Source organism: Kitasatospora sp. cg17-2 (assembly GCF_054031055.1).
In genome coordinates, this window is the sequence record NZ_CM132923.1 from 2,121,434 (window position 1) to 2,347,939 (window position 226,506).

The 226,506-nt window shown below is 73.5% G+C and carries 199 protein-coding genes, 1 pseudogene, 3 CRISPR repeat arrays and 1 riboswitch (2 of these 204 only partly in view); of the genes and pseudogenes, 85 read left to right on the forward strand and 115 right to left on the reverse strand.

What is annotated here, in order from left to right; all coding sequences use genetic code 11:
* Together ACW14Y_RS08225 and ACW14Y_RS08230 are read right to left on the reverse strand one after the other, a co-directional pair.
* Positions 1-246, reverse strand: partial view of a CBS domain-containing protein gene (locus tag ACW14Y_RS08225; protein WP_380307443.1) — the 5' portion only. 222 nt of this gene lie to the left of the window's left edge; 246 of the gene's 468 nt are visible here — the first part of the coding sequence; its start codon is at positions 244-246; the stop codon falls past the left edge of the window.
* Between the two features lie 73 nt (positions 247-319).
* Positions 320-1,390: a slipin family protein gene (locus ACW14Y_RS08230; protein WP_456986380.1), complete on the reverse strand. Its 1,071-nt coding sequence runs from the start codon at positions 1,388-1,390 to the stop codon at positions 320-322.
* 137 nt (positions 1,391-1,527) lie between these two features.
* On the opposite strand from ACW14Y_RS08230, the gene ACW14Y_RS08235 reads away from it, so the two are divergent.
* Positions 1,528-2,343: a uracil-DNA glycosylase gene (locus ACW14Y_RS08235; protein WP_456986381.1), complete on the forward strand. Its 816-nt coding sequence runs from the start codon at positions 1,528-1,530 to the stop codon at positions 2,341-2,343.
* 34 nt (positions 2,344-2,377) lie between these two features.
* Here ACW14Y_RS08235 and ACW14Y_RS08240 read toward each other — a convergent pair whose 3' ends face one another.
* The 3 genes from ACW14Y_RS08240 to ACW14Y_RS08250 all read right to left on the reverse strand — a co-directional run bounded on the left by ACW14Y_RS08240 (position 2,378) and on the right by ACW14Y_RS08250 (position 4,171).
* Entirely contained in the window at positions 2,378-3,256 is an 879-nt protein-coding gene (locus ACW14Y_RS08240; protein ID WP_456986382.1) for a CHAD domain-containing protein, read from the reverse strand.
* Positions 3,257-3,425: 169 nt separating this feature from the next.
* Complete coding sequence (locus ACW14Y_RS08245; RefSeq protein WP_340632720.1) at positions 3,426-3,812, reverse strand: hypothetical protein; 387 nt, start codon at positions 3,810-3,812, stop codon at positions 3,426-3,428.
* On the reverse strand, positions 3,809-4,171 hold the full coding sequence (locus ACW14Y_RS08250) for a hypothetical protein (RefSeq protein ID WP_402722187.1): 363 nt from the start codon (positions 4,169-4,171) through the stop codon (positions 3,809-3,811). The genes ACW14Y_RS08245 and ACW14Y_RS08250 overlap by 4 nt, the downstream gene beginning before the upstream one ends.
* On the opposite strand from ACW14Y_RS08250, the gene ACW14Y_RS08255 reads away from it, so the two are divergent.
* The 4 genes from ACW14Y_RS08255 to ACW14Y_RS08270 all read left to right on the forward strand — a co-directional run bounded on the left by ACW14Y_RS08255 (position 4,161) and on the right by ACW14Y_RS08270 (position 7,117).
* Positions 4,161-4,469, forward strand: a complete 309-nt coding sequence (locus ACW14Y_RS08255) for a BatC protein (RefSeq protein WP_456986383.1) — start codon at positions 4,161-4,163, stop codon at positions 4,467-4,469. The two genes, ACW14Y_RS08250 and ACW14Y_RS08255, sit on opposite strands and share 11 nt — an antisense overlap.
* 212 nt (positions 4,470-4,681) lie before the next feature.
* On the forward strand, positions 4,682-5,362 hold the full coding sequence (locus tag ACW14Y_RS08260) for a hypothetical protein (RefSeq protein WP_266275912.1): 681 nt from the start codon (positions 4,682-4,684) through the stop codon (positions 5,360-5,362).
* A 195-nt stretch (positions 5,363-5,557) separates the two neighbouring features.
* Positions 5,558-6,385, forward strand: coding sequence for a DsbA family protein (locus ACW14Y_RS08265; protein ID WP_380307455.1), 828 nt, complete (start codon positions 5,558-5,560; stop codon positions 6,383-6,385).
* Between the two features lie 63 nt (positions 6,386-6,448).
* Positions 6,449-7,117 (forward strand): vitamin K epoxide reductase family protein, encoded by a 669-nt coding sequence (locus tag ACW14Y_RS08270; protein WP_402722189.1) that lies wholly within the window; start codon positions 6,449-6,451, stop codon positions 7,115-7,117.
* 36 nt (positions 7,118-7,153) lie between these two features.
* Here the strand turns inward: ACW14Y_RS08270 and ACW14Y_RS08275 are convergent, their stop codons facing one another.
* The 3 genes from ACW14Y_RS08275 to ACW14Y_RS08285 form a co-directional block, all read right to left on the reverse strand.
* The gene (locus tag ACW14Y_RS08275) at positions 7,154-8,323 is read right to left on the reverse strand and encodes a serine hydrolase domain-containing protein (RefSeq protein ID WP_456986384.1); all 1,170 of its coding nucleotides are present in this window, start codon (positions 8,321-8,323) and stop codon (positions 7,154-7,156) included.
* Between the two features lie 97 nt (positions 8,324-8,420).
* The gene (locus ACW14Y_RS08280; RefSeq protein WP_380307461.1) at positions 8,421-8,963 is read right to left on the reverse strand and encodes a GNAT family N-acetyltransferase; all 543 of its coding nucleotides are present in this window, start codon (positions 8,961-8,963) and stop codon (positions 8,421-8,423) included.
* Between the two features lie 24 nt (positions 8,964-8,987).
* Positions 8,988-9,392: an ankyrin repeat domain-containing protein gene (locus ACW14Y_RS08285; protein WP_266275903.1), complete on the reverse strand. Its 405-nt coding sequence runs from the start codon at positions 9,390-9,392 to the stop codon at positions 8,988-8,990.
* Between the two features lie 355 nt (positions 9,393-9,747).
* On the opposite strand from ACW14Y_RS08285, the gene ACW14Y_RS08290 reads away from it, so the two are divergent.
* From ACW14Y_RS08290 to ACW14Y_RS08300, 3 genes are all read left to right on the forward strand, one after another.
* Positions 9,748-9,942: a hypothetical protein gene (locus ACW14Y_RS08290; protein WP_030306123.1), complete on the forward strand. Its 195-nt coding sequence runs from the start codon at positions 9,748-9,750 to the stop codon at positions 9,940-9,942.
* A gap of 154 nt (positions 9,943-10,096) precedes the next feature.
* The gene (locus ACW14Y_RS08295; RefSeq protein ID WP_456986385.1) at positions 10,097-11,734 is read left to right on the forward strand and encodes a hypothetical protein; all 1,638 of its coding nucleotides are present in this window, start codon (positions 10,097-10,099) and stop codon (positions 11,732-11,734) included.
* A 289-nt stretch (positions 11,735-12,023) separates the two neighbouring features.
* On the forward strand, positions 12,024-12,398 hold the full coding sequence (locus ACW14Y_RS08300; protein ID WP_030396357.1) for an RNA polymerase-binding protein RbpA: 375 nt from the start codon (positions 12,024-12,026) through the stop codon (positions 12,396-12,398).
* 184 nt (positions 12,399-12,582) lie between these two features.
* Here the strand turns inward: ACW14Y_RS08300 and fxsA are convergent, their stop codons facing one another.
* The 5 genes from fxsA to ACW14Y_RS08325 all read right to left on the reverse strand — a co-directional run bounded on the left by fxsA (position 12,583) and on the right by ACW14Y_RS08325 (position 17,758).
* Positions 12,583-13,164 carry an FxsA family membrane protein gene (gene fxsA / locus ACW14Y_RS08305; RefSeq protein WP_266275899.1) on the reverse strand — a complete coding sequence of 194 codons (582 nt, stop codon included), beginning with the start codon at positions 13,162-13,164 and terminating at the stop codon, positions 12,583-12,585.
* Positions 13,165-13,293: 129 nt separating this feature from the next.
* Entirely contained in the window at positions 13,294-14,940 is a 1,647-nt protein-coding gene (gene lnt / locus ACW14Y_RS08310; protein ID WP_456986386.1) for an apolipoprotein N-acyltransferase, read from the reverse strand.
* 173 nt (positions 14,941-15,113) lie between these two features.
* Positions 15,114-15,572, reverse strand: coding sequence for an N-acetyltransferase (locus ACW14Y_RS08315; protein ID WP_456986387.1), 459 nt, complete (start codon positions 15,570-15,572; stop codon positions 15,114-15,116).
* 58 nt (positions 15,573-15,630) lie between these two features.
* The gene (locus ACW14Y_RS08320) at positions 15,631-17,286 is read right to left on the reverse strand and encodes an amidohydrolase (protein ID WP_380307470.1); all 1,656 of its coding nucleotides are present in this window, start codon (positions 17,284-17,286) and stop codon (positions 15,631-15,633) included.
* A 31-nt stretch (positions 17,287-17,317) separates the two neighbouring features.
* Positions 17,318-17,758 carry an Lrp/AsnC family transcriptional regulator gene (locus tag ACW14Y_RS08325; RefSeq protein ID WP_030396362.1) on the reverse strand — a complete coding sequence of 147 codons (441 nt, stop codon included), beginning with the start codon at positions 17,756-17,758 and terminating at the stop codon, positions 17,318-17,320.
* A 276-nt stretch (positions 17,759-18,034) separates the two neighbouring features.
* On the opposite strand from ACW14Y_RS08325, the gene ACW14Y_RS08330 reads away from it, so the two are divergent.
* Positions 18,035-18,487, forward strand: coding sequence for a hypothetical protein (locus ACW14Y_RS08330; RefSeq protein ID WP_380307472.1), 453 nt, complete (start codon positions 18,035-18,037; stop codon positions 18,485-18,487).
* Positions 18,488-18,650: 163 nt separating this feature from the next.
* On the opposite strand, the gene ACW14Y_RS08335 is transcribed toward ACW14Y_RS08330, so the two are convergent.
* Entirely contained in the window at positions 18,651-19,814 is a 1,164-nt protein-coding gene (locus ACW14Y_RS08335) for an acyl-CoA dehydrogenase family protein (RefSeq protein WP_380307474.1), read from the reverse strand.
* A gap of 247 nt (positions 19,815-20,061) precedes the next feature.
* Here ACW14Y_RS08335 and ACW14Y_RS08340 point away from each other — a divergent pair, with 247 nt between their 5' ends.
* Positions 20,062-20,739 (forward strand): uridine kinase family protein, encoded by a 678-nt coding sequence (locus ACW14Y_RS08340; RefSeq protein ID WP_456988108.1) that lies wholly within the window; start codon positions 20,062-20,064, stop codon positions 20,737-20,739.
* A gap of 288 nt (positions 20,740-21,027) precedes the next feature.
* Positions 21,028-23,286 carry an AAA family ATPase gene (locus tag ACW14Y_RS08345; protein WP_456986388.1) on the forward strand — a complete coding sequence of 753 codons (2,259 nt, stop codon included), beginning with the start codon at positions 21,028-21,030 and terminating at the stop codon, positions 23,284-23,286.
* A 96-nt stretch (positions 23,287-23,382) separates the two neighbouring features.
* On the opposite strand, the gene ACW14Y_RS08350 is transcribed toward ACW14Y_RS08345, so the two are convergent.
* The 10 genes from ACW14Y_RS08350 to ACW14Y_RS08395 all read right to left on the reverse strand — a co-directional run bounded on the left by ACW14Y_RS08350 (position 23,383) and on the right by ACW14Y_RS08395 (position 32,339).
* Positions 23,383-24,366, reverse strand: coding sequence for an NAD-dependent epimerase/dehydratase family protein (locus ACW14Y_RS08350; RefSeq protein WP_456986389.1), 984 nt, complete (start codon positions 24,364-24,366; stop codon positions 23,383-23,385).
* A gap of 155 nt (positions 24,367-24,521) precedes the next feature.
* Positions 24,522-25,568 carry a hemolysin family protein gene (locus tag ACW14Y_RS08355; RefSeq protein ID WP_380311113.1) on the reverse strand — a complete coding sequence of 349 codons (1,047 nt, stop codon included), beginning with the start codon at positions 25,566-25,568 and terminating at the stop codon, positions 24,522-24,524.
* The gene (locus tag ACW14Y_RS08360; RefSeq protein ID WP_380311115.1) at positions 25,565-26,914 is read right to left on the reverse strand and encodes a hemolysin family protein; all 1,350 of its coding nucleotides are present in this window, start codon (positions 26,912-26,914) and stop codon (positions 25,565-25,567) included. Before ACW14Y_RS08360 ends, ACW14Y_RS08355 begins: the two co-directional genes overlap by 4 nt.
* Before the next feature lie 275 nt (positions 26,915-27,189).
* On the reverse strand, positions 27,190-27,624 hold the full coding sequence (locus tag ACW14Y_RS08365) for a PH domain-containing protein (protein ID WP_266310065.1): 435 nt from the start codon (positions 27,622-27,624) through the stop codon (positions 27,190-27,192).
* 124 nt (positions 27,625-27,748) lie between these two features.
* Positions 27,749-28,597: an ATP phosphoribosyltransferase gene (gene hisG / locus ACW14Y_RS08370; RefSeq protein WP_380311117.1), complete on the reverse strand. Its 849-nt coding sequence runs from the start codon at positions 28,595-28,597 to the stop codon at positions 27,749-27,751.
* A gap of 110 nt (positions 28,598-28,707) precedes the next feature.
* Positions 28,708-28,980, reverse strand: coding sequence for a phosphoribosyl-ATP diphosphatase (locus tag ACW14Y_RS08375; protein WP_030306151.1), 273 nt, complete (start codon positions 28,978-28,980; stop codon positions 28,708-28,710).
* 119 nt (positions 28,981-29,099) lie between these two features.
* The gene (gene ribH, locus ACW14Y_RS08380; protein WP_380311119.1) at positions 29,100-29,570 is read right to left on the reverse strand and encodes a 6,7-dimethyl-8-ribityllumazine synthase; all 471 of its coding nucleotides are present in this window, start codon (positions 29,568-29,570) and stop codon (positions 29,100-29,102) included.
* A 122-nt stretch (positions 29,571-29,692) separates the two neighbouring features.
* Positions 29,693-30,994 (reverse strand): bifunctional 3,4-dihydroxy-2-butanone-4-phosphate synthase/GTP cyclohydrolase II, encoded by a 1,302-nt coding sequence (locus ACW14Y_RS08385; protein ID WP_380311121.1) that lies wholly within the window; start codon positions 30,992-30,994, stop codon positions 29,693-29,695.
* Complete coding sequence (locus ACW14Y_RS08390) at positions 30,991-31,635, reverse strand: nicotinamide mononucleotide transporter family protein (RefSeq protein WP_380311123.1); 645 nt, start codon at positions 31,633-31,635, stop codon at positions 30,991-30,993. Before ACW14Y_RS08390 ends, ACW14Y_RS08385 begins: the two co-directional genes overlap by 4 nt.
* The gene (locus ACW14Y_RS08395; RefSeq protein WP_380443121.1) at positions 31,632-32,339 is read right to left on the reverse strand and encodes a riboflavin synthase; all 708 of its coding nucleotides are present in this window, start codon (positions 32,337-32,339) and stop codon (positions 31,632-31,634) included. The genes ACW14Y_RS08390 and ACW14Y_RS08395 overlap by 4 nt, the downstream gene beginning before the upstream one ends.
* A gap of 221 nt (positions 32,340-32,560) precedes the next feature.
* A riboswitch (FMN riboswitch) is annotated at positions 32,561-32,688 on the reverse strand.
* Positions 32,689-32,945: 257 nt separating this feature from the next.
* On the opposite strand from ACW14Y_RS08395, the gene ACW14Y_RS08400 reads away from it, so the two are divergent.
* Positions 32,946-33,194, forward strand: a complete 249-nt coding sequence (locus ACW14Y_RS08400) for an SCO4226 family nickel-binding protein (RefSeq protein WP_093863121.1) — start codon at positions 32,946-32,948, stop codon at positions 33,192-33,194.
* Between the two features lie 59 nt (positions 33,195-33,253).
* Here ACW14Y_RS08400 and ACW14Y_RS08405 read toward each other — a convergent pair whose 3' ends face one another.
* Positions 33,254-33,559, reverse strand: a complete 306-nt coding sequence (locus ACW14Y_RS08405; RefSeq protein WP_380311127.1) for an antibiotic biosynthesis monooxygenase family protein — start codon at positions 33,557-33,559, stop codon at positions 33,254-33,256.
* 128 nt (positions 33,560-33,687) lie between these two features.
* Here ACW14Y_RS08405 and ACW14Y_RS08410 point away from each other — a divergent pair, with 128 nt between their 5' ends.
* Positions 33,688-34,383 (forward strand): MSMEG_1061 family FMN-dependent PPOX-type flavoprotein, encoded by a 696-nt coding sequence (locus ACW14Y_RS08410; RefSeq protein ID WP_456986390.1) that lies wholly within the window; start codon positions 33,688-33,690, stop codon positions 34,381-34,383.
* Between the two features lie 97 nt (positions 34,384-34,480).
* Here the strand turns inward: ACW14Y_RS08410 and ACW14Y_RS08415 are convergent, their stop codons facing one another.
* Positions 34,481-34,678: a YegP family protein gene (locus ACW14Y_RS08415; protein WP_266275859.1), complete on the reverse strand. Its 198-nt coding sequence runs from the start codon at positions 34,676-34,678 to the stop codon at positions 34,481-34,483.
* Positions 34,679-34,827: 149 nt separating this feature from the next.
* Here ACW14Y_RS08415 and ACW14Y_RS08420 point away from each other — a divergent pair, with 149 nt between their 5' ends.
* Positions 34,828-35,241 carry an HIT family protein gene (locus ACW14Y_RS08420; RefSeq protein WP_380443638.1) on the forward strand — a complete coding sequence of 138 codons (414 nt, stop codon included), beginning with the start codon at positions 34,828-34,830 and terminating at the stop codon, positions 35,239-35,241.
* A gap of 54 nt (positions 35,242-35,295) precedes the next feature.
* On the opposite strand, the gene ACW14Y_RS08425 is transcribed toward ACW14Y_RS08420, so the two are convergent.
* Positions 35,296-36,933, reverse strand: a complete 1,638-nt coding sequence (locus ACW14Y_RS08425) for an alkaline phosphatase family protein (RefSeq protein WP_402722200.1) — start codon at positions 36,931-36,933, stop codon at positions 35,296-35,298.
* Positions 36,934-37,083: 150 nt separating this feature from the next.
* Positions 37,084-37,857 (reverse strand): GntR family transcriptional regulator, encoded by a 774-nt coding sequence (locus tag ACW14Y_RS08430; RefSeq protein WP_380310458.1) that lies wholly within the window; start codon positions 37,855-37,857, stop codon positions 37,084-37,086.
* Positions 37,858-38,141: 284 nt separating this feature from the next.
* Here ACW14Y_RS08430 and ACW14Y_RS08435 point away from each other — a divergent pair, with 284 nt between their 5' ends.
* From ACW14Y_RS08435 to ACW14Y_RS08450, 4 genes are all read left to right on the forward strand, one after another.
* Complete coding sequence (locus tag ACW14Y_RS08435; RefSeq protein ID WP_380310460.1) at positions 38,142-39,059, forward strand: glycoside hydrolase family 19 protein; 918 nt, start codon at positions 38,142-38,144, stop codon at positions 39,057-39,059.
* A 108-nt stretch (positions 39,060-39,167) separates the two neighbouring features.
* The gene (locus ACW14Y_RS08440) at positions 39,168-40,241 is read left to right on the forward strand and encodes a serine hydrolase domain-containing protein (protein WP_456986391.1); all 1,074 of its coding nucleotides are present in this window, start codon (positions 39,168-39,170) and stop codon (positions 40,239-40,241) included.
* 180 nt (positions 40,242-40,421) lie between these two features.
* On the forward strand, positions 40,422-40,787 hold the full coding sequence (locus ACW14Y_RS08445; protein ID WP_456986392.1) for a hypothetical protein: 366 nt from the start codon (positions 40,422-40,424) through the stop codon (positions 40,785-40,787).
* 207 nt (positions 40,788-40,994) lie between these two features.
* The gene (locus ACW14Y_RS08450; protein WP_380310466.1) at positions 40,995-44,723 is read left to right on the forward strand and encodes a SpoIIE family protein phosphatase; all 3,729 of its coding nucleotides are present in this window, start codon (positions 40,995-40,997) and stop codon (positions 44,721-44,723) included.
* Between the two features lie 46 nt (positions 44,724-44,769).
* On the opposite strand, the gene ACW14Y_RS08455 is transcribed toward ACW14Y_RS08450, so the two are convergent.
* The 3 genes from ACW14Y_RS08455 to ACW14Y_RS08465 form a co-directional block, all read right to left on the reverse strand.
* The gene (locus tag ACW14Y_RS08455) at positions 44,770-45,273 is read right to left on the reverse strand and encodes a MarR family winged helix-turn-helix transcriptional regulator (protein WP_402722204.1); all 504 of its coding nucleotides are present in this window, start codon (positions 45,271-45,273) and stop codon (positions 44,770-44,772) included.
* The gene (locus ACW14Y_RS08460) at positions 45,270-47,012 is read right to left on the reverse strand and encodes an MFS transporter (RefSeq protein WP_380443627.1); all 1,743 of its coding nucleotides are present in this window, start codon (positions 47,010-47,012) and stop codon (positions 45,270-45,272) included. Before ACW14Y_RS08460 ends, ACW14Y_RS08455 begins: the two co-directional genes overlap by 4 nt.
* Before the next feature lie 155 nt (positions 47,013-47,167).
* Positions 47,168-48,109: a pseudouridine synthase gene (locus ACW14Y_RS08465; protein ID WP_380310472.1), complete on the reverse strand. Its 942-nt coding sequence runs from the start codon at positions 48,107-48,109 to the stop codon at positions 47,168-47,170.
* A gap of 233 nt (positions 48,110-48,342) precedes the next feature.
* On the opposite strand from ACW14Y_RS08465, the gene ACW14Y_RS08470 reads away from it, so the two are divergent.
* The 3 genes from ACW14Y_RS08470 (at position 48,343) to ACW14Y_RS08480 (ending at position 50,904) form a co-directional block, all read left to right on the forward strand.
* On the forward strand, positions 48,343-49,458 hold the full coding sequence (locus tag ACW14Y_RS08470) for a PP2C family protein-serine/threonine phosphatase (RefSeq protein ID WP_380390548.1): 1,116 nt from the start codon (positions 48,343-48,345) through the stop codon (positions 49,456-49,458).
* Between the two features lie 129 nt (positions 49,459-49,587).
* Positions 49,588-49,983, forward strand: coding sequence for a DUF3224 domain-containing protein (locus tag ACW14Y_RS08475; RefSeq protein WP_380306191.1), 396 nt, complete (start codon positions 49,588-49,590; stop codon positions 49,981-49,983).
* Positions 49,984-50,070: 87 nt separating this feature from the next.
* On the forward strand, positions 50,071-50,904 hold the full coding sequence (locus ACW14Y_RS08480; protein ID WP_456986393.1) for a DUF5995 family protein: 834 nt from the start codon (positions 50,071-50,073) through the stop codon (positions 50,902-50,904).
* A 19-nt stretch (positions 50,905-50,923) separates the two neighbouring features.
* On the opposite strand, the gene ACW14Y_RS08485 is transcribed toward ACW14Y_RS08480, so the two are convergent.
* Positions 50,924-52,363, reverse strand: a complete 1,440-nt coding sequence (locus ACW14Y_RS08485) for a GuaB1 family IMP dehydrogenase-related protein (RefSeq protein WP_456986394.1) — start codon at positions 52,361-52,363, stop codon at positions 50,924-50,926.
* A 296-nt stretch (positions 52,364-52,659) separates the two neighbouring features.
* Here ACW14Y_RS08485 and ACW14Y_RS08490 point away from each other — a divergent pair, with 296 nt between their 5' ends.
* Positions 52,660-54,183: an SDR family NAD(P)-dependent oxidoreductase gene (locus ACW14Y_RS08490; protein ID WP_380306197.1), complete on the forward strand. Its 1,524-nt coding sequence runs from the start codon at positions 52,660-52,662 to the stop codon at positions 54,181-54,183.
* A gap of 59 nt (positions 54,184-54,242) precedes the next feature.
* On the forward strand, positions 54,243-54,719 hold the full coding sequence (locus tag ACW14Y_RS08495; RefSeq protein WP_456986395.1) for a nucleotide triphosphate diphosphatase NUDT15: 477 nt from the start codon (positions 54,243-54,245) through the stop codon (positions 54,717-54,719).
* 138 nt (positions 54,720-54,857) lie between these two features.
* Here ACW14Y_RS08495 and ACW14Y_RS08500 read toward each other — a convergent pair whose 3' ends face one another.
* The 3 genes from ACW14Y_RS08500 to ACW14Y_RS08510 are packed head-to-tail and all read right to left on the reverse strand — an operon-like array spanning position 54,858 to position 58,314.
* Positions 54,858-57,089, reverse strand: coding sequence for an FtsX-like permease family protein (locus ACW14Y_RS08500; protein WP_456986396.1), 2,232 nt, complete (start codon positions 57,087-57,089; stop codon positions 54,858-54,860).
* Positions 57,086-57,793, reverse strand: a complete 708-nt coding sequence (locus ACW14Y_RS08505; RefSeq protein ID WP_380306203.1) for an ABC transporter ATP-binding protein — start codon at positions 57,791-57,793, stop codon at positions 57,086-57,088. Before ACW14Y_RS08505 ends, ACW14Y_RS08500 begins: the two co-directional genes overlap by 4 nt.
* Positions 57,790-58,314, reverse strand: coding sequence for a PadR family transcriptional regulator (locus ACW14Y_RS08510; protein WP_030396397.1), 525 nt, complete (start codon positions 58,312-58,314; stop codon positions 57,790-57,792). Before ACW14Y_RS08510 ends, ACW14Y_RS08505 begins: the two co-directional genes overlap by 4 nt.
* Before the next feature lie 514 nt (positions 58,315-58,828).
* Here ACW14Y_RS08510 and ACW14Y_RS08515 point away from each other — a divergent pair.
* Both ACW14Y_RS08515 and ACW14Y_RS08520 read left to right on the forward strand, forming a co-directional pair.
* Complete coding sequence (locus ACW14Y_RS08515; protein WP_456986397.1) at positions 58,829-59,500, forward strand: Rv1733c family protein; 672 nt, start codon at positions 58,829-58,831, stop codon at positions 59,498-59,500.
* A 47-nt stretch (positions 59,501-59,547) separates the two neighbouring features.
* Positions 59,548-60,081 (forward strand): GNAT family N-acetyltransferase, encoded by a 534-nt coding sequence (locus ACW14Y_RS08520; protein ID WP_380390541.1) that lies wholly within the window; start codon positions 59,548-59,550, stop codon positions 60,079-60,081.
* Between the two features lie 32 nt (positions 60,082-60,113).
* Here the strand turns inward: ACW14Y_RS08520 and ACW14Y_RS08525 are convergent, their stop codons facing one another.
* Complete coding sequence (locus tag ACW14Y_RS08525; RefSeq protein ID WP_380442793.1) at positions 60,114-60,791, reverse strand: YoaK family protein; 678 nt, start codon at positions 60,789-60,791, stop codon at positions 60,114-60,116.
* 99 nt (positions 60,792-60,890) lie between these two features.
* On the reverse strand, positions 60,891-62,723 hold the full coding sequence (asnB, locus tag ACW14Y_RS08530) for an asparagine synthase (glutamine-hydrolyzing) (protein WP_380306211.1): 1,833 nt from the start codon (positions 62,721-62,723) through the stop codon (positions 60,891-60,893).
* Between the two features lie 241 nt (positions 62,724-62,964).
* On the opposite strand from asnB, the gene ACW14Y_RS08535 reads away from it, so the two are divergent.
* From ACW14Y_RS08535 to ACW14Y_RS08550, 4 genes are all read left to right on the forward strand, one after another.
* Positions 62,965-63,903, forward strand: a complete 939-nt coding sequence (locus ACW14Y_RS08535; RefSeq protein WP_380306213.1) for a TIGR01777 family oxidoreductase — start codon at positions 62,965-62,967, stop codon at positions 63,901-63,903.
* A gap of 129 nt (positions 63,904-64,032) precedes the next feature.
* A complete protein-coding gene (locus ACW14Y_RS08540; protein ID WP_340632822.1) occupies positions 64,033-64,404 on the forward strand; it encodes a BlaI/MecI/CopY family transcriptional regulator in 372 nt (123 codons plus the stop codon).
* Positions 64,401-65,276, forward strand: a complete 876-nt coding sequence (locus ACW14Y_RS08545; protein ID WP_456986398.1) for a M56 family metallopeptidase — start codon at positions 64,401-64,403, stop codon at positions 65,274-65,276. Before ACW14Y_RS08540 ends, ACW14Y_RS08545 begins: the two co-directional genes overlap by 4 nt.
* Positions 65,277-65,310: 34 nt before the next feature.
* Positions 65,311-65,640, forward strand: a complete 330-nt coding sequence (locus tag ACW14Y_RS08550; RefSeq protein ID WP_380306217.1) for a DHCW motif cupin fold protein — start codon at positions 65,311-65,313, stop codon at positions 65,638-65,640.
* A gap of 56 nt (positions 65,641-65,696) precedes the next feature.
* Here ACW14Y_RS08550 and ACW14Y_RS08555 read toward each other — a convergent pair whose 3' ends face one another.
* The gene (locus ACW14Y_RS08555) at positions 65,697-66,725 is read right to left on the reverse strand and encodes a C40 family peptidase (RefSeq protein ID WP_380390536.1); all 1,029 of its coding nucleotides are present in this window, start codon (positions 66,723-66,725) and stop codon (positions 65,697-65,699) included.
* A gap of 403 nt (positions 66,726-67,128) precedes the next feature.
* Here ACW14Y_RS08555 and ACW14Y_RS08560 point away from each other — a divergent pair, with 403 nt between their 5' ends.
* From ACW14Y_RS08560 to meaB, 3 genes are read left to right on the forward strand one after another with little or no spacing between them, the layout of a single operon-like run.
* Entirely contained in the window at positions 67,129-69,000 is a 1,872-nt protein-coding gene (locus ACW14Y_RS08560) for a methylmalonyl-CoA mutase family protein (RefSeq protein ID WP_456986399.1), read from the forward strand.
* Entirely contained in the window at positions 68,997-71,279 is a 2,283-nt protein-coding gene (gene scpA, locus ACW14Y_RS08565; RefSeq protein WP_456986400.1) for a methylmalonyl-CoA mutase, read from the forward strand. The genes ACW14Y_RS08560 and scpA overlap by 4 nt, the downstream gene beginning before the upstream one ends.
* Positions 71,280-71,291: 12 nt before the next feature.
* Positions 71,292-72,290 (forward strand): methylmalonyl Co-A mutase-associated GTPase MeaB, encoded by a 999-nt coding sequence (gene meaB, locus ACW14Y_RS08570; RefSeq protein WP_380306225.1) that lies wholly within the window; start codon positions 71,292-71,294, stop codon positions 72,288-72,290.
* A 267-nt stretch (positions 72,291-72,557) separates the two neighbouring features.
* Here meaB and ACW14Y_RS08575 read toward each other — a convergent pair whose 3' ends face one another.
* The gene (locus tag ACW14Y_RS08575) at positions 72,558-73,160 is read right to left on the reverse strand and encodes a superoxide dismutase (RefSeq protein WP_043472659.1); all 603 of its coding nucleotides are present in this window, start codon (positions 73,158-73,160) and stop codon (positions 72,558-72,560) included.
* 183 nt (positions 73,161-73,343) lie between these two features.
* Here ACW14Y_RS08575 and tsaD point away from each other — a divergent pair, with 183 nt between their 5' ends.
* From tsaD to ACW14Y_RS08590, 3 genes are all read left to right on the forward strand, one after another.
* On the forward strand, positions 73,344-74,450 hold the full coding sequence (tsaD, locus tag ACW14Y_RS08580; RefSeq protein ID WP_456986401.1) for a tRNA (adenosine(37)-N6)-threonylcarbamoyltransferase complex transferase subunit TsaD: 1,107 nt from the start codon (positions 73,344-73,346) through the stop codon (positions 74,448-74,450).
* 200 nt (positions 74,451-74,650) lie between these two features.
* Positions 74,651-76,957, forward strand: coding sequence for a collagenase (locus ACW14Y_RS08585; protein WP_456986402.1), 2,307 nt, complete (start codon positions 74,651-74,653; stop codon positions 76,955-76,957).
* 369 nt (positions 76,958-77,326) lie between these two features.
* On the forward strand, positions 77,327-79,684 hold the full coding sequence (locus ACW14Y_RS08590; RefSeq protein WP_456986403.1) for a collagenase: 2,358 nt from the start codon (positions 77,327-77,329) through the stop codon (positions 79,682-79,684).
* 123 nt (positions 79,685-79,807) lie between these two features.
* Here ACW14Y_RS08590 and ACW14Y_RS08595 read toward each other — a convergent pair whose 3' ends face one another.
* Positions 79,808-85,813: a WD40 domain-containing protein gene (locus tag ACW14Y_RS08595; protein ID WP_456986404.1), complete on the reverse strand. Its 6,006-nt coding sequence runs from the start codon at positions 85,811-85,813 to the stop codon at positions 79,808-79,810.
* A 160-nt stretch (positions 85,814-85,973) separates the two neighbouring features.
* Here ACW14Y_RS08595 and ACW14Y_RS08600 point away from each other — a divergent pair, with 160 nt between their 5' ends.
* Positions 85,974-87,176 (forward strand): ArsB/NhaD family transporter, encoded by a 1,203-nt coding sequence (locus ACW14Y_RS08600; RefSeq protein WP_380310400.1) that lies wholly within the window; start codon positions 85,974-85,976, stop codon positions 87,174-87,176.
* A 39-nt stretch (positions 87,177-87,215) separates the two neighbouring features.
* On the opposite strand, the gene ACW14Y_RS08605 is transcribed toward ACW14Y_RS08600, so the two are convergent.
* From ACW14Y_RS08605 to ACW14Y_RS08615, 3 genes are all read right to left on the reverse strand, one after another.
* Complete coding sequence (locus tag ACW14Y_RS08605; RefSeq protein ID WP_456986405.1) at positions 87,216-88,061, reverse strand: inositol monophosphatase family protein; 846 nt, start codon at positions 88,059-88,061, stop codon at positions 87,216-87,218.
* The gene (locus ACW14Y_RS08610) at positions 88,033-88,704 is read right to left on the reverse strand and encodes a hypothetical protein (RefSeq protein ID WP_456986406.1); all 672 of its coding nucleotides are present in this window, start codon (positions 88,702-88,704) and stop codon (positions 88,033-88,035) included. Before ACW14Y_RS08610 ends, ACW14Y_RS08605 begins: the two co-directional genes overlap by 29 nt.
* Positions 88,705-88,843: 139 nt before the next feature.
* On the reverse strand, positions 88,844-92,509 hold the full coding sequence (locus ACW14Y_RS08615) for a ricin-type beta-trefoil lectin domain protein (protein WP_456986407.1): 3,666 nt from the start codon (positions 92,507-92,509) through the stop codon (positions 88,844-88,846).
* Here ACW14Y_RS08615 and ACW14Y_RS08620 point away from each other — a divergent pair.
* The 3 genes from ACW14Y_RS08620 to ACW14Y_RS08630 all read left to right on the forward strand — a co-directional run bounded on the left by ACW14Y_RS08620 (position 92,496) and on the right by ACW14Y_RS08630 (position 101,812).
* Positions 92,496-93,014, forward strand: coding sequence for a hypothetical protein (locus ACW14Y_RS08620; RefSeq protein WP_456986408.1), 519 nt, complete (start codon positions 92,496-92,498; stop codon positions 93,012-93,014). The two genes, ACW14Y_RS08615 and ACW14Y_RS08620, sit on opposite strands and share 14 nt — an antisense overlap.
* 297 nt (positions 93,015-93,311) lie before the next feature.
* Positions 93,312-101,444, forward strand: coding sequence for a ricin-type beta-trefoil lectin domain protein (locus ACW14Y_RS08625; RefSeq protein WP_456986409.1), 8,133 nt, complete (start codon positions 93,312-93,314; stop codon positions 101,442-101,444).
* A 20-nt stretch (positions 101,445-101,464) separates the two neighbouring features.
* Positions 101,465-101,812 (forward strand): hypothetical protein, encoded by a 348-nt coding sequence (locus ACW14Y_RS08630; RefSeq protein WP_456986410.1) that lies wholly within the window; start codon positions 101,465-101,467, stop codon positions 101,810-101,812.
* Positions 101,813-102,413: 601 nt separating this feature from the next.
* Here the strand turns inward: ACW14Y_RS08630 and ACW14Y_RS08635 are convergent.
* Complete coding sequence (locus tag ACW14Y_RS08635) at positions 102,414-104,168, reverse strand: ricin-type beta-trefoil lectin domain protein (RefSeq protein WP_456986411.1); 1,755 nt, start codon at positions 104,166-104,168, stop codon at positions 102,414-102,416.
* A 497-nt stretch (positions 104,169-104,665) separates the two neighbouring features.
* On the reverse strand, positions 104,666-105,679 hold the full coding sequence (gene adhP, locus ACW14Y_RS08640; protein WP_456986412.1) for an alcohol dehydrogenase AdhP: 1,014 nt from the start codon (positions 105,677-105,679) through the stop codon (positions 104,666-104,668).
* A 247-nt stretch (positions 105,680-105,926) separates the two neighbouring features.
* Here adhP and ACW14Y_RS08645 point away from each other — a divergent pair, with 247 nt between their 5' ends.
* From ACW14Y_RS08645 to ACW14Y_RS08660, 4 genes are all read left to right on the forward strand, one after another.
* A complete protein-coding gene (locus ACW14Y_RS08645; protein ID WP_456986413.1) occupies positions 105,927-106,298 on the forward strand; it encodes a hypothetical protein in 372 nt (123 codons plus the stop codon).
* A 155-nt stretch (positions 106,299-106,453) separates the two neighbouring features.
* Positions 106,454-106,588: a hypothetical protein gene (locus ACW14Y_RS08650; RefSeq protein WP_456986414.1), complete on the forward strand. Its 135-nt coding sequence runs from the start codon at positions 106,454-106,456 to the stop codon at positions 106,586-106,588.
* Positions 106,589-106,654: 66 nt separating this feature from the next.
* A complete protein-coding gene (locus ACW14Y_RS08655; protein WP_456986415.1) occupies positions 106,655-107,005 on the forward strand; it encodes a hypothetical protein in 351 nt (116 codons plus the stop codon).
* Between the two features lie 74 nt (positions 107,006-107,079).
* The gene (locus ACW14Y_RS08660; RefSeq protein ID WP_456986416.1) at positions 107,080-107,508 is read left to right on the forward strand and encodes a DUF6210 family protein; all 429 of its coding nucleotides are present in this window, start codon (positions 107,080-107,082) and stop codon (positions 107,506-107,508) included.
* Positions 107,509-107,517: 9 nt separating this feature from the next.
* Here the strand turns inward: ACW14Y_RS08660 and ACW14Y_RS08665 are convergent.
* The 10 genes from ACW14Y_RS08665 to ACW14Y_RS08710 form a co-directional block, all read right to left on the reverse strand.
* A protein-coding gene (locus ACW14Y_RS08665; RefSeq protein ID WP_456988110.1) for an IS5 family transposase occupies positions 107,518-108,401 on the reverse strand; the annotation gives its coding sequence in 2 pieces (ribosomal slippage) (positions 107,518-108,032 and positions 108,032-108,401; 885 coding nt in all).
* 379 nt (positions 108,402-108,780) lie between these two features.
* Positions 108,781-109,767 (reverse strand): helix-turn-helix transcriptional regulator, encoded by a 987-nt coding sequence (locus ACW14Y_RS08670; protein WP_456986417.1) that lies wholly within the window; start codon positions 109,765-109,767, stop codon positions 108,781-108,783.
* Between the two features lie 123 nt (positions 109,768-109,890).
* On the reverse strand, positions 109,891-110,772 hold the full coding sequence (locus tag ACW14Y_RS08675) for an SDR family NAD(P)-dependent oxidoreductase (RefSeq protein ID WP_456986418.1): 882 nt from the start codon (positions 110,770-110,772) through the stop codon (positions 109,891-109,893).
* Positions 110,773-110,956: 184 nt separating this feature from the next.
* A complete protein-coding gene (gene galK, locus ACW14Y_RS08680) occupies positions 110,957-112,114 on the reverse strand; it encodes a galactokinase (protein WP_456986419.1) in 1,158 nt (385 codons plus the stop codon).
* Complete coding sequence (locus ACW14Y_RS08685) at positions 112,111-113,316, reverse strand: galactose-1-phosphate uridylyltransferase (RefSeq protein WP_456986420.1); 1,206 nt, start codon at positions 113,314-113,316, stop codon at positions 112,111-112,113. The genes galK and ACW14Y_RS08685 overlap by 4 nt, the downstream gene beginning before the upstream one ends.
* A gap of 852 nt (positions 113,317-114,168) precedes the next feature.
* Positions 114,169-115,572: an MFS transporter gene (locus tag ACW14Y_RS08690; protein WP_456986421.1), complete on the reverse strand. Its 1,404-nt coding sequence runs from the start codon at positions 115,570-115,572 to the stop codon at positions 114,169-114,171.
* A 142-nt stretch (positions 115,573-115,714) separates the two neighbouring features.
* Complete coding sequence (locus ACW14Y_RS08695) at positions 115,715-116,071, reverse strand: ArsR/SmtB family transcription factor (protein ID WP_380303110.1); 357 nt, start codon at positions 116,069-116,071, stop codon at positions 115,715-115,717.
* Positions 116,072-116,105: 34 nt separating this feature from the next.
* Positions 116,106-116,414, reverse strand: coding sequence for a hypothetical protein (locus ACW14Y_RS08700; RefSeq protein ID WP_456986422.1), 309 nt, complete (start codon positions 116,412-116,414; stop codon positions 116,106-116,108).
* Positions 116,415-116,481: 67 nt separating this feature from the next.
* The gene (locus ACW14Y_RS08705; protein WP_380386309.1) at positions 116,482-117,075 is read right to left on the reverse strand and encodes an SMI1/KNR4 family protein; all 594 of its coding nucleotides are present in this window, start codon (positions 117,073-117,075) and stop codon (positions 116,482-116,484) included.
* Positions 117,076-117,182: 107 nt separating this feature from the next.
* Positions 117,183-117,674, reverse strand: a complete 492-nt coding sequence (locus tag ACW14Y_RS08710; protein WP_380386312.1) for a MarR family winged helix-turn-helix transcriptional regulator — start codon at positions 117,672-117,674, stop codon at positions 117,183-117,185.
* 178 nt (positions 117,675-117,852) lie between these two features.
* Between ACW14Y_RS08710 and ACW14Y_RS08715 the strand changes: the two genes are divergently transcribed.
* Both ACW14Y_RS08715 and ACW14Y_RS08720 read left to right on the forward strand, forming a co-directional pair.
* Positions 117,853-118,698 carry an NAD(P)H-binding protein gene (locus tag ACW14Y_RS08715; protein WP_456986423.1) on the forward strand — a complete coding sequence of 282 codons (846 nt, stop codon included), beginning with the start codon at positions 117,853-117,855 and terminating at the stop codon, positions 118,696-118,698.
* Between the two features lie 43 nt (positions 118,699-118,741).
* Entirely contained in the window at positions 118,742-119,155 is a 414-nt protein-coding gene (locus ACW14Y_RS08720) for a MarR family winged helix-turn-helix transcriptional regulator (protein ID WP_456986424.1), read from the forward strand.
* A gap of 60 nt (positions 119,156-119,215) precedes the next feature.
* Here the strand turns inward: ACW14Y_RS08720 and paaK are convergent, their stop codons facing one another.
* Complete coding sequence (gene paaK, locus ACW14Y_RS08725) at positions 119,216-120,493, reverse strand: phenylacetate--CoA ligase PaaK (protein WP_456988112.1); 1,278 nt, start codon at positions 120,491-120,493, stop codon at positions 119,216-119,218.
* 416 nt (positions 120,494-120,909) lie between these two features.
* Here paaK and ACW14Y_RS08730 point away from each other — a divergent pair, with 416 nt between their 5' ends.
* The 5 genes from ACW14Y_RS08730 to ACW14Y_RS08750 all read left to right on the forward strand — a co-directional run bounded on the left by ACW14Y_RS08730 (position 120,910) and on the right by ACW14Y_RS08750 (position 126,109).
* Positions 120,910-121,857, forward strand: coding sequence for an ATP-binding cassette domain-containing protein (locus tag ACW14Y_RS08730; RefSeq protein ID WP_402722234.1), 948 nt, complete (start codon positions 120,910-120,912; stop codon positions 121,855-121,857).
* The gene (locus tag ACW14Y_RS08735; protein WP_456986425.1) at positions 121,854-123,578 is read left to right on the forward strand and encodes a hypothetical protein; all 1,725 of its coding nucleotides are present in this window, start codon (positions 121,854-121,856) and stop codon (positions 123,576-123,578) included. The genes ACW14Y_RS08730 and ACW14Y_RS08735 overlap by 4 nt, the downstream gene beginning before the upstream one ends.
* A 244-nt stretch (positions 123,579-123,822) precedes the next feature.
* Positions 123,823-124,311 (forward strand): GNAT family N-acetyltransferase, encoded by a 489-nt coding sequence (locus tag ACW14Y_RS08740; RefSeq protein WP_380442221.1) that lies wholly within the window; start codon positions 123,823-123,825, stop codon positions 124,309-124,311.
* 431 nt (positions 124,312-124,742) lie between these two features.
* Positions 124,743-125,090 carry a GntR family transcriptional regulator gene (locus tag ACW14Y_RS08745; RefSeq protein ID WP_266275766.1) on the forward strand — a complete coding sequence of 116 codons (348 nt, stop codon included), beginning with the start codon at positions 124,743-124,745 and terminating at the stop codon, positions 125,088-125,090.
* Complete coding sequence (locus tag ACW14Y_RS08750; RefSeq protein WP_456986426.1) at positions 125,087-126,109, forward strand: DUF1648 domain-containing protein; 1,023 nt, start codon at positions 125,087-125,089, stop codon at positions 126,107-126,109. Before ACW14Y_RS08745 ends, ACW14Y_RS08750 begins: the two co-directional genes overlap by 4 nt.
* Positions 126,110-126,171: 62 nt before the next feature.
* Here the strand turns inward: ACW14Y_RS08750 and ACW14Y_RS08755 are convergent, their stop codons facing one another.
* Positions 126,172-127,056, reverse strand: coding sequence for a LysR family substrate-binding domain-containing protein (locus tag ACW14Y_RS08755; RefSeq protein ID WP_456986427.1), 885 nt, complete (start codon positions 127,054-127,056; stop codon positions 126,172-126,174).
* 58 nt (positions 127,057-127,114) lie between these two features.
* Between ACW14Y_RS08755 and ACW14Y_RS08760 the strand changes: the two genes are divergently transcribed.
* On the forward strand, positions 127,115-127,549 hold the full coding sequence (locus ACW14Y_RS08760; RefSeq protein ID WP_380386336.1) for a DUF5997 family protein: 435 nt from the start codon (positions 127,115-127,117) through the stop codon (positions 127,547-127,549).
* Between the two features lie 504 nt (positions 127,550-128,053).
* Entirely contained in the window at positions 128,054-128,680 is a 627-nt protein-coding gene (locus tag ACW14Y_RS08765; protein WP_380303132.1) for a transglycosylase family protein, read from the forward strand.
* A 148-nt stretch (positions 128,681-128,828) separates the two neighbouring features.
* Here ACW14Y_RS08765 and ACW14Y_RS08770 read toward each other — a convergent pair whose 3' ends face one another.
* Positions 128,829-129,245, reverse strand: coding sequence for a cupin domain-containing protein (locus tag ACW14Y_RS08770; protein ID WP_380303134.1), 417 nt, complete (start codon positions 129,243-129,245; stop codon positions 128,829-128,831).
* Positions 129,246-129,589: 344 nt separating this feature from the next.
* Between ACW14Y_RS08770 and ACW14Y_RS08775 the strand changes: the two genes are divergently transcribed.
* Positions 129,590-129,961 carry a hypothetical protein gene (locus ACW14Y_RS08775; RefSeq protein ID WP_380386339.1) on the forward strand — a complete coding sequence of 124 codons (372 nt, stop codon included), beginning with the start codon at positions 129,590-129,592 and terminating at the stop codon, positions 129,959-129,961.
* A gap of 106 nt (positions 129,962-130,067) precedes the next feature.
* Here ACW14Y_RS08775 and ACW14Y_RS08780 read toward each other — a convergent pair.
* The 3 genes and pseudogenes from ACW14Y_RS08780 to ACW14Y_RS08790 form a co-directional block, all read right to left on the reverse strand.
* A pseudogene (locus tag ACW14Y_RS08780) lies at positions 130,068-130,341 on the reverse strand (IS5/IS1182 family transposase); the annotation flags it as partial.
* 52 nt (positions 130,342-130,393) lie between these two features.
* Positions 130,394-130,687, reverse strand: a complete 294-nt coding sequence (locus tag ACW14Y_RS08785; protein ID WP_456986428.1) for a hypothetical protein — start codon at positions 130,685-130,687, stop codon at positions 130,394-130,396.
* 63 nt (positions 130,688-130,750) lie between these two features.
* Positions 130,751-131,833: an MBL fold metallo-hydrolase gene (locus tag ACW14Y_RS08790; RefSeq protein WP_456986429.1), complete on the reverse strand. Its 1,083-nt coding sequence runs from the start codon at positions 131,831-131,833 to the stop codon at positions 130,751-130,753.
* A gap of 225 nt (positions 131,834-132,058) precedes the next feature.
* Here ACW14Y_RS08790 and ACW14Y_RS08795 point away from each other — a divergent pair, with 225 nt between their 5' ends.
* Genes ACW14Y_RS08795 through ACW14Y_RS08805 form a run of 3 tightly spaced genes read left to right on the forward strand, consistent with a single transcriptional unit; the run spans position 132,059 to position 134,607 of the window.
* Positions 132,059-132,829: a hypothetical protein gene (locus ACW14Y_RS08795; protein WP_456986430.1), complete on the forward strand. Its 771-nt coding sequence runs from the start codon at positions 132,059-132,061 to the stop codon at positions 132,827-132,829.
* 41 nt (positions 132,830-132,870) lie between these two features.
* The gene (locus tag ACW14Y_RS08800; RefSeq protein ID WP_380303146.1) at positions 132,871-133,722 is read left to right on the forward strand and encodes a helix-turn-helix domain-containing protein; all 852 of its coding nucleotides are present in this window, start codon (positions 132,871-132,873) and stop codon (positions 133,720-133,722) included.
* Between the two features lie 9 nt (positions 133,723-133,731).
* Positions 133,732-134,607, forward strand: coding sequence for a GNAT family N-acetyltransferase (locus ACW14Y_RS08805; protein WP_456986431.1), 876 nt, complete (start codon positions 133,732-133,734; stop codon positions 134,605-134,607).
* A 671-nt stretch (positions 134,608-135,278) separates the two neighbouring features.
* Here the strand turns inward: ACW14Y_RS08805 and ACW14Y_RS08810 are convergent.
* The 5 genes from ACW14Y_RS08810 to ACW14Y_RS08830 form a co-directional block, all read right to left on the reverse strand.
* Positions 135,279-136,628, reverse strand: coding sequence for a M64 family metallopeptidase (locus tag ACW14Y_RS08810; protein WP_456986432.1), 1,350 nt, complete (start codon positions 136,626-136,628; stop codon positions 135,279-135,281).
* Between the two features lie 180 nt (positions 136,629-136,808).
* Positions 136,809-138,767: an APC family permease gene (locus ACW14Y_RS08815; RefSeq protein ID WP_380303152.1), complete on the reverse strand. Its 1,959-nt coding sequence runs from the start codon at positions 138,765-138,767 to the stop codon at positions 136,809-136,811.
* Positions 138,768-139,092: 325 nt separating this feature from the next.
* Positions 139,093-141,351 (reverse strand): heavy metal translocating P-type ATPase, encoded by a 2,259-nt coding sequence (locus tag ACW14Y_RS08820; protein WP_456986433.1) that lies wholly within the window; start codon positions 141,349-141,351, stop codon positions 139,093-139,095.
* A gap of 87 nt (positions 141,352-141,438) precedes the next feature.
* The gene (locus ACW14Y_RS08825) at positions 141,439-141,591 is read right to left on the reverse strand and encodes a hypothetical protein (RefSeq protein ID WP_456986434.1); all 153 of its coding nucleotides are present in this window, start codon (positions 141,589-141,591) and stop codon (positions 141,439-141,441) included.
* Positions 141,592-141,788: 197 nt separating this feature from the next.
* The gene (locus ACW14Y_RS08830) at positions 141,789-142,583 is read right to left on the reverse strand and encodes a metal-dependent hydrolase (protein ID WP_380306555.1); all 795 of its coding nucleotides are present in this window, start codon (positions 142,581-142,583) and stop codon (positions 141,789-141,791) included.
* A gap of 405 nt (positions 142,584-142,988) precedes the next feature.
* Here ACW14Y_RS08830 and ACW14Y_RS08835 point away from each other — a divergent pair, with 405 nt between their 5' ends.
* From ACW14Y_RS08835 to ACW14Y_RS08850, 4 genes are all read left to right on the forward strand, one after another.
* The gene (locus ACW14Y_RS08835; protein ID WP_380306565.1) at positions 142,989-143,582 is read left to right on the forward strand and encodes a mycothiol-dependent nitroreductase Rv2466c family protein; all 594 of its coding nucleotides are present in this window, start codon (positions 142,989-142,991) and stop codon (positions 143,580-143,582) included.
* A gap of 172 nt (positions 143,583-143,754) precedes the next feature.
* On the forward strand, positions 143,755-144,882 hold the full coding sequence (locus tag ACW14Y_RS08840; protein WP_380306554.1) for a sugar ABC transporter substrate-binding protein: 1,128 nt from the start codon (positions 143,755-143,757) through the stop codon (positions 144,880-144,882).
* A 42-nt stretch (positions 144,883-144,924) separates the two neighbouring features.
* The gene (locus tag ACW14Y_RS08845) at positions 144,925-145,704 is read left to right on the forward strand and encodes an ATP-binding cassette domain-containing protein (protein WP_380306553.1); all 780 of its coding nucleotides are present in this window, start codon (positions 144,925-144,927) and stop codon (positions 145,702-145,704) included.
* 56 nt (positions 145,705-145,760) lie between these two features.
* On the forward strand, positions 145,761-147,029 hold the full coding sequence (locus ACW14Y_RS08850; protein WP_380306563.1) for a sugar ABC transporter permease: 1,269 nt from the start codon (positions 145,761-145,763) through the stop codon (positions 147,027-147,029).
* Between the two features lie 110 nt (positions 147,030-147,139).
* Here the strand turns inward: ACW14Y_RS08850 and ACW14Y_RS08855 are convergent, their stop codons facing one another.
* The 6 genes from ACW14Y_RS08855 to ACW14Y_RS08880 form a co-directional block, all read right to left on the reverse strand.
* Positions 147,140-147,565 (reverse strand): PPOX class F420-dependent oxidoreductase, encoded by a 426-nt coding sequence (locus ACW14Y_RS08855; protein ID WP_456986435.1) that lies wholly within the window; start codon positions 147,563-147,565, stop codon positions 147,140-147,142.
* A 90-nt stretch (positions 147,566-147,655) separates the two neighbouring features.
* A complete protein-coding gene (locus ACW14Y_RS08860; protein WP_380306549.1) occupies positions 147,656-148,300 on the reverse strand; it encodes a LuxR C-terminal-related transcriptional regulator in 645 nt (214 codons plus the stop codon).
* On the reverse strand, positions 148,252-149,562 hold the full coding sequence (locus tag ACW14Y_RS08865; protein WP_456986436.1) for a sensor histidine kinase: 1,311 nt from the start codon (positions 149,560-149,562) through the stop codon (positions 148,252-148,254). Before ACW14Y_RS08865 ends, ACW14Y_RS08860 begins: the two co-directional genes overlap by 49 nt.
* Before the next feature lies 1 nt (position 149,563).
* Complete coding sequence (locus ACW14Y_RS08870; RefSeq protein WP_456986437.1) at positions 149,564-150,433, reverse strand: CPBP family intramembrane glutamic endopeptidase; 870 nt, start codon at positions 150,431-150,433, stop codon at positions 149,564-149,566.
* Positions 150,434-150,632: 199 nt separating this feature from the next.
* Positions 150,633-150,935, reverse strand: a complete 303-nt coding sequence (locus ACW14Y_RS08875; RefSeq protein ID WP_380306543.1) for a DUF1905 domain-containing protein — start codon at positions 150,933-150,935, stop codon at positions 150,633-150,635.
* A gap of 19 nt (positions 150,936-150,954) precedes the next feature.
* Positions 150,955-151,485 (reverse strand): GNAT family N-acetyltransferase, encoded by a 531-nt coding sequence (locus ACW14Y_RS08880; protein WP_456986438.1) that lies wholly within the window; start codon positions 151,483-151,485, stop codon positions 150,955-150,957.
* 57 nt (positions 151,486-151,542) lie between these two features.
* On the opposite strand from ACW14Y_RS08880, the gene ACW14Y_RS08885 reads away from it, so the two are divergent.
* The gene (locus ACW14Y_RS08885) at positions 151,543-152,181 is read left to right on the forward strand and encodes a hypothetical protein (RefSeq protein WP_456986439.1); all 639 of its coding nucleotides are present in this window, start codon (positions 151,543-151,545) and stop codon (positions 152,179-152,181) included.
* Positions 152,182-152,208: 27 nt separating this feature from the next.
* On the opposite strand, the gene ACW14Y_RS08890 is transcribed toward ACW14Y_RS08885, so the two are convergent.
* From ACW14Y_RS08890 to ACW14Y_RS08925, 8 genes are all read right to left on the reverse strand, one after another.
* Complete coding sequence (locus ACW14Y_RS08890) at positions 152,209-152,781, reverse strand: dihydrofolate reductase family protein (RefSeq protein ID WP_456986440.1); 573 nt, start codon at positions 152,779-152,781, stop codon at positions 152,209-152,211.
* A 112-nt stretch (positions 152,782-152,893) separates the two neighbouring features.
* Positions 152,894-153,631, reverse strand: coding sequence for an SRPBCC family protein (locus tag ACW14Y_RS08895; protein WP_456986441.1), 738 nt, complete (start codon positions 153,629-153,631; stop codon positions 152,894-152,896).
* Positions 153,628-154,326 (reverse strand): ArsR/SmtB family transcription factor, encoded by a 699-nt coding sequence (locus ACW14Y_RS08900; RefSeq protein WP_456986442.1) that lies wholly within the window; start codon positions 154,324-154,326, stop codon positions 153,628-153,630. Before ACW14Y_RS08900 ends, ACW14Y_RS08895 begins: the two co-directional genes overlap by 4 nt.
* 220 nt (positions 154,327-154,546) lie before the next feature.
* Positions 154,547-155,068 (reverse strand): nuclear transport factor 2 family protein, encoded by a 522-nt coding sequence (locus ACW14Y_RS08905; RefSeq protein WP_456986443.1) that lies wholly within the window; start codon positions 155,066-155,068, stop codon positions 154,547-154,549.
* Positions 155,069-155,210: 142 nt separating this feature from the next.
* Complete coding sequence (locus tag ACW14Y_RS08910) at positions 155,211-156,746, reverse strand: MFS transporter (protein ID WP_402722250.1); 1,536 nt, start codon at positions 156,744-156,746, stop codon at positions 155,211-155,213.
* 202 nt (positions 156,747-156,948) lie between these two features.
* Positions 156,949-158,949 carry an ATP-binding protein gene (locus tag ACW14Y_RS08915; protein ID WP_456986444.1) on the reverse strand — a complete coding sequence of 667 codons (2,001 nt, stop codon included), beginning with the start codon at positions 158,947-158,949 and terminating at the stop codon, positions 156,949-156,951.
* A 100-nt stretch (positions 158,950-159,049) separates the two neighbouring features.
* Positions 159,050-159,448: a nuclear transport factor 2 family protein gene (locus ACW14Y_RS08920; RefSeq protein WP_380437420.1), complete on the reverse strand. Its 399-nt coding sequence runs from the start codon at positions 159,446-159,448 to the stop codon at positions 159,050-159,052.
* Positions 159,449-159,482: 34 nt separating this feature from the next.
* The gene (locus tag ACW14Y_RS08925) at positions 159,483-160,778 is read right to left on the reverse strand and encodes a cytochrome P450 (RefSeq protein ID WP_456986445.1); all 1,296 of its coding nucleotides are present in this window, start codon (positions 160,776-160,778) and stop codon (positions 159,483-159,485) included.
* A gap of 790 nt (positions 160,779-161,568) precedes the next feature.
* Here ACW14Y_RS08925 and ACW14Y_RS08930 point away from each other — a divergent pair.
* The 3 genes from ACW14Y_RS08930 to ACW14Y_RS08940 all read left to right on the forward strand — a co-directional run bounded on the left by ACW14Y_RS08930 (position 161,569) and on the right by ACW14Y_RS08940 (position 162,928).
* Positions 161,569-162,219 (forward strand): SDR family NAD(P)-dependent oxidoreductase, encoded by a 651-nt coding sequence (locus tag ACW14Y_RS08930; RefSeq protein ID WP_456986446.1) that lies wholly within the window; start codon positions 161,569-161,571, stop codon positions 162,217-162,219.
* Positions 162,220-162,274: 55 nt separating this feature from the next.
* A complete protein-coding gene (locus tag ACW14Y_RS08935; protein WP_456986447.1) occupies positions 162,275-162,652 on the forward strand; it encodes a methyltransferase domain-containing protein in 378 nt (125 codons plus the stop codon).
* A 75-nt stretch (positions 162,653-162,727) separates the two neighbouring features.
* The gene (locus ACW14Y_RS08940) at positions 162,728-162,928 is read left to right on the forward strand and encodes a hypothetical protein (RefSeq protein WP_402722254.1); all 201 of its coding nucleotides are present in this window, start codon (positions 162,728-162,730) and stop codon (positions 162,926-162,928) included.
* A 204-nt stretch (positions 162,929-163,132) separates the two neighbouring features.
* Here the strand turns inward: ACW14Y_RS08940 and ACW14Y_RS08945 are convergent, their stop codons facing one another.
* The 3 genes from ACW14Y_RS08945 to ACW14Y_RS08955 form a co-directional block, all read right to left on the reverse strand.
* Positions 163,133-163,522 carry a roadblock/LC7 domain-containing protein gene (locus tag ACW14Y_RS08945; protein ID WP_380306515.1) on the reverse strand — a complete coding sequence of 130 codons (390 nt, stop codon included), beginning with the start codon at positions 163,520-163,522 and terminating at the stop codon, positions 163,133-163,135.
* Between the two features lie 153 nt (positions 163,523-163,675).
* Positions 163,676-164,614, reverse strand: a complete 939-nt coding sequence (locus tag ACW14Y_RS08950; RefSeq protein WP_456986448.1) for a hypothetical protein — start codon at positions 164,612-164,614, stop codon at positions 163,676-163,678.
* Positions 164,611-164,970 (reverse strand): hypothetical protein, encoded by a 360-nt coding sequence (locus ACW14Y_RS08955; protein WP_380306511.1) that lies wholly within the window; start codon positions 164,968-164,970, stop codon positions 164,611-164,613. Before ACW14Y_RS08955 ends, ACW14Y_RS08950 begins: the two co-directional genes overlap by 4 nt.
* A 142-nt stretch (positions 164,971-165,112) precedes the next feature.
* On the opposite strand from ACW14Y_RS08955, the gene ACW14Y_RS08960 reads away from it, so the two are divergent.
* Positions 165,113-165,478 (forward strand): hypothetical protein, encoded by a 366-nt coding sequence (locus ACW14Y_RS08960; protein ID WP_402722256.1) that lies wholly within the window; start codon positions 165,113-165,115, stop codon positions 165,476-165,478.
* A gap of 575 nt (positions 165,479-166,053) precedes the next feature.
* Positions 166,054-166,707 carry a hypothetical protein gene (locus ACW14Y_RS08965; RefSeq protein ID WP_456986449.1) on the forward strand — a complete coding sequence of 218 codons (654 nt, stop codon included), beginning with the start codon at positions 166,054-166,056 and terminating at the stop codon, positions 166,705-166,707.
* Positions 166,708-166,781: 74 nt separating this feature from the next.
* Here ACW14Y_RS08965 and ACW14Y_RS08970 read toward each other — a convergent pair whose 3' ends face one another.
* Positions 166,782-167,951: a winged helix DNA-binding domain-containing protein gene (locus ACW14Y_RS08970; protein WP_456986450.1), complete on the reverse strand. Its 1,170-nt coding sequence runs from the start codon at positions 167,949-167,951 to the stop codon at positions 166,782-166,784.
* A 460-nt stretch (positions 167,952-168,411) separates the two neighbouring features.
* Between ACW14Y_RS08970 and ACW14Y_RS08975 the strand changes: the two genes are divergently transcribed.
* Both ACW14Y_RS08975 and ACW14Y_RS08980 read left to right on the forward strand, forming a co-directional pair.
* Positions 168,412-168,843 (forward strand): hypothetical protein, encoded by a 432-nt coding sequence (locus ACW14Y_RS08975; RefSeq protein ID WP_380306505.1) that lies wholly within the window; start codon positions 168,412-168,414, stop codon positions 168,841-168,843.
* A gap of 286 nt (positions 168,844-169,129) precedes the next feature.
* Positions 169,130-169,942: a hypothetical protein gene (locus ACW14Y_RS08980; protein WP_456986451.1), complete on the forward strand. Its 813-nt coding sequence runs from the start codon at positions 169,130-169,132 to the stop codon at positions 169,940-169,942.
* A 13-nt stretch (positions 169,943-169,955) separates the two neighbouring features.
* Here the strand turns inward: ACW14Y_RS08980 and ACW14Y_RS08985 are convergent, their stop codons facing one another.
* Both ACW14Y_RS08985 and ACW14Y_RS08990 read right to left on the reverse strand, forming a co-directional pair.
* On the reverse strand, positions 169,956-171,383 hold the full coding sequence (locus ACW14Y_RS08985; protein ID WP_456986452.1) for a condensation domain-containing protein: 1,428 nt from the start codon (positions 171,381-171,383) through the stop codon (positions 169,956-169,958).
* 210 nt (positions 171,384-171,593) lie between these two features.
* Positions 171,594-172,334: an SDR family oxidoreductase gene (locus tag ACW14Y_RS08990; RefSeq protein WP_456986453.1), complete on the reverse strand. Its 741-nt coding sequence runs from the start codon at positions 172,332-172,334 to the stop codon at positions 171,594-171,596.
* Between the two features lie 97 nt (positions 172,335-172,431).
* Between ACW14Y_RS08990 and ACW14Y_RS08995 the strand changes: the two genes are divergently transcribed.
* Positions 172,432-173,355, forward strand: coding sequence for an AraC family transcriptional regulator (locus tag ACW14Y_RS08995; RefSeq protein ID WP_456986454.1), 924 nt, complete (start codon positions 172,432-172,434; stop codon positions 173,353-173,355).
* A 4-nt stretch (positions 173,356-173,359) separates the two neighbouring features.
* On the opposite strand, the gene ACW14Y_RS09000 is transcribed toward ACW14Y_RS08995, so the two are convergent.
* The 5 genes from ACW14Y_RS09000 to ACW14Y_RS09020 all read right to left on the reverse strand — a co-directional run bounded on the left by ACW14Y_RS09000 (position 173,360) and on the right by ACW14Y_RS09020 (position 175,208).
* A complete protein-coding gene (locus ACW14Y_RS09000; protein WP_456986455.1) occupies positions 173,360-173,554 on the reverse strand; it encodes a DUF397 domain-containing protein in 195 nt (64 codons plus the stop codon).
* 77 nt (positions 173,555-173,631) lie between these two features.
* Complete coding sequence (locus ACW14Y_RS09005) at positions 173,632-173,826, reverse strand: DUF397 domain-containing protein (protein WP_456986456.1); 195 nt, start codon at positions 173,824-173,826, stop codon at positions 173,632-173,634.
* 76 nt (positions 173,827-173,902) lie between these two features.
* Positions 173,903-174,097, reverse strand: a complete 195-nt coding sequence (locus tag ACW14Y_RS09010; protein WP_456986457.1) for a DUF397 domain-containing protein — start codon at positions 174,095-174,097, stop codon at positions 173,903-173,905.
* 77 nt (positions 174,098-174,174) lie between these two features.
* Positions 174,175-174,381 carry a DUF397 domain-containing protein gene (locus tag ACW14Y_RS09015; RefSeq protein ID WP_456986458.1) on the reverse strand — a complete coding sequence of 69 codons (207 nt, stop codon included), beginning with the start codon at positions 174,379-174,381 and terminating at the stop codon, positions 174,175-174,177.
* Entirely contained in the window at positions 174,378-175,208 is an 831-nt protein-coding gene (locus ACW14Y_RS09020; RefSeq protein ID WP_380299431.1) for a helix-turn-helix domain-containing protein, read from the reverse strand. The genes ACW14Y_RS09015 and ACW14Y_RS09020 overlap by 4 nt, the downstream gene beginning before the upstream one ends.
* Positions 175,209-175,334: 126 nt before the next feature.
* On the opposite strand from ACW14Y_RS09020, the gene ACW14Y_RS09025 reads away from it, so the two are divergent.
* The 5 genes from ACW14Y_RS09025 to ACW14Y_RS09045 all read left to right on the forward strand — a co-directional run bounded on the left by ACW14Y_RS09025 (position 175,335) and on the right by ACW14Y_RS09045 (position 178,422).
* On the forward strand, positions 175,335-175,589 hold the full coding sequence (locus ACW14Y_RS09025; RefSeq protein ID WP_456986459.1) for a hypothetical protein: 255 nt from the start codon (positions 175,335-175,337) through the stop codon (positions 175,587-175,589).
* Positions 175,586-175,795, forward strand: coding sequence for a hypothetical protein (locus ACW14Y_RS09030; RefSeq protein ID WP_456986460.1), 210 nt, complete (start codon positions 175,586-175,588; stop codon positions 175,793-175,795). Before ACW14Y_RS09025 ends, ACW14Y_RS09030 begins: the two co-directional genes overlap by 4 nt.
* Positions 175,796-175,814: 19 nt before the next feature.
* Positions 175,815-176,303: an NUDIX domain-containing protein gene (locus ACW14Y_RS09035; protein ID WP_456986461.1), complete on the forward strand. Its 489-nt coding sequence runs from the start codon at positions 175,815-175,817 to the stop codon at positions 176,301-176,303.
* A gap of 212 nt (positions 176,304-176,515) precedes the next feature.
* Positions 176,516-177,274: a MerR family transcriptional regulator gene (locus tag ACW14Y_RS09040; RefSeq protein WP_456986462.1), complete on the forward strand. Its 759-nt coding sequence runs from the start codon at positions 176,516-176,518 to the stop codon at positions 177,272-177,274.
* 182 nt (positions 177,275-177,456) lie between these two features.
* Positions 177,457-178,422, forward strand: coding sequence for a phosphotransferase family protein (locus tag ACW14Y_RS09045; RefSeq protein ID WP_456986463.1), 966 nt, complete (start codon positions 177,457-177,459; stop codon positions 178,420-178,422).
* 1,898 nt (positions 178,423-180,320) lie between these two features.
* Positions 180,321-180,790: a CRISPR direct-repeat array (repeat unit 29 nt; unit sequence CTGCTCCCCGCGCATGCGGGGTTGGTCCC).
* A gap of 974 nt (positions 180,791-181,764) precedes the next feature.
* Here the strand turns inward: ACW14Y_RS09045 and ACW14Y_RS09050 are convergent.
* The 5 genes from ACW14Y_RS09050 to ACW14Y_RS09070 all read right to left on the reverse strand — a co-directional run bounded on the left by ACW14Y_RS09050 (position 181,765) and on the right by ACW14Y_RS09070 (position 185,718).
* Positions 181,765-181,956 (reverse strand): ankyrin repeat domain-containing protein, encoded by a 192-nt coding sequence (locus ACW14Y_RS09050; protein WP_456986465.1) that lies wholly within the window; start codon positions 181,954-181,956, stop codon positions 181,765-181,767.
* A 210-nt stretch (positions 181,957-182,166) separates the two neighbouring features.
* Complete coding sequence (locus tag ACW14Y_RS09055) at positions 182,167-182,598, reverse strand: DUF5958 family protein (RefSeq protein WP_456986466.1); 432 nt, start codon at positions 182,596-182,598, stop codon at positions 182,167-182,169.
* Positions 182,599-182,736: 138 nt separating this feature from the next.
* Positions 182,737-183,120 carry an Imm32 family immunity protein gene (locus ACW14Y_RS09060; protein WP_456986467.1) on the reverse strand — a complete coding sequence of 128 codons (384 nt, stop codon included), beginning with the start codon at positions 183,118-183,120 and terminating at the stop codon, positions 182,737-182,739.
* Between the two features lie 13 nt (positions 183,121-183,133).
* Positions 183,134-183,607 (reverse strand): DUF6191 domain-containing protein, encoded by a 474-nt coding sequence (locus ACW14Y_RS09065; RefSeq protein ID WP_456986468.1) that lies wholly within the window; start codon positions 183,605-183,607, stop codon positions 183,134-183,136.
* Positions 183,608-183,942: 335 nt separating this feature from the next.
* Positions 183,943-184,520: direct repeats of the CRISPR family, unit length 29 nt; unit sequence CTGCTCCCCGCGCATGCGGGGTTGGTCCC.
* Between the two features lie 154 nt (positions 184,521-184,674).
* Positions 184,675-185,718, reverse strand: a complete 1,044-nt coding sequence (locus tag ACW14Y_RS09070; RefSeq protein ID WP_456986469.1) for a saccharopine dehydrogenase family protein — start codon at positions 185,716-185,718, stop codon at positions 184,675-184,677.
* 129 nt (positions 185,719-185,847) lie between these two features.
* On the opposite strand from ACW14Y_RS09070, the gene ACW14Y_RS09075 reads away from it, so the two are divergent.
* Positions 185,848-186,783: a helix-turn-helix domain-containing protein gene (locus ACW14Y_RS09075; protein WP_456986470.1), complete on the forward strand. Its 936-nt coding sequence runs from the start codon at positions 185,848-185,850 to the stop codon at positions 186,781-186,783.
* 384 nt (positions 186,784-187,167) lie between these two features.
* Positions 187,168-187,623: a CRISPR direct-repeat array (repeat unit 29 nt; unit sequence CTGCTCCCCGCGCATGCGGGGTTGGTCCC).
* A gap of 203 nt (positions 187,624-187,826) precedes the next feature.
* Here ACW14Y_RS09075 and ACW14Y_RS09080 read toward each other — a convergent pair.
* The 4 genes from ACW14Y_RS09080 to ACW14Y_RS09095 all read right to left on the reverse strand — a co-directional run bounded on the left by ACW14Y_RS09080 (position 187,827) and on the right by ACW14Y_RS09095 (position 192,111).
* Positions 187,827-188,714 (reverse strand): hypothetical protein, encoded by an 888-nt coding sequence (locus ACW14Y_RS09080; protein ID WP_456986471.1) that lies wholly within the window; start codon positions 188,712-188,714, stop codon positions 187,827-187,829.
* Positions 188,715-188,911: 197 nt separating this feature from the next.
* Positions 188,912-189,277 carry a peptidoglycan-binding domain-containing protein gene (locus ACW14Y_RS09085; protein ID WP_456986472.1) on the reverse strand — a complete coding sequence of 122 codons (366 nt, stop codon included), beginning with the start codon at positions 189,275-189,277 and terminating at the stop codon, positions 188,912-188,914.
* A gap of 322 nt (positions 189,278-189,599) precedes the next feature.
* The gene (locus ACW14Y_RS09090) at positions 189,600-190,232 is read right to left on the reverse strand and encodes a class I SAM-dependent methyltransferase (RefSeq protein ID WP_456986473.1); all 633 of its coding nucleotides are present in this window, start codon (positions 190,230-190,232) and stop codon (positions 189,600-189,602) included.
* A gap of 547 nt (positions 190,233-190,779) precedes the next feature.
* Complete coding sequence (locus ACW14Y_RS09095) at positions 190,780-192,111, reverse strand: hypothetical protein (protein WP_456986474.1); 1,332 nt, start codon at positions 192,109-192,111, stop codon at positions 190,780-190,782.
* A 255-nt stretch (positions 192,112-192,366) separates the two neighbouring features.
* On the opposite strand from ACW14Y_RS09095, the gene ACW14Y_RS09100 reads away from it, so the two are divergent.
* The gene (locus tag ACW14Y_RS09100; protein ID WP_456986475.1) at positions 192,367-193,047 is read left to right on the forward strand and encodes an SMI1/KNR4 family protein; all 681 of its coding nucleotides are present in this window, start codon (positions 192,367-192,369) and stop codon (positions 193,045-193,047) included.
* Positions 193,048-193,102: 55 nt separating this feature from the next.
* Here the strand turns inward: ACW14Y_RS09100 and ACW14Y_RS09105 are convergent, their stop codons facing one another.
* Entirely contained in the window at positions 193,103-193,720 is a 618-nt protein-coding gene (locus tag ACW14Y_RS09105) for a TetR/AcrR family transcriptional regulator (RefSeq protein WP_456986476.1), read from the reverse strand.
* 37 nt (positions 193,721-193,757) lie between these two features.
* Here ACW14Y_RS09105 and ACW14Y_RS09110 point away from each other — a divergent pair, with 37 nt between their 5' ends.
* Positions 193,758-194,120 (forward strand): rhodanese-like domain-containing protein, encoded by a 363-nt coding sequence (locus ACW14Y_RS09110; protein ID WP_456986477.1) that lies wholly within the window; start codon positions 193,758-193,760, stop codon positions 194,118-194,120.
* 258 nt (positions 194,121-194,378) lie between these two features.
* On the forward strand, positions 194,379-194,531 hold the full coding sequence (locus ACW14Y_RS09115) for a hypothetical protein (protein WP_266275668.1): 153 nt from the start codon (positions 194,379-194,381) through the stop codon (positions 194,529-194,531).
* A gap of 226 nt (positions 194,532-194,757) precedes the next feature.
* Here the strand turns inward: ACW14Y_RS09115 and ACW14Y_RS09120 are convergent, their stop codons facing one another.
* Positions 194,758-195,330, reverse strand: a complete 573-nt coding sequence (locus ACW14Y_RS09120; RefSeq protein ID WP_456986478.1) for a DinB family protein — start codon at positions 195,328-195,330, stop codon at positions 194,758-194,760.
* A 70-nt stretch (positions 195,331-195,400) separates the two neighbouring features.
* On the reverse strand, positions 195,401-196,318 hold the full coding sequence (locus ACW14Y_RS09125; RefSeq protein WP_456986479.1) for a quinone oxidoreductase family protein: 918 nt from the start codon (positions 196,316-196,318) through the stop codon (positions 195,401-195,403).
* A gap of 90 nt (positions 196,319-196,408) precedes the next feature.
* On the opposite strand from ACW14Y_RS09125, the gene ACW14Y_RS09130 reads away from it, so the two are divergent.
* The 3 genes from ACW14Y_RS09130 (at position 196,409) to ACW14Y_RS09140 (ending at position 199,466) form a co-directional block, all read left to right on the forward strand.
* The gene (locus ACW14Y_RS09130; RefSeq protein ID WP_456986480.1) at positions 196,409-196,876 is read left to right on the forward strand and encodes a MarR family winged helix-turn-helix transcriptional regulator; all 468 of its coding nucleotides are present in this window, start codon (positions 196,409-196,411) and stop codon (positions 196,874-196,876) included.
* A gap of 166 nt (positions 196,877-197,042) precedes the next feature.
* Positions 197,043-198,221, forward strand: a complete 1,179-nt coding sequence (locus ACW14Y_RS09135; protein WP_402722281.1) for a serine hydrolase domain-containing protein — start codon at positions 197,043-197,045, stop codon at positions 198,219-198,221.
* 60 nt (positions 198,222-198,281) lie between these two features.
* The gene (locus tag ACW14Y_RS09140; protein WP_456986481.1) at positions 198,282-199,466 is read left to right on the forward strand and encodes a serine hydrolase domain-containing protein; all 1,185 of its coding nucleotides are present in this window, start codon (positions 198,282-198,284) and stop codon (positions 199,464-199,466) included.
* A gap of 138 nt (positions 199,467-199,604) precedes the next feature.
* Here ACW14Y_RS09140 and ACW14Y_RS09145 read toward each other — a convergent pair whose 3' ends face one another.
* On the reverse strand, positions 199,605-200,432 hold the full coding sequence (locus tag ACW14Y_RS09145; RefSeq protein ID WP_456986482.1) for an oxidoreductase: 828 nt from the start codon (positions 200,430-200,432) through the stop codon (positions 199,605-199,607).
* Between the two features lie 174 nt (positions 200,433-200,606).
* Here ACW14Y_RS09145 and ACW14Y_RS09150 point away from each other — a divergent pair, with 174 nt between their 5' ends.
* From ACW14Y_RS09150 to ACW14Y_RS09160, 3 genes are all read left to right on the forward strand, one after another.
* On the forward strand, positions 200,607-201,038 hold the full coding sequence (locus ACW14Y_RS09150; RefSeq protein ID WP_456986484.1) for a MerR family transcriptional regulator: 432 nt from the start codon (positions 200,607-200,609) through the stop codon (positions 201,036-201,038).
* A 456-nt stretch (positions 201,039-201,494) separates the two neighbouring features.
* Entirely contained in the window at positions 201,495-201,884 is a 390-nt protein-coding gene (locus ACW14Y_RS09155; protein WP_456986485.1) for a transglycosylase family protein, read from the forward strand.
* A 238-nt stretch (positions 201,885-202,122) separates the two neighbouring features.
* The gene (locus tag ACW14Y_RS09160) at positions 202,123-202,887 is read left to right on the forward strand and encodes a DUF6215 domain-containing protein (RefSeq protein ID WP_456986486.1); all 765 of its coding nucleotides are present in this window, start codon (positions 202,123-202,125) and stop codon (positions 202,885-202,887) included.
* A gap of 29 nt (positions 202,888-202,916) precedes the next feature.
* On the opposite strand, the gene ACW14Y_RS09165 is transcribed toward ACW14Y_RS09160, so the two are convergent.
* The 6 genes from ACW14Y_RS09165 to ACW14Y_RS09190 all read right to left on the reverse strand — a co-directional run bounded on the left by ACW14Y_RS09165 (position 202,917) and on the right by ACW14Y_RS09190 (position 208,860).
* Positions 202,917-203,771, reverse strand: a complete 855-nt coding sequence (locus ACW14Y_RS09165; protein ID WP_456986487.1) for an S-methyl-5'-thioadenosine phosphorylase — start codon at positions 203,769-203,771, stop codon at positions 202,917-202,919.
* 604 nt (positions 203,772-204,375) lie between these two features.
* A complete protein-coding gene (locus ACW14Y_RS09170) occupies positions 204,376-204,801 on the reverse strand; it encodes a hypothetical protein (protein ID WP_380299463.1) in 426 nt (141 codons plus the stop codon).
* A gap of 312 nt (positions 204,802-205,113) precedes the next feature.
* The gene (locus tag ACW14Y_RS09175) at positions 205,114-205,683 is read right to left on the reverse strand and encodes a TetR/AcrR family transcriptional regulator (protein WP_456986488.1); all 570 of its coding nucleotides are present in this window, start codon (positions 205,681-205,683) and stop codon (positions 205,114-205,116) included.
* A complete protein-coding gene (locus ACW14Y_RS09180; RefSeq protein WP_380299465.1) occupies positions 205,680-206,048 on the reverse strand; it encodes a DUF1304 domain-containing protein in 369 nt (122 codons plus the stop codon). Before ACW14Y_RS09180 ends, ACW14Y_RS09175 begins: the two co-directional genes overlap by 4 nt.
* Positions 206,049-206,134: 86 nt before the next feature.
* Positions 206,135-207,646, reverse strand: coding sequence for a hypothetical protein (locus ACW14Y_RS09185; RefSeq protein ID WP_456986489.1), 1,512 nt, complete (start codon positions 207,644-207,646; stop codon positions 206,135-206,137).
* A 143-nt stretch (positions 207,647-207,789) separates the two neighbouring features.
* Positions 207,790-208,860, reverse strand: coding sequence for a hypothetical protein (locus tag ACW14Y_RS09190; protein ID WP_402722290.1), 1,071 nt, complete (start codon positions 208,858-208,860; stop codon positions 207,790-207,792).
* Positions 208,861-209,173: 313 nt separating this feature from the next.
* Here ACW14Y_RS09190 and ACW14Y_RS09195 point away from each other — a divergent pair, with 313 nt between their 5' ends.
* Entirely contained in the window at positions 209,174-212,389 is a 3,216-nt protein-coding gene (locus tag ACW14Y_RS09195; protein WP_456986490.1) for an AfsR/SARP family transcriptional regulator, read from the forward strand.
* Positions 212,390-212,490: 101 nt separating this feature from the next.
* On the opposite strand, the gene ACW14Y_RS09200 is transcribed toward ACW14Y_RS09195, so the two are convergent.
* The 5 genes from ACW14Y_RS09200 to ACW14Y_RS09220 form a co-directional block, all read right to left on the reverse strand.
* Positions 212,491-212,712, reverse strand: coding sequence for a hypothetical protein (locus ACW14Y_RS09200; RefSeq protein ID WP_093862997.1), 222 nt, complete (start codon positions 212,710-212,712; stop codon positions 212,491-212,493).
* Between the two features lie 77 nt (positions 212,713-212,789).
* Positions 212,790-212,996 (reverse strand): hypothetical protein, encoded by a 207-nt coding sequence (locus ACW14Y_RS09205; RefSeq protein WP_380299513.1) that lies wholly within the window; start codon positions 212,994-212,996, stop codon positions 212,790-212,792.
* Positions 212,963-213,775: a dimethylargininase gene (gene ddaH, locus ACW14Y_RS09210; protein ID WP_380299469.1), complete on the reverse strand. Its 813-nt coding sequence runs from the start codon at positions 213,773-213,775 to the stop codon at positions 212,963-212,965. The genes ACW14Y_RS09205 and ddaH overlap by 34 nt, the downstream gene beginning before the upstream one ends.
* A 67-nt stretch (positions 213,776-213,842) precedes the next feature.
* A complete protein-coding gene (locus ACW14Y_RS09215) occupies positions 213,843-215,138 on the reverse strand; it encodes an MFS transporter (RefSeq protein ID WP_380390302.1) in 1,296 nt (431 codons plus the stop codon).
* Positions 215,135-226,506, reverse strand: partial view of an amino acid adenylation domain-containing protein gene (locus tag ACW14Y_RS09220; protein ID WP_456986491.1) — the 3' portion only. The gene runs 2,173 nt beyond the window's last position; the window shows 11,372 of its 13,545 coding nt (coding positions 2,174-13,545); the start codon falls outside the window, past its right edge; its stop codon occupies positions 215,135-215,137. Before ACW14Y_RS09220 ends, ACW14Y_RS09215 begins: the two co-directional genes overlap by 4 nt.

The following is a 226,506-nucleotide window of genomic DNA, read 5'->3' on the forward strand; positions in this document are numbered from 1 at the left end:
CTCCACCGTCATCGGCCGCCCCTGGGCCACCTCGCCCGCGGTCACCTGCTCCGGGTCGAGACCCTCCGCGACGCACTTCAGCACGATGTCCCGGTCGGTGAGAATCCCCAGGAGCTTCTGCCGCTCACCGCAGATCGGCAGCGCCCCGACGTCGCGTTCCTTCATGAGCCGGGCCGCCGTGGCGAGCGTCTCGTGCTCGCGCACGCACTCGGCCCCCTGATGCATGATGTCGCCCGCACTGGTCATGATCGGCCTCCTGACCTGCCTGCCACTCCCGTCACTCCATCGTGGTCCGGCCGCCGGGGCCCCGCCACCGGGCCTACGCGGCAGCGCCCCGCCCGCCCTCGGGACCGTCCGACGACTCGGCCGGGCCATGGGCCGGCAGGTCGTCCGGCAGGTCGTCCGGCAGGTCGGCCGGCAGGTCGTCCGGCAGGTCCAACGGCGGGACCGGCGGCACATCGAGCGGCGGGCTCTCCAACACCTCTTCCAACGGGGGGAGTTCGTGCACCTCGGCAGCGCGCACCGGAGGCGTCCCGCCCTCCGCCCCCGACACCTCGGCCGGTTCCCCCTCCCCCGGCGCCACGCCCGCGGCCGCGCCCGAAGCCTCGCCCGCGGCCCGCCGATGGGTCTCCGCCGCACTGTCCAGGAAGCGCAGCAGCTCCACCGGGAACGGCAGCACCAGCGTCGAGTTCTTCTCCGCCGCGACCTCCACCACCGTCTGCAACAGCCGCAGCTGGAGCGCCGCCGGGGTCGCGCTCATCACCGCCGCCGCCTCCGACAGCCGCGCGGAGGCCTGGTACTCGCCGTCGGCGGTGATGATCCGCGCCCGCCGCTCCCGCTCGGCCTCGGCCTGCCGGGACATCGAGCGCTTCATCGACTCCGGCAGGGCGACGTCCTTGATCTCCACCCGGTCGATCTCGATGCCCCAGCCGAGGGCCGGGCTGTCGATCATCAGCTCCAGCCCCTGGTTGATCGGTTCGCGGTTGGCCAGCAGGTCGTCCAGCTCGCTCTTGCCGATGATCGACCGCAGCGAGGTCTGCGCGACCTGGGAGATGGCGAAGTTGTAGTCCTGCACATTGATGATCGCCTTGACCGGGTCCTCCACCCGGAAGTACACGACGGCGTCAACCCGGACGGTCACGTTGTCCCGGGTGATGCCCTCCTGCGCCGGGATCGGCAGCGTCACGATCTGCACGTTCACCCGGCGCAGCTTGTCCGCGACGGGCATCAGCGCGACCAGTCCCGGCCCGCGCACCTCGTCGCGCACCCGGCCGAACCGGAGCACCACGCCCTGCTGGAACTGCTGCACGACGCGCAGGCTCAGCCCCGCCACCACCGCCGTCAGCAGCAGCACGACGACCACGACCGCTATCACCACATCGACGACCATCACGGCCTCCTCGCGCGGCAGCGAGCCCCGGCCGTCGCCGACCCAGCCTGCCGACGGCCGCCGGAACAGCTGGTTCCACGCTACGCCTGCCCCGTCCGGACCGGAACGAACCTCCGGCAGCCCCTAGGATCGTCGCCATGCCGCCGCCCCCCGCCGAGGAACCGGCCCCGGCCGACGCCCCCGAGCCCGCGGATGCCCCGGACCACCCGCTGCACCCCGCCGCGGCCGCCGCCCGGGCCCCGGACCTCACCGTCCTCGACCGCGTCGTCACCGGCTGCCGGGCCTGCCCCCGGCTGGTCGAGTGGCGCGAGGAGACGGCCCGGGTCAAACGCCGCGCCTACCTGGACTGGGACTACTGGGCCCGCCCGATCCCCGGTTTCGGCCCGCCGGACGCACCGCTCGTCCTGGTCGGCCTCGCCCCCGCCGCGCACGGCGCCAACCGCACCGGCCGGATCTTCACCGGCGACCCCTCCGGCGACCTGCTCTACGCCGCCCTGCACCACCTGGGCCTCGCCAACCGCGCGCTCTCCGTCCGGCACGGCGACGGCCTCGCCCTGCACGGCGTGCGGATCACCGACCCGGTGCGCTGCGCCCCGCCCGACAACAGGCCGAGCACCACCGAACGCGACACCTGCCGGCCCTGGATCGCCCGCGAGTTCGACCTGCTCCGCCCCACCGTGCGCAGCGTGGTGGCGCTCGGCGGGTTCGCCTGGCAGACGCTGCTCCCGGTGCTCGACGCGGCCGGCTGGACCGTCCCGCGCCCCCGGCCCCGGTTCGGCCACGGCGCGCACGTCACGCTGACCGCGCGCGACGGCGGCCCGCCGCTGGAGCTGTACGGCTGCTACCACGTGAGCCCGCGCAATACGAACACCGGCCGGCTCAGCACCGTGATGCTGCGCGAGCTGCTCCGCACCGCGGCCCGGGCCGCCGGGCTCGACCCGGCGGAGGAGTGACGCCCCGGGGGCCGCGCCGCGCTCCCCCGCTGCCTCAGCCGAACCGGGTCAGCTCGGGTCGGGACGCCCGCTCCCACACCTCCGGCAGCGCGAGCCGCGCCCGCTCCGCCTCCGCCAACTGCTGCCCGTACAGCACGCCGTAGCCGAAGGGCTCCTTCGAGGTTCGGGCCTGCTCGCGCAGCGCGGTCGAGGCCACCACCGCGTCCTGGTGCTCGCCGAGGACCTCCTGGACGGCCTTCATCCGGGCGACGTACCGCTCGGCCGCCCGGCCCGCGACCGGCAGCGCCGTCTCGCCCGCGTACCGGGCGCGTTTGGCGGCCTTGCGGGCCTCGTGCAGCGCGATGTCCTGTTCCTCGCCCTCGTCGGCCAGCGCGGTGCGGATCCGGTCGGCGGTGCGGCGCTGTTCCCGGGCGGCGACCCGGGTCAGCTCCGGTCCGGCCGCGCGGTCCGCCCTGCCGCGCAGCGGGGGTTCGGTGAGCAGGGCGGCGAGTCCGTCGGCGAGTGCCCGGCGGCGGGGGCTGTCCAGGGCGGCGACGACCTCCGGCCAGACCCTCCGGTACTCGGCCTTCCCCCGGCGTTCCAGCTCGGCGGCGACCTGCTCGGGTCCGCATTCCGCGGGCAGTTCCCGGGCGCGTGCCGCCAGCCGTTCGCCCAGCACTTCCTGGTCGCGGGCCCGGCCCAGCGCGGCCGCCAGCCAGCGCAGCTCGGCCACCAGTTCGTCGGTGGCGCCGGGGGCGAGCAGTCGCCGGTAGGTCCGGAACGCGCTGCGCAGGCGCCGGCAGGCGACCCGCATCCGGTGCACCGCGTCCGGTTCGTCGGCGCGTACGGCCTCGTCCAGTCCGGCGAGCACCTCGGCCTGCGCCCGGATCCGTCCGAGCACCACCTCACCCACGGTGACCTTGTCATCGGCCATCCGCCTGCACCCCCTTCCGGGGCGTCGGGGAATCGCCTCCAGGCTAGCCCGCGCCCCCGCCCCGGGGCAGCGCACCTTTCCGCCACCCGTACCCGTGCCCCGCGGAGCGGGAAGTCGGCGGATCCGACCTCTTGCGCACCGGTGCGGCGTCCGCGCGACGCGGGTGCGGTCAGGGGCGCAGCTGGATGGCGAGGCACATGGTGTAGCCGACGAGGGCGGCGAAGAAGACGACGGCGGTGGTGTAGCGAGGGGTGAAGGGGAGGCCGGCGAGGGCGGGGTAGAGGAGGACGGCGGTGCCGGCGGCGACGTCGGCGAGGTAGAGGCCGCGGGGCGGGAGGATGCCGGTGCTGCGGGCGGCCCAGCCGGTGGCGACGAGGAAGCCGGTGAGCAGCATGAAGCCGGAGAGCAGTCCGGAGCCGATGCTGGAGAGGACGGGGTGGGGTTCGGGCGGGAGTTCGCCCTCGGGGACGGCGGGGCGCAGTCGGTGGGCGACGGCCAGGGATCCGACGGCGAGGGTCACGCAGGCCGCGGCGCTGAGCAGGGGGACGGGGTTCATCGGCGGCTCCGGGTGCTGGTGCGGTGGTGGCCGAGGGCTCCGGCGAGCGCGGCCGGGACGAGGACGGTGAGGAGGAGGACGGTCGTCCAGGTGGTGGGGTCGAGTCCGGCGGCCGGGGGTTCGGCGGGGGGCGGGGGTGCGGCGGCGACGGCGGTGAGGGTGGCGGTCGGGGCGGGGGGCGGGGGCACCGGCGGGGGCTGTGCCGTCCAGCTGGGCGGGGACTGCGCCTGCGGGGGTTCGGGTCCGGGCCGGAGGGTGACGGCGGCGTGCGGCGGGAGCGGCGGGAGCGGTGGTGGGGCGGGCTTCGCGGGCGGCCGGGTGACGGTCGGGGTGTTGGGGACGGCGGGGGTGGTCCGCACCGGCGACGGTGCGGCCGACTCGGGGGCGGCGGGGGTGGTCGGCACCGCGGGGGCCGGTGCGGACGGCTCGACGGACGACTGGGCGGGCGGGGCGGAGGACGACGGCGACGGCACGGAGGGCACCGACGGCGAGGAGGACGGCGCGGGCGAAGGCGTGGAGGGAGGCGTGGAGGAGGGCGAAGGCGACGGGCAGGGCGTCGCGGAGTGCGAAGGGTGCGACGGGAACCACGGCCACGACGGTGACGGCCATGACGGCGACGGCACCGCGGGCACCCCCGGCCCCGGGCCATGGGCATAGTCCATCGCCCGATTGTCGGACCGTCCCATCGCCCCCGTCAGCGGCTGACCACCCGTCACCCGACCCCGCTCCGCCAAACCCATCGCCCCGGTGAACTCCCCACCCCCGGACCGCGAACGAACGACCGATGCGGGACAATCTGTGCGCCGATCCGGCCGCCGACCCCGACGCACCCTCGTGCCCGGCGTAAGGGCCGTGACATACTCCCGAGCGTGACGACCTCCTCCACCCACGCGACGAGGGCCCTGCGGGCCGCGGTGTTCACCGCGCTCGCCGTGCCGCTGTCCGCGCTGGGTCAGGTGGTGATCACCGGTCGCCCGCTGCCGCTCACCCTGGTGGTGGTCGCGACCGCCGTCGTCTTCCTGGTCGCGGCCGTGCTGGCCGGCGGGGAGCGGCGGTTGACGCAGATCGCGGCCGTGCTGGTCCCGGTCGAGCTGCTGCTCAACACGACGTTCAATCTGGGCCAGACCAGTTGCGGTCCGGTCCTCGGCGCCGACCTCCCCGCCCGCGGCATGAACCTGCTGGTCTGCGGCGGCGGTTCGGTGGACGGGTCGTCGTTGCTCTACGGCCAGTTGGGGCACTCCGGGCGGTTGGCGCCCGCGGCCACCCAACTGCTGCTCCTGCTGGTGCACCTGGTGATCGCGCTGGCCGCCGCGGCCTGGCTGCGGCTGGGTGACGCGGCCCTGTCCGGCCTGCTGCGGGCGCTGCGCGCGCTGCGCCAGGCGGTCGCGGCGCCGCTGCGGGCACTGGTCGCGCTGCTGGTCCCGGCCCCGGCCCGGCCGGTGCTGCGGGTGCCGCTGCCGGTCCCGGACCGCCGCCGCCCGTGCCGCGAGGACGTGGTGCTGAGTCCGGCGCCGCGCCGCGGTCCGCCGCTGTTCGCGCCTGCCCGCTGACGACCTCCTGACGGCTGCCCCGTGACGGGCTCCCAGGTGTCCGGCGGGCGCTGCGCGACTCCGCCTCCCGCCCAGTAGTCCCCTCCGGCCCGTACCCGCGTCGGCGCCCCAGCGCGCCCGCGCCGTACGCCGTGCGCCGGGGTGGGGACACCTCCGCGCGCCCCTCGGCGCGCCCCATTACGGAGTTGAACCGACATGGCTCACCCCAACCAGAAGCCCTCCCGCAAGCAGTCCCAGAAGATCAGCGCCCGTGAGCGCATCCAGGAGGCGCAGCGCCTGGAGAAGGAGGCGAACGCGCGCCGCCGGCGGATCGTCGTCGGTGTCTCGCTCGTGGTCGGTCTCGCCCTGGTCGGCGGCACCGCGCTGGCGATCAGCACGGCCGGCGGCGACAGCAAGTCCTCGGCGGCGGACGCGGTCGAGCCGACCGCGATGGTCGTCCCGGCGAACACCTCGGGCACGGACGGCACGGTCATCACGTACGGCAAGGCGGACGCCGCGCACACCCTCCAGGTGTTCGAGGACTTCCGCTGCCCGGTGTGCAAGAACTTCGAGGCGGCCAACGGGGACGCGGTCCGCAAGCTGGCGGAGGACGGCACGGTCAAGGTCGAGTACCACCTGGCCGCGTTCCTGGACAAGAACCTCGGCGGCAAGGGGTCGCGCACCGCGCTGGCGGCGATCGGCGCCGCGGTGAACGAGGGCGTGGACAAGTTCAAGGCGTACCACGACGTGCTGTACGCCAACCAGCCGGACGAGCGCGAGGACGGCTTCGGCGACGTCAACCACCTGCTGGAGCTGGCCGACAAGGTGCCGGGCCTGAAGACGGACGCCTTCGTCAAGGCGGTCACGGACCGGACGTACGCGCCGTGGGCGAAGAAGGTCGCGGACGCGTTCAACGACAGCGGGGTGACCGGTACCCCGACGGTGAAAGTGGACGGCAAGCCGCTCACGCTGTTCAGCGGCAACAAGGCGCTGACGGCGGAGCAGTTCACCGCGCAGGTGAAGCAGGCCGCGGGCTTGCAGTGAGCACCACCGGCCCGGCCGATTCCCGGCCGGGCCGGCCCTTCCTGACCCACGGAGTGCTCTGCCATGACCGCATCGACCGCTCTGCCGTCCCACTCCTCCTCCCGTCCCGCTCCCTCCGGTCCGGCCGTGCCCGCTCCGGGGCCGGTCGGCGCGGGCCGCGCGTTCTCGCTGTTCGTCCTGCTGTGCGCCCTGGTCGGGCTGGCCGCCTCGGCGGTGCTGACCTTCGACAAGCTCCGGATCCTGGAGGATCCGTCCTACATACCCAGCTGCAACATCAATCCGGTGATCAGCTGCGGTTCGGTGATGCGTACCTCGCAGGCCGAGGTGTTCGGCTTCCCGAACCCGTTGCTGGGGCTGGCGGCGTTCGGCGCGCTGGCCGCGGTCGGCGCGGGTCTGCTGGCGGGGGCCGCGTACCGGCGCTGGTTCTGGCTGGGGCTGCAGGCCGGGACGGTGCTCGGGGTCGGGTTCACGCACTGGCTGATCGTCCAGGCGCTGTACGACATCGGCGCGCTGTGCCCGTACTGCATGGTGGTCTGGGTGACGGTGGTGGCGCTGTTCTGGTACACGACGCTGCACAATCTGCGGTCGGGGGTGGTCCCGGTGGGGCCCCGGCTGCGGCCGGTGGTCCGGGAGGCGGCCCGCTACCACTGGGCACTGCCGGTGCTGTGGGCGGCGGTGATCGCGCTGCTGGTCCTGAACCGGTTCTGGTCCTACTGGTCGACGCTGCTCTGACACCCGGCACCACGGCACGTACGCCCCGTCGGGCCGTCAGCCGAGGACGGCCCGGCGGAAGGCGTTGCGCAGGTCGGTGAGCGGCTGGAAGTCGCGGTCGTAGTGGACCTTGTTGGTGAGCAGCAGGGCCCAGCGGCCCCGGCGGCGGGAGATCCAGATGCCGGTGCCGGTGAAGCCGTAGTGGACGAAGGTGCCGGCGGCGGGGTCGGTGCCGGCGGCGCAGAGCCAGGACAGGCCGCGGGCGGGGGCGAGTCCGCCGGTGTGGACGCGCAGGGACTCGGTGATCCAGGGGTCGCCCCAGGGGAGTCCGCCGGGCGGGGCGAGCAGGGCGGTGAGGAAGCGTTCGAGGTCGCGGGCGGTGGAGAAGGCGCCGGCGTTGCCGGAGACGCCGCCGAGCAGCCGGGCCGAGGGGTCGTGCACGGTGCCGCACAGGATGCCGTCGGCGGCGCGCTCGTACTCGGTGGGGGCGGTGCGGTGGGCGGAGTCCGGGCCGAGCGGGCCGTAGCGGGTGTCGGTCATGCCGAGCGGCTGCCAGACCTGTCGGGCGGCGAGCCGGTCGAGCGGTGTGCCGGCGAGGTCCTCGACGAGGTGCCCGAGCAGGACGGCGGCCCGGTCGGTGTATTCGACGGCGGCGCCGGGCGGGCGGTGCAGCGGGGCGGCGAGGACTCCGGCCCTGATCGCGGCCGGGTCGTCGCCGTAGAGTTCGGCGAAGCGGGTGCGCAGGGGCATTCCGGCGGTGTGGGTAAGGAGTTGACGGGCCGTCACAGTGCCGACGGGGCGCCCGGCGGCGGCGGGCCAGTAGTCGGCGAGGGGGTGGTCGAGGGGCAGCCGGCCGGACTGTCGGAGGGCTCCGGCGCACGGCCAGAGGGCGACGATCTTGGTGATGCTGGCCAGGTCGAAGACGGTGTCGTGGTCCATCTCCCGCGCGGCCCAGGGGCCTCGGCCGAGGGGGCCGGTCCGGCCGCGGGCCCGGACGCCGCCGGCGTCGCCGACCGACCAGACGCCGCCGGTCCCGGCGGTACGCAGGCCCTCGGCCACCAGGCGGGCCAACGGGCCGTCGGGGTCGGCGAGTTCACCGAGTCCGGCACTTCCGGGGGCGTCGGCGGTTTTTGCGGTTTCGACGGCTTCGAAACCCTCGGCGGCCTCGGCCGCGGCGGTGACTCCGGTGACTTCGAAGACTTCGGTGGGCGGTACCGGTCCGGTCATCCGCGGTTCTCCCCCGCCCGTCGCCGGCCGTCGGCCGGCGCCCCTCCCGAGGGGTCCGATCGGTCCCCCTCGGGAGGCTACCCGTCCGGGGCGCGGGTCAGACGGCGGACGCGCCGTCGAACTCCTTGCCCAGGCAGATGCTCTGCGGGTGCTCGCGGTAGATGCCGAACTTCTCGATCGCCGCGTACCCCTCGGAGGCGTACAGGGCGATCGCCTCGGGCTGCTCGGTGCCGGTCTCCAGGACGAACCTGGTCCGGCCGGCGTCGGCGGCGGTCCGCTCCAGGTGGCGCAGCAGCGTCCGGGCCAGGCCCCGGCCGCGCGCCTCGGGGCGGACGAACATCCGCTTCAGCTCGGCGTCGCCGTCACGGATGCCGAACGGTGCCGCCGACTTGGCGCGCCAGCCGCCGCAGGCGACCGGCCCCCCGTCGAGGTACGCGATGACGAAGAGGCCGGCGGGCGGCTCGAAGTGGTCGGGGTGCAGCTGGGTGAGGTCGCCCTCGCCGTAGCGGACGACGTACTCCTGCTGGACCTCGGCCGCGAGCAGCTGGGCGTCGGGGTGGCCGAAGCCGGTGACGCGCAGCTCGACGCGGTCACCCTTGCGGTCGTGTGCGAAGGTTCCGCCGGTGGTGGTGCTCTCCATGGTCGTCAAGCCTACGGCGCTCGCTCAGCCCGCCTCCGGTCGGCCCTCGAACCGGGCGACCAGCGCCGTCTTCTCGAACATCCGGGCGGTGTCGACGGCGGACGGGGTACCGGCGGCGGGGTCGGCGCCGCCGGCGAGCAGGGCGTCGAGCACGTCGTCGTTGCCCTTGAAGACGGCGCCGGCGAGCGGGGTCTGACCCCGGTCGTTGGCCCGGTTCGGGTCGGCGCCGCGCTCCAGCAGGGCGGTGACCGCGACGGCGTGGCCGTGGTAGGCGGCGAGCATCAGCAGGGTGTCGCCCCGGTCGTTGGTGAGGTCGGCCGGGGCGCCGGCGTCGACGTAGGCGGCGAGGGCGGCGGAGTCACCGGCCCGGGCGGCGTCGAAGAGCCGGCCGGCCAGGGCGATCACGTCGGCGTCGGGGGTGTCGGTCATGTCTCGGCCTTTCTCCGCGGCGCGGCCCGGGTCGGGGGCCGCTCCGGTGTGGTCGGTGGTCGCGCCGCACGCACGGTAGCGCACGACACGCGGGCGGGAAGGTTGCGCGCCCGTTCGGGGGAACTTTCCACCACCCCCGGAAACTTCCCGCCCGGGGGGCGGGAACGGCTGGTCATGCCGGAAATGCGGCACCCCGGGCCCCGGCGCGGCCGGTTCGCACACCGCCGTCCGGGTCGGGCGGGGGAGCTTCTCCGGAGATCCACCCATTTGCGCCGTTCCATCATCTATTACTTTTTGTCACGATTGTGGCACTTTCCGTGACACTGTCCCCGTCCCCTCCTCCGAGGAGCAGAACGTGATCCTCTCGATTTCCGGCATCGTCCTGTTCGGCACCATCACATTCCTCTTCTTCCGCAGGGACGGACTCAAGGTCTCCCATGCGATCGTCTGCGCCCTCCTCGGTTTCTACATCGCCGGCTCCTCGATCGCGCCGAGCATCACGGCGGGCGGCGCGACCCTCGCCAGCCTGCTCGGCGGCATCAAGTTCTAGCGGGGCTCCTCCTCCGCTGTGCGGGCCCGGGCGCGGATCCCACCGCCCCGGGCCCGGTCGTTCCCGCCGGAGCCGCCACCGGACCGGCCTCCGCCGCCAGGGGTCCGTCCGACCCCGTCCCGCCCGACCGTCCCACTCGCCCGGGGAGCCCGGAATGCCGCTCAACCGCCACCACCTCAGCAAGGGCCGCGACCTCGTCCGCACGGCCGGCGACCATGCCTCCGACATGTTCGCGCCGCTCACCGTCGTCGGCCGGGGGATGCGCCACCACGTCGCCTGGGCCAAGGGCCGCTGGCAGGCCACCCCGAAGGAGCGGCGCGGGCCGACGGTCTTCCTGGTCGCCGCGATGCTGGTCGGGATCTTCCTGCTGCCGCACGGCCTGCTGTTCGCCCTGGTCGCGCTGATGGCCAGCGCCGCCTGGGCCGGGCGGGCGCCCAAGGCCCCGCCGGCCCCGCCCGAGCCGGACGTCGCCGAGGTCAAGCTGACCGCCCTGTACGCGGCGCTCACCCCCTACCTGGCCGGGCCGGACGAGCTCGTCCCGCTGTACCACCACGAGGGCAGCTGGAAGAACGTCTTCTCCGGGTGGGAGTTCGACGCCGGGGGCCGGCTCTCCCGGCTGGAGATCGCCTACCCCGCGTACTTCACCGACACCGAGCCGGCCGCCCGGGCCAGGATCGAGCAGGTCGTCCAGGGCAAGGCCGGCCGGGCCCGCGAGTACCGCTTCGACTGGGACGAGGAGACCAACCGGCTGCGGATCGCCGCCTTGGCGCCGCTGCCCACGGACATCGCCGCCCAGCGCTTCGTGGCCGCGCCCGGCGAGATCGTGCTCGGCTTCACCGACGAGGACGGCAGCGCCAGGACCATCCCGGTGCAGCAGGGCGGCGTGCCCTCCCAGCAGCCACCGGTGGTCTGGCGCACCGGTCCGCGCTCGGGCGAGCCGCACCTGCTGGCCCTCGGCGTCAGCGGCTACGGCACCTCCAGCCTGATCCGGTCGATCGCCCTCCAGGCCCTGCCGTACGCGGACCTGATGGTGATCGACGGCGCCGGCACCGGCGAGCACGCCTGCCTGGTCAACCGGCCCGGTGTGCACACCGTGGAGACCAGCCTGCACGGCGCGCTGGCCGCGCTGCACTGGGCGGCGCAGGAGACCGAGCGCCGGCTCACCGCACTGAACGCCGCCCGGCACGCGGGCGCCGCGCCGCCCGCCGACGTCACCCGGCCGCTGTGGCTGCTGCTGGACCACCCGACCGAGCTGACCGAACTGGCCCACGCCGAGGGCCGCCCGGACCCGCAGGACCTGCTGGAGCTTCCGCTGCGGCACGGCCGGGCCGCCCGGGTCACCGTGGTCGTCGCCGACGACATCGCGGCCCGGGACCGGATCTCGCCGAGCGTCCGGGCCACCGCCCGGGCCCGGGTGGTGCTCGGCCCGGCCGGCCCCGAGGAGAGCCACGCCGCCCTCGGGGTGCCGCTGGACATCGTGCCCGCCGCGCACGCCCCGGCCGGACGCGGCTACGCCCGGATCGGCACCGGCGCCCCGGTCCGGCTCCAGCTGCCGGCCACCGTCGACCCCCTGGACGAGGAGGCGCCGGCCGCGCTGCGGGACGCCGTGATCGCCCTGCTTCCGCACCGCGACACCCGGACCGAGGCGCCCGCGCCGGTCCCGTCCGCGCAGCCGCTGCCCGCGCACCAGGACGGCCCGCCGACCGTGCCGGTGGAGCTCGATCCGGCCGCGCACGCCGGAGTGGACCTCGCCAAGGGCCCGGCCGCGCTACGCTTCCGCCCACTCGCCTGACCCGTCGGCCACACATCCGAAGGGGAGGGGCGGCTTCCGCCGTCGAATCCCGGCCCGGTACGCTCGTCCGGGAAAGGCCGACCGATCACCAGATGTGAAATAGGTGACACCTGGGGTGATATCACCGGCCAGATGTGACAAATCGGGCGCCGGTGGGTACAAACAGGGACGGCACAACAGACGACGCATGTCCCGGGACGGGAATCTTCGTCGGAAGCCGAGCGTTGACCGAACGACGAAGAACAGCGACCACTAGTCCTGTGGGCCATAAGCCCGGGAGGCACGATTCATGAGCGAGCGAGCTCTCCGCGGCACGCGACTCGGGGCCACTAGCTACGAGACCGACCGCGGTATCGATCTGGCTCCCCGCCAGACCGTCGAGTACGCATGTCAGAACGGACACCGATTCGAGGTTCCTTTCTCGGTCGAGGCCGAGATCCCCTCCGCCTGGGAATGCCGCTTCTGCGGCCAGGAGGCGGTACTCCTCGACGGTGACGAGCCCGAGGAGAAGAAGACCAAGCCGACGCGTACCCATTGGGACATGCTGATGGAGCGTCGGACCCGTGAGGAGTTGGAGGAGGTGCTGGCCGAGCGGCTGGCCGTACTCCGTTCCGGTGGGATGAACCTCGCGGTCCACCCGCGGGACACCCGCAAGAGCGCCTGACCCCGCTCCCGCCACCCGGCGGGGGAACACGAAAAGGGACCCTGGTCACCAGGGTCCCTTTCGCGTTCGCCGCCGGAACCCGCTCTGCCGGAACCCGCTCGGCGTTCCGGCCCGTACCCGCCGCCGGGCCGCCGGTGCTCCCGGTCGGGAGCGCGGCGGCCCGGGTGGTCAGCCGTTGAGGGGGTCAGCCGTTGAGGGGCGGACGGTAGCCGGTGTCCGGGCCCTGCGGTCCGGCGGCCGGGCCGGCGCCCGGCTCGACCACCTCGCCCTGGATCACCTTGCCGTCCGGACGGTGGATCCGCAGCTGCTCCTGCAGCCGCATCGCCTCCGCCAGTGGATCGGCGCCCGCGGTCGCGGTGGAGCGCAGCACCTTGTCCGCCGCCCGGCGCCCGGCGGCCCGCCACAGCGCGCGGGTCGGCGGGAACAGCAGGGTCAGCGCCAGCCCGTCCGAGAGGAAGCCGGGCAGGATCAGCAGCAGCCCGGCCAGTACGGTCAGGCTGGTGCCGGTCTGCGGCTGCTCCGGTCGCGGGTCGCGGGTCTGCTCGAAGGCCGCCGACAGGGCGCGCGCGCCGGCCCGCTTGATCAGCCAGCCGCCGATCAGCACGCCCGCGATCAGCAGCAGCACCACGGTCAGGCCGCCCAGCCAGGAGCCCACCTGCACCAGCAGCCAGATCTCCAGTACCAGCCAGGCGGTCAGCAGCAGCGGCAGCGCGCGCCGCAGCTTCGAGCGCGGGGCCGGACGGGTGGGGGTGTCTTGCCGGGTCACGGTACGAATCCACTCCAGGCGGTGCTCTGCGCGCCGCACGGGAGGTCCGGGCCGGCTACGGCACCACCTGGTCCAACGGTCGGCCGGCGGCCGGTGTTCCACCGGACGCGGGCCCGGTGGAACAGCGGATCACTCGCCGGCGGTGGGCGCGGTGGCGGTGGCGGCCCCGGGGGCCTTCGCACGGCGGCGGCCCAGCAGCACGCCGCCGGCGCAGGCCAGCAGGCCGGCCACCGCGAGCGTCCACTCGGGGACGGCGCCGACCCGGTCGGCGACGGTGGTGCCGTCGCGCAGCGGGACGGTCGCGGACAGCTCGGCGGCGGTCAGCTCCTCGGTGCGCTGGACGACCGTGCCGTCCGGGGCGATGACCGCGCTGATGCCGCTGGTCGCGGCGATCAGCACCGCGCGGCCGTGCTCGACGGCGCGCAGCCGGCTCATCGCGAGCTGCTGCTCCGGCTGCCCCGTCTTGGCATAGGTGGCGTTGTTGGTCTGCACGACGAGGACCCGGGCGCCCTGGTCGACGGTGTCGCGGACGATCTCGTCGTAGGCGACCTCGAAGCAGATGACGTCGCCGATCCGGGCCGGGCCGAGCTGCATGACGCCGTTGTGGTCGCCGGGGTAGAAGTCGCGGGCGACCCGCTGGAGGCGGGTGATGACCTTGGAGAGCTGGTCGCGGAAGGGCACGTACTCGCCGAACGGCACCGGGTGCTGCTTGGTGTAGGAGGCGCCGGGGCCGGTCTTCGGGTCCCAGACGATGCCCTCGTTCTGCACGTGCTGCTCGTCGGGGCCGTCGACGAGGGTGCCGACCAGGGTGGGCACGCCGATCGCGCGGACGGCCTCGTCGATCCGCCGGTAGGCGAGCGGGTCGGAGAACGGGTCGAGGTCGGAGGAGTTCTCCGGCCAGATGACGATGTCCGGCTTCTCGGCCCGGCCCGCCCTGATGTCCTCGGCGAGCTTCTCGGTGGCGGCGGCGTGGTTGTTGAGGACCATCATCGGGCGGCCGAGGAAGTCCATGCCGGGGTTGGGGACGTTGCCCTGGATGACGGCGACCTTGACGGTGTCGGCGGCCGCGGTGGGCACCGGGACCAGGAAGCCGGCCAGCATCGTGGCGACGGCGCCGAGCGCGGCCAGCGCGGCCGCGACCGGGCGGCGCCCGGCACCCGGGCCGGTGGCCCGCACGACGGCCCAGGCCAGCAGGGTGCCGGACAGGGCGACGGCGAAGGTCACCAGCGGGGCGCCGCCGAGCGCGGCCAGCGGGGTGTACGGGGTGGCGGTGTTGGCGAAGGCCAGCCGGCCCCAGGGGAAGCCGCCGAGCGGCAGCCGGTCGCGGGCCCACTCCTGGGTGATCCACAGGCAGGCGCCCCAGAGCGGCCAAGCGGGCAGCCGGGAGGTGACGGCGAGGCCGGCGCCCAGGACGGCCAGGAAGAGCGCCTCGACGACGGACAGGCCGACGGTGGCGTCCCAGCCGACCACCCGCAGCCAGCTGAGCAGCATCAGGAAGAACGGCAGGCCGAAGGCGAAGCCGGTCCAGGCGGCCTGGCGGGCGGTGCGGCCCCGGGTGAGCAGCGACAGCGCGGCGACGCCGAGCAGGGACAGCGGCCACAGGTCGAACGGCGGGAAGGCCAGCGCGAGCAGCAGCCCGGCGAGCGCCGCCAGTCCGGTGCGGGGCAGGCCGGCCCGGATCCTGGCGAGGGCCCGGGCGCCGCGGCCGGGGCCGGGAGCGGGTTCCTCGTCGGGGGTTTCGGGTGCGGTACCGGACCGCTCCTGGGTGACGGGCATGACCACCGTCGCACCATCTCTCTCGACGCCGTCCCGCCGTGGTGTACGGGGACGGCTGTTCGGACGCTGTCCGAAGAAGGTACCCCGTCCGGACACCCCGGCGTGAGGTGAGGGTCGCTTTGCGCCTCCCGGCGGGCCGGCGCGGTGCCGGGACGGGCACCGGTGCGGCCCGGTCAGCGCGGGGCGTACGTCACCTCGGCGAACGGCCAGGTGGTGGCGAGCCAGGCGGAGACCGCGCGGTGGAGCGGGGCGTCCAGTTCGGCCCGGTCGGCCCGGACCCAGGAGCTGACCTTGGTGGCGCCGGGCCGCTCGCGGTCCGGGCAGATGTAGACGCAGCCGACGACGGCCCCGCCGGGGACGGCGCGGACGCTGTAGGTGAAGCCCCGGCGGGCCTCGAAGTCGGCGGCGTGCCGGCGCAGGTCGGCGAGGTTGCGGTCGAGGTCCATGCCCTCGGCCGGGGGCCAGCTGCCGTGCCCGAAGCCGGGGGTGGTCCGGATGTGGGCGATGCTGCCGCTCCAGGCGGCGTGGTCGGCCTCGTTGTGCGACTCGCCGAGGGGTTCCAGGCGGAACCCCTCGGCGTCGAGGGCGCGGGGGACGGCGAAGTCGGCGGGGACGAACGGCTGATCGGTCATGGGGGCCAACCTAGGCCCTCTCCGATCATCCGGTTTACGCGCCGGTTCCTGTGCCGGTCTACGCGCCGGTCTGCTCGCCGGTTCCGTCGCTGCCCCCGGCCTCGGCGAGGTGGACGGTGCGGCCCCGGACGACGGTGCGCAGGCAGGTGGGCAGCGGGTGGCCCGGGGTGAGGTCGGGCAGGCCGGGGGTGCCGGAGCGCGGGTCGGTGGACCAGCCGGCCACCCGGTCGTCCGGGGCCTGGACGACCAGGTCGGTGGCGGCCCAGATCGCGTAGCTGGCGACCGCGCCGGGGACGAGCACGCCGTCCTGGTCGCGGCCGACCGCCCGCCAGCCGCCCCGGGTGTGGGCGGTGAACGCGGCCCGGACCGAGATCCGGTGCTCGGGGGTGCGGTGGAAGGCGGCGGCCCGGACGGTGCCCCAGGGGTCGAGCGGGGTGACCGGGGCGTCCGAGCCGAAGGCCAGCGGGACGCCGGAGCGCAGCAGCGCGGCGAAGGGGTTGAGCGCGGCGGCCCGCTCGGCGCCGAGGCGCTGGACGTACATGCCGTCCGGGCCGCCCCAGGCGGCGTCGAAGGCGGGCTGCACGGAGGCGGTGAGGCCGAGTTCGGCGAAGGCGGCGACGGTCTTGTCGTCGAGGGCCTCGGCGTGCTCGACCCGGTGGCGCAGCGCCCGGACGCGGTCCGCGCCGACCCGGTCGCCGGCCGCCCGCACGCCGTCCAGGACGGCGGCGACCGCGGCGTCCCCGATGGCGTGGAAGCCCGCCTGGAGGCCGGCCTCGGTGCAGGCGGCGACGTGGTCGGCGACCTGGGCGGCGCTCAGGTAGGAGGTGCCGGTGTGCGCGGCGTCGGCGTAGTCGTGGTGCAGGCAGGCGGTGTGCGAGCCGAGGGCGCCGTCGACGAAGAGGTCGCCGCCGGCGCCGACGGCGCCGAGCCGGCGGGCGGTCTCGACGCCGCCGTGCTCGGCGAGCTCGCCCCAGTAGCCGAACACCTCGGGGCCGTCGCCCTCGGCGGCCAGCTCCAGCAGGGCGGTGAGGTCCTGCTCGGAGGAGATCTGGGGTCCGGCGCACTCGTGCAGGGCGCCGATGCCGAGTTCGGCGGCGCGGGCGAGGGCGGCGCGCTGGGCGTGGCGGCGCTGGGCGGGGGTGAGGCGGGCGAGCGCGGTCGCGCGGACGGCGTGGTGGGCGTCGCGGGTGAGCGGGCCCTCGGGGTGGAAGCCGGGCTGTTCGGCGAGGCCCTCGGTGAGGGCGCGCAGCGCGCTGGTGGCGAGCGCGGAGTGCACGTCGGTGCGGGAGAGGTAGACGGCGGCGCCGCCGGCGGCGGCGTCCAGTTCGGCGAGGGTCGGCGGGCGGCCCTCGGGCCAGCCGGTCTCGTCCCAGCCGTGGCCGATGAGGACGCCGCCGGGCTGCTGGCGGGCGGTGAAGGCGGTGACGGCGGCCAGGGCGGCGGCCAGCGAGGGGGTGCCGGTGAGGTCGAGGCCGGTGAGCGCGAGGCCGGTGGCGGTGGCGTGCGCGTGGGCGTCGACGAAGGCCGGGGTGACCAGGGCGCCGTCGAGTTCGACGATCTCGTCGGCGGTCCGTGCGTAGGCCTCGGCGGCGCCGTCGCTGCCGACCCAGGCGACGTGCTCGCCCTCGACGAGCATGGCGGTGGCGAAGGGGTCGGCGGGGCTGTAGACGGCGCCGCCGCGCAGCAGGACGGTCCGTGAGGTGCGTTCGGTCATGGGGCCAAGTCTGCACCCCCGGGAGGGCCGGTCAGAGCCTCGGGGGGCGGGCCTCGTAGGGGGTGGACAGGACGACGGTGGTGCGGGTGGAGACGCCGGCGGCGCTGCGGATGCGGGCCAGCAGGTCCTCCAGGTCGCCGGGGGCGCCGACGCGGACCTTGAGGATGTAGTTCTCCTCGCCGGCGACGCTGTGGCAGGCCTCGATCTCGGGCAGGTCGGCCAGGCGCTCGGGTGTGTCGTCCGGGGCGCTGGGGTCGAAGGGTTTGACCGAGATGAACGCGGTGAGCGCGAGGTCGACGGCGTCCGGGTCGATGATCGCGGTGTAGCCGCGGATCACCCCGCGCTGTTCGAGGCGGCGCACCCGCTGGTGCACCGCCGAGGTGGACAGGCCGGTGGCCTTGCCCAGGTCCGTGTAGCTCATCCGGCCGTCCTGGAGAAGCAGTCGGACGATGCGTTGATCGAGATCCTCCACAAGGCGCAAACCTACCCTCTCGGGGGCGCGCGGATCGCGGCGGTGGGGGGCGCGGACGGCGTCGGGCCGGGGGCGCACGCGGGGCCGGGAGGGGGGCGCGGAACGGCATCCGGCGCGCCCCGGGGTGCCGTACGGGCACATGCCGGACGAATGTGGCGAAGGACACACCCGGTGCATCACAGTGCGCCGAACTGCAGGGTTATGAGTCCGCGTCGGCGGGAAGTGCTGGTTGTGGCCCCGGGCGACCACGCCGGGCCCGATCCGAGGGGGATCACCATGCGCGTTACCGACCAGCGCCCGACGGGCGCGGACGACGCCCACGATACGACCGACCGCGAGGACCTCGCGGTCCCCTACGACGGCGCCCCGGGGGTGGATCCGGGCGAGGCCGAGCCGTGGGAGACCGTCCGGGTCGACTGCCCGTCCTGCCGGCGTCCGATCGCCCTGGTGGGCGACGAGGAGCGGCTGCCGCAGCACGCCGTGCTGCCCCGGGCCTGGCACCCCTTCTCCCCCACCCTGTGCCCGGGTTCGGGCACCCCGACCGACGACCTGGCCGAGGTGGAGTGCGCCGAGGAGGGCGACCCGGCCGGACTGGCCGCGCTGAGCGCGCTGCCGGGCGAGCACGACTGGCGCACCCAGCCGTTCTCCCACGCCATGGTGCACCGCCCGGTCCGCTCGGGCGCCGCGCCGGTCATTCCGGAGCAGCGCGGCCGATTCTCCCGGCGCTGAGCGCCGGCCGCGCGCCCGGGCATCGCGCGTCGGCCCCGACGATCGGCAGAACGGCCCCCGGCCCCGCTCCGTACCCAGGAGCGGCACCGGGGGCCGTTCGCGTGCCGTCCGCCGTCCGCCGGGCGCCCTCGGGGGCGGCGGCGGACGGGCGGCCCCGGGCCGGTCAGCCCTTGGTGAGGTGGCGGCCGATCACCAGGCGCTGGATCTGGTTGGTGCCCTCGACGATCTGCAGCACCTTGGCCTCGCGCATGTAGCGCTCGGCCGGGAAGTCCTGGGTGTAGCCGTAGCCGCCGAGGACCTGGACGGCGTCGGTGGTCACCCGCATCGCGGCGTCGGTGCAGAACAGCTTCGCCATCGCCGCCTCCTTGGAGAACGCCAGGCCGGCGTCGCGGCGACGGGCGGCGGACAGGTAGAGCGCGCGGCCGGCCTCGATCTGGGTGGCCATGTCGGCGAGCATGAAGGACAGGCCCTGGAAGTCGGCGATCGGCCGGCCGAACTGGTGGCGCTCGCGGGCGTAGTCGACGGCGGTGTCGAGCGCGGCCTGGGCGACGCCGATCGCGCAGGCGGCGATGCCGAGCCGGCCGGAGTCCAGCGCGGCGAGCGCGATCTGGAAGCCCTGGCCCTCGCTGCCGATCAGCCGGTCCCGGGAGACCCGGGCGCCGTCGAAGTGCAGCTGGGCGGTGGGCGAGGACTTCATGCCCATCTTGTGCTCCGGTGGGGCGGCCGACAGGCCGGGCTGGGTGCCGGGCACCAGCAGGCAGCTGATCCCCCGGGCGCCCTCCTCACCGGTGCGCACCAGGGCGCTGTAGAAGTCGGCCTGGCCGCCGTGGGTGATCCAGGCCTTGGTGCCGCCGACGACGTACTCCTCGCCGTCCAGGTCGGCCCGGGTGCGCAGGGCGGCGGCGTCGGAGCCGGACTGCGGCTCGGACAGGCAGTAGGCGCCGAGCTGCTCGCCGGAGAGCATCCCGGGCAGCCAGCGCTCGCGCTGCTCGTCGGTGCCGAAGGTGGCGAGCGCGTGGCAGGAGAGGGTGTGCACGCTGACGCCCAGGCCGACGGCCAGCCAGCCGGACGCCAGCTCCTCCAGCACCTGGAGGTAGACCTCGTACGGCTGCTCGCCGCCGCCGTACTTCTCGTCGTACGGGAGGGAGAGGAGTCCGGCCTCGCCGAGCGTGCGGAAGACCTCGCGCGGGAAGCGGCCGGCGGCCTCGTCCTCCGCGGCGCGCGGCTTCAGCTCACGCTGGACGAGGTCCCGGGTGAGGTTCAGGAGCTCGCGGGCCTCCTCGCTGGGCAGCTGGCGGTCCACGGACTTCGCGGGGGAGGTGGTCATAGCGGCTGGTCGCCTCCTCGGTCGTGCGCCGGGCCCCGGGGTGTGTGGTCGGGCCCGCGCGGGGTGTGGCAGCCTCGGCCGGGCGGCACCGGATTGCGGTGAACGGCCGTTCACAGGCATGGCGATGCGAGTATGCCTGATCAAGGCGCCGCCGTCACGGGGAGGACTCGAACACTGTCCGGACCGGTGCGGACTCCGCCGTAGGGTTGACGTTGTGGCTTCTTCCGAGACTTCCGCCGCCCCGGTAATGGGGCCCGCCGCCCGGCCCGATGCGCGGCCGGTCGCCCGGCCGGTGGCGCGACCGTCGGCGCGGGCCGACGCGCTGGCCGCCCTCGTCGCCGAGCTGCGGGCGCTGCCGCCGTCCTGCGGTCCGGTGCGGCTGGTCGCGGTGGACGGCCACGCGGGCTCGGGCAAGACGACCTTCGCCGCCCGGCTGGCGGCCGCCCTCGGCGGCGCCCCGGTGGTGCACCTGGACGACCTGGCGACGCACGCCGAGCCGTTCGGCTGGACCGGGCGGCTGCGCGGCCAGGTGCTGGAGCCGCTGGCGGCGGGCCGGGACGCGGAGTACGAGGTGTACGACTGGACGCTGCGCCGGTTCGCCGGCTCGGCCCCGGTGCCGCTCGCGCCGGTGGTCCTGGTCGAGGGGGTCGGCGCCGGGCGGCGCGCGGTGCGGCCCTCGCTGGCCCGGCTGGTGTGGATGGAGCTGGACGCGGCGGCGGCCCGGCGGCGGGGCGAGGAGCGGGACGGTCCGGGGCTGGCGGAGTTCTGGGCCGGCTGGGCGCTCGCCGAATCGGCACATTTCGCCGCCGACCCGAGCCGCCCGCACGCCGGCACCCTGGTCGACGGGGTGACCGGGCGGATCGCACCGGGCACCGTCGGTGAACCTTCAACTATGCCCTTGACCTGCGGCGTCGCCAGGAAATAGGTTCTCCCTCGTTCGCGGAATTGTTGATTCCGCAACTTCGGACCCGGCATCCCCGGCTTGTTCCCCCGTGAGCCGGGGGTGCCGTCCGACTCCACCGCCCCGGGGCCGGCCACCCCTCAACGGCCGTCCGCCCGATCGCTTTTGACATCGTGCGGCACCCTTCCGGATCAGCGCCGCGCCGGTACGATTCCAGGCAGGCGCATATGCGCCCCGTGGGCAGACGACCACCGGCGGGTCCGCACACCGCCGCACCGGCCGGGCCCCGAGCCACATCGCGGGGGGCGTTGAGTGGAGAGTTCCGACAGCAACACCGCGGGCGGCCCGGCTCCGAACCGGCTCGCCGACCGCGCCTGGCTGCGTGCCATGGACGCCTACACGGCCGGGGCCTACACCCGGGCCGAGGAGGAGTTCCGCGCCGCCGTCCGGCTCGACCCCGGCATGGCCGACGCCTGGCTCGGCCTGCACGCGCTGCGCAGCGACACCTCCGGCGCGCTGCTCGCGATGCACCGGCACCAGAAACGGTTCGGCGAGCAGCGGCGGCGGCACGGACGCCCGCTCAGTTCCTGGTACTGGCTGGGCTGGTGGGTGCAGCCGGTGCTGGAGACCGGCCGGGACCTCGCCCTCGCGCACGCCTCGCACTGGCTGGACGGGCGCCACCTCACCGAGCTGGACCACGCCCTGGAGCAGTGCCCGGCCCCCGCCGACGACCCCTCCGCGCGGTTCCTGCACGCCTGCCGCTCCTATCTCCTCAAGGACTGGGAGCAGCTGATCCGGGACACCGACCGGCTGCTCGACGACCCGCTGCTCGGCATCGAGGCCGGGCTGTTCGCCGGTATGGCCCGGGTCCGGCTGGACATGTGCGCGCAGGCCCAGCCGCCGCTCGCCGCCTCGCTCGCGCGCTGCCGCTCCGAGCAGCCGCAGCGCAAGGAGCTGCGCTACTGGCTGGCCCGCGCCTACGAGGGCGCCGGGCGCAGCGCGGCCGCGCTGCCGCTGTACCGGGCCGTGCACCGGGCCGATCCGGCGTTCATGGACACCGCCGCCCGGCTCGCGGCGATCTCGGCGGAGGACGGCCTCGCGGACGGCCTGCTGGACGGCGCCGGGATCGGCGGCCGGGACGCGGGGCGCGGGGCGGAGGACGACGCGATCGACGCGGCGCTGCTGGACGCGGCCGTGCTGGAGCAGGCCGGCTTCGACGCGCTCGGGGCCGGCCCGGATTTCGGGACCGGCTCGGAGTTCGGCGCGGGTGCCGAGTTCGGGGCGGGCGCGGGCGCGGAGTTCGGGGCGGAGCAGGCGGAGTCGGAGCAGGCCACGGCCTTCGCGGGCGCCGAACTGTCGGGCCCGGAGCTGCCGCCGGGCGGCGAACTGCCGGGCGCCGAGCTGCCGGGAGCCGGTGCGGTCGGCGGGCCGGGCGTCGCGGACCCGTTCGGGAGTCCGGTCCCGGGCGGCCCGGTCGAGGCCGACGACGAGGCGGACGACGGCTACCCCGCCGTGCCGACCTCGGCCGGGTCGGGCACCGGCAACCGGCCCGGCGGCGGAGCGGGCGCACCGCCGCCGCTGGTCACCAACGGACGCTCCGGCTCGACCGCCCCGCAGCCCGCCGCCGCCTCCCCGGCCGCCCCCGCGGCGGCACGCGGCGAGACCGCCCTCGCCCAGGTGGCGAGCACCAGTGCGATGTCCGAACCCGAGGCCCACCGGGCCGAGTTGGACGCCGCGCTGGCCGAACTCTCCCGGATGGTCGGCCTGGAGCCGGTCAAGCGGCAGGTGCGGGCGCTCTCGGCGCAGCTGCGGATGGCCCGGCTGCGCGCCGAGCAGGGCCTGCCGGTCCAGCCGCCCAAGCGGCACTTCGTCTTCTCCGGCCCGTCCGGCACCGGCAAGACCACCGTCGCCCGGATCCTCGGCCGGGTCTTCCACGCCCTCGGCCTGCTCTCCGGGGACCACCTGGTGGAGGCCCAACGGGCCGACCTGGTCGGTGAGTTCCTCGGCCAGACGGCGGTGAAGGCGAACGAGCTGATCGACTCCGCGCTGGACGGCGTGCTGTTCATCGACGAGGCGTACAGCCTCTCCAACTCCGGTTACAGCAAGGGCGACGCGTACGGCGACGAGGCGTTGCAGGTGCTGCTCAAGCGGGCCGAGGACAACCGGGACCGGCTGGTGGTGATCCTGGCCGGTTACCCCGAGGGCATGAACCGGCTGCTGGCCACCAACCCCGGGCTCAACTCCCGCTTCACCACCCGGGTCGACTTCCCCAGCTACCGCCCCGGCGAGCTGACCGCGATCGGCGCGGCGCTCGCCGGGCAGGACGGCGACGGCTGGGACGAGGACGCGGCCGAGGAGCTGGCCTCGATCTGCACCCACGTGGTCCGCGAGGGCTGGATCGACGAGCTCGGCAACGGCCGCTTCATCCGCACCCTGTACGAGAAGTCCTGTGCCTACCGGGACCTGCGGCTCACCCTGCTGCGCGAGCCGCCCGGCCGGGAGGACCTCGCCACACTGCGGCTGCCGGACCTGGTGCAGGCGTACGGCGAACTGATCGACGGCCGGGGCTGAGGCCGGGGCGGACCGGACCGGGCTGCGGCCCGTTCGAGGCCGTTCGAGCCCGTTCGCACCCGCCCGGGCCCGGGCGGGTGCACGGGCGCGGGCGCGTCAGCCGGCCAGCGCCGCGGCCTCCAGCGCCGGGTCCAGGCCGACGGTCGGCCGGTCCGGGCGCTGCGGCGCGGCGCCGCCGATCGACCGCAGCCACGCCCAGGTGTCGGCGACCGTCTCCGCCGCCGGCCGGCAGCGCAGTCCGGCGGCCAGCGCCTTGCTCACGTCCGCGCCGTGCACGGCGTCGTACAGCTCGCCCGGCGGGACCCAGAACGGCAGCTGGACCCAGGGCGCGATACCGGCCGCGGCGATCGTCTCCGGTGCCGTCCAGCGCAGCTCGGGCTCGGCACCGGTGGCCTTCACGCAGGCTTCCAGCAGCTCGCCCATGGTGCTGTGCCCACGCGGGCCGACCAGGTCGTAGGGGCCGCCGAGGCCGGCCGCGACCGCGTCCAGGGTCCAGGTCGCGAGGTCGCGGACGTCGATGAACTGCACCGCGAGGTCGCGCGGACCGGGGGCGAGCACGGTGCCGCCGCGGGCGATCCGGTCGAGCCACCAGGGCAGCCGGCCGATGTTCTCGTACGGTCCGACGATCAGGCCGGCCCGGATCAGCAGCGCCCGGTCGCCGAAGGCGTCCAGCGCCGCCAGCTCGCCGCCGCGCTTGGACTCCGCGTAGGGCATCTCGCCGTCGTCCGGCGAGCCCTCGACCAGCGGCGCGCTCTCGTCCGCGCCGGCCGGGGTCGGGTACGCGTACACCGACCGGCTGGAGACGTACGCGTAGCGGCCGACCCGGCCGGCCAGCAGGCGGGCGCTGTCGCGCACCGCCGACGGGGCGGCGGACCAGGTGTCCACCACCGCGTCCCACTCCCCCTCGGCCAGGGCCGCGAGCCCGCCCTCGGCCGTGCGGTCCCCGTGCAGCACCCGGGCCCCCTCCGGCGCGGCGTGCGTGCCCCGGTGGAAGACCGTCACCTCCCAGCCCCGCTCCAGGGCCGCCTCCGCGACGGCCCGCCCCACGAATTCCGTCCCACCCAGCAGGAGAAGTCTCATGCCGACCACCCTGCCCCGGGACGGTCGGCAGCGGAACCGTCCCACGCTCCTAGCGGAATCGCCGAGAGCGAAGCGGCCCCGGGAACCCCGGGCGGAACCGGGGCTCCCGGGGCCTCCCGGGGTGTGCGCGGGGCCGTAGGGGCGGCCCGGGCGGCCTACGCGGCCGAGCGGTGGTCCGGGTCGTGCACCTCGCCGACCAGCTCCTCCAGCACGTCCTCCAGCATCACCACGCCGAGCGTCCGCCCGTCCTGGTCCAGGACGGCCGCGAGGTGGCAGGTGGCCCGGCGCATCGCGCCGAGCGCGTCGTCCAGCGGCAGGGTGCCGCGGAGCACGGTGATCGGCCGCCACAGCCGGGCCGGGACGGGCACCGACGGGTCGTCGACCTCCAGGATGTCCTTGAGGTGCAGGTACCCCAGGTAGCCGTGGCCGGCCGGGTCGCCGTCGGTGACCGGGAAGCGCGAGAAGCCGGTGCGCAGCGCCAGCTCCTCGACCTGGGCGGCGGTCACCTTGGTGTCCACGGTGACCAGCTGCTCGGGGGTGAGCAGCACCTCGGTCAGCGGGCGGCGGCCGAGTTCGAGGGCGTCCTCCAGCCGCTCCTGGCGGTCCTTCGCCAGCAGTCCGGCGTCACCCGAGTCGGCGAGCAGGTAGATCAGCTGCTCGGTGGTGAAGACCGACTCGACCTCGTCCTTGCCCTCGACCTTGAACAGCCTGAGCACGCCGTTGGCGAAGGCGTTGAGGAAGGCGATCACCGGGGCCAGCCAGCGGGCCAGCCGGTCCAGCGGCGGGCCGAGCCAGAGCGCGGCCTTCTCCGGGCCGGCCAGCGCCATGTTCTTGGGCACCATCTCGCCCATGACCATGTGCAGGTAGACCACCACGGCCAGCGCGATCCCGTAGGAGAGCGGGTGCATCAGGGCGGCCGGGACGCCGAGCGCGTGGAACGGCCCCTCCAGCAGGTGGGCGATGGTCGGCTCGGCGAGCGCGCCCAGGCCCAGCGAGCAGACGGTGATGCCGAGTTGGGCGGCGGCGAGCATCGCGGAGACGTTGGACAGCGCGTGCAGCACGGTGCGGGCGCGCTTGTTGCCGGCCTCGGCGAGCGGTTCGATCTGGCTGCGTCGCACCGAGACCACGGCGAACTCGGCGCCGACGAAGAAGGCGTTGCCGAGCAGCAGGAGCAGGGCGACGGCGAGTTGGAGCGCGGTCATCGGGTCCGGTCCTCGTCCTCGTCGCCGTACGGGCGGTCCTGCCCGGAGGTGCGTTCGACCCGGACCCGGCTGGTCCGGTGGCGGTCCACGGCCTCGACGGTGAACCGCCAGCCGGGCAGTTCGACCCGGTCGCCGGGGGCGGGCAGCCGGCCGAGCAGGTCGGTGACCAGTCCGGCCAGCGTCTCGTAGGGGCCGTCGGGGGCGTGCAGGCCGATGGCCTCCAGCTGGTCGAGCCGGGCCCGGCCGTCGGCCGCCCAGACGGGCTGCCCGTCGAGCGGCGGCAGCGGCAGCAGTTCGGGGCCGTCGGCCGGGTCGTGCTCGTCCTGCACCTCGCCGACGATCTCCTCGACGATGTCCTCGACGGTGACCACGCCGGCGGTGCCGCCGTACTCGTCGACCACGATGGCCATCGGCTGGAGGCGGCGCAGCTGGTCGAGCAGCCGCTCGGCGGGGAGGCTCTCGGGGACCAGCAGCGGCGGGACGGCGAGGTCGCCGACCCGGACGGTGCCGCGCCGGGCGGCGGGGACGGCGAGCGCGTCCTTGAGGGTGACGGTTCCGGTGACCTCGTCCAGGGTGTCGGTGTACACCGGGAAGCGGGACAGACCGGTGGCCCGGGTGAGGTTGAGGACGTCGGCGGCGCTGGCGTCCCGCTGGAGCGCGGAGACGTCGACGCGGGGGGTCATCACGGACTCGGCGGTGAGGTCGCCGAGGCCGAGGGTCCGCACGAACAGGGTCGCCGACTCCTCGTCTATGGCGCCGGCCCGGGCGGAGTGCCGGGCGAGCGAGACCAGTTCGGCGGGGGTGCGGGCGTGGTCCAGCTCCTCCTGCGGCTCGATGCCGAAGGCGCGCACGGTGCGGTCGGCCGAGCCGTTGAGGACCCGGATCAGCGGGCGGCAGGCGCGGGAGAACGCCATGTGCGGGGCGGCGACCGCGCGGGCCACCTGGAGCGGGCGGGAGATCGCCCAGTTCTTCGGGACCAGTTCGCCGATCACCATCTGGACCACGGTGGCGAGCAGCATGCCGAGGACCACGGAGACACCGCGGGAGGCACCGTCGGAGAGGCCGACGGCGCCGAACAGGGGCTTGAGCAGGGTCGACAGCGCGGGCTCGGCGAGCATGCCGACGACCAGCGAGGTGACGGTGATGCCCAGCTGGGCGCCGGAGAGTTCGAAGGAGAGGTGGCGCAGGGCCCGGGAGACCCGGCCGGCCTTGGCGTCCCCGGTGGCGGTGGCGCGCTCGACGGCGCCGCGCTCCACGGTCACGAAGGCGAACTCGGCGGCCACGAAGAGGCCGTTGGCGAGGATGAGCAGGAGGGCTGCGAGAAGCAGCAGCCAGGCCGTGATCACAGTGCCGCCTGCCGTCCGTCGGTCGGAGGGTGGGCGGCGCAGGTACTACCGGACGGATCGTCCATGGACGGGGAGTGTCACTCCTCAGGTCGATTTCGGGCAGGGCAATGCCTTTGCCCCGCTTTTGCCAGCGTAGACCATACCCGTGCGACCGTCGGATCCACGTTCGGGCGCGGCCGGGTGTCGGATTCCGGTCATCGGGCGCCGGTCACCGGGCCTCCGCCGGAGGGTGCCGGCCGGTGCGTGCCGACCGGTGCGTGTCGGCCGGTGGCCGGTCAGCCGCCGTGGCGCGCGACCAGGTCGCGCAGGGCCCGGGCGTCGGCGATCGCCTGGTTCCGGCCCACGCCGGGCTGGATGCCGACGGCGGCCAGCGAGGTGCCGTCGGCGAGGTCGAGGGAGGCCCACGGGTCGCCCTGGCGGAAGTTCACGCCGACGATCTCCGCCCAGGCCAGCCGGCGCCGGCGGACGAAGTTGACCACGGTCACGCCCTCGGCGTCGGCGCTGACCCTCGGCCGCGCCAGCATCAGGCCGACGGAGGCGAAGAGCACTCCGCTGAGCAGCATCATGATCCGGTCGTTGAGCTGCCAGTTGGCCGGGAGGGCGACCGCGATCACGGCGAACAGCACGACCAGCACGGCACAGACCGGCAGCAGCACGGCGCGGGTGCGGCGCGGGGCCCAGGTGACGGGGAACTCGGCGGGGGTGGACACGAGGGGCTCCGGGGTGGTTCGAGGGGTGGGGCGGTCGGACGGCGAGCTGAGCGGGCCAACGGAAACGGGGTGGGGCGCCGACGGCGGCCCCACCCCATTCAACCGGTGCTTATGCCGGCGCCGCTCAGAGGCGGCAGGCGTGGATGTTGGTGACCAGGATCGCCCGGGCGCCGATGGCCCACAGATCGTCCATGATCTGCTGGGCCTCCTTGCGGAGCACCATGGAGCGGACGGCCACCCAGCCCTCGGTGTGCAGCGGGGAGACGGTCGGCGACTCCAGGCCCGGGGTCAGGGCGACGGCGGCGCCGACCTGCTCGGCGCGGATGTCGTAGTCCATCAGCACGTAGCGGCGGGCCACCAGCACGCCCTGCAGCCGGCGCAGGAACTGGTCGACGCGCGGGTCCTCGCCGGCGCCCTTGGGGCGGATCACCACGGAGTCGGAGATCAGGATCGGCTCGCCGAAGACCTCCAGACCGGCGTTGCGCAGGCTGGTGCCGGTCTCCACCACGTCGGCGATCACATCGGCGACGCCCAGCTGCACCGCGGTCTCCACCGCGCCGTCCAGCTTGGTGACGGTGGCCTTCACACCCCGGTCGGTCAGGTGCTGCTCGACCAGGCCGGTGTAGGAGGTGGCGATCCGCAGGCCCTCCAGGTCCGCGACGTCCTCGACCGCCGCGCCGACCGGGCGGGCGAAGCGGAAGGTCGAGCCGGCGAAGCCGAGCGCGAGCACCTCCTCGGCGTTGGAGTGCGAGTCCAGCAGCAGGTCGCGGCCGGTGATGCCGACGTCCAGCCGGCCGGAGCCGACGTAGACGGCGATGTCGCGCGGGCGCAGGAAGAAGAACTCGACCTGGTTGCCCGGGTCGACCAGCACCAGTTCCTTGGAGTCCTTGCGCTGCCGGTAGCCGGCCTCATGGAGCATCTCCGCCGCGGGACCCGAGAGCGAACCCTTGTTGGGCACGGCGATGCGCAGCATGGAGGTCAGTTCCTTACCTGTTCGGTGTGGATGGGTTTCCCGGCGGCCGGGGCGGACCGGAGGTCCGGAGGTACAGAAGTCCAGGGGTGCTTGTCGGTCCGGAGGTACTTCTAGAGGTACTTGTAGACGTCGTCGAGCGTCAGCCCGCGGGCGACCATCATCACCTGAAGGTGGTAGAGGAGTTGCGAGATCTCCTCGGCGGTCTGCTCGTCGGACTGGAACTCGGCGGCCATCCAGACCTCGGCGGCCTCCTCGACGACCTTCTTGCCGATCGCATGGACGCCCTGCTGGACGAGCTGCGCGGTGCGGGAGGACGAGGGGTCGCCGGTGGCGGCCTTCTGCTGGAGCTCGGTGAAGAGCTCCTCGAATGTCTTCGAAGCCATGATGGGACTCACCATACGGCGTGCGGGCGGACCGGCGGTAAACGGTTCCGGACCGTGGACAGTCCGGTGGACGTCCACGGTCCGGGGTGCTGTTCCGGCCTGTCGGCCGAAGACAGGGCCTAGAGGGCGCGCAGGGCGAGGGCGGTCGCGACGGCCGCGGTGACCGCCTCGTGGCCCTTGTCCTCGGTGGAGCCGGGCAGACCGGCGCGGTCCACCGCCTGCTGCTCGTTGTCGCAGGTCAGCACGCCGAAGCCGACCGGGACGCCGGTGTCCACGGAGACCTGGGTGAGGCCCGCGGTGGCGGCCTGGCAGACGTAGTCGAAGTGCGGGGTGCCGCCGCGGACGACCACGCCGAGGGCGATCACGGCGTCGTAGCCGCGCTCGGCGAGGCGCTTGGCGGCCACCGGCAGCTCGAAGGTGCCGGGGACGCGCAGGACGGTCGGCTCGGCGACGCCCAGCTCCTTGAGGGCGCGGTGGGCGCCGTCGAGCAGGCCGTTCATCACCTGCTCGTGCCACTGGGCGGCGATCACGGCGACCTTGAGGTCGGCGGCGTTGTCGATGGTCAGCTCGGGGGCTCCGTGGCCGCTCATGTGCGGTGCCTTTCGGTGGTTCGGGTTGCTGGTTGCTGGTTGCTGGTCGCTGGTCGCGGCTGGCGGGTTGCTGGTCGCGGGTGGCGGACCAGTACGGGAAGGAGGGTGCGGGTGCGGCCGGGTCAGCCGTCGAGGCCGGGCAGGTCGTGGCCCATCCGGTCGCGCTTGGTCCGCAGGTAACGGGCGTTGTGCTCGCCGGCCGGGATCTCCACCGGCTCGCGGCCCTTGACCTTGAGCCCGTGCTCGGTGAGCGCGGTGAGCTTGTCCGGGTTGTTGGTCAGCAGCGTCAGCGAGCGGACCCCGAGGTCGCCGAGCATCTGGGCGCCGATGCTGTAGTCCCGGGCGTCCGCGGGCAGGCCCAGGTCGAGGTTGGCGTCGACGGTGTCCCGGCCGCGCTCCTGGAGCTCGTAGGCACGCAGCTTGTGCGCCAGGCCGATGCCCCGGCCCTCGTGGCCGCGCAGGTAGAGCACCACGCCCCGGCCTGCCTCGGCGACCCGCCGCAGCGAGGCCTGGAGCTGGGGGCCGCAGTCGCAGCGCAGCGAGCCGAGCACGTCGCCGGTCAGGCACTCGGAGTGGACCCGGACCAGGACGTCCTCGCCGTCGGGGAGCCGGCCGTCCTCGGCCAGTCCGCCGGCGACCAGCGCGATGTGCTCGACACCGTCGAGGGTGCCCCGGTAGCCGACGGCGGTGAACTCGCCGTACGCGGTCGGCAGGGAGGTGACGGCGGCCCGGTCGACGTGCAGCTCGGTGCGGCGGCGGTAGGCGATGAGGTCCTCGATCGAGATGATCGCCAGGTTGTGCTCGCGGGCGAAGGCCACCAGTTCGGGCAGCCGGGCCATGGTGCCGTCGTCGTTGACCACCTCGGCGATCGCGCCGGCCGGCGGCAGGCCGGCCAGCCGGGCCAGGTCGACCGCGGCCTCGGTGTGGCCGGGGCGGACCAGCACGCCGCCCTCGACGGCGCGCAGCGGGAAGACGTGCCCCGGGCGGGCGAGGTCGGCGGGGCCGGTGCCGGGCGAGGCGAGCAGGCGCACGGTGCGGGCCCGGTCGGCGGCCGAGATGCCGGTGTCGACGCCGTCCCTGGCGTCCACCGAGACGGCGTAGGCGGTGCCCTTGCGGTCCTCGTTGACCTGGGTCATCGGCGGGAGCTTGAGCCGGTCCAGCTCGGCGCCGGTCATCGGGGCGCAGATCACGCCGGAGCTGTAGCGGACGGTGAAGGCCATCAGCTCGGGGGTGGCGGCGGAGGCGGCGAAGACGATGTCGCCCTCGTTCTCGCGGTCCTCGTCGTCGACGACGATCACGGCGCGGCCGAGCGCGATGTCGGCGACGGCCCGCTCGACCGGGTCGAGGACGAACTCGCCGACCGGGTCCCCGGCCGGGGCCGCGGTGGGGTTCTCTGCCGGACGCGTGGTGGGGTTCTCGGTCATGCGGAGGCTCCCTGGAGGGCGGGGTCGGTCACGGGGTGGGCGGTGCGGCCGCGGAGCCACCAGGCGCGCAGGCCGAGCAGGACCAGGACGAAGTAGACGGAGTAGGCGAAGCCGGAGAAGACCAGGCCGTTGTCGAAGGCGAGCGGCACGCCGACCAGGTCGACGGCGATCCAGGCGAACCAGAACTCGACCCAGCCGCGGGCCTGGGCGACCATCGCGGCCAGCGTGCCGACGAAGATGTAGGCGTCCGGCCAGGCGTCCCAGGACAGTTGCGGGACGGCGGTGAAGAGCGTGCCGACCGCCAGGGTGCCGAGCGCGGTGCCGCCGATCAGCGCGGCGCGCTCGCGGCCGGTGGCGAAGCGCACGGCGACGTCGCCCTCGCCCCGCGCGCCGCGCTGCCACCTGGTCCAGCCCCACACGGCGGCCACGACCACGACGATCTGCTTGCCGACGCCGCCGCTGAGGTGGGCGCTCCAGTAGGCGCCGACCAGGACCAGGCCGGAGAGCAGCTGGACCGGCCAGGTCAGCCGGGACCGCTGCCAGCCGAGGGCGAGCGCGGCGAGGCCGAGCAGGTTGCCGATGATGTCGGAGCGGTAGACGTCCTGGCCGAGCAGGTGGACGGTGCCGTTGAGCCAGTTCACCGTTCCTCCCCCGGAGTGCCGTCCGGTGCGGGCAGGGACGCTGCGGGCAGGGACGGTGCGGGCAGGGGCGGGAGGGTGCGGGCCTCCAGCAGCCGCTCGACGTACTTGGCGAGCACGTCGACCTCCAGGTTGACGCTCTCGCCGACGGCCCTGGTGCCGAGGGTGGTCAGCGCGAGGGTGGCCGGGATGAGGCTGACGGTGAAGCTGTCGCGGGCGGCCTCGACCACGGTGAGGCTGACGCCGTCGACGGTGATCGAGCCCTTCTCGACCAGGTAGCGCGAGACGGAGTCGGGCAGCGAGAACCGCAGCACCTCCCAGCGGAGTTCGCCGGCCGCGTCGCGCTCCCCCGGCTCACGGCTCAACAGCCGCCCGGTGGCGTCGACATGACCCTGCACCAGATGTCCGCCGAGCCGGGCGCCGAGCGCCATGGCGCGCTCCAGGTTGACCCGTCCACCGGGCTTCAACTCGCCGAGGCTGGAACGGTGGAGGGTCTCGGCCATCACATCGGCGCTGAACTCCCCGGTACCGGCCGCGAGTTCCTCGGGGGTGTCGACGACGGTGAGGCAGACGCCGTTGACCGCGATGGAGTCGCCGTGCCGCGCGCCCTCGCAGACCACCGGGCCGCGCAGACGGATTCGCGAGGATTCGCCGATCTCCTCGATCGACACGACCTCGCCGAGCTCTTCGATGATGCCGGTGAACACCCGGGTTCTCCTCGCGCTTGGGGCGCGGACTCCGGGGTGTGGCACGGGAGAAGGACACGGACAGGTGTGGGCGCGGGGGTACGCGGACCGCCGGACGGCAACGGGACCCGTCGCCGGGCTGCCGCCGAACCGGGCGCCGGAACGAGGGGGAACCCCGTCCGTCGCCGCACACCGCCTCCCGAGGTCCACCGGGGGACCACGGGCCCTGCTCACTCGTCCGCCGCGCACGCCTCCCATCCGGACTTTAACCGTCGGTCCAGGAATTTCACCTGGTCAACCGGCCGCTGGCTGCGGACGGGTCGCGGACTGTAACCGCCGGTTCGGATTTTCACCGACCCCGGAGTGCGCTGAACGTCACTGCTGATTCTGCCGTCATTCTGCCATGATCCGCGCGGAGCAAGGGAGAGGTGTCCACTGTGGCCTCTTTCACTCGGTGCCGGGGAATGGACCGCGCGGGTCTCCGGAGGGGGTGCGCCGCCTGTCCGGGGGCGCCTCCGGCGGCGGCCCTGGGCGTCCGGTGGCGGTCCGGGGTGCGTCGGGCGCAGGCTGGTGGTACCGGGGCGGCGGCACGCGCCGTCGCGGGCGACCGCGGGAGGTGCGGGAGCTATGGCCAAGTTCATGGACGTCCACCACGGGATGGCCGGCATCACCGAGGAACAGTTGCGGATGGCGCACCAGGCGGACCTGGCGATCCAGGCCGAGGAGGGCGTGACCTTCGAGCAGGCCTGGGCCGATCCGGAGTCGGGCCACGTCTACTGCCTGTCCGAGGCCCCGTCGAAGGAGGCCGTGCAGCGGATCCACGAGCGCACCGGGCATCCGGCGGCCGAGGTGCACCCCGTGCCGCTGATCGTCTGAGATCGTCCGACCGTTCCGGGGCCGTCCGGCGGAGTCCGGACCGCCCGGGCCGCGGCGGCTCAGGGCGCCGGGACCGGTGTGAAGTGGCTGACCTCCGGCGGGTGGGCCAGGTAGCGCAGTTCGCCCTCCGACCAGACCGGCCGGATCCGCCACATCGGCCCCGCGTAGCCGAGCAGCGCCGCCTCGTCGCGCCAGCGGCTGACCACGAGCACCCGGTGCCCGTCCTCGGTGACGGAGCGCAACAGCTCGCCGCCGAGGCAGCCGTCGGTGCGCCCGAGCTGTGGGAGCACCTTGCTGATCAGTACCTCGCAGAACTCCTCGATGTGCCCGGCCATGACCTGCCCGGCCCAGATTCTGATGATCACGGCGACCACCTGCCCCGAAAGCGTCCTGGCCCCATTATCGACGCGAAAACGCTGGTGGCGAGGGGTTCGGGCGGGATTTCCCGACGGCGGACGGCCGCTCCGGAAGGGGCTCGACTACGTTGATCGGTATGACCAGCACACCGGAGTCCGTTGTTCCGTCAACAGCCGGGCCGGAACGGCCTTCCGGCCTGTTCGAGGCTCTCGCCGCCACCTCCGTGCGTGACGCGGCCGGGCTGCGGGAGGTCTACGAGCAGCCCGGGGACCACGCGCGCCGCAAGCAGGTGGACCGCATCCACGAGGTCGCCCGGCAGTTGATCGCCTGCTCCTCGCTGGTCCTCCTGGCCAGCACGGACGCCGAGGGGCGCTGCGACGTGTCCCCGCGCGGCGGCCCGGCCGGGCTCGTGTCGGTGCTCGACGAGTTCACCCTGGCGATCCCGGACGCGACCGGCAACAAGCGGCTGGACACCCTGCACAACATCGTCGGGACCGGCCGGATCGGGCTGCTGTTCGTCGTGCCGGGCCGGGACACCACCCTGCGGGTCAACGGGCGGGCCTGCGTCTCCACCGATCCCCGGCTGCTGGAGCAGCTGACGGCGGTCGGCAAGCCGCCGCGCAGCGCGATCGTGGTCGCCGTCGAGGAGGTGTTCGCGCACTGCCCGAAGGCGTTCGTGCGCGCCTCGGCGTGGAAGCCGGAGAACTGGCTCGGCAAGGACGCCCAGCCGAGTTCGGCCGAGGTCACGCTCTCGCACCTGGCGGACCCGTCGCTGACCGTCGAGGCGATCGAGCAGAACGAGCGGGAGGCGCTGCTCTACCGCTACGAGTGACGCTACGAGCAACGGCGAGACCGGGGCCGGGAACGACGGTGCGGGGCCGGCCGGGGCTCTCGTGCCGCCCCGACCGGCCCCGCACGGACCGCCGGGGTCAGGCCGCGGCCCCGGACTTGGCGACGTCCACCACGCTCGCCCCGCTCGCCGCCCGCTGGACGGCCTCCACGCCCTTGTGGGCGGCGTCCTTGCTCGCGTAGCCCTGGCCGGTGGCGACGATCTCGCCGTTGCCCGCCTTGAGCCGGAACCGGAACTTGCCGCCGGCGTCCTCGTACACCTCGAACTTGCCCGCCATCCGGGCCACCTCCTCGTCGACGGGACGCGCCGCGCGCCCCACCTGCACGGTGCGCCCGGCCGCCGCCGCCCCGCACCCGCTCGGGGTCCGGACGGGTGACCGGGGCCGGAGCGCGTGCCGGGGCGGCCCGGGGCCGGTTGAATGGACGGATGGACTGCGTCTTCTGCGCGGTGGTCGCCGGCACGGAGCCCGCGCACCGGGTGCTGGACGACGAGGCGGCGGTGGCCTTCCTGGACCGCCGGCCGCTCTTCCCCGGCCATGTGCTGGTGGTCCCGCGCGACCACCACCCCACCCTCACGGACCTGCCGCCGGCGGCGGTGGGCCCGTTCTTCCTGCGGGTGCGGCGGGTGGCCGCGGCGGTGGAGCTCGGGATGGGAGCGGCGGGGACCTTCGTCGCGGCGAACAACCGGGTCAGCCAGTCGGTGCCGCACCTGCACGTCCATGTGGTGCCGCGCAACCCGAAGGACGGGCTGCGCGGCTTCTTCTGGCCGCGCCGGGCGTACTCCGACGAGGCGGACGCGGCGCTGGTCGCCGAGCGGCTGCGCGCCGCGCTCGCCCCCTGAGCCCGGCCGGGCGGCTCAGGTCCGGCCCTCCTGCTTCAGGTCCGGCCCGCCGGCTCAGCCGACCCGGACGTTGTCGACCACCCAGTACCAGTTGTTGCTGCCGGTGTACCGGAAGCGCAGCCGCAACCGGCTCGCGCCCGCCGGGACGGCCAGGTCCAGCCGCTGGCGGCCGTTGGTGTCGGCGGTGTAGCTCTTCACCTCGACCGGCGTGCCGCCGTCCCAGACCGCGAGCACCCGGGCGGTCTGGGCGCCCTCCGGCCGGTAGAAGGTGGTGAAGGCGACCGGGACGCTGCTCCGGCCCGCCACCGGGTACTCGGGGCTGACCAGGGTGGAGTCGTAGTTCCCCTGGAAGGTCTTGTCGGCCCACTCGTCGGAGTCGGCGACGGCGAAGACGTTGCGGGAGCGGACGTTGAGCTCGCGGTTCTGGTCGCGCTGCGCCTTGGTCCAGAACTCGTCGGTGGTGAACGACCAGCCGCGCCACTCGGTGACCCCGCCGGTGCCCATCGCCGAGTTGTCGACGGACCAGCCGGCCGGCGCGGTGCGGGTGAAGCCGAGGACGCCGGCGGGGATGCCGGTCTCGTCGACCCGGCCGGTGAGCTGCGGGCGCAGCGCGTCGAAGTCGTCCGGGACCAGGGCCGGCACCGGGGTGCCGTCGAGGCCCCAGGCGGGGTCGGCGGTGATGCCGAGGTGGGCCAGGGCGGTGGGTGCGATGTCGACCATCCGCACGTCGAAACGGACCGAACCGGCCGGGAACGCCGAGCCGTTGGCGATCAGGAAGGTCTGCCGCTCCTCCCAGGTGGAGCCGCCGTGGCCGCCGGTGGGGGTGTGGCCGTGGTCGGCGGTGACCATCACCAGCCAGTCCTCCTGGGCGTAGCCGGCCCGGCCGCGGACGGCGGTGAGGATCTGGCCGACCTGGGCGTCCACGCCCCGGATCGCGTCCAGGTAGGCCTGGCTGGCGGAGCCGCTGCTGTGGCCGGCGTGGTCGACGTTGTCGAGCTGGACGAAGACCGCGTCGGGGTTGCCGTCGCGCAGCCGGGCGACGGCGCGGGCGGTGGTGCCGGTGTCGTACTCGGCGGACGGGGTGGCGACCCGGGTGTCGACCCGGCCGGAGTAGATGGTGTCGGCGATCGGCGCCCAGGACGCCACCACGTAGGTGGAGAGCGCCGGGTTCGCCGTCTCGACCCGGGTCAGGAAGTCGGGGTAGGCGGCGAAGGCGGGGGCGGTGAAGTTGTTGTCGCGGACGTTGTGCTTGTCCGGCCAGACGCCGGTGGCGATGGTGGACCAGCCGGGGCCGGAGGAGGTGCCGGCCATCGGGCTGGTGTAGAGGCTGCTGGCGGCGGTGAGGCCGCCGGCCATCAGGGCGGCGAGGTTCGGGGCGCCGGAGTCCTTGATGCGGGTGAGCATGGCGCCGTCCAGGCCGATGACCAGGACCTTGGGGGTGCGGGCCGCGGCGGCGGTGGCTCCGGCCGCGCGGGTCGCGGGGGCGGTCGCGGGGGTGGTGGCGGTGGCCGCGTGGGCGGCGGTGGCGGCCAGCGGGCCGGCGGCGAGTGCCGCGGCGGCGCCGAGGAGCAGGCCGCGGCGGGACAGGCCGGGGGTGGCGTCGGGCCGGGCGGTGGTGCTCTGCGGGGTGGCGTGGGTCTGCTGCGCGGCGGGGATCCGGGGGTCCACGTCGTCCTCCTGATGCGTCGTCATGGCGCGGAACGGGGCGGTGACTACGGTCGGAGCAGCGGATGGCCGGGGGTCGCCGGATTTCCGACCCGGGTGTGAACAACGCCCGAATTCGGTCCAGACCCGTTATCTTTCTGTGATCATGAAGGGCCCGCGAAGGGAGCCGGGGGAAGGTCAGTCCGCTTCGAGCCTGGTGGTGAAACTGAAGCGGTCGCCCCGGTAGAGCGAGCGGACCCGCTCCACCGGACGGTCGGCGGAATCCCTGGTCAGACGGTGCAGCAGCAGCATCGGCAGCGCGGGCGGGGTGCCGATCAGCAGCGCCTCGCGCGGGGTCGCCAGCACGGTCTCGATCCGCTCGTCGGCGGCGCCGAAGGAGATGCCGACCTTCTCCCCGAGGTACGCGTACAGCGAGGACCCGGGGTCGAACTCCTCCTCCAGCCCCGGCACCCGCCCGACCGCCAGATAGGTGCTCTCCAGGCCCACCCGCTCGCCGTCCGCGAGCAGCACCCGCTCCAGGTGCCAGACCGGATCCCCGGGGCCGATCCTCAACTGCCCGGCCAGCTGGGGGTCGGCGCCCAGCCGTTCGAGCCCGATCAGGGTCCGGCCCGGCACCCGGCCCTGGCGCCGCACGCCCTCGGTGTAACTGGCCAGCGAGAGCGGCTGCTCCAGCTTGGGGCCGGCCACCACCGTGCTGCGGCCGCGCCGCCGGACCCGGCCCTGGATCAGCAGTTCGCGCAGGGCCTGGCGCAGGGTCTCCCGGGCCACCTCGAAGCGGGCGGCGAGCTCGCGCTCGGTCGGCAGCACGCCCCCCTCGCCGAGCTCGTCGAGCAGCGCCTCCAGCTGGCCCTTGACGGCGTAGTACTTGGGCACCCGGCCGTGCTCCGGAATGCCCGACCTGATCGGTGCGCCGGGGCCCGACCGGGCGTCGGCGTCGGGGGTCTGATCCACCCGGACATCCTCCCAGACCCGGCGGCCGGGCCATGACAGGCCGTCGGGGCGCCGCCGGCCCGCCCCTCGGGCCGCCCTCCCCCGGCCCCTTTTCGGGCAATTCGCCCCGACCCCCTTGACAGGTATAGACCACTCCGCTTGAGTCTGGGACAGCCCCGCACCCGGCCCGCACCCCGGTCGGCCCGTCCCCCACGACGCGCCCCCCACCGCGGGGCCCCGGCTCCCCTGCCCCGACGTCCCGTCCTCCACGACCGTGCGGCCCCCACCGCACAAGGGGTGATCAAGTGTCCACGAAACGCCTGCTCGCACTGCTGTCCGCCGTCCTCACGGCGCTCGCGGTGATCCTGCTGCTGCCCGCCGCCAACGCCAGCGCCGCCGTCTGCGCGACGCCCTGGAACTCCTCCGCCGTCTACACCGGCGGGGCCGCCGTCTCGTACAACGGCCACAACTGGCTCGCCAAGTGGTGGACCCAGAACGAGCCGCCCAGCACCGGCGGTTCGGGCGTCTGGTCCGACCAGGGCGGCTGCGGCACCGGCCCGGACCCGACCGGCACGCCCACCCCCACGGGCACCGTGAACCCGGGCGGATTCCCGGTCAGCCAGGCGCAGTTCAACCAGATGTTCCCGAACCGGAACCCCTTCTACACCTACCAGGGCCTGATCGACGCCCTCTCCGCGTACCCCGCGTTCGCCGCGACCGGCACCGACACCGTCCGCAAGCAGGAGGCCGCGGCGTTCCTCGCCAACGTCAACCACGAAACCGGCGCGCTGGTCTACGTGGTGGAGCAGAACACCGCCAACTACCCGCACTACTGCGACACTTCCCAGCCCTACGGCTGCCCGGCCGGACAGGCCGCCTACTACGGGCGCGGGCCGATCCAGCTGAGCTGGAACTTCAACTACAAGGCCGCCGGTGACGCCCTCGGCATCGACCTGCTGCACAACCCCAACCTGGTGCAGACCGACCCGGCCGTGGCCTGGAAGACCGCGCTCTGGTACTGGAACACCCAGAACGGCCCGGGCACCATGACCCCCCACAACGCCATGGTCAACGGCGCGGGCTTCGGCGAGACCATCCGCAGCATCAACGGCTCGCTGGAGTGCAACGGCGGCAACCCCGCGCAGGTGCAGAGCCGGATCAACGCCTACCAGCGCTTCACCCAGCTGCTCGGCACCGTCCCCGGCAACAACCTGAGCTGCTGACGGACCGACGGGGCGGCGGGACCGTACCTCCCGGGGACGAGCGGCGGGTGCCGAAATCGTCGCCGCGGTGGACGCGACCGCCGTCCCGCCCCTCCTAGGCTCGGACGCATGAACGATCTTGGCAGCCTCGTCCAGCAGACCGCCGACCGCCTCGCCGGCCAACAGGTCGGCGCGGTGGTCGCCGGTCTCGCCCGCGGCACGGTGGAGATCCGCGGCGCCGGACGCACCGGCCCGGGGGCCGCCGGCGGTCCCCCCGGCCCCGACACCCTCTTCGAGATCGGCTCGGTGACCAAGGTCTTCACCTCGCTCGCGCTCGCCCGGCTGACGCTGGCGGGCACCGTCACCCTCGACGACCCGCTCGCCGAGGTCCTCGCCGACGCCCTCCCGGCCGGCGCCACCGTCCCGGCCAAGGGCACGGAACCGCTCGCGCTGCGGCACCTCGCCACCCACACCTCCGGCCTGCCGAGGCTGCCCGCGGGCATGCTGCTGTCCTCCCTCCTCAGCCCCAACAAGCCCGACCCGTACGCGCACTGCACCGCCGAGACCCTGCTGGCCGGCCTCGGCCGGACCAGGCTCCGGGCCACCCCCGGCCGCAGCTTCCGCTACTCCAACCTCGGCGCCGGACTGCTCGGCCTCGCCCTGGCCCACCGGGCCGGCGTCGGCTACGGGGAGCTCGTGCGGCGGGAGGTCTGCGAGCCGCTCGGGCTGGCGGACACCGTCCTGGAGCCCTCCCCGGAGCAGACCGCACGCCTCGCCCCCGGCCACACCCCCGGCGGACGGCCCGTCCCGGCCTGGCACCTCGCCGACCTCGCCGGCGCGGGCGGACTCCGCTCCACCGCGGCCGACCTGGCGGTCCTCCTCCGCGCCCAACTGGCCGTCGACACCGCGGAGACGCCGCTCGGGCCCGCGATCGCCCTCACCCGCGAGGTCCGGCACCGGGTCAACCCGGTCGCCTGGATGCACCTCGGCTGGCTCGGCCACCGCCTGCACGCCCGCCAGGGCGGCCACCTCCAGATCTGGCACAACGGCGGCACCGGCGGCTACCGCTCCTTCGTCGCCTTCGACCCCGAACGCCAGGTCGGCGTCATCGTCCTCGCCAACACCCGCCGCTCCGTCGACACCCCCGCCGTCCGCCTCCTCCGCACCCTCCAGACCACCCTCGCCACCGCCCCGGGCCAGTAGCGTGGCCCGAGCAGGGAGAACCGAGTTCCGCACCGACCGACCGGAGGACCGGACCGTGAAGTCCGATCCCGGCTGTCCGGATCCGCAGCCCACGTCCGTCCCGGAAGCCGGCCGCCGGTACCCGGGCGGACGCGGCATCCACCCGAACGGCGCCCCGGTCGACCCCGCGCAGGCGGCGGCATGACCGGGCCGTTCGACCCGGTCGACCGGGTGGTCGAGGTGGTCGAGGTGGAGATCGCGATCGATCAGGTCACCACCGTGACGCCGACCGAGGCCACCGCAACCGTGCGCTGCATGGTCGGCCCCGTTCGCCTCGGCGCCCGCTTCGACCGGATCCGCGATTCGAGAGCGGCCGTCGATCTGGAGCTGACGCAGATCCTCGCCTACCGCCGACCCGTCGAGGAACTCGACCCGGTCCACACCGCGCTCGTGACCCTCCGGGGTGCCGGAGTCCGACACCTCACGAGCTCGACCCGAGGAACCGGCTGGCAGGTCGTCCGGGGAACGAACCCGCCGCCGCCGCAGGTACCGACCGCCGCTCCTTGAGGTGGCGGCCGAAGACCGGTGGTCGCCGGCGCAGCGGCCCACGAGCACGGGAGCGACGAACCTCTTCCCGGCCCGTCCGGAACGCGGATCCCGCCCGTGCCGACACTGCTCGCAGCAGGCGTGTCGTGCGGGGTCGGTGGGGGGCGTGGGAGGATGGCAGGGCTGATGGGGACGACCTCCGGGCGGTGCTGGCCATGGTGACCGAGCATGGTGAACGAGCGTCGTGAGCACGAGGCGGGCGGGCCCGGGCGGGTGCCGTCCGGCGGTGTGCCGCGGCCTGAACCGGCCGAGGGGCCGGACGCGCTGCTGATGGTGCCGATCGCCACCGCGCTGATCGAGGCCGACGGCCGGATCCTGCACTGGAGCAGCGATGCCGAGGCCCTGCTGGGGTACTCCGCGAAGGAGGCGATCGGCGCGCGGGCCGCGCAGTTGCTGGCCTCGGAGGAGGACCGGCCGGAGGTGCTGGAGCTGTTCCAGCGGATCCTGGACGGCAGCGGCTGGTCCGGGGTGTTCCCGGTGCGCCACCGGGAAGGGCACCACGTCAACCTGGAGTTCCGCACCCATCCGATCGCCGGTCCCGCCGGCAGTCCCCTGGTGCTCGCGGTGGCCTCGGACGTGACCACGCTGCGCCGGATCCAGGCGGACCTGGCGGTGCTGGACGGCTTCTTCTCGCAGTCCCCGGTCGGGATGGCCGTCTACGACGCCCAGCTCGCCTTCGTGCGGATCAACGAGGCCCTGGCCCGGGTCAACGGGCTGCCGGTGGCGCGGCACCTCGGGCACCGGCTGACCGAGCTGCTGCCCGGGATCAACGGCGCGGAGAGCGAGGCCGTGATGCGCCGGGTGCTGGAGACCGGCGAACCGGTGGTGGACGCCCGCTCGCACGGCCGCACCCCGGGCGACCCGACCCACGACCACGCCTGGTCCGCCTCCTACTTCCGGCTGGAGGAGCCGGGCGGGCGGGTGCTCGGCGTGAGTTCGACCATCATCGACATCACCGAGCGCTTCCGGGCCGACGCCCGCGCCGCCCGCGCCCAGGAGCGGCTCGCCCTGCTGGTCGAGGCCACCGCCTCCATCGGCACCACCCTGGACCTGCGGCAGACCGCCCGGGAGCTGGCCGACGCCATGGTGCCCAAGGTGGCCGACATCAGCGGCGTCTTCGCCCTGGAGGCGCTGGCGGCCGGCCGCAACGTCGAGCCGCTGGACCCGGCCGCGCCGCAGCACGTGCGCCGGCTGGCCCTGGCGACCTCCGATCCGCTGTACCCGGCCGAGGCGCTGCCGGTCGACACCGTGTACGAGGTGACCCCCGACACCCCGTACGCGCGGGCGCTGGCCACCGGGCGGACGGTGGTGGTGCCGTCCTGGGAACTGCCGCCGCTGAGCGACGCGATCACCGAGAGCCGCCGGCAGGCGTTCCTCGGCGACCGTCCGCGTTCGGTGCGGATCACCCCGCTGGTGGCCCGCGGCACCACCCTCGGCATGATCGTCTACTCCCGGCGCGGCGAACGGGAGTCCTTCGCCGAGGCGGACATCACGCTCGGTGACGAGCTGGCCTCCCGGGCCGCCGTCGCCATCGACAACGCCCGGCTCTACCTGCGCCAGCACCAGATCGTGCTCGCCCGCCAGCAGGCCCTGCGCGAGGCGAAGGCCGCGCAGGAGCGCCTCGCGCTGGTCAACGTGGCCTCCGCCCGGATCGGCACCACCCTCGACCTCGCCCAGACCGCCGAGGAGCTGGCCGCCGTGGCGACCCCCCGGCTGGCCGACACGGTGGTGGTCGAGGTGCTGGACGACCTGGTGCGCGGCGAGCGCGAGGCCCGGCCGTCCGGCGACGGCTCGGCGCTGCTGCGGCGGATGGCCTTCCATTCGGCGGACCGCTCAACCCTGCGGCCGATCGACCGCAGCGGCGGGGTGCACCGGTTCCCGGCCTCCTCCCCGTACGCCTGGGCGCTCCGCCACCGCCGCCCGGTGCTGGTCCCGCGGATGGACGAGGCCGGGATGGCCTGGTTCCGCGACGATCCGGTGCGCGCCGCGGCGGTGCACGAGCAGCGGGTCAGCTCGTTCATGGTGGTGCCGCTGATCGCGCGCGGTTCGCCGGTCGGCGTCGCGGCGTTCTACCGGACGGTGGTGGAACGCCCCTACGAGGACGACGACCTGGCGCTGGCCGGGGAGTTGGCGGTGCGGGCGGCCGTCTCGATCGACAACGCGCTGCTGTTCACCCGGGAGCGGGACGCGGCGGCCGCCCGGCAGCGCGCGCTCGACGAGGCGTGGGCCGCGCAGCAGCGGCTGTCGCTGCTCAACGAGGCGTCCAACCGGATCGGCACCACCCTGGATCTCCACCGCACCGCCCACGAGTTGATCGAGGTGGTGATCCCCCGGTTCGCCGACTTCGTCACCGTCGACCTGCGCGAGGCGGTGCTCGGCGGCGAGGACCCGGCGCCCGTGCCGCCGGACGGCTCGGTGCTGATGCGGGCGGTGGCGGTCGGCGAGGTGGACGCCGAGGGTGTCATGTCGGACGCGGCCGACGCGGTCGGCGAGACCTCGCAGTCGGCCAAGGTGTACGCGGAGAGCCTGCGCACCGGGCGGTCCATCCTGGTGTCGGAGGTCGACGAGGCGGCGCTGCGCCGGATCGTCGCCTCCGAGGACCGGGTGAAGCCGGGCCTGGACGCGGGTGTGCACTCGTACCTGATGGTGCCGTTGATGGCGCGCGGACTGGTGCTGGGCGGCGCGGAGTTCATCCGTACCCGCAATCCGCTGTCGTTCGGCCCGGCGGACCGCGCGCTGGCCGAGGAACTGGTCGGGCGCACCGCGCTGGCGATCGACAACGGCCGGCTGTACCGGCGGGAGCGGGAGACGGCGCTCACCCTCCAGCGCAGCCTGCTGCCGCAGGAGATCCACCGCACGCTGGGGCTGGAGATCGCCTACCGCTATCTGCCGAGCAGTGTGGTGAGCGAGGTCGGCGGGGACTGGTTCGACGTCGTCCCGCTCTCCTCCGGCCGGGTCGCGCTGGTGGTCGGCGACGTCATGGGGCACGGCATCAGGGCGGCCGCGACCATGGGGCAACTGCGCACCGTGGCACGGACGTTGATCACTCTTGAGCTGGCGCCCGACCGGGTGCTGCAGCGGCTGGACGAGGCCACTACAGCGATCGGCGAGGGCCAGTTCGCCACCTGTGTCTGTGTGGTGTACGACCCCGTCGACCGCACCTGCACCGCCTCCTGCGCGGGCCACCTGCCGCCGGTGGTGGCCGACACCGAGGGGAACGCCCGACTGCTCGAACTGCCGCCCGGCGCGCCGCTCGGGGTCGGCGGAGTCCCGTTCGAGAGCGTCGGGTTCACCCTCCCGGAGGAGGGTCTGCTGGCCCTGTACACCGACGGCCTGGTCGAACGGCGCGGCCGCGACCTCGACGAGGGGCTGGAGCTGCTGTGCCGCACCATCGCGGACCGGAGCGGCTCGCTGGAGCAGACCTGCGACGCGGTGCTGTCCGAACTCACCGGCCGCAGCAGCGAGGACGACATCGCGATCATCATGGCGCAGGCCCGGGCGACCGGTTCGGACCGGATCGCCACCCTTCCGCTCGACGACGACCACGCGATGGTGGCCCACTCGCGCCGGTTCACCCGGGAGACGCTGACCGACTGGGGGCTGGCGCCGCTGGCCGACTGGGCGGAGCTGCTGACCAGCGAGCTGATCACCAACGCGCTGGTGCACGCGGGTTCGCCCACCCGGCTGCGGCTGCTGTGCAACCGCACGCTGACCGTGGAGGTGGCCGACCGGGACGCCGGCGCGCCCCGGATGCGGCGCGCCGACGAGGAGGACGAGGGCGGGCGCGGCATCCACCTGGTGAACGAGCTGGCCCACCGGTGGGGCACCCGGCAGACGCCGGACGGAAAGGTGGTGTGGTTCGAACTGGAGCTGCCGCCGGGGCTGTCGGAGCGCTGAGTCCCCGGCGGGACGGGCCGGGGCGCGGCCCGCCCCGCCGGGGGCGTCAGGTGTCGTCGGCGGCCAGCAGGTGTTCCAGCACCGGCAGGGCGGCGAGCAGCAGGGCCTGTTCGTCCGGGGCGAGGGCCTCCGCCCGGCGGGCGAGATGCTCGGAGCGCTGGCGGCGGATGCCCGCGAGCAGGTCGGCCCCGGCCGGGGCGATGGCCACCAGGAAGGAGCGGCCGTCCGTGGGGTCGGGGAGCCGTTCGACCACCCCTGCCGTCACCAGCGGGCCGACGGTGCGGGTCATGGAGGGCGCCGACACCCCCTCCAGGGCGGCGAGTTCGCCGAGCCGCAGGGGTCCGTGCTGTTCGATCCTGGCGATCGCGGACTGCTGGGCGAAGGTGAACTCCTGGCCGGCCGAGGACTGGGCGAGCCTGCGGTGCAGCCGGGCGATCACCAGCCGCAGCCGGGCGACGGCCGCCGCGTCCAGGGCACCGGCGTCCGCTTCCCCGGGGTTCGGGGCAACGGCGTCCGGGGCGCCGGGGTCCTGCGGTTCAGGGGTGTTCACGAGCGCGCTCCCCCGGTCGTCGCGCGGGCCTTCCCCGCGCCGCCACCGCCTCCGCCACCACTCCCCGTCCCGGCCGCCGACCGGCCGGCGCGCCCGCGCAGCAGCGAGGCGGCGGCGGCGACCAGCGACATCGCGATGGCCAGCGAGAACACCACCACCAGGCCGTCGTGGAACGGGCCGGAGATCAGGTGGGGGAAGAACTCCCGGCCGGTGAGCGTCCCGGCGTTGTCGGCGGGCACCTGGGCGAGGACCTGCGGGCCGAGCAGTTCGCGGACCGGGTTGTAGCCCAGGAAGGCCGCGAACAGCGTGCCGACCGGGGGCAGTTGGGCGACGGCGTGGGCGTCCGCGGCGGGCACCCCCTGGGCGGTGAGCCCGGCGGAGAGGGTCTGCGGCAGGGAACCGGCCAGGCCGGCGACCATGAGCGAGAAGAAGACGCCGATCGAGAGCACCATGCCGGCGTTCTGGAAGGTGGCCCGCATGCCGGAGGCGGCGCCCCGGTCCGCGGCGGGCACGCTGGACATCACCAGGGCGGTGTTGGGCGCGGCGAACAGACCGCCGCCGAGGCCGTTGAGGAAGACCAGCAGCGCGAACGCCGGGTACCCGAAGTCGGTGGGCAGGGCGAGCAGTCCGGCGAAGGACGCCGCCATCACCAGCAGACCGCCCGCGGCGAACAGCCTGGCCCCGAACCGGTCGGACAGGTACCCGGCGACCGGCCCGGCGGCGAGGAAGCCCACGGTGAGCGGAACCAGGTAGATGCCCGCCCACAGCGGGGTGTCGGCGTAGTCGTACCCGTGCAGCGGCAGCCAGATGCCCTGGAGCCAGACGATCAGCATGAACTGGAGGCCGCCCCGGGCGACCGAGCCCAGCAGGGTGGCGAGGTTGCCGCCGGTGAACACCGGGTCGCGGAAGAGCCGCAGCGGGAACATGGGTTCGGCGACCCGGCGCTCGACCGCGCAGAACACGCCGAGCACGGCGGTGCCGCCGAGCAGCCCGGCCAGGACCCACGGATCGGTCCAGCCCATGGTGTGCCCGCCGTAGGGCTGGATGCCGTAGGTGATCGCGGCGAGCAGGGCGGTCAGGCCGACGGCGAAGGTGATGTTGCCCCACCAGTCGATGCGGCCCGGGCGGCGGACGCCGGTCTCGCGCAGCGAGCGGTAGGCCCAGACGGTGCCGATCACGCCGATCGGCACGTTCACCCAGAAGATGGAGCGCCAGTTCCACTCGGCGAGCAGTCCGCCGAGGACGAGCCCGACGAAGGAGCCGGCGATCGCGGCGACCATGTTGACGCCCAGGGCCATGCCGCGCTGCCGGGCGGGGAAGGCGTCGGTGATGATCGCGGCGGAGTTCGCCATCAGCATGGCGCCGCCGACCGCCTGCACCACGCGCCAGCCGATCAGCCAGAGCGCGCCGCCCCCGCCCTGGAGGGGGTCGAGGGAGAGCACGACCGAGGTGAGGGTGAAGATCAGGAAGCCGGCGTTGTAGATCCGCACCCGGCCCCAGATGTCGCCGAGCCGTCCGAGGGTGACCACGAGCACCGCCGTGACCAGCATGTAGCCCATCAGCATCCACAGCAGGTAGCCGACGTTGCCGGGGCGGAGCGGGTCCAGGTGGATGCCGTTGAAGATCGCGGGCAGGGAGATCAGCACGATCGAGGAGTTGATCGTGGCGATCAGCATGCCCAGCGTGGTGTTGGAGAGCGCCACCCATTTGTAGCGCGGGTGGTCCGTGTCCACGTCCATCGCCCCGTCCTCCCCCGGATGGGCCGGGCCCCGGCCGGGCCCGGAAGTATTTAGCTGAGGTCAACTAAATTACTCCGTCCGGGGCGGTGGGAGAAGGGGCCCGGGCGGACCCGGGCGGACGGTAGGGACGGACGGTGCGGACGGAAGACGTGCGGCTACCAGGACTCCGGGTCCGACCAGGCCGCCAGGGTCCGGCGGCTCTCGAAGCGGCACGGCCGGCCGGTCAACGGGTCGGTGAACTCCATCGCGGCCGAGAGCAGCTGCAGCGGCCGCCGGAAGTCGTCCGGGGCCGGCTCCGGCAGCACCACCGGGTACACCGGGTCGCCCAGGATCGGCAGGCCGAGACCGCTCATGTGCAGCCGCAGCTGGTGCGTGCGGCCGGTGGACGGCCGCAGCAGGTAGTGGCCGAGCCCGCCGCGCCGCTCCAGCAGCCCGATCCGGCTCTCGCTGTTCGGCGGCGCGTCCAGCTCCTGGGCGGCGATCACCCCGCGCTCCTTCACGATGTGGCTGCGCACGGTGCGCGGCAGCTCCACCGCCGGGTCGTAGGCCGCCACCGCCCGGTACTCCTTGCGGACCAGCCGGTCCCGGAACAGCGACTGGTAGGCGCCCCGGTCCTGCGGCCGCACCACGAACATCGCCAGCCCCGCCGTCAACCGGTCCAGCCGGTGCGCCGGGCTCAGCGCGGGCAGGTCCAGCGTGTGCCGCAGCCGGCTCAGCGCCGTCTCCACGACGTGCCGCCCGCGCGGGGTGGTGGCCAGGAAGTGCGGCTTGTCGACCACCACCAGGTGCTCGTCCCGGTGCAGCACCGCCAGCTCGAACGGGACCGGCACCTCGGCCGGCAGCTCCCGGTAGAACCACAGGTGGGCGCCCGGCCGGAACGGGTCGGCCGGACCGACGGACCGGCCGTCCTCGCCGACCACCTCCCCGGCCCGCAGCAGCCCGTCCACCCGCTCCGCCGCCACCGCGGGCAGCCGCTCCCCCAGGTACTCCCGCACGGTCCCCCACGGCCCGCCGGTCACCGGCAGCCGCAGATGCACCGGATCGACCCCCTGCCGCTGCGGCAGGGGGGAGGTCGGGGCCGCGCTCCTACGTCTCATCGCGCCCGCCAGCCTAGTTCGTCGCGGACCCCGCACGGACGGCGGACGGCGGGCAGCGGGCGGACGGCGGCGGGCCGGCTTGCTGACCGGCCGGCCGGCCGACGGAGGCCGGTACGGGCCGGCGCCGGGATGCCGGTGGGGCGGGCGGCGGTGGAGAGTGGACGGAGGGGGCGGCTCCCCGGCGCGCACCGCCGTCGGGCCGTCGGACCGTCGAGTGGCCTGGAGGCGGGTGCGTGAGCGCGAGCGGCGAGGGCCCCGAGGGCGCGGCGGCGCCGGACGCCGTGCCGCTGCCCCGGCTGCCGCGGCGGACCAGGCTGCTGCTCGGCGGCGCCTTCCTGCTGCTGGTCGGGGCCGTCCTGACGGACCTGCTGACCGGCCCCGGCAGCACCCTCTCCCCCGTGCTCGCCGCCGCGCCCGTCCTGGTCGGGGCCACCACCCGCCGGGCCCGGGTGCCGCTCGCCACCGGCGCGGCCGCCGTCCTCGTGGCCGGTCTGCTGGAGGAGGCCAACTCCCACCTGCCGCTCTCGGTCCACCTCGCCTCGCTGATCACCATCACCGCCACCACCCTCGCCAGCACCGCCAACGTGGTGCTGATCGCCGCCCGCGAGCGCGAGCTGTTCCAGGTGCGCACCGTCGCCGAGGCCGCCCAGCGGGCCCTGCTGCGCCCGCCGCCCGAACGCATCGGGCCGCTACGGATCGCCGTCCGGTACGTGGCGGCCGCCGCCGAGGCGAGGATCGGCGGCGACCTGTACGAGGTGGTGGACACCCCGTTCGGGATCCGGATCCTGCTCGGGGACGTCCAGGGCCACGGCCTGCCGGCCGTCGAGACGGCGGCGGACGTGCTGGGCGCCTTCCGCACGGCCGCGCGCACCGAACCGGACCTCGCCCGGCTCGCCGAGCACCTGGACGCCGCGCTGACCGGGCGGCCCGCCGACGGGCGGTTCGTGACCGCGGTGCTGCTCGGCGTGGACCGGGGGGACAGCGCGGCCCTGCTGGTCAACTGCGGCCATCCGCACCCGCTGCTGCGCCGCGCCGGCCGGGTCACCGAGCTCGTCCCCGCCCGGCACGCCCCGCCGCTGGGCCTGCTCGGCCTGCTCGGCGACGGCCACTACACCGCCGAGCCGGTCGACCCCTGGCCCGGCGACCTGCTGCTGCTCTACACCGACGGGGTGTCCGAGGCCCGTGACGCGGCCGGCGAGTTCTACCCCCTCCCCGACCGCTTCTCCGGGCTCCCGGCCGGGAGCCCGGAGGACCTGATGGACGCCCTCCTGCCCGACCTCGCCTCCTGGGTCTCCCCGGGCGGCCTCGCCGACGACGCGGCCGCCCTCGCGGTCCGCTGGGACCGCTGACCGTCGGCCTCCAGCGGTCCGCCGCCCGGGCCGCCCGCCGTTCCGGGGCGGTTGTCGGTGGGGCGTGCGAGGGTGGTCCCGCGGTCGGTACCGACCGGGCGCGCGGGCTTTCGTCGAGGGGACGGTGCGATGGGCGGCAGGGCGAGCGGGGCGTTCGAGGTGACGGCGTTCGAGCCGGAGGAGGCGGACGAGCAGCCGGGCGCGACGCTCGGCCGGGTGCGGATCACCAAGGAGTTCACGGGCGGGCTGACCGGGGCGAGCGTGGTGCGGATGCTGTCGGTCATGGACGGCGCGGGCGGCCCGGCCGCGTACGTGGCGGTGGAGCGGTTCACGGGCGCGCTGGACGGGCGGCAGGGGTCGTTCGTGCTGCAGCACGCGGCGCCGGGGAGCCACGGCGAGCGGTTGGCGATCCGGGTGGTCGCGGGCACGGGCGCGGGCGAGCTGGCGGGGATCACCGGGGTGTTCGAGCTGGAGGTGGACGAGGAGGGCCGGCACACGTACGTCCTGGAGTACGAACTGGGCTGAGGCGCGGCGCCGGTGCGGCACGTCCGACTGCTGTCACGATGATGCGATCAATACACGATCGACATCGGAGAGTGACGGATGGTCGGGGTGCCCGCGGGAAGCACGGACGGGGTGCGGGGGATCGACGACGTGGTCCGGCGGCTGCGGGCGATCGCGGCCGGGCTCCCGCCGACCGACGGGGTGGCGGTCTTCAACCGGATGTACCTGACGGTCACCGAGGGCGTCCGGACCGGACTGGGCGGGTTCGCCGATCCGGCCGCCGTGGCCGAGCTGGACGTGCTCTTCGCCGGGCGCTACCTGCTGGCGGTGGACGCGGTCGCGGCGGGGCGGCGGCCGCCGGCCTGCTGGCGGCCGCTGTTCGAGCAGCGCGCCGATCCGGAGGTGCACCCGCTGCAGTTCGCGCTGGCCGGGATGAACGCCCACATCCAGCACGACCTGCCGCTCGCCGTCGTCGACACCTGCCGGCGGCTCGGCCGGGAGCCGGAGCAGCTGGAGGACGACTACCACCGGATCAACGGTCTGCTGGCGGAGGTCGAGACGGCCGTGCGCGAGCAGCTGATGCCCGGGCCGGACGTGCTGGAGCGGCTGGAGCCGATGACGCACCGGATCGGGGCGTGGTCGGTCGGCACCGCGCGGGAGGCGGCCTGGGGCTCGGTGCGGCTGCTCTGGGGGCTGCGCGGTCAGCCGGCGGCGTCGCGGGCGTGCGCCGCGGCGCTGGACGGAGCGGTCGGGCTGCTCGGCCGTGCGCTGCTCCTGCCGCTGGGCCTTCTCGACCCGGTGGCCGTCGAGACACCCGCCGTCGGCGCGCCCTCGCTCGGCCCGCCTCCGGCCGGAACGCCGGTGGCCGGAACGCCGGTGGCCGGCCGGCTCCCCGTGGCGAGGAGCAGGCCGGCCACCGACGGAACGCGCACCGGGCGGTGATCCGGCCCGGCCGCGGCGATCAGGCCCAGCTGGAGTGCAGCGGCTTGCCCTCGGCGTAGCCGGCCGCGCTCTGGATGCCGACCACGGCCTTCTCGTGGAACTCCTCCAGGCTGGCCGCGCCCGCGTAGGTGCAGGAGCTGCGCACGCCCGCGACGATGGAGTCGATGAGGTCCTCGACGCCCGGACGGGCCGGGTCCAGGAACATCCGGGAGTGCGAGATGCCCTCCTCGAACAACGCCTTGCGGGCGCGGTCGTACGTGGAGTCCTGGGCGGTGCGGTTGCTCACGGCCCGCTTGGAGGCCATGCCGAAGGACTCCTTGTACTGCCGGCCGTCGGCGGTGGCCTGGAGGTCGCCGGGCGACTCGTAGGTGCCGGCGAACCAGGAGCCGACCATCACGTTGGACGCGCCGGCGGCCAGCGCCATGGCGACGTCGCGCGGGTGGCGCACCCCGCCGTCGGCCCAGACGTGCTTGCCCAGGCGGCGGGCCTCGGCGGCGCACTCCAGCACGGCGGAGAACTGCGGGCGGCCGACGCCGGTCATCATCCGGGTGGTGCACATGGCGCCGGGGCCGACGCCGACCTTCAGGATGTCCGCGCCGGCCTCGACCAGGTCGCGCACCCCGGCGGCCGAGACGACGTTGCCCGCGACGATCGGGACCTGCGGGTCCAGCCCGCGCACGGCGCGCAGCGCGCTGATCATCGACTCCTGGTGGCCGTGCGCGGTGTCCACGACGAGCGTGTCGGCACCGGCCTCCAGCAGGGCCTTGGCCTTGCCGGGGACGTCGCCGTTGATGCCGACGGTGGCGGCGATCCGCAGCTTGCCGGCGGCGTCGACGGCCGGGGTGTAGAGGGTGGCGCGCAGCGCGTTCTTGCGGGTGAGCAGGCCGACCAGGCGGCCGTCGCGGTCGACGACGGGGGCGAGCTTGCGGTGCGCCTCGCTGAGCTTGTCGAAGGCGTCGCGCGGGTCGATGCCCTCGTCCAGCAGCAGCAGGTCGCGGGACATCACCTCGGCGAGCGAGGTGAAGCGGTCGACGCCCTGGCAGTCGGAGTCGGTGACGACGCCGACGGGGCGGCCGTCCTCGACCACGACCAGCGCGCCGTGGGCGCGCTTGGGCAGCAGCGAGAGCGCCTCGGCGACGGTGGCGCCGGGGTCGAGGGTGATGGCGGTGTCGTGCACCAGGTGGCGCTGCTTGACCCAGCCGACGACCTCGGCGATGACCTCGGTCGGGATGTCCTGCGGGATGGCGACCAGGCCGCCGCGGCGGGCGACGGTCTCGGCCATCCGGCGGCCGGCGATGGCGGTCATGTTGGCCACGACCAGCGGGATGGTGGTGCCGGTGCCGTCGTTGGAGGACAGGTCGACAGCCTGGCGGGAGCCCACGGCGGATCGGCTGGGGACCATGAAGACGTCGTCGTACGTGAGGTCGTACGAGGGCATGAGGTCGTTCAGGAAGCGCATGAAACGGGGCTCTCTGGCTGGGAGAAATGACACCTGGGGTGCGGGTGCGGCACGGCCGCAGGGCGCACTCGGGAGCCCCTGCACCCAACGTTCGATTCTCCGGTACCGGTAGGACAAACGCCAGCTGGCCACCGTTTGCTGGGTCTGCGTACAAGCCATGATCAAAGCTCCGCGCGTAGATATGGAGGATCGTCCAAATCCCGGGTTTTCGCCCCGGCCGGGGCCGCTCCCGTAGCATTCACGCGGTAGACGCGGCGGACGCCGTGATCGGCGAGGCGAGCGGGAACGGCAGAGGCATGGCGGCGGGATCGACGGCAACAGCGGGCGTGGACAGCGGGCAGCGGCGGGGCGACGAGGACATCGAGGAGATCGACTACGGCCCCGGCCTCGACCCCGAGCGGCTCCGGCTCTGCCTGGAGGTGCTGGCCGAGCTGGACGAGCTGCACGTCGACCACCCGGACGCGATCACCGTCCGGCAGGCCGTCGGCGGGATATTCCGCACCCTCAAGCAGCGCCGCCGCCAGGAGACCCGGGCCCGCAAGACCGCCAACGACCGCGAGGTCACCGCGCGCACCGCGACCGGCGCCCCGAGCCGGATCGACGACGAGACGGCCGGCGCCTTCGGCCTGACCACCGTCACCACCACGGAGATCGCCGGGATCCTGGAGCGCCCCCGCTCCTGCTACATCTGCAAGCAGCGCTACACCGAGGTCGACGCGTTCTACCACAACCTCTGCCAGGGCTGTGCGACCAAGAACCGGGCCCGGCGCGACGCCCGCGCCGACCTGACCGGCAAGCGCGCGCTGCTGACCGGCGGCCGCGCCAAGATCGGCATGTACATCGCGCTGATGCTGCTGCGCGACGGCGCGCACACCACCATCACCACCCGCTTCCCCAACGACGCGATCCGCCGCTTCACCGCGATGCCGGACAGCGCCGAGTGGCTGCACCGGCTGAAGATCGTCGGCATCGACCTGCGCGACCCGGCCCAGGTGATGGCGCTGGCCGACGAGGTCGCGGCGGACGGCCCGCTGGACATCCTGATCAACAACGCCGCGCAGACCGTGCGCCGCCCGCCGGAGTCCTACCGGGAGCTGGTCGCCGCCGAGTCGGCGCCGCTGCCGGCCGGCGAGCTGCCGCAGTCGACCACCATCGGCCGGTTCAACAGCGGCAGCGTCGACCTGCCCGCGCTGCCGCACCAGGCCTCGGACCCCGCCGAGCGGATCTCCGCCGAGGACGTCACCTCGCTCGCCCTGGTCACCGGCTCGGCGACGCCGGAGCGGATCCTGGCCGGGACGGCGATCGACGCCGGCGGCCTGGTCCCGGACCTCGCGGACACCAACAGCTGGGTGCAGACCGTCAACGAGGTCGGCCCGGTGGAGCTGCTGGAGGTCCAGCTCTGCAACTCCACCGCGCCGTTCATCCTGATCAGCCGGCTCCGCCCGGCGATGGCCGCCTCGGCGTCCCGCCGCAAGTACGTGGTCAACGTGTCCGCCATGGAGGGCGTCTTCTCCCGCGGCTACAAGGGCGCCGGCCACCCGCACACCAACATGGCCAAGGCCGCGCTCAACATGCTCACCCGCACCAGCGCGGTGGAGATGTTCCAGACCGACGGCATCCTGATGACCGCCGTCGACACCGGCTGGATCACCGACGAGCGCCCGCACCCGGACAAGATGCGCCTGGCCGACGAGGGCTTCCACGCCCCGCTCGACCTGGTCGACGGCGCGGCCCGGGTCTACGACCCGATCGTGCGCGGCGAGCAGGGCGAGGACCTCTTCGGGTGCTTCCTCAAGGACTTCGAGCGCTCCGCCTGGTAGCCCGTCGCCCGGCCGTGCCCGCCGCACCGTCACCCGTCACCCCGTTCGGAGGAACCGACGTGACCCACGCACCGCTGCTCGGCGCCGGAGTGATCGTGCCCACCGGGGACGGCCGGGTGCTGATCGGCCGTCGCACCACGGCCGGAGAGCCGCCGACCTGGAGCCTGCCCGGCGGCAAGGTCGACGCCGGCGAGTCCTTCGAACGGACGGCCGCGCGCGAACTCGCCGAGGAGACCGGGATCGTGCTCCCCGCCGAGACGATGCGGGTGCTCGCGCTGCTGCTCGACCACGAGCTGGGCCGCCCCCGGCTCACCGCCGCCGTGCTCGCCCCGCCGAGCCTGGCGGAAGCGGTGGTCACCGAGCCGCACGCCTGCGGCGGCTGGGAGCGGGTGCCGCTGGACGCGCTGCCGGAGCCGATGTTCTACCCGTCCGGGCTGGTGCTGGGCGCCTGGCGGGCCGAGCTGGGCTTCGCGCCCCGGCCGGGGACGCGCGCCTACCCCGTCCTGGGCCGACCCGGCGCCGGTCCGCACGGGTGACTCCCCGCACCTGGCAAAGTCGCCCGCCACTTTGCCAAGTGCGGAGCGGCTTTGCCAAGTGGCCGGGACGCACGCACGCGAACCCCGCTCCCCGGTTTCGAGGGGGCGGGGTTCGCGCTTTCCCGGCGGGGCCGGAGGTCAGCCGTTGCGGGCCGCCTCCGGGCCGGTGATCCGCTTCAGCAGCGGCAGCGTGGAGGCGATGATCCCGAGCGAGGACGCCAGCCCGACCAGCACCAGGCCGAAGAAGACTCCGCCGGGCGACACCAGGCCGTAGTCCATCTGCGACTTGAGGAACATCGCGGCCGCGGCGAAGCCCGTCCCGATGGCGAGGGCCGACACCACCAGCAGCGGCAGCGCGCTCTCCAGGCCGATCACCGCCCGCAGCATCCGCAGCGGCGCCCCGGTGAGCCGGAGCATCGCGAACGGCCGGCGCCGGTCGGACAGGCCGGCGACCACACTCACCGCCAGGCTGCAGCCGGCGATCGGCAGGGTGGTGAGCAGCACCACGTCGGCCAGCTGCCGCCAGCCGGCGAGCTGCTGCTGCTGGGTGGAGCCCCAGTCCTGGACCATCCGGGAGTGGTAGTCCGGGAAGGCCCGGCTGAGCACCGTGCGGACGCGCTCCTTCGTGACCGTCGCCCCGTCCGTCGTCACATAGAGGGACTGCACCGGGAGCCGGGCGGCCGCCTCCGCCGTGATCGGCGCGGTCGGCCACTCGGTGGTCTCCTGCGACACCAGGTCCAGGAAGCCGAACGGCTCGACGGCCGCGACCTCGGCGCCGGGGGCGCAGTGGCCGACCACCGGGGCCTGCGCGAGGTCGGAGCAGAGGGCCAGCACGGGCGGGGGGAAGTCCTTCGGCACCGAGGGGTCGCGGGCCAGGCCGTCAGGGTTGGCGTGGGCGACGGCGAGGCCCCGGAAACCGGGCACGGCCCGCACGTCGGCGAGGACCCGGTCCGGGACGGCGTCGGTCATCGGCGGCTCGCCGGACATGGCGCCGTGCTCCACCGCGACCCGGGTCTGCGGATCCCCGCTGAGCACACCGCGGTTGGTGTCGATGGTGCCGATGATGGCGACCGTCGCGGTGGTGACGAACAGGGCCAGGACCAGGCCGGCCACCGAGCGGAACCCGGCCTTGGGGTCGTCGGCGAGCCGGCGCACGGCGATCAGGCTCGCCGGGCGGCTCGTCCGGGCGGCGACCAGGTGGGCCACGGCCATGGTCAGCCACGGGCCGGCGATCACCAGGCCGAGCATGACCACCAGGAAGCCGGTCAGATAGGCGGCGGTCTGGCCGTCGGTGGTCTCCGGGCGGCGGCCGACGAACCAGGCGAGTTCGGCGAGCCCGGCCAGCAGTGGCGCCAACCGCCAGGCGGACGGCGGCTTCGGGGTGGTCCGGCGGCTGACGCCGAGCGGGGAGACGGTGACCCGGCGCAGGGCGAGCCGGGCGGCCACGGCGGCGGCGAGCGGGACGCCGAGCAGCACGGCCGCGCCCTGGACGGCGGTGAGGGTGAGGTCCTCGGTGAAGAAGCGGGCCCCGGTGAACGGGACACCCGCGACCAGCGGGCGCAGCAGCAGGAAGAGTCCGAAGCCGAGGACGGTGCCCGCCACGGCCGCGACGGTCGACTCGACGGCCGCGATCAGGGTGATCTGCCGGGGTGTCGCCCCGACCAGGCGCATCGCGGCGTAGCGCTGCTCGCGGGTGGCGGCGGACAGCCGGGTGGCCGTGCCGATGAAGATCACCACGGGGAAGAGCAGCGCCCCGGCGACCACGGAGAGGATCAGCGTCATGGCGTCGCCGCGCACGCCGCTCTCCGGGCAGTCGCCCTGGCAGGCCGGGAGCCGGTCGGCGATGGTGGTGATCGTCCGGGCGCCGGGGCGGGCCGCGAGGGCCGTCCGGTCCTGGCCGTCGACCAGGACCAGGGAGTCCGGGGAGGCGAGCGCGGCCTTGCCGATCTCTCCGACGAGCCGGCCCGGGAACCGGTCGGCCAGTTGGTCGGCCGGCGTCCCGCGGATCAGTTTCGCGAGGGCGGGCGAGGCGTAGTACTCGCCCGCCGCCGGGAGCTTCGCCAGGCCCGGCGGGACCGGCGAGGTCGGACCGGTGGCGGCGACCTCGATGAACAGCAGCCGCTTGCCGTCGTAGAACTCGGGGCCGTGGTCGCGCCACCAGAGCGGGTCCACGGCGGCGCTCTCGGTGCGGCTCTTGGCGCCGCTGTTGGCCCAGAGCACGCGTTCGTTGGTGGCCCCGACGGCGTTGACGGCGGCGAGGGTGGAGAGCAGCAGGCCGACGCCGACGGCGGTGGCGGCGGTGATGGTGAGCAGCCGGGCGACGGCCTGGCGGCCGCCGCTGACGGCGAGGCGCAGTGCGAAGGAGATCACGGGGCGACCCGCTCCGCCGTGCCCGGCGCGTACCCGGCGGAGAGCGTCCGGGCCCGGCCGTCCCGGACCACGGCCTCGCGGTCGGCGTAGGCGGCGACCCGGGGCTCGTGGGTGACCAGGACGACGGTGGTGCCCTGTTCGCGGGCGGCGCCGACCATCAGCTCCATGACCTGCTCGCCGGTGAGCGAGTCCAGCGCGCCGGTCGGCTCGTCGGCGAACAGCACCCGGGGGCGGGTGACCAGGCCGCGGGCGAGCGCGACCCGCTGGGCCTGGCCGCCGGAGAGTTCGCCGGAGCGGCGGCCACCGAGGCCGTCGAGGCCGAGCCGGGCGAACCAGGGGCGGGCCTCGGCGAGGGCGGCGGACCGGCGGACGCCGCCGAGCAGCAGCGGCAGGGCGATGTTCTCCTCGGCCGTCAGTTCCGGGACGAGCTGGCCGAACTGGAACACGAAGCCGAAGGCGTCGCGTCGTAACGCGCTGCGCCGGTTCTCGTCCAGCCGGTCGATCCGCTGGCCGTCGAAGTGCACCTCGCCCGCGTCGGGGACGAGGATGCCGGCCAGGCAGTGCAGCAGGGTGGACTTGCCGGAGCCGCTGGCGCCCATCACGGCGAGCACCTCCCCGGCCTCGGCGGCCAGGCTGGCGCCGCGCAGGGCCGGGGTCTCGCCGAAGGCGAGTTCGACGTCGCGGGCTTCTATCAGGGGGCTCATGCGCGTACCTCCGCGGCGAGGGCGTCCAGACGGGCGGTGGTCAGGTCGATCCAGCGGAGGTCCGCCTCCAGGTGGAAGAGGCCGTGGTCGGCGAGCAGCGCGTCCACCAGCGGGCCGGTGCGGCGCAGTTCGGTGAGCTCGCGCATCCGGCGCAGGTGGGCGGCGCGCTGGGTGTCGAGGTACGCCTCGGCGTCGCGACCGAGCAGCAGGGCGAGCACGACCTTGGTGAACAGCACCGACTGGAGGGTGGGTTCGGGGGCGACGGGCTCGCCGAGCCAGTGCTCGAACTCGGTCACCCCGGCCTCGGTGATGACGTAGCGCTTGCGTTCGGGCCCGTCGCCGGGCTCGGCCTCGCCGGCGACGACCTTGCCGTCCCGGGCCAGTCGGCCGAGCGTGGAATAGACCTGACCGTACGGCAGGGGCTTGCCGCGCCCGAAGAAGGCGTCGTAGTCGCGCTTGAGGTCGTAGCCGTGGCTCGGCTCGCGCTCCAGCAGCCCGAGAAGGGTGAGGGGAACACTCATGGGAGGAACATACACCAGGGATATACACCGAGTGTATAGCTCGCGAGAATACGGCGCTGAGCTGGCAGAACGTCGTTTCTCCCCGGCTTTCGCCCGGCCGTCGCCCGGCTGTCGTCCGTCCGTCGCCCGGCTGTCTCCCGGCCCGCGCCGGTCCTGGAACGCCGCGAGCGGGGGACGGCCCCAAACCCCGTCCCCCGCCCTGCACGGCGGTCCGGCGAGCCCCCACAGCGGGCCGGACCACCGCGCCCCCGGCACGGAGGGCGCGGCCGGTGCCAGCCTGCCCCCTCGACCCCCGGCCCGCCGAGGGCCGAACGTCCCGGCTCCGGCTCGAAGGTCCCGGTCCCGGCGCGAACGCCCCCGCCCCGGCACGAACGTCCCGGCCCCCGGAGCCCGACCGGGGCCGGGAGTCCCGCACCCCGGCCGCCCTACCGACTCTTGTGCCCGGGGGCGGTGCCGGGGGAAATTGGAGTCCGACGGGGCCCACGCACGCCAACCGCCGTGAGGAGCACGCATCGTGTCCAGGACACCCCGCCCGGCCCGCACCGCGCCGCCGCCCCGGCGGGCCGGCCGCGCGCTGCGCCTCGCCCTCGGCCGCCGCCGCACCGTCCGGGCCCGCGAACCCCTCGCCCGCCCGGTCGACCGCGCTCGCAGCCGCGCCTGGCTCGCCGCCGGCCTCGCCCTGGTCCTCGGCCTGGCCGGGGTCGCCGCCGCCGCCGTCCTCGGCCACCGCGCCGCCGGGCGCACCGCCGAGGCCGACCGCGGCCGGCTGCACCGCACCGAGGCACTCGTCCTCGGCCGGCTCCGTGCCGAGGACACCGGCGCCGGGCGGTGGAGCGGCGGCTACGAGAAGCGGGTCGACACCTCGGTCTCCTGGACCTCCCCCGACGGCCTGGCCCGCACCGGCACCGTCGAGGTCCCGCGCAGCGCCGCCACCGGATCCACCGTCACCCTCTGGGTCGACGACGACGGGCGGCCCGCCACTCCCCCGGCCTCCGCGGTCGGCCTGGTGGTGGGGACGGTCTGCACCGGCCTGGCCGGCACGGCCGCCCTGGCCGCCCTGATCGGCGGCCTGCTCGCCCTGCGGCTGCGCGCCCTCGACCGGCGGGCCGCCCGCGACTGGGAACGCTCCTGGGCCCACTGGGAGCCCCGCTGGTCCGGCCGCGCCAGCCAGCCGCAGGACGACTGACAGCGCCCCGGGCACCGAACACCCTCGAACACCCGATGGAGACACCCTTGTCCGCCACACCCCTGTTCAGCACCGAACGGCTGACCGCCCGCCTCTGGCAGCAGGCCGACGCCGCGCGCGCGTTCGACACCTACTCCCGCTGGGAGGTCGCCCGCTGGCTGGGCGCGACCCCGAAGGCCCTGGAGTCGCCCGCCGAGGTACCGGCCGTGATCGACCGCTGGCGGCAGCGCTCGGCCGACCCCCGCTACGGGATCTGGGCCCTGGAGCGCAAGGACACCGGCGTGGTGGCCGGCTCGGTGATCCTGATCCCGCTGCCCGACGAGGACGGCACCGGCCGCGGCGAGATCGAGGTCGGCTGGCACCTGCACCCCGACTCCTGGGGCCACGGCTTCGCCACCGAGGCCGCCCGCGCCGCCCTCGCCAAGGGCTTCGCCGACGGCCTCACCGAGATCCACGCCGTGGTCCGCCCCGGCAACGACCGCTCCGCCGCGGTCTGCCGCCGCCTCGGCATGACCCCGCAGGGCCGCACCACCCGCTGGTACGGCGCCGAGTTCGACGCCTTCCTCGCCACCCGCCCCTGAGCCCCGGCCGGCACCCCCGGCGAGCCGGCCGGTCAGCGGGCGGGGTCGGGGTGGGTCCAGGGGGCGGCGGGGTGGCCGGAGGCGTGGTGGGTGAGGGCGGCGACGGCGAGGAGGAGGGCGAGGGCGGCGGCGAGGGCGACCGGGACGGCGGCGTGCAGGACGAGCACGGCGCCGAGCAGGGCGCCCGCGAACATCCAGGCGGCCGACGCCAGTCGGCGGGGTCCGGCGCGATCGGCGGCCAGGGCGGTGAGGGTCATCGTCAGCACGGTGGTGGTCAGGTCCGGCACCTTGAGCGCGCGGACCACCGCGTTCTGCAGGCCCATCGCGCCGCCCAGCACGCCGATCAGGGTGTAGCGGACCGGGTCGGCGGTGTGGCCGAGGGTCGCGGCCAGGACGGTGCATGCGGCGAGCAGCACGGACTGCGCGGCGGCGGTGGCCACCAGCAGCCGGCCGCGGTGGCCGGGCCGCCGTTCGGCGAGGCGCCCGCCCGCCAGCGAACCGGCCAGGAAGGCGGCGAGGGCGGCGAGCGAGGCGGTCGCGGAGAGGCCGGGCGCGCCGACCAGCGCGAAGCCGAGGAAGACCACGTTGCCGGTCATGTTGGCGACGAAGACGTGTCCGAGGGCGAGGTAGCTCACGGCGTCGACCAGTCCGGTGACCACGGTGAGCACCAGCAGCATCGCCACCAGCGGCCCGTGCCGGGGGTCGCGCATCCCGTTCCTCCTGCCCGTCGTCACCCACGGGCAGCCTAACCGGGACGGGCCGGTGGGGCCCGGCGCACGCGCGTCGGGCCCCACCGGGCGGAGCGTCCGTCAGACGGCGAGCGCCGGACGGTGGTGGTCCAGCCAGAGCGCGAGGTCGACGACGCGCTCCAGCCGGAGCCGGTGGCCCCACTCCAGCTGGTCGGCCGGCGTGTCCAGGCTGGCCTTGATCACCGTCTCGTCGGCGATGTCGCGCACGTGCGGTGCGTCCAGCGCCTCGCGGGCGAGCCGCTGGAGCCCGCTGTTGTAGTCGGCGTGGTGGGTCGCCGGGTAGTGGTTCTTGGGGCGCCACAGCACCGAGTCCGGGGCGATTCCCTGGCCGGCCGCGCGCAGCAGGCTCTTCTCCCGGCCGTCGTAGCTCTTCATCGCCCAGGGGGTGTTGAACGCGTACTCGACCAGCCGGTGGTCGCAGTACGGCACCCGCACCTCCAGGCCCTGGGCCATCGAGAGGCGGTCCTTGCGGTGCAGCAGCTGGCGCAGCCAGCGGGTCATCGACAGGTGCTGCATCTCGCGCTGGCGGTGCTCCTCGGGGCTCTCGCCGTCCGCGTGCGGGACGGCGGCCAGCGCGCTGCGGTAGGTGTCGTCGCGGAACTCGGCGATCCGCAGGTGGGCGGCGAGGTCCGGGTTGATCGGCATGGCCGCCTCGTCGCCGGTGACGAGCAGCCAGGGGAAGGTCTGCGCGGCGAGCGCCTTGGGGTTGTGGAACCACGGGTAGCCGCCGAACACCTCGTCGGCCGCCTCGCCGGAGAGCGCGACGGTGGAGTGCTTGCGGATCTCGCCGAACAGCAGGTAGAGCGAGGTGTCCATGTCGCCGACGCCGATCGGCGAGTCCCGGGAGACGACGACGGCGCGGCGGTGCTCCAGGTCCAGCAGGGTGCGCGGGTCGAGCACCACGGTGGAGTGGTCGCTGCCGATGAACGCCCCGGCCTCGGCGGCGAACGGGGTGTCGTGGCCGGTGCGCAGCACGTCGCCGGTGAACTGCTCGGCCTGGTCGCTGTAGTCGACGGCGTAGGAGCGCAGCTTGGCCTCGGGGCCCTCCTGGAGGCGCAGTTCGTCGGCGACCAGGGCGGTGACGATGGTCGAGTCCAGGCCGCCGGAGAGCAGGCTGCAGAGCGGGACGTCGGCCTCCAGCTGGGCGCGGGCGGCGAGGTTGACGAGCTCGCCGATCCGCTCCTTGGTGGCGTCGAGGTCGTCGGTGTGCGGGCGGGCGGTGAGCTCCCAGTAGCGGGTCTCGCGGACGCCGTTGCGGTCCAGGACGAGCAGGGCGCCGGGGTGGACCTCGCGGACGCCGGCCCAGACCGTGGGGCCGGTGTTGAAGAGCAGGCTGTAGGCCTCGCGCAGGCCGTCGGCGTCCACCGTGGGGGTGATCTCCGGGTGGGCGAAGAGCGCCTTGGGCTCGGAGCCGAAGGCGACGCCGCCGTCGATCTCGGCCCAGAACAGCGGCTTGACGCCGAGCCGGTCGCGGACCAGCAGCAGGCGCTGCTCGCGCTCGTCCCAGACGGCGAAGGCGTACATGCCCTCCAGCCGCTCGACGAGGGCGTCGCCCCACTCCTGGTAGGCGCGGAGCACCACCTCGGTGTCGCTGCGGGTCTCGAAGCGGTGACCCTTGGCGCGGAGTTCGGCGCGCAGCTGGTGGTGGTTGTAGACCTCGCCGCTGTAGGTGAGGACGACGCCGGGCTCGTCCCGGCGGTCGGGCATCGGCTGGGCGCCGCCGTCGATGTCGATGACGGCGAGGCGGCGGTGGCCGAGGGCGGCGTGGCGGCCGAGCCAGACACCGCCGGCGTCGGGGCCGCGCAGGGTCATGGTGGCGGTCATCGCCTCGATGACGGGGGCGCTGTGGCGGACGTCCTGGTGGAAGGACACCCAGCCGGTGATTCCGCACATGCGCGAGCACTCCTTGGGCGAGCTTGGGCAACGAGCTTGGACGAGCTTGGGCGAGCAGACGATCGGACCGGGACTCGGGCGAGCAGACGATCGGATCCGGACCACCAGTCGGGCGAAGGCCGGTGGTGGTTCCACGGATTCGGACACATTTCCGGCCATGTGCTGGCGACACCGGCATTTTGAACACGTTCAGGTCGACCGCTAGGGTGCGCACGACCAATCGTTTCGAGGGGGAACAACGATGAGGATCGTCATACCCGGCGGGACCGGCCACATCGGGCGCGTCCTGGACCGCGCGCTCACCGCCGACGGCCACGAGGTCGTGGTGCTGACCCGCCGGCCCCGGCGCGACCAGGAGATCTTCTGGGACGGCCGCTCGCTGGGCCGCTGGACCGCCGCGATCGACGGCGCCGACGCCGTCGTCAACCTCGCCGGGCGCAGCGTCGACTGCCGCTACACCGAGGAGAACCTGCGCGACATGATGGAGTCCCGGGTGCACTCCACCCGGGCCGTCGGCCGCGCGATCGCGGGCGCCCGGCGCCCGCCCCGGGTCTGGCTGCAGATGAGCACCGCCACCATCTACGCCCACACCTACGGCGCCCCGCACGACGAGGACACCGGTGTGATCGGCGGCGAGGAGCCCGGCGTGCCCGCGTACTGGGAGCGCAGCGTCCGGATCGCCCGCGCCTGGGAGCGCGAGCAGACCGAGGCGGCCACCCCGCACACCCGGCGGGTCGCGCTGCGCTGCGCGATGGTGATGAGCCCGGAGCCGGGCGGCGCCTTCGACCAGCTGCTGCGGCTGGCCAGGACCGGCCTGGGCGGGTCGGTCGACGGCGGCGCCCAGTACCTGTCGTGGATCCACGACCGGGACCTGGTCCGCTCGGTCCGCTTCCTGATCGACCGGGAGGACATCGCCGGACCGGTCAACCTGGCCGCGCCGACGCCGGTGCCGCAGCGGGTGTTCATGCGCACGATCCGGCGGGCCAAGGGCATCCCGGTGGGGCTGCCGGCCACCCGGTGGATGGCCGAAGTGGGCGCGTTCGCGCTCCGCTCGGACACCGAACTGCTGCTGAAGAGCCGGGCGGTGGCCCCGGGGCGGCTGCTGGCGGCCGGGTTCGGCTTCGAGCACCCGCACTGGCCCGCGGCGGCCACCGACCTGCTCCGGCGGATGCGCCGCTGAGCTCCGAGCTCTGAGCGCGGGGCCGGGGCCGGGGCCCGGGCCCCGCGGCGGGGCGCGGCCGTACGATGGGCGGGCGCCGGGCACCGGGACAGGGGACCCGGGACGGAACGGCGGAGGAGCGGACGGGTGCTGCGCGGACTGGGCGATCTGGAGGCCGAGATCATGGACCGGCTCTGGTCCTGGGGCCGCCCGGCCACCGTGCGCGAGATCGTCGACGACCTGCGGCGGCAGCGCCCCGTCGCGTACACCACCGTCAACACCGTCGCCGACATCCTGCACGGCAAGGAGTGGCTGCGGCGGAGCAAGGTCGGCCGGGCCTGGGTCTACGAGCCGACCTGCACCCGGGAGTCGTACACCGCGCAGCTGATGCACCAGGCCCTGGAGACCAGCCCGGACCGCGCCGGGGCCCTGCTGCACTTCGTCGACCGGATCAGCGGTGACGAGGCGACGGCCCTGCTCGCCGCCCTGGAGCAGGTCAAGGCGCGGGACGACGACCGGTGACCCTGGCCCTGCTGGCGCTCCACCTGCTCCTGGTCGGTGTCCTGCTCCCGCGGCGGCTGGCGGGCTCGCCGCGGCTCCAGGCCCGGCCGGCCCTCGGCGCGGCCGTCTGGCTCGCGCTGATGGCCTCCTTCGGGACCGGGCTGCTGCTGGCCGCGCACCACCTGCTGGCACCGCTCGGGCACGAGCCGGCCGGCCTCGTCGGCCTGCTCCCGCACCTGGAACCGGCCGTCGCGCCGCACGCCCACGACTGGTGGGCCCCGGCCGCGGCCGGCGGCGCGGTCGCGGCGGTCACCGCCGTGCTCGCCGCGCGGGCCGCCCGGGCCCGGCGGCGGCACCGGGAGACGCTCGACCTGGTGGCCACCCGGGACCGGGCGCGCCGACTGCTCGTCCTGGAGGACCCCCGCCCCGCCGTCTACTGCCTGCCCGGCCGCCGGGCCCGGGTGGTGGCCACCCGGGGCGCCGTCGAGCTGCTGGACGAGCGCGGGCTCGCCGCCGCCGTCGCCCACGAGTACGGGCACCTGCGCGGCCGCCACCACCTGGTGCTGCTCGCCGCCGACACCTTCGCCCTCCTTCTCGGCCGGCTCCCGCTGGCCCGGCTCGGGCGGGCCGAGGTGGCGCTGCTGCTGGAGATGGCGGCCGACGACGCCGCGCTCGCCCGGGTGACCCCCGGTGAACTCGCGGGCGCGCTCTGCGCCCTGGCCACCGCCGGGGCCGGACCGGGACCGGCCGGCCTCGCCGCCGCGTCCACCGGCGTGCTCGCCCGCGTCCAGCGGCTCGCCCGCACTCCCGCGCCCCCGGCCCCCGCCTACCGCCTGGCCGCCCTCGCCGCCCCGCTCCTCCCCTACCTGCTGGCCTGCGCCCCGCACCCGTAGCACCGGGAGTGCGCCCGCGCCCTAGGGTGACCGCATGAATCTCACGGGTTTCCCCTTCACCGCCACCGACTGGGACCAGGTCGACGAGGAGCGCAAGCCGGGCGAGCGCGGAGAAGTGACCAGCCGCGTGCGGCAGTTCGGCGACGTCCGGGTCCGGCGGGTCGACTACAGTCCCGGCTACGTCGCGGACCACTGGTGCCGCAAGGGGCACGTGCTGTACGTCCTGGAGGGCGAGCTCGTGACCACGCTCGACGACGGCCGCGTCGTGGTCACCGGCCGGGGCGGCAGTTACCAGGTGGCCGACGACGCGGAGGCCCACCGCTCCAGCGCACCCAACGGCGCCAGCCTGCTGATCGTCGACTGAGACCGGCAGGAGCCCCGGCCGGTGCGCCGGTCAGGGCCGGACGGTGCCTGTGCCGGTCAGGGCCGGACGGCGCCGACGTACGGCATGGCGTCGATCGGGAGGACCTCCACGTTCTTCCCCGTGCGCGGGGCGTGAATCATCTTCCCGTCGCCGATGTAGAGGCCGACGTGGTGCAGGTCGCCGTAGAAGAAGACCAGGTCGCCCGGCTGGAGGTCGGCGCGGGCGATGCGGGAGCCGGCGTTCCACTGGGACTGGGAGACGCGCGGCAGCTGCACGCCGGCCGCGCGGTAGGCGGCGCCGGTGAGGCCGGAGCAGTCGTAGCCGGACGGGCCGGTGGCGCCCCAGACGTACGGCTTGCCGAGCTGGGAGTAGGCGAACTGGACCACGGCCGCGGCCCGTCCGGAAACGGGGCCGGTGAAGGCGGGCCGCTCGGCGGCGGAGCGGGAGGCGCGGGTGGCGGCGGCCTCCTGGGCGTTGACCTTGGCCCGGTCGGCGGCACTCAACTTGTTGAGCAGCGCCTGGGCCTTGGCCAGCTTGTCCTGGACCGCCTTCTTCTCGCCCGCGAGCGCGGTGGCAGCCTGGTCGAGCTGGGCGAGGGTGGCGGTCGCCTCGGCGCGGTCCTGGTCGAGCCGGCGCTGCTCGGCCAGGGCCTGGCGCAGCAGGGCCGCCTGCGAGTCGACGACCTGGTTCTGGGCGGAGGCCCGGGCCAGGTAGGCGCCGGGGTCGGAGTCGAGCATCAGTTGGACGGACGGGTCGATGCCGCCGTTGCGGTACTGGTCGGCCGCGATGCCGCCGAGCTGGGTGCGCAGCTCGTTCATCGCGTCCTGCCCCCGGGCCACCTTCTCCTGGATCCGGCCCGCCTCGCCCTGGAGCTTCTGCTGCTTCTCCTGGAAGCCGTTGTAGCGCTCGATCGACTGCTCGGCCTCCTCGTTGAGCCGGTCGACCTCCTCCTTCACGGCGGCGAGGCCCGGCGTCGGCTCGGCCTGGGCGGGCCCGGCGGTGAGGACGACGCCACCGGCCATCGCGGTCGTGAGGACGGCCAGACGGGCCCGGCCGGGCGGGCTGGGCTTGCGGCGCTTTCCCATGCTGGCGGTCTCCTGGCGGCGAGAAGGGGTGGAGCTCGGACCGTAGGGGCCGTCAAGGACCGAACGGGGTGAACACGGGCGGGTGAAAGGGCAGGCCGGCGTGCGCCGGGGGTGCGCGCCCGCTCCGCCCGCGTTCTCCTAAGTAATTTAGTAGATGACCGCCGGGCTTGCGCAAGCCGCCCGCCCCCGGCCGCCGGGCCCGCCGACCCGAAGCCACCGGTCCGCCGCCCCGCGCCCGCCCCGCGCCGGGCCCGCACCCCCTCACCACCCCCTCAGGAGCGCCCTCGCGCACCCCCTCACAACCCCCTGGTGGCACCGGTAGTGCAACAGAGTGCACAGAGAGGGCAAGGTCACACCCTTCGCCTCTCCTGCGCCCCCGCGAACGGGCGCTAACCTGCGGGGCATGACGGTCCCGCCCGAAGGGCTTCCCCTGGCCGCCGAGTTCCCGGCCGCCCACCGCGCGCAGTGGCAGACCCTCGTCGAGGGTGTGCTCCGCAAGGCGGGGGCGCAGCCCGAGGACGGCGCCGCGGCCGAGCACGCGCTCGGTACCGCGCTCCAGGACGGGCTGCGCGCCCGCCCGCTGTACACCGCCGAGGACGCCCCGGCCGACCCCGGCCTCCCCGGCTTCCCGCCGTTCGTGCGCGGCGCCCGGCCGCAGGGCGCCACCGTCTCGGGCTGGGACGTCCGCCAGCGGCACAGCGACCCTGATCCGCGCCGCACCAACCAGGCCGCGCTGGCCGACCTGGAGCACGGCGGCGGCTCGCTCTGGCTGGAGCTCGGCGGGGCGGGACTGCCCGTCACCGCGCTGGGCGAGGCGCTCACCGGCGTCTACCTCGACCTGGCCGCCGTGGTCCTCGACGCGGGCGCCGAGTTCCCCGCCGCCGCCGAGCAGCTGTTCGCGCTGTACCGCGAGCGCGAGGTCTCCCCCGGCTCCGCCGTCGCCACCCTGGGCGCCGACCCGCTCGGCCTCCAGGCCCGCACCGGCGACGCCACGCGCACCGACGCCCTGCTCGCCGAGGCCGCCGCGCTCGCCACCCGCTGCGCCGAGGGCTACCCCGGCGTGCGCGCGCTGGCCGTCGACGCCCTGCCGTACCACGGGGCCGGCGCCTCGCCCGCCCAGGAGCTGGGCGCCTCGGTCGCCACCGGCGTCGCCTACCTGCGCGCGCTCACCGCCGCCGGCCTCTCCGTGGACGCCGCGCTCGGCCAGCTGGAGTTCCGCTACGCGGCCGACGCCGACCAGTTCCTGACGATCGCCAAGCTCCGCGCCGCGCGCCGGCTCTGGGCCCGGGTCGCCGAGGCCAGCGGCGCCACCCCCGCCGCCTCCGCGCAGCGCCAGCACGCCGTCACCTCCGACGTGATGATGACCGCCCGCGACCCGTGGGTGAACATGCTGCGCACCACCATCGCCTGCCTGGCCGCCGGTGTCGGCGGGGCCGACGCGGTGACCGTGCTGCCGTTCGACACCGCCGTCGGCCTGCCGGACGCCTTCGCCCGCCGGATCGCCCGCAACACCCAGGCGATCCTGCTGGAGGAGTCGCACCTGGCCCGGGTCGTCGACCCGGCCGGCGGCTCCTGGTACGTGGAGCGGCTGACCGACGAGCTCGCCCACGCCGCCTGGGCCTGGTTCCAGGAGATCGAGCGGGCCGGCGGCCAGCGCGCCGCGCTGGAGTCCGGCCTGGTCGAGCAGCGGATCGCCGCCACCTGGGCCGAGCGCTCGGTCCGGCTCGCCAAGCGGCGCGAACCGGTCACCGGCGTCAGCGAGTTCCCCAACCTCGGCGAGCAGGCGCTCGTCCGCGAGCCCGCCCCGGCCGGCCCCGGCGGCGGACTGCCGACCGTGCGGCGCGCCGAGGCCTACGAGGCGCTGCGCGACCGCTCCGACGCGCACCTCGCCGCCACCGGCGGCCGCCCGACGCTGTTCCTGGCCTCGATCGGCACCGCCTCCGCGCACACCGCGCGTTCCACCTTCGCCGCCAACCTGTTCCAGGCCGGCGGCATCGCCACCACCGCGCACGAGGGCACCGACCCGGCGGCCTTCGCCGAGGCGTTCGCCGCCAGCGGCGCCGCAGTGGCCTGCCTCTGCTCCAGCGACGCCCTGTACGGCGAACACGCCGAAGCGGTGGCCGCCGCACTCGGGGCGGCGGGCGCACGACGCGTCCTGCTGGCCGGCCGGCCGGGCGAGAACCCGCCCTCGGGCGTGGACGGCTTCGTCTTCGCCGGCGGCGACGCCGTCGCCGTCCTCACCTCCCTGCTCGACGAGATCGGAGTGGCCCGATGATCCCCGACTTCACCGCGATCGGGCTGGACCCGGACGCCGACGGCGCCCCCGCCGCCCGTCCGGACGCCACGGCCACCACCAGCGCCGGTGCCACCGCCACCGCCACCGCCACCGCCACCGCCAAGGCCACCGAGGGCCAGTGGCGCGCCGCCTGGCGGCAGGCCACCGGCAAGGACGTCGACGAGCAGCTCTGGGACACCCCCGAGGGCATCGGCGTCAAGCCGCTGTACACCGCCGAGGACCTCGCCGGCCTGGACTTCCTGGGCACCTACCCGGGCATCGCCCCGTACCTGCGCGGCCCGTACCCGACGATGTACGTCAACCAGCCGTGGACGGTCCGCCAGTACGCGGGCTTCTCCACCGCCGAGGAGTCCAACGCCTTCTACCGCCGCAACCTGGCGGCCGGTCAGAAGGGCCTGTCGGTCGCCTTCGACCTGCCGACCCACCGCGGCTACGACAGCGACCACCCGCGGGTCACCGGCGACGTCGGCATGGCGGGCGTGGCGATCGACTCCATCTACGACATGCGCCAGCTGTTCGACGGCATCCCGCTGGACCGGATGTCCGTCTCGATGACCATGAACGGCGCGGTGCTGCCCGTACTGGCGCTGTACATCGTGGCGGCCGAGGAGCAGGGGGTGCCGCCGGAGAAGCTGGCCGGGACCATCCAGAACGACATCCTCAAGGAGTTCATGGTCCGCAACACCTACATCTACCCGCCGCAGCCCTCGATGCGGATCATCTCCGACATCTTCGCGTACACCTCGCAGAAGATGCCCCGGTACAACTCGATCTCCATCTCCGGCTACCACATCCAGGAGGCCGGGGCCACCGCCGACCTGGAGCTGGCCTACACCCTGGCCGACGGCGTCGAGTACCTGCGCGCAGGACTGGACGTCGGCCTGGACGTGGACGCGTTCGCGCCCCGGCTGTCGTTCTTCTGGGCGATCGGCATGAACTTCTTCATGGAGGTCGCCAAGCTGCGCGCGGCCCGGCTGCTCTGGGCCAAGCTGGTCAAGCAGTTCGACCCGAAGAACGCCAAGTCGCTGTCGCTGCGCACCCATTCGCAGACCTCCGGCTGGTCGCTCACCGCCCAGGACGTCTTCAACAACGTCGCCCGCACCTGCGTGGAGGCGATGGCCGCCACCCAGGGCCACACCCAGTCGCTGCACACCAACGCGCTGGACGAGGCGCTCGCGCTGCCGACCGACTTCTCCGCCCGGATCGCCCGCAACACCCAGCTGCTGCTGCAGCAGGAGTCCGGCACCTGCCGGGTCATCGACCCGTGGGGCGGCTCGGCCTACGTCGAGAAGCTCACCCACGACCTCGCCAACCGCGCCTGGCAGCACATCCAGGAGGTCGAGGCGGCCGGCGGCATGGCCAAGGCCATCGATGCCGGCATCCCCAAGCTGCGGGTCGAGGAGGCCGCCGCCCGCACCCAGGCGCGGATCGACTCCGGCCGCCAGCCGGTGATCGGCGTCAACAAGTACCGGGTGGAGAGCGACGAGCAGATCGACGTGCTCAAGGTCGACAACTCCGCGGTGCGCACCGCCCAGATCGAGAAGCTGCGCCGGCTGCGCGCGGAGCGCGACGAGACCGCCACCCGCGCCGCCCTGGACGCGCTCACCCGCGCCGCCGAGGCCGGGCCCTCGCGCGGCGGCTCGCTCGACGGCAACCTGCTGCACCTGGCCGTGAACGCGGCCCGCGCCAAGGCCACCGTCGGCGAGATCTCCGACGCCCTGGAGAAGGTGTACGGCCGGCACTCGGGCCAGATCCGTACCATCTCCGGTGTGTACCGAGACGAAGCGGGCGCCTCCGCCCCCCTGCAGCGCACCCGGGAACTGGTCGAGCGGTTCGAGCGGGCCGAGGGCCGCCGGCCCCGCATCCTGGTCGCCAAGATGGGCCAGGACGGCCACGACCGCGGCCAGAAGGTGATCGCCACCGCCTTCGCCGACCTCGGGTTCACCGTGGACGTCGGCCCGCTGTTCCAGACCCCCGCCGAGGTCGCCCGGCAGGCCGTCGAGGCGGACGTGCACATCGTCGGCGTCTCCTCGCTCGCCGCCGGCCACCTCACCCTGGTGCCCGCGCTGCGCGCCGAACTCGCCGCCGCCGGACGCGAGGACATCACCATCGTGGTCGGCGGGGTGATCCCCCCGCAGGACTTCGACGCCCTCTACGAGGCGGGCGCCGCGGCGGTCTTCCCGCCCGGCACGGTGATCCCGGAGGCCGCCTACGACCTCCTGAAGTCGCTCGCCGCCGACCTCGGCCACGAGATCTGAGGCCCGGGTCGGATGCCGCCCCGGACGATCGACCTCGACAGCTACGCGACGGGTGTGCGGGAGGGCTCGCGCGCGTACATCGCGCGGGCCATCACCCTCGTCGAGTCCACCCGGCCCGACCACCGCGCGCTGGCGCAGCAGCTGCTGACGAGGCTGCTGCCGCACTCCGGCGGCGCGGTCCGGGTGGGCATCACGGGGGTGCCCGGGGTCGGCAAGTCGACCTTCATCGACGCCTTCGGCACCATGCTCACCGCGCAGGGCCACAAGGTCGCGGTGCTGGCCGTCGACCCGACCTCCAGCCGGACCGGCGGCTCGATCCTGGGTGACAAGACCCGGATGGAACGCCTGGCGGTGGACCCGAACGCCTTCGTCCGGCCGTCGCCGACCTCCGGCACCCTCGGCGGGGTGGCCAAGGCCACCCGGGAGTCGATGCTGGTGATGGAGGCGGCCGGCTACGACGTGGTGCTGATCGAGACCGTCGGTGTCGGCCAGTCGGAGACCACCGTGGCCGGCATGGTCGACTCCTTCCTGCTGCTCTCCCTGGCCCGCACCGGCGACCAGTTGCAGGGCATCAAGAAGGGCGTCCTGGAGCTCGCCGACGTCATCGCGGTCAACAAGGCCGACGGCCCGCACGAACTCGACGCCAAGGCCGCCGCCCGCGAACTCGCGGGCGCGCTCAGGCTGTTGCAGGCCCCGGACGCCCCTTGGACGCCGCCCGTGCTGACCTGCTCGGGCCGCGACGGGGGTGGGCTGGACGTGCTCTGGGAGCGCCTCCAGCAGCACCGCAAGGTCCTCGACGCGACCGGCGCGCTGGCCGCCAAGCGCCGCGACCAGCAGGTGGAGTGGACCTGGGCGATGGTCCACGACCAGTTGCTGGCCCGCCTCCACTCCCACCCCGAGGTGGGCCGCCTGGTCCCGGAGCTGGAGCGCCGGGTGCGCGAGGGCACAATGACCGCGACACTCGCGGCGGACAGAATCCTGGACGCGTTCAGCACGCCACCGGCGACCTGAGCGCGAGACCGAGCGCCGTGCCCCACCCGTGGGGGCACGGCGCTTCGTGCTGCACGAGCAGCAGCCCCATGTCCGCCGGTTCCTGGCCGAGCGTGGCCGGTACCTCGAATCGTTCGAGGTCACGTTCCTGGACGAGATCGACGGCAAGGGGTCTGCCTGACGGGCACGAAAGGGCCCCCGGACGGTTCGCACCGTTCGGGGGCCCTTCGTTACCTGCCCTGCCCTGGGTCAGGTGATTTTGGGCGACTCACCCCGACAAAGGAGGGGTCAGGCGCTCTTCGCCGCCGTGAAGCGGGCCGAGACGTCCTGCCAGTTGACGACGTCCCACAGGCGGGTGACGTAGTCGGGGCGGACGTTGCGGTACTGCAGGTAGTAGGCGTGCTCCCAGGCGTCGAAGGCCAGCAGCGGGGTGGTGCCCTGGCCGACGTTGCCGTGGTGGTCGTAGACCTGCTCGACGATCAGGCGGCCGGCCAGCGGCTCCCAGGAGAGGATGCCCCAGCCCGAGCCCTGGACGCCGGTGGTGGCGGTGCTCAGCTGCTTCTTGAAGGCGTCGAAGCTGCCGAAGTGCTCGGTGATGGCGTCGGCCAGCTCGCCCTCGGGGCGGTCGCCGCCCTCCGGGGAGAGGTTCTGCCAGAACAGCGAGTGCAGCACGTGGCCGGACAGGTGGAAGGCGAAGGTCTTCTGCAGCCCGACCAGGCCGCCGAACTGCTCCTTGTCCCGCGCCTCGGCGAGCTGCTCAAGGGTGTCGTTGGCGCCCTTGACGTACGCGGCGTGGTGCTTGGAGTGGTGCAGCTCCAGGATCTCCGCGGACATCGCGCGCTCCAGCGCGGAGTAGTCGTACGGGAGGTCGGGAAGCGAGTAGGTGCTCATCAGGAGACGGGCCCTTTCGGCGAGTTCAACGGTGACGATCGTGCCGGGTCAACACTATTGCGTATCAGTTGCAGAAACTAAGCACCGGCTCCTGCGTATTCCTCCCACCCCGGAGAACTTCACCGCGGTTCCTTGTTGCACAATAGTTGCAGGTAGTAGAAGCAAGCAATAAGGGTGGACACTGTGGCCGGATCGCCGGTGGTGCTGGGCATCGAGTCGTCCTGCGACGAGACCGGCGCGGGGCTGGTGCGCGACGGCGTACTGCTCGGCCAGGCCGTGGCCTCCTCGATGGACGAGCACGCCCGCTACGGCGGCGTGGTCCCCGAGATCGCCGCCCGCGCACACCTCCAGGCGATGGCGCCGGTGGTCGACGAGGCCCTGCGGCGGGCCGGGCTCACCCTCGCCGACGTCGGCGCGGTGGCGGTGACGGCCGGTCCGGGCCTGGCCGGGGCGCTGCAGATCGGGGTGGCGGCCGCCAAGGCCTACTCCTTCTCGCTCGGCGTCCCGCTGTACGGGGTGCACCACCTCGCCGGGCACGTGGCCGCCGCGACGCTCGACGGCGGGCCGCTGCCCGACCCGTGCGTCGTGCTCATCGTCTCCGGCGGGCACACCTCGCTGCTGCTGGTGCGCGACCTGGCCCGCGACCCCGTCGTCCACCTCGGGGACACCCTGGACGACGCGGCCGGCGAGTGCTTCGACAAGGTCGCCCGGATCCTGCGCCTGCCCTACCCGGGCGGCCCGGCGATCGACCGGGCGGCCCGGGACGGCGACCCGCGCGCGGTGCGCCTCCCGCGCCCGCTGAGCGGACCGAACGACCCGCCCTACGCCTTCTCCTTCTCCGGCCTCAAGACCGCCGCCGCCCGCTGGGTGGAGGCGCAGCGCGCCGCCGGGACCGAGCCGAACGTCCCGGACGCGGCCGCCGCGCTCCAGGAGGCGATCGCCGACGTGCTGACCCGCAAGGCCGTCAGGGCCTGCCTGGACCACGGGATCGGCACGCTGGTGGTGGTCGGCGGGGTGGCCGCCAACTCGCGGGTGCGGGAGCTGGCCGAGCGGCGCTGCGCCTCGGCCGGGATCGCGCTGCGGGTGCCGCCGCTGCGGTTGTGCACCGACAACGGGGCGATGGTCGCGGCCGTCGGCGACCTGCTGGTCCGGGCCGGGGCCGAGCCGGCCCCGGCGGACCTCTCGGTCGACCCCTCGGCTCCGCTGGAGGCCGCGGCGCTCACCCCGCGGGCGGCCGCGACGCTCGCCCCGCGCCCCGCGACCGGACGTTCCGCCGCACCGGCCGCCTGAGCCCTACCAGGACAAATGCCCCACCACGGGGCCCCCTGACAACGTTTCGGTTGCGGCGAACGATTATTCGACCCCTGGGCCTTCCCGGCGGCTGGCAGCGTGTGCCATTTTACATGTCACACATCGAGTGGCCGCGTCCCCCATGCCGCGGCCCCGAACGGCCCCGGAGGCCCCCACAGATGCGTCCCTCCCGGATATCCATGGCCAACGCGCGCAAGCTCCCTGCGCTCGGCGCGGCCTTCTTCATCGCCCTCGGACTGTTCGCCCCGCAGGCCCAGGCCGCCCCGGCCGGCGCCACCACCCCGGCCGGCGGCAGCACCTCGGCCGCCACGCCGCGGTCGTTCCCGGTCCCCAAGTCGCCCGACGCCAAGAGCACCAGCCCCTACAAGATCTCCGCCCAGGACAGCACCACGGCGCACACCCCGCCGGCCGCCCCGGTCACCGCTCCGGTCAAGGCCGCCAAGGGCTTCTCGGCCGCCGCCGCGGACCCCTGTCCCGACCTGTCCGGGGTGCTCAACGCCTCGGGCAGCGCCCTGGTCCAGCAGCTCAAGGCCCTGCCGCGGGTCGAGTGCACCTGGCCGCTGTTCAACATCGACGTCAACGCCTCGGGCTCCGCCTTCCGCGAGGCCAACATGGTGACCGTCGCCAACGCGCTGCGCGACGCCGCCCCGGCCTACCCGGGCGACAACAGCACGGCCGTCGGCCAGCTGGTGCTCTTCCTGCGGGCGGGCTACTACCTGCACGAGACCAACCCGAACGCCATCGGCAGCTACGGCCCGACGCTGGCCGCCGCCACCCGCGGCGGGCTGGACGCGTTCTTCGCGAACAACCACAGCAAGGACGCCACCGCCGCCAACGGCGACCTCATGGTCGAGGTCGTCAAGGTGATCGGCCAGACCGACACCCTCGGCCGCTACGCCGGCTACTTCAAGTGGCTGCTCGACAACTACACCGGCACCTGGCCCGAGCGGATGACGGCCACCGTCGCCGAGTTCGACTGGGTCCTCAAGGACGGCTTCGCGGCCGCCAACGACAGCAAGGGCTGGAAGGCCGCACTCAAGGCCGACCCCAGCATCCTGAACTCCTGGTCCGGCTTCATCACCCGTAACGACTCGCTGCTGAACCGCTTCGACATCGTCAGCAACATCGGCCGCTACCTCGGTTACGCGCTGGACGTGCCGGAGCTGAAGGCCCAGCTGCGGCCGATCATGAAGGACCTGATCAACCGCTACCCGAACGTCGGCCCGACCGCCCCGATCACCATGAACCTGGGCTGGGCGACGCGCAAGTTCGACAAGGGCCACTGCGCGGACTTCGGCATCTGCGACCTGAACACCCGCCTCATGCCGGTCATCCTGCCGATCCAGAAGGTCTGCAACGACGGCCTGAAGATCAAGGCCCAGGACATGTCCCCGGGCCAGCTTGCGACCACCTGCACCAGCCTGATCAACCAGGATGCCTACTTCCACAAGATCATCGGTGACAAGGGCGCCATCCCCGGCGACGTGAACACCAACCTGGAGGTCGTCGCCTTCGACGACTACGACCAGTACTCGCTGTACGCCTGGGCCTTCTACGACATCGACGTCGACAACGGCGGCATGTACGAGGAGGGCAACCCGGCGGTGGCCGGCAACCAGGCCCGCTTCATCGCCCACGAGGCGTCCTGGATCCGCCCGGAGTTCCAGATCTGGAACCTCAACCACGAGTACACCCACTACCTCGACGGCCGCTACAACATGTACGGCGACTTCGAGGCCGGCATCGTGACCCCGACCATCTGGTGGGTCGAGGGCATCGCCGAGAACATCTCCTACGGTTACCGCAACGTGCGCAACGCCGACGCGATCGCCGAGGCGGCCAAGAAGACCTACAAGCTCAGCGAGCTCTTCGACACCGTCTACGACCAGACCGCCGACGCCGACGTCAACTCCAACCGGGTCTACCGCTGGGGCTGGCTGGCCACCCGCTACATGCTGCAGCAGCACCGCTCCGACATGGACGCCGTGCTCGCCAAGTACCGCACGGGTGACTGGAACGGCGCCCGCACCATCCTGAAGACCACCATCGGCACCCGCTACGACGCCGACTTCAGCAACTGGCTCGGCGCCTGCGCCACCAACGACTGCGGCCCGCTGCCGGAGGCCCCGACCGGCCCGGTCACCCCGACCACCCCGCTCTGCACCATCGCGGACACCCGCCAGTTCGACAACAACTGCCGCCGGGACAACCTGGCCGCCGCCACCGGCAACTACAGCTACCACTTCATCAACCTGCCGGCCGGGGTCAAGACGCTGACCCTCACCAGCAGCGGCGGCACCGGCAACGCCGACCTGTACTACGGCGGCTCCAGCTGGGCCACCACCAGCAACTTCCTCGCCAAGTCCACCAACGCGGGCAACGGCGAGACCCTCACCATCACCAACCCCCCGGCCGGCTGGGTCTACTTCAGCCTCGCCGCCCAGCAGGACTTCGCGGGGACCACGCTCTCCGTGCAGTACCAGTAGCAGCAGCAGTACTGGTAGCAGCACCCGCACCACCGGGGTGAAGCACCGAGCACACCAGGACCCCCACCGCCCGACACCGTCGGGCGGTGGGGTCCTGGTCGTTTCGCCCCGTCGAGCCGGCTCTTCGCCGGCCCGGCGGGGCGAAACGCTGTCCGGAGCCGGCGCGGGAGGCTCGCAATGCCCCGGCAAAGACAGGCCAATTGCCGCCAAAAGGCTTGTCAGGTACGCGAACTGACAACGTTTCAGTTTCGGTGCGCCGGGCGCCCGCGCAAACCCTTCCTTTGCCATGCCACATGTGCAATTTTACCTGTCATACATCGTCAGCCGCGTGCCCCACACGTGGCCCAGAGGCCCCGGAGGCCCCCACAGATGCATTCCTTCCGGATATCCACGTCCGCCGCGCGCAGACTCCCCGCGCTCGGCGCCGCCTTATTCCTCGCGCTCGGCCTGGCCGCACCGCAGACGGCCCGGGCCGGCGACACCGCCCCGGCCGGAGCCGCGGCGGCCCCCGCCGCCATCACGGTGGCCCCCGACGCCGCATCGACCACCCCGCGCGGCATCCCGTTCCCGAAGTCGCCCGACGCCGAGAAGGACACCTTCCACGGCACCCCGGACCTCCGGGTGAAGGCCGCCCCGACCACCGAGACCGCCCTCGCCGCCGGCGCCGTCGCCGCCAAGAGCCTCGCGGCGGCCGTGGCCCCGGACGCTCCCTGTCCGAACCTCGACGGGCTGATCAGCGCCACGGGCAGCGCGCTGATCCAGCACCTCAAGAACCTGCCGAGGCCGTCCTGCGCCTGGCCGCTCTTCGACCTCAAGGCCGACCGCGCCGCGAACGCCTTCGACGAGGCCCGGATGGTGGCCGTCGCCGATGCGCTGCGCGACGTCTCCACCACCTACCCCGGTGACACCAGCACCTCCGCCGGCCAGCTGGTGGCGTACCTGCGCGCCGGGTACTACAAGAAGGAGCAGTACCCGACCGCCCTCGGGGCCTACGGCCCGGCGGTCGACAACGCGACCCGCGGCGCGCTGGACGCCTTCTTCGCCGCACCGCACAGCAAGGACATCAGCAACGCCAACGGCGACACCCTCGCCGAGGTGCTCAAGGTGGTCAGCCAGTCCCACTCGACCGGCCGGTACCTCGGCGAGATCAAGTGGCTGCTCAATACGTACAAGAGCAACTGGCCCAAGCAGATGGTGAACAGCCTCAACCAGCTCGACTGGGTCGTGAAGGACGCGTTCGAGGACAAGACCGACGCCCAGGGCTGGAAGGCCGCGATCAAGAACGACCCCGGTCTCCTCGACCTCTGGGCCGGCTTCATCACCCGCAACGCCTCGGTGCTCAACCGCGACGACGTCGTCAGCAACGTCGGCCGCCACCTCGGCTACTTCCTCTCCCTCCCGGAGTTCAAGGAGCGCACCAAGCCGCTGCTCAAGGACCTGATCCACCGTTTCCCGAACGTCGGCCCGACCGCCGCGCTCACCATGAACCTGGGCTGGGCCACGCGCAAGTTCGACAAGGGCAACTGCGCGACCTACGACATCTGCGACCTGAGCACCCGCCTGATGCCGGTCATCCTGCCGATCCAGCACGCGTGCAGCCCCGACCTGAAGATCCGGGCGCAGGACATGTCCCCGCTCCAGCTCGCCGACACCTGCACCAGCCTGACCAACCAGGACGCCTACTTCCACAAGATCATCGGTGACAAGGGCGCCATCGCCGGCGACGTGAACACCAACCTGGAGGTCGTCGCCTTCGAGAACTACGACGAGTACAGCTGGTACGCCTGGGCCTTCTACGACATCGACGTCGACAACGGCGGCATGTACGAGGAGGGCAACCCGGCCAAGCCGGGCAACCAGGCCCGCTTCATCGCCCACGAGGCCTCCTGGCTGCGCCCGGACTTCTCGATCTGGAACCTCAACCACGAGTACACCCACTACCTCGACGGCCGCTACAACATGGCCGGCGACTTCGACGCCAGCCTCGTGACCCCGACCATCTGGTGGGTCGAGGGCATCGCCGAGAACATCTCCTTCGGCTACCGCGACGAGCGCAACGAGGACGCGATCGAGGAGGCCGCCAACAAGACCTACAAGCTCAGCCAGCTGTTCGACACCGTCTACGGCCAGGAGGCCGATCCGGACGTCAACTCCGCCCGGGTCTACCGCTGGGGCTGGCTCGCCGTGCGCTTCATGCTCCAGCAGCACCGCTCGGACGTCGAGGCCGTGCTCACCAAGTACCGTGCCGGTGACTGGAACGGTGCCCGCGACATCCTGAAGACCACCATCGGCACCCGCTACGACGCCGACTTCAGCAACTGGCTGGACGCCTGCGCCACCAACGACTGCGGCCCGCTGCCGGAGGCCCCGACCGGCCCCGTCACCCCGGCTCTCACGGTGTGCACCATCCCGGACACCCGCCAGTTCGACAACAACTGCCGCCGGGACAACCTGACCGCCAACGCCGGCAGTTACAGCTACCACTTCGTCAACCTGCCGGCCGGCGTCAAGACCCTGACCCTCACCAGCAGCGGCGGCACCGGCAACGCCGACCTCTACTACGGCGGTCCCAGCTGGGCCACCACCGGCAACTTCCTCGCCAAGTCCACCAACGCGGGCAACGGCGAGACCCTCACCGTCACCGACCCCCCGGCCGGCTGGGTCTACTTCAGCCTCGCCGCCCAGCAGGACTTCGCCGGCGCCACCCTCTCCGTGCAGTACCAGTAGCAGCAGCAGTAGCAGCAGTACGAGTAGCAGCACGAGTAGCAGTACCGGTAGCAGCACCCCCGGCAGCAGCACTGCCCCAGGAGGCCCCGTCATCCGTGACGGGGCCTCCGCCGTGCAGCCCGCTCAGAGCAGCGCCTCCGGGGGGAGGCGGTGGACGCCGGGGAGATGGGAGTCGAGCTCACCCGGTTCGAAGCGGCACATGCCGACGGCGTGCCAGAACTCGCCCGCGACGTCGCCCTCGCACTTGTAGGCGCCCGAGGGCAGCAGGGCGGCCCAGCCGTCGGGGGTGCCGAGCAGGGTCGCGAGGGCGGTCGGGCGGCCCTCCTCGGGGACGCGCCAGAGCCGGATCGTGCCGTCCTCGCCGCCACTGGCCAGCAGGGAGCCGTCCGGGCTGAAGGTGACGGCCAGGATCCGGCCGGTGTGGCCGCGCAGCCCCGCCACCTCGGTCCCGGCGAGCGGGTCCCAGAGCCGGACCACCCGGTCGTCCCCGGCGGTGGCGAGCAGCGGGCGGCGCGGGTGGGCGGCGGCGGTCCACAGCCGGCCGACGTGGCCGGTCAGCCGGTGCCGGACGGCCCGGTCCACCCAGATCACCGCGGTGCCGTCCCAGGAAGCGCTGGCCAGCCAGGTGCTGTCGGCGGCCGGCGAGACGGCGTACACCCGGTCGGTGTGGCCGTCGAGTTCGGCCACCACCCGCCCGGCGTCGAGGTCGGAGATCCGCACCCGGCTGTCGTCGCAGCCGGTCAGCAGCTGCCGCCCGTCCGGGCTGAACGCGATCGAGCGGACCCGGCCCCGGTGCTCGCGGAGCGTGTTGAGGTGGGCGCCGGTGCGCCGGTACCAGATCCGGACGGTGTCGTCGTCGTTGGCGGTGGCCACCAGGACGCCGTCGGCGCTGAACGCCTCCGCCCAGACGTGCTCGGTCTCGACGTCCATCTCGCGCAGGTACTCGCCGGTCCGGGCGTTCCACAGGCACAGGTCGCCGTCGTTGGTGGCGGTGGCCAGCACCGCCTCCTCCGGGCTGAACACGGCCGAGACCAGCCGGCTGCTGCGGCCCGAGAGTTCGCGCAGCCGACGGCCGGTGGACGGCTCCCAGAGCCGGACCCGGCCGTCGTTTCCGCCGGCCGCCAACAGGGTGCCGTCACCGCTGAAGGTGAGCGAGCCGATCCGCCGGCCGTGGCCGCGCAGCAGCTGGCGGCTGCGGCCCGAGGCCGGGTCCCAGAGCCGGACCCGGCCGTCGTTGGCACCGGTGACCAGCAGCGGGTCGCTCTCCGCGCCGCCCCGGCCGGAGCCGGGCCGGAACCGGCAGGCCCAGACCGAGCCCCGGTGCTCGGGCGGCTGCCGGCGCAGCGGCGTCACCTCCCGGGCCCCGCCGGTGCCGTCGGCGGGGCCGACCCGCCAGACCCGGACGCCGCCGTCGCTGTCGCTGGCCGCGAACCGGGTGCCGGCCTCGTCGAAGGTGACCTGGTAGATCTTGCCGGTGGAGTCCTCCGGACGGCCGACCGCGGTGCCGTCGAGCGGGTTCCAGAGCCGGATCTGCCCCTCGGTGTCGCCGCTGGCGAGCAGGTCCCCGTCGGGGTGGAAGGCGAGGGTGTAGATCCGCCCGGCGTGGCCGGGCATGCTGTGGCGCAGTCGGCGGGAGGCCACCTCCCAGATCCGGACGGTGCCGCCGGTGCCGTCGTCGGGACCGCCGTCGGCGGTGGCGACCAGGGTGCCGTCCGGGCTGAACGCGGAACGGTAGAGGGTGCCGCGGTGGCCGGGGAGTTCGGCGAGGCGGCGGCCGTTCGCGGTGGACCACAGCCGGCCGCCGCCGCGCTGGTCGCCGGTGACCAGCAGCGCGCCGTCGGGGCTGAACACCGCCGTGTAGACGGGCGCGGCGTGGCCGGGCAGGCGGTGCCGGGGCTCGCCGGTGACGGAGTCCCAGAGGGTGACCACGCCGTTCAGGTCGCCGGTGGCGACCAGCCGTCCGTCCCGGGCGATCGAGAGCGGCCAGACGCCGCCGGGGTGCACGTCGAGGCGGTGGCGGCACTCGCCGGAGACCGGGTCCCAGAGCCGGACGGTGCCGTCGGCGCTGCCGGTGGCGAGCACGTCGTCGGCGAACTTGACCGAGTAGACCCGCCCGATGTGGTCCTTGAGGGTGCGCAGCGCGATGCCGGTGACGGCGTCGCAGATCAGCACGCTGCCGTCCTCGGAGCCGACGGCGAGCAGATGGCCGTCGCGGCTGAAGGCGACCGGCTCGGGCAGCCGGGTGGAGCGCACGTCGAAGCCGTAGGGGACGCCGACCTCGGAGGGGCTGAAGCCGGCCTCGACCGGCAGCCCGGGGGCGATCGCGGCGGCGCCCAGCTCGGGGGCGGCGAGCACCTCCTCGTCGGTGACGGCGGAGATCAGCGCGGCCCGCTGCCAGTGGCTGCCGCGGAGCCGGGCGCCGCGCAGGTCGGTGCGGACCAGCCGGGCGCCGCGCAGATCGGCGAAGCGCAGGTCCGCGCCGGTGAGGTCGGCGGAGTCGAGGCGGGCGCCGGCCAGCCGGGCACCGCGCAGGTCCGCTCCGGACAGGTTGGCGCCGAGCAGCCGGGCACCGCGCAGGTCCGCTCCGAACAGGTCGACGCCGGACAGGTCGCGGTGCGAGAGGTCCTCGCCGGCCAGGGTGGCGCCGCGCAGGTCGGTGTGGGCGGGGACGCGCAGCCGGTCGAGCACCTTGACGGCGTTGAGCCGGGCCGCCTCGGTGGCGGTCTCGGGGGCGTCCAGGACGGCGCGGGCCCACTGCTGGCAGGCCTGGTGGTCGGCCAGGTCGCAGAGGAACTCGACGGCGAGCCGGCTGAGCGGGCCCCGGGCGAGCAGGGTGGTGTCCGCGCGGGCCAGCGCCTCGGCGGCGGCGCGGGCGACCAGCCACTCCCCCACCGAGCCGTGGATGAAGTGGAACATGCCCTCGTCGGAGCGGACCAGCAGGCTGCCGGAGCCGACGGCGTGGGCGACCTGCGGGGTGGGCATCCGGTTGTCGGCGAGGCCGTTGAGGACGCCGGCGATGTCGACGATCTCGTCCAGCGGGATGGAGCTGCGCCCGCTCTCCCACAGCCGCAGGGCGAGCAGGGTGACGGCCTGCCAGAGCTGGTCGAGGCCGAGGCCGGGCGCGGCGCCGGGGCCGCCGTGGCCGCGCCGCTCCTCGAACCGCAGCCAGGAGGTGAACACCTCCTCGTACAGGCCGGCGGCGCTGAGCGCCCGCCCGGCGCCGGCGACGGCGCGCAGCCGGTCGTGGTCGAGGTCGGCGACGAAGCTCAGCAGCCGGGGGTTGCGGCACAGCGCGAGCAGGTCGGGGACGGCCTCCAGCAGCCGCATCCGGCGGCTCGCGGTCTCCTCGTCGCCGTAGCGGTTGCCGAGGTAGCCGCGGATCTGGTGCGGGGTGAAGTCCTGGACGGCGATCAGCCGGCGCTGCGGGAGCAGGCCGACCCGCTCGCCGAGGGCGGTGAGCACCTGCTCGTGGGAGCTGAAGTGCTGGGTGCGGCTGGTGACGACGATCTTGGCGTTGTCCACGGCCGCGTCCAGCAGCACCTGGAGGTGGTCGGCGGCGCGTTCGTAGCTGACCCGGTTGACGAGCTCGTCGAAGCCGTCGAACAGCAGCACCACCCGCCCCTGCCGGAGCATGTAGCGGAAGGCCCGCAGGTCGAGGGTGTCGATGCCGTGCTCGGTGAGGTGGGCGGCGACCAGGCCGTCCAGCGAGTGCGCCTTGTCGAGCGCGCTGAGCTCGATGAACAGGGGTGCCAGGTGCGGGAGTTCGGCGGGCAGCCGGCGGGCCAGCTCGCGCAGGGCGAAGGTCTTGCCGCGGCCGAAGTCGCCGAGCAGCAGCACGAAGCGGCCGTGGTCGGAGTCCAGCAGCCGGAGCAGTTCGTCGACCAGGCCCTCGCGCTCGTCGGCGTCGGGGCGTTCGGCGTCGCGGTAGCGCTGGGCGAGGTAGAGGTCGGGGTGGTACTGGCTGTCGGTGGAGAGCCGTTCGGTCTGGGCGCCGACGTAGCCGCGCAGGTCCAGCAGGCCCTGGAACTCCAGGAAGCTGCGCAGCCGCACGCCGCGGCGGCGGGCCCGGTCGCGCAGTTCGCGGGAGGGCGGCGGTCCGTCGTGGACGAGTTCCGCGTCGAGGCCGGCGCCGTCGGCGTGCACGGCGTCGACGAACTGCTCGACCTCCTGCTCGGTGGGGGTGCCGACGCAGGCGGCCACCCGCTGCTGGCGGACCAGCCCGGACTCGGCCGCCCAGGTGACGAAGAGCTGGGTCGTGGTGCCGGCCACCGGGCGGATCTGGGCCCCGGGGTGGCGGGTGCGGCAGACCTCGGCGACCCGGGCCAGCAGGGCCTCCTGGGGGGAGGCGAGGGCGCGGGTCTCGTGGTCGGTGTCGGCGGGTGCCCGGGACTCCTCCAGCTGCGGCGGGCCGGAGCGGGGGGCCGGGGCGGGGGCCGGGAAGGCGCGCCCGGCGCGGCGCCAGGCGACGGTGAGGCGGTGCGGCGCGGTGGGACCGGCGGTCGCGCCGGGGCCGGTGGGTGCGGAGGCGGAGGCGGAGGCGGAGGCGGGCCAGCGGGTGAGGCCGTCGCGGGTGAGCCGGAGCAGCTGGTGGGCGCCGGGGGCGGTGGCGCCGAGCACGGGCAGCTCGCCGGCCGTGGTGGGGAGCAGGTGCGGGGGGAGCGGGCGCGCGGCGCGACCGCGGCCGGGGCCGGAACCGGGGCCGTCGCTGTCGGTGGCGGGGCCGTGCAGCAGCAGGTGGAGGCGGGGTGCGGTGAGCCGGGTGAAGCGGTCGGCGTCGCGCAGCGGTCCGACGGCCTCGGCGGGCCCCGGCCCGGCCTGCCCGACGTGCCCAGCTTGTCCGGCCGGTCCGGGCTGTCCGGTCGCGACCGGGTGCCTGACCGCGCCGATCCGCAGCCACCCGTCGTTCTCGTACGGGCGCAGCGCCTGCGCGAACCAGGCCGCCTGCTCGGGTCCGAGCCAGCCGTAGCGGTCCTCGGGCCGGTGGGTCCAGGCCATCGAGGAGTTGAGCCCGGCGACGACGGTGCCGAGTTCGGGCACCGGGAAGAGCGTCCACGGCTGGGCGCTGTCGAAGACCACGTCCAGGCCCTGGTAGAACTCCTGGAACAGCCGGGAGTAGTGCCGCCACTTGGGCCAGTACGGCGCGGCGGGCCGCAGTTCGTCGGCCTCGCAGGTGGCGAAGTAGGCGCGGGAGGCGGCCTGGCTGACGTCCTGGCCGCCGGGCAGCACGGCCACCCGGTGCGGTTCGAGTCCGAGCAGGGACCGGATCCCGGTGAGGAAGGTCAGCGCCTGCTCGCACTCGCGGGGGCTGCCGGTGGCGGTGAGGTCGCCGGTGACGACGACGAGTTCGGGCGCGGGGGCGCCGGCGTCGGCGAGTTCGACGAGGTCGCCCCAGAGGGCCGCCTGGAGGTCGACCGGGTCGGCGCCCCGGCCGAAGGCGGGGCCGGCCAGGTGGAGGACGGAGACCGCCTCGCGTCCGGCGGCGCGTCCGGCGGCCTGCGGGTACTCGGGCCGGGCGGAGGGGCGGCGGCGGCCGGCCCGGCCGGTGTCGCCGCCCGGGTGCGGGGCGGGGGCGAGGTCCTGGGCGCTGCCGGCTCCGGATCCGCTGCCGCTGCCCGTCCCCGTCGCGGAGCCGTTGCCGTTGCCGCTGCCGCTGCCCGGGTAGCCGGGGGACAGCTCGGGGCGGGCCCGGCCCTCCATCGCCTGGGCGACCCGGGTCAGCAGCAGCCCTCGGGCGCGGTCGGGCTCGGTGACGCCGACCAGGTCGATGTAGGTGAGGGTGGCGAGCAGGCCGTCCACCGGGATGTCCTCGATCCGGACCGTCACCAACCGCCGTTCCGGCTCGTCCGGGTCGGCGCGCAGCGCGGCCTGCCACTCCATCCGGCCGTAGCGGGAGCGCTCGTAGTTGCGCGAGAGCAGCGCGATCACGGCGGCGGACTCGGTGATGCCCCGGTCCATGAAGTCGACGAAGTTCGTCCCGGGCACGAAGTCCCAGGCCTGGAGGAAGGCCCGGTAGCCCGCCTCCTCCAAGGTCCAGGCGATCCAGGCCGCCCAGCGCTCGTCGGCCGGGGAGTAGCTGATGAAGAAGTCGATCGGCCCGGGGCCACCCGGGATCGCGTCAAGAGCCCCCATGGGAGGAGCTTATGACCGATCACGAGGGACTCAACCCTGTTTCACCGCAATGGATTCGGGTGGTTTTTCCGCCGCACCGCACGAACACCAGGTCGACGGGTGGCCGGATGTTCGCAGGGCAGTCTCGACCCGAATCGCCTCGTGTGCGACCCTGACGTCCGTGTTCGCGTACCGGCCCGCCGTCAAACGGCTTCATCCCCTGGACCTGCTGGCGGCGGGGCTGCTCGCCTGCGGCCTGCTGTTCCTCGCCACCGGGCTCCTCCCGGCGGACGCCGCCGGCTCGGCCTTCCAACGGATCGTGCCGCTGCTGGCCTTCCTCGGCTCGGTGATCGTGCTCGCCGAGCTGACCAGCGCGGCCGAGGTGTTCGACGTGGTGGCGGCCTGGGTGGCCCGGGCCGGGCGGGGCAGCTATCCCGCGCTGTTCCTGCTCTGCGTCGGCTTCGCCGCGCTGACCACCACCGTGCTGAACCTCGACACCACCGCCGTACTGCTGACCCCCGTCATGCTGGCCCTCGCCACCCGGGTCGGCATCGCCCCGCTGCCGCTGGCCATGACCACGGTCTGGCTGGCCAACACGGCGAGCCTGCTGCTGCCGGTCTCCAACCTCACCAACCTGCTGGCCGCCGACCGGGTCGCGCTCTCCCCGGCCGGCCTGGCCCGCGCCATGTGGGCGCCGCAGCTGGCGGCGCTGCTGGCCACCATGGCCTGCCTGTGGGCCTTCTACTGGCGGCGCGGACGGCGCGGCGCGGACGGCTACCGGCCGCCGGCGGCCCACCGGCCCGGGGACCGGGTGCTGTTCCGGATCTGCGCCGTGGCCTGCGCCGGCTTCCTGGTGGCCAGCCTGGCGGCGGTCGTCCCGCTCTGGGTGGCCTCCGGCGCGGCGGCGGCCGTCGTGGTGGCGGCCTTCGCGCTGCGACGGCCGGCGGCGCTGCGGGCCTCGCTGATCCCGTGGCGGCTGCTGGTGATGGTGCCCGGCATGTTCCTCGTGGTGCAGACCGTGGACGCGCACGGGCTGCACCGGCTGCTCGCCGACGCGATCGGCACCGACGGCGGCACCCTCGGCCTGTTCCGGGCCTCGGCGGTCGGCGCGGGCCTGTCCAACCTGCTGAACAACCTCCCGGTCTACCTGGCCGGGGAGGCCGCGGTGCCGGCGGGCAACCACAGCCAGCTGCTGGCGCTGCTGATCGGCACCAACGTCGGCCCGCTGATCGCCCCCTGGGCCTCGCTGGCCACCCTGCTCTGGTACGAGCGCTGCCGCTCGGCCGGCCTGCGGGTCCCGCTGCGGGGGGTGGCCGGCGCGAGCGCGGTGCTGGCGGTCGGCGGCGTCGCGCTGGCGACGGCGGCGCTCGCCCTGACGGTGTGAGCACCCGGCCCGCGCCCGCCGTCCGCCGTCCGCCGTCCGTCAGCCGACTCCGGCGACCAGGTCGAGCAGGTACGGCAGCAGTTCCGGACGGCCCGCGACATAGCTGCGGGCCGTCTCCGGCTGCCCGGTCCGGGGGCTGAACGGTCCGCCGTCCAGCCCCCGGACCTCCACCCCCGCCTCGGTGGCCAGCAGACAGCCGGCCGGCAGGTCGATCTCCTCCGCCCGGTAGCCGACGAAACCGTCGATCAGCCCACCGGCCAGCAGCGCCCAGGTCAGCAGCGGCGCCCAGAGCTGGAGCACCCGGCGGGCACCGCCCTCCAGCCCGTCCTTGAGCGCCCGCGCCACCGGGTCGCCGCCCACCCCGTGCCCCTGCGTCCAGCCGAGCACCGGGCGTCCGGCCCCGGGCGTCCGCACCGGCAGCCGCAGCCGCCCCCCGGGCCCGAACGCGCCCGCGCCGCGCACGGCCCGCCAGGTGCGGCCGGCCACCGGGTCGTGCACCACCCCGAGCACCGGCTCCCCGTCCACGCACAGCGCGATCCCCACCACGTACGCCGGCAGGCCGACGACCACGTTGTTGCTGCCGTCCAGCGGGTCGACCAGCCAGGTGCGGCGGCCGCCGGACGGCCCGGCCACCTCGCCGCCCTCCTCGGCCCGGATCCGGTCGGCGGGGAAGCGCCCGGCCAGCCGGCGGGTGACCAGTTCCTCGGCGAGCAGGTCGAGTTCGGTGACCACGTCGCCGTCCGGGCCCTTGGTGTCCACCCGGAAGGCGTCCAGGAAGCGCGACCTCAGCAGCGCGCCCGCCGCCTCCGCGGCCTCCACCGCCACCCGGCACTCCTCGGCGAACCCGCCCGCCCCGTCACCCGGGGCCGCTGTCGTCCCGTCCACCGATCCTCCTGGCGACCTCCCCCGCGATCCGGGCCGTCCGGTCCGCGTCGCACAACCGCCGCACCACCCGCCGGGCGCCCCCGTCCACCGGCCCCAGCACCACGTCCACCGGCCCCGGCACGGTACGGCCCAGCACCACGGTGGCGGCGGGCTCGCCGTCCGGCAGCGCCGTGACGTGGAACTCCCCCGCCGCCAGGGTGTACGTCCCGCCCCGCCCGCTGACCTCCTCGCCCAACGGCTCCCAGCGGACCAGCCGCGCCGTGGGCCGGACCTCGTCCACCCCCGCGGCCGCGTCGCTGTACACCTCGAAGGCCCGGTGGCTCGGCCGCGCGGCCTCGTCGAACACACCGACCCGCAGATTGCCGACCCGCCCGTACAGCACGCTGCTCTTCAGCTCCCAGCTGTGGCAGTGGATCTCGCGCCGCCCGGCGGCCCTGACCGGGTCGAACACGTGCACGCACACCCCGAGCGCGCCCTCGCGCAGCACCGGTAGACAGTAGAACCCCAGCGGATGGTCCACCGCCCGCAGCACCCGCCGGCCGTCCGCCACCTCCGCCAGCAACCCGCCCACCAGACCGTCCAGCCCCGGCCCGGCGGCAGTGCGCCCGGCGGCCAGGTCGAGCGTCGTGAAGAGATCGTTCATCGCTCCCCCAGTGCTCCCCGTCAACATGCTAGGGCCGGGGGCGAGTTGACGGCCATAGAGCGGACAGGCCGGCGCGCGGAACGACTGCGGGCCCGCGACGCGGAGTGCGTCGCGGGCCCGGTCCTGCGGGACGGGTCGGTCAGGCGGTGTTGGGGTAGTAGGTCCAGCGCTGGTTGGTGCCGCCGTTGCACTGCCAGAGAGCCGGGACGGTGCCGTTGGCGTCGTTCCAGCCCGGGAGTTCGAGGCAGGCGTTGGCAGCGGGGTTGTAGAGCGAGCCGTCGGCGCGCAGGGTCCAGACCTGGCCGGACGTCCCGGGGTTGCCCTCCGGGCCGGAGGCTCCGGCGCAGTCGACGATGACGATCTGCGTACCCCAGGCGACCTTGTTGTCCCGGGGGGTGACGCACCGGCCGCCGGTGCGCAGCGTGCCGTCCGAGGCGAAGACGAACTTCTGGTTAGCGCCGTTCCAGCAGTCGTAGAAGCCCAGGTCGCCGCCGTTCGCGGCACCGAAGTTGTCGAGGCAACGGGCTGGGTTGCGGGCGGAGTTGATGTTGTACCCGGCCAGCGAGGACGGCGGCAGGGACCTCGGCGCGCCGAAGCGGGGCAGGTCGCCGTCCGGGGCCGCGCCCAGGTACTGCGTCACGGTTCCGTCGGGCCCGGTGGTGACCAGGTCGGGGTTGCCGTCGCCGTTGATGTCACCGGGCGAGTCCACGGTCGGGTAGTCGGCCGAGCCGAGTCCGAGCGGCAGCAGCGCACGGGCGGCGGGCGCCTCCCAGTGCTGGCTCGGTTCGTCGTAGCAGTCCCAGATGATCAGGTGGTTCCCCGGGGTGTTGGTGCCCTCGGGAACGGCCAGGCACTTGTCCGAGCGCGGGTTCTTCAGGGTGCCCGTGTACGGGCCCGCGACCCACTTCTGGGCCGCGCTGTTGTTGCAGTCCCACAGGTTGACCCAGGAACCGTTGCCGGTGGCACCACCGGTGACGTCGAGGCACTTGCCGAGGACGTGCAGCGAGCCGTCGGTGCCGAAGGTGAACGCCTGGTTGGGGCTGAGGCCCTGGCCGGGGCAGTTCCACAGCACGGCGCCGGTGCCGTTCGCGGTCCAGCCGTGATCGATGTCGGCGCACATCCGCTTGCCGGCCGTGTCGGTGACGGCGGACAGCAGGGTCCGGCGCTCGGGTGCGGCCAGGGTGCCCGCCGCGGGCTTCCCGTCGCCGCCCAGCGGCAGCGGAAGGGTGGTGACCGCGCCGGTGGTGGTGTCACGGACCCAGAGCGCCGTGGTGCCGTTGACCAGACCGGGCGACAGCAGGGTGAAGCCGCTCCAGTCCTGTCCGGCCGCGCCGAGCTCGATGCCTTCGCCGAAGTAGCAGTTCACCAGCGGAGTGGCCGGGTAGTAACGCAGGTGGCCGTTCTCGATGGTGACGAGGTTGGGCCGCCCCTTGACCGCCGGCGTCGGCGCGAAGGCCGTCATCTGGGTGATGTTCCCCCACGTCCCGTCGATGCCGCGGGAGCAGAGGGTGCCGCTGGTGCCGATCTGCACGGAGAGCTGGGTGAAGTGGCCCGCCGCGCCCTGGGGGACGTGGCTGGAGTCGTTCATGTAGACGAAGAGCTGCTTCGTCGCCCTGTTGTAGGCGAGCAGGTCGTCGACGCTGTTCTCGGTGATCGATCCCCGGTGCGCCAGCAGGTAGTTGTTCCAGCTGTCGTGGAGCGGGCTGCGCGCGGCCGTCGAAGCGATGCCGTAGTGGGCGGTGAAGTCGGCGTTGCCGGGGAGCAGCGCCAGGGTGCCGTCGCTGGAGGGCAGCAGGTAGTCCGGGATCCCGTCGAAGGTCAGGTCGCCGGCGACCACCTTGGTGGCCGGGTTCCAGGGGGCGTAGAAGTCGTACGTGGCGGCCTGCGCCTGGGCGTTGCCGGCCCAGTCGGAGGAACGCACATTCAGACGGTGGCTTCCCCAGGCGTCCGGGTTGCGGTCGATCGGGATGTCGGCGTACGCGGTGCCGTCGGCCGCGTAGCTGGCCGGGACGGTGCCGTAGCCGCCGGGCTGGCTGTTGTCGTCCAGCGAGTACTGGAACTCGCGGACACCACTGGCGATGCAGCTGCCCCGGGTGCATCCACCGGGGACCGGGTCGGTGCTGGTCACCCGGATCGTCGCACCGCTGTCACCGGCGTGGCCGGTCGGCTTGATGCCGCTGCCGAGCGGGGGGAACACCGGGGACGGGGGAATCGCGGCGAGCGTCGGCTCGGTCAGGTCGACATTGAAGTAGCAGTACGCCGACCCCGGGCTCTCCAGCAGACCGTCGTGGGTCGAGACGTTCCACCCGTACTGGTGACCGTCCTGCGCGGCGAACCCCAGTGTGGTGGAGCCCCAGCCCTGCTTGTTGATGACCTGGCTGACGCGCTGGGCTCCGCCGCCGGGCGCTCCGTTGGCGTCGGCGATCATGTTGTCCCAGATGTGGAAGCCGAGCACGATGTTGGTGCCCGGCATCGGGGTGGAACCGTAGGCGCGCAGGACGATGTCGGACGTGCCGTCCGGCAGCGGGACGGTCTTGCCGATCCAGCCGGCCCGGCCGTTCCCGCAGTCGGAGCTGCTGGGGTTCACCGGGTCCGGGTTGACGCCCATCGAGTCGGGGGTGTTCGGTGCGAGGTCGTAGGTGGCGCGCAGCACCGGGTTGTGGCTGAACCGCATGAAGTGGTCGTTGCCCACCGACTTGTTCTCGTCGCCGAACAGGCCCACCGTCCAGGCCTTGATGCCCTGCTGGGCGACCGTCCGCAGCTGACCGGTGACGCCGAAGACCACCTCCTTCTGGCCGCACCCGAAGTACGCGCTCTTCGGCCACTGGGTGCCGATCTCGCCGACGACCCCCGGCTGATTGATCCAGCTGGTACCGGAGTCGATACCGCCGGTCCACTTCAGGGTGGCCGGGGCATCCGCGTTGCAGTCGTGCGCAGCCGCGTAGGACTCGTTGAAGTACATGTTCGCTTCGTCGATGTACATCTGCGGCGTCACGGCAGAGGTGTTGAACTCGAAGTACGAACGGTGGAGGCCGTAGCAGTTGGACTGGTAGTGCTGGAAGCCGATGCCCTCCCCGTTCTCCTGCGGCACGTCGTACTTGGGCACGTTGGCGCAGCCCGTGCCCTCCATCACCTGGGCGTAGTGGTTGGTGCCCATGGGGGTGGTCGGCTGGAAGGCCGGGTCGATGTACAGCGGCCAGACGGTGTCCTTGCCCGCGAGCAGGTCCGCGTCCGGGGTCAGGGTCAGGGCCGAGGCATCGGTGCCGACGCCGATCGGCTTGACGTGCGCGCCGCGTCCCGGGGCGTCGGTGGAGGAGGGGCTTCCGGCGGCCGGTGCCGGGTCGGCGGCGGGCGCCGCGCCCTCGGCCGGGGCTGCGGCCTGCGGCTTGGCCGCGGCGGCCGATCTGCCCGCCGGGGCGGGCGCCGCGGTCGGCTCGGCCGACGCGGTGGGCGCCGCGGGGGCGTCCGTGGCGGAGTCCCACATGATCGGGGCGGGCGCCCTGAACGCCGCCGTGCCGTCGGCCGTGGCGGCGGTGACGGCACCGTGCTCGTCGCTGGAGACGACGAGGTCCGTGGACGAGGTCCCGAACCGCAGCGACCTCAGCGCCGGATTCGCGGCCGCCTCGGCGTTCTTGACGACCAGGACCTCCCGCACACCACCCTGGTCACCGACCTCCACCCGCAGGTCGACGCCCTTCAGCACCTCGGCATACAGGGCGGTGCCGCCCGTCACCGTCGGCCTGGGCAGCGCGACCGGGAAGGTCAGCGCCAGACTGCGTCCCTCCCGGTCCGTGAGCGTCGCCAACGGCCCGGTACCACCGCCGGAGACCTTCACCCCCGACGGCGTCGCCTTCGGCGAGAAGCTCCCGTCACCGTTGCGGACCAGCGCGGTGTCCACATCCGCCCACGCTCCGCCCCTCTTCACCCGGACCGGCAGAAGACTGCTGGTCAGAACCAGCTTGCCGTCCGGTCGCGCGACGGTTGTCGACGTCTCCGACGTCAGCTCGTCGACAGTGACCGGCTTCCCGGTCGACTTCGCCTTCAACCGAGCCGCCTGGAGCGGCCCGGCCGCCGGCCCGGAGAAGGCCGGGGCATCGACGCTGCTCCGACCCGGCGGGACGGCCGACGGCCGGTCGTCCGCGAGCGCAACGGCCGGAGCCGCCCCCAGCACCAGCCCGAGAACACAGGCCGGCACGAGACGTCTCATCGAACGGCCGCGTATCCGCGAACCGGACGGACGTATTTCTCCCATGACGTGTCAGTTCACCTTCACAGCACGACCGAACCCGGCCGACGACGAGATTTCGTGATGCGTATCACACCAGCCGTCGACCGAGTGGCCTCTGTCCGATTGTGGGTGCGTTTCCGATCCGACGTCAGCTGATACGGCGTCACTTGTTCCGGACGGTCGCAGCCGAACGCTATTGCGTCCGCGCACGGGCTGGCAATAGCGTTCCGGCGGTCATGCCGGGGCAGCTCCGCCCACGTATTGACGCAGGTCACAGACGTATTTCAATTCCACTCCCTTGGAGGGAAGTCGGATGCAGCCCGTTTGGGGTCGAGTCGACCGTTTTCCGCGGAGAGGAGGTGGTCGATGGCGAACTACCTTGACTGTTTCCGCCGTTGCCGCCGTACTCTCACTCATTGTTCCCCTGGTCGGTGAAGGAGTCGCATTCACCGCCCAGGCGGCCGAGAAGAAGGAGAAACCGCTCCCGAAGCTCCCGGTCGTCGGCGGTCGGAACGCCGACGGCAAGCGCGAGCCCGCGAAGCTCCAGTACCCGGCGGGCGCCCACGAACTCCGCGCCCACAAGACTGAGGCGGTGCGGTGGCCCGGCGCGGCCACGGCCACCGTGGACCTGAAGAACCGCCCCGACCTCGTCGAGAGGAACGGGAAGGCTCCGGCCGTCCGCGCCGGCGACACCCCGGTCCTGCTCGGCGCACCCGGCACCGACAAGGGCGAAGCCAAGTCCGGCGCCAGGACCTCGGCCGAGGGCAACGGCCAGGCCGGAACCTCCTCCGCGGCACCCGCCACCGGCACGCCGACCACCGCGGTCGCCGTGCCCTCCGCACCCGGCGCCGTCGAGGTCACGGTCGCCGACCGCAACCGCACCGAACAGGCCAACGTCGACGGCATGCTGGTCGGCCTCAAGCGCACCGACGGCAGCACGGACGCCGCCGGCCTCGACGTCTCGCTGGACTACAGCTCGATCGCCGACGCCTACGGCGGCGGCTGGGCCTCCCGCCTGCGCCTGGTCGCGATGCCCGAATGCGCTCTGACCACGCCCGAGCGCGCCGAGTGCCGCACCCGGCAGCCGGTCGAGTCCACCACCGACCCCGCCACCAAGCGCATTACCGGCACCGTCACACTGCCCGGTGCCGCCGCGGTGGCCCCGTCCCCCGCCAAGTCCGCGCCCGGCGAGGCCTCGGCCGCCGCCCCGCTCGACGCGCCGGGTTCGCTCGCGGCCGCCTCCTCCGGTGGCGGTGGTGGCGGCATCGCCCTCGCCGCCGTCGCCGACGTCAAGGGCGCGCAGGGCTCCTACGCCGCCACCGACCTGTCGTCCTCCGGCAGTTGGTCGCACACCGCCACGGGTGCCTTCGCCTACTCCTACCCGATCACCACGCCGCCGTCCCTGACCGGCACGGCTCCCGGTGTCGCGCTGTCCTACGACTCGCAGGCCGTCGACGGCCAGACCTCGGCCCGCAACTCGCAGGCCGGCTGGATCGGTGACGGCTGGTCGTACAGCCCCGGCTTCATCGAGCGGTCCTACAAGTCCTGTGACGCCGGCGGCATCACCGGCTCCGCCGACCAGTGCTGGGCCGGCTGGCGCGCCACCCTCGCCCTCGGCTCCCACTCCGGCGAGCTGCTCCAGGACGCGAACGGCGTCTACCACCTCCAGGGCGACGACGGCACGAGGATCGAGCGGCTCACCGGCGCGGCCAACGGCCTGTGGCAGGGCGAGTACTTCAAGGTGACCGTCACCGACGGCACCGCCTACTACCTCGGCCTCAACCACGCGCCGGGCACCACCTCCGACGCGCCGACCAACAGCGCCTGGGGCGTTCCGGTCTACCACCCGAACAACGGCGACCCCTGCTACACCGCCGCAAAGGGCAAGAACTCCCAGTGCGACCAGCAACCCGGCTGGCGCTTCAACCTGGACTTCGCCGTCGACCCGCGCGGCAACCTCCAGCGCTACGACTGGACCACCGAGACCAACCGCTACGCCATGGGCGGCGGCCAGGCCGCCACCACCGGCGGCAGCGGCACCTTCACCCCCTACACCCGCGGCGGCCAGCTCGCCCACGTCTCCTACGGCTACCAGCTCGCCGACGCCCTCGCCGGACGCGAGCCGTCCGCCCGCGTCACCTTCGAGTCCGCCGAGCGGTGCGTCGTCTCCGACACCACCTGCAAGCCCGAGAACCTCTCCGCCACCACCGCCAAGGACTGGCCGGACGTCCCGTACGACCTCGCCTGCCCGGACGGGTGGCACACCGGCGGGACCGGCCCCAACGTCTGCCGTACCGCCTCGCCCACGTTCTGGTCGACCAAGCGCCTGCGCGGCATCAGCACCGAACTGCGCACCGGCGGCGGTTGGCAGAACGTCGACCGCTACGACCTCCAGCACATGTTCGCGGACGCCGGCGGCACGATCGAGCCGAACACCGGCAACGACCCGGCCAGCACGGTGCAGGCGGTCATGTGGCTGAACGAGATCCGCCACACCGGCCTCGACACCTCGGCCGGCGGCAGCGGCCCTATACGCCTCGACCCGGTCACCTTCGCGGGCACCATGCTCGACAACCGCGTCGACGGCTCGACCCCGGCCGCGCACCCGCTCTACCGGCCGCGCATCCTCGGGGTGAACACCGAGAGCGGCACCTCGGTCGCGGTGACCTACCGGGACCCCGAGTGCTCGCGGGTCCGGGGCACCATGCCCGCCTCGCCCGACAGCAACACCATGGCCTGCTACCCCGCCCGCTGGAGCCCGTCGAGCGGCGCCACGCCGATCGACGACTGGTTCCAGAAGTCTCTGGTCGCCAAGGTCACCGTCACCGACACGACCACCGCCGCCTCGCCGCCGCGCGAGACGTCCTACACCTACGCCGGTGCCGCCTGGCACCGTGACGACTCCGACCTGACGGACGACCAGTACCGCACCTGGAACGACTTCCGCGGCTTCCGGACCGTCACCACCACCTCCGGCTCCGGCCCCGACCCGGTCAACCGGACCACCGTCTCCTACTTCCAGGGCATGGACGGCGACTACAAGGCCGACCGCACCCCCCGGAGCGTCCGGCTGAAGAACTCCCTCGGGGAGGAAACCACCGACAGCCCGTGGCTCGCCGGCACCCCGCAGGAGACCACCACGTACAACCAGGCCGGCGGCACCCCCGTCGTCAAGCAGTTCAACGAGGTGTCCGTCACCAAGGTCCCCGGCCTCAGCCGGAACCGGACCGCCTGGACCTCGAAGAAGCCCGCGCCGCCGGTGCTGTCGCCGCTCCCCCCGCTGGAGGCGAGCCGGACCTCGCAGACCGTCGTCCGCTCCAGCGCGCTCCTCGCCGACGGTACCTGGCGCACCGGACGGACCGTCACCGACCTCGACAGCTGGGCCCGACCCGCCAAGGTCGACACCCAGCCGGACGTGAGCACCCAGGCCGACCGCACCTGCACCACCACGGACTACGCGGCGCCGCCGGCGGGCAACCCCCTGATGCTCAGCTACCCGAACCGGACCCTGACCGTCGCCGGACCGTGCGGCACCGCCGGATCCACCACGAAGACGATCAGTGACCGCCGGCTCGTGTACGACGGCAACGCCGACCTGGCCAACCCCGGCAGCGCCGGCACCCTCGGCCAGAACGGCACCACCCTCGGCTACGTGACCGCCACCCAGGAGGTCAAGTCCTACGACGCGCAGGGCGCGCCGGTCTACCGGACCGTCGACGCCCAGTCCTTCGACGGCTACGGACGGGTCGTCCGCAGCGTCGACGAGACCGGCGCCGTCGAGCAGACCGCGTACACCCCGGCCACCGGCACCCTGCCGACCGAGGTTGCCACCACCAACCCGCTCGGCTGGGTGAGCCGGAGCACGTTCGCCCCGGCCCGCGGCCTGCTGCTCCGGTCCAACGACTCCAACGACCGGATCGGCGACTCCACCTACGACGCACTCGGCCGTCGCACCGCCGCCTGGCTGCCCGGGAACGCCAAGGACGCCGGCCGACCCGCCGACCTCCTGTACAGCTACGACATGCACGGCGTGAACAACACGCCGAGCACCCGCGCGCAGGCGCCGAGCGTCACCACCCAGTCGTTGACCGAACTCGGCAGGCGCACCACCTCCGTCACCATCTACGACGGATTCCTCAGGCCCCGGCAGATCCAGTCCACCCCCGCCAACGGCGACGGCGGCCGCGTCATCTCGCACACCCGCTACGACAGCCACGGGCAGGTCACCAAGACCACCGCGGCCTGGTACGACGGAACGCACGGCGACCCGAGCAACATCCTGTTCGAGGAGCGGGACAACGAGGCCCCCTCCCAGACCCGACTCGTCTACGACGGTCTGGGCCGTCAGCTCGCGTCCAAGCTCTTCGGACGCGGCACCGAGCTGTGGCAGACCGTCACCGCCTACCCCGGCGCCGACCGCACCGACACCACCCCGCCCGAGGGCGGCACCCCGAGCACGACGTACACCGACGCGCTCGGCCGCACCACCGCCTCCGTGCTCCACGGCGGGGCGGGCACCGGTGACGTCACCACCCGCTACGCCTTCGACGAGCGCGGCAAGCTCGCGAGCATCAAGGACAACGCGGGCAACACCTGGTCCTACGGCTACGACCTCCAGGGCCGGCGGGTCTCCGCGAACGACCCCGACGCGGGCAGCTCCAGCACCAGCTACGACGACCTCGGCCGGGTGGCCAGCACCACCGACAGCCTGGGCAAGCAGCTGTCCTTCAGCTACGACCTCCTCGGCCGCACCACGGGCCGCTACGAGGGCACCAACACCGGCGACCAGAGCAAGCTGCTCGCCTCCTACACCTACGACACCCTCGCCAGGGGCTACCTCACCTCCAGCACCCGCTACACCGGCGGCGCCGGCGGCAGCGCGTACGTCCAGAAGGTGAACGGCTACACCACCCGCTACCAGCCCACCAGCACCACGACCACCGTTCCGGCCACCGAGGGACGACTCGCCGGCGACTACACCCAGACCCTCCACTACGAGGACAACCTGGGACGTCCCATCGGTGCCGACTTCGGCGCCGACGGCGGCCTGCCGACCGAACGGCTCGGCTACGTCCGCGACGACCTGGGCGAGATCATCGCCACTGGCACCTCCCTCACCAAGCTCCTCGCCCAGGCCAACTACAACCCGCTCGGACAGTTGCTCCGCTCCCAGTACGGTGAGCAGGGCGGGCTGATCCGTACCGCCCGGACGTACGACGACATCACCGGCCGGACGACGACGAGCAGCGTCCAGTTCCAGGAGGCGGACGCCAACCCGATCTCGCACAGCACGTACGGCTACGACCGGTCGGGCAAGCTGACCAGTGTCTCGGAACTGCAGTCCTCGGGCAGTGTCGACCAGGCGTTCGACACCCAGTGCTTCCGCTACGACGGCCTCAGCCGCCTCGTCGAGGCGTGGACCGACACCTGGGGCATCAGCGCGACGACCGCGGGTGTGGTCTCGCACTGCAACAACAGCGACCCCGGCCCGGCCAGCATCGGCGGACCGGCCCCGTACTGGCAGACCTTCCAGTACAACCAGCTCGGTGGCCGCACCCAGCACGTCCGGCGCGACGTCACCGGCGACACCGCTCGCGACGTCACCCAGGCCGTCTCCTACCCCGGCAACGGAACCACTCCGGCGGCCAAGCCCAACACCGCCACCAGTGTCACCAGTCGGACCGGACAGGCCACCAGCCAGTACGTCTCGGCCCTGCCCGCCTTCGACCACTCCACGCTCTGCATGGACGTCGCGGGTGCCCGGACCGCCGACGGCACCGCCGTCCAGACCTGGTCCTGCAACAGCGGCGGCTCGCAGCGGTGGACCCGCCCCGGCGACGGCACCCTGCGCGCCCTCGGGAAGTGCGCCGCCCCGGCCGGAACGGCCGATGCGGGCACCAAGGTCGAACTGACCACCTGCGACGGCAGCACCCGACAGAAGTGGCAGGACGGCGGCAACGGCGCCCTCGTCCACTCCGACTCCACCCTCTGCCTCGAGGTCCCCGGCTGGAACCAGACCCCGGGCGCCCAGCTCGGCCTCTGGTACTGCAACACCAACCCCAACCACCGGTGGACCTCCACCACCAACCCGCGCACCGGGCCCACCTACGACGCGACCCTGACCCCGCAGTACGACGCCCAGGGCAACACCGTCTCGCGGGCCCTCAGCAGCACGGGCACCGTGCCCTCGGCGCTGCCCACCACCACCGGCACCCCGGTCTGCCTGGACTCCACCGGCGCCAGCAACGCCAACGGCACCCCGGTGGAGCTCTGGGGCTGCAACGACAGCGACGGCGAGAAGTGGACCGTCGGCACCGACGGCACGCTGCGGGTACTGGGCGCCTGTGCCCGCCCGGTCGACGCCCAGGCCGGCCGGGGCGCGCAGGTCGAGCTCTGGGCCTGTGACGGCAGCGACAGCCAGCGCTGGAGCATCTCCGCCGACGGCGGCATCGTGCACAGCTCCGGCTTCTGCCTCGACGTCCCGCAGTACGACAGCACCCCCGGCATCCGGGTCTCGTTCTGGTACTGCAACCAGGGCGCCAACCAGAAGTGGGCCACCGGCACCGGCACCCAGCCGCTCGCCGGCGCCACCCAGACCTTCACCTACAACGTCGAAGGCCGCACCGAGAGCGTCACCAGCCCCAACGGCGGCACCAACAGCACCAGCACCTACCTCTACGACGCCGACGGCGAACTGCTCATCCAGCGCGGCCCCGACGGCACCGTCCTCTACCTGTTCGGCGGCGCCGAACAGCTCACCCTCGCCCCCGACGGAAACACCGTCAGCGGCGACCGCCACTTCTCCCAGCCCGACGGCACGACCGTCGTCCGCTCCAGCAACGGCGCGCTGACCTACCAGTTCGCCAACCCGCAGAACACCTCCACCCTCCAGGTCGACGCCGCCAACCGGACCATCACCCGGCGCCCGTTCGACCCCTACGGCAGCGTGCGCACGGGCCTCCAGCCCTCCGGCTGGGTCGGCAACCGGGGCTACCTCGGCAAGCCGGTCGACGCCACCAGCGGCCTCAACCTGCTGGGCGCCCGCAACTACGACCCGGTCCTCGGCCGCTTCCTGACCGTCGACCCCCTCCTCGCGGCCGGCAACCCCGACCAGATGGGCGGCTACTCCTACAGCAGCAACGACCCGATCAACCGCTCCGACCCGAGCGGCCTCATCGACGGCGACTGCGCGGAAGGCCGCTGCCACGGCCACTACAGCGGCCGCGGCGCGGCGGACGTCAACTTCGACGGCACCCTGAAGGTCCAGAACCGCGACTACTACGTCGAGCAGGCCGACGACCCGTGGATCCACCTCGGTCCCGACCTGGTCATCGCGGACACCCCGGCGAACGCCGCGGTCATGAGCACCTTCCGCGACGAGCGGGCCAAGGACGAACGGCAGAGCTTCGGCATGGGCCTCATGCCGTCGAACTTCCGCGGAGCGATGTCGCGCGCCTGCGCGCGGGTCTCGTCCTGCAACGAAACCAAGCTGCTGATCAGCACGACGGCCCAACTGGTCGCACTCGGCGAGATCACCGGCTCCGACCGCGAGGGCGGCGGCGGCAAGCGTCCGCAGGGGGCGAAGGAGCCGAAGGGGGCCAGGCCCGCCGCGAAGCCGAACACCGGTAGCGCGGACAACCGCGCCCAGTACGGCCAGGGCAGGTCCGCCAACCCGAGCACCCCGCAGAACGAGAAGACCGTCGCGGCACAGCGGCGGTCGAAGTGCCCGAACAACTCGTTCCCGGGTGATGTCCTCGTCCTTCTCGCCGACGGCACCACCAAGCAGATAGCCGACATCCAGGTCGGCGACGAGGTCCTCGCCACCGACCCCGAAACCGGTGAGACCTCTGCCGAACCGGTCACCGACCTCATCCTGGGCGAGGGCCTCAAGAACCTGGTCACGATCACCCTCACCAAGGGCTCGTACCAGCGCCCCGTGAAGCTCACCGCCACCGATGGCCACCCATTCTGGGTAGCCTCCCGCGGCGAGTGGGTCAAGGCCACCGACCTCAAGCCCGGCGACACCCTCCAGTCCCCCGACGGCACCACCTCCCAGGTCCTCGCCGTCACCCGCTGGACCCAGCAACAAGCCGTCCGCAACCTCACCGTGGCCGACCTTCACACGTACTATGTACTCGCCGGGATCACGCCAGTATTGGTTCACAATACGGACGGCTGCCCTGAGGCCATCGCGTTGGGACTGACGAGGACCGATTCAAACGATTACGCTTTGCAAGATTTTGCCGACAGCAAGGGTGCGCAGTACTACGACCACTGGGAAGACTTCGAATCTGTTGTTAGGACTGCACTGAATCCTGATAGCACAACAACTATCCATTTCAACCTTGAAGGGGTCAGAAATCCCGACCAGTGGGCCGAGACTGCAAACTTGAAAAACCCGTATGCGTCAGATTTGACTGCCTGGGAGCTGGCAATGATTAAGGCCGCCCCGCCCGAGGTGCAAGCACGCGTCCAGTGGGCCAATGGCAGCAATCCCTTCGCGAAGCGTTAGTAGGGCGGAAGGTATTCGAGATGCCCGAAGGCAATGAATCGCTACCGCTGGACCTGGAGCACCCTTTCCAGCTGTGGTCATACAGCAAGTCACATCGAACGCTCATCCTACGCGGGCGCCCCGGCGAGGACTACGATCATTATGTAGATGTCGTCTTTACTTCCGTGATCGGAATGAAGCTTGCGACCGACTATAAAAACCTCACCGTGGTGATTGCGGCCGATGCATCGGAAATGGATGGGTTTTTGCAAGCGCCAGGCCGCTATGAGCGCGGGTTCATGAACCTTGAGGTTTCAGATGCCACCCACAAGGGTTTTGTTGTGTGCAAGCGAGTCGCTGTGCGCCGTGGGATCGGTTGGCAGGATTAGTTTCTTCAGGTACCGTCGACGAGATGGTGTGCTCCAGGGTGATTAACTTCCCCTTCGGCACTCGTGGCGCCGACGGATCCTGAAGGTTCTTGATACTGATCGACTCACGCAGAAAGGCCCACCAGAGGGTATTGGTGGGCCTTTCTGGGCTGCTGACGGCAGTAGTTGACGGCAACCTCAGCGGACGGGTGCCGCACAAACGGGTGGTTCGTCGCCGTCCACAAACGGACTGCACGCGAGTGGCACAACGGCCGGACGGATCCGAACAGGCTCCGGGCGCCCGCTCGACCCGAGCGGGCGCCCGCCGCCGTGTCCGGCCGGGTGATGCGCCTGCGCCTTCCCCGCGGCCGCACCGCCGAACAGGTCCGCGACGCACTCGTGAAGACCGTCCAGGCCCAGCCCACGCACCTGGTGTGCTCACTGGGCTGGGGGCCGAGGCGCCGAGACGGCCGCCCACGCAAAACGCTCGGCCGGGAAACCCCGGCCGAGCGTCCCGCACAGATTTCCGCGGCCTGATCGACCAACCACGTATGGCAACGCCCCGTGAAGTCCGCCCGAGATCTGACGGGGCTTCTTGGCGTCGCGACGTCCTGCGGGTCGGTCAGGCGGTGTTGGGCTGGAGGGTCCACCGCTGGTTGGGGTTGCCGTAGCAACCCCAGATGCCCAGCGCCGTGCTGTTGGCATCGTTCCAGCCCGGGAGCTCCAGACAGGCGTTCGAGGCCGGGTTGTAGATCGAGCCGTCCTCGCGGTACTGCCAGATCTGGCCGACCGCGCCCCGGCAGTCCGTGACGACGACCGGCGCGCCCCAGTTGGTCCGGTCGTCCTGGACGGCCACGCAACGGCCGCCGGTGCGCAGGGTGCCGTCGGAGCCGAAGGCGAACTTCTGGCTCGCGCCGTTCCAGCAGTCGTAGAGGCGCACCGCGCCGCCGTTCGGCGCACCGTAGTTGTCGAGGCAGCGGCCCTGGCTGTAGATGGACACGACGCTGTAGGGGTCGGAGAGCCGCAGCCCGAGTTCCAGCGGCCCGCCGAAGCGAGGCCGGTCCCCGTCCGGAGCGGCGCCCGGGTACTGGAACGCCTTGCCGTCGGCCGCGGTGACGATCAGGTCCGGATAGCCGTCGCTGTTGATGTCACCGGGAGAGTCCACGGCGGGGAAGGCACCCTGCGCGAGACCGAACGGAAGCAGGGAGTGGGCGGCGGACGGCGTCCAGCGACCGCTTGCCCCGTCGTGGCAGTCCTGGATCACCAGGTGGTCGCCCACGTTAGCGCCGGCCCCGGCGTCGAGGCACTTGTCCGCGTTCGGGTTCTTCAGCGTGCCCGGGTAGGGGCCGGCCACCCAGGTCTGGGCCGCGCTGCCGTTGCAGTCCCACACGTTGACGGGCGAGCCGTTCTCGGTGTTGGCGCCGGTGACGTCGAGGCACTTGCCGAGGACGTGCACGGAACCGTCGGTGCCGAAGGTGAACGCCTGGCTGGACGCCGCGCCCTGGTCGGTGCAGTCCTCCAGCAGGGTCGCCGTGCCGTTGGCCGCTCCACCGTGGTCGACGTCGGCGCACAGGCTCGTGCCGCCGGCGCCCTGGAGCGCCGACGTCAGGGGCTTGTGGGCGGGCAGCGACAGCGGCGTGAACCCGTTCAGGAGTCCGCCGTTGGCGTTCAGCGGCAAGGGCAGGTCGGCGACGGCCCCGGTCACGGTGTCCCGCGCCCACAGGGTCGGCACGCCGTTGACCTCACCCGGGTACATCAGGGTGAAGCCGCTCCAGTCGTCGCCCTGGGCGCCGAGTTCGACACCCGCGCCGAGCTTGCAGCCGGCGAGGAAACTGGCGGGGTAGAAGCGGAGGTGCCCCTTCTCGACGGTGACCAGACTGGTCTCGCCGGTGCCCCGCTGCACGGCCGTCATCCGGGTGATGTGGTCCCAGGTCCCGTCGATGCCCCGCTCGCACATGCTGCTGGTGCCCAGTTGGACGACAGTACGGGCGAAGTGACCGGCGATGGCGCCCTGGGCCGCGTTCGCGTCGTTGACGTAGAGGTAGAGCTGCTTCTCGGTCGTGTGGTAGGCGAACAGGGAGTCACCGACCCCCATTACGGCACCTCGGTGGGCCAGCAGGTAGTTGCCCCAGCCGTCCTGTCGAGGACTCCGGTCCGCCGGGGAGGCCGTCTCGGGTGCGGCCGTGCCTCCGCTGCCGCCCCGGAACAGGACCAGCGAGCCGTCGGCGGCCGGTGCGAGGTAGTCCGGAACGGCGTCAAGGTCGACGTCGCCGGCCACGACGGCCGTCGACGCGGCCGGGGTACGGGCTTCCGCGAAGGCGGTTCCGGGAACCGCCAGGGCGAGGCCGATCGCGCACAGGGGCGCCAGGTTTCTCACCAGCCGGCCCCGCCGGCCGGTGAATGGACGGGCAATACGCATGGTGTGTCGGTCAGCCCTTCACGGCAGAGCGCCCTCGCTCGACGATCGGCAGCCGCATCGATCACAGGCGGCCGACATTCGAGGGGCATTTGTCCGATTCGATAAGCGTTCTGATCGAACGTCGGACAGGTTCCCCCTGGGCGACGATCAGTGCGCGACCGAACGCTAGTGCGTCCGAAGGCGAGCTGGCAATCCGGTTTACCGCGCCTGCCGATCCTCCTCCACCTGCGCAAACGTGCTGGCGGAGCCGGCAGAACCGTGCCGAAGCCCTCACGGCACGCCTCAAGTCGGGCTGCCGGGTGATCACCTGTCGACGAGTCCGCGTCCTCTGCCGGCTCCTCCGGAACGAGAGAGGCCGGACGCCGGAGCGCCCGCCCCCCGGACGACGGGGGCGGGCGGGGGCGGGCGGGGGCGGGCGCTTCGGCGGGAGCCTTCCGCCGGGAGCCGGCGGGTGGTCAGCGCAGGTCGAAGACCAGGCGGGCGGGGGTGCGGCCGGAGAGGACCTCGTCGAAGCAGGTGTTGACGTCGGCGAGGCGGCGGGTCTCGCGGATCACGCGGGTGCGGCCGAGGGCGTGGAGGCGGAAGACCTCCGCGAGGTCCTGGCGGGTGCCGACGATGGAGCCGATCACCCTGGTGCCGTTCAGGACGGTGTCGAAGACCGGGAGTTCGAGCCTGCCCTCGGCGGGCAGGGCGACCAGGACGAGGGTGCCGCCGCGGCGCAGCGAGGCGTAGGCGGCCTGGAAGGAGGCGTTGCTGACGGCGAGGGCGATCGCCGCGTGGGCGCCGCCCAGCTTCTGGACCTCGGCGGCGACGTCCTGGACGCGGGCGTCGAGGACGTGGTCCGCGCCGAGTTCGCGGGCGAGGGCGAGCTTGTCGTCGGTGACGTCGACGGCGATGGTCTCGGCGCCGGCCAGGCGGGCGTACTGGAGGGCGAGGTGGCCGAGGCCGCCGATGCCGGAGACCAGGACGCGGGTGCCGGGTCCGGCGCCGGAGACCTTGAGCGCCTTGTAGGTGGTGACACCGGCGCAGGAAAGCGGGGCGGCGTCCATCGGGTCGAGGCCGTCGGGGACGGGGACGACGTAGTCGCCGTGGGCGAGGGCCTGCTCGGCGTAGGCGCCGTCGACGGAGTAGCCGCTGTTGTGCTGCCGGGTGCAGAGGGTCTCCCAGCCGGAGACGCAGTGGTCGCAGCGGCCGCAGGCGTCGGCGAGCCACGGGATCGCCACCCGTTCGCCGACCCGGACGTGCCGGACCTCGGCGCCGGCCGCCTCGACGATGCCGACGCCCTCGTGCCCGGGCACGAACGGCGGGGTCGGCCGGACCGGCCAGTCGCCGTGCGCGGCGTGGATGTCGGTGTGGCACAGGCCGGAGGCCTCGATCCGGACCCGCACCTGGTGCGGGCCGGGCTCGGGGACCGGACGCTCCTCGATCACGAGCGGCTGGGTGAAGTCGTGGACGACGGCGGCCTTCATGTTCGTATTCCTGCCCTTCGTGCCGCCGGAGCCGCTTCCCGACCCCCCGGGCCCCGGTCACCTCCATCCCACCCCCGGACCGGGCCCGCCGCCAGGGCCGGACGGGTGGAACCGGGCGGGCCGATGGTCCCGTGTGCGGTGGGTCGCGGTCGGACGGTGGGGCGCGGTGGGCCGGCGAGGCGGTGGGCCGGTGGGGCGCGGTGGAATTCGGTCGAACCGGGCCCGGCTGCCCGAGTAGCGTCGCCCCATGGTGAACGAGGAGCGGTACGCCGTGTACCGGGAGGAATCGAAGGTGCTGGCCGCGATCGGCGAGCACGTCCACGCCCAGGTCGGCCGGGTGACGGTGCGGCTGCCCAGGGCCGTGGCGCAGGCCGCGGTGGACGCCTGGGAGCGCGACGACCCGGACGACGGGCTGCGCGGCGAGAGCATCGAGCAGTACGAGCTGCGGGGCCGGGCGGGCGACGTCGCCCTGATCGGCCTCGTCATCTCGGAGCACGGCCGCTGGGAGGACGAGGAGGTGGTCGTCGACCTGGACGTCACGTCCGCCGGGTCGGCCCTGCTGACGTACATCGAGGAGGCGGGCCCAAACTACCGCCCGAAGGAACGGCCCGGGCGGTGAGGGAGGCCAGGGGCGGTCCGCCGGGTCGTTCGAGCCGATCAGGGCGGTGGCCCGGTCCTCGCCGGACGAAGGGAACCGAATGTCGCACGCTTCACAGCCGAAGCGGAGGCGGGGATGAAAGGAATCACGTTTCCTGCCTGGATCGGAAGCACTACGTGACCTTGGCCGAGCTGCTGGTTCGCCTCGGCAGCTACGGCCTGGACCTGACGTGGCGCGTCGAACTCGACCGGATCGTCGATCGTCGCTGTGTCGAATGGGCAGACCGCATCGGTAGGCGAGCGGCGGGATGATGTCCTGGGTGCGGATTCGGGTGGCGGCGCTCGGCCTCGGCCTTTCGCATCCGAGGCGGCACCGCGATGATGCAGAGCATGAATGCTGTTGAAGACCCTGTAGCCGTGGTGGCGTGCCTGCGGGAGGAACACCGGAACGAGCCGTGGGACCGCGGGTGGAACAGCCTCGAGGTCGCGGGCGTCGATCTGGTGTCGCTCGATACCAGGCTGGCGGGCTGCACTCACACGTGGCTCGCCAACGGCGGTTCCCTCCACGAGCGAGGGATGGCGACCGTGGATCTCCTTCTCGGCCAGCTCGAGAGCGTCCTTCCCCGGCTCGCCGAGGACGACAGCGCCGCACACGTCTGGCACCGGCTGCACCGGATGGCTCAGCTCATCATGACCCACAACACCCCACCGGCCGAGGTGAGTTCTTAGGCCGTGTCTCGTAATTGATCTTGCGGGCTGAAATGTCGTTGAGCGCGTGGTCGGCAGCCCGGAAGACTGTCGCCATGAGCTCTCGGCGCTTCGTCTTCCTCGATCCCGACGGCATGAGTGCCGGTGGCTGGCTGTATGTGGTGGTCGAAGCAAAGACCGGGATCTGCTATCAGCAGCAGTACGGCGGAACGGCCTGTCGGCAGGGGCAGGTCGAAGGCTTCCTGGTGCCGCTGTTCGGCCCTGATGAGCTGGACACGCTGCGCGAGCTGTTCGAAAAGGACTTCCGCGGTGCCGGCACCTGGAACTACGGGTGGCCGGATGACGAGCGGGACACACTCCGGGAGATCATCGGCGCCATCCGCTACTGGGCATCCGATGGGACCACCGAGGAGCCGCACGCTCTGCAGCTGGACGAGAGCCGAGTCCGTGAGACCGATGAGGCCTGGGTTCCGGTGATCACACCGGACGGTCCCGGTGTGCTGGTGTGGTTCAACTCGGACTGAACACGATGATCACCCGTCGGCCCTGAGCCAGAGGAACAGGGCGGCGATGACCACGCTGGCCCGGTAGCGGGCCGCCAGCTTGTCGAACCGGGTTGCCACGGCGCGGAATTGCTTCAACCGTGCGAAGCACCGCTCGACGACGTTCCGCCCCCGGTAGGCGACTTTGTCGAAGGCCGGTGGCCGGCCACCCCCGCCTGCGCGGCGGGCTCGGTTGGCGATCTGGTCCCGGCGCTCGGGGATGGTCGCCTTGATGCCGCGGCGCCGCAGCAGGCGGCGGATCTTCCGGGACGAATAGGCTTTGTCCGCAACGACCCGGTCGAGCTTCGTGCGAGGGCGTCCGGCGCCGGTCCGCGGAATGCGGATCGCGTCCAACACGGCCGGGAACATGGTGCAGTCCGCCGTGTTCCCGGCGCTGAGCACGATCGAGAGCGGCAGACCCCGGCCGTCGACCGCCAGGTGGACCTTGGTCGTCAGCCCGCCCCGGGACCGGCCGAGCGCCTCGCGACGCGTGACAGCTGCCGGATCTTCCGATTCGTCCCCTGCTTCAGCCCCTTTTTACGGGCGCCCGCGGCATGCTGATGCGCTCGGGCGACCGTGGAGTCAACGGAGACCGTCCACTCCACGGCACCCACCGCGTCGTCGCGGACCTGGACCTGTTGCAGCAGTCTGGCCCAGGTGCCGTCCTTCTCCCACCGGGCGAAGCGCCGGTAGACGGTCTGCCACGGGCCATACCGCTCGGGCAGATCGCGCCAGGGCGCCCCGGTGCGGAGCCGCCACAGCACCCCGTTCGCGACCTGCCGATGGTCTCGCCACGGACATCCAGCGCCATCGCGCTGCGGAAGTAGCGGCTCTATCCGCGACCATGCCGCGTCGGTTATCTCTCCTCGCCCCACCACAAGATCAATTATGAGACACGGCCTAGGACTCTCGGTGGGCTCCACCATCGTCCGTGCCGACCAGCACGCGGCCGGTGCCCGCGCCGGTCCGCCGTCGGCCCTGGCCTCAAAAGGGGGTTGGAGCGGCAGAGCTCCGGCACGAGACGCCGTGGCAGAGTCTCGTCGCCCGCCTGCGCAAGGGCTCTCGCGACGGACGACCACCAGACTTCGGCGGGGAGCGGTACAAGAAGCGCAACACCGTCGAACGGCCTTCAACACGCGCGAACACTCCGGAGCAGTCGCCGTCCGATACGACAGGCACCGCTACGTCCGCCTCGGCACCGCTATCGCGGCCGCCCTCGTCAGCCGGCTTCGCACATGATCGACCGGCCGGGCGCTAGCGGGGCGGCCGGGCGACGCGGTCGGCCTCCCAGGAGATCAGCATCCGCAGGGCGTCCTCGGAGGGGCTGCCGGGGTCGGCGGTGTAGGTGACCAGGGCCTGGTCGGGGTCGTCGGCGGAGCGGAGGGTGTCGTAGACCAGTTCCATCCGGCCGACCAGCGGGTGGCGGAACACCTTGTGGCCGGAGGTCTTGTCGCGGACCGGGTGCTCCGCCCACCACTGGCGGAACTCCTGGCTGCGCACCGAGAGTTCGCCGATCAGTTCGGCGAGCCGGGGGTCGTCGGGGCGGCGGCCGGCCTCCAGGTGGAGGAAGGCGACGTTCTCCCGCGCGCAGCCCACCCAGTCGTCGAAGAGGGTGCGCGAGGCCGGGTCGAGGAAGGTGATCCGGGCGATGTTCCGCTCGGCCGGGGCGAGCGTGGCGTAGTCGCCGAGGAGGGCGGCGGCGGCGCTGTTCCAGGCCAGGATGTCCATCCGGCGGCCCATCACCACGGCCGGCACGTCGGGCATCGCGTCGAGCAGCCGGGCCATCGACGGCCGGACCTTCTGCGGCGCGGCGGAGCCCCGGGCCTGGCCTCGACCGGTGCCTCCGGTGCCGCCGGAGCCACCGGCCCGGGTCGGGCGGGTGCGGGCGAGGCGGTGCAGGTGGCCGGCCTCCTCGGGGTCGAGGCGCAGCGCGCGGGCGACGGCGTCGAGCACGGCGTCCGACGGGTTGCCGACCCGGCCCTGTTCGAGCCGGGTGTAGTAGTCGACGCTGACACCGGCGAGTTGGGCGAGCTCCTCGCGGCGCAGGCCCGCCACCCGGCGGCGGCCGCCGAAGTCGGGGAGGTCGACGTCCTCGGGACGGAGCCGGGAGCGGCGGGTGCGCAGGAACTCGGCGAGGCCGCTCGGGGTACCGGCGGTGGCGGCGCTGGTGGCGGTGCCGGCAGCGGAGGAGGTGCCGGCAGCGGAGGCGGGGTCGGGGCGGCTCGTTCGGTTCGCGCTCATGCGGTCATTCTGTCCGGTCGGCGTTCCGGCTGCCTGGCCCTGGCAGGACCAGGCAGCCACCGCTGGACGGGGCAGACCGGCAGAACCGCGTGGCCCCTCGGCTCGTCAGGGGCCCGCGTCCCGTCAGGGGCCCGCGACCGCGACCACGCCGCCGTCCACGACGAGGTCCTGGCCGGTGATGTAGGCGGCCCGGGGCGAGAGCAGGAAGGCGACGGTCTCGGCGACGTCCGCCGCCTCCCCCAGCCGGCCGAGCGGCACCCGCGCCCGCACGGCTTCCTGCTGGGCCGGTTCGGTGATCACCTCGTGGAACATCCCGGTGACGATGTAGCCCGGGCTCACCGAGTTGATCCGCACGCCCCGCCCGGCGAACGCGCTGCCGAGGGTGCGGGCGAGGTTGTGCACGGCGGCCTTGGTCGCCGCGTACACCGGGGCGTCGGGCAGGCCCCGGTGCAGGGTCCAGGAGGCGTTGAGGACGATCGCGGCGCCGCCGCCCGGGGCCCGCTCCAGCAGCGGCAGGGCGTGCTGGACGGTGAAGAAGACGCCCTTGAAGTTGACGTCCACGGTGCGGTCGAAGCTCTCCTCGGTCACCTCCGCCGGGGCCTCGAAGACGCCGACCCCGGCGTTGGCGAACACCCCGTGCAGATGGCCGTACCGCTCCCCCACCAACTCGGCCAACCGGGCCAGGTCGGCCGGACGGGCGGAGTCGGCGCGCACCGCGAAGACCCGCCCGGCGGCGGCGCGTCCGGTTTGGGTGACTCCGGCCTGGGTGACTCCGGCTTCGGTGACTCCGGCCCGGGTGAGTTCGGCCCGGGCGAGTTCGGCCTCGGCGCGGGCGAGGCGGGCGTCGTCGCGGCCGGTGATCACCACGTTGGCGCCGCGGTCCAGCAGCACCCGGGCGGTGGCGAGGCCCATGCCGCTCGTGCCTCCGGTGACCAGCACGGTTCGGCCGTCGAAGTCCTGGTCCTGGCCCTGGCTGGTAAGGGTGTTCCGGTGGGTGTTGGTCATGGGCCCAGCCTCACCGCCGGGCGGAGGGGCGAACCAGGCCCGGTCCGACCCCGGGTCCGGCAGGACCACCCAGCCGTGGAGGCCGAGTTGCCCGGGCGTGCGTCCGCCCCCGCCGGGGGTCGGCGGGGGCGGACGCGGTCGCGGGGGTCGCGGGGTCGCGGCGGCGCGACGGGGGCGGGGGTGGTCAGGACTCCCGGCGGGCGCCGGCGGAGGGCACGGCCCGGTAGACGTGCGGCTCGGCCCAACCCTCCGCGAGGAAGGCCTCGATGACCGCCTTGGCCACCGCGTCCGCGTCGGCCGTACGGGTCAGAGCGATCACCGAACCGCCGAAGCCGCCGCCGGTCATCCGCGCGCCGAGCGCCCCGGCCGTGACGGCGACGGAGACGGCGAGGTCCGTCTCCGGGCAGGACGTCCGGTAGTCGTCGCGCAGCGAGGCGTGGCCTGCGGTGAGGATCGGCCCGAGGGCGGCCGGCCCGTGCTGCTCCAGTTCCCGCATGGTCTGCTCGACCCGGCCGTTCTCGGTCACCACGTGCCGGACCAGCGGGACCAGTTCGGCCGGCAGCCGGTCCAGGGCCGCGGGGAGGTCGGCGGCGGCGAGGTCGCGCAGCGCCGGCAGCCCCAGGAGCGCGGCGGCGCGTTCGCAACCGGCCCGCAGAGCGGCGTAGGCGCCGTCGGCGAGGTCGTGCTGCACCCGGGTGTCGAGGACCAGGAGGGTGAGGCCCGAGCCCGCCAGGTCGAGCGGAACGTACCGAGCGGACAGGTCACGCGTGTCCAGGTGCAGGGCGGTCCCGGCACTGCAGGCCATCGAGGCCATCTGGTCCATGATTCCGCAGGGGACGCCGACGAAGTCGTTCTCGGCGCGCTGCGCGACCTTGGCCAGTTCGGCGGCTTCCAGGCCGAGTTCGTACAGGTCGTTGTAGGTGATCGCGACCGCGCACTCCAGCGCGGCGGAGGAGGAGAGGCCGGCGCCGCCGGGCACGTCGCTGTCGAGCAGGACGTCGGCACCGCCGATCCGGTGGCCCGCCTCGCGCAGCGTCCACACGACCGCGGCGGGGTACGCGGCCCAGCCGGACACGCCGCCCGGGGCCAGCCCGGCGACGTCCAGCTCGACGACCTCGCCGGGGACCCGGGTCGAGGCGAGGCGCAGCACGCCGTCGGCGCGGCGGCGGGCGTAGGCGCGGACGGCCTGCGGGAGGGCGATCGGGAGGACGAACCCGTCGTTGTAGTCGGTGTGTTCGCCGATCAGGTTGACCCGGCCGGGAGCCGCCCAGACGCCCTCGGGGGCGTGGCCGTAGAGCTCCTCGAAGGCGGCGGACGGGGGTGTGGGGGACGTGGGGGTCATCGCTGCGCTTCCTCGGCGGTCGGGGCGGGGGTGGGGCCGGTCGCGGGGGCCGGGTCGACGGCGGGAGTGGGACCGGTCGGGGAGGCCGGGCCGACGGCGGGGGTCGAACCGGCGGCGGGGGTGGTGCCGGTCGGGGCGGTCGGGTTCGCCGGTCCGGCCTGGCCGACCTCGCGCAGTCGCCGGGCGGCGAACTCCGGGGCGACGTCGTTCATGAACGCCTCCATCCCGGACTCGGTACCGGCCAGGTACTTGAGCTTGTCCGCCGTCCGCCGGACGGTGAACAGCTCCAGGTGGAGGGCGAGTTCGTCCTCGTGGCCGGCCGGGGCCTGGTGCCAGGCGGCGATGTAGGGCGCGCGGACCTGCCGGTCGCCGTCGCTGAAGAGCCGGTCGAAGCGGCGCAGCAGGTCGAGGTAGATCCGGGGGAACTCGGCGCGCTCGTCCTCGTTCAGCCCGGTGAAGTCGGGGACGCGGCGGTTGGGGAAGAGGTGGACCTCGTAGGGCCAGCGGGCGGCGAAGGGCACGAACGCGGTCCAGTGCTCCCCGGCCAGGACGACCCGGCTGTCCTCGGGGCGGTCGCCCGGGGCGCTGTCGGCGGCGGGACTGCCGGCGGGGCCGACTGCGGAACTACCGGCGATCAGGCTGTCGGCGGAGGCGCGCTCGGCGGCCACGAGGTCGTCGAAGAGGTTGCGGCCGGTGGCGGCACGGTGCCGGGCGGCCCGGTCGATCATCTTGGCCGTGCGCGGGGGGACGAACGGCAGCGCGTAGACCTGGCCGTGCGGGTGGGCGAGGGTGACGCCGATCTCGGTGCCGCGGTTCTCGAAGCAGTAGACCTGGCGGACGCCGGGCAGCGCGGAGAGTTCGGCGGTGCGGTCGGTCCAGGCGTCCAGCACCAGGCGGGCGTGGTCCTCGTCGAGGTCGGCGAAGGAGGCGTCGTGGTCGGCGGTGAAGCAGACCACCTCGCACCGGCCGACGCCCGGCCTGCGGCTGTGCAGCGGGTCGTCGAGGGCCGGCGGCACGGGGTGGGTTCCGGGCTCGCCCGCGAGGGAGGGGAAGCGGTTCTCGAAGACGGCCACCTGGTAGTCGCCGGCCGGGATCTCGCTCAGCCGGCCCTCGCGGCTGGGGCAGAGCGGGCACTCGTCGGCCGGCGGGTGGTAGGTGCGGGCCTGGCGGTGGGCGGCGACGGTCACCCAGGCACCGGTCATCGGGTCCTGCCGGACCTCCGAGGAGGGCGCGACGGCGTCCAGCGGACGCAGGTCGGCGACGGCCCGGTCGGTGGGCGGCGTGCCCCGGTCGTAGTAGATCAGCTCGCGGCCGTCGGCCAGTTCGGTGACCGTCCTGGTCGTCGCACCGGCCTGCCTGCTCGTACCGGCCTGCGTGCTTGCGCCGGCCTGAGCGCTCAGGCCGGCGGCGCGGCGGTGCCGGTCGTTCCGCTCGCTTCTGCCGACCCGCTCGCGCCGGGCTGGCCGGTCGCGTCGGTCACCGTTGGGGCCATGACGTGCTCCCTCTCCTGGGGCTTCCCTTCAACCACATGAACAAACAATATCGAACATGAATCAACATGCGAGCCCTGGGTCCACCCCGATTCCGAAATCAGCCGTCGGCCGGGCACCAGGACGCATCCTCCCTGGTCGGCCCGGCAGGTCACACGACCCGGCCCGGGCCGTCGAGGCCTTCCCCTGCTGTCGACACTCGCGGTCCAGCCTGGCAGTCGGCGCGGACCGCACCCGCCCACCGGCGCCTCCGCCGGGAGCAACGACCTCGATGGCCGGGCGTCACCCGGGCCGCTGGAGTGCGGACGGCCCGGGCCGGGGCGCCCTCGCGCGCCCCGCTCGGCACTTTGCAAATAGGGGCTATTTGCAAAGTGCCGAGGGCATCACACCAGCTCAGCGCCATGCAGGTAGCCGTTTTCCGCACTTTGCAAAGTCAGACTTTGCAAAGTTCGACATGAGGAAGGGGGACGCAGAAGAGTCCCTTCCCCCTCCCCTCCCCCTCCGGGACGGACGTGGAGCGCCCCCGGAAGCGAAGGCTCCCGGGGGCGCGGCGGGCGGTCGTTGTCAGGGGGCCGCGGGGTGGCGGTGGTGGTGATGCCGGACCAGGGCCCGACCGGACGGGGCGTGCAGCGGGCGCCGGTGAACGGGCCGAGGGGCCTGGCGGTGATGGGGGCGTACCGTCACGGTGGCCGGCACCGGGGCGACAGCAGGCCGGGCGGCCGTGGCCTCGGTGCGCCAGACCCGGGCCGCCAGGACCGCCGAGGCCAGGGCGAGGACCGCGAGGGCCACCGTGGCCGCCGGGAGCCCGGCGGTGGCACCGAGCCAGCCGGCCAGCGGGTAGGCGAGCAGCCAGCAGACGTGGGTGAGCGAGAACTGCGCGGCGAAGGCGGCCGGAAGGTCGGCCGGCGGGACGGCGGCCCTCAGCAGCCGGCCACCCGGCGTCAGGATCAGCGAACCCGCCGCGCCGAGCCCGGCCCACAGGGCGAGCAACGCGGGCCAGCGCCACGCCCCGCCGCCCGCCGTGGTGACGACCGCCAGGGCGGCGAGCAGGCCCGCGACGGCGAAGGCGGCCGGCAGCATCACCGTTCGGTCGGCGACCCGGTCCAGCACCCGGGGCAGCAGCAGCGCGACCAGCATCGAGCCCCCGCCGTACGCGCCGAGGGCGAGCGGGACGTCGCCCGCCGGGCGGCCCAGCTCCTCGCGGACGTAGACGACCGTGTTGACGATCACCATGGCGCCACCGGCCGCCACCGCGAGGTCCAGGGCGAGCAGCGCCCGCAGGCGCGGTACGGAGAGGAACAGCCGGATCCCGGCCAGAGAACGCGCACCGGCCGAACGTGCGTCGGCCGAGCGGCTTCCGGCATCGGCCTTGCCCGGCTTGCCCCGTGCCGCCAGGACCGCGCCGGGCAGGACCACCGAGACGACGAGGACGGCCGAGGCGAGGAAGCCGATCACCGTCCCCCAGAACAGCCACCGGTAGCCGACCAGCGCGAGCAGCGCGGCCGCCAGTACCGGGCTGACCAGGGTCTCCGTGTCGTAGGCGAGCCGGGAGAGCGACAGCGCCCGGGTGTAGTCGCGCTCCTCGGGCAGTACGTCGGGGATCACCGACTGGAACGCCGGGGTGAAGGTGGCCGAGGCCGCCTGGAGGACGAAGATCAACAGGTAGACCTGCCACACCGAACCGACGAACGGCAGCGCGAGCGCCACGCCCGCACGGGCCAGGTCGGCGGCGACCAGCAGCCTGCGGCGCGGGATCCGGTGCGCGAGCGCGGCCACGACCGGGGCGATGCCGACATAGGCGACCATCTTGATCGCCAGCGCCGTGCCGAGCACCGACCCGGCGTCGGCCCCGGCGAGATCGTAGGCGAGCAGGCCCAGCGCCACGGTGGCCAGGCCGGTCCCGGCGAGGGCTACGACCTGGGCGACGAACAGGTGCCGGTAGGTGCGATTGCGGAGGACGGAGAGCATCGGGGACTCCGTTCGTGCGGAGCGCGCCGAGGTGGCGCGGGCCGGTGGGGTCCCCTCCAGGATAGGACAACATGTGCGTACGTGTGCACCTATTGAGAACGAAAGACCCATCGAAGGGCACCACGGGGCGACGCGGAGCGGCTCAGTCGTGCGGCGGCAGTCCGCTGATCTGGTGATCGGCCACGCTCAGCGCCTCCTGGACCAGCCGCCGCAGGTGCCCGTGCCGCAGCGCGTACACGACCCGGCGCCCGTCCTTGCGCGTGGACACCAGCCCGGCCAGCCGCAGCTTGCCCAGGTGCTGGCTGACCGACGGACGCGCCGCACCGGCCGCCTCGGTCAGGGTCGTCACATCCGCCTCCCCCTCGCTCAGCCGCTGCAGCAGCGCAAGCCGGGTCCGGTCGGCCAGCAGCGCCAGGATCCCGGCGGCGACATCCAGCCGTTCGTCCGCCTCGGCCACCTGCGAGCTATGTGCACCTGATACCTGGAGGCTCCCGCTCATGACCTCATCGTAGACATCCCGCGAGGCCGGCGCGTCAAGCCGAGGAAGCCGGCCCACTGTTGACGATGCGACCCCAGAGCCGGTGGTGCCACTCTCCGGCATTCGGGGCGGGTTCGGTGGCCAGAACCGGGTTCGGACCGGTTTCGACGAGGTGGAGCAGGGTCCAGGCGAGTCCGTAGCAGTCGTCGGGGCCGAAGCAGCTGGCGAGCGCCCGGGCTTCGGCTCCGGTGACGGGCTTGGTGACGGCTTCGAGCTGCGCGACTCGCCGGTCGATCTCCTCCTCGTCGGCGCTCTGACCGGGGAGAGGGCCGTCGGCCACGAAGGCCCGCGCTGCCGGTCTCATCCACGCATGATCGTCCGCCGCAGCCGACTGAGGCAAGGTGCCCTCGCTGGTCACACGGAGAGGCGGGTCACCGAGTGGGACCGAGTACGCCGTCGACGGCGGCGGTGCCGACTCTCCGGGAGCCGCCGAGGGCCGCGTGGCTCTGCGACGCGGGCGTCCCGGCCTCCAGCGCATGGGCGATGTCCTGGAGCATCGCGGTGACCGAGCTCCACCTCGGGACGTCCAGAATCCAGGTCTCGTGGTCCCAGAGGTACACCGAACCGCAGGTGTCACCGGGACGGGTGTCGACGATCAGCCCGTCACCTCCGGGACTCAGCGCGATCGGCATGAACTCACGCCGGTAGCGAGGCTCGGGCAGGCCGTTCTTGTCGAACGACTCGCCTTCCTGTTCGGCGACCAGGAGCCAGATCTCGTGGATCTCCAGCGCCTCGTGCAGCGACACAGGGGCGAAGCCGTCAGGGATCCAGCACTCCGCGCTGACACCGGGCAGCAGCCACCAGGCCCGCAGATCGGCGGGCAGTGGCAGGCCGAGGTCCGCCTCGAACGCGTCCAGGCGCGCGGCATCGGGGATCGGCCTCGCCATACCCTGTCGGGCGTGCGCGGTCAGCCAGGTCTCGACGCGACTCCAGTAGCCCAGGACATCATGATCAACCGTTGCCATGGCCAGCAGTATGGCTCCCCCCGGTGACAACGAGGACGCCCCCGTCGACGCGGACGACGACACTTGGGACACCGTGCGCAGGAGGGACGGCGGGGTTCCGGGGCGGGTCAGCGGGGGGTGCGGCGGAGGCGGGTGCGTAGGGCGTCCTGGGATTCGACGTACTTCACCATCAGGCGGGCGAACTCCAGCCGCTCGCTGTCGGGCCACTCCGCGGTGATCTGCTCGAAGGCCGAGCGCTGGTACTGGCGGAAGCGCTCCATCACCTCCTCGCCCTCCGGGCTGAGGAGCAGGACCGTCCGGCGGCCGTCCTGTTGGGAGGCGGCGCGGACGAGGTATCCGGCGGAGATGCAGTCCGACACCATGCGACTGCCCACCGAGGGGTCGACGCCCAGGTGCTCGGCGACGGCACCGACGGTGACCTCACGGTCGTCCTGACCGGTGACGTCCTGGACGATCCGCAGGACCAGTGTCCGGCTGAGGTCCTTCTGGGAGATCGGGTCCTCGACGTCGAGCAGTGAGGAGCGCCGCAGCCGCCCGAAGGCCGGCCCCACGGCGTTCAGGAGGTCCTCGCCCTCGCCCGGCCCGGGCTTTTTCGTCATACGGGCAGCCTATCCGTGTGCGTGAACCAATGAAGACATGTGTTGACATGAAAACGTGTGCACGACATCATGCATATGTATTCGAGCATTGATCGCGGCGGGGTGCGCATCTCCTGGCCCCGGTCCGCCCGCGACCCGACTCGCTCACCATCCGACGAAAACGAACGGACTTCTCCTTATGACCACCACCCTCGTCACCGGCGCCCGCGGCAAGGTCGGCCAGGGCGTCATCGCCCGCCTGCACGCCGCCGGGCACTCCGTCCGCGCCGCCAGCGCCCGCCCTGCCAACCTGACCGTCCCCGACGGCGTCGAGCGCACCGAGCTCGCCCTCGACCGCCCCGAGGCCTTCGCCGCCGCGCTACGCGGCGTCCAGCAGGTCTTCCTCTATCCCCAGCCCGCTGGCATCCACGCGTTCGCCGAGGCCGCCGAAGCGGCCGGCGTCGAACACGTCGTCCTGCTCTCCTCGTCCTCCGTCCTCGGCCCCGACGCCGAGAACGACCCGCTCGCGAGCCACAGCCTCTTGGTCGAGCGCGCGCTCGCCGGCTCCCGCCTCAACTGCACCCTCCTGCGCCCGGACGCCTTCGCCAGCAACTCCCTGGGCTGGGCGGACTCCATCGGCCGGGGCCTGCCGATCCGACTCGCCCACCCGGACGCGCACATCGCGCCCATCCACCCCGAGGACCTCGCCGACATCGCCACCGAGGCCCTGACTGGCAGTTCTCTCACCGGCTCCGCGCCCACCCTGACCGGCCCCGAGTCACTCACCTTCCGCGAGCAACTCGCCGTCCTCGCCGAAGCTCTCGGCCGCGAGATCCCGGTCGAGCGGATCAGCCGCGCCGAGGCCGAGGAGCAGATGGGGCGTCACATGCCCGCTCTCGTCGTCACCTCCCTGCTCGACCTCTGGGAGGCGGCGACCCATGGGCCCGCCCCCGTTCACGACACCACCCTGACCCTCCTCGGTCGTCCCGCGCGAACCTTCCAGCAGTGGGCCCGCGAGAACACCGCCGCGTTCACCCGGCCCTGAACCGATACAGCCCTCGATGTCGCGACCGGCCCGGGAGAACGACGTGAAACCCATCGGCTACTGGCTCAACCGCACCGACCTGGCCCTCACCACCACCATGAACGCCATGCTGGCCGAGTACGGCCTCACCCGGCTGACCTGGCAAGTCCTCAACGTCGTCGCGGCCGACCCCCGGACCACCGACACCACCGTCCTCACCTCTCTGACCGCCAACGCCTCAGCCACCGAACTGACCGCCGCCATCGACTCCGTCCTCGCCGACCGCTGGGCCCTCCGACCGGCAGCGGAGCAGCTCGCCCTGACCGAGGACGGCCGCACCCGCCTCGCCCGGGTCGGCGAGCGCGTCGCCGCCTTCCGCGAGGCCTCCGTCGCCGGCATTACGCCCGAGGAGTACCGGACCGCGGTCGGTGTCCTGGAACGGATGACCCTCAACCTGGAGTCCGGCCTGGAACACTGAGCCATCGCCCGGACGGGCCCGTTGCCAGCCGGGGAATCCCGCCCCCGGCCCTCCCTCAGCTCACTCCCGCCCCTCCCCTCCGTGCTCCCGAAGGTCCTCGACCCGGCGGATCTTGCCGACCGAACGCTCCAGCGTGTACGGGTCCAGCACCTCGACGTCCACGCTCACACCGACGCCGTCCTTCACCCCCCGCACGATCGCCCCGACGGCCTCCTCGCGCTGCCCGGGCCCGGCCTCCGGCCGCGCCTCGACCCGCACCGTCATGTGGTCCAGCCGGCCCCGGCGGGTCAGTCGCAGCTGGAAGTGCGGTGCGACGGCGGGCACCCGCAGCAGGACCTCCTCGATCTGGGTCGGGAAGACGTTGACCCCGCGCAGGATGATCATGTCGTCACAGCGCCCCGTCACCTTGGCCATCCGGCGGAACGCGGGGCGCGCGGTGCCGGGCAGCAGCCGGGTGAGGTCGCGGGTGCGGTAGCGGATCACCGGCAGCGCCTCCTTGGTGAGCGAGGTGAAGACGAGTTCGCCGCCCTCGCCCTCCGGCAGCACCTCGTCGGTCAGCGGGTCGACGACCTCCGGGTAGAAGTGGTCCTCCCAGATGTGCAGGCCGTCCTTGGTCTCCACGCACTCCTGCGCGACGCCCGGCCCCATCACCTCGGAGAGGCCGTAGATGTCCACGGCGTGGAGGTCCATCCGCCGCTCGATCTCGGCGCGCATCTCCTCCGTCCACGGTTCGGCGCCGAAGATTCCGATCCGCAGCGAGGTGCCGCGCGGGTCCACGCCCTGCCGCTCGAACTCGTCCAACAGGGTGAGCAGGTAGGACGGGGTGACCATGATGACCTCGGGTCGGAGGTCCTGGATGAGCCGGACCTGGCGGGCCGTCATGCCGCCGGAGGCCGGGATCACGGTGCACCCGGCGCGTTCGGCACCCGCGTGCGCGCCCAGTCCGCCGGTGAACAGGCCGTAGCCGTAGGCGATGTGCACCGTATGGCCGGGCCTCCCGCCGGCCGCCCGGATCGAGCGGGCCACCACGTCCGCCCAGACGTCCAGGTCGTGCTCGGTGTAGCCGACCACGGTCGGCAGACCGGTGGTCCCGCTGGAGGCGTGGATCCGGCGGACCTTCTCCTTCGGGACGGCGAACATGCCGAACGGGTACGTGTCACGCAGGTCGGCCTTGGTGGTGAAGGGGAACCGGGCGAGGTCGGCGAGGGCGCGACAGTCCTCGGGCGTGACGCAGGCCGCGTCGAACTTCCGCCGGTACAGCTCGACGTTGTCGTAGGCGTGGCGCAGCGTGGCCCGCAGGTGCTTGAGCTGGTGCGCCCGCAGCTCCTCGACGGTCATCCGCTCACCGGCGTCCAGGAGTTCCACCGGCGGCGCCTCGCCGAGACGCGTCGGCGCCCGCCCCTCTCCTCCCAGGCTCACGGACGTACCCGGATCCGTCGCTCCGCCGCTCATCGTGCCTCCTTCAGAACGCACTACCGACCATTCGGTCGGCCCTGGCCGGAGCCAAGTAATCCAGTGCCCGAACCACCTGTCAAGGCTCGGCACGCCGGTGACCTCGCAGGTCGGCGCCCGTCGCCCTCGCTCAGAACTTTGCCCCCGCCCCCGGGCGCCAACCTGTGCCGATCGGCAGGTTCTCGCTCCGGAAAAAGGCGCCGGATCTATGCCGATCGGCAGATGGCAGGGCGCGGGCGACCGGGAAGGCTGATCACCGCAGTCACCACCAACCCACGACCGGGAGAGCGGAGCTCAGGCGCATGAGCCGATCCGATGTCACACCCCACCTCGAACTGACCGACGTCAGCAAGGTCTACCGGAGCGGCAAGCACGCGGTCGACGGCCTCTCGCTGCGGCTCGGGCCCGGGCTGCTCGGCCTGCTCGGACCGAACGGCGCGGGCAAGTCCTCGCTGATGCGGATCGTCGCCACCGTGACCCGGCCCACCTCCGGGCGGCTCACCTACCGGGGGGCCGACGTGCTCGCCCAGCCCGATCTGCTCCGGCGGGAACTCGGCTTCCTCCCCCAGGACTTCGGTGTCCACCCGCACCTCACCTCGCGCGAGTTCCTGTCCTACCTCGCGGCCGCCAAGGGGCTTCCCGCCCGCGCCGCCCGGGCCCGGATCGACGAACTGCTCGCCCTGGTCAACCTGACCGAGGCGGTGCGGAGGCCGCTCGGCGCGTACTCGGGCGGCATGCTGCGGCGGGTCGGCATCGCCCAGGCACTGCTGGGGGACCCGGGCGTGATCGTCGTCGACGAACCCACCGCCGGCCTCGATCCGGAGGAACGGGTGCGCTTCCGCAACCTGCTGAGCACCCTCGCCGAGGACCGGGTGGTGCTGCTGTCCACCCACATCGTCTCCGACATCGAGTCGGTGGCCGGGGACATCGCGGTCCTCGCCGGCGGGCGGCTGCTGCGCCGGGGCAGTCCGGAGGAACTGCTGCGCGGCCAGGCCGGCCGGGTGTGGGAGGTCCTGGTGGACGCGGGCTCGGTGGCGGCCGTGCAGCAGCACTTCGTGGTGAGCCGCATGGTGCGCGCGGGCGACGGGCGGGTACGGCTGCGACTCCTCGCGGACGCCCCGCCGACCGCCGGGGCGGTGCCGGTCGCGCCGGACCTGGAGGACGCCTACCTGGGGCTGGTCCGGTCGGCGCCCGACGGGCCCGCCTTCGCCCCCTCGGCCGCTACGGCCCGGCAGGGGGTGCGGCGATGACCCGGAGCGTGCTCTACCCGTCCCGCCCCGATGGGTCCCGGACACCGACCGGCCGTCGGCCCGGCGCCGCCGCCGGTGGGTCCGGGCGGACCGGCCCGGTGAGCCGGATCGGCCGGCTGGCGCTCGGCGACTTCCGGGACCGGATCCGCCGCCCCGCCTACGCGGTGACGCTCCTCGCCGCGGTGGGCCTGGGCCTGCTCGCCGTCCCGCCGGCGGACGGGCACTGGGCGATCCTGGCGCTCGGCTCCTACCGGGGGGAGTACAACAGCGCGTACGTCGGCACGGCGACCGCTCTGGCGGGCTCGCTGTGGCTCACCCTCGGCGGGTTCTACGTGGTGCGCAAGGGCCTGGGCCGGGACGAGGAGACCGGGGTCGGTCAGCTCCTGGCCGCGGCCCCGCTGCGCAACGTCGAACTGATGCTGGCGAAGTTCCTCGGCAATCTGCTGGTGCTCGGTTCGATGCTCGGCGTGCTCGCGCTCACCGCGCCCGCCCTGCAACTGGTCCGGGGTGAGGACCGGGCGCTCGACCCGGTTGCGCTGCTGGCGCCGTTCCTGGTGCTGACCCTGCCGCTGCTCGCGGCGACCGCGGCACTGGCCGTCCTGTTCGAAACGGTGCCGCTGCTGCGCGGGGGGCTGGGCAATGTCGCCTGGTTCACCTTCGCACCGGCCCTCCTGATCGCCGGGGAGGCGCCCGGCGCACCGTTCGGCGGGCTCGGCCTCGGCCCGGTGGCCGCCTCGCTGCGCGACACGCTGGCCGCGCGGGGCGTCGACCTGGGCGGCGACGACTTCAGCCTCGGCCTCACCAAGGTGGACTCCCCGCTGGAGGCGTTCCGCTGGGACGGCGCGGACCTCGGGACCGGATTCCTCGCCCAGCGGCTGCTGCTCGTCCTGCTCGCGGTGGCGCTCGCCGCGCTGCCAGCCCTCTGGTTCACCCGCTTCGACCCCTCCCGCGCCAGGACGGCCGAGCGGCACTCCGACGGTACAGCGCCCGCCCCCGTCCCCGTCCCCGGTCCCGTCCCTGGTCCCGTCCGCGCCGCGGCCCCGCCCTTCGCGCCGCCGACCGGACCCGTCTCCGCGCCCCGCACCCACGACCGGTCCCGGTCCCGGTCCGGCTCCCACTTCGGCCGACTGCTGCTCGGTGAGGCACGGATCCTGTTCGCCGACGCCTCGCGCTGGTGGTGGCTCGCGGCGGCCGGCCTGGTCCTGGCCGGGCTCTCCGTGCCACCGGACACCGGCGTCGGCGCGGTGCTGCCCGCCGCCTGGGTCTGGCCGGTACTGCTCTGGTCCCGCCTCGGGAGCCGCTCGGCCGAGAACGACCTGGAGGTCCTGCTCGGCGCCTACCCGGCCGCCCGCGCCCGGCTGCTCGCCGAATGGGCCGCCGGGGTGCTGCTCACCGCGCTGATCGGTGCGGGTGTCCTGGTCCGGCTCGCCGCGGCCGGCGACACCGCCGGGGTGGCGGCCTGGTCGGCCGGAGCCCTGTTCATCCCCTCGCTCGCCCTCGCCCTCGGCACTCTCTCCCGCACCCACCGCCTCTTCCAGGCCCTCTACCTGCCGCTCTGGTACCTGGCGGTGAACCAGATCGCCGCCCTCGACTTCATGGGCACCGTCCGCCGCGCCGGCCACCCCGTCGGCCCCTCCCCCCTCCTGGTCACCGCCATCACCCTGGCCCTCCTCGCCACCACCCTGCTCACCACAACGACCCGCCGTACGCTCCGCGACTGACCCCGAACGACCCCCGAGCAGGGCGGTTGCCGTTCAGCGGGCACAGGGGACCCGCTGAACGGCAACCGCCCGGAGCCGGCGGGGCCCGAGCCACAACCACAATCGGCGCGGGACCCGGTCCGGGCACAAGCCTTCCGGCCCAAGCCGGGTCCGGCCCAAAACCCTTCGACGACAAGGAGACCACTTGCTGAAATGGGAGACGGCCACTGCCGGAAGGCGGGGCGGCGGGGAAGCGGGAGTGGCAATGACCGAGATCAGGCTGCACCTGTCGGTGCGCGACCTCACCGACGCGGACCTGCCGTCCTGCGGCTGGGCCGGCTCCCCCAAGCACGTGCGCGAGCTGGTCCACCAGATCCGCCGGGCCGAAGCAGGCGAGGTCGACTACCTGGCGGTCTGCACAGCGGTGGGGCTCCCGGTGGCGGTCGGCGGCGTCGACTACACGGTCAGGCCGGGCGCCGGCACGCTCTGGCAGCTCGGCGTCCACCCGGCCCTCCGGTCCTGCGGGATCGGCACGCTGCTGGTCCGCTCCGCCGAGCGGCGGATCAGCGCCAGAGGTCTGGCCCTCGCCGAACTCGGCGTCGAGGAGAGCAACCCGCGCGCCCGCGCCCTCTACGAACGCCTCGGCTACCGGGCCTTCGGAAGCGAGCTCGATTCCTGGGACGTGGAGGCCGAGGACGGCTCACTCCGGCGGTACGAAACGCTGTGCACGCTGATGCGTAAGGACCTTGCGTAGCACGGGATTCCGCCGCGTTCTTCACCGAGCGACGGCCGCCCCTCCGGCCGGATCGACCTGGCCGCCACCGCCCCCAGCTGGTTCCGCCGACCCGCCGACCCGCCGACCGGGAGCGGTACGCCGCCGCCCGCTCCCGAGTGCCGCTCGACCGCGGCGACGGCGAGCCACCCGGGCCACAGCCGCCCGGGACGGCTCGGCTCCGGGCCCTCGGGTCAGCCACCGCGCTGCTCCCCCGACCCCCGGCCGACTGGCCGACCCGGCAGGGCTGGCCGATCGACTCCGGGGACGCCACCCGGAGCCTCGTCGGTCACGTCAACGATCGCCAGTCGCTTGCCGTCCGGAGCGGGCGAGCGCAGCAGCGGCGGCGGCACCGGCAGCAGCACGGCACGGCACTGGCACCATTCGGCGATGGTGCTACTCTCACTAGCATCATGTTGCTGAAGCTGGAGGCCGGGGACTCCCGGCCGTTGCACGAGCAGGTTGCGGGAGCGATCCGGCGGGCCGTCGGTGAGGGCGAGTGCGTACCCGGGGAGCGGTTGCCGCCGGCACGGGATCTGGCGCGGGCGCTCGGGGTGAACGCGAACACCGTGCTGCGCGCACTGCGGGCGCTGCGGGACGAAGAGGTACTGGAGTTCCGCCGGGGGCGCGGCATCACCGTCGCCCGCGGTGCCGACCGCCGCGCCGAACTGCTGGACGCGGCGCGTCGGCTGGTCGCGGACGCGGCGCACGCAGGCTTCAGCCGGGAGGAGCTCGTCGAGATGATCAGGGGGCTGGAGTGAAGAAGGATCCGCAGGAGGACGGGCGCGGCAGCGGGCAGCGCGACGCCCGCAAGGGCACGGCGGCCCGGGTGATCGGGGTGCTCGCGTTCGGGGCGCTCGCCCTCGGGGTGTTGGCGCTGCTGATCGGGCTGCCGTGGGTGGCGCGCGGCCGGTTGCCGGAGCCCGTGGCCACGCACTGGAACGGGAGCCAGGCGGACGGTTCGATGTCCTTCACGGCCGCGGTGGGCTTCCCTGCCGCACTGTGGGCGGCCTCGGTCGCGGCGGCGGCCGTCGCCCGGTGGCGCGGCGGGGAACACGCGAAGGCCTGGTCGGCGGTCGGGCTCGGCTTCGGAGGCGCCCTGCTGACCGGCGCGCAGGCCGCGATCGTCTCGGCCAACCTGGACCGCCCGGCCTGGCAGGAGGCCCGGCCGCTGGGCGCCGAGGTGCTGCTGGTCCTGGTGGCGGCGGTCGCGGCCGGCGCGCTGGGCTGGTGGCTCGCCCGCCCGCAGGGTCCGGGGCCGCTCGCCGCGACCGCCGCCGACGGCCCCCGCCTGGACCTGCCGGACGGGCAGCGCGCCGTCTGGCTCTCCCGGGCGGTCAATCCCTGGCTGGGACTGCTGGCCGCGGTGGCCGGGCTGGGAGCGGCGGGGGCGACTCTGGCCGGGTTCGCCGGGCTGGGCGGGGCGGCCTGGGCGACGGCCGCGCCGCTGGCGATCGTCGCGCTGGCGGGACTCGGCTGTTCGTCGGTGCAGGCGCGGGTGACCGAGCGCGGCCTGGATGTGGCGTTCGGCCCGCTCGGCCGACCGTCCCGGCACTGGGATCCGGAGGAGATCCTCTCGGCCCGGGCCGAGAACCGTACCCCGGCCCAGGTGGGCGGCTGGGGCTACCGGCTGAGCGGCCTGGGCACCACGGTCATGCTGCGCCGCGGCGAGTGCCTGGTGATCCGGCCCCGGCAGGGCGCGGAGTTCGCGGTGAGCGTGGACGACGCCGAACGGGGCGCCGCCCTGCTCAATACCCTGACCGCACCCCGGAGCGCGTGACCGGCCGAGTGGGTGCACGACCGGTCGGTCGGCGTCCACTCGGCGCGGCCGGAGGGGGAACGTCAGCCGCGACGCTTCGGGCGGCCGCGTCGGGCGGCCGCCGCGCCGCCGGACGACGATCCGGAGCCGCCCCGGGCACGCCCGCCGGCGGTGGCGCGTCCTCCAGCGGCCGGCTTGCCCGAGCCCTTGGGAGCACCGCCCTTGGAGGCACCGCCCTTGGCCGCGCCACCCTTCCCGGCACCGCCCTTCGCGCCACCGGCACCACTCTTCGCACCGCCGGCGCGGCCCGGGGCGGACTTCGTCGCCGAGGCCTCGGCCGGGGTCGCGGCCGTCTGGCCCCGGCCGCGCGAGCTGTTGACCGTGCGGCCCCGGACGATGCCGATGAACTCCTCCACCAGGTCGGTGGTCTCCTCCTCCGGCCAGGACAGCGCGATCCGGGACTGTGGGGCGTCCGCCATCGTCCGGTAGGTGAGGTCGCGCCGGTGGTGCAGGCGTGCCAGCGACTGCGGGACGAGCAGCACCCCGACCCCGGCCGCGACCAGTTCGATCGCGTCGGCCGTGGTCGCCGGCCGCTCGATGGCGGGTCGCCCGGGCAGCTGCTCCCATTCGAGGGTGTCGTCGAGCGGGTGGAAGACCACGTCGTCGGCGAGGTCCACGACGGTGACCTCCTCGGCCGCCGCCAGCCAGTGGTCCTTCGGGAACACCACCACCGTCGTCTCGGTGTACAGCGGGATCGCGCTCAGACCGGTCCGGTCGACCGGCATCCGCAGCAGCCCCGCGTCCGCGTCGCCCGCGCGCAGCGTCGGCTCCCCGTCGGCGGCTTCGACCGCGACCAGGGCGAGCGGAACGTCCGGGAGCCGCTCCGACCAGACGCGCGCCCACTTGCCGGGGGTCACGCCCGGGACGTAGGCCAGCCGGAACGAGGGTGTCACCTGCATCTCTGTCACCCGACCTAGGCTACCGACCGTGACAGCGGGCGTCGGCCGCTCGCTTACCCTGGTGACCATGACATCGCTCAAGCAGAAGACCACGCAGACCATGAAGCCGGCGACAGCGGCGAAGAAGCTCGGGGTCTACCTCGGCGCCACCCCTGCCGACTTCCAGTCGGGCGTGATCTCCCGCGAGGAGCTCACCGCCCTGCAGACCGAGCCGCCGCAGTGGCTCCAGGACCTGCGCCGCAACGGCCCGCACCCGCGTTCCGTGGTGGCCACCCGGCTCGGCGTCTCCGCGTCCGGCCTGGCGCGCGGCGGCATCACCGAGGCGCTCACCACCGAGCAGATCGAGGCGCTCCGCGAGGAGAACCCGGAGTGGCTGCGGCGCGAGCGGACGATCCAGGAGGAGGTCCGCCGGGAGTCCGTGCGCGTCAAGGAGAAGCACGAGAAGGAGGAGAAGCAGCGCCAGCAGGCCGCCGCGGCGACCGAGGGCGAGAAGCGCCGCTGACCTGCGGAGTTCCACCTGCTGGACCCTGCTTCGCCTTGCTCCGCCCCGGTCCCCCGGCACTTGCGCCGGGGGACCGTCGTTCGTCCGGGGACAGGCGTACGGAGGCACGCGTACGGGGACGGTCCGGCAGCACATCCGGCAAGGCATCCGGCAACACGTCCGGCGCAGCCTCCGGACCCGCAGAACGGGCGCCGACGACTCGCACGGGCGCACGAGAAGGAAGCCCGGGACCGGTCGAACTTCCACCCGAATGCCGCACGCGCACCCGAAAGCGTTCGCGCACGTTCGACCCTGTGAGTACCGTCACCGGACCGGTCGGGCCGGTCGGACGTCCCGGCGGACCGGCCCGACGGACGGGACGGGAGCCAGCCGGGTGGCGACGCGGAGCCGGGCGGGTGACCCGCTCGACGTGTCGGCGGGGATCCGGCATGCCCGGCGTGCGTCGGTGGGAACGCGCCGCTCACGAGCGGCGCGCGCCCCTGCCCCCGGACCTGAGAGCCGCCGATGCCCCCCATCGCGCACCTGCGCCGCCTGCTCCCCACCGCCGTGTGCACCCTGGCCGCCGTCCTCGCCGCGCCCGCCGCGGCGCACGCCGCGCCACCGGGCCGGGGAGGCGGAGCGGGGATCGATCGGGGGACCGTGATCGACTGGGAGCGGGTCGCCGCCTGCGAGAGCAGCGGGGACTGGCACATCAACACCGGCAACGGCTACTTCGGCGGTCTCCAGTTCGACGAACCGACCTGGGAGGAGACCGGCGGCCTCCGCTACGCCCCGCGCGCCGACCTGGCCAGCCGGGACGAGCAGATCGCCGTCGCCAACACCCTCGCCGAACAACGCGGGCTCACCCCTTGGCCGGTCTGCGGCGCCCGCGCCGACCGGGACCGCGAACGCCCCTCGGTCGAGTCGGCCGCCGACCCGGTGGAGGCGCCCGCCCCCGGCACCCCGGCCGCCCCTCCCCCGGCCGGTGGCGCCACCAGCTGGACGGTGCGCGACGACGACACCCTCGACAGCATCGCCGAGCAGTTCCTGGTCCCCGGCGGCTGGCAGGCGTTGTACGAACGGAACCGCGCGATCCTCGGCGAGGACCCCGACCTCATCCAGCCCGGCCAGGATCTGATCCTGCCCCTCTGACCCCGCCCCGAGGCCCGCCCCGAGCCCCGGCGCGAACCAGCGAGAACCGCACACCCGCACACCCGCACACCCGCACACCCGCACACCGCGAAGCCTCCGGCGGCCGGTGCCCCCGCTCCCACGGGGGCACCGGCCGCAGCCGTCCGCGTCAGCCCACGGTGGGAGGCCAGGGACCGTCCTCGGGGCGGGCTTCCGTGGTGGAACCGTCCGGCCAGGGAGGCATGGTGATCGCGACGATGCGCAGCGGGCCGGGGCTGTCGGGATCGGCCCGGAACTGGAAGGCCGTTCCCAGTGGCACCGAGACCGATGTGCCCTCCCGAAGGACGTCCACGGACTCCCGGCCGGACTGCCGCCGCCAGATCCTGCCCCGGCCGGCCGTGACGTACCAGAGCTCCTGCACGGTGGCATGGGAAACAGCACGGGTGACGGAACCGGGAGAAAGCTCGAAGAGCGCCTGGCTGCCGAGGCCGTCCAGGCTCAGCAAGGGCCGGACGGTGGCGCCGTCCGGGGCGGCGACGACCGGGGCGCTCCCGGCCTCGGCGGTACGGAATGGCGTCTCGTCCACGAGAACCGACCCTTCTCGACGTGGGCCCCCACGCGCCCCCTCGCCGATGGGATCACACCCCGAACAGTCCCGCCAGGGTGCCACCTCCCCGGCGCCGGGAGTGGTGCCCGGGTCGGACCGGAGTCGGACCGCCGTCGCGTCATGGCGACACCGTCCGAAGGGCGCTCCCGTCGGTCTCGAACGCGACGACCGCAGTTGTCCGCCGACTGCCCGGTGCCGCAGAGTGTCCCGGGGCGGGCTCCGGCGGCGAGGCCGCCCGACGGTGGCGAGCGACGTGACGACGACCAGGTCGTTTCCTGCGGATCGCCCTCGGCGGTCCTGCCCCACCTGGATACGGTGACGGCATGACGGCGATCCTGCGGCACCCCCGACCTGGATTCATGTGGGACTGGTGGGCCGTGGATGCTCACGGCTACCTCGTGCAGTTCAGCTGTGGACCTGCTCCCGAGCATCTACTGGCGCATGTGGATCGTGTCGACGCCGCCGCTGCGTGGGCCGAGGAGAACCGCCCTGGTTGGTTCGGCGATGCTCCCCCGTCGCTTCACGCCTTCAGCTGCCACGGTGAGCTGCCGGTCTACACCCGCAGCAGCGTCCCGGATTCCCCGTTGCGGCTCTCCGACGCTCCGGCAGCCGTCGCAGACGTTGCGGCCCTGGTCCCACTGCGCAGGGCGGTGGGGGATGTCTGGACGGTTTACCTCGATGAGGGATGGGTCTAGGCAGCAGCCCAGCTGGAGTCACCCCGGCTGACCGGACGAAGACGGCGGCGAGGTGAAGTCCGGCGGACAGCCACCGTGCCGGTGCCGCGCCGCTCATGGCGGACATCCGGTCGGCCGGCTGCGGGACCGCTGCCCGGACCCCGCGTCGGCGCAGGTGGGCGCGCATCGCACGGGACGAGTAGGCCCTGTCGGCCAGGACGATCCCAGGTGTGGTCCTGGGCCGGCCGATCGCCCGGAGCACCCGGAGCCGACGGCACCGGCCGTCGGCGGCGAGTGGACCTTGGTGGTGAGTCCGCCGCAAGAGCGCCGAGCGGGAAGCCCGTCCGGCTCGTCACCCGGGGCCTCTTCCGACGGACCCCGGCAGCGTGCTGGTGGATGCGGACCTGCCGGTCGCGCTTGGCGCAACAGCGTTTGTCCTCAAGGGGCTCAGGGTCAGCTCGGTGAATCTTCGGACTCTTCGGTGGAGCGATGGGCGCCAGGACGACTGATCCCGCCGGGGCCGGGCTCAGTCGTCCTCGGCAGGTGGAAGTAGACCGTCCCCGACCGCCAGGGTCCGTGCTCGGTCATCTCGTACGCGATGACGACGTCCTGAACCTCGGCGGGGCCCAGTGCTTCGATCGAATCGGCCAGCCTCCGCAGCAGCGCAGGCATGCTGTCACAGCCCGGACCCGCGGGATTGGCCTGGGAGAAGTGGCGAATGGTCCAGGAGTCCGAAGTGATCGTCATGGGTCCGATCGTAGGACCGGCCCCTGCCCGGAGGGCGTACCGGGCGGGGACCGGCGGGACCGTTCAGTGCGGGGGCGTGTGCCCGGTCGGCGTCCACGGCCGCACGAAGGGCCGGTTGAGGTGGGCGGTGCCGAGCACCGCGCCGGTGCGGCGGGCTTCGCCGAGGAGTTGCTCACGGCTGCGGCGGGCCGTCTCCGGGTCGGCCTCGAAGAGGTAGCGCACGCCGGGGGTGGCGAGTTGGACGGCGTGGACCAGCACGTCGCCGGTGAGCAGCAGGCGGTCGCCGCCGCCGTCGACCAGGACCGACTGGTGACCCGGTGTGTGCCCGGGTGTCGGGAGCAGGGTGATCGCGCCGCCTCCGGGGCGGGCCCGGCCTCCGAGCACCGTGTGGCCGTCGACCTCGTGCAACTGTCCGGCGCGGAGCAGCGGTTCGACGACGTAGGTGCGCGCCGTCCGGGTCGGTCCGAGCGCGGCGACCTCGGCGTGCTGCACCACGTAGCGGGCGTTCGGGAACACCGGTACGCCCTCGGGGGTCACCGACCAGCCGTAGTGGTCCTCGTGGAGGTGGGTCAGGACCACCGTCTCGACGTCCGCCGGGGCGATCCCGACCCGGGCCAGGACGGCGGGCAGTCGGCCGGGGACGGGCGCCCAGCCGGAGGCGGGGCTGCCGACCGGGCCGATACCGGTGTCGACCAGGGTGACCCGGCCGCCGGGGCGGCGGACGGCGTAGCAGCGGAAGTCCAGCTGCCAGGCGTCGTTCGGGCCGAAGGCGGCCGGGTCGAGGCGGCGGGCGCGCTCCCAGTCGGTGGCCGTCGCGTCGGGGAAGGCAGCCTGCGCGGTGCCGGGGAACGGGCCGTGCGCGTCGAGCAGCGCCAGCACCTCGTACCGGCCGAACCGCCGCACGACGACAGCGGCGGCCGACGCGGCGGGACCGGCGGAACCGGCGGGCTCAGCGGCGGCGGGCGTCGCCGCGACGAGCGGGCGCAGCGCCACCGCGCCCGCGACGGCGAGCGCGCCGCGCAGCATCCGGCGGCGCCCGAGCCGGTCGGGTCCGGTCTCCGGGCCGACTCCGGGTTCGGTTCCGGGTCCGGGTCCGGTTCCGGGGTCTTCGGCGAAGGGGACGGTGGGAACGGTCGGATCGTTCAACGGGACTCCTCGGGAGAACACGAAACGGAACACGAAACGGAACACGAAACGGAACGCGGACCGGGCGCGGGCCGGGCGGGGGCCGAAGAACGACGCGGGGTCGGCGCCCCGACCCCCGTACGGGGCGCCGACCGGTTCCACTGTCCCGCCGCGCCCGCCCCTGCGGCTTGTCGTTTCTTGTGCAATCCGTTCGCGCGCCGGCAAGCTCCGTGCGAGCATCGCCGGATGATCGACGAGGAGCCCGTGACGACCGCCGACCTGGTCGGCACCCGACTGACCACGGTGACCGCGGCCCGCCACCAGCAGCAGCCCGTCACCGCGCCGCAGTTGTCGCACCTGTGGCTCCACCTGGAGCACCTCGGGTCGGTGCTCTTCCGCACTCCCGGCAACGGCCTCTCGTTCCGGGCCGACGCGGCGGGCCGGAACGACGCGACCAGCCCGATCGACGCGACCGGCACGACCGGCGCGACCACCGCAACCGGCACGACCGCAACCACCACCGATCCGGCGGATCTGCCGCTGACGCGCTTCCTCGGGCAGTCGATCCGGTCGGTGGGCGCGATCGAGTACCGGGACGGTGCGACCGCCTTCACCGCCGGGCTCGCCCTCGGTTTCGAGGGCGGACGTGTCCGGCTGCTGGGTCTGGACGGCGCCCTGCTGGTCGTCGGTCCCGAGGAGCACCTGGGCGACGTCGAGGCCCGGCTCCACGAGGACACCGCGCTCGCACGAGTCGTGTGGACCTGCAGCAGCAGCCCCTCGCAGTGGAACGCCTGGACGACCGGCGGCCGGTACCTGTACTTCCGCTACCGGCACGGCGAGGGCAGCGTCGAGCACTTCCCCGGCGGCCCGGATCCGGACACCTGGGACGAGGAGGGCTCCGGCCTGCTCGCCCAGTGGCACGACGGGAGCCGTCGCGGCGAGATCGGTCTGGCGGACTTCCTCGTCCTGGCCGGCCTCCGCCTCGCGCCGAACTCCGAGGTGCTTGACTGTCGGTGACGAGCGACGACAGCGGGTCGCCCCGGGAGTAGGGTGCGGCCATGGCGGTCGAACGCGCGTCCCTGGTGAGCGGGGACGACCTGTGTGTCGCCGACGTGTCCTGCCAGGACCCGCCGGAGGGGTGGACGGAGTTGCGGCCGGCGCCGGTGTTCGGGCTGGTGATGGTGCGGCGGGGGATGTTCCGGGGGCGGATCGACGGGGTCGACCAGGTCCTGGACCCGGCCTGCGTCTATGTCGAACGGATCGGCAGCGAGCAGCAGTTCGCGCATCCGTGCGGCGGCGACCTCTACACCGAGCTGGTGCTCTCCGAGCCGCGGACGGCCGAACTGCTGGGCGGCGACCCGGAGGTGCCGCAGGGGCTGGTGTTCACCACGCCGCGGATGGCGCTGGCCCACCGGATGCTGGTCGTCCGGGCACGCGGCGGCGCGGACTCGTTCGAACTCGCCGAGCGTGCGGTCACCTTGGCGGGCGAGGTACTGGCGGAACTGGCGCCGGCGAGGGTGGAGAGCGGCCGGCCGGTCCGGGACGCGGCGCGCCGCCGACTGGTGGACGCCGCTCGGGCCGCGCTGGCGGCGGACCTCGGACTCGGCCTGGACGAGCTGGGCCGGGCGGTCGGCTGTTCGCCGCACCACCTGAGCCGGATCTTCCGGGCCTGCACCGGCGAGGGGATCGCCCGCTACCGCAACCGGCTGCGGGTCACCCTCGCGCTGGAGCGGCTGACCGAGGGCGAGACGCACCTCGCGCTCCTGGCACATGAGTTGGGCTTCACCGACCAGGCGCATCTGACCCGGGTGGTGCACCGCGCGGCCGGACTGCCGCCCGGCCGCCTGCGGGCCCTGCTGGGTCCGCGCCCCGCCGGGTCCGGCGGGGTGACCGCCCCGGAGCACGCGTAGGCTCGACGGGTGTCCTCGACCCCGGCCTCCGCCACGTCCGCCTCCCCCTCCCCTTCTCCGCCCCCTTCCCCTTCCCCCGCACCGCTGACCAGCCTGCACGACCGGGCGGCGCTCGCCGGGCGGTTCGGGAAGGACCCCGAGCTCCACCTCTTCGAACTCGGCGACCTGGACGAGCCGTTCTGGTCCCACACCGCCTGGTACACGACGTCGGCGGACGGTCCGGTGGCGCTGCTGTACGCGGTCGGGGACGTGCCCACCCTGCTCGGCCTGGCCCGGCCCGCGCACGCCGACCGCCTGGCCGGACTCCTGCACGCGATGCGGCCCGTACTGCCGCGCAGGCTGCTCGCCCACCTGACCGACGGCGGGGTGGACACCCTCGCGCCGGACTACCGCGCCGAACACCGGACGGCGATGCTGCGGATGGCGCTGACCGACCCCTCCGCCCTCGCGCCGCACCTGGGCGGGTCGTCGGACGGCCACCCATTCGGCCCGGTGGAGCGGCTCGGCGCGGCGGACCTGGCGGATCTGCGCGCCCTGTTCGCCGTCGGCTACCCGGGCAACTGGTTCGACGAACGGATGCTCACCACCGGCCCCTACGTCGGGATCCGGGACGCCGGGGGCCGACTGCTCGCGACGGCCGGCGTGCACGTCCACTCCGCCGCCCGACGGGTGGCGGTGATCGGCAACGTCACCACGCATCCCGAGGCCCGGGGGCGGGGGCTCGCGGCGGCCTGCACCGCGCGGCTCTGCGAGGTCCTGGCGGACAGCGTCGACCACATCGGCCTGAACGTCCGGGCCGACCACCCCACCGCACTCGCCCTCTACCGGCGCCTGGGCTTCACCACCGTCACCGCTTACGAGGAGGCCGTGCTCACGGCCTGCTGACGGACCGCCGGTCGCGGCCCACCGCCGGTCGCGGCTCACCGGTGGATCGGCCCACCGGTGGAGCGGCCCACCGGTGGCTCACGGGCCGCCCGGCGCGTCGGAGGCCGGAGGGCCAGAGGTGCCAGGAGTGCCAGGAACGGGTGTCGCCCCCTGGGACAGCTCAAGGTGGAACGGGCCGCCCCGAGTCCCCGGCTGCCAGCCACGCTCCCGGGCGTCGCGGACCGCGAGCGCCACACTCGCGGGAGTGGCACCGACGGGCGGCAGACCGAGCCAGTTGCCCGGATGCGCTCCCAGGAGCCGGACGACGAGCACCGAGCCGGGCTCCTCCGCCCGCTCGACGGCAACCGTCAGCGGAGACTGTCCGATCCCCTGGCTGTAGGTGGGCCTGCGCCTGACGGCCCACCGGTACGTCACCTGGTCGACCGTGATGAGCCGGGAACCCTTCCTCGGCAATGTCACCGGGCCTCCCACCTGCGTCGTCGGGCTGGTCGTCCGCCCACTGTCGCAGACGGCCGACGGCTCCGCCCGGCCGGTTGGATCCCGGGGCCGGGCTCCCGGGCGCAGCCCGCTCCGGGCACGGGAAGTCGGACGGACCGACTTCCCGTGCAGCCGTGCAGCCGTGCAGCCGTGCAATCCGGATCGGACCGCCCGAGAACGGGCGGCCCCGGTCGTCAGCGGGTGACGGGCCAGGACAGGGTGGCCGTCAGGCCGGCGCGGAGGGCCGGGTCGAGGACGGCGGGGGTGGGGTCGGTGGCGGTGGCGGTCAGGGTGTGGACCCGGCCGCGCGGGCCGGGGAGCGGGACGGTGCGCAGGTCGACCGCCGTCCGTCCGCGCAGCTGCGGCAGGGGGCGGCCGTCCAGGGACCAGCTGAGGGTGGTGCCGGCGACCGGGAGGTCGACGGTGAGGCGGTCGGCCCGGGTGAGCGGGGTGCCGGCCGGGGTGGGGCTGGTGAGCGGGACGGCGTGGCGGTAGAACCCGGCGATCATCGCCTCCCGTCCGGGCAGGTTGAACTCCCGGCCGAGCGAGCGCATGATCGAGTTCTCGGTGGGGCGGTACAGGCCCTTGGGGTAGTAGCCGCCACCCTCGTAGCTGCCGACCGCGCCCCCGTCGGGCGAGGTCCGGCCGATCCAGCGGTACCACTTGGCGCGGTCGTGGGTGAGCCGGTCGGCGGTGTACATGCTGATGTTGGGCTCGGCCGGTTCGCCCTCCCCGGCCGGGTAGGTGTCGGAGCCGTCGTAGAAGTACTCGTCGGCGAGCTTGCCGAGCGAGTGGCCGGTCTCGTGCACGGCGATCTGTCCGGCCTTCGGGTTGCCGCCCGCGACGGTGGCGATGCCGTCGTAACCGAGCGGGGAGGCGACGTTGTAGCCGGCGCCGCCGTACTTGGCGGTGTTGGCGACGACGAGGACGAGGTCGGCCTGCGGGGCCTTGACGGCGTAGTTCTCGACGGCCTTGGTGTCGACGCACAGCAGGCGTTCGATGTCCTCGCACCAGAAGTAGGAGCCGAGCGCGGTGTTGCGGACGGTGGCGCGGTCCGGGTCGCCGGTGATGCCGGAGTCGGCGGAGACGGTGGCGACGGCCCAGACGTTGAACAGGTTCCGGTAGCCGGCGTAGGGCTCGACGGCGCTGAGTTCCTGCCACTTGGCGGCGGCGTCGGCGTGGAACTTCTCCTGTTCGGCGGCGGTGTAGCCGTCGCCGATGACCACGACGTCGACCTTTCCCGCGCTGTCGCCGCTCCGCAGGATCGGGGTGACCTCGCCGTCCCCGGCGGCGGGGGCGAGGCCGGGGCGGTCGCCGGTGAGGTACGGGGAGGCGGCGGGCACGGTGGCCCGTCCGATCGAGCCGTCCTCGGTGAAGACCTCGACCCGGTGCCGGGAGGCGCCGGCGGCAGCGGCGGCTGCGGCCACCGACGGGCCGTCGACAGCGCCCGGCCCCGGCCCCGCGAAGGCCGCCGGGGCGGTGCCGAGGGCGGCGAGGGCGAGGGCACCGGTCAGAACGATCGAGCCGAACCTGCGATGACGCACGGAAGTTGCTCCTCTGCGGACTGACGGAGTGACGGAGTGACGGAGTGACGGAGTGGGGCAAGCGGACTGCCATGCTATGCACCTGACAACCCATCGGCACAGGCCCCGCACATCCCCGACTCCCCCACCGAACTCCGCTCCCGCCCCGGACTTCCCACCCGCCCCGTCCTCCCCACCCCCTCAGCCCACGTGCACCCGCGGCCGCCGCCCCCGGTCCGGCTCCGCCTCCCGCAGCACCTCGCGGGTGACCGGCGCGACCTCTCCCTGACCGAACAGGAAGAACCGCAGGAACTGCGCGAACGGATTGCCCTCCGTCCACTCGAAGTAGATGTGCGGCTGCTGCCCGGTGCGGTCCCGGACCGTGAGCAGCAGCGCGGCCAGCGCGTTGGGAACGCTGGAGCTCTCCAGCGTGAGCACCCGGTAGCGGTCGTGCAGCACCTCGCCGTGCACGGTGAGCACGGCCTCGAACTCCGAGGGGTCCCTGACCGTCACCTCGACGAAGACCAGGTCGTCCTCGATCGGGATGTCGTTGTCCGCCCGGATCTGGCGCTTCTTCTCCTGGTACTCGGCCAGGTCGCGGCTGTTCGGCTCGTTGGCGATCAGGCGCAGCGGCCGGTGGGTGTAGTCGCGCACGAAGCGCTCGGCGGCCTCGTCGAAGACGATGTCGGTGACCCGGAGTTCGAAGGCGCGCTTGAGCCGGGAGGCCAGGGAGACGAGCACGATGGCGGCGATGAAGCAGGCGCCGATCTTCACGCCGTCGGGGCGTTCGGCGATGTTGAGGGCCGTGGTGTAGAGGAAGACGGCCGCGATGATCGCGAAGCCGATGGTCCAGCCGGTCTGGCGGGCGGCGCGGGCGGCGATGGTGACGGCGATCGCGGCGGAGCTGATCAGCACCAGGACGCCGGTGGCGTAGGCACCGCCCTGGGCGTCCACGCTGGCGTCGAAGAGCCAGGTGACCAGGAAGGCGATCAGGGTGAGCACGATGACCATCGGCCGGACCGCCTTCGCCCAGTGCGGCGCCATGCCGTACCGGGGGAGGTAGCGGGGCAGCAGGTTGAGCATGCCGGCCATGGCGGAGGCGCCGGCGAACCAGAGGATCGCGATGGTGGACAGGTCGTAGATGCTGCCGAAGGTGTTGCCGAGGTACTCGTGGGCCAGGTACGCGAGCGCGCGTCCGTTCGCTTCCCCGCCGGGCTCGAAGGCCTCCTTCGGGATCAGCAGGGTGGTGATGAAGCTGGTGGTGATCAGGAAGACGCTCATGATCAGCGCGGCGGTGGTGAGCAGCTTGCGGGCGCCGCGGATCCGGCCGGTCGGCTTCTCCTCGGTGTCGTCCGGGTCGCCCTCGATGTGCGGCATGACGGCGACGCCGGTCTCGAAGCCGGAGAGGCCGAGGGCGAGTTTGGGGAAGGTCACCAGGGCGACGCCGATCATGGCGACGACGTTGCCGTGCTCCGCGGTGAGCGCGTCCGCCCAGTCGCTCACCACTCCGGGGGAGCTGAGGACGTGGTAGAAGCCGGTGACGACGACGACCACGTTGAGCGCGAGGTAGATCGCGACCAGGACGACGGCCAGGCCGATCGCCTCGCTGAAGCCCTTGAGGAAGACGCCGCCGAGCAGGGCGATGAGCACCAGGGTGATGACGACCTGCTTGCCGGTCAGGGCGCTGTGCAGGTGCGGGTTCTCGACCAGGTGGGCGGTGGCGTCGGCGGCCGACAGGGTGATGGTGATCATGAAGTCGGTGGCGGCGAAGCCGAGCAGGGCCAGGACGAACAGTTTGCCCTGCCAGAACGACAGCAGGCGTTCCAGCATCGCGATCGAGCCCTCGCCGTGCGGGCTCTCCCGGGCTACCCGGCGGTAGACGGGCAGGGCGCCGAAGAGGGTGACGACGACGAGGACGACGGTCGCCACCGGGGAGAGCAGTCCGGCCGCGAGGGCGGCGATGCCGGGCTGGTAGCCGAGGGTGGAGAAGTAGTCGAGGCCGGTCAGGCACATCACCCGCCACCAGGGGCGGGCCTGTTCGGCGGGGGCCTGGGCGTGCGGGCCGGGGTGCTGCTTGACCCGGTCGGACAGGCCCTCCAGCAGCCAGGCGCGGAAGCGCTGCCCACGTCCGAAGGAGCCGCTCGTTCCCGAGGAAGCCACCCTGCACCCCTTTGTCCCACGTGCCCGAAGCCGTCCCCGGAGCGCCGTCCGCCGAATGGGCCGCCGACGAGCCACGGACCACCGGCCCGCCGACGGCACGGCGACAACCCGGCACGGCACGACACGGCACGGCACGGCGACGACACGCTATGCGACCGGGCCGCTGACCTCAGGGAACGCCTCGGCCGTGTCCCCTCATCGGATCAGCGCCCGGGCACCGCCCCGAGCGTCCGGGGGCACGACACGCGGCCGGGGGCCCCGGAACCACTTCGGTTCCGGGGCCCCCGGCCGTGCAGCGAGAAGCAGACGCCCGGCGGAAAGGCACTCAGCGGAAGGTGCGGAGCCGGAGGCTGTTGCCGACCACGAAGACCGAGGAGAAGGCCATCGCCGCGCCCGCGATCATCGGGTTGAGCAGTCCGGCGGCGGCCAGCGGCAGCGCCGCGACGTTGTAGCCGAAGGCCCAGAAGAGGTTGCCCTTGATGGTGCCCAGCGTCCTGCGGGAGAGGCGGATGGCGTCGGCGGCGGAGCGCAGGTCGCCGCGGACCAGGGTGAGGTCGCTCGCCTCGATGGCGGCGTCCGTCCCGGTGCCCATCGCGAGGCCGAGGTCGGCCCGGGCCAGCGCCGCGGCGTCGTTGACACCGTCGCCGACCATGGCGACGACCCGGCCCTCGGCCTGCAGCCGCTCGACCACCGCGACCTTGTCCTCGGGCAGCACCTCGGCGATCACGTCCTCCGCCGGGATGCCGACCTCGGCGGCGACGGCCTCGGCGACGGTGCGGTTGTCGCCGGTGAGCAGGACCGGGCGCAGGCCGAGGGCGCGCAGTTCGGCGACGGCCCGGGCGCTGGTGGGCCGGACGGCGTCGGCGACCTCCAGGACGGCGCGGGCGGCGCCGTCCCAGCCGACCGCGACAGCGGTCCGTCCGGCGGCCTCGGCGGCCCGCTTGGCCTCCGCCAGCCCCGCCGGCAGGTGCTGCGCCCACTCGGCGAGCAGGGCCTCGCGGCCGGCGACGACGGCGTGGCCGTCCACGACGCCCTGGACGCCGAGGCCGGGGACGTTCTCGAAGTCCTCGACGGCGGGCAGGGTGCCGAGGCGTTCGGCGGCTGCGGTGGCGATCGCGGCGGCGATCGGGTGTTCGGAGGCGTGTTCGAGGGCGCCGGCCAGGCGCAGGGCCTCGTCCTCGGTGGTGCCGTCGGCGGTGCGGACGGCGAGCAGGGTCATCCGGCCGGTGGTGACGGTGCCGGTCTTGTCGAGGACGACGGTGTCGACCCGGCGGGTGTTCTCCAGGACCTCGGGGCCCTTGATCAGGATGCCGAGCTGGGCGCCGCGGCCGGTGCCGACCATCAGGGCGGTCGGGGTGGCCAGGCCCAGGGCGCACGGGCAGGCGATGATCAGCACCGCCACGGCCGCGGTGAAGGCGGCCGTCCAGCCCTCCCCGGTGGCGAGCCAGTAGCCGAGGGTGGCGAGGGCCAGCGCGATCACGATCGGTACGAAGACGGCGGAGATCCGGTCGGCGAGGCGCTGGGCGGCGGCCTTGCCGTTCTGGGCGTCCTCGACCAGTTGGGCCATCCGGGCGAGCCGGGTGTCGGCGCCGACCCGGGTGGCCTCCACCACGAGCCGGCCGCCGGCGTTCACGGTGGCGCCGGTGACGGTGTCGCCGACGGCCACCTCGACCGGCACGGACTCGCCGGTCAGCATCGAGGCGTCCACGGCCGAGGCACCCTCGACCACCACGCCGTCGGTGGCGATCTTCTCCCCGGGACGGACCACGAACCGGTCGCCGACGGTCAGCGCGCCGATCGGGACGCGCACCTCGGTGCCGTCGCGCAGGACGGCGACGTCCTTGGCACCGAGTTCGAGCAGGGCGTGCAGGGCGGCCCCGGCGCGGCGCTTGGAGCGGGCCTCGAACCAGCGCCCGGCCAGGATGAAGGCGGTGACCCCGGCGGCGGCCTCCAGGTAGATGCTGGACGAGCCGTCGCCCCGGGCGACGGTGAACTCGAAGCCGTGCCGCATCCCGGGCATGCCCGCGTGGCCGAGGAACAGTGCCCACAGGGACCAGAGGAACGCGGCGCCGGTGCCGAGCGAGACCAGGGTGTCCATGGTCGCGGCGCCGTGCTTGAGGTTGGTCCAGGCAGCCCGGTGGAACGGCCAGGCGGCGTAGGTGACGACGGGCGCGGCGAGGGTGAGCGAGAGCCACTGCCAGTTGTCGAACTGGAGGGCGGGCACCATCGCCATCGCGACGACGGGGACGGCCAGGACGACCGCGGTGATCAGCCGCTGCCGCAGTGGGGCGAGGTCGTCGACGGACTCCGCGGGCTCCGCGGACTCGCCGGCCCCGGCGGCATCGGCGACGACCGGCCGGGGCGGGGCGGCGGTGTAGCCGGTGGCCTCGACGGTGGCGACAAGGTCGGCCACGCTGACCTCCGGCCCGAACTCGACCTTGGCCTTCTCGGTGGCGTAGTTGACGGTGGCGGTGACGCCGTCCATCCGGTTGAGCTTCTTCTCGATCCGGGCGGCGCACGAGGCGCAGGTCATGCCGCCGATCCGGAGTTCCACCTCGGTGGAGGGGGGTGCCTGGGTGGTCATCTGGGCTCCTCGTGCTCGTGGTCGATCGGATCCGGGTCCGGGGTCCGATACCCCCTGGGGGTTCGAACCCCCGGACCCGGTGGGCGGTCAGGCCCGCTGGGCGGGAACGCGGTCGGCCTCGGCCTCGGCGACGGCGGTGTCGACCTCGACCTCGCCGGCCACGACGGCATCGACGGCATCGACGGCCACGACGGCCTCGGTGCCGGTCGAGCAGGTGCCTTCGGTGGAGCAGCAGGACATGGGATTCCTCCGGTGATCTCGGCGACGGTTCTCGATACCCCCCATGGGTATCTTGGCCCGATGAGCTCATTTATACCCCTGGGGGGTATGCAAGGCAAGCACGGCCGCCCGGAGCGCGGACGCGACAGGGCCCCGCACCGGAGCCGCTCCCCCGGTGCGGGGCCCTGCCACCTGCGCGGTCGCGGCCGCGCGGCGGATCAGCCGAAGTAGCCCAGCGCACCCACCGCGCACAGGCCGCCGGCGCCCATGAAGACCGGCATCAGCACCTTGAGCTCCACCCAGCTGCCGGCCCGGAACCGCATCCCCTTCGGCGGGCCGATCGGGTACCACCGCTTGCGGCCGATCGGGATCGGCCACAGCACCGGGCAGCCGGAGACGGTGAGCGCGTCGCCCAGGCAGTGCACCAGCGCGCCGAGGGTGATCGGCAGGCCGATCCACAGGTACTCCTGCCCGGGCTGGTCGAACAGCCAGAGCGCGCCGTTGCCCGGCTTGTCCAGGACGTCCGTCAGCATCCAGGCGCCGGCCGCGCCGAGCAGCCAGACCAGGACGTCACTGGAGACCCGGGCCTGGCGCCACAGCAGTCCCTCGATCGCCAGCACCATGTGCACGAAGAGCACCCCGAGCACGCCCCACCGGCCGCCGTAGACGGCGACGGCCGAGGCGCCCGCGCCGCACAGCGCCGCCCAGAGCCAGGTGTGGGTCAGCGTGCGGTGGCCGCCGGTGCGGCGCGGGTCCCGCTTGCCGCGGGTCGCCTTGTAGACGGCGAAGGAGAGCTTGTCGATCACCTCGCAGAGGATCCGCGAGACCGGGCCGAACGCCCGGGATATGGTCGCCGCCTTGTGGTCGAGGTCCGGCGCCAGGGCGGCGCCCGCACAGATCAGCGTCCCCGCGAGCAGCACCGGCCAGGGCATCGGTTCGCCCATGCCCGCCGCGATCGCTCCCGCGCCCAGCCACGCCGCCGCGCCGGACAGTGAATGCGCCGGTCCCATCATCTTTTCGGCTCCCGCCCTCGTCCCGACCGCCCGTCGCGAGGGCTTCGCGAGGGCCTGACGGGGCGGCAGCATATCCGTCCAAGATCGGAAACACCCGGAGCCACTCCCTCACCCGGACGGCGGCAGCGTTTCACCGTTCCGGATCATGCCGCCGGACACGGACGGTGACGGCCCCTCACCTGTCGGAGGGGCGGAGCGGCCCGGGCGGGTCGCGGCGGCCCGATCCGCGAGTGGCCCAGGAAAACCGCACCGGACCGGCCCTTCCGAGCGGTCCGGCACGCCCCTAGGCTCGGCCGGGTGACCACTACAGCTGCCACTACCGATGCCAACGCCAATGCCAACGCCGACTCCGGTACCGCCGGTGCCCCCGGTGCCGCCGGTACCGCCGGTACCGCGACCAGCACCGTGGACTTCTACTTCGACCCGATCTGCCCGTTCGCCTGGATCACCTCCCGCTGGATCCTGGAGGTGGAGAAGCACCGGGACCTCGACCTGACGTTCCGGGTGATGAGCCTGTCCGTGCTCAACGAGGGCCGCGAGGGCCTGCCCGAGCGCTACGAGCGCCTCCTCACCACCGGCTGGGGCCCCGTCCGGGTCTGCGTCGCCGCCGCCGAGCAGCACGGCGTCGGGGTGCTGCGCGACCTCTACACCGCGCTCGGCACCCGGCTGCACGTCGAGGACCGGGAGGTCGACGACAAGCTGCTGCGCGAGGCGCTGGCCGAGGCCGGCCTGCCGGAGGAGCTCGCCGAGGCCGCGCACGGCACCGAGTGGGACGAGGCGCTGCGGCGCAGCCACCACGCGGGCATGGACCCGGTCGGCGAGGAGGTCGGCACCCCGACCATCCACGTCGACGGCACCGCCTTCTTCGGGCCGGTGCTGAACGCGATCCCGCGCGGGGAGGAGGCCGTCCAGGTCTTCGACGGCGTCCGGCTGCTGGCCGGGCACAAGGCGTTCTTCGAGCTCAAGCGCACCCGCACGGGGTCGCTCGACTTCGGCTGAGGATCCGGGGACGGGCAGGGCGGTCACCGGCCGACGGGTACGAGCACCCCGTCGGTCCGGTGGCCGCCTTACCCGTTCGGCCCAGCTCCGATCGTGGCGGCGGCCCGCAGTTCGCAGACTCGGACGCGGGGGACCGAAGAACGGGGCGGGTCCAACCGGAAGAGGCATCCTCATGAACAACGGGCTTCGCCGCACGCTCGCGGCCGCCGCAGTGGTTTCCCTCGGTCTCGCGCTGTCCTCGTGCGGCAGCGCCAAGGAGTCCTCCGGAGGCGGCTCGTCCGGCTCCGCGAGCGGTTCCGCCGGCGGCGGCAGCACGGTCGGCGCGGTCCGGATCGGGCTGCTGCTGCCCGAGACCAAGACCACCCGCTACGAGCAGTTCGACCGGCCGCTGATCGAGCAGAAGATCAAGGAGCTGGCACCGCAGGCGCAGATCGACTACTACAACGCGAACGAGAACGCCACGACCCAGCAGACCCAGGTCGACACCGCGCTCACCAAGGGCGACAAGGTGCTGATCCTGGACGCCGTGGACGCGAAGTCGATCCAGTCCTCCGTCCAGAAGGCGCACGACGCGGGCGTCAAGGTGATCGCCTACGACCGCCTGGCGCAGGGACCGGTCGACTCCTACGTCTCCTTCGACAACAAGAAGGTCGGCCAGCTCCAGGGCGAGGCCCTGGTCGCCGCCGTCGGCGACAAGGCCGGCTCCGGGTCGATCATCATGATCAACGGCTCGCCCACCGACCCCAACGCGGCCGACTTCAAGGCCGGCGCGCACAGCGCGATCGACGGCAAGCTGAAGATCGGCAAGGAGTACGACACCCCCAACTGGGACCCGAACAACGCCAACCAGGAGGCCTCCGCCGCGATCACCGCGATCGGCGGGCCCAATGTGGTCGGCGTCTACTCGGCCAACGACGGCATGGCCGCCGGCATCGCCACCGCCCTCAAGGCGGCCGGCCTCAGCGTGCCGCTCACCGGCCAGGACGCCCAGCTGGACGGCGTGCAGCGGATCCTGGCGGGCACCCAGACGATGTCGATCTACAAGCCGTTCAAGCCGGAGACCGACATCGCGGCGCAGATGGCGGTGACCTTCGCCCAGGGCAAGCCGCTGGACCCCGCGCTGGTGCCGGTCACGGTCACCAACGGCAGCGGCAACCAGGTCCCGGCCAACCTGATCACCCCGGTCGTGCTGACCAAGGACAACATCAAGACCACCGTGGTGGCCGACGGCCTCTACACCGTGGCCCAGATCTGCACCCCGGACTACGCGGACGCCTGCAAGGCCGCGGGCCTCCAGTAGCCGTGCCCGCCAACCCGGTCGAGGTCGAGGGAGTTGGTCACCGTGACGGGTGAGACCGTCCTGGCCCTGCGCGGGGTCTCCAAGCGGTTCGGCGCCGTCCAGGCGCTCACCGACATCGAGCTGGAGGTCCGCGCCGGCGAAGTGCTCGCCCTGGTCGGCGACAACGGCGCCGGCAAGTCCACCCTGGTCAAGTCCATCGCCGGGGTGCACCAGCCGGACGAGGGCACCATCGAGTGGCAGGGCCGCCCGGTCAGCGTCCACCGGCCGCAGGACGCCCAGCAGTTGGGCATCGCCACGGTCTACCAGGACCTGGCGCTCTGCGACAACCTCGATGTCGTCGGCAACCTCTTCCTCGGCCGGGAGATCCGGCGCTTCGCCGTCCTCGACGAGGTCGCGATGGAGAAGCGGTCCCGCTCGCTGCTGGACACCCTCTCCATCCGCATCCCCAGCGTGCGGATCCCGGTCGCCTCGCTCTCCGGCGGTCAGCGCCAGGTGGTGGCGATCGCCCGCGCGCTGATCGGCTCGCCGAAGGTCGTGATGCTCGACGAGCCGACCGCCGCCCTCGGCGTGGAGCAGACCGCCCAGGTGCTCGACCTGGTCGAGCGGCTCCGCGACCAGGGCCTCGGCGTCATCCTGATCAGCCACAACATGGCCGACGTGATGGCCGTCGCGGACACCGTCGCGGTGCTGCGGCTCGGCCGCAACAACGGCGTCTTCGACAAGCGCCGGACCAGCCAGGAAGAGATCATCTCGGCCATCACCGGCGCCACGGACAACGCGGTGACCCGCCGGGAGGCCCGCGGCACGGAGGGCTCCCCATGACCGAGCAGACCCCCGGCGGCGACAAGCACCGCCACACCCCCCTCCCCGAGGACAGCATGCCGACGGGCGGGGTCAACGCCCCCGTGCCGGTCGCCGCCGAGGCCACCCCGGCCGTCGACCCGCGGCTGATCGTGCGCCAGGAGGGCGTCAAGGGCTACCTGGGCGAGTTCCGCCGCCGCGTCACCAGCGGCGAACTGGGCTCGCTGCCGGTGGTGCTGGCGCTGATCGTGATCTGGGCCGTCTTCGGCAGCCTGAACAGCTCCTTCCTGTCCGCCCAGAACCTCTCCAACCTGTCGCAGCAGATCGTCGGCACCGGCATGATCGCCATCGGCGTGGTGTTCGTGCTGCTGCTCGGCGAGATCGACCTCTCGGTCGGCTCGGTCAGCGGACTGTGCGCGGCGATCTTCGCCGTGCTGAACGTCACCCACGGCGTCAACCAGTGGGTGGCCCTGCTCTCCGCCCTGGTCGGGGGCGCCGTGGTCGGCCTGATCCAGGGCGTGTTCTTCGCCAAGGTCGGCGTGCCGGCCTTCGTCGTCACCCTGGCCGGCAACCTCGGCTGGAACGGCCTGATGCTCCAGGTGCTGGGCGCCAGCGGCACCGTCAACCTGTCCGGCAAGGACATCGTCTCCCGGCTCTACAGCACCATCTACGGCTCCCAGGCCGCCGCGTACGGGGCGGCCGCGATCGGCGTGCTGCTGTTCCTCGGCGCCTCGGTGCTGGACGCCCGGCGGCGCCAGGCCGCCGGGGTGCCGTCCCGCCCGGTCCTGGACATCGCGCTGCGCACCGCGGCGATCGCGGTGGTCGCCTTCCTCGCCGCCTACACGCTCAACCAGTACAAGGGCCTGCCGCTGGCCCTGCTGATCTTCCTGGTCTTCATCGTGGTGCTGGACTTCGTCCTGCGGCGCACCACCTACGGCCGGCAGGTGTTCGCGCTCGGCGGCAACATCGAGGGCGCCCGGCGGGCCGGTATCAACGTGGCCTGGATCCGGATCAGCGTGTTCACCATCTGCTCCACCATGGCGGCCGTCGGCGGTCTGTTCCTGGCCGCGCAGATCCAGTCGGCCAGCCAGACCTCGGGCGGCGGCAACCTGCTGATGAACGCCATCGCGGCCGGCGTCATCGGCGGCACCAGCCTGTTCGGCGGACGCGGTTCGACCTGGTCGGCGCTGCTCGGTGCGCTGGTGATCGGCTCGATCCAGTCCGGGATGAACATCCAGGGGCTGAGCAACGCCATCCAGTTCATGATCACCGGTGCGGTGCTGCTCGCGGCCGTGGTCGTCGACTCCCTCGCCCGCCGCACCCAGCGGGCGGCCGGCCGCGCCTGAGCGGCGGGTTCCCCGGCCGGCCGCCGCGTGACGGGGCCCGGCCGCTACGTGGCGGGGCCCCGTTACGTGACGGGGCCCACCCGCCGCGTGGCGGGGCCCGTCCGGGTCGGTCAGCCCAACTGCTCGCCGTAGACGTGGTCGACGGCCAGCACCATCAGCACCCTCCGGTCGGTGACCATCACGGCCCGGTACTCGTCCCAGTCCGGGTGCTCGCCGGCCGCCCGGCGGTAGTAGTCGACCAGGGCCTCCACCTCGGGGCCCTTCGGGTCGTTCCCCGGCCCGATCAGGGTGACGGTCCCCTCGGCGGTGGCCCAGGCCCGGCCGTCGGCCCGGGTCACCTCCAGGGCGGCGCGCGGGTCGCGGCGCAGATTGGCGGTCTTGGCGCGGCCCTCGGTCACCGAGACGTACAGCCGCTCGGCGGCGCGGTCGTAGAACGGCATGACCGGCGACAACTGGGGCCGCCCGTCGGACTTGATGGTGGCCAGCACACCGAGGCGGGCGGCTTCGAGCAGGGCGCGGGGATCGAAGGTCGTCATGGTGCCATCATCGACCTTCACACCGGTGTGAAGGTCAAGTGGCGCACGCGGATCGGTGTTTCCCGCGTGCATCGGTATCTCGCACGCGGATCAGCGTTCCAGATGGGCCAGGACGGCGAGGACCCGGCGGTTGTCGTCGGCCGAGGACTCGATCCGCAGCTTGGCGAAGATGCTCGCGGTGTGCTTGGCCACGGCGCTCTCGCTGATGTGCAGGGCGCGCGTGATGGCCGCGTTGGAGCGGCCCTCCGCCATCAGCCGCAGCACCTCGTGCTCGCGCGGCGTCAGTTCGGCGGTGCTGCCCCGGGCGTCGCCGCGCGCCAGCAGCTTCGCGATCACCTGCGGGTCCATCACCGTGCCGCCGCCCGCGACCGTCCGCACCGCGTCCACGAACTGCTCGGTGCGGGTGACCCGGTCCTTGAGCAGATAGCCGATCGCCCCCCGACCGTCGGCCAGCAGCTCCCGCGCGTACAGCCGGTCCACGTACTGGGAGAGGACCAGCACCGGCAGGCCCGGCCGGGCGCCGCGCGCCTCCAGCGCGGCCCGCAGCCCCTCGTCGGTGAAGGACGGCGGCAGCCGGACGTCCACCACCGCGACGTCCGGCTCCTGCTCGCGCAGCGCCCGCCGCAGGTCGGGGCCGTTGTCGACGGCCGCGACCACCTCGAAGCCGTGCTCCCGCAGCGTCCGGATCAGCCCGTCCCGGAGCAGGAAGAGGTCTTCGGCGAGGACGACGCGCACGGTATCTCCAGGGTCACGGTGGTCGGGCCGCCCGGCGGGCTGTGCAGGGCGAGGGTTCCGTCGACGGTACTCAGCCGGCGCGCCACCCCGCGCAGCCCGCTGCCCCCGCCGGGGTCCGCTCCGCCGCGGCCGTCGTCCGCGACGGTGGCGGTGAGCGTCCCGTCCGCGTGCGCCAGCCGGATCGTCACCTCCCGGCCACCGCCGTGCTTGGCGGCGTTGGCGAGCAGCTCGACGACCGCGAAGTAGGCCGCCGCCTCGACCGGCGCCGGGAAGCGCCCCGGCAGTTCGACGGTGACGTGCGTGTCCAGGAAGCAGTCCAGCGCGAGGGAGCGGACGGCGTCACCGAGGCCCCGGTCGGTGAGGATCGGCGGGTGGATGCCGTGCACGAGGTCCCGGAGGTCCTGGAGGGCCCGCGCCGAGCTCGCCCGCACCTCGCGCAGCAGGTCGCGGGCGGCGTCCGGGTCGGAGTCCAGCAGCCGGGTCGCGGCATCCAGCGTCATGCCGAGGGCGACCAGCCGGGCCTGCGCGCCGTCGTGCAGATCGCGCTCGATCCGCCGCAGTTCGGCCGCCTGCGCGTCCAGCGCCTCGGCCCGGGTGTCGGTGAGGTGCTCGACCCGGCGGACCAGTTCGGTGGTGTACGGGGCGGCGAGGACCCTCCGGGTCCACCGGGCGTGCAGCCCGAGCACCGCGGGCGCCATCCGCAGCGCGGCCGCGACGAACAGCAGACCGAGCACCGCGGCGGCCAGCATCGAGGGGGTGGAGTCGACGAGCACGAAGGCGTACCAGTTGTCCGGCCCGAGCAGGCGCCACACGAAGGGCTGGAGCAGCGCGCCGAACAGTCCGAAGCCGGCCAGCGTCGGCGGGACGGCGACCAGCAGCCCGCCCACCCACGGCTCCACCCAGGACCAGCGGACGTCCTGCCAGAAGCTCTCGTCGGCGAGGACCGCGCCCGCCCGCTGTCGGCCCTCCCCCTCCGGCAGCGGGTCGGGCGGGCTGATCCGGGTGCCGGTCCAGCGGGTCGCCCAGGAGCGGTAGCGGTCGGACAGCCGGCGCAGGCGCGCGGCCGCGCCCGGCAGCAGCGGCCGGCCGACGCCGACCGGGAGCAGCAGCAGCACACCCACCACGAGGGCGCCGACCGCGGTCACGGCGAAGGCGTAGAAGGAGAGCTTCTGGCAGCGGAGCAGCGCCACGGCATCGCCGCGCACCGTGCCGCCCGCTCCCCCGTCCTGCCGCACCGCCGTGCCCGCCCGTCGTTCCGTCACCTCAGCGCGCCCCGTGCGGCGCCGCCGGGATCCTACCCGCCGCAACCGACGGCTCCCGGTGGCCGTACCCCCGGGCCCGCAGCACCCACGGCACGGCCGCCAGCAGGCAGGCGCCGCCGAACAGCACCATCGGCAGCACCGTCCCGTCCTCCTCGTCCATCGTCAGCAGCATCCCGAGGTTGACCAGGGTGTGGAAGCCCCCGGCGAGCAGCAGCCGGTGGGTCCGCACGCCCTCCAGGGCGAGTCCGAGCAGCACCGACATCGCGACCGTGCCCAGCAGGAACCCGGCCGCGTACGCGGGGTGCTGGGCGAACACCTGGACGTGCCAGCCGCCCCAGAGCAGGCCCACCGCGACGGGGGCGGCGAGCGGCCCGAACCGGGTCCGCAGCAGCGGCTGCAGCCAGCACCGCCAGCCGATCTCCTCGCCGCAGGCGCCGATCAGCTGGGCGAGCACGACCAGCGCGAACGGGTGGGCCAGGGACCGGGGGTCGGTCAGCCGCGCGTCCCCGTCACCGTCCAGCAGCGCGTAGGCGCCGGCGGCGAGGGCGATGATCAGCGGCGCGGTGAGCAGCAACGGGAGGCCGGTGCGGCTGCGGCCGGGGCCCGCCCAGGCGGTGTCGCGCCGCGCGCGGAGTGCCCCGGCCAGCCGGGCGCGGATCCGCCCCGGCCACAGCAGGGCCACCACCAACACCCCTGCGGCGGGACCGAACTGGGTCAGCTGCAGCACCTCGTCCGGCACCCCGGTGGCGGGCTGCAGCGCGCCCAGTGCCCCGGCCCCGAGGAGGGCGACGGCGAGGAACACCCCCGTCTCGGCCTTCCACCGCACCTTCCGGTCCTGCCCGGGCTGTTCCTGTCGGGTTCGGGTCCTCATGTCGTCCGCCTCCGGTCCGCTCGTTCGCGTGCTTCCGTCGACGACGACTCTTCCGGGGCGCGGGCGGCCGGACATTGCGTCCAACTGCCCGGCGGGGGTGTATCCAGGTACACCCCCCACCCGGTCCTCCCGGTCAGGGCTGGTCCTGCTGTCGGGGTGGTGAGGGAACGCGGGGCGGGGCGGCGGGGGTGTCGTGCCGTCAGAGGTCGAGGAGTTCGACGGTGACGGTGGCGCTGTCACCGGCGTCGAGGTCCTCGGCCTTGCGGACGGCGCGTTTGACCGGGAGCACGTAGGCACCGTCGGAGGCCGGGAAGATCGAGGTCTGCCAGGTGCTGGCGCCGATCGTGACCCGCACCCGTTGTGCACCGAACCCGCGCCGAGGCCCGGCGGCGGTCAGGTCGTGGATCTCCTCGGAGGGCTCGACGGGCAGCCTGACGAAGGTCCAGTTGTCGGAGCGGCGGGCTTCCCAGATCCAGAGCTCTGCCTGGAATTCGAACTTCATCGGACGAGCCTTTCACGTGTCACATCGGCAACGAGTGCAACCGGAGGGCGCCTCCGGGCCACCGCGCGCCGTCGTGCAGCGGGAACCACATGGTGCGCAGCGGCATCACCGCCGGGCCGGTGGGCTGTTCGACCTCCACCGGACCCGCCAGCGGCTGCCAGCCGAGGCGGGTGTAGAGCTCGGCCTTGTCCGGGCGGCAGAACAGGACGGCGAGGCGCGGCCCGAGGGTGCGGGCGTGGGCGAGGGCGCCGTCGACCACGGTCCGGGCGAGGCCGTGCCCGCGCAGGTCGGCGGCGACGGCCACGCCGCCGAGGCCGACGAGTTCGGTCGGGTTCCCGTCGATCGACACCGGCAGGATCACCAGTCCGGTGTGGGCGACGAGCCGGCCGTCCGGCTCGGTGCGGATGCCGAAGTGGAGGTCCTTGGGCCGCCAGACCATCCCGTGCTCGGCCACCTGGAAGGGGTCCGGCCCGTCGCCGAGGATCTCGGTGTGGGTGTACTCCTCCAGCGGGACGACCGTGCTGAATATGCTGATCTGATCATCACTCATCCCCGCATCATGCCAAGGCCCGCCCGCGGCAGGGCCGGGCGGGCCCGAGGAGGAAGCGTGCGCACTCTCCCGAACGGGCCAGGACCGGACGGGCACGGGCCGGACGGGCACGGGCCGGGCGGCGCCGGGCCGGACGGCGCCGGGCCGGACGGTGCCGGGCCGGGGCACCTGCCGGGAGCGCCGGTGCCGCTGGTGCGGGTCGACGGGCGGTGGCTGCTGGGCGACCACCGGGACCGCACACACCTGGAGTTCGCCCCCGAGGGCATGGTCCCGCACGCGGACGGACGGGTGGGCGAAGTCGTGCCGTGGTCCCGCTTCATGAGCCTCGGCCTCTCCGTCACGACCCACCGGTGGACGGGGTCCCGGAGGACGGCCCTGCTGTCGCTCGGGCAGATGGCCCCGCTCGGGCTGACCGGTCCGCACCTGACGGCGACGGTCCGGCACCCGTACACCTACTGGACCGGCCGGTTCAGCCACCACCGGGGCCTGTCGTACGCGCCCCGGGGACTGGTGGTCCTGGGCGTCCTGCTCGGCGTCACCGTCGACGCCGGGGAGGCCGCTCTGCTCGGCGACCGCGCGTGGATGGACGAGGCCGTGCCGACGGTCCTCGCGCTGCGGCGGGAGGACGAGGCCCGGGCCGCCGTCACCAAGCTGGTGGCGGGCGCCCGGGCCGCGCGGGGGCTGCGCGAACCGTGACCGCGAGGGACGGAGGCGGATCGGGCGTCAGCGGACGACGTCGAAGACCTGCTTCTGGAGGCCGTTGGCGTAAGCGGCGTACTCGACCAGCTTCAGCTTCTGGGCGTCCTTGTCGGTCTCGCTGAAGAGGCGCTTGCCGGCGCCGAGCAGCAGCGGGAAGACCAGCAGGTGGTAGCGGTCGATCAGGCCGGCGTCGGAGAGGTCCCGGTTGAGGGACGCGCTGCCGTGGACGATGATCGGGCCGCCCTCGGTCTCCTTCAGGGCCGCGACCTCGTCGAGCGAGCGCAGGATGGCGGTCTCGCCCCAGTTCGACACCAGGTCGCCCTCGGCGAGGGTGGTGGAGACCACGTACTTCGGCAGGGTCTTGTAGCGGGCGAAGTCCGCCATGTCCGGCCAGACGGGGCTGAAGGCCTCGTAGCTGACCCGGCCCAGCAGCATCGCCGTGGCCTCCTCCTGCTCCCGGCCCTTGATCTCGAAGGCCTCGGGGAGGAACTCGATGTCCTTGAAGGTCCAGCCCGCGTTGCGGTAGCCGGACTCGCCGCCCGGGGCCTCGACGACGCCGTCGAGGGAGACGAAGGCGGTGCTGATCAGCGTGCGCATGATGGTTCCTTCGGGGTGCTTGTGCGGGCGTGCGGGGTGTCGAGCAGGTGTCTGGGGGGTGGTGCGGGGGGGGTGGTGCGGGAGGTGGTGCGGGAAGTGTTCCGGGGGCGGATCAGGCGAGGAGGCCGGTCAGCCACTGCTGCCAGGCGGCCTCGGCGCCGTCGGTGTCCGGCCCGAAGAGGTGGTGGAACATCAGCACCAGGCCGGTGCTGTGGTGGAAGCCGTACAGGCCGTCGGCGGTGCGGATCGCGAAGCGCTCGTCGTCCGCCCACACCACCTCGCCGTCCAGCGGCGGGAGCCCCGCCGGACGGGCCGCCACCCGGGTGCCGGTGGTGGGCGGGGAGGGCAGCGCGAGCGCGGCCGCCAGCACGCCCCGGAGCTCCGCCGCCGGGCGGCCGGGCACCGGCGCGACACCGAAGACGGGCGCTCCGGTACGGCCCCGGAAGTGGGTGAGGTACTCGACGAGCGTGTGGAGGTGGAACGGCCAGCCGCGCCGCAGCGCGTCGTACTCGTCCTCCCAGTCGTCGCCCAGCAGTCCGCTGTGGACGACGCGCAGCACGGTGGCGGAGCCCTCCCGGCCCTCGACGAGGTACTCGAAGGCCATGAAGCGGCCGTTCTCGGCGGTGGCGGTCCGGGTGGCCAGGCGCTTGCCGGGCTCGTAGGCGGTGATCAGCGCGTCCTCGCGGTGGCCGCCGATCTCCATCGCGGCGGTGCCGCCCTCGCGCGGGTCCAGCTCGTTGCGGCCCATGAACCAGGAGTCGATGCCCGGCCCGGTGGCGATCGCCGCCCAGACCTCGTCCGGGCTCGCCGGCAGCACCGTCTCCAGCTCGATCTCGAACGGGTGGGTCATCGTGCGTTCTCCTGTCCAGGACCGGCGTCGGGGGCGGCGTCGGAAACGGGGGCGGCGTCGGGGGCGGCGTCGGAAGCGGGGGCCACCGCGGCATCAGGGGTCACCGGGGTGACGGGGGCGGCGGGGATCTGGTGCAGGCCGACCACCACCCGGTGACTGCGCCCGCCGGGGGCGGACTCGTCGTGGTAGCGGGCGACCAGGGTGGCGACCGCCTCGGCGAGACCGTCGGCGAAGGCCGTGCGGTCCGCCGCCGAGGCGAACCGCACCTCCGCGTCGATGCCGAAGCTGGCGACCCGCCGCTGCGCCCGGGCGGCGCCGGTCAGCAGCGTGCCGACCTCCTGCACCAGCCGGGAGCCGAGGGCCAGCAGCCAGCGGGCGGACAGCTGGTCCGGCGAGCGGGCCGGGTCCGGGCTCACGCCGGCCAGGACGGCGGGCGAGATCACGTAGGAGGCGGCGGTGGCCCGGTACACCCGTTCGGTGACGTTGCCCTTACGCCGTTCCTCGGCGAGTTCGACCAGGCCGTGCCGCTCCAGCTCCTTCAGGTGGTAGTTGACCTTCTGCCGCGCCAGCCCCAGGCGGGCGGCCAGTGCGGCGGCCGAGCCCGGTTCGGCGAGGGCGGCGAGGATACGCCGCCGGATCGGGTCCAGCGACACCTCGGCCGCGGCGGGATCTTCGATCACGGCGACGTCCAACATGCTTCAAGGGTCGTACCGACAAGAAAAATTGTCAAGGAAAGATTTCTTGTCTGTGTGGCGCGGGAAGGTGCGGGAAGACGCGGGGAAGCCGGAAGACGCAGGGAAGCGGGAACGGCAACGGCCGGCGGCAGGGGAGGTGCCGCCGGCCGTTGGATCCGGGGTGGAACGGGGTGGAACGGCGTGGGCCCGGGCGGAACGGGGTGGGCCCGGGGCGACGCGATCAGGTGGCGGGCGGGGTCCAGTCGGCGGGCAGGCCGGACTGGGCTAGCACCTCGGCCAGGCTGTAGTGGTCCTGGTCCGAGGCGATCCGACCGTGACCGTCGAGGTCGAGCAGGGTCGTCATCGGCACCGCGAAGGCCTCGGGCGCGCCCTTGAGGTGACCGGCGTAGACGGCGTCGACAGTGATCCGGGCGCTGTCGCGGCGCGTAGCGCGCACGGTGACGTGGACGCCGTCGATCAGCCGGTCGGCGCGGGCCTTCCAGCCCGAGATCTCCTCCCGGCCGTGGAAGGCGAGACCCACGCCCAGGTCGATGTAGACGCCGCGGGCGGTGAACAGGGCGCCGAGCGCCCGGGGGTCGGCGCCGTTCCAGGCGCGAACCCAGTCGGCGACGATCCTCGGCGGGCACGGCGCGGTGTGCGACGCGGAGTGCGACGCGGTCGCGGCGGTGGCGGTGACCGCGGGGGCGCCGAGAAGGGCAGCCGCAGCGATCATCGGGACCGCGACGCGGGTGACACGGGACATGGTGGGCTCCTCGGGAAGTGACGGTTCGAAGGGGAATCGGTCGGCTGCGGTCGGCGTCGCCGACACCGGTCCGGACGGAGTGCTCGTCGTCCCGGCCGTCCGGGACACCGGAGTGGTCGGTGGGGTCGAAGGCGGCGCGCCGTCAGGCCGCGGGTCCGGTGCGGACGGCGCCCGGCGCGGCGGCGGCCTTCCGCCGGCCGGTACACCGGGCCAGCAGGACCGCGAGGCCCGCGGTGCCCGTCAGGACGGCGGCCGAGACCGCGAAGGCCGCGCGATAGCCGGCCGTCAGCGCCTCCAGGTGGGACCCGTGGGCGGCGGCGCCGGTCACGGAGCCCGCCAGGGTGGTCAGGACGGCGAGCCCGATCGCGCCGCCGACCTGCCGGGTGGTGTTCACCAACCCGCCTGCCAGCCCGGCCTGTTGTGCCGGGACGCCGTCCACGGCGAGCGCGGTGAGCTGGACGAACGCGACGCCGAGGCCCAGTCCGACCAGCAGGCTCGGGCCGAGGATGTCCGTGACGTAGCCGCCGTCGGCGTCGATCCCGGACAGCCACAGCAGGCCGAGCGCCTCGGTCAGCAGCGCGGCGACCGCGGTCGCGGTCGGACCGACCCGCCGGGCCAGTCGCGGCGCCAGCGTGGCACCGACCGTATTGGCGGCGGCGAGCGGGAGTTGCCCCGCCCCGGTGGCCAGCGGCCCGGAGCCGAGGACCTGCTGCTGGTACAGCGGGAGGAAGAAGAACAGCGCGATCCAGACCGATCCCAGCAGCGCCATCAGCACGTTCCCGGCGGCCACCCGGCCGGTGGCGAGCAGCCCGGGCGGGATCAGCGCGTCCGGGCGGCGGCGCTCGATCGCGACGAAGGCGGCGAGGAGGACGAGGGCGGCGGCCAGGGCGGTGAGCACTCCGACGTCGCCCCAGCCGGCGCCGCGTGCGGTGGTCAGGCCCCAGACCAGGCAGGTCAGGGCGAGGGTGACGGTCACGGTGCCGGGAAGGTCGAACCCTCCGCCGGCCCCTGCGACCCGCTGCCCGGGGGCGGTCTTGCGGAGCGACAGGGGCGACGGCCCGGTGGCCTCCGGCGGCACCAGGACCACCACCGCCGCGAGCACCAGCGCCGAGCCCAGTGCGACCGAGTGGAAGATCCACGGCCAGCCCCAGGCCTGGGTGAGCACTCCGCCGAGCAGGACGCCGCCCGCCCCGCCGGCGCCGGAGACCGCGCCCCACACGCCCAGCGCCCTGCCCCGCCCGGGCCCGCCGGGGAACTGCCTCATCGCCAGGGCCAGCGCCGCCGGGGCGATCGCCGCCGCCGCGAGCCCCTGGACGGCCCGGGCGGCGATCAGCGGCGCCGGGGCGGTGGCCAGGCCGGCCGCCAGTGAGGCCGCCGCGAACAGCGCGAGCCCGGCGGCCAGCACCCGGCGGCGGCCGAGCAGGTCGGCCGCCCGTCCGCCGGCCGGGAGCAGCGCCCCGAACGCCAGTCCGTAGGCGTTGACCACCCAGGTGACGGCACCGTCGGAGAGGCCGGTCCCGGCCCGGATCTGCGGGAGCGCCACATTGACGATCGAGGTGGCGAGCATGACGGTGAACTGGGCCGCGGCGAGGGCCGCGAGGGCCGCTCCCGGGGAGCGGGGGCGGCCGGCGGCCGGGGCTTCGGGTATTGGTGCCTGTGGTGTCGGTGCAGCGTTCATGGCCACAGGTTCGAACCGGGCGCTGTCCAGTTGCCAGGCCCGGCGGCTCCGGGGACTGTCCACCGCTGTCCGCGGCTGTCCACCGTCCTGCCCCTGCCCCTGCGTCCTGCCCCTGCCCCTGCCCCTGCCCCCGCCCCCGGAACGACGCAGGGCCCCGCACACGGAGGTGCGGGGCCCGTGGCCGCGGCCGCGTTCGCGTCCGTCAGCGCGAGCCGTGCAGCTCCTGCTCCCACAGCGCCTCGCACAGCAGGTCGAGCCCCTGCCGCAGATGCCGCCGGTACGTCCCGTACGGCAGGCCCAGCCGACGGGCGGCGCCCTCCTGGGTCGGCGCGCCGGAGAAGTAGCCCGCCGTCAGGGCCTCGCGGGCGCGGGCGCCGCGCGGGTCCTGCGCGAGGTCGTCCACGGCCTGGCGCAGCAGCGCCCGCAGCTCCTCGACCGGCTCGTCCAGGTCGGCCGCGAGCCGGGTGCGCAGCAGGGCACAGGCGGCGAACGCGCCCGGGTCGCGCCAGTGCGTGAACGCCTCCCGCACCGCCTGGTCGAACGCGGTCCTGGAGACCCCGGACGGACCGGCCTGGGCGGGCACGGGCGTCGAGGTCATCAGGTGGCGCAGCCAGGTCTCGACCGGCAGTTGCCGCCAGTCGACGCCGAACACGCCGTAGGTGTGCGCGCCGACCCGGGGCCGGGCGCCGGTGTCGGTGAGGCTGCCCCTGACCCGGGCGGCCCAGGTGTCGGCGTCGCGCCAGACCGCGAAGCCGTAGGCGCGGGCCCGGGCACGGGCGGACTCGGCCTGGGCCCGGGAGGAGCTGAGGTCGATCACGCGCGAGGGCACCTGGTAGCGCTCGGGGTAGACGGTGAACCGGCTGACGCCGATGTGCTCGCCGGGCCGCACCGGTGCGGTGGCCTCGGTGTACGCCCAGGCGGCGGCCACCACCGGGTCGGTGGCGAGGTCCTCGGGGTCGGCGGGGGCGGGCAGGGCGAGCCGGGCCGTGAACGCCACCACCCGGCCGGTGCTCACCAGCCGGTAGACGCTGAAGGCCTGCGGCTGGCGCCGGGCCCAGTAGCGGACCAGTTCGGCGGACTCCGGTCCCTCGGTCTCGGTGGCCATCCGCAGCACCGTGTCGAGGTCCTCGGGGTGCAGCGGCCGGTCGTGCACCTCGTCCTCGCGCGACCAGGTGCGCAGCCGGGCGACCAGTTCGCCGTCCTTGAAGAGGTGGAAGAGCTCGTCGGTGACGGTCCAGACCTGTTCCTCGGGGGCCTCGCGCAGCAGCCGCAGGTACTCCTCGGCCAGCCGTCGGCGCATCTCGACGAAGGCGTTGGGGGCCCGCCAGCGCAGGTCGGCGGCCAGGGTCTCGCGGGCGGCGTCGTGCGGGTGCAGGCCCCGGTGGGTGGACTCCATGAACGGCAGTCCGCGGAGCCACCCGAAGAGCGGGTGGGCGTCCTCGTCGGGCAGGACGGCGGCGAGCAGTTCCTCGGAGGTCGACCAGGCCTGCGCCGCCACTTCCAGGGCCCGGCGGTGGGCGGCGGTCGGCACCTCGCCGACCAGGCCGGACAGCAGGGTGCGCAGGACGTCGGCGGAGGGCGCCCAGACGCCCTCGCGGCTCCAGTCGTCCTCCCTGGCCGCGGCCGCGAGGGAGAGCGCCAGCGGGTTGCCGCCGGCGAACCGCAGGACGCGTTCGCGCAGTTGGGGCGGCACCTGGGCGGTGCTCAGCAGGCTGCGGGCCTGCGTCTCGGAGAACGGTCCCAGTTCGAGCACCCGCAGCAGCCCGGACCAGGCGGGGTCGGCGGTCCACTGGGGCTGCGGGGCGAGGCGTCCGGCCAGTACCACCAGGGTGTCGTCGGCCGCGCGGGGCAGGAAGCGCTGCCACAGCCAGCTCTCCAGCCACTGGCAATGCTCGAAGGAGTCGACGAACAGGACCGTGCCGGGGATGTCGAGGAACGGTGCGGCGGAGCGTTCGAAGTCGGCCGGGTCGCGGCCGACGAAGCGGCCGTCGAGTTCCAGCAGCAGCCGGCCGGTCGACCTGGCGTGGTCGGCGAGGCGGCGCAGCAGGGTCGACTTGCCGATGCCGCCGGGGCCGACCAGGTAGAACGCGAACGGCGCCTGCGGGTCGCCGGCCAGCGCCCGGACGAAGCCGTCGAACTCCTCGTCGCGGCCGACGAAGGCCTGGACCCGCGCGCTGCTCAGTCTCTGCTTGACGGAGGCCATATGACGGCTCCCCTCCTTCTGTTCCTGCTGTGCCGGCGCCGGGGCGCGGCCGCCGCGTCGGGGCCCCGCGTCCTGTCGTCGTGGTGCGGTCCGAGCGGGCTCACCTGATCGAGCCCAGGTCGCGGTCGTCCTCGTCGCCGGAGAGGAGCAGCGTGGTCTCCTCGACGCGCTCGAACCGGCCGTCGGCGGCGAGTTCGGCGAAGAGGTACACCTCGATGCGGGAGGTGTGGCCGTCGTGCTTGGTGACGGTGACGGTGTGACGGTCGGCGTAGCGGGTGCCGTCGCGGAGTTCGTCGTGGACCTCGACCCGGCCCTCGCGGAGCAGGGAGCGCAGCTTGGCGATGTGCTCGACGAAGCCCGCCCGGTCGCTCCACACGCCGTTGGTGCGCTGGCGGTAGTCGGGGGTGAAGTGCCGGGCCACCGCTTCGTCGAGCGGGAGGTCGGGGTCCGGGGCGAACAGCAGGTCGTTCAGTGCCCGGGTGATGTCGGTCGTGGTCATCGCGGTCTTCCTCCAGGAGGGGGCTGGCGGGGGATCAGTGGTGCTGTGCGAGGGCCGTCGGGGTCGGGACCTGCAGCGGGGCCGGTGGGGTCGGGACGCGCGGCGAGGCCGTCGGGATGCGGACGGGGGTGAAGTCCAGGGAGAGCGCGACGGGTCCCCGGGTGTAGAGGCCGGCCTCCTGGTAGCCGGAGCCGGGGGTGAAGCGGACCTCGTCCAGCAGCGGCAGCAGCAGCGCGGCCACCGTCTCGATCTCCGCGCGGGCGAAGGCCGCGCCGACGCACTGGTGCAGGCCGGTGCCGAAGGCCAGGTGCTGGGCGGCGGCGGTGAACGAGCGGGCGGCGGCCAGGTCGGGGCGGTGGAGGTCGAAGCGGTCCGGGTCGGTGAAGGCCTCGGGGTCGCGGTTGGCCGCGCCGATCAGGCAGAAGACGGTGGCACCGGCCGGGACGAGGGTGCCGGCGAACTCGGTGTCGCGCTCGGCCTGCCGGGGCACCAGTTGGACGGGCGGGGTGAACCGCAGGGTCTCGGCGAGGGCGGCGGACAGCAGCGACGGGTCCCGGCGGACGTCCGCGAGCTGCTCGGGGTGGTCGATCAGGTGCTTGAGGAGGAGACCGAGGGTCTTGTCGGCGGGCTCGACGGCGGCCACCAGGACGTTGACGATCAGCGCGACCACCTCGCGGGTGCTCATCGCCACACCGTCGAACTCCGTTGTGCAGAGCGTGGATATCAGGTCGGCGCCGGGGTGGCGGCGGCGCTGTTCGACGATCCGGGCGAGCTGGGCCTCCAGCTCCCCGGCGAGTTCCAGGCAGACCCGGCGACGTTCCTCGCTGAGGGTGACGGCGGTGACGAACTCGCCGACCCCTGCTATCCGTTCGGCGACCCGCCGCCAGTCCTCGCGGTCCAGGCCGAGGACGTCCAGCGCGGCGCGGACGGCGAACGGCTTGCCGAAGTCGTTGACGAGGTCCATCCGGCCCCGGGCGAGCAGGGGTCCGAGGAGTTCGACCGCGTTGGCGCGGAGGGTGCGGACCTGCTCCCGGAGCGCCGGTCCGGTGAACGCCCGCACGACGATCCCCCGCTTCGCGGTGTGCTCCGCGCCCGTCATCTGTGCCAGCACCGGACCGCCCATCACCGGCTCGGCGCGGACCCGGAGCGTCGCGGTGCTGAACGCCTCGTGGTCCGTCAGTACCCGGCGGACGTCGCGGTGGCGGGAGAGGAACCAGGCATCGAGGGCCGGTTCGTGGTGCACCGGCGCGTGCTCGCGCAGCCGTCCGAAGTACCGCTCGGGAGCGGCGGCGAACTTCTCCGACAGGATGCTGAAGCGGGACTCGGCCATGGGCGGGGCGGACCTCTCGGGATGGGGCGGGCGTCCGGGGGACGACGAGGTGCCCGGGGGACGCGGAGTCGTCGGTGACGCGGAGTCGTCGGTGACGTGGGCTCGGTGACATGGGCTCGGGCGACATGTGCCGGGGTGACGCTGAACGGCGCTCGGGGAAGCGGCGAGCGTGGGACCGGCGGCGGGATCCGCCGGCGGGGCGCTCAGGCCGGCGTCAGGGGGAACGAGGATCTCCGCCGGCCGGGCCGGCCGGAGGCCGCGGGAGGGAGCGGACGGCGACGGCCCGCGGCTCCGCACGGCGCGACCCGGTCCCGGAGCGCTGGGCTCCGGGTCGCGGCCGTGGCGGCGACCAGCTCTCGGGGCAACGTCGTCGGTTCCTGTCTCGGGTCCTTCCCCGGGGCGGTCCTGTCAGGTCGGCCGCGGGCACGGCAGCCTGCGGTCGGCCCTCCCCCGGGCGTTTGACGTGGGCACTATAACCCGAAGCCCGAGCGCCACGACCTGGGAGTTTCGGTGCCAAGGATGGTTCGTACCACGCCTGTTCCGGGGGTGTGGACGGACCGTTCGACCACCCCTGGAGCAGACAGGTCCGGACATCTGCGGACAACGGTCAACACCTGCGGACAGCGGTGGACATCAGGCGTGACGACGTCCCCGTCTGCGCCGTCGGCGGTCCGAAAGGTTCCCGGTCCGGGCCCGACCACTCGCACGAGTGAACTCCCGGGGCGGGGGAATGCGCCTGTGACTCCGGGGTGTTGGCGGTGTCAAGGATCGTACGGACGGGGAGGTCGGCATGGCCGGAGCAGTGATCGTCGGAGCGGGGCCGGGGATCGGACAGGCGGTGGCGCTGCGGTTCGCGCGGGAGGGCCTGCCGGTCGGCCTGGTCGCGCGGAGCGGGGCGACGGCCGAGGCGGTGGCCGAAGCCGTGCGGCAGGCCGGGGGCAAGGCGGCCGTCCGCACCGCCGACAGCACGGACGAACAGGCGCTGCGGGCCGCGCTCGACGGGCTCGCGGAGGAGCTGGGCCGGCCGGACGCGCTGATCTACAACGCGGCGCTGATCCGGCCGGACGCCGTCGGGCAGTCCTCCGCCCGCGACCAACTGGACGCCTGGGCGGTCAACGTGGTCGGCGCGCTGACCGCCGCCGCGCACGTCGCGCCGGGGATGGCGGAGCGCGGCCGGGGCACCGTCCTGGTGACCGGCGGCATGCCCGAGCCGAAGCCGGAGTACGTCAGCCTGTCCCTCGGCAAGGCGGGCGTGCGCACGCTCGTCACCCTGCTCGACCAGACCTACGGCGCGGCGGGCGTGCACGCGGCCAGCGTGACGGTGGCCGGTGCGGTCGCCCCCGGCACCGCCTTCGACCCGGACGACATCGCGGAGCACTACTGGCGGCTGCACACCCAGCCGCGCGGGGAGTGGGAGCAGGAGGTGGTCCACGGGGGCTGACGCCGGATCACGAGGTCTCCTGCCGCCGAACATCGCTCAGGCGCAGCAGTTCGCGGTGCCGGGCCCGCGCGCGCCGCAGCGCGGACCCGGCGCCGATCTCACCTCGCTCGCCGAGGCCGGCACCGGGACGGGAACGGTGATCGGCGCCGACCGCGACCCGGCCGCGATCGAGGCTGCCAGGGAGCGCGCCGCCGACCGGCAGACCGTCACGGTACTGCTCGGCGACATCCATGCCCTGCCGCTGCTGGACCACGCCGCCGACCGCGCCCGCACCGACCGGACACTGCAACACGTCGCCGACCCGGCCCAAGCGCTCCGGGAGTTCCACCGCGTGCTACGACCCGGCGGGCGGCTCGTCATGGGCGAGCCGGACTGGGACACCCTGGCCGTCGACCACCCGGACAGCGACCTCTCGCGCGCCTGCACCCGGTAGGTCGCGGACAAGGTCGTCCGCAACGCCCGCATCGGCAGGCAACTCCCCCGGCTGGCAGCGGACGCCGGATTCGCGGTGTCCGCGGTCGTCCCCATCACCCCCGCGTTCCGAGACGCCCGGGAGGCCGACAGGATCCTCGGGCTGGAGCGCACCACCCAGCGTGCCGTCGCCGCCGGACACCTCACCGAGGAAGAGGCAGGACGCTGGCTGGACCACCTCTCCACCGGGGCCTTCCTCGCGGCGGTGCCGTTCTGCATCGTCGTCGCCGAGTCGTAGCCGCCGAGCCGGGGACGACGACTCACCAGGAGCAGCTTGCGCCGGGCCCGGACAGTGACCGACGCGCCGCTCACCCGTCCCGGACTCACGACACTTGGAGACACGAGCCCACCGGTGCCGCAGCCGGCGGTACGCCCGGCCGGATGCTTCCGGCCGGGCGTACCGCGTCCGCAGCTGTGGCGCGCGAGGAAGGAGGGCCGCGGCTCAGGCCACCGGGACCATCCCGAGCAGCTCGCCCAGCCGGCGGACCGTGGCGGGCGACTCGCGGTGCAGTCCGGCGAGGTCGAGGCCCTCGTCACCCAGGATCATCAGCAGCGCCCGGTCCCCGATCGCCAGCACCACGACGTAGCCGCCGTCGCAGCGGGTGACCACCTCCCGCAGCCCGCCCACGCCGACCTCGGCGGCGGTGCGGCGGCCGAGGCCGAGCATGGCGGCCGACAGGGCGGCGGCCGACTCGGGGTGGACGGCGGCCGTGTCGGCGGCCACCAGCAGGCCGTCGGCGGTGGAGACGACGCTCTCCGAGATGCCCATGACCCGCTCGCGGAGGGACTTCAACTCGTCGACCAGCACGGCGGTCGGCGTCTGGCTGCTCATGGTGTGCTCTTCTCGGTCGTCACGGTCGTGTCGGTTGGCTCTGTCGTTGCGGCGCGCTCGGTGCGATCGGCGCGCTCGGTGCGCTCGGCACGGTCGGCCCGGGCGGCACGTTCGGCGCGCGGTGGACCGCCGGGAGTGGCCGCGGCCCCCTGGTCACGGCTCCCCCGCCCGCTCCGTCCGGGGCCCGTGCGCCGGGTTCCGTGCACCGGGGACGCGGCGCGGCAGGGGCTGCCCGCCGTCGGCCGGAAGCGGTTCGCCCGGTGCTGTCCGGGGAGCGACGCTCGGCGCCATCGGGACGGCAACGGCCGGTTCCCGGTGGAGCAGCTGCCGGGCGTCCATCCGGACCAGGTCGAGCAGCACCGCGAACACACCACGCCCCAGCGCGAAGCCGATGTCGCGCGCGGTACGGCGGCCGGTCGCGGCGGCCAGGATCTCCCGGTGGCGGGCCGGTATCCGGGGCGCGGCGGGCCCGGGGAGCGCTCCCCCGCCGACGCCGCCGACGCCGCCGACCCCGGACACCCCGGCGGCCGGCCGGATCCGGGTGCGGGCCAGTTCGCCGGGCGGGCCCCAGACGCGGGTCAGCAGGGCCGTGCGGCGGGCGGTCTCCTCGAAGAGCCGCTTCGGCTCGATCCCGGGCCGCAGCGCGAGCCCCGCGGGCGGGGCCCCTTCGACGGTCTCCCAGGCCCCGGGCGGGCTCAGCACCAGGGCGAAGGCACCGTCGAAGACGGCGGAGGCGCAGACCGCTTCGAGTTCGGCGGCGCCGATCGAGCCCCCGGCGACCAGGGCCGCGCCCAGGTCGCCGGCGCCGACGGAGGAAGCGACCGTCTCCGCCGCCGTCCAGTCCTCCTGGCCGACGCGCCCGGACTTGAGCAGCAGGGTCTCGGCGGTCGGGGCGCCGGGGGTCTCGATCGCCGTGATCAGGCCGTGTTCCAGGTGGATCGTGCCGCCCGGCGCGCTGGAGACGACGACCGAGCCGGTGAAGTCCTCCTCCCGCAGTGCCAGCAGGTGCGCGGGCACATTGCGGGCGGCCGGACGCGGGCCTGCCTGGGCGTGGGCGCGGGCGTGGTCGTCATGGTGGGTGTCGGGGGTCATGCCACAAAGCCCCGAGCGCTGTCGGCGGTCTGGCGCAGCGCCAGGGCCAGGTTGACCCGCGACCGGTCCAGCACCGTGGCGAGCAGCAGCGGATCGCCCTGACGGGGCAGCACCTGGACCACCTCGTGGTGCAGGGTGCTGGTGACGACGACGCTCTCCAGCTCCCCGTCGGCCCCGGCCTCGCACAGCCGGTCGCCGATCAGGGCGGCCAGCTCGGCGAGTTCGGCTCCGGGGCCGAGCAGTCGCTGGTCCCCGCCCGCCGCGTAGGCGAGGCCGGTGGCGGCGTCGACGAGTACGGCGCCGACCACGCCGGGGGAGCCGAGCACATCGGAGAGGGAGGCTTCGAGTGCGCGCACCGGTACCCCTTCGTGTTCTGAACTGTTGGCAGCGTACTTTATTCCATCATTTCCGCGGCGGGGTCGACGCGGGGGACTTCTTGCTACTTTGTTCCCGCACACGGGAGTTCTGCCCCGCAGTTACGCAAAGGACGAACAGCGCATGAACATTGACAACGCACTCAAGGACGCGATGGCCATCGAGGGCGCGATCGGCGTCGCCGTGGCCGACTACGAGAGCGGTATGTCACTCGGTTTCCTCGGCGGGGGGCAGGAGCTCGACCTGGAGGTCGCGGCGGCCGTCAACACCGAGGTCGTGCGGGCCAAGGTGCGGGCGCTGGCCGCGCTGTCGATCGATGACGTCATCGAGGACATCCTGATCACCCTGGGCAGCCAGTACCACCTGATCCGCCCGCTCGCGAGCAGCCACGGCTCGCTCTTCCTCTACCTGGCGCTGGACCGCTCGCGCGCCAACCTGGCGCTCGCCCGGCACGGCCTCAAGCGCATCGAGAGCTCGCTCGACGTCTGATCCTGCTTCCGGTCCGCGCTCCGTTCCGGCTTCTGCTCCGCCCTCCGGTCCGGGCCTCGTTCCGGCGTGGTTCCGGCGTCGTTACGGAATTCCGTACCGGGCGAACGCGAAGCGTGATGAACCGGCCACAGTGCCGCGCCCGTAGGAATTGGTCCGCGAATAACCGCAGGTACACCTCAATCACTGAATGATGTGATCCTTCGGTGACTGGGTGTCATTTTCGCGGCACCCCGCCCCGCCGGCCGCGCCGACTTTCCGCTCCGCGCGGCGGGCGGGGCGGCTCGGAAATCATCGGGCATCGGGCAATTGATCGGCTTCGTGGAGTGATGGACCGGCGGCGCCGGGACACCGGGCTCATCGGGCTCGGCAGACCCGGCCCGACTGCCGGGCCCGAGGTCGTCATGGCGGCCAGGGGCCGACCGGCAGGTGTCGCCCGGCCCTCCGGATTTCCACAACCGCGTCACAAGGACGCCGGGTTGCTCCCCGTCGACCGGCGGCCCTGGAATCATCCCCGCTGGGCACCGGGACGGCGCCCGGGGCGCGACGCGATCGTGGGGGCAGCGATGGACACGTGGATGAGGGACCCGGGAGCGTCCGGCGGCTACCGGCGGCCCGCCCTGCTGGTGGGTGCCCTCCTGCTCCAGGGGGCCCTCGTCCTGGCGGGGCTGGCCGTCACCGTGGTCGGCTTCCGGCTGTTCCTCGACGCCCACGACGAGATGCACGGCTACCGGACCGCACCGGTCTGCGACACGGCCGCCGCGCCGGGAGCGGACTGCGACCGCTACGAGGGCGGCAGGGTGACGGCACGGAAGACCGACGGCGAGTACCGGCTGACCGTGGCGCGCGAGACGGCACCGGCCGACACGTACTACGTGGACGAGGACTTCTACGACGACGTCCAGATCGGTACGAACGTGCAGGTGACCGTTTTCCACTCGCGAGCGGTCGCGATCTCCTACCGCGGGCACCACGGCGACAACCCCCGGGACCCCCATCTGCCCGCCCTGGAGGTGGCCGCCCTGATCACCGTGGGGTCGGCCCTGACCGTGAACGGCCTGGCCCGGTCGCGCGAAAGTGGCGCCGGCCTGCTCTCCGGACCCGGGATCGGCCTCCTCGCCTTCATCGGCAGCTCCCTGCTGCTGCAGATGCCGCTGCCGCTCGCCGTCACCCTGGGCGTCCCCCTCCTCGCGTGGATCGCCCTGGTCGCCACCGCCGCGGCGGTCGCCTGAGCCTGCCGTTCGCCCTCGTCGGGCCTCGTTCTCCTTGACCGCGTGCGTCCCGCGGCCGCCCTCCCGACCCCTTCTCAGGCCACGGGGAGCAGACGCGCCTCCGCTCCGTCCGGCCGGGCCCCCGGCTTGCTCCACCAGTGGTCGTAGCGGCGGTAGACGTACGGCTCACGGTCGGCGAGCAGCGCCGTCAGCGAACGGGCCTCGGCCCCGAGCTGCTCCCACGCCGCGTCCGGCAGCGGGTGGAACGCCGTCGCCTCCACGCCGCCCTCGACCGTGCGCCACACCCCGGCCACCCGGCCGTCCACGAGCAGGGTCGGCAGCACATCGCCGTTGCGCTTGATCACCAGGGCGCGGTAATCCGGCGGGATGACCCGGCTCCGGTCGGCGTAGGCCAGCAGGACGCTGTCCCACATCGCCATCAGCCGGGCCGGCACCGGCAGGTCCTCGTCCGGCAGCGTCGCCCCCGCGAGGTCGAACAGCTCCGTGCCGTCCGGCCCCGCCAGCCGCTCGACCCCGCCCTCCGCCGTCAGCACCCGCAGGGCCTCCTTGGCCCGGCCCCGCTGCACCAGCGCGAACTGCGCCACGTCCGCCACCGAGGCCGGTCCGAACCCGGCCAGGTAGCGCCGCACGAGCGTGCGCAGCGAGGCCGCGTACACCTCCGGGTCGCCGAGCACCGGCCGGACCGGCGGGGCGACGTAGGAGAGCCGGTGACCGAAGGACCACAGCCCCTCTCCCGGCGCGCGCAGCAGCGGCGCCACCTGCCGCAGCCCCCACCAGGCCGGGGGCGCCGCCTCGGCACCGATCCGCCCGGCGAGCCAGGTCTCGAACTCCGGGGCGGCGCGCGTCCGGTCGCCGAAGTCGAGCACGTCCGCGACCAGCGCGTCCCCGTCGGCGGCGGTCAGACCGGAGGCCGTGAACCGGTCGTCGCCCAGCCGGGCGCCCCGCACCGACGGATGGACGGCCTCCCGGAACGTCGCGAAGTCGTCGACGTGCACGGCGTGCAGGGTGATCCGCATCAGCGTGGAGCGCACGATCCCCAGCTCGGCGAAGGCCCGGTCGAGCTCGGCGGGGTCGAAACCGGCCACCCGGTTCCACAGCGCGAGGTAGGGCGAGGCCGGCTGCTGCGCCTGGAGCGCGACCACCCGCCGCACCGCCTCGGTGATGCCGATCTCCTCCCGTCGCACCAGCAGTTGCCGTTCGAGGGTGGCCCGGTTGAGCTGCCCCGCGGTGATCGTCACGTCCATGGCCCTCTCGTCGTTCGCCCGCCCGGTGCGAACCCGGTGAATGTCGGAGCTGGAGCCTAGCCGCAGGGTCCGACAATGCCGTCGCCGTGGAACCCCGGGGAGCTGGAGCCGGGATGAATGGACATCACGATTCGTTGGCGAACCCTCGCGTCCGGGAATCACGGATTCCTGCACATCGCACCGGGAGTGGAACGGCATGGGCAAGCCACATGGCACCCCATCAGGGCTTCGATGCCCCACTACCGGTTCTACCAGGGGGGGCTGTGCACTCCGTGACGGCCCGGTGACCGGAGCGGAGCACCGGCCGCTGCGGGTCAAAAGGTTTCGGAATCGGCGGCTTGACGGTAAGTCACCGGAGCACGGATACTCCCTTTGCCCTTGACGATCAACGCCTGCGGCGGGTGGGGTTCTCCACCGGATCGCGGGGCATTCCGACCGCTCGACCGAAACGGGGTTGTCCATGAAGATCCGCAACAGGGTCGCCGCCGGGGTGCTCTCCATAGCCGCCCTCGGCTTCGCCGTCGCCACCGCCGCGCCCGCCTCGGCGTCCAGCGGCGGCTGTGCCTCGTACGACGCCTGCCTGTACTACAGCCCCAACTTCCAGGGCGCCTACTTCGGCGACGGCGACGGCAGCAGCCGCGGCTACGAGACCTACCAGGTCAACTCCACCTACACCTTCGGCGGCGGCGGCGCCGGCAACGGCCAGTACGTCCGCAACAACGCGGCGTCGGTCTTCAACAAGAACCAGAACTACAGCGTCACGATCTACTACAGCCCCGGCGGCTACGGCGTCAGCCAGTACATCAAGCGCGGCACCGGCGCCAACCTGATCCCGCAGCTGCGGAATAACAACGCCTCGCAGTGCTTCGACTACTTCGAGGCCTGCCGCTGACCTCGGGTCGGCCCGCGATTCCCTCGGCGGCGGTGCCGCGCAGCCCTCGGCGCGCGGCACCGCCCCTGTTCCGGCTGGAAGAAGAGTTCACCATGCGCAGTGCAGCCCCCGCGTCGATACTGCGGCCGGTACGGCGGTCGGTCCGGCGGTCGGCACGGCTGCCGCTACGGTCGATACGCCCGGTCGGTGCGCCGGTGATCGCCGCCCTGGTCGCACTGGGCGCCGCCGCCGCGGGCTGCGCGGCCGCCGACCCGAAGGCGGGCCCGGCTCCGGCGGCGGCACCCCGGTGGTCGACGCGATCCCGACCCTCGACACCGCCGACGGCCGGGCCCTGCCCATCGCCCAGTACCTGATCAGCCCGGACGAGGACCGCCGGATCGAGACCGCCAGGACAGCGCTCATCGGCTCGTGCATGAAGCGCTTCGGATTCGACTACGCGCCGGAGGCGAACGGGACCAAGCCGGACCTGATGGTCCGCCGGTACTACCTCACGGACGCCGCGAGCGCGGCCGTCCAGGGCTACCACTGGGGCGCGCCGGCGGACCGGGCCCAGCAGTCCGCCACCCCGCAGCCCCCCGCACCGGAGATGCAGGCCGTCCTGGGCCAGGGCCGGGGCGCCCCCGCCGATCCGGCGGCGCCCGCCGGCCGCACCCACAACGGCCTCGCGATCCCGCCCGGCGGCTGCCTCGGCGAGGCGGACGACACCCTGACCCGCGGCGGCGGAATCCTCCAGGACGACGCCGGGGCGCTGGAGATCAACGGCAGGAGCTTCGCCGACTCCATGGCCGACGCGCGGGTGCAGGCGGCCTTCGCCGCCTGGTCCCGCTGCATGAAGGAGAAGGGGCAGACGTACGCGAGCCCCGTGGACGCGGTGGGCGACGAGCGCTGGTTCTCCTCGCCGACGGCGACCCCTCCCGAGATCGCCGCCGCGACGGCCGACATCGGCTGCAAGCAGCGGAACAACGTCGTCGGCATCTGGTTCGCCGTCGAGACCGCCTACCAGGACCGGGCCGTCCAGGCGGACCTGAAGCGCCTGGAGCAGACCCGGAAGGCGATCGACACCACCCTCGCGAACGCGGCGGCCACCAAGGCCTCCTGAGGTCCTTCGGTCGCTACGTCGGGAGCGCCTCGGTCAGCACACCGGCGATCCCGTCCAGCAGCGCCCGGTTGACGTCCCGGGCCTGCGGGGTGTCGGCGTGGATGGTGTTGACGAACAGGCCCTCGTCGGTGCGGTGCAGCCAGTGCAGGATCCCGTTGCAGCCGGACACCCATACGTGCATCCGGGCCTGCTGGGCGAGGTGGCGGTCCGCGCCGGGCAGCCTGCGGCAGTCGATGTAGGAGAAGAAGTTCACCGCGTAGGGCCAGTAGCGCAGCGTCGCGTACTCGGCCGGGGCGAGCAGCTTCCACGCCTTGACGAAGTGCACCTCGGCATGGGCCTGCACCTCGGCGTAGGCGTCCTGGGCGTCGGCGAGCACGTCGCCGAGGCCGGCCTCCGGCCCGACGGGGAACTCGATCGGCAGGGTGTTGATGAACCACCCCATCGACTCCGCGTAGTCACCCCGGCCGCGTTCGTTGAACGGCATCAGTCCTCGGTACACCGGCGGCCCGCCCAACCCCCGGAGGGCGATGGCGACGCTCGCCAGCAGCCCCATCGACAGCCGTCCGCCCAGCGCCCGGCAGACGGCGCCGAACTCCTCGATCCGATCGGCGTCCAGCAGTCGTTCGGTACCGGCCACCGGCGCGTACAGCTCCCCGGGCCGGACGCCGAGGTCGAGCGGGAAGCGCGGGAAGAGACCGCCGTTGCGGTCGCGGAAGCCCCGCCAGTGGTCCAGCCGGGGATCGTCGGCTCGCATCGCCCGATTGGCGCGGCGCTGGGTGCGGCTGAACTCCAGGTAGCTCCCCGCACCCGGGGCGGTGGCGGGGGCGGTCGGCGGCGCGGCTTCGGCTTCGGCTTCGGCTTCGGCTTCGGCTTCGGAGGTCAGACTCCGGTAGGCCGTCGCGATGTCGTTGATGGCGATCGCGCTGGAGAGCCCGTCGGTGACCAGGTGGTCGCAGGAGAACCAGACGGTGGTGGACCTGGGCCGCACCACCGCGCCCATCGTGATCAGCGGCCAGGAGAGGGTGTCCACCTCCTGGAACGCCTCCTGGAGGTGCCGGGTGACCTGCCCGGTGGTCTCCAACGGGCCGCCGTAGACGTGCTTGAGGGCCACCTCGTCCGGGGTGAGGACCTCGCAGCCGAGGTCCCCCGCCAGCAGCTGGTAGATCGCCCGCAGCACCTCGTGCCGCTGCACCAGGTGGAGCATCGCGGCCGCCAGAGCGTCCAGGTCCACCTGGCCGGTGAGTTCGAAGCTCGCCGCGACGTACGACCGGATCGGGTCGTCGACGCTCTGCGCGTACTGGGCAACGGTGAAATGTTTCGCCTGGTTGTAGCCGGTCATCCGACGCGGGGCGGGCCCGTCGTCACCGGTCAGGGGGACAAGGTGCCACCGGTGGGCCTCACCCGGGCCGATCTCGGAGTGCTCGACTGAGATCTGGAGCATGCCGCCCTCTTTTGCTGCTGTCGTGATCAGGTGCCGTCGGGAGCGGTTGAGCACCGCCCTGCCACTCGGTGCCATACCAACGCGGCTTCCCGGCCATCGGATACGCGCAGCGGCCGTTCGGGTGACAGGACCCCGGGTGGTGGCGCGCCGGCGGCCGCACGCCGGGCCGTGGCTGTCGGACCTGGCCTACCGGTCCGACAGCCACGAACGTCAGGACAGGGCCGCTCCCCCGTCGAGGGTGAGCACGGTGCCCGTCGCGTAACCGTTGTCGAGGAGGTAGAGGTAGGCCGCCGCGGCCTCCTCGGCGGTGCCGACCCGCTGCACGGGAAGGCCGCTGCCCTGCGCCTGGAGGAAGGCGTCCGGATCCGGCACGGTGCTGTCCCAGAGCTCGGTGCGGATAGCGCCCAGGCGGACGGCGTTCACCCTCAGCGGGGCGAGTTCCAGGGCCAGGGCCCGCGTCACGCCCTCGACGGCCGCGGTGATGCTCGCGCCGAGCAGGGCGCCGGGGACGGGCCGGGTGGCGAAGGCGCCGGAGGTGAGGGTGATCGAACCGCCGGAACGGAGCTTCGGCGTCGCGTACTTCGCGGCGAGCAGGGCACCCCAGAAGCGGCGCTCGAAGAACGCCCGCGACTCCTCGGCGCCGAGGTCGGCGAGCGGCTTCAGCAGCAGGGGCTCGCCCGCCGTGTAGACGAGGTGGTCGAACTCGCCGACCCGGTCGAAGAAGGCGACGATCGCGGCCTCGTCGGCGACGTCCAGCACGATGCCCTCGGCCCGGTCACCGATCTTCTTCACCGCCAGGTCGACCCGGTCCTGATTGCTGGAGGCGACGACCACGTCCGAGCCCCGGGCCGCCGCTGCCTGCGCGACGGCGAATCCGACGCCGGAGGTGCCGCCGATGACGACGACGCGCTGGGTGTCCGCTGTGTTGTCCGTGCTGTTCATGTTGTTCATGCCGAGGACGCTACGGCTCGCGCCTAGAGACAGTGAATGACGTGAAGTCTCGATTCTCTGTCCGATCGTCTCGGTAATGGCGCGCTAGGGTGGGCGAATGGACATCCTCAGCGACACACTCGCCGCTCTGCGCACCGGGCGTCCGTCCGTCGTCCGCACCGAGGCTCGGGCGCCGTGGGGTGTGCGCTTCCAGCCCATCGCGGGAGCCGGGTTCCACGTCGTGGTCGAAGGGCGCTGTTTTCTGCTCCCGGTCGGCGGCGATCCGATCGAACTGGGCCCCGGTGACGTGGTGTTCCTGCGGCGCGGCACCGATCACGCCATCTGCGACGCGGTCGCGAGCGAGCCGGTGTCCTTCGAACCGGACCGCGTCGACACCTCCTCGCCGATCGGGTCCTTCGGTGTCGGGGGCGACGGCACTCGCAGCGTCCTGGTGTGCGGGGCCTACCACCTCGACATCGACCGGCCGCATCCGCTGCTCGGCGACCTCCCGGAGGTCATCCACCTCCCGGCCGGCCCAGGTCGCCATCCGGCGCTGCGCTCGGCGGTCGACCAGCTCTGCTCCGAGATCCACCGGCCGCAACCGGGTTCGGACTCGGTGGTCACGGCGCTCGTCGATCTGCTGCTGCTCTACATTCTGCGGTCCTGGTACGCGGAGTTGCCGAGGGAGCGGACGCAGGGGTGGGCGTCGGCGCTGAACGATCCGCTGATCGCGCCCGCGTTGAAGGCGATCCACGACGACCCCGCGCATCCGTGGACGGTGGAGCTGCTGGGAAACCGGGCCGGGCTGTCGCGGGCGGCGTTCGCCCGGCGGTTCACCGCGGTGGTCGGCGAGCCGCCGTTGAGCTATCTGACGACGTGGCGGATGGCGATCGCGGCGCGGATGCTGCGCGAGACGGGCGATTCGTTGGGTGCCGTGGCCGAGAAGGCCGGCTACACCTCGGAGTTCGCGTTCGCGAGGGCGTTCAAGCGACACTTCGGCGCCCCGCCGGGGGCGTATCGGCGGGCGGTGTCGGCCCTGTGACGCGTCAGACGGTGCCGAACTCGCCCGCTTGAACGGCGGCGACGAACGACCGCCAGGCATCGGAGGGGAAGGCCAGGGCCGGGCCGGAGGGGTCCTTGGAATCACGGACCGGGACGAGGCCGGGGACCTCGGGTGCGACCTCGACGCATTCGCCGCCGTTGGTGCTGTAGGAACTCTTGCGCCAGCTCACAGGGTTCATGCCATCGACGGTAGCGCGGCCACCTCGGCTCCCGTGCCCCGAAGGGGAATCTTTCCGAGGTCCACGGGCCGTTCAGGTCAGACGGATCCGAACTCCCCCGCCTGCACACCGGCCACGAACGCGCTCCAGGCATCGGAGGGGAAGACGAGGACAGAACCGGAGGGGTCCTTGGAGTCACGGACAGGAACGAGGCCGGGGACGTCGGGTGCAACCTCGACGCACTGGCCACCGTTGTTGCTGTAGGAACTCTTGCGCCAGCTCACAGGAGTCATGGCACCGACGGTAGCGCCACTCCCCAACACATGGGACTCAACCGGAAATCCGGCCGACGGCCACGGCGGGATCCAGTCAGACCGCGCCGAACTCGCCTGCCTGAATGGCGGCGACGAACGCGCTCCAGGCGTCGGAGGGGAAGGCGAGGGCCGGGCCCTCGGGGTCCTTGGAGTCACGGACGGGGACGAGACCGGGGACGGCGGGCGCGACTTCGACGCAGTTGCCACCGTTTTGGCTGTAGGAACTCTTGCGCCAGCTCACAGGGTTCATATCACCGACGGTAGCGCGGGCGCCTCAACACATCGGCCCCGACCGGGAATCCGGTCGGGGCCGATGGTGAGTTCAGGTCAGACGGTGCCGAACTCGCCCGCCTGCACACCGGCGACGAAGGAACGCCAAGCGTCGGCCGGGAAGACGAGGGCCGGGCCCTCGGGGTCCTTGGAGTCACGGACGGGGACAGCGCCGGGGAAGCTCGCGGAAACCTCCACGCACTCGCCGCCGTTGTTGGAGTACGACGACTTGAACCAGGACGCATCAGACGTGTTCGGGTTCATGGAGTGAGCTCCCTTCGAGCCTTGTGGACCAGTGCCAGGGATGCCGCCTTGGGCAGGGCTTCCACCACCAGCTGATCGTACTCCCTCTCCCACACCGAGACGATTTCACGCCTTCGTTCAAGGTGGCCGCGAGCATGCGATTCGGCGTAGCCGACGACCGCCCCGTCCTGGAGGTCCAGCAGGGTCACCGGCATCGTGAACGGCAGATTCTCCCCCAAGGAGAACGGCGCCACCTGGATGGTGACGTTGGAGCGAGCTGCCAACTCCACGATTCGGTCGAGCTGCTTGAGCATGACAGCCCGCCCGCCGACCGTACGCACGAGACAGTCCTCATCGAGCACGACATGGATCAGCGGTGGCTTCTTCCGGTCGAGCACACGCTGCCGGGCCAGCACGAACTCGACTCGCTGCTCGGCCTCCGACTGGGAGATTGCTCCACGCAGGACCGCTGCGTAGGCCAAGGCCTCGGCATACTCCTGGACCTGAAAGAGGCCATTCACGATGGTCAGCGCAAATCCACGCACACGCCGACACTTCGTCTCCTCGTCGGCGAACTCCTCGAAGCCCTCCAACAGACCCTCTTTCGCATGCCTGCACCAGAGTTCGTAGAACGTACCTCCAGTCTCGAACACCATGTCGGCTTTAACAGCGAAGTTTTTTGTTGGAGGACGCTTCGCTCGTTCGATGTACGAGATCAGGGTGTTGGAGTACCCCATGCGCTTCCCCAGTCCGACCTGCGACCAGCCCCGCGCCTCCCGCAGCCTGGCAAGTTCCTGGCCGAAGCGCACAGCCGGGGATGACATCTCGTCAATTACGGGCTCATCCATGAACGTCGGCACCTTTCACACGCCCGATTGGTCAACGTTCAGACCCTGGCCATCGTAAGCACAGGGGGGGCACGATGGCTACACCCCGTGAGAGATCCGGGACCCTGCGCAACCAATGGAGCCAACATGCCCTCGCAGCCCCGCATTCCCGTGTACAAGCCCGCCGTCGGGGAGGTCGTCCGCGACCTCGCGCGCCTCGACACCTCCGGCAAGCCCCTCGAAGCCGTCTACATGGACACCCTCGCCGGGCTCGTCTACCTGCGCCACGAGGCCGGCGGCTGCGAGTGGACCACCAAGCCCAACCGCATCCAGGCCCTGCCCACCCCCCGCTTCCTCACCGTCCAGCACCCCAGCCGGCCCCGCATCTCCGACGTGGCGTGAACCGCTCCCTCCGGCTCGTCGTCGCCGCCCTCGTCGTCCCCACCCTCAGCGCCCTCGCCGCAGCCCTCGTCTGCTGGCCCATCCACGACGGACCCCTCGGACCCCAACTCCTCATCTTCGGCCTGATCCTCGCCACCGGCATCAGCGCCGGACTCCCCGCCTGCCTCACCTGGCTCACCCCCAAGAACCCCGACTCCGAGAACTGACCACCCCAGGAGCCCCACCGTGCTGCACCACCTCCCGACCCTCCTCACCACCCCGCCCCGCCGACGCCACCACCACCACGCCCTGATCCTCAACCGCGACGGCGCCCTCCTCGTCATCGGCACCACCCACCAGTCCGGCCTCGTCCTGCCCGGCGGACCCGCCGAGGCCAACGAACTGCCCCACCACGCCGCCCGCCGCCACACCGACACCCAGACCGGCCTCGTCCTGCCTCTGCGCAAGATCCTCGCCACCGACCACACCCCCACCCGACTCCTCCCCGAAGCCCTCCACCTCGTCCACTGGGGCGGACGCCTCAGCCCCGCCCAGGAATCCACCGTCGCCCGCCACCGACCCCCGCACACCGTCACGGCCGTCCACTGGCTCCACCGCGCCCAACTCGCCGACACCATGCACCCCGACCACCACCACCGCACCACCCACGCCCTCGACGCCCTCACCCGCGGCGCCCACCTCCCCCTCCTCCTCCACGGCACCCCCGCCGAATAACCCCGAGCTCTCGGCCGGCAGCGGATCACCCCGATCCGCTGCCGACCACCCCGTTCGACCTTGCGCTGCCTCCACCGGACTCGGGATGCAGACCGCGCCTGTTCGATTGCCGGGGATGTGGACCCCGGGGTTGAAGTTGCCGCTGCGGCAGCTCCTACGGTCATAGCCAGGGCCGGAGAGACCGGCCCGGCGACACACGTGCAGGAGTCGTGATGGACTGGCCGATCTCAGAGGTGGCCCGGATGTCGGGCGTCACCGCGCGGACGCTGCGTCACTACGACGAGACCGGGCTCCTGCCTCCGGCCCGGTTCGGCGCCAACGGCCACCGCTACTACGAGGAGCGCCAGCTTCTTCGGCTGCAGCAGATCCTCGTACTGCGGGCGTTGGGCGTCGGCCTGCCCGAGATCGACCGGATCCTCGCGGCGCGGGTCGACGAGGTGGATGCCCTCCGCAGCCACCACCAGCGGCTGCTCGCCGAACGGGACCGCCTCGATGCCCTCGCCGACACCGTCTCCCGCACGATCGCCGAACTGGAGCAGTCCAGGAAGGACGGCAATCCCATGACCATCAACCGCCCGGAGAACCTCTTCGAGGGCATCCAGCCCACCCAGTACGAGGACAGCCTGCGCGACTTCCCGGAGTTCGCCGAAGCGGCCAACCAGCGGGCCGCCACGATGGACCCGACCGAGGTCGAGGCCGGACAGCGCGAGCGCACCGCACAGATGATCCGGCTCGCCGAGCTCATGACCGCCGGCCTTCCGGCCGACGCCGAACCCGTTCAGGCCGAGATCGACGCCCAGTACCGGGCCCTGGTGGAACTGCACACCGTGTCCGCCGAGGAGTTCCGCGCCATCGGCCGCTCCTGCGTGGACAACGACTCCTGGCGCACCGCCTACGAGGCGATCACCCCGGGCCTGGCCGCGTACCAGCGCGACGCCATCGAGGCATACGCCACCACCCGGCTGACCTGAACCCTGGCCTGAACGCTGGCCTGAACACGGCGCAACCGCCATCTCGCGACCGGCCCGTGATGGCGGGTGCGCCGCGCCGACTTGCTCCTGGTCAATCGTGGCGACGAGGCTCGTGCCGGAATCTCCACCCACTCGCCGGCAATTCGATTGCCGCGCGACGCGTCGGTCCCTAGGGTCGACGCATGCCGCAGCCGGATCAGTCGCCGCCAGGGACCGCGTGGGCCGAACCGCTCTTGCGGGAGGTGTTCCCCGAAGCCGAGGTGGTCGACGTACTGCCGCGCACGGGCGGCCAGTTGAGCACGGTGTACGAGCTCCGCTGCACCGATCCCGCTCACCACGCGATCCTCAAGGTGTACGCACCGGAGTGGGCGTGGAAGCAGGCCAAGGAGGTCCACGTCTACCGGATCCTCGCCGGCCTCGGCTCCCTGCCGGTACCGCGAGTGCTCCACCACACGCCGACCGGAGCACCCGGCGGCCGGGCCGTGACCATCCTGAGCCTGCTGGACGGACGCCCCTTGTCGGAGGCGTCGAACGATCTCGATGCGGCACAAATCCCGTCGTTCTACCGGCAGATGGGCGCCACCCTCGCCACGATCCACCGGGTCGGCCAGGAAGCCTACGGATACCTGACCGACCGCATCCTCGACCCTCGCCCGGACAACGGCAGTTACATGCGGCACCAGTTCGCCAAGAAGCTCGCGGAGTTCAAGACCCTCGGCGGCGACGACCGACTCCACGACGCGGTCGCACGGCGCATCGAGCGCGACGGCGCCCTGTTCGACAACTGCCGGTCCGCCGTCCTCTGCCACAACGACCTCCACGAGGGCAACGTCCTCGTCGCCCCCGGGGCCGCGGCCCGCGTGACCGGCATCATCGACGTCGAGAACGCGATCGCCGCAGACCCCCTGATCGACCTCGCCAAGACCGACTACTACTCCCTCGGCCGCGGCGCACCCGAACGCGCCGCCCTGTTCGAGGGTTACGGACCCCTCCCTGGCGATGCTGCGGAACGTCTGGACCTCTACCGGCTCTACCATGCCCTTGAGTTGTGGGACTGGTTCCGCTCGATCGGCACCGTGGACCCACTGGCCAGCATCGCCGACGACATCGCCCGCCTGGCGAACCGGCGCTCCGACGCGCTTTCCTGACCCCGTCCGGGTAGGGGCGCGGGACACCCACCCGCGCCCACCGGACGGAGACCAGATCAGTTCAGATCGATCCACGAACTCGGATTGCCCGGGTTGGATAGGGTGGCCCAGAAGCGCAGCCCACCTGCAAGGGCGACCGAAATGCCCGAATCTCTGGAGGTTGGAAAACTCCGCCCTACAGCCAGATAAACCCGCAGCCCACCGACTCTGCTCCCCGCGCATGCGGGGTTGGTCCCCAGCAGTTCAACGTCCCGGCGAACTTCATCGGCTGCTCCCCGCGCATGCGGGGTTGGTCCCCAGCAGTTCAACGTCCCGGCGAACTTCATCGGCTGCTCCCCGCGCATGCGGGGTTGGTCCCGCCTGGGTCGGTGGTTTCTACTACCAGCTCACCTGCTCCTCGCGCCTGCGGGGTTGGCCCCTCGACGTCGAGGGTGGCGCCCTCGGTCTCCAGCTGCTCCCCGCGCATGCGGGGTTGATCCCATGCGGATGCGGAACTCCACTCGTTGACTCCCCTGCTCGCCGCGCAGGCGGGGTTTAGTCCCGAGTCGCTGGGCGGCGAGGCCAGCCGTCGTGCCTGCTCCCCGCGCGTGCGGGGTTGGTTCCAAGGCCGAGGATCTGCTCAAAAGCATGCGGCGACTCGGCTTCCGACCCAGTGTCGGCCACATGCTCGGGCCGGCGGTCGTCATCGCCCCGGACCGTGGCAACGGCAGTGGCACGTACCGGTGCAGCGCACCCTGGAGTGCGAGGGAGCCGGCGACCTGATCGCCGAGGTCGGGGTCGGCTGCCGAGGCGGAAGCCTCGCCGAGGCCCCGTCCCGGCCAACCTCGGGCCCGACGAACTGTGAGTGGCGGGGCCGTGGATGGAGAGGACTGGTCCAACCGCTTCCGGCGCGGGGAACGCAGACGGGGTCCGGCGCCTGTGTGGCGCCGGACCCCGTCCGACAGTGGAGCGCCAGGCCCGGGTTGCACGGACTCTTCCTACTGAAAGTAGGACGTGCTCTGGTAGCACCGCTGACGCCTGGCGAGGAATCAACTCCCTCGCGACATGCGAAAGATTACCAGCTCAACGCCCATGTTCCGAATCGCGGCCGCGTCGGGGCGGGGCCGGGACGAGGCACAGGGCTGCCCCCGGGGCGCGGGCGGCTCCGGCATCTGGGAGAGCCCGGTCGCCTCGCTTCGCCGCCGTTCCCGCTCGACGAGCAACGCGCCTGCGCGGTCGTCCACGCCGGCCTGAGGGTGGTGGCCTCGGTCGCCGCTCTCACCGCCCTTCTCGGCTGCCCCAGATCCGGGGCAGCCGAGGCTTCCTCCGACGCTCACGACTCGCTCGCGCCCCATGCGGCGAAGCTCAAGGCCGAAGACCGATCGGCCACCGCGGACCGACCTCGCAGCCGACAACGGTGGACGAACCTTGGCTCACTGGGCGCATGTGAGAGACCTGGACCGAATCCCTTCGGTTATCAGCAGCTCGGACGGATCCACCAGTTGGACGGGGAGGAACGAGCCAATCGAGGTCGTCGAAGTTCCCACTCCGCGCTACGTGCCGTACGGGTTCCTATCCGCACGCTCCTCGCGGCGGCGGTGCTGGCCCTGTTCGCCGTACTCACGCAGCCGACGTTCGCGAGTCTTCCGGCTGACAGCAACAGCGGTGGAGTGGGAAGTCGGACTCTCCGACTTCCCACTCCACCCGGCTCCCGCGACGGCCCGAGCACGCAACAAGGCCGTGCTGGCAACACTGCGGCACATGCGCGAGCACGTGGATCGGCCTACGGTCTCGCACTGCTCGGGTTGGATAGGGTTGGCCGGGTGCGCAGCCTGCCTGCAAGGATGACCGAAATGCCCGAATCTCTGGAAGTTGCAAAATCCCGCCCCCGCGCCGGATAGAACCGCAGTTCAGCGACTCTGCTCCCCGCGCATGCGGGGTTGGTCCCGAGTTCCGGGCGGAACTGTTCCGGCCGGGCCTGCTGCTCCCCGCGCATGCGGGGTTGGTCCCATCTACGAGTATCCCCGCCGTGTCACTGACGCCTGCTCCCCGCGCATGCGGGGTTGGTCCCTGGCAGCCGAGGTGGACCAGTGCCATGCCGACCTACTCCCCGCGCATGCGGGGTTGGTCCCCGGCCCCGGGAGTCCCGGGGGTGCAGGGCGGGCTGCTCCCCGCGCATGCGGGGTTGGTCCCCGAGCGCACCGCGCAGGGGCGCCAGGTGCTCCCTGCTCCCCGCGCATCTGGGGTTGGTCCCGGCTGGTCAACGAGGGCAAGGGCACCCAGGCCCTGCTCCCCGCGCATGCGGGGTTGGTCCCGGCGCCACGCTGTGGAGCGGCAGGCCGCCGGCGTCCGGGTGCTCGCTGCTCCCCGCGCATGCGGGGTTGGTCCCTTGCGGTCCTGGTCGACTTGGAAGTCCATGGCCCTGCTCCCGCGCATGCGGGGCTGATCCCCGAGAGCGCTGCTCCTGTGCATCCGGTTTGATCCCCTCAGCAATGGAGCGGTGCGCCTAAACACCACCGGTCCCCACGGATGCTGTCGGCAACGGGCCGAACCGGTTCCTGACTTCGCAGCCCTTCGGGAGACGACTCAGCAGAGCGCCGTCCACGTGGAGACGAGCGACTTGCACACAGCCGACGACGAGTCCGGCACCATCGCGGACTTCAAGCGCACCGAGCAGGTCGACACGTTGTCCAACCCGCTCAGGCGGTTCGGACGAGGTTGTGCAGCTGGGTGATGGCAGTCGCGGAGGATCTTGCGTCGCAATCACCACGTTCCTACGCCGACGGGATCGTTACCACCCCCGTTCCCGCGCCAGGCCCTCCAATTGCCGCACCCCCAGCCCAGTGAACGCCTCCTCCCAAAGCGGCTCGGCTCTTGGACCTTCCTTTCCGGGGTGGGGAACGCGAACGGGGTCCGGCCCCTGTGTAGCGCCGGACCCCGTGCGACTGTGGAGCGCCAGGCCCGGGTTGCACGGACCCTTCCTAGCGGTCGACAACGGTGGGCGGACCTTGGCCCACCGGACGCACGCGAGAAACCTCGGCCAGAGCCCGTCGGTCACCGGCGGTTCGAACGGATATACCGGTTGGACGGGGAGGAACGAGCCGATCGAGGCCATCGAAGTGCCCCACTCCGCACTACGTGCCGTCCGGGTTCCTGTTCACACTCCTCGCGGCGGCGGCTCCGGCCCCGCTCGCCGCACTCGTGCGGCCGGCGTTCGCGAAGCCTTCCGGCTGACAGCAACGGCGGTGGAGTGGGAAGTCGGGCTCTCCGACTTCCCACTCCACCGGGCTCCCGCGACGAACTCCGAAGGTCTCAGCCGTCAGCTCGCAGCCGACCTGCTGACCCCGAGCGCGGAAGAGGCCCTCACACGGCCGCATCGGCGCCACCCGACACCAGGTAGTCGGCGACCGAGGAGTCGAACGCGGCAACGGCCAGGCAGAGCGCGGGCACGTCCTGCTCATCGACGGCGTTGGGATCCGCCCCGTCCTCCAGCAGCATTCTGACCGCGTTGTGGTCCCCGCTCCGCACCGCCGCGATGAGTGGATCCTCTCCCATGCCCCGCACCCTCCTGTCGCGCCTTCCTCTCGCACTTCCTGTTGCACCCGATCACCGGCCCGTCCAGCGGCCGCAGGCAGGGAGGCGCGTCGTCGGCCAAGTCCATCACGCCGTTCCGAGCCCGACCGGCTCGGGCTGACACTCCGGGTGCCCGGTCCACTGCCGGCCTGCTCCCCCGGACGCCGTCGGTGAGGTCGACTTCGGATCTCGTTATGGCCGCCGGCCCGGGGTAGGCAGGTTGTGCCACGAGTGTCCGCAACCGCCCTGGCAACTTGTCTGTCTGCGCCGGGTGTCGGCGACGGCAAAGACCGAGACCAGGACACGGAACGCCTTGACGTGTTCCTCGGCAGGGAGAGCTGCGAACCCGTAGCGAGGAGGATCCATACAGATCATCACGGAGGCGTTCGCGGTGGGCTTCACACCGGACCGAGCCACTCCCGCACTCCCGTCCGCGGCCGTGATGTGCGCCTGCATCGCGTAGCCGGCGACCTCCCGCAGGACAGCCCTCCGCTCCTCCTGGGAGAGGAGTGAGAACCAGGCAGTCCCGCTCTCCAGCGTGCGGAGCCCCTGGGCGACTTCGTTGACGACCCGCTCTGTGGCGCTCCTTGTGCCGCGCCAGTCCTCACTACTGTCCCCCGACATCTCCTGCTCCTCTCACGCTGTCCCGATCGGTTCGGCCTCGCCGCCCAGGCTGCGAACAGCCGAGCAAGTCGCAACAAGGTCGGTGCACCGGCCACCCGGTCGCTGGTCGCCTGCGATCACTGATCGCAGCGGCCCCACTCACCGGGACGGCATGCCTCCGTGCGGACTGTTGACCACCAACGGCACAGACCCTTCAGCAAGGTAGAAGTGCCCGGGGTGGTAGTCGATGTGGAGATGGCCTCCGTCCTCGGCGGAGGCCATGCCGCGCAAATTGTCCGCAAGCACCGCCCTCCCCGCGACATCACCGCTGATCACAAGGATCTGCCGCTCGGAGTCAAGATGGATGAGGACTCCGGGGCCGGGCGTCCTCTTGACCTCGACCCCCGTCAGGGTGTCGCTGTTCGACGCCGTGGAGCTGAGCAGCCCCTCGCCCTCGGCCACTGCATCCGCCAGACGATTCAGCTCTTCTGCCGACGCCGTGAGATCCACTTCGTCGCACACGGGGTCACGGTCGAGTATCACCGGCAGCACTCCCTCAAGGTTGGACTCCCAATGATGCCTCCCAGCTGGCAGACGCCATCGGGCATTTCGGATCCACTCGTCCAGCGCGACCGCTCGCCGGTCCTGGCGGCGTGGTTCGGCTACTTCCTGCGGATCGGCACGCTGGGGCCGCCGGTCGGGAACCGATGGATGGTCGCGGTGCCGGCATCGAGGTCGATCCCGGCTTGCGAGGCGCGCCGTCGTTCTCGTCGTCGCGGAGGACCAGTTCGATCCGGCGCTGCTCCAGTTGGACTCTCTTGCCGGGATAGAGGAGCGCGTGAAGCTCCTCGGTCGCGGTGGCCCCGACCCCGCGTTCGCCCAGGTCGTCGCGCTGCTGCAGACGCTGAAGCACCCATGCGGGCCGCTGGACTCGCAGCACGAACTGTCGCGCGGCGGCCAGGACGAAGAACGCCGCGACCAGGGCAGCGGGAAACAGCAGGCTTCCCGTGAGGCTCACCGTGCTCAGCATGTCCGGGTAACGTCCGGTCCGCCAGCGGCAGTTCCGTTGAAGTCGGCTGCGCGCTCCCGCGTACACCGCTGCGGGATGTGGCGGCGCTATGCGACCACGGCTTCCCCTTGCCCGCCGCACTGCGGTCTAGGCAACCGCCTCCATCGGACCCGCCGTCGAAGTTGCGGGACGCGGCACGTGCGGGGGCAAGGGGATCGGCCGGAGGTCTCGGACTGCTCGGGTTGGATAGGGTTGGCCGGATGCGCAGCCTGCCTGCAAGGGTGACCGAAATGCCCGAACCTCGGGAAGTTGCAGAATCCCGCCCCCGCGCGGGGTAGAACCGCAGTTCAGCGACTCTGCTCCCCGCGCATGCGGGGTTGGTCCCCGCGACCAGCAGGCCGCCGAGTTCGGCAGCGACTGCTCCCCGCGCATGCGGGGTTGGTCCCGCAGCGGGCCGGTGGGACACCCCGAGGGGTGACTGCTCCCCGCGCATGCGGGGTTGGTCCCCGCCTTGACGTCGTCGTGCTTGTGGTTCTCCACTGCTCCCCGCGCATGCGGGGTTGGTCCCCGAGGTTGGAAAGCCCTTCGGGCTGGCCGGTTCTGCTCCCCGCGCATGCGGGGTTGGTCCCGGGATCGCGATCATCTACGCCGACCCCAAGGGCTGCTCCCCGCGCATGCGGGGTTGGTCCCAACACCGTGAACAAGTGGGCGGCGGGGATCAGCTGCTCCCCGCGCATGCGGGGTTGGTCCCTGCCGCCGTGTATTCCACGGCGCCGACCAATCCTGCTCCCCGCGCATGCGGGGTTGGTCCCGTCATTACCAGCATGGTCAGCGCGATCGGCAGTTGCTCCCCGCACGTGCGGGGTTGGTCCCGGCGTGATGCGTGGACAGGGCGGGTGCGGAACCTGCTCCCCGCGCATGCGGGGTTGATCTCCTACCCGGCCTGCCCGGCGCCGCACTCCAGGACCTGGCTCGGTTCGCGCCTATGGGCAACGATGGTCCAGCAGGGAATCGAACCTTGAACGAGGGCTACCTGTGTCGCCGTGGCTCGCTGAGGGCACGCCCCTCAGCCGACCGGGCGGCTGAGATCAGGCCGTCAGCTTCTCCGGATGCAGGTCGAGCGCGATGTGCGGGCCCAACGCGCGCAGGAAGTCCGGGGCGTCGAACATCTCGCCGGCGGAGGCGACGCCGATGGTCCTGGTGGCGCCGGTCAGCACCCGTTCGAGGGCCTCGACGGCAAGGGGCGCGGTGACGGCGTAGATGTCCTGGCCGCCGGCCGTGATCCGGGCTTCGGCGTTGCCCGAGCGAACGACGACGTCGACCAGGAAGGTCTGGTCCGAGCGCCCGCTCGCGTCGGCGGCGGTCGGGGCGGGCGTGTGGGGAGCGGCGACGTCCCGGACCGCCTCGGTGTTCATGTAGGTGGTCACGTCCGGGATGGACAGGTGCTGCGGGACAGTGACGACGTCCGCCATCGTGAACTCCCCGATCACCGGCCGCGGGCCCATCGGCTCCGGGAAGGCCCACTCCAGGGTGGGCGCGGCATCGGTGCGGTGCTCCCACTGTCCGCCGCTGTAGCGCAGGCGGCGATCGCCGCGCCGCTCGCGGGAGACGGCGCCCGAGAGCCGGGTGCCGGCGGTCGGGTGCCAACTGCTGAGCGCGTAGGCGATGTGCGCCTCGTCGGCCTCGGTCCAGTCGCCCATCGCGGCGGTGACGAGCAGATCGCCGAGACCGCCGAAGAAGGCCATGGCCGGGACGATCACCGCTCCCGCTTCCCGGGCCCGCTCGCGGTAGTTCGCGAAGGTGTCGAGGTTGGCCTCCAGTTCGGCGGCCACGTCCAGGTACGGGATCCCCGCGCGCAGCGCGGCCTCGATCACGGGACCGGTGGTCGAGGCGAAGGGCCCGGCGCAGTTGATGACCGCCACCGTTCCCGCCAGGGCCCGGTCCAGCGAGGCGAGGTCATCGACCGACGCCACCCGGGCCTCCAACCCGCGCTCGTCGGCCAGTTCCTCCAGAGCCCGCGCGTTGCGCCCCGACAGCACCGGAACGAACCCGCGCGCGGTCAGCTCCGCGACCACGAACCGCCCGGTGCGACCATACGCGCCGAACACCGCCACCAGCTGACCTGACCCCATGAGACTGCTCCCCGTCCGCTCGAACACCTGCTGCGATGCCGGTCCGCTGCGGCCCGACACCCACATCCTGTCCTTGTGGCGGCACCCCGGACGAGCGTCGGAAACGACACGCTGCGTACAGTTTCGGACATGCCCGCTGTCGCGCTGGCCGTCACCGACGGCATGCTCCACTACGAACTGTCCGTGGCCGTCGAGGTCTTCGGGTCCGACCTGACCCACCTCGTGGACCCCTGGTACGACTTCTCCCTGTGCGGGAACGCGCCGGTGAGCGTCGGCCGCTTCCGCCTGGAACCCGACCACGGACTCGACCACCTCGCGCACGCGGACACAGTGATCGTCCCCGGCTGGGCCGACACGGACCGCGAACCGCCCGCCGAACTGGTCGAGGCGGTACGCGCCGCCCACGCGGCCGGCGCCCGCGTGGCCTCACTGTGCACGGGCGCCTTCGTCCTGGGCGCGGCCGGACTGCTCGACGGCAGGCGCGCCACCACCCACTGGGCCCACACAACGGAGTTGGCGCGGCGCCACCCGGCAGCCGCCGTCGATCCGGACGTCCTCTACGTAGACAACGGCGACGTCCTCACCTCCGCGGGCAAGGCCGCCGCCATGGACCTGTGCCTGCACCTGGTCCGACTCGACCACGGTTCGGCCGTCGCCAACAGGATCGCCCGACGCCTGGTCGTCCCGCCGCACCGCGACGGCGGCCAGGCCCAGTTCATCGCCACCCCCGTTCCCGCCCCAGGCAACCACCCCCTGGACGAGCTCTTCCCCTGGGCGCTGGAGCGACTGGACCAGCCGCTCACCGTGGAGGACTTGGCCCGCCAGGCCCGCATGAGCTCACGCCACCTCGGCCGCCACTTCAAGCACCTCACCGGCACCACGCCGCTGCAGTGGCTCCACACCCAGCGCATCCGCCACGCCCAGGAACTGTTGGAGACGACCGACGCCACCGTCGACACCATCGCCGCGACGACAGGAATGGGCACCGCCACCACCCTGCGGCGCCACTTCCACCGCAGCGTCGGTGTGCCGCCTGACGCCTACCGGCGTACGTTCCGGTCCTGAGGGGCGGTTCGGGGCGGCGCCGGCCGGTCGAACTGTACTGTGACGCGGCGCTGTTCGAGGTGTTGAACGAACCGTCGCGACAAAGCCGAAGGAGATGCCCTCGCCGAGGACTACGAACCGCTCCCTGTCGAAATCGCCCATCTGACGGGCCGATACTCCGGCACGCCTTCGTGACCCTGGCCCTGTCAGAACGCGGGGCAGCCCACCCCGTGCACGCCGGGCGCAGGGCCGATCTGTCCAGGTCGGCCGGAGTTACTCGCACTACTCGGGTTGGATATGGTGGGCCGGCTGCATAGTCCGCCAGCAAGGGTGACCGAATTGCCCGAATCTCTGGAAGTTGCAAAACTCCGCCCTGTCGCCGGATAAACCCGCAGCTCACCGACTCTGCTCCCCGCGCATGCGGGGTTGGTCCCGCCGACACCGTCGACCTCATCGACGCCAACCTCTGCTCCCCGCGCATGCGGGGTTGGTCCCAGGTCGGCCACCGGGCCGAGGAGATCGGCGATCTGCTCCCCGCGCATGCGGGGTTGGTCCCACCGCGGTGGGCGGCGACCTGGTGGTCGGCGGCTGCTCCCCGCGCATGCGGGGTTGGTCCCTGGTGGCCACCAAAGCCTGAATGCCCGACGGGCTGCTCCCCGCGCATGCGGGGTTGATCCCGGGCTGCCCTGGTCGTTGGCGTAGGCCTCACGCTGCTCCCCGCGCATGCGGGGTTGGTCCCCGTCCGCGCCCACCTCGTGAACAGGTGAAACGCTGCTCCCCGCGCATGCGGGGCTGGTCCCATCCCCATCGGGCTGCTCGACTTCGGCGACGGCTGCTCCCCGCACATGCGAGGTTGCTCCCCGTCGACGACTTCGCGGTGCACTCCGCCGGTGAACACGGCCCACCTCCACAGGCCGCCGCCGACCGGCACACCGTCAACAGCGGTCAGTCACTAAGGACGCGGACTCCTTCAACACCTCAGCAAGTCGCGCCGGTCGCACTTGCGCACACCACCCTTCCCCTGCCGGGCGGAGCCACCGGCCGGCACGCCGTCCTCACGATGCCTACCCGGCTTGTTCGGCGGGGGTGAACCAATGGGAATCGAAGTGCCGGGCGAGGGAGTACGGATGCTGCGGGTCAGTCAGCATCCGGTGGACGAACTCCGCCGACGAGCAGCCAAAGCGCGTCCAAGGCGCCCAACTGTCACTGCGGGCAAAGACCGGCCACTCGTCCGGGTCCGGGTCCTCCACCATCCAGCAGAACGAGTGCTCGGCCGAGGTCGTGGCCCACTGGAGGAGCCTGATCGCAGGCCTGTTGGAAGGGGCGGGACCAACGAACTCGGTGGGGTCGGCAGTGATCAGTTCGAGGTCCAAGTACTTCGAGCCCGGCGCGCAGAGTTCGAGGTTGTCGTCGAAAATGCCCGCGCCGAAGGTCTCGGCCAGCAGCTTGTAGTCCCGGGGTAGGCGAAGGCCCAACTTCCGTTCCACGGACTCCCAGTCGACCGGCCGCCTGGGCCCTTGCCAACCGGTGAGTAGCGCCAGTTCCTCGGCCCACGACAGCACAGTGGCTCCCGTCCGGCCTGCGGGGGTTGGAGCCACCACAGCGGCCAGACGCGGGGCGGCACCACCGACGCCCTTGAACAGGCCGACGCTGAGCCACCTCTGTCCCACACTCCACCCGTACATTTCGATGGCCCGGTCCGCGAGGACATCGGCCAGCGGGGGACCCGGCAGACGGCGGAGCGACGGATCCATGAACCCGTCCAGGGCCACGGTTCTGGACGGCCCGAACCGCGACCTCAGCGCGGCCATCACATCGTTCAGCTCGCCAGTTGCGAGATCGACCAGGTGGTAGCCCTGGACTCCTGGTCCACCCTCCGGGCCGGGCACGTCGCCCGGCACCGGCCGGGCCAAGAGGTCTTCGATCACGTCGAGATGAGCGGTGCTGTCCACGGCAAGGAGTAAACCCGATGGCGCGGACACTGCTCGCGGAGGCGCTCTGATCGTCCTGCCGGAGGTCGCGCTTCCCGGCGGCTCGGCGGTGAGCACGCCGGGTCCGGGGCGCCGGGTGGTGCCGTTGCGTCACATGTGTCAGCGAGCCGTTCCGGAGCCGTGGGAACAACTGGTCGGCGTGGTCCGGAAGTCGCTCGCTAGCCCGGGTAGGGGTTGTAGCAGTCGGGGACGGGGTTGTAGAGGGCGTCCCAGGTGGCCGGGCCGACGATGCCGTCCCGGGAGAGGCCGTGACAGCCCTGGATCCACCTGATCTTGGTGCGGGTCGAGGGGCCGAAGATGCCGTCCACGGTGAGTTTGGGGACGCCGCCCCAGACGTTGGTCAGGCACTGGGCCTGCTTGACGGCGGCGCCGGTCGAACCCTGGCTGAGCACCGGGCGGTAGCTCGACGAGGCGTAGGAGCAGCCGCCGGGAACGGCGGCGGTGGCCTGGGGTGCGATCAGGCCGGCCGTGCCGAGGGCGAGCGCGGCGGTGAGGGCGGCGGCGACGATTCGGCGGCGTTGCACAGGCGGTTCCCTTTCGTCGGCACTGGCCATGACGGAGCGTCATGGCGTGACGTTCACAGGCTAGGAGCCGTGCTTCCGGGGTGGGCAGGGCGCGACAGGACGCGCACGGAGCATTCCTCCGGCGTGGGGTGGCACGCTAGAAACGGCTGGGCCCCGGCCGGCATCGCCGACGACGGACCGGCACTCGGACTGCCCGGATTGGATTGGGTGGGTCGGATGCGCGGCCACCTGAAAGGGTGACCGACTCTGCTCCCCGCAGCCGCTCGTTGCAGCCGGGCTGCTGAGGCAGGTACGGGAAGACGTGGTGAAGGTGGGCGTCGGCTCATGACTTGTTCGCCCCGCCGACCGGCTTGTTCCAGACGAGCGAATACCGCCACAGCAGATGGCGGCGGAAATGGTGCCCGGGCAGCAGTCGTCTCGCCTCCCTGCGAACCTCGCCCCAGGCCATGGTCGGCATCTGGACGGGCATGCCGTCCGGGTCGGTCTTGCCCCCGTGACGGCGGGCGTTGAACCGGGCGACCGGGACTCCCGCACCGCTGATGATCCAGTCCTGCGGCGTCCGATTGCGGGCCAAGCCGATGATCACCAGGCGTCCACCAGGCGCAAGCAGGTGCACCATGGCCTCGACCGCCTGTGCGAAGTCGACATGATGAACTACCGCTACCGCACTGACGAAGTCATATGCACCTGCGGCAAGCGGACCACTCGAAGCGCTGTCGAGGAAGTCCGCCTCCAGGAAAGTCACTCCGGCCAGACCCGCGCTGCGTTCGCGAGCCAGACGGATCATCTCGCCGGAGCTGTCCACACCGGTCACCGACCGGGCTTGCCGGGCCAGCTTGCGCACCAGCAATCCCTCGCCACATCCCACGTCCAATGCCGCACGGCAACCGGACGGCACGGCGTCGAGCACGAACCGGTGGTAGTGAACGTTGTGGTTCCAGTAGCCCGAGGTCATCGCTCCACCGTATGTCGCACAGCGTCCGCGCCGGCCGGCCACGACCACTGGCCCTTTGGAATCTCACATCCAGGAGCCGTACGGCCGGGGCGGACAGGCCTTCCTGACCTCGGTCGGATCGCGACACGGGACGACCCTCCCGTGCCCACGAGCGAACGGCAGGTCCGTCCAGGTCAGCCGAGGACTCGGCGCGCTCAACCGGATAGGGTGAGTCGGATGCTTAGCCCTCCTGCAAGGGTGACCGAAATGCCCGAATCTCTGAAAGTTGCAAAACTCCGCCCTGTCGCCAGATAGACCCGCAGCTCACCTACCCTGCTCCCCGCGCATGCGGGGTTGGTCCCAGCTCTGCCAGCGCCACCAGGGAGGCCCGGGGCTGCTCCCCGCGCATGCGGGGTTGGTCCCGTGACGGACGCTCAGATCATGGCCTACCTCGCCTGCTCCCCGCACCCGCAGGGTTGTCCCGGTACCGAGAACGCCCGCCGCTGCACCCAGCTGAGCCGGAAGTCTCCTTTCCACGAAGAAGGTTGCCCACCGACGCCAAACCGGCCTACCCGAGCGCGTGCACGACCCCGCCCAGCAGGTGCTGGAGAGCCGCACGCAGGGGCAGGACGAACGGCCCCGCGGCCACGGCGACGGCCAGGGCGAGGGGCAGCCGAGGAGTCTGCCGCCGGTGCGGGAGGACGCCGAGCAGCAACACCAACGAGGCGATCACCAACGGCGGACCCAGTGCCACCACCCAGGCCGGCAGTGGGCCGAGGGTCACCGGGGAGCTCCAGGCGCCGGACAGGCCCAGCCAGCCGACCGAGAGCAGCAGGCTGAGGTCGATCAGCCGGGGGACGGCCGGGGAGACCCGGATCCGGCCGTCGAGGTTGCGGCGGAACGAGAACACCATCATCAGCACCATCACGGACAGCACGGCCAGTTCGACGCGCAGGACGCCCGGGAGGTCGGGCGGGGGGAAGTGTCCGGTGCTGAAGATCCAGGTGACGGCGGCGGCGGGCACGCCGAGCAGCGCGGCCCAGAGCAGGCAGAGCCGCAGCACCAGGGCCGGGGCGGGCAGCCAGATGCTGCCCGTCGGCGGCACGGGCCGGTCCTGTCCCCGGGCGAGCAGGGCGGCGATGAGGGCCTCCTCGGGCCGGTTCGGCGCGGTGTGCCCGGGCACGTCGCCGGGCCTGCGGAAGCTGTGTTCCAGGATCTCGCGGCGTCGGCGCAGGATGTCCGGCCGTTGCTCGTGGCCGCGGCTGACGGCGCTGAGGTAGCCGAACAGGAGGAGGACGGCGCCGACCGCGACCACCGCGGGCAGCCGACCGGCGGGGCCCGGGCCGCTGGGCGGTGTCATCCAGGCGGCGGTGAACGCCACGACGAAGACGGCGATCAGGGCCATGCCGCGGACGGCGTCGAACGGGGCGGTCAGGTCCGAGCGGCGGACTCCGGCGGACGCGCCGACCACCAGCCAGAGCACGGAGAGCAGCAGCCACTGGGTCGCGACGGCCATCGGCAGCAGGTCCGGCAACTGCCCGGAGAGGATGTCCCCGACGGCGGCGCCGAACGAGCGGGACTGCCCTCCCGCCCCGAACGCGTAGGCGAGCACGAGCAGCAGCAGCTGCGCCACGCCGAGCAGGCGGCCGGTGTCGTCCCAGAAGTCGCGCGAGGTGACGGCGCGCGCGATGGACCCGGCCTGGACGCCCAGGAGGACGAGTGCCAGCAGGACCGGCATGGCGATCACGCCGAAGGCGGTGTCCGGGTCCATGGTGGTCAGATGGGCGGGGATGCCGAGCGCGTCCGCGACGTGCTGTCCGCCGCGGATCACCGCCCCCATCCACGCGGGTCGGGATTCGTTCTGCGCCGCGGCGGCGCCGATGACCGTGACCGCTCCCACCTGTCCCCCTGTACTCGCACCTGGACGCTCCCCGCCGCACGCTGCGGGGACGGCGTTCCGCCTTCGCCCGGACGGGTCGTGGCGTCCGGGCGACAGCCCAAGGATGGTGTGGTGAAGGGGAGTTGGGAACGGCGATCGGGTTCCGTTCACCGAGCGGGGACCGTCCTGTGACAGTGCGGCGGCACCGGGGGCGCGCCCGGTGCCACCGGTGCGGGTGGTGCACCGGATGTCGGAACCGGCTCGTACCCTGCGGGCATGAGTATTGGATCTTGGGCGGGCGTCCGCGAGCAGATACAGGAACTGGCGAAGGCGCCGGGAGCCACCGCCGTCTTCGGTTCCAGGGGACACGGGTTCGCGCTGGAGGACCCGCTCGACGAAGGTGAGGTCGACCAACTGGAAACACAGCTGGGCATCCGGCTCCCCGAGGACTACCGGGCCTTCCTGATCGAGGTCGGCGCCGGTGGCGCGGGACCGGGGTACGGCTTGTTCCCGGTTCGCCGCGCGGGCGACCGCTGGAGCTGGGAAGGGGACGGGGCGGACCTCTTGGACCCGGGTCGCCTGTCCGAGGCTTTCCCCGTCCAGGGCCCCGATCCCGCCCTGCTCGACGCTCTCCAGGAGGAGTGCCCCCGGAGGGAGGACTTCGACGAGGCGGAAGGCTTCGGCCTGGCGCTGGGCGCGTGGGAGAGGAGGTGGGAGGCACTGCTGTGGAGCCCCGAGCGAACCGTGGGCGCCGTCGTCCTGTCCCACTTGGGCTGCGCCTATCGCCAGTGGCTCGTGGTCAGCGGGCCCGAGCGCGGTCGCATCTGGTCCGACGACCGGGCGGACGACCGGGATCTTGAGCCGCTCCTCGGGGCTGGGCAGGAGCCGATGACCTTCACGCTCTGGTACCGGAAGTGGCTGGCGGACGCCGTCCGCACGGTGGAGGGCGCCCGCTGACGGTCCGGCCGGGAGAGCCGTCCCGGCCCGGCAGCGGAGCCACCGGGCCGGGACGTCACATCGCGCGCTCCGCGAGGCGGAGGACGGCGGCCCGGATGCGCTGTTCGCCGAGTTCGGACAGGAGGGCCGCGACGTGGTCGGCGGCCAGGGCGGCGAGCAGGGCGTGGGCCGTGGGGTCGGGGTCGGGGGTGGTGGGGGCGAGCAGGATCGCGACGTGGCGGTGCCAGAAGCGGTAGGCGCCGATGCGGTAGCGGGCACCGGGGGTGGCGGTCTCGGACATCCGGACCAGGGCCAGGTGTTCCAGCAGGTAGTCGAGGTAGGCGCTGAGGAACGCGGCCAGGCGCTGGTCGGCCGGCGCGCCGGGGCCGAGTGGGGGCGGGCCGTGCAGGACGGCCTCCTGGAGGACGCGTTCGCGGGTGTCCAGCAGCGCGGCGGCCAGACCCGACTTGTCGCCGAACCGGCGGAACAGCGTGCCCTTGCCGACGCCCGCGGCGGCGGCGACCTGGTCCATGGAGACCGCTTCGACGCCGTGTTCGGCGAACAGCCTGGCGGCCGCGTCCAGCACCGCGATCCGGTTGCGGGCCGCGTCGGCGCGCTCCTTGGGGGGCGGTGTGCGCAGCAGTTCCAGGGGCGTTGCATAAGCGGACTGCGGTCCGGTACTGTCGTGGGCCATAACAGGACTGTAGTCCGATTCTCTTGGAGGTGGCGGCATGACCGCACTCATCACCCGCGACGAACTGGCAGCCGCGATCGAGGCCGGCGCCGTGACGGTCGTCGACACGCTCGGCGGCGACTACTACGCCCAGCAGCACCTTCCCGGCGCCGTGGCGCTGATCGCGGCCGAGCTCGACAGCCGGGCGTCCACCGTGCTCCCCGACCGTGACGCCGCGATCGTCACCTACTGCTCCAACCCGGCCTGCCCGAACAGCGGCCAGGTGGCCGACCGGCTCACCGCGCTCGGCTACACCGACGTCCGCAAGTACCGCGAGGGCATCCAGGACTGGGTGGAGGCCGGCCTGCCCACCGAGACCGACCTGCCCGCCGGGACCGGGCTGCCGACCGAGGCCGTCTGACCTGGGACGCAGCAATGAACGGGCGGGGGCTTCGCGCGGAGCCCCCGCCCGTTCACCGCCGGACGGCGGGCGGACATATCCGGCACACCCAATGCTCACCAACCAACAGACCTTCAAACACCAGGACAACAGCCCGACTCGGCTGCGAAATGGAGAGCAGGTCTCGAAAATTGGTGTAGAATCAGAGGTGCAAGGGGGGCCTTGGGGCCGATGCCTAAGCCATCGGCGGGCCACCCACCGGCAGGGGGAACAACTGTCATGACCTACCACCTCGAAACCGCGCGCGCGATCATCAACGAGCGGATGCGCGAGGCCGAGCAGCACCGCCTCGCCCACGCGATGAACCTCAAGAACCGCGCCGAGACCAAGACCCGGCGGGCACGCCTGCTCCTCGCCCGCCTCGGCGGGTGAGCACCACCGCGGCCTGTCGCCGCACCCAGCGAACCGGCCGGACAATCGATCGTCCGGCCGGTCGCTGACCCGGGGCCGCCACGTCGGAAGCGCGACAGCGCGCCGCCCGACCGTCCCCACCCCGTACCGCACCACCCCACCTCCGGGCGTCGACCCAGTCCGCCCGGGAGGTCCCCGTCCGGCCGACGGCCGCCGCCAGGTACGGCCCGCGCCCGCGCCGGAGCGACTACTGCCCGACCCGCCCGTCCACGCACTCGCGCAGGAGATCGGCGTGGCCGCAGTGGCGGGCGTACTCGTCGACGATGTGCAGCATGACCTCGCGGACCGCCAGCCCCTCCCGGCCCACGCGCGCACCGAGGTCCGCGTAGTGGACGGCCAACGCCGCGTCCAGGGAATCCTGTTCGCGCTCCAGGTCGGCGAACGCGGCGTCCACCACGGCCTGTTCGGCCACGGCTCCGTCGAAGTCCGCGTCCCGTGCGCCGTAGAGCTTGGGCAGCCGCTCGCCGTCGGTGATCCAGTTGTGCCAGTCCCGCTCCACCTCGGCGAGGTGGCGGACCAGGCCGAGCAGCGACATCGTCGACGGCGGCACCGAACGGCGGGCGAGCTGCTCGGCGTCCAGGCCGTCGCACTTGAGGCGCAGGGTGAGCCGGTAGTTGGTGATCGCCTCCCGCAGGGTCGGCAACTCCCCGTCCGGGCCCGGACCTTCGTTGTCACGGGGGTCGTCGTCGGGGTTCAGCCACATGTCGGGATAGACGGTCGCCTGGGTCCATCGCTCGGGTTGATCGTTCATGCGGGCCATGCTCGCCCGCGAACGACCCTTCCGCCACCGCATTTTCCCCGACGAGCGCGATCGACCGGAGAGGCTGCGGCTACGGGACCAGGACGACCTTGCCGAGGTTGCGGCGCCGCTCGATGAGGGCGTGCGCCCGGGCGGCGTCGCGGAGCGGGATCTCCTCGTGCACGGCGGGGCGCAGGGTGCCCGCGTCGCGCAGTTGCCAGAGTTCGCGCAGCCAGCGGCGGTACAGCTCGGGCCTGGCCAGGGCGACGGCCCGCATCTGGAAGCCGATCAACGAGGCGCCGCGGAGCAGCAGTTCGTACGCCTCCACCGTGCCGCCGCCGGAGCTGAAGGCCACCAGTCGGCCGCCCGTCGCCAGGGCCCGGACGGCGGGGCCGAGCAGGTTGCCGCCGACGCCGTCGAGAATCACGTCGTACGGGCCGCCCAAGTCGCCGTAGTGCACGACCTCGTCGGCGCCCAGTCCGCGGACGAAGTCGGCCTTGTCGGCACTGCTGACGGCGGCGACGACGCGGGCCGCCCCGCCGGCCCTGGCGTACTGGAGGGCGAGCGTGCCGACGGCGCTGGCAGCCGCTGTGACCAGGACCGATTCGCCGGGCTCCGGGCGCGCGGCCTCGTAGGCGCCGCGCGCGACCAGCCCGCTGCGGACCAGCGCGACCGCCTCCACGGAGGTCGCGCCGTCCGGGATGCGGGACGCCATGGCGCCACCCAGGACCGCGAACTCGGCGTAGGCGTCGGCGAAGCACAGCCCGGTGACGCGGTCCCCGACGCCGAGGTCGGTGACTCCCGCCCCCAGTGCGACGACCTCCCCCGCGACCTCGCCGCCGAGCGGGACCGGCTCGCCGCTCCCCCGCAGCTTGCGCACGGTGGGCAGGGTCACCCCGACCGCCTCGACCCGGACCAGGACCTCCCCGGCCCCCGGCTCGGGCCGGTCGACCTCCTCGGCGAGCAGCACCTCGGGTCCACCGTCGACCTCATGGCGAATGCGCAGCACAGGACCTCCCCCGTTCGAACTCATTGGATATCCCAACGATAAGACGGAAGTCATTGGGATGTCCAATGGTTTTCTGGATAGGCTGGCCCCATGACCTCGGACCTGACCCCGGACCTGACCCCGGCCTCGGCGCTCCAGCACATCCAGTCCCTGCCCACCTGGCTCGTCGGCCGGGTCGCGGCGCGCGGACGGGGGTTGGTCGCCGACGCGATCGCCGCGGAGGGGCTGAAGCTCATGCAGCACGCGGTCCTCGCCGCGACCGCCGAGTACGGGCCCGTCACCCAGGCCGACCTGGGCCGCCGACTGTCCGTCGACCCCAAGGACATGGTCGGCATCCTCAACCATCTCCAGCACGAGGGCCTCGTCCTGCGCAGCCCCCACCCCTCCGACCGCCGCAAGAACGCCGTCACCGTCACCCCGGAGGGCGCCGCCGTCCTCACCCGCTGCGGCGCCCTCGCCGAAGCCGCCAACGCCGAACTGCTGGCGCCGCTCACCCCGGAAGAGCGCAAGCAACTGACGGCCCTGCTCACCCGGCTCCACGGGGCGGCACCGGCGTAGAGGTCGGCTCCGGGGCCCGGGGAGTACGGTCCCGGGCCCGGCCCCGCCCCGGAGCACGGTCCCGGTGCGGTTTCGTCCCCGACGCCGAGGGATTGACGGTCCGTCGAATGATCCTCTTGGAGGGCGCCGAGAAGAGCTCCGGCGCCCTGATCAGAGGGGCTTTCCCATGAACGAGCACGCACCGCAGCACGCACCGCAGCACCACCTTCCGGCCCGTCTCCGCGCCGGTCGGCGCGGGCTGGCGGCGGCCGTGACCGCGGTGGTCGGCGCCGCCGTGGTGGCCGGTGTCCTGGCCCCGGGCACGGCCTCCGCCGCCCCGCGGCCGGACTCCGTGCAGCAGCGCCTCGACGCGCTGGTCAAGGAGGACGGCGTGCCCGCCGCCCTCGCCACCGTCAAGGGCCGCGACGGCCGCGTCCGCACCTACACCGCCGGTATCGGCAACGCGGCCACCAAGGCCAAGGTGCCGATGGACGGGCAGGTCCGGATCGGCAGCAACACCAAGGCGTTCACCGCCGTCGTGGTCCTGCAGCTGGTCGCCGAGGGCAAGATCGGCCTGGACACGAACGTGGACACCTACCTGCCCGGACTGGTGCGCGGCGAGGGCATCGACGGCCGCAACATCACCGTCCGCCAGCTGCTCCAGCACACCAGCGGCCTGCCCGAGTACGTGGACCGCGACGCCGTCCTCAACGCCCCCAAGCGCTACTACGAGCCGCGCGAACTCCTGGACGCCGCGCTGGCCCAGAAGGCCCACTTCGCGCCCGGCACCCAGTGGGAGTACAACAACACCGGCTACCTGCTGGCGGGCCTGATCATCCAGAAGGTCACCGGCCGCCCGCTCGGTGAGGAGATCAACAAGCGCGTCGTCGACCGGATCGGCCTGCGCCACACCTACTTCCCCGTCCCCGGGGACATGACGATCCACGAGGCCCACCCCAAGGGCTACCAGCGCGCCGAGAACGGCTCGCTGCGCGACTACACGGAGCTGGACCCGTCCTGGGGCTGGGCGGCCGGCGCGATCGTCTCGACCAACACCGACGTCACCAAGTTCTACGGCGCGCTGCTCGGCGGCCGACTGCTGCCCGCCGCCCAGCTCGCCCAGATGCGCTCCACCGTCCCCGCCGAGGCGATCGGCGCCGGGGCCGGGTACGGACTCGGCCTGGTGAGCCGCCCGCTCTCCTGCGGCGGTGTCGCCTGGGGCCACGGCGGCACGATCCCGGGCTACGAGACCGCCGGCGGCACCACCGAGGACGGCCGCGCCGTGAACTTCACCGTGACCACGATCCCGGACGGCGACACCGCGAAGCACGTGGACAAGGCGGTCGACGAGGCGCTCTGCCGCTGATCCCCGGGCACTGCCCGCCTTCCCTCTTCTCTTCCTTCGCTTCCCAGCAGTGGAGTACCGATGAACCACCACGCCCCGCAGCGCAGGGCACACAGCATCCGCCTCGTGCGGTACGCCATGACGGCCGCGGCCACCGCCGGGCTCGCCCTGACCGCCTTCGCCCCGGCCCCGGCCGCCGCCGCACCGCAACCGGACGCCGCGCGGCAGCGCCCCGACGTCGTGCAGCAGCGCCTCGACGCGCTGGTGAAGGACGACGGAATGCCCGCCGCCCTCGCCAGCGTCAAGGGCCGTGACGGCCGCAACCGCACCTACACCGCCGGCGTCGGCAACCTGGCCACCGGGGCCGGGGTCCCGGTCGACGGGCAGATCCGGGCCGGCAGCAACACCAAGGCCTTCGTCGCCGTCGTCGTCCTGCAACTGGTCGCCGAGGGCAAGATCGGCCTGGACGCGAACGTGGACACCTACCTGCCCGGCCTGCTGCGCGGCGAGGGCATCGACGGCCGCAACATCACCGTCCGCCAGCTGCTCCAGCACACCAGCGGCCTGCCCGACTACATGGCCGCCCCGGCGCTCGCCGACTTCACCACCATCCAGTACCGCTGGTTCGAGCCGCGCGAACTCCTCGACGGGGCCCTGGCGCAGAAGGCGCAGTTCGCCGCCGGGACCGGCTGGGCGTACAGCAACACCAACTACCTGGTGGCCGGGCTGCTGATCCAGAAGGTCACCGGGCGCCCGTACGGCGAGGAGGTGACCAAGCGCGTCATCGACCGGATCGGCCTGCGCCACACCTACGTCCCGGCCGCCGGGGAGACCGCCCTGCGCGAACCCCACCCGCACGGCTACCTGCGCACCGCGCCGGACGCGCCGCTGGTCGACTACACCGAGATGGACTCCTCGATGGCCTGGGCGGCGGGGGCGGTCGTGTCCACCAACACCGACCTCAACGCCTTCTACGGCGCGCTGCTGGGCGGCCGGCTGCTGCCCGCCGCCCAGCTCGCCCAGATGCGCACCACCGTCCCCACCGAGGTCCTGGGCGAAGGGGTCCGCTACGGCCTGGGGATCCAGAGCAGGCCGCTGACCTGCGGCGGCCTCGTCTGGGGCCACGGCGGCACCTCCCCGGGCTTCCGGACCCGGGGCGGCGTCACGGAGGACGGCCGGGCCGCGACCATCACGCTCACCGAGGTCCCGGACGCGGCCGTCGGCAAGCGGCTGACCGACGCGGTCGACGCGGCCCTCTGCCGCTGACGCCCGGTAGGCCCCGGGGGTCGAGCGCCGGTGGGGTGACCGGCAGGTGAGGTGGAGCGGATCGCGCGAGGAGCACGCGCGGTCCGCTGTCACCGTCCCGGGCCCGGTGCGGGGCGCGCGGAGCCCGGACGGCGGCCGTCAGAAGGAGGTCGAGAGCGCCACGTCCCGCCACCGGTCGAGTTCGCGCCGCACCAGCTCCAGCTTGGCCTCGACGCGCTCGACCGCGTCCGCGCCCAACTGGAGGCGCAACGGCGGCTCGGCGAGGTCGGCGAGGTCGACCACGGCCCGGGCCGCCTTGACCGGGTCGCCCGGCTGGTGGCCGTCGTAGCGGGCCAGCGCCTCGCGCACCGGGCCCGCGCCCTCGGTGTAGTCGGCGATCGAGGCCGGCTCGGTCCGCAGGCTGGAGCCGCCGAGGAAGTCGGTGCGGAATCCGCCCGGCTCGACGATCGTCACCCGGATCCCGAGCGGGGCCAGCTCACCGTGCAGGGCCTCCGAGATGCCTTCGAGGGCGAACTTCGACGCGCCGTACAGGCCCGCCGCCGGCGCGGTGGCGAAGCCGCCGACGGAGCCGATGTTCAGGACGTGCCCGGACCGCTGGTGGCGCAGGGTCGGCAGCGTCGCCCGCAGGGTGTTGAGCACGCCGAACACATTGACGTCGAACAGGTCCCGGACGGCCCGGTCCGAGGTCTCCTCGACGGCGCCGACGAGGCCGTAACCGGCGTTGTTGACGACGACGTCGATCCGGCCGAACCGGGCCAGGCCCGCCTCGACCGCGACCGCGAGTTGCGCCGGCTCGGTCACGTCCGCGTCCACCGCCAGCAGGCCGTCCGGCGCGTCCGGGTACGCCTCGACCACCGCCGACGCTTCCCTCGCGGTGGCGATCACACCGTGCCCCCGGCCCAGCGCCTCGCGGACGATCGCCGCGCCGAGCCCGCGCGACGCGCCGGTGACGAACCAGATGCTCATACTTCTCCCCGTTCTGTTGGGTTGACGCCCAACAACTATTGAGTGGATGGCCAATGACCGTTGGTCCGATGGCCAATAGCTGTTGGGTCAACGACCAACAGCCGATGGGCCGACGACCCGACGCTAGGTCCTAGAGTCGGGTCTAGATCAACAGCGGTACGAGGGGGGGCGTCCATGGACCTGAGCATCGGCGAGGTGGCGCAGCGCAGCGGGCTCAGCGTGCACGCGCTGCGCTTCTACGAGCGGGAGGGCCTGTTCGCCAACCCGGTGCGCCGCCTGTCCAACGGCCGCCGGGTCTACCACGAGGAGGATCTGGAGTGGCTGGCGATCTGCACCAGGCTGCGTTCCTCCGGCATGCCCCTGGCGGAGATCCGCCAGTACATCGAGCTGGCCCGCCAGGGCCCGGGCAATGAACACCAGCGGCTCGCCCTGCTCCGCCATCACCAGGACCGCGTGGAGGCACAGGTCCGGGAACTGCGGGGCACGCTGGACGTGATGCGGGCCAAGGTGCGGATCTACGAGGACCACCTCGCCCGCGGCGAGGCCGACCGCCTCTGGAACCCCTCCCACTCGGCCACGGGCACGCCCGGCCCCGACTGCGGATGACGTCGGCGGCGGGCGGAGGGCGACGGGCGGAGGGCGACGGGCTCCGCACCGGGGGTGAGGGCTGTGGTGGGGGCCACCCGGGTGGGGGTGGCTCCGTCACGGGCGGGGCGGGGGGTGGTTACGGAATGTCGACGGTGTGCGCGGGCTCACAGGGCATGGGGTGTGGTGCGGGCCACCTTCGGGCCATATTCGATCTTGAAAATCGGGGCATTTGCCTTCAAATCACCCCATTCTGGTGATCATTACGGCCGGTAACCCACCCCTGACCTCGCTAGACCTCTGAATCCTTGAAACCCGCCCCGAACCACCCGTAGCTTCGAACCCGTTGCACCGCACAGCCCACCGGGCCGCACCGCCCGGAGCACGTGGTGACCGACCACGCGAGCACCCCCTCAAGAACCGCCGGCCCCCCGGGGCCTGGTTCCGCACGCCCGCACCCCCTCCGAAAGGAACCCCATGACCTTCCGTAACGAGACCGCCACCGCCACCACCGCCACCAAGCGCCGCAACCGCGTCCGGACGGCACTGATGGCCGGGGCCCTCACCGCCCTGCCGGTGGCCGGCCTCGTCACGGCCAACGCCGCCTCCGCCGCCCCCGCCGGCGTCTGGGACAAGGTCGCCGCCTGCGAGGCCACCGGCAACTGGGCCATCGACTCCGGCAACGGCTTCTACGGCGGCCTCCAGTTCACCAGCTCCACCTGGGCCGCCTTCGGCGGCACCGCCTACGCCCCCCAGGCCCACCAGGCCACCAAGGCCCAGCAGATCACCATCGGCGAGAAGGTCCTCGCCGCCCAGGGCCCCGGCGCCTGGCCCGTCTGCTCCGTCAAGGCCGGCCTCACCAAGTAACACCCCCACCCCCGCACAGGGGGCGCACCACAACAACGCCGCTGCACCCGACCACCCCACAGGACGGTCAGGTGACCAGCGGCGTCGTGCGTCCCCCGACGGACGAACACCCGAACGTCGTCGCGCCGCGCCGGTCCAGGCGGGCGTAGTGCTCGGTCCGCCGGGCCTTCTCCGGGAGCTGTGCCGGTGGGCCGGGGGAGAGAGACTTCGTGCCCGAGCGACACGGTAAAGTCCGCGCGTGAACGATCATGATGTGCGCAGCAGACCCGGGACGCCCGACGTGACCGACGCGCCCGACGTCAGGTCCCCGCGCCCGCGGGCGGAGGTCGTCCGGGGCAGTGGCCGCCGGGCGGCGACCGGCGTGGTGGTGCTGCTGGCGCTGCTGGTGGCCGGCGCCGTGCTGGCGGTGCTCGACGACCGGCGCGCCATGGACGCGGACACGGACACGGGCACGGACGGTAGCGGGAACGCGAGGTGCGCGCCGCCGCAGTCCGACGACGCGCCCGGGTACCCCGCGCTGTGCGCCGCGCTGAACCGCCCCGACCTGCCGGATCTCGCCGGTGTCCCCGGCGGGCACGTGTCCCTCGCCGGGTCGCACCTCGCCCTGCGGCTGGACGGCGACGGGAAGGAGCCGCCCGTCGCCACCGCACAGGTGCAGATCGGAAGCGTCCAGGTGAGCGTGACCGATCACCCGGACCTGGCTCCCAAGGACTTCCTGATCTTCTCCGACCTGCCGCGCGCCCAGGCACCGGTGCTGGGCCACCCCGTCAGCGCCTACCGGATGCGCACCATCGGCGGGGCCGGGCCGTCCGGCACCCCGGGGCCCGGCGGCTACAGTCGCCACCTCGTCGTGGCCAAGGGTGCCGACGGGAGCGGCGGTTCGTTCGACCTGTCGTACTGGCGCCGGGACGCCACGACCGAGGACGACACGGCCCTGCGCCGGATCGCGGAGGCGGTGCTGCCGACCCTCCAGGGCTGGGCGGCGGCACCCTCGGGCTCCTGACTGACCCGCCGGGTGGGACACCCACCGGGTCAGTCCTCCGCCAGGCCCGGGAGGTCGGGGGTGAAGCCGTCGAGTGCGTGCGGGCAGGGGCAGGAGCGGCGCTCGGGGAGGGCTTCGAGGGCGGCGAACAGGACGGTGCGGAGGCGGTCGACGTTGCGGCCGAAGACCTCCAGGACCTCGGCGTGGGTGACGCCCTCGCCGCTGTCGACGCCCGCGTCCAGGTCGGTGACGAGGTTCAGCGAGGTGTAGCAGAGGGCGAGTTCGCGGGCGAGCACGGCCTCGGGGTGGCCGGTCATGCCGACCGTGGACCAGCCGTTGGCGGTGAACCAGCGGGACTCGGCGCGGGTGGAGAAGCGCGGGCCCTCGATCACCACCAGGGTGCCGCCGTCCACCGGCTCCCAGTCGGCCCCCCGGGACGCGGCCAGCACCGCGGCGCGGCCCACCGGGCAGTACGGGTCCGCCATCGGGGCGTGCACCACGCCCGGCAGGGAGCCGTCGGGCAGCGGCTCGCCGTCGTAGAAGGTCTGCGCCCTGGCGGCGGTGCGGTCGACGAACTGGTCCGGGACGACGAGCGTCCCCGGCCCGTACTCCGGCCGCAACCCGCCCACCGCGCACGGCCCCAGCACCTGCCGCACCCCGAGCGAGCGCAGCGCCCACAGGTTGGCCCGGTAGTTGATCCGGTGCGGCGGAATCGCGTGCGCCCGCCCGTGCCGCGACAGGAACGCCACCCGCCGGCCACCCACCTCACCGACGAACACCGAGTCGCTGGGCGGCCCGTAGGGCGTGTCGACGGCCACCTCGGCGACGTCGTCGAGCAGCGCGTACAGCCCGGACCCGCCGATCACACCGAGCTCGGCCCGCACCTGGGTCGAATGTGCCGCCATGTCACCCGCCTCCCGACGAAGATCCCCGTCGGGAACAGCCTAGGCGCCCGGGTGATGTCCGGTCAGACGCCGGTCGGCGGGGTCCGGCTCCGGGTCCGGGAAGGAGGCGGGCCGGGATCCGTCCGACCCGGTCGGTGAGCCGTTCACCGCAGGAGGCGCGTGACGAAAGCCGCCGAGGCGAGGAAGGAGCAGTGGGAGACCGTCAGGAGAACCCATTCCACGGCTCCCATCTGCCACCGACTGCGGATGGTCAGCACCCAATCGTGCAAGCCGGAAACGAGGGCGAACCCGATCAACGGAATCCACAACGCGCTCCACCAGGACCAGCCACCGGTGAGTCGAAGTACGGCGAGCAGCACACCGCACAGGGCCGAGGTCAAGAACCACCCCGGCGTCCGCTCGTCCCTGACCTTGCGTTCGGGGCTCGTGGCCCTCATTCACATCTCGCTTTCCGAAGTGGGTCGAGTCGAGGAAGCGGCCGGGGTGTCAACGCCCTGGGGAACCAGGTCGATCGAAGGCACACCGACGGCGGGCGAGGGGTGTACGTGCGAGTGGCAGCCGCACATACACCCCTCGCCTCCTGGCCGGCGGATCAGCCGTGCGGTTAGTGGAATACCTCCCAGATTCCGTAGAGGTTGGCACCCACATTCGCAACCTGCAGAGGGGCCTTCACGATCCAGGACAGGCCGTTGTACCAGTTGTTGAAGTCCTCGAACTTCCCGCCGACAGCCTTGGCGAAGCCCGGCACCTTCTTGAGCAGCTTGATGAAGCCGTCGAACTTCCCGGTGAGGGCAGCCTGACCGGTGGCGATCGACTCCAGTTCGGACCGTTCGGCCGCGCTGAACCGGACGGGCGAGTTCAGCAGGCCTTCGGCGAGCGACTGGATCGCCCGCTGCCGCTCGACCGTCGTGACGGTGGCAGGAGGACGCTCCGGGGTACTCGTGCGCGCCTGTGCGGCAGTACCACCGATCCCCAACAGGAGAGCGGCGAGCAGGGTGGCGCCACCAAGGCGCACCGTGGTGCGATTCATGTAATCTTCCTCTGCTTTCCATCGAGGGGACGGGCCGGGTGCCCGGTCGCGCGGCCGATGTGCCTGGAAACGTCTCGGCCCCGCGCTTGCGCCCGGCTCGTCCCCTTCGGTAACCGTGCTGCAGGAATTCCCGCTTGAGCATCCGTCAGGCGGACGTTGCTCCGTGGAAGAACGTATGGCATTTCCCCGACGCGCCCCAGGGGAAATCCGGTACGCGCCCGATCTCCGGACATGCGGGCGGTCCGCCCCCGCCGATCGGCGGAGGCGGACCGCCGGGCCGGGTCGACGCCGACCGCCCGGGCGAGGTGGCCGCTACAGCCCCGGGGTGCGGTGCATGGAGATCAGGAGGCGCCAGACGCGGGCGGCGAGGTCGTCCGGGGTGGCTTCGACGGAGCCGTGGAGCCAGTCGGCGAGGAGGGCGGTGAAGGCGCCGGCGACCATGGAGGCGACGAGTTCGGGTTGCGGGGCGCCGGCGAGGGTGCGTTCGGTGCGGCTGCGTTCGCGGAGTTCGTGGTGGAGGACCTGGCCGAGGGGGCCGCCGCCCGGGGCGAGGAGGGAGCGGTAGAGGCCGGCGTACGGGAGCAGGGTGGCGAGGAAGGCGGCCAGGGCGGGGGGCGGGGCGGCCGGGTCGGGGGTGCCGCGCCAGGCGTGCAGGGCGTCGACGGCCTCGCGGACCACGTCGGCGCAGGCGTCGACGGCGAGGGCCTCCAGGTCGGCGTAGTGCACGTAGAAGGTGGCCCGGCCGACGCCGGCGCGGCGGACGACGGCGGCGACGCCGATCGCGCTCAGCGGCTGTTCGGCGCACTCCTCCAGCAGGGCCTGCCGCAGTCGGGCCCTGGTGCGGGCGGCCCGGGGGTCCACCGCCGAAGGGTCCGGGCTCATCGGGCGAGCAGGACGGCGCCGAGGGCCAGGGCGCCCGGGACGGCCTGGGCGAACAGGATCCGCCGGTTGGCGGTGACGGCGCCGAACACGCCGGCGACGACCACGCAGGACAGGAAGAAGACCTGGGCCCCGAAGCCGGTCGCGGTAGAGCCGCCGGCGACCAGGCCCCAGACCAGTCCGGCGGCGAGGAAGCCGTTGTAGAGGCCCTGGTTGGCGGCCAGCGGGGCCGTGGTCCGGGCGAGGTCGGCGTCGAAGCCGGACAGCTCGCGGCCGGGCCGCCGCTGCCACAGGAACATCTCCAGGACCAGGAAGTACAGGTGCAGGGCGGCCACCAGGACCACCAGGACGTTCGCGGCCGTACGCACGGTCGACCCCCTTCTCTTATGGACAGGTGTCCAGAATACATGGACACCTGTCCAGGAGAAGGCAGAAGAGGGGGCGCCGGGCGGGCCTACTGGGGCTCGTAGTCGCTGTCCTCCTCCTGTTCGCGCCGCTCCTGCTGCGCGTCGTACTGGAGCTGGAAGTCCATCTCGGTCTCGTTCAGCACCTGGCGCGGCGCGAAGAACTCACCGGCGAGCACGTCGTCACCGCCGTGCTGGTGCCAGTCGGCGAGGATCTGCCGCGGACTGGCCGTCACGGCCCGGTTCCCGGCGCCGGGGACGACGGTGAGCTGGTACGCCTCGGTGGTGGTCGCGGGCGAGCGGTAGGTGAAGGTGTAGTACTTGAGGTCCCCGGCCGCCACTCCGTTGGCCACCAGCCGCTGGTAGGCGTGCACCAGACCGGGGTTGGCGAAGTTGCAGAGCAGGACGGTGACGCCGTCCCGGGAGAGCTCGCGGGCGACGTCCACGATGACCTTCTGGAAGGCCGCCCCGTCGTCCCCGGTGCCGTAGGTGTTCGCGGTCCTGGAGTCGGCCGTCTCCGGCGACACCGCGTCGCCGGGCACCAGACCGTTGCTGAAGGCCGGGAACGGGCAGTCCATGAAGACGATGTCGCCCGGCTCGGCCAGCTCGCAGGTGCGGCGGAAGTCGCGACACTCGAAGTCGAACATGGTGCCCACCACCTTGTCCCGGACCGCGCCGAGACGGTCCCGCTCCTGGGTGCGCAGCGCGGCCAGTTCGCCGGGGGTGCGGTTCTTGCAGGTCGCGACGACGGCCCCGGTCGGGCTCAGCTTGGTCCCGTGCACACAACGGTTGACCAGCCAGATGTACTTGAAGCAGGTCACCATCGCCGTCGCCGGGTCCTCCACGGTCCGGGTGAGCGCCAGTGCGCCGTGCTGGAGGTCGGACAGCAGCTGCGCGAAGCTGCCGGACAGGTCGGCGTCCCAGGCCTTGGCCAGCTTCAGGTACTCGTCGACGAAGCGGGCGCCGAGCCGGCGCATGGTCCAGTAGCTGCCGATGACGTAGTGGTTGAGGTCCCCGGCGACGACGGAGGCGAACGGCTGGACGCCGCCGGTGAAGGCCTTCCCCCAGCAGGCGGAGTTGAGCCAGATCTGCCCGGAGCCGACGAACGGCTCCATCAGCCGGGGCAGTCGGCCCTTGTTGTCGACGAACTTGGCCTGGGCGACCCGGGCGAGCGCGAGTTGGGTGAAGTGGGTCCGGTTGTGCTTGTTCCCGGTGTACGGGGTGAGCCAGGCGAACTGCTCGGAGTCCGGCACCAGCAGGTTGGTGAACGCGCCGACGTAGCTGGTGTGTTCCTGGACGAAGGCCTGGTAGGCGCTGCCGTGGATGCCCGCGAAGTAGTTGAAGTCGCCCGGGGTGGAGCGGGTGCCGGTGTGGACCGCGTGGTAGTTCGGCACCACCATGTCGTGCGGGGCGGGCCGGAAGTCGGCCCCGATCGTGAAGCCCCGGGCCGGCCGCCCGTTGCGCATGCGGCCGAGGCCGCAGACCACGCAGGGCATGCCGTCCTGGTTCTGCGCCCCGGTGTAGACCCGCTCGAACCCGCAGCGGTCGCAGTGGATGTGCACGGTGTGTTCCCCCTCGGAAGTCGTCCCCCGCGTGTCAGTGGCTCGACAGTAGGGGGCGCGACGCGGCCGCGCGGGCGGAACGACGGAAGGTCCGCGCAGGTCGGGGGCGAACGGCGGCACAGGCAGCGCTGCATGAGCAGCCGTCAGCAGTGGGTGTCCCAGTGGTGCAGCGCGTCCAGTGCGGTGCTGCGGTCGGCGAGGGTGGGGGACGCGTCGGGGGCGCCGAGCAGGTAGTCGGCGACGGGGGTCAGCAGCAGGGCGCCGCCCTCGTGGGAGTCGCCGGCGCCCAGCAGCCGGGCCTCGTCCCAGGTGTGGCGGATGACGGTGCGGCGCAGCAGGGTGCCGTGCCGGACGGGCAGTCGGGGGCCGGCGGCGGCCTCGGCGCGGCGGCGGCGTTCGGGGGCGAGCTCGGGGGTGAGGGCGGTGCGGACGGCGGCCAGGGTGCCGAGCGGCAGCAGCGGGGCGGCGAGGTCGAGCAGGGCGGCGGCCTCGGGGGCGAGGCGGTAGGCGGCCAGGACGGCGGCGGTCTCGGCGGGTTCGAAGGGCTGGTCGGTGAGACAGGAGAGGTCGAGCAGGGTGAGCGGGTCGGGGGGGCCGGAGGCGCCACCGGCCGCGCCGTCGGCCCGCGTCCGCAGCTGGGCCTCGGCGAGGGCGATCAGGCACTCGACGTGGTCGTCCGCGACCAGGTAGGGCCGGACCGGCACGGTGGCGCAGTCGCCGGGCAGGGCGGCGGTGGCGAGGCGGACCCGGTACCAGGGGTCGAGCAGCGGGTCCTCGGCGGGCCAGCGGACGGTGACGGCGGTGTGGTGCGGGCGGTCGCCGAGCAGGGTGACGTCGATGGTCTCCACCGGGTGGTCGGTGACCAGGCGGACGACGGCCTGCCAGAGCGCGGCCTCGCCGGGGGCGACCAGGTCGAGCCCGGCCTGGGGCCGGAGCAGGTCGGCGGGGTAGTAGCCGGCCAGCGGGAGGCCGTGGATGGCGCGGACACCGGTGGAGCGGGCCAGGTCGAGGGCGAGGCCGGCGTAGCGGTCGGCGCGGGCGCGGGCGCGGCGCAGTTCGGCGCGGGCGGGTTCGCCCATCCGGACGTCCTCGCGGGCCAGGGCGGAGAGCACGAGGTGGGGCAGGTGACGGCTGCCGCGGGCGCGGTGGAGCAGTTCGGCCGGCCCGTCGGCCGGGTCGACGTCGAGCAGGTGGTACAGCAGAGCGGTGTTCACGGACGTCCGCCTCCGAAGGTATGGTCATGGCGCCCCACGCCGCCGACGGCCGAGGGCGGGGGCGATCACGACCGGGCACAGGGGGTACCCGGTCGCGGGAGGTGAAGGAGGGGCGCGGACCGGACCGTCTCCGGAGGGCCCCGGCAGGGTGATTCTTGCCGGTGGAGGTCAACGCCCGGTCACCACAGGCTCAACGGAGCCTCGACACCGGGCTCGACCTTGTGGCCAAGAACATCAGAGGTCTACAACTCACATATCATCTGACATGTGCACGAACGGGGCGGGCACTGTCCTTGGGGCAGCAGGGGGCAGTATGAGCGATCTCCGTTTTTCCGTACTGGGTCTGATGCGGGCTCACCGCGGCGCGACGGCGCTCAAGGTGGGCAGCCCACAGCAGCAGGCCATGCTGGCCGTACTGCTACTGAGGCCCGGCCACTCGGCCAGCGCCACGGATCTGATCGCGGCGCTGTGGGGCGAGGAGCCGCCGGGGGCGGCGATGACCACCGTGCGGACGTACGCGTGGCGGTGGCGGAAGGTACTGGACGCGGTGGTCGCCGGGGAGGAGAACCCCGGCGGGAAGACCGTCGAGAAGAGCGGCGAGAAGGCCGCGGGCAGCGCCCTGATGTCGATGGGGGACGGCTACCGGCTCGTCCTGCCCAAGTTCGCGGTGGACGCGGAGCAGGCCGAGGCACTGGCCGCCGAGGCGGAGCGGACCGCCCGGGCCGATCCCCTGCGCGCCCGCGACCTGCTCAACCAGGCGCTGGAGCTCTGGCAGGGCGAGCCGCTGGCCGGGATCCCCGGGCCGTTCGCGGAGCGGCACCGGCAGCGCCTGGAGGAGCTGCGGCTGACCCTGCTGGAGGAGCGGATCGGCCTGGACCTCACGCTCGGCCGCTACTCGCGGTGCATCCCGGAGCTGACCGCGCTCACCACCGAGCACCCGCTGCACGAGCGGGCCTACGGACTGCTGATGCGGGCGCTGTACCAGGCCGGGCGGCAGGCGGACGCGCTGGCGGTGTTCCGCGGCGTCCGGCAGCTGTTCCTCACCGAACTGGGGGTCGGGCCGGGGGCCGAGCTGGAGCAGTTGCACCGGCGGATCCTGGAGGGCGACGCGACGCTGGCCGCGCCGCAGCCGCCGGGCGCCGCCCCGGCCGGGCCGCCCGCCGCCGCGGCCGGAGCCTCCGGCGCCGGGCCGGGCAGCCCCCGCGCCGGACGGGCGGAGGCCGAGGCGGAGGCGGCGGGCCGGACCGGGACGGCCGAGGACCCCGGCGACGGGGCCGAGGCGGCCGGGCGCGGTGCCCGTCCGGCGGGCGCCCCGCCCCGGCCCGCGCAGCTGCCGCCGGACGCCGCCGACTTCACCGGGCGGACGGCGCCGGTCCGGGTGCTGCACGCGGCCCTGGCCGCCGCCGCGCCGGACCCGGAGGGCGGGGACCCCGGGCAGCCGCAGGCCCTGGTGGTCGCGACCGTGGTCGGCATGGGCGGGGTCGGCAAGACCGCGCTGGCGCTGCACGTCGCGCACCGGGTCAGGGAGGGCTACCCGGACGGCCAGCTGTACGTGGACCTGCGCGGCTCGGACCCGGTCCCGGCCGATCCGGAGGCGGTGCTGAGCGGCTTCCTGGTGGCGCTCGGGGTCTCCGCGGACGCGGTGCCGGACGGGCTGGACGCGCGCTCGGCGCTGTTCCGCTCGGTGGTGGACGGCCGGCGGCTGCTGCTCGTCCTGGACAACGCCAAGGACGCGGCGCAGATCCGGCCACTGCTCCCCGGGGCGGAGGGCTGCGCGGTGCTGACCACCGGCCGCACCCGCCCGGCCGGGCTGCCGGCGACGGTCCAGGTGGACCTGGACGTGTTCCAGCCGGAGGAGGCGCTCGACCTGCTCGGCCGCACCATCGGCGCGGAGCGGCTGGCGGCCGAACCGGAGGCCGCCCGCGAACTGGTGGTGGCCTGCGGGCACCTGCCGCTGGCGGTACGGATCGTGGCCGCCCGGCTGGCCGCCCGGCCCGGTTGGACGGTGGAGACCCTCAGCCGCCGCCTCCAGGTGGAGCGGCGGCGGATCGACGAGCTGCGGATCGGGGACCTCGCGGTCGCGGCGGCCTTCGAACTGAGCTACCGCCAGCTGACCGCCGACCAGGCCCGGGCGTTCCGGCTGGTCGCCTCGGTGGACGGGCCCGACATCGGCCTGCCGGCCGCCGCCGCGCTGCTGGACCTCGACGAGTACGACGCCGAGGACCTGCTGGAGGCGCTGGTGGACGTGGCGATGGTGGAATCGCCGTTCCCCGGCCGCTACCGGTACCACGACCTGCTGCGCGCGTTCGCCCGTCGACGACCGGGCGGCGGGAGCGGCACCGGCGGCGGGGACGGGGGCGACGGGGCCGACGGGGCCGACCAGGACGGCGGCGAGACCGTCGCCGCCCGGGACCGGCTGCTGGACCACCTGCTGGCCACCGCGTGCAGCGCGTTCCAGCACGCCGTGCCGGGCGATCCGGCCGCGGGCGCGCTCGGCCCGGCCCACTCCCCCGGCGTCCCGCTGTCCGGCCGCGACGCGGCCCGGGAGTGGGCGACGGCCGAACGGGCGGGCGCGGTCGCGCTGGCGGCCCAGGTCGCCGCCGACCCGGCGGCCGGGCTCGGCGCGGCACTGCGCGCGGCGACCGACCTGCTGATCGCGCTCACCCCGTTCGTGCTCACCCCGCCGAGCCGTCAGCTCGCCGCGACCGCCGACGCGCTGGCCGAGGCCGCCGCCCGGCACGGCGACGTCCGGGCCGAGGGGCGGGCGCACTTCCTGCGCGGCAACGTCGCGCTGGCCGCCACCCGGCTGGACGCGGCCGAGGCGGCGTCCCGGCGGGCGGTGGAGGCCGCGCGGGCGGCCGGGGACTCGGTGATCCTGCGGCAGGCGCTGAACGACCTCGGGCTGATCTGCCAGTTCCTGAGCCGCTACGACGAGGCCGTGGACCACTACGACGAGGCGCTGCTGCTGGCCAACCGGCTCGGGCACCGCTCCGGCGCGCTGGTGACGACGGTGAACGCGGCGCTGGCGCGGGTGCGCAGCGGCCGGGCCGACGAGGCGGTGACGATCTGCCACGAGGCGCTGGCCGAGCTGCGGACCCGGCAGGACGACCCGGGCCGGGCGTACACGCTGTACGTGCTGGGGCTGGCGCACCACGCGCTGGGGCGCCACGAGGAGGCGGTGACCTGGTTCGGCGAGTGCCTGGCGGTCTCGGTGGCGGCCGGTCTGCGGGACCGGGCCGCGCACGCGCGCTACCGGCTGGCGGACAGTCTGCGCGAGCTGGGCCGGGCGGACGAGGCGCTCGACCACGCGGGGCAGGCGCTGCGGCTCTGCGAGGAGCTGGGGGCGGAGCGGGACCAGGCGCAGGCGCTGGTGGTGCTCGGCTGCGCGCTGGCGGACCTCGGGCGCGGGGCCGAGGCGGGGGCGCGGCTGCGGGAGGCCCACGCGATCTTCCGGCGGCTGGGGCTGCCGGAGGCCGCCGAGGTGGCGGGGCTGCTCGCGGAGCCGGCGTTCGCGCTGGTGGATCCCTGATCGGGACGGTGTGACGGGGCGGCAGAAACGGTTCTGCGCGGGGTTCTTCGGAGGGTTCTTCGGAGGATCCTTCGGCCGGTCCTGAAGGACCGGGAGCCGGCTCAGGAGCCGGTGCTGTTCCAGTCCCCGTGGGCGTTGCCGTTGGTCGGCGTGGCGGTCGGGGTCGGGGTGGCGGTCGGCGCGGTGGTCCCGCCCTGGGCGGGGCCGGCCGCGCCGTCCGCCATCGCGGTGCCGGCCACGCCGAGGGCGAGCAGGGTGCCGAGACCGAGACCCGCGACGGCCAGGCGGATCCGGGCGGTGCCGTTCGTCGAGTTCTTCGCCATGACTGCTCCCTGGGTCGTCTTCCCTGGTGGGAAGGAGTGTTCCGGGCTCTTCCGGGGGGCTCCCCGGGCTGACGTGATCAGCATGGCAAGGGGCGTTCAACGGCAGATCGACGCACGAGCACCGTGCGTCGATCACCGTCGTTGATCAGGGCATTGATCAGGGCATTGACCAGGGTGTTGAGCCGGGCATTGACCAGGGCGTCGATCCGGATGTCGAGCCCGTGCCACCAGGGGATTCCCCGGCCGCCGGTCAGGCCGCCTCGCGGATCTCCAGGGTGCAGCACTTCACGCTGCCGCCGCCCTTGAGCAGCTCGGAGAGGTCCACCCCGATCGGACGGAAGCCGTGCTCCCGCAGCTTGGCCGCCACCCCGGTGGCCGGCTCCGGCAGCACCACGTTCAGCCCGTCGCTGGCCACGTTGAGGCCGAACGCCGACGCGTCCTCCTCCGTCACCAGCACCGCGTCCGGGAACAGCCGGGCCAGCACCGCCCGGCTGCCCGCCGAGAACGCCCCCGGGTAGTACATGATCCGGTCGCCGTCGAGCACGCTGAGCGCGGTGTCCAGGTGGTAGAAGCGCGGGTCGACCAGGTCCAGGCCGACCACCGGGCGGCCGAGGAACTCCTGCGCCTCGGCGTGACCGGCGGAGACGCTGCGGAAGCCCCGGCCGGCCAGCAGGTAGCGGTCCGTCAGCAGCAGGTCGCCCTCGCCCTCGTTGACGTGCGCCGGGTCGTGGGTGGCGAACCCCTGCTCCCGGAACCAGTCCAGGTACGCCGGGCCCTCGGCGGCGCGCTCGGTGTTGCGGAACCGGGCGCCGAGCACCCGCCCGTCCACCACGGTGGCGCCGTTCGCCGCGTAGACCATGTCCGGCAGGCCCGGGATCGGGTCGATCAGGTCCACCCGGTGGCCGAGCTCCAGGTAGAGCTCGTACAGCCGCTCCCACTGGGCGACGGCGAGGGCGGTGTCGACCGGCTTGGCCGGGTCCATCCAGGGGTTGATGGCGTAGCTGACGTCGAAGTGGGTCGGACGGCACATCAGGTAGCGGCGCGGGCGGGCGGTGCGGGTCATGGCGGGGCTCCGAGGGTGAGGGCGGGCGACGAGGACGAACAGGGTGCCGAGCGGACGGAACGCGGGATCAGGCGGCGGCCGGGCGCTCGGGGAAGTCCCGACGGGCCCGCAGCGGGCCGGCCAGCAGCACGGCGCCCGCGGAGAGCAGAACCCCCGCCATGATCCAGATGGTGGTGCGGGCGCCGAGCACCTCGCCCAGCCAGCCGCCGAGCAGGGCGCCGACCGGGATGGCGCTGAAGTTGACGGTCGAGGCGCTGGCCCGGATGCGGCCGATCATCTCCGGCGGGCAGTAGGACTGGTAGAAGCTGCCGGCCAGGACGTTCCCGGCGATCACCCCGCAGACCGCGACCGACCAGGCGACCGCGCTCACCGCGAGCGGCAGCCGGGAGCCGGCCAGCGGCAGCAGCAGGATGAACGGCGCGGCGACCAGCTCGCAGAGCAGCAGCCCGCGGGCGGTGCCGAAGCGGCGGGCGATCCGCCCGGCCAGGGCGGCCCCGGCCAGTCCGCCGACCGACACCACCGCGAAGACGGCGCCGATGCCGCCGGGCGAGACCCCGACGCTGCGGACCAGGAAGATCGTCTGCACGGCCTGGATGCCGTTGAGGCCGAGGTTGCCGACCGCGCCGAACAGGGCGAGGTTGCGCAGGAACGGGTCCCCGGCCAGGAAGCGCACGCCCTCGCCGATCTCGCGCAGGATGCCGCGCCGCTCGGCCACCGGCGGCGGCGTCTCCTTCACCTTGATGCCGGCCAGGCAGACCGCCGACACCAGGTAGGTGATCGCGTCGGCCAGCAGTCCGCTGGCCGCGCCGAAGACCTGGGAGAGCAGGCCGGCCAGGCCGGGGCCGGCGATCTCGGCCGCCGAGTCCCCGGAGCGCAGCTTGACGTTGGCCTCCAGCAGGTCGTCCTTGGCGACCAGGGCCGGCAGCACCGCGCCGTACGCGGTGGAGAAGAACACCTTCACCGCGCCGGCCAGCAGCGCCACCAGGATCAGCTGCGCCATCGTCAGCGCGTCGAACCAGCCGGCCACCGGCACGCTGGCGAACAGCGCCAGCAGCAGCAGGTCGCAGACCAGCATCACCTTCAGCCGGGGCCAGCGGTCCACCCAGGCGCCGGCCAGCAGGCCGAGGAACAGCCACGGGACCCACGCGGAGGCGGTCAGCACGCCGACCATGAACGGCGAGGCGTCCAGGGTCACCACCGCCACCAGGGCGAGGGCGACATTGCCGACGGCGGTGCCGAGGCCGCTGGCCGTCTCACCGATCCAGAGCTTGCGGAAGTTGCCCTGGGCCCAGAGGCCCCAGCGGCTGCGGCGGGGCCCTTCGTCGACTGCGGGCGGTTCGACCGGGACGGTACTCGTGCTCATCGGGGGTCACTCTCCAGCGTCTCGGCCAGCACGGCGGCGATCCGTGCGAGGGGCTCGGGTTGGGTCAGGGCGCCGTGCGCGCAGTCGATCCGGTGGGCGGCGACCCCGCCGGTGAGGTACGGGGCCCAGGCGGCCTCGTAGGGCCAGTCGGCGGGCTTGTCGGCGGTGGCGCCGACGAAGACGGCCGGGCCCCGGTAGTGGCCGGGCACGTGCTCGGCCATCAGCTTGCGGTGGTGCTCGAAGACGTCCGGCAGCAGTGCCGCCGCCTCGCCCAGCAGGGCGGTCAGTTCGGCCTGCCCGCGCCCGTCGGCCGGGTCGTAGCCCAGCGAGGCGAGCAGTTCGGCGAGGGTCTCCACCGGGTCGTCGGAGGCCGGCGGCTCCTCGGTGGCCGGGCCGACCGGGAGGCCGTCGAGCAGGGCCAGCAGGCCCACCTCCTGGCCGGCCGCCCGGAGCTGGACGGCCATCTCCTGGGCGACCACCGCGCCGAACGACCAGCCGAGCAGGTGGTAGGGGCCCTGCGGGCGGACGGCGCGGATCTCCCGCACGTAGTCGGCGGCGATCCCGGTCACGGAGTCCGGGGAGCCGCCGCGCAGGCCCCGGGCCTGGAGGCCGAACACCGGCCGGTCCGGGTCGAGGTGGCGCAGCAGGCCGGAGTAGACCCAGCTGATGCCGGCGGCCGGGTGGACGCAGAACAGCGGGGCCTTGCCGCCGCCGGTCCGCAGCGGGAGCAGGACGTCCAGGGCGTCGGAGCCGTCCGGGGCCTCGGAGCCCCGGTCGGCCGCGGCCTCCAGCCGGCGGGCCAGACCGGCCGGCGTCGGGGCCTCGAACAGGGCCCGCATGCCGAGGTCGGCGCGCTCGCCGAGCTCGTCCGCGAGGGCGGCGCGGATCCGGCCGAGCAGCTTCATCGCCAGCAGCGAGTGGCCGCCGAGGTCGAAGAAGCCGTCGTCGATCGAGACCCGCTCGACCCCGAGCACCTCGCCGAAGAGGCCGCAGAGCAGCTCCTCGTACGGGGTGCGCGGCGCGCGGCCGCCCGGGAGCCGGGTGAAGTCGGGGGCGGGCAGGGCCCGCACGTCGACCTTGCCGCTGGCGGTGAGCGGGAGGGCGTCGAGCAGGACGACCGCCGCCGGGACCATGTAGCCGGGCAGCGACTCGGCCGCGAAGGCCCGCAGGTCGGCCGGGTCCAGCGGTCCGGTCGCGCGGTCCCTCCCCTGGTCCGGGACGACGTGGGCGACCAGGCGGGGGCCGGCGGCGCCGTCCTCGCGGGCGGTCACGGTGGCGGCCAGCACCCGGGGGTGGCGGGTCAGCACGTGCTCGATCTCGCCGAGCTCGATCCGGAAGCCGCGGATCTTGACCTGGTGGTCGGTGCGGCCGAGGTAGTCGATCCCGCCCTCCCTGGTGCGGCGCACCAGGTCGCCGGTCCGGTACATCCGGGCGCCGGGCGTGAACGGGTCGGCGACGAAGCGCTCGGCGGTCAGCGCCGGGCGGCCCAGGTAGCCCCGGGCCAGGCCGGGACCGCTCAGGTACAGCTCGCCGGGCACGCCCACCGGGACCGGCGCCAGGCGCTCGTCCAGCACCAGGGCCCGGGTGCCGAGCACGGGGCGGCCGAGCGAGGGGCGCTCGGAGTCCGCGAACGGCTGGACCAGGGCGTCGACGGTGGACTCGGTCGGACCGTAGAGGTTGTGGGCGGTGGTGTGCGGGGCCTCGCGCAGCCTGGTCCACAGGGACTGGCCGACGGCCTCGCCACCGAGCAGCACCACGGTCGGGGCCGGGCCCTGCGGCGCGGCGGGGTCGAGCAGGCCCTCGTCGAGGAGCTGTTCGGCGTAGGAGGGGGTGACCTCCAGGACGTCGATCCGCTCGGTGCGCAGGTGCCGGACGAGCGCGGCGGCGTCGCGCCGGACCTCGTCGCCGACCAGGTGCAGTTCGTGGCCGGCGACCAGCCACAGCAGGCCGTCCCAGGAGGCGTCGAAGCAGAGCGAGGCGGTCAGCGCGACCCGGCGGCGCCCGCCGTCCCGTTCGCCCGCGCCGATCGGGCCGGTGGGCGCGCGGTGCGAGGCGAGCAGGGCGGCGATCGAGCCGTGGCCGACCACCACGCCCTTGGGGCGGCCGGTGGAGCCGGAGGTGTAGACGACGTAGGCGGCGTCCGCCGGGTCCGACGCGGCCTCCGGGGCCGGGGCGGCCTCCGGTCGGGGACCGTGCACCGGGAGGACGGTCAGGCCGGCGAGCAGTTCCGGCAGCGGCCAGCCCTCGTCGGTGAGGACGAGCCCGGGCGCGGCGTCGGCGAGCATCGCCGCCGTCCGCTCGGCCGGGTACTCGGCGTCCAGCGGGAGCGAGACCCCGCCGGAGCGCAGGACGGCCAGCACGGCGACCACGGTCTCCGCCGAGCGCGGCAGGGCCAGCGCGACCACGGTGCCGGGACCGGCCCCGGCCGCCCGCAGGCGCTCGGCCAGCAGCGCGGCGCGGGCGTCCAGTTCGGCGAAGCTCAGGCGCAACTCGCCGAAGACCAGGGCGGTGGCGTCCGGGGTCGCCGCCACCTGGGCCGCGAACGCGGCCGGCAGCAGCGGGACCTCGGCCGGCAGCGCGGCGGCGGGGGCCAGCAGGGCGGCGCGCTCGGCACCGTCCAGCAGCTCCACCCGGCCGATCGACGCCGCCGGGTCCGCGACGACGGCGGCCAGCAGCCGACCGAAGCGGACCGCGATCGCCTCCACCGTCTCCCGGTCGAACAGGTCGGTGGCGAAGTCGATCGCGCACTCCAGACCGGCCGGGGCGCCCTCGGCGTCGAAGGACTCCCCCATGCCGACGGAGAGGTCGAACTTGGCGACGTACCCGCCGACCGGTTCGATCGCGGCCGGCAGTCCGGCCAGGTCGAGCGGGGCGTCGCCGCCGGTCGCGCCCTGGCTCGCGCCCTCCAGCAGCAGCATCACCTGGAACAGCGGATGCCGGGCCAGCGAGCGGGCCGGGTTGAGCTCCTCGACCAGCCGCTCGAACGGCACGTCCTGGTGGGCGTGGGCGTCCAGCTGGGCCTCCCGGACCCGTCCGAGCAGCTCGGCGAAGGCCGGGTCCCCGGACGTATCGGTGCGCAGCACCAGGGTGTTGACGAAGAAGCCGACCAGCTCGTCCAGCGCCTCGTCCGTACGGCCCGCGACCACCGAGCCGATCGGCACGTCCGTACCGGCGCCGAGGCGGGTCAGCAGCGCGGCCAGGCCGGCCTGGAGGGTCATGAACATCGTCACCCGGTGCTCGCGCGCCAGGGCGGTCAGACCGCGGTGGAGCTCGGCGCCGAGCGGGAGCACCACCCGGTCGCCGCGGTGGGAGCTGTCGGCCCGCCGGGGGCGGTCCACCGGCAGCGCGATCTCCTCCGGGAGTCCGGCCAGCGCCTCGCGCCAGTGGGCGAGTTGGCGGGCGGCCGGGCTCTGCGGGTCGGCCTCGTCGCCGAGCAGCTCGCGCTGCCAGAGCACGTAGTCGGCGTACTGGACCGGCAGCGGGCGCAGGGCGGGGGCGGTGCCGTCGCGGCGGGCCGCGTAGGCGGCGGCGAGGTCGCGCAGCAGCGGCTCCATCGAGCGGCCGTCACCGGCGATGTGGTGCAGGACGAGCACGAGCAGGTGCTCCTGTGCCTCGCCTCGCTCCTGGTCACCGTCGCCGGCGGGCAGCAGCAGGGCCCGCAGCGGCAGGTCGGCGGCGAGGTCGAAGGGCAGGTCCGCGAAGGCCGCCACCTCCGCCGCCGGGTCGGCCGCCGGGACGGTGCGGTGCTCGAACGGGACCGGGGCCTCGGCGGCCGGGACGATCCGCTGGTACGGCTCACCGTCCTGCTCGGCGATCACGGTGCGCAGGCTCTCGTGCCGGGCCACCACGTCGGTCAGGGCGGCGGCCAGGACGGCGGGGTCGAGCGGGCCGCCGATCCGCAGCGCGAGCGGCAGGTTGTAGAGGCCGGAGGGGCCCTCCATCCGGTCGATCAGCCAGAGCCGGCGCTGCGCGGAGGAGAGCGGCAGCCGCTCGGGGCGCGGGCCGGCCGTCGGCGCGGGCCCGGCCTCGGCGCCGCCGTCCAGCCGCTGGGCGAGGCCGGCCACGGTCGGGGCCTCGAAGACGTCCCGGATACCGAGTTCGGTGCCGAGGGTGGCCCGGACCCGGGCGGCCAGCTTCATGGCGAGCAGCGAGTGGCCGCCGAGGGCGAAGAAGTCGTCGTCGATCGAGACCCGCTCGACGCCGAGCACCTCGCCGAAGAGGCCGCAGAGGATCTCCTCGCGGGCGGTGCGGGCGGCGCGGCCGCCGGCGAAGAGGGCGAAGTCGGGGGCGGGCAGGGCCCGGCGGTCGACCTTGCCGCTGCCGGTGAGCGGCAGCGCGTCGAGCGGGACGACGGCGGCCGGGACCATGTGGGCGGGCAGCCACTCGGCGGCGAACCGGCGCAGCTCCTGGGCGAGTTCGACACCGTTGTCGGAGGTGCCGGTGGCGCAGTGGGCGACCAGCCGGCGGTCGCCGTCGGCGCCCTCGTGCACGGTCACCACGGTCTGCCGGACGGCCTCGTGGCGGGTCAGCGCCTGCTCGATCTCACCGAGTTCGATCCGGAAGCCGCGGATCTTGACCTGGTGGTCGGTGCGGCCCAGGTAGTCGATGCCGCCGTCCCTGGTGCGGCGCACCAGGTCCCCGGTCCGGTACATCCGGGCGCCGGGCGTGAACGGGTCGGCGACGAAGCGTTCGGCCGTCAGCGCCGGGCGGCCCAGGTAGCCGCGGGCCAGGCTGCGGCCGGTCAGGTACAGCTCGCCGGGCACCCCGACCGGGACCGGCGCCAGGTACTCGTCCAGGACGTGGGCGCGGGTGCCGAGCACGGGGTGGCCCAGCGAGGGGCGCTCGGAGTCCGCGAACGGCTGGACCAGGGTGTCGACGGTGGCCTCGGTGGGGCCGTAGAGGTTGTGGCCGGTGAGCCCCGGGGTCTCCCGCAGCCTGGTCCAGAGTGCTTGGCCGACGGCCTCGCCGCCGAGCAGCAGCACCCCGGGGGCCGTACCGTTCTCGCCGTCCTCGTCGTCCTCGTCCAACAGGCCCTCGGCGAGCAGCTGTTCGGCGTAGGAGGGGGTGACGTTGACGACGGTGATGCCGGTGCCGCGCACATGGCGGACCAGCGCGGCCGCGTCGCGGCGCAACTCGTCGCCGATCAGGTGCAGTTCGTGACCGGCGACCATCCAGAGCAGGCTGTCCCAGGAGGCGTCGAAGCAGAGCGAGGCGGTCAGGGCGACACTCGGCCGGCCGGGCCGGCGCTCCGCTCCGGCGAAGGTCTCGGCCCGGTGCTGGGCCAGCAGAGCGGCGATCGAACCGTGGCTCACCAGCACGCCCTTGGGGCGGCCGGTGGAGCCGGAGGTGTAGATGACGTAGGCGGCGTGGGCCGCCCCGATCCGCAGCGGCGGGGCCCCGGCGGGCTGCTCCGACCAGGCCTCGGCGTCGGCGGGCAGGACGGTTTGGCCCTCCAACGCCTCGGGCAGCGGCCAGTCCCCGGTGCTGAGCACGGCCGCCGGGCGGGCGTCGGCCAGCATGTGGGCGGTGCGCTCCAGCGGGTACTCGGCGTCCAGCGGCAGGAAGGCCGCGCCGGCCTTGAGCACGGCGAGTTGGGCGACGACGGTCTCCGCCGAGCGGGGCAGGGCGAGCGCGACCACGGACTCCGGGCCGATGCCGGCGGCCAGCAGGCCGTGCGCGAGCCGGTTCGCCCGGGCGTCCAACTCCGCGTAGCTGAGCCGGAGTCCGCCGAAGACCAGGGCGGTGGCGGCCGGGGTCGCGGCCACCTGGGCGGCGAACGCGGCGGGGACGAGCGGGAGGTCGGCGGGCAGCGCGGCGGCGGGGGCGAGCAGGGCGGCGCGCTCGGCGCCGTCCAGCAGCTCCACCCGGCCGATCGACGCCGTTGGGTCCGCCACCACGGCGGCCAGCAGCCGGCCGAAGCGGGCGGCGATCGCCTCCACCGTCTCCCGGTCGAACAGGTCGGTGGCGAAGTCGATCGCGCAGTCCAGACCGGCGGGCGCGCCGTCCGGGCCGAAGAACTCCTCCAGGGTGACGTTGAGGTCGAACTTGGCGACCCCGGTGTCCGAGGCCAGTGCCTCGACCTCCAGGCCGGGCAGCTCCAACTCCCCCTCGTCGGTGGACTGGAGCACCATCGCGACCTGGAACAGCGGGTGCCGGGCCAGCGAGCGGGCCGGGTTGAGCTCCTCCACCAGCCGCTCGAACGGCACGTCCTGGTGGGCGAAGGCGCCGAGGCCGGTCTCCCGGACCCGGCCCAGCAGCTCGGCGAAGGCCGGGTCCCCGGACGTGTCGGTGCGCAGCACCAGGGTGTTGACGAAGAACCCGACCAGCTCGTCCAGCGCCTCGTCGGAGCGGCCCGCGACCACCGAGCCGATCGGCACGTCCGTACCGGCGCCGAGCCTGGTGAGCAGCGCGGCCAGCGCGGCCTGGAGGGTCATGAACATCGTCACCCGGTGCTCGCGGGACAGCGCGACCAGCCCGGCGTGCAGTCCGGCGTCGATCGGCAGCGCGACCCGGTCGCCGCGGTGGCCGGCCCGGGCGCCGCGCGGGCGGTCGGCCGGCAGCGCGATCTCCTCCGGCAGGTCGGCCAGGGTCTCGCGCCAGTAGGCGAGTTGGCGGGACACCAGGCTCTGCGGGTCGGCCTCGTCGCCGAGCAGCTCGCGCTGCCAGAGCGCGTAGTCCGCGTACTGGACGGCGAGCGGTTCGAGCACCGGCGGCTCGCCGCCGAGGCGCAGCGTGTAGGCCTCGGTGAGGTCGCGCAGCAGCGGGCCCATCGACCAGCCGTCGCCGGCGATGTGGTGCAGCGCGACGACGAGCACGTGCTCGTACTCCGACACCCGGAGCAGGGTGACCCGCACCGGCGGCTCGGCGGCCAGGTCGAACGGGCGGCGGCCCGCGCGGTCGACCTCGGCCTCGACGGACTCCGGTGCGCAGTCGAGGAGTTCGACCGGGACGGCGGCCTCGGCCGGGGTCAGGATCCGCTGGTACGGCTCGCCCTCGTGCTCGGCGACCACGGTGCGCAGGCTCTCGTGCCGGGCGACCAGGTCGGTCAGGGCGGCGGTGAGCGCGTCCCGGTCGAGCAGTCCGGTGAGGCGCAGCGCGAACGGCATGTTGTAGAGGGCGGAGGGGCCCTCCATCCGGTCGAGCAGCCAGAGCCGGCGCTGCGCGGAGGAGAGCGGCAGCCGCTCGGGGCGCGGGCCGGCGGTCAGGGCCGGGCGGGCGTCGGCCCCGTCGAGGCGCTCGACCAGGCCGGCCACGGTCGGGGCCTCGAAGACGTCCCGGATGCCGAGTTCGGCGCCGAGCGTGGCGCGGACGCGGCTGAGCAGCTTGGTGGCGAGCAGCGAGTGGCCGCCGAGGGCGAAGAAGTCGTCGTCGATCGAGACCTCGGGCACGCCGAGGATCTCGCCGAAGAGGCCGCAGAGGATCTGCTCGCGCGGGGTGCGGGCGGCCCGGCCGGCTCCGGCGGCGGCGGTGAAGTCGGGGGCGGGCAGGGCGGCCCGGTCGATCTTGCCGTTGACGTTGAGCGGCAGCGCGGCCAGGGCGGTGAAGGCCGCCGGGACCATGTAGTCGGGCAGGGCGGCGGCGGCGTGGGCGCGCACCGAGGCGAGGTCGAGCGCGGCCGGGTCGGCGCCGGCCGCGACGGCCAGGTGGGCGACCAGCCGGGTGCCGGCGGTGCCGTCCTGGTGCGGCAGCACGGCGGCCTGCACCACCGCGGGGTGGGCGGTCAGCACGGCCTCGATCTCGCCGAGCTCGATCCGGAAGCCGCGCACCTTGACCTGGTGGTCGGTGCGGCCGAGGTACTCCACGGTGCCGTCGGAGCGGCGCCGGGCGAGGTCCCCGGTGCGGTACATCCGGAGGCCGGTGTCGTAGGGGTCGGCGACGAAGCGCTCGGCGCTCAGCGCCGGGCGGCCGAGGTAGCCGCGGGCCAGGCCGGGGCCGCTCAGGTACAGCTCGCCGGGGACGCCGACCGGTACCGGGCGCAGCCGGGCGTCCAGCAGGTGGGCGCGCAGGTTGGGCAGCGGCCGGCCGATCACCGGGCGGGCGACGGCGCCGTCCAGCCGGTGGTGCAGGGCGTCGACGGTGCACTCGGTCGGCCCGTACAGGTTGAACACGACGGTGTCGGGCGCGGCGCTCAGGGTGGTCCAGAGCTGCTGGCCGCAGGCCTCGCCGCCGATCATCAGCACGGCGGGCGGGGCGACGGTGAGCAGCCCTTCCTCGACCAGGCGTTCGGCGAGGGCGGGGGTGACGTCGAGGGTGTCGGCGCCGGTGCGGGCCAGGTAGCCGACGATGCCCGCCGCGTCGCGGCGCAGGTCGTCGTCGAGCAGGTGCAGCTCCTGGCCGGCGACCATCCAGAGCACCGCTTCGAGCGAGGTGTCGAAGGACAGCGAGGCGGTGGCGGCGAAGGCGAACCGCCGCCCGGGGTGGGCCTGCTGGGCGGGGGCGAGGGTCCCGGCCCGGTGGAAGGCGAGCAGGTGGGCGAGGCCGCCGTGGCGGACCACGACGCCCTTGGGGCGGCCGGTGGAGCCGGAGGTGTAGATGACGTAGGCGGCGTTCTCGGGGCCGAGCTCGACCTCGGGTTCGTCGGCGGGCAGTTCCGCCCAGGGCGCGGCGTCGGCGGGCAGCACGGTGTGTCCGGCCAGGACCTCGGGCAGCGGCCAGGCGTCGGTGCTGAGCACGGCGGCCGGGCGGGCGTCGGCGAGCATGCCCGCCAGCCGGTCGCGCGGGTAGTCGGAGTCCAGCGGCAGGTAGGCGGCGCCGGCCTTGAGCACGGCGAGCAGGGCGACGATCGACTCGGCGGAGCGGGGCACGGCGAGCGCGACCAGTGACTCGGGGCCGATCCCGGCGCCGGCCAGACCCTGGGCGAGCCGGTTGGCGCGGGCGTCCAGCTCGGCGAAGCTCAGCCGCTGCTCGCCGAAGACCAGCGCGGTGGCGTCGGGGGTGGCGGCGGCCTGGGCGGCGAACGCGGCGGGGAGGAGCTGCTCGCCGCCGGGGCGTCCGGTGTCGTGCCAGCGGGCGAGGTCCTCGCGGCCCTCGTCGCCGAGCACGTCCAGTTCGGCGACCGGGCGGTCGGGTCGTTCGGCGACCTGGTCGAGCAGGCCGGCCAGCGCGGCGGCGAGCCGTTCGGCGGTGGCCCGGTCGAACAGGTCGACGGCGAACTCCAGGCCGCCGGAGAGGCCGGCCGGGGAACCGTCGAGGTCCAGCCGCTCGGACAGGTTGAGGGTCAGGTCGAAGGGGGTGGTGGGCAGGCCCAGCGGCTCGTACGCGGCGCGGGTACCGGGGAACTCCGGCCCGCCGCCGGTGGTGTTGTCGAAGGCGATCATCACCTGGAACAGCGGGTGCCGGGCCAGGGTGCGGGCCGGGTTGAGCTCCTCGACCAGCCGCTCGAACGGCACGTCCTGGTGGGCGTAGGCGGCCAGGTCGGCGTCCCGGACCCGGCCCAGCAGCTCGGTGAAGCTGGGCGAGCCGCTCAGGTCGGTGCGCAGCACCAGGGTGTTGGCGAAGAAGCCGACCAGCTCGTCCAGGGCCGGGTCGAGCCGGCCCGCCAGCGGGGTGCCCATCGGGACGTCGTCCCCGGCGCCGAAGCGGTGCAGCAGGGTGGCCCAGGCGGCCTGGAGCACCATGAACAGGGTGACGCCGTGCCGGCCGGCCAGGTCGGCGAGCCGGGCGTGCAGGGCGGCGTCGAGGTCCAGCTCGACGACGTCGCCGCGATGGGTCGGCACCGGCGGGCGGGGGCGGTCCAGCGGCAGCGGCAGCTCGTCCGGCAGTCCGGACAGGGCCTCGCGCCAGTGGTCGAGCTGACGGGACAGCAGCGAGCGCGGGTCGGTGTCTGCGCCGAGCAGCCGGTACTGCCAGAGGGTGTAGTCGGCGTACTGGACGGGCAGCGGGAGCGGCTCGGCGGCCGTGCCGTCGCGGTGGGCGGTGTAGGCCCCGGCGAGGTCGCGGAACAGCGGGCGCAGCGACCAGCCGTCGCCGGCGATGTGGTGCAGCACCAGGGTGAGCACGTGCTCCTCGGGCCCCTCCGGGCACAGGTACGCGTGCAGCGGGACGTCCTCGGCCAGGTCGAAGAGGTGGCCGACGAGGTCCTGCGCCGGGCGGTCGGTGACGGTGAGCAGCGGCCCGGGCGGGCCGTCCAGGACCCGCTGGTGCGGCACGCCGTCGAGTTCGGTGAAGACGGTGCGCAGCGACTCGTGCCGGGCCACCACGTCGCCGAGGGCGCGTTCCAGGGCGGCGGTGTCGAGCGGGCCGGACAGCCGCAGGGCGAGGGTGACGTTGTAGGTGGCGGCGGGGCCCTCGGCCTTGCCGAGGAACCACAGGCGGCGCTGGGCGAAGGACACCGGCAGGTGCTCGGGGCGCAACTCGGGGAGCAGGGCCGGGCGGGCCGGGGCGTCGCCGTCGGCGAGCCGGGCGGCGAGGGCGGCGACGGTCGGGGCCTGGAAGAGGTCGCCGATGGCGAGTTCGGCGCCGAGGTCGGCGCGGACCCGGCCGACCAGGCGGGTGGCGAGCAGCGAGTGGCCGCCGAGGGCGAAGAAGTCGTCGTCGACGGTGATGTCCTCGATGCCGAGGATCTCGCCGAACAGCGCGCACAGGGCCCGCTCGCGCTCGTCGCGCGGGGCGCGGCCGGCCGGGTCGGTGCCGAGCTCGGGGGCGGGCAGGGCGCGCCGGTCGACCTTGCCGTTGGCGTTCAGCGGCAGCGCCGGAAGTACCACCACGGCGGAGGGCACCATGTAGCCCGGCAGTGTCGCGGCGGCGAACTCCTTGAGTTCGGCGGCGAGTTCGGGGCGTCCTTCGAGGGCCTCGGCGGTCACGGCGCAGTAGCCGACCAGCCGGGTGTCGCCGGGGCGGTCCTCGCGGGCGACCACGATGACCTGGCGGACGGCGGGGTGGCCGGAGAGCACGGCCTCGATCTCGCCGAGCTCGATCCGGAAGCCGCGCAGCTTGACCTGGCCGTCGATCCGGCCGAGGAACTCGATCGCACCGTCCGCGCGGCGGCGCACCAGGTCGCCGGTGCGGTACATCCTGCCGCCGGTCCCGAACGGGTCCGCGACGAAGCGCTCGGCGGTCAGCGCGGCGCGCCGCCAGTAGCCGCGGGCCAGGCCGGCCCCCGCGATGTACAGCTCGCCGGGCACGACGGGCGGCACCGGCTGGAGGCGGGCGTCCAGGACGTGGGTGCGCATGTTGTCCAGCGGGCCGCCGATCGGGGCCCGGGCGCCGTCCAGGTCGGCCGGGAGCAGGTGGCGGTGGGTGGCGAAGGTGGTCGCCTCGGTGGGCCCGTAGACGTGGGCCAGCAGCAGGTCGGGGCAGTGCTCCAGGACCCGGCGCATCAGGGTGCCGGAGGCCGCCTCGCCGCCGGTGCAGACCGTGCGCAGGGCGC

Coding starts and splice junctions, on each gene's coding strand:
- ACW14Y_RS08230 (WP_456986380.1), bottom strand. CDS start 1,390: ATGGTCGTCGATGTGGTGATAGCGGTCGTGGTCGTCGTGCTGCTGCTG.
- ACW14Y_RS08235 (WP_456986381.1), top strand. CDS start 1,528: ATGCCGCCGCCCCCCGCCGAGGAACCGGCCCCGGCCGACGCCCCCGAG.
- ACW14Y_RS08240 (WP_456986382.1), bottom strand. CDS start 3,256: ATGGCCGATGACAAGGTCACCGTGGGTGAGGTGGTGCTCGGACGGATC.
- ACW14Y_RS08245 (WP_340632720.1), bottom strand. CDS start 3,812: ATGAACCCCGTCCCCCTGCTCAGCGCCGCGGCCTGCGTGACCCTCGCC.
- ACW14Y_RS08265 (WP_380307455.1), top strand. CDS start 5,558: ATGGCTCACCCCAACCAGAAGCCCTCCCGCAAGCAGTCCCAGAAGATC.
- ACW14Y_RS08270 (WP_402722189.1), top strand. CDS start 6,449: ATGACCGCATCGACCGCTCTGCCGTCCCACTCCTCCTCCCGTCCCGCT.
- ACW14Y_RS08275 (WP_456986384.1), bottom strand. CDS start 8,323: ATGACCGGACCGGTACCGCCCACCGAAGTCTTCGAAGTCACCGGAGTC.
- ACW14Y_RS08280 (WP_380307461.1), bottom strand. CDS start 8,963: ATGGAGAGCACCACCACCGGCGGAACCTTCGCACACGACCGCAAGGGT.
- ACW14Y_RS08285 (WP_266275903.1), bottom strand. CDS start 9,392: ATGACCGACACCCCCGACGCCGACGTGATCGCCCTGGCCGGCCGGCTC.
- ACW14Y_RS08295 (WP_456986385.1), top strand. CDS start 10,097: ATGCCGCTCAACCGCCACCACCTCAGCAAGGGCCGCGACCTCGTCCGC.
- ACW14Y_RS08300 (WP_030396357.1), top strand. CDS start 12,024: ATGAGCGAGCGAGCTCTCCGCGGCACGCGACTCGGGGCCACTAGCTAC.
- lnt (WP_456986386.1), bottom strand. CDS start 14,940: ATGCCCGTCACCCAGGAGCGGTCCGGTACCGCACCCGAAACCCCCGAC.
- ACW14Y_RS08315 (WP_456986387.1), bottom strand. CDS start 15,572: ATGACCGATCAGCCGTTCGTCCCCGCCGACTTCGCCGTCCCCCGCGCC.
- ACW14Y_RS08320 (WP_380307470.1), bottom strand. CDS start 17,286: ATGACCGAACGCACCTCACGGACCGTCCTGCTGCGCGGCGGCGCCGTC.
- ACW14Y_RS08330 (WP_380307472.1), top strand. CDS start 18,035: ATGCGCGTTACCGACCAGCGCCCGACGGGCGCGGACGACGCCCACGAT.
- ACW14Y_RS08335 (WP_380307474.1), bottom strand. CDS start 19,814: ATGACCACCTCCCCCGCGAAGTCCGTGGACCGCCAGCTGCCCAGCGAG.
- ACW14Y_RS08340 (WP_456988108.1), top strand. CDS start 20,062: ATGGGGCCCGCCGCCCGGCCCGATGCGCGGCCGGTCGCCCGGCCGGTG.
- ACW14Y_RS08350 (WP_456986389.1), bottom strand. CDS start 24,366: ATGAGACTTCTCCTGCTGGGTGGGACGGAATTCGTGGGGCGGGCCGTC.
- ACW14Y_RS08355 (WP_380311113.1), bottom strand. CDS start 25,568: ATGACCGCGCTCCAACTCGCCGTCGCCCTGCTCCTGCTGCTCGGCAAC.
- hisG (WP_380311117.1), bottom strand. CDS start 28,597: ATGCTGCGCATCGCCGTGCCCAACAAGGGTTCGCTCTCGGGTCCCGCG.
- ACW14Y_RS08375 (WP_030306151.1), bottom strand. CDS start 28,980: ATGGCTTCGAAGACATTCGAGGAGCTCTTCACCGAGCTCCAGCAGAAG.
- ribH (WP_380311119.1), bottom strand. CDS start 29,570: ATGAGCGGCCACGGAGCCCCCGAGCTGACCATCGACAACGCCGCCGAC.
- ACW14Y_RS08385 (WP_380311121.1), bottom strand. CDS start 30,994: ATGACCGAGAACCCCACCACGCGTCCGGCAGAGAACCCCACCGCGGCC.
- ACW14Y_RS08400 (WP_093863121.1), top strand. CDS start 32,946: ATGGCCAAGTTCATGGACGTCCACCACGGGATGGCCGGCATCACCGAG.
- ACW14Y_RS08410 (WP_456986390.1), top strand. CDS start 33,688: ATGACCAGCACACCGGAGTCCGTTGTTCCGTCAACAGCCGGGCCGGAA.
- ACW14Y_RS08415 (WP_266275859.1), bottom strand. CDS start 34,678: ATGGCGGGCAAGTTCGAGGTGTACGAGGACGCCGGCGGCAAGTTCCGG.
- ACW14Y_RS08420 (WP_380443638.1), top strand. CDS start 34,828: ATGGACTGCGTCTTCTGCGCGGTGGTCGCCGGCACGGAGCCCGCGCAC.
- ACW14Y_RS08425 (WP_402722200.1), bottom strand. CDS start 36,933: ATGACGACGCATCAGGAGGACGACGTGGACCCCCGGATCCCCGCCGCG.
- ACW14Y_RS08440 (WP_456986391.1), top strand. CDS start 39,168: ATGAACGATCTTGGCAGCCTCGTCCAGCAGACCGCCGACCGCCTCGCC.
- ACW14Y_RS08445 (WP_456986392.1), top strand. CDS start 40,422: ATGACCGGGCCGTTCGACCCGGTCGACCGGGTGGTCGAGGTGGTCGAG.
- ACW14Y_RS08450 (WP_380310466.1), top strand. CDS start 40,995: ATGGTGAACGAGCGTCGTGAGCACGAGGCGGGCGGGCCCGGGCGGGTG.
- ACW14Y_RS08460 (WP_380443627.1), bottom strand. CDS start 47,012: ATGGACGTGGACACGGACCACCCGCGCTACAAATGGGTGGCGCTCTCC.
- ACW14Y_RS08465 (WP_380310472.1), bottom strand. CDS start 48,109: ATGAGACGTAGGAGCGCGGCCCCGACCTCCCCCCTGCCGCAGCGGCAG.
- ACW14Y_RS08475 (WP_380306191.1), top strand. CDS start 49,588: ATGGGCGGCAGGGCGAGCGGGGCGTTCGAGGTGACGGCGTTCGAGCCG.
- ACW14Y_RS08485 (WP_456986394.1), bottom strand. CDS start 52,363: ATGCGCTTCCTGAACGACCTCATGCCCTCGTACGACCTCACGTACGAC.
- ACW14Y_RS08490 (WP_380306197.1), top strand. CDS start 52,660: ATGGCGGCGGGATCGACGGCAACAGCGGGCGTGGACAGCGGGCAGCGG.
- ACW14Y_RS08505 (WP_380306203.1), bottom strand. CDS start 57,793: ATGAGCCCCCTGATAGAAGCCCGCGACGTCGAACTCGCCTTCGGCGAG.
- ACW14Y_RS08510 (WP_030396397.1), bottom strand. CDS start 58,314: ATGAGTGTTCCCCTCACCCTTCTCGGGCTGCTGGAGCGCGAGCCGAGC.
- ACW14Y_RS08525 (WP_380442793.1), bottom strand. CDS start 60,791: ATGCGCGACCCCCGGCACGGGCCGCTGGTGGCGATGCTGCTGGTGCTC.
- asnB (WP_380306211.1), bottom strand. CDS start 62,723: ATGTGCGGAATCACCGGCTGGGTGTCCTTCCACCAGGACGTCCGCCAC.
- ACW14Y_RS08535 (WP_380306213.1), top strand. CDS start 62,965: ATGAGGATCGTCATACCCGGCGGGACCGGCCACATCGGGCGCGTCCTG.
- ACW14Y_RS08550 (WP_380306217.1), top strand. CDS start 65,311: ATGAATCTCACGGGTTTCCCCTTCACCGCCACCGACTGGGACCAGGTC.
- ACW14Y_RS08555 (WP_380390536.1), bottom strand. CDS start 66,725: ATGGGAAAGCGCCGCAAGCCCAGCCCGCCCGGCCGGGCCCGTCTGGCC.
- ACW14Y_RS08560 (WP_456986399.1), top strand. CDS start 67,129: ATGACGGTCCCGCCCGAAGGGCTTCCCCTGGCCGCCGAGTTCCCGGCC.
- scpA (WP_456986400.1), top strand. CDS start 68,997: ATGATCCCCGACTTCACCGCGATCGGGCTGGACCCGGACGCCGACGGC.
- meaB (WP_380306225.1), top strand. CDS start 71,292: ATGCCGCCCCGGACGATCGACCTCGACAGCTACGCGACGGGTGTGCGG.
- ACW14Y_RS08575 (WP_043472659.1), bottom strand. CDS start 73,160: ATGAGCACCTACTCGCTTCCCGACCTCCCGTACGACTACTCCGCGCTG.
- ACW14Y_RS08585 (WP_456986402.1), top strand. CDS start 74,651: ATGGCCAACGCGCGCAAGCTCCCTGCGCTCGGCGCGGCCTTCTTCATC.
- ACW14Y_RS08590 (WP_456986403.1), top strand. CDS start 77,327: ATGCATTCCTTCCGGATATCCACGTCCGCCGCGCGCAGACTCCCCGCG.
- ACW14Y_RS08595 (WP_456986404.1), bottom strand. CDS start 85,813: ATGGGGGCTCTTGACGCGATCCCGGGTGGCCCCGGGCCGATCGACTTC.
- ACW14Y_RS08610 (WP_456986406.1), bottom strand. CDS start 88,704: ATGAACGATCTCTTCACGACGCTCGACCTGGCCGCCGGGCGCACTGCC.
- ACW14Y_RS08630 (WP_456986410.1), top strand. CDS start 101,465: ATGCCCGAAGGCAATGAATCGCTACCGCTGGACCTGGAGCACCCTTTC.
- adhP (WP_456986412.1), bottom strand. CDS start 105,679: ATGAAGGCCGCCGTCGTCCACGACTTCACCCAGCCGCTCGTGATCGAG.
- ACW14Y_RS08645 (WP_456986413.1), top strand. CDS start 105,927: ATGGTGAACGAGGAGCGGTACGCCGTGTACCGGGAGGAATCGAAGGTG.
- ACW14Y_RS08655 (WP_456986415.1), top strand. CDS start 106,655: ATGATGCAGAGCATGAATGCTGTTGAAGACCCTGTAGCCGTGGTGGCG.
- ACW14Y_RS08660 (WP_456986416.1), top strand. CDS start 107,080: ATGAGCTCTCGGCGCTTCGTCTTCCTCGATCCCGACGGCATGAGTGCC.
- ACW14Y_RS08670 (WP_456986417.1), bottom strand. CDS start 109,767: ATGAGCGCGAACCGAACGAGCCGCCCCGACCCCGCCTCCGCTGCCGGC.
- ACW14Y_RS08675 (WP_456986418.1), bottom strand. CDS start 110,772: ATGACCAACACCCACCGGAACACCCTTACCAGCCAGGGCCAGGACCAG.
- galK (WP_456986419.1), bottom strand. CDS start 112,114: ATGACCCCCACGTCCCCCACACCCCCGTCCGCCGCCTTCGAGGAGCTC.
- ACW14Y_RS08685 (WP_456986420.1), bottom strand. CDS start 113,316: ATGACCGGTGCCTGGGTGACCGTCGCCGCCCACCGCCAGGCCCGCACC.
- ACW14Y_RS08690 (WP_456986421.1), bottom strand. CDS start 115,572: ATGCTCTCCGTCCTCCGCAATCGCACCTACCGGCACCTGTTCGTCGCC.
- ACW14Y_RS08695 (WP_380303110.1), bottom strand. CDS start 116,071: ATGAGCGGGAGCCTCCAGGTATCAGGTGCACATAGCTCGCAGGTGGCC.
- ACW14Y_RS08700 (WP_456986422.1), bottom strand. CDS start 116,414: ATGAGACCGGCAGCGCGGGCCTTCGTGGCCGACGGCCCTCTCCCCGGT.
- ACW14Y_RS08705 (WP_380386309.1), bottom strand. CDS start 117,075: ATGGCAACGGTTGATCATGATGTCCTGGGCTACTGGAGTCGCGTCGAG.
- ACW14Y_RS08710 (WP_380386312.1), bottom strand. CDS start 117,674: ATGACGAAAAAGCCCGGGCCGGGCGAGGGCGAGGACCTCCTGAACGCC.
- ACW14Y_RS08715 (WP_456986423.1), top strand. CDS start 117,853: ATGACCACCACCCTCGTCACCGGCGCCCGCGGCAAGGTCGGCCAGGGC.
- paaK (WP_456988112.1), bottom strand. CDS start 120,493: ATGACCGTCGAGGAGCTGCGGGCGCACCAGCTCAAGCACCTGCGGGCC.
- ACW14Y_RS08730 (WP_402722234.1), top strand. CDS start 120,910: ATGAGCCGATCCGATGTCACACCCCACCTCGAACTGACCGACGTCAGC.
- ACW14Y_RS08735 (WP_456986425.1), top strand. CDS start 121,854: ATGACCCGGAGCGTGCTCTACCCGTCCCGCCCCGATGGGTCCCGGACA.
- ACW14Y_RS08740 (WP_380442221.1), top strand. CDS start 123,823: ATGACCGAGATCAGGCTGCACCTGTCGGTGCGCGACCTCACCGACGCG.
- ACW14Y_RS08745 (WP_266275766.1), top strand. CDS start 124,743: ATGTTGCTGAAGCTGGAGGCCGGGGACTCCCGGCCGTTGCACGAGCAG.
- ACW14Y_RS08760 (WP_380386336.1), top strand. CDS start 127,115: ATGACATCGCTCAAGCAGAAGACCACGCAGACCATGAAGCCGGCGACA.
- ACW14Y_RS08765 (WP_380303132.1), top strand. CDS start 128,054: ATGCCCCCCATCGCGCACCTGCGCCGCCTGCTCCCCACCGCCGTGTGC.
- ACW14Y_RS08775 (WP_380386339.1), top strand. CDS start 129,590: ATGACGGCGATCCTGCGGCACCCCCGACCTGGATTCATGTGGGACTGG.
- ACW14Y_RS08785 (WP_456986428.1), bottom strand. CDS start 130,687: ATGACGATCACTTCGGACTCCTGGACCATTCGCCACTTCTCCCAGGCC.
- ACW14Y_RS08795 (WP_456986430.1), top strand. CDS start 132,059: ATGATCGACGAGGAGCCCGTGACGACCGCCGACCTGGTCGGCACCCGA.
- ACW14Y_RS08800 (WP_380303146.1), top strand. CDS start 132,871: ATGGCGGTCGAACGCGCGTCCCTGGTGAGCGGGGACGACCTGTGTGTC.
- ACW14Y_RS08820 (WP_456986433.1), bottom strand. CDS start 141,351: ATGACCACCCAGGCACCCCCCTCCACCGAGGTGGAACTCCGGATCGGC.
- ACW14Y_RS08825 (WP_456986434.1), bottom strand. CDS start 141,591: ATGTCCTGCTGCTCCACCGAAGGCACCTGCTCGACCGGCACCGAGGCC.
- ACW14Y_RS08830 (WP_380306555.1), bottom strand. CDS start 142,583: ATGATGGGACCGGCGCATTCACTGTCCGGCGCGGCGGCGTGGCTGGGC.
- ACW14Y_RS08840 (WP_380306554.1), top strand. CDS start 143,755: ATGAACAACGGGCTTCGCCGCACGCTCGCGGCCGCCGCAGTGGTTTCC.
- ACW14Y_RS08850 (WP_380306563.1), top strand. CDS start 145,761: ATGCCGACGGGCGGGGTCAACGCCCCCGTGCCGGTCGCCGCCGAGGCC.
- ACW14Y_RS08855 (WP_456986435.1), bottom strand. CDS start 147,565: ATGACGACCTTCGATCCCCGCGCCCTGCTCGAAGCCGCCCGCCTCGGT.
- ACW14Y_RS08870 (WP_456986437.1), bottom strand. CDS start 150,433: ATGAGGACCCGAACCCGACAGGAACAGCCCGGGCAGGACCGGAAGGTG.
- ACW14Y_RS08875 (WP_380306543.1), bottom strand. CDS start 150,935: ATGAAGTTCGAATTCCAGGCAGAGCTCTGGATCTGGGAAGCCCGCCGC.
- ACW14Y_RS08880 (WP_456986438.1), bottom strand. CDS start 151,485: ATGAGTGATGATCAGATCAGCATATTCAGCACGGTCGTCCCGCTGGAG.
- ACW14Y_RS08890 (WP_456986440.1), bottom strand. CDS start 152,781: ATGCGCACGCTGATCAGCACCGCCTTCGTCTCCCTCGACGGCGTCGTC.
- ACW14Y_RS08895 (WP_456986441.1), bottom strand. CDS start 153,631: ATGACCCACCCGTTCGAGATCGAGCTGGAGACGGTGCTGCCGGCGAGC.
- ACW14Y_RS08900 (WP_456986442.1), bottom strand. CDS start 154,326: ATGTTGGACGTCGCCGTGATCGAAGATCCCGCCGCGGCCGAGGTGTCG.
- ACW14Y_RS08905 (WP_456986443.1), bottom strand. CDS start 155,068: ATGTCCCGTGTCACCCGCGTCGCGGTCCCGATGATCGCTGCGGCTGCC.
- ACW14Y_RS08910 (WP_402722250.1), bottom strand. CDS start 156,746: ATGAACGCTGCACCGACACCACAGGCACCAATACCCGAAGCCCCGGCC.
- ACW14Y_RS08915 (WP_456986444.1), bottom strand. CDS start 158,949: ATGGCCTCCGTCAAGCAGAGACTGAGCAGCGCGCGGGTCCAGGCCTTC.
- ACW14Y_RS08920 (WP_380437420.1), bottom strand. CDS start 159,448: ATGACCACGACCGACATCACCCGGGCACTGAACGACCTGCTGTTCGCC.
- ACW14Y_RS08925 (WP_456986445.1), bottom strand. CDS start 160,778: ATGGCCGAGTCCCGCTTCAGCATCCTGTCGGAGAAGTTCGCCGCCGCT.
- ACW14Y_RS08930 (WP_456986446.1), top strand. CDS start 161,569: ATGGCCGGAGCAGTGATCGTCGGAGCGGGGCCGGGGATCGGACAGGCG.
- ACW14Y_RS08945 (WP_380306515.1), bottom strand. CDS start 163,522: ATGAGCAGCCAGACGCCGACCGCCGTGCTGGTCGACGAGTTGAAGTCC.
- ACW14Y_RS08950 (WP_456986448.1), bottom strand. CDS start 164,614: ATGACCCCCGACACCCACCATGACGACCACGCCCGCGCCCACGCCCAG.
- ACW14Y_RS08960 (WP_402722256.1), top strand. CDS start 165,113: ATGAACATTGACAACGCACTCAAGGACGCGATGGCCATCGAGGGCGCG.
- ACW14Y_RS08965 (WP_456986449.1), top strand. CDS start 166,054: ATGAGGGACCCGGGAGCGTCCGGCGGCTACCGGCGGCCCGCCCTGCTG.
- ACW14Y_RS08970 (WP_456986450.1), bottom strand. CDS start 167,951: ATGGACGTGACGATCACCGCGGGGCAGCTCAACCGGGCCACCCTCGAA.
- ACW14Y_RS08975 (WP_380306505.1), top strand. CDS start 168,412: ATGAAGATCCGCAACAGGGTCGCCGCCGGGGTGCTCTCCATAGCCGCC.
- ACW14Y_RS08985 (WP_456986452.1), bottom strand. CDS start 171,383: ATGCTCCAGATCTCAGTCGAGCACTCCGAGATCGGCCCGGGTGAGGCC.
- ACW14Y_RS08990 (WP_456986453.1), bottom strand. CDS start 172,334: ATGAACAACATGAACAGCACGGACAACACAGCGGACACCCAGCGCGTC.
- ACW14Y_RS08995 (WP_456986454.1), top strand. CDS start 172,432: ATGGACATCCTCAGCGACACACTCGCCGCTCTGCGCACCGGGCGTCCG.
- ACW14Y_RS09000 (WP_456986455.1), bottom strand. CDS start 173,554: ATGAACCCTGTGAGCTGGCGCAAGAGTTCCTACAGCACCAACGGCGGC.
- ACW14Y_RS09005 (WP_456986456.1), bottom strand. CDS start 173,826: ATGACTCCTGTGAGCTGGCGCAAGAGTTCCTACAGCAACAACGGTGGC.
- ACW14Y_RS09010 (WP_456986457.1), bottom strand. CDS start 174,097: ATGAACCCTGTGAGCTGGCGCAAGAGTTCCTACAGCCAAAACGGTGGC.
- ACW14Y_RS09015 (WP_456986458.1), bottom strand. CDS start 174,381: ATGAACCCGAACACGTCTGATGCGTCCTGGTTCAAGTCGTCGTACTCC.
- ACW14Y_RS09020 (WP_380299431.1), bottom strand. CDS start 175,208: ATGGATGAGCCCGTAATTGACGAGATGTCATCCCCGGCTGTGCGCTTC.
- ACW14Y_RS09025 (WP_456986459.1), top strand. CDS start 175,335: ATGCCCTCGCAGCCCCGCATTCCCGTGTACAAGCCCGCCGTCGGGGAG.
- ACW14Y_RS09040 (WP_456986462.1), top strand. CDS start 176,516: ATGGACTGGCCGATCTCAGAGGTGGCCCGGATGTCGGGCGTCACCGCG.
- ACW14Y_RS09045 (WP_456986463.1), top strand. CDS start 177,457: ATGCCGCAGCCGGATCAGTCGCCGCCAGGGACCGCGTGGGCCGAACCG.
- ACW14Y_RS09050 (WP_456986465.1), bottom strand. CDS start 181,956: ATGGGAGAGGATCCACTCATCGCGGCGGTGCGGAGCGGGGACCACAAC.
- ACW14Y_RS09055 (WP_456986466.1), bottom strand. CDS start 182,598: ATGTCGGGGGACAGTAGTGAGGACTGGCGCGGCACAAGGAGCGCCACA.
- ACW14Y_RS09065 (WP_456986468.1), bottom strand. CDS start 183,607: ATGCTGAGCACGGTGAGCCTCACGGGAAGCCTGCTGTTTCCCGCTGCC.
- ACW14Y_RS09070 (WP_456986469.1), bottom strand. CDS start 185,718: ATGGGGTCAGGTCAGCTGGTGGCGGTGTTCGGCGCGTATGGTCGCACC.
- ACW14Y_RS09075 (WP_456986470.1), top strand. CDS start 185,848: ATGCCCGCTGTCGCGCTGGCCGTCACCGACGGCATGCTCCACTACGAA.
- ACW14Y_RS09090 (WP_456986473.1), bottom strand. CDS start 190,232: ATGACCTCGGGCTACTGGAACCACAACGTTCACTACCACCGGTTCGTG.
- ACW14Y_RS09100 (WP_456986475.1), top strand. CDS start 192,367: ATGAGTATTGGATCTTGGGCGGGCGTCCGCGAGCAGATACAGGAACTG.
- ACW14Y_RS09105 (WP_456986476.1), bottom strand. CDS start 193,720: ATGGCCCACGACAGTACCGGACCGCAGTCCGCTTATGCAACGCCCCTG.
- ACW14Y_RS09110 (WP_456986477.1), top strand. CDS start 193,758: ATGACCGCACTCATCACCCGCGACGAACTGGCAGCCGCGATCGAGGCC.
- ACW14Y_RS09115 (WP_266275668.1), top strand. CDS start 194,379: ATGACCTACCACCTCGAAACCGCGCGCGCGATCATCAACGAGCGGATG.
- ACW14Y_RS09120 (WP_456986478.1), bottom strand. CDS start 195,330: ATGGCCCGCATGAACGATCAACCCGAGCGATGGACCCAGGCGACCGTC.
- ACW14Y_RS09130 (WP_456986480.1), top strand. CDS start 196,409: ATGACCTCGGACCTGACCCCGGACCTGACCCCGGCCTCGGCGCTCCAG.
- ACW14Y_RS09135 (WP_402722281.1), top strand. CDS start 197,043: ATGAACGAGCACGCACCGCAGCACGCACCGCAGCACCACCTTCCGGCC.
- ACW14Y_RS09140 (WP_456986481.1), top strand. CDS start 198,282: ATGAACCACCACGCCCCGCAGCGCAGGGCACACAGCATCCGCCTCGTG.
- ACW14Y_RS09145 (WP_456986482.1), bottom strand. CDS start 200,432: ATGAGCATCTGGTTCGTCACCGGCGCGTCGCGCGGGCTCGGCGCGGCG.
- ACW14Y_RS09150 (WP_456986484.1), top strand. CDS start 200,607: ATGGACCTGAGCATCGGCGAGGTGGCGCAGCGCAGCGGGCTCAGCGTG.
- ACW14Y_RS09155 (WP_456986485.1), top strand. CDS start 201,495: ATGACCTTCCGTAACGAGACCGCCACCGCCACCACCGCCACCAAGCGC.
- ACW14Y_RS09165 (WP_456986487.1), bottom strand. CDS start 203,771: ATGGCGGCACATTCGACCCAGGTGCGGGCCGAGCTCGGTGTGATCGGC.
- ACW14Y_RS09170 (WP_380299463.1), bottom strand. CDS start 204,801: ATGAATCGCACCACGGTGCGCCTTGGTGGCGCCACCCTGCTCGCCGCT.
- ACW14Y_RS09175 (WP_456986488.1), bottom strand. CDS start 205,683: ATGAGCCCGGACCCTTCGGCGGTGGACCCCCGGGCCGCCCGCACCAGG.
- ACW14Y_RS09195 (WP_456986490.1), top strand. CDS start 209,174: ATGAGCGATCTCCGTTTTTCCGTACTGGGTCTGATGCGGGCTCACCGC.
- ACW14Y_RS09200 (WP_093862997.1), bottom strand. CDS start 212,712: ATGGCGAAGAACTCGACGAACGGCACCGCCCGGATCCGCCTGGCCGTC.
- ddaH (WP_380299469.1), bottom strand. CDS start 213,775: ATGACCCGCACCGCCCGCCCGCGCCGCTACCTGATGTGCCGTCCGACC.
- ACW14Y_RS09215 (WP_380390302.1), bottom strand. CDS start 215,138: ATGAGCACGAGTACCGTCCCGGTCGAACCGCCCGCAGTCGACGAAGGG.